The 230,686-nt window shown below is 39.5% G+C and carries 160 protein-coding genes (2 of these 160 only partly in view); 82 read left to right on the top strand and 78 right to left on the bottom strand.

All coding sequences use genetic code 11. The features are described 5' to 3' along the window. The 3 genes from R3E32_01215 to R3E32_01205 form a co-directional block, all read left to right on the top strand. Positions 1–2,078: the 3' portion of a tetratricopeptide repeat protein gene (locus R3E32_01215; protein MEZ4883324.1), read on the top strand. Its footprint begins 172 nt before the window's first position; only the last 2,078 of its 2,250 coding nucleotides appear in the window; the start codon falls outside the window, past its left edge; the stop codon is at positions 2,076–2,078. A gap of 29 nt (positions 2,079–2,107) precedes the next feature. Continuing rightward, positions 2,108–4,537, top strand: a complete 2,430-nt coding sequence (locus tag R3E32_01210) for a tetratricopeptide repeat protein (GenBank protein MEZ4883323.1) — start codon at positions 2,108–2,110, stop codon at positions 4,535–4,537. Between the two features lie 283 nt (positions 4,538–4,820). After that, complete coding sequence (locus R3E32_01205) at positions 4,821–6,716, top strand: tetratricopeptide repeat protein (protein ID MEZ4883322.1); 1,896 nt, start codon at positions 4,821–4,823, stop codon at positions 6,714–6,716. Here R3E32_01205 and R3E32_01200 read toward each other — a convergent pair. Further along, on the bottom strand, positions 6,713–7,045 hold the full coding sequence (locus tag R3E32_01200) for a DUF1294 domain-containing protein (protein MEZ4883321.1): 333 nt from the start codon (positions 7,043–7,045) through the stop codon (positions 6,713–6,715). The genes R3E32_01205 and R3E32_01200 overlap by 4 nt on opposite strands. A gap of 89 nt (positions 7,046–7,134) precedes the next feature. Then, the gene (locus tag R3E32_01195; protein ID MEZ4883320.1) at positions 7,135–8,820 is read right to left on the bottom strand and encodes a glutamine--tRNA ligase/YqeY domain fusion protein; all 1,686 of its coding nucleotides are present in this window, start codon (positions 8,818–8,820) and stop codon (positions 7,135–7,137) included. A gap of 254 nt (positions 8,821–9,074) precedes the next feature. Here R3E32_01195 and R3E32_01190 point away from each other — a divergent pair, with 254 nt between their 5' ends. Further along, complete coding sequence (locus tag R3E32_01190; protein MEZ4883319.1) at positions 9,075–9,533, top strand: Uma2 family endonuclease; 459 nt, start codon at positions 9,075–9,077, stop codon at positions 9,531–9,533. A 296-nt stretch (positions 9,534–9,829) separates the two neighbouring features. Here the strand turns inward: R3E32_01190 and rfbB are convergent, their stop codons facing one another. After that, on the bottom strand, positions 9,830–10,879 hold the full coding sequence (gene rfbB / locus R3E32_01185; protein MEZ4883318.1) for a dTDP-glucose 4,6-dehydratase: 1,050 nt from the start codon (positions 10,877–10,879) through the stop codon (positions 9,830–9,832). 273 nt (positions 10,880–11,152) lie between these two features. On the opposite strand from rfbB, the gene R3E32_01180 reads away from it, so the two are divergent. Together R3E32_01180 and R3E32_01175 are read left to right on the top strand one after the other, a co-directional pair. Then, positions 11,153–11,668 carry a hypothetical protein gene (locus tag R3E32_01180; GenBank protein ID MEZ4883317.1) on the top strand — a complete coding sequence of 172 codons (516 nt, stop codon included), beginning with the start codon at positions 11,153–11,155 and terminating at the stop codon, positions 11,666–11,668. Positions 11,669–11,717: 49 nt separating this feature from the next. Further along, positions 11,718–12,839: an acyl-CoA dehydrogenase family protein gene (locus R3E32_01175; protein ID MEZ4883316.1), complete on the top strand. Its 1,122-nt coding sequence runs from the start codon at positions 11,718–11,720 to the stop codon at positions 12,837–12,839. Positions 12,840–13,200: 361 nt separating this feature from the next. On the opposite strand, the gene R3E32_01170 is transcribed toward R3E32_01175, so the two are convergent. Further along, on the bottom strand, positions 13,201–13,869 hold the full coding sequence (locus tag R3E32_01170; protein MEZ4883315.1) for a haloacid dehalogenase type II: 669 nt from the start codon (positions 13,867–13,869) through the stop codon (positions 13,201–13,203). A gap of 109 nt (positions 13,870–13,978) precedes the next feature. Between R3E32_01170 and R3E32_01165 the strand changes: the two genes are divergently transcribed. From R3E32_01165 to R3E32_01150, 4 genes are all read left to right on the top strand, one after another. Next, positions 13,979–14,455: a (2Fe-2S)-binding protein gene (locus R3E32_01165; protein MEZ4883314.1), complete on the top strand. Its 477-nt coding sequence runs from the start codon at positions 13,979–13,981 to the stop codon at positions 14,453–14,455. Positions 14,456–14,575: 120 nt separating this feature from the next. Next, positions 14,576–16,939, top strand: a complete 2,364-nt coding sequence (locus R3E32_01160; GenBank protein MEZ4883313.1) for a xanthine dehydrogenase family protein molybdopterin-binding subunit — start codon at positions 14,576–14,578, stop codon at positions 16,937–16,939. 14 nt (positions 16,940–16,953) lie between these two features. Beyond that, positions 16,954–17,805 (top strand): xanthine dehydrogenase family protein subunit M, encoded by an 852-nt coding sequence (locus R3E32_01155; protein MEZ4883312.1) that lies wholly within the window; start codon positions 16,954–16,956, stop codon positions 17,803–17,805. 224 nt (positions 17,806–18,029) lie between these two features. Continuing rightward, positions 18,030–18,926, top strand: a complete 897-nt coding sequence (locus tag R3E32_01150; GenBank protein MEZ4883311.1) for a MoxR family ATPase — start codon at positions 18,030–18,032, stop codon at positions 18,924–18,926. Positions 18,927–19,158: 232 nt separating this feature from the next. On the opposite strand, the gene R3E32_01145 is transcribed toward R3E32_01150, so the two are convergent. The 3 genes from R3E32_01145 to R3E32_01135 form a co-directional block, all read right to left on the bottom strand. Then, entirely contained in the window at positions 19,159–20,304 is a 1,146-nt protein-coding gene (locus R3E32_01145) for a DUF2911 domain-containing protein (GenBank protein ID MEZ4883310.1), read from the bottom strand. A gap of 142 nt (positions 20,305–20,446) precedes the next feature. Next, entirely contained in the window at positions 20,447–21,316 is an 870-nt protein-coding gene (rfbD, locus tag R3E32_01140) for a dTDP-4-dehydrorhamnose reductase (protein ID MEZ4883309.1), read from the bottom strand. 3 nt (positions 21,317–21,319) lie between these two features. Next, a complete protein-coding gene (locus R3E32_01135) occupies positions 21,320–22,987 on the bottom strand; it encodes a GMC family oxidoreductase N-terminal domain-containing protein (GenBank protein ID MEZ4883308.1) in 1,668 nt (555 codons plus the stop codon). 197 nt (positions 22,988–23,184) lie between these two features. On the opposite strand from R3E32_01135, the gene R3E32_01130 reads away from it, so the two are divergent. The 4 genes from R3E32_01130 (at position 23,185) to R3E32_01115 (ending at position 28,610) form a co-directional block, all read left to right on the top strand. Beyond that, a complete protein-coding gene (locus tag R3E32_01130; protein MEZ4883307.1) occupies positions 23,185–24,543 on the top strand; it encodes a DUF1749 domain-containing protein in 1,359 nt (452 codons plus the stop codon). A gap of 103 nt (positions 24,544–24,646) precedes the next feature. Then, positions 24,647–26,422, top strand: coding sequence for an aminopeptidase P family protein (locus R3E32_01125; GenBank protein MEZ4883306.1), 1,776 nt, complete (start codon positions 24,647–24,649; stop codon positions 26,420–26,422). Positions 26,423–26,585: 163 nt separating this feature from the next. Beyond that, positions 26,586–27,173 (top strand): GTP cyclohydrolase II, encoded by a 588-nt coding sequence (gene ribA / locus R3E32_01120; protein MEZ4883305.1) that lies wholly within the window; start codon positions 26,586–26,588, stop codon positions 27,171–27,173. Positions 27,174–27,266: 93 nt separating this feature from the next. Beyond that, positions 27,267–28,610, top strand: a complete 1,344-nt coding sequence (locus tag R3E32_01115) for a hypothetical protein (protein ID MEZ4883304.1) — start codon at positions 27,267–27,269, stop codon at positions 28,608–28,610. 360 nt (positions 28,611–28,970) lie between these two features. Here R3E32_01115 and R3E32_01110 read toward each other — a convergent pair whose 3' ends face one another. The 4 genes from R3E32_01110 to R3E32_01095 all read right to left on the bottom strand — a co-directional run bounded on the left by R3E32_01110 (position 28,971) and on the right by R3E32_01095 (position 39,231). Next, on the bottom strand, positions 28,971–31,967 hold the full coding sequence (locus R3E32_01110) for a DUF5011 domain-containing protein (GenBank protein MEZ4883303.1): 2,997 nt from the start codon (positions 31,965–31,967) through the stop codon (positions 28,971–28,973). Positions 31,968–32,279: 312 nt separating this feature from the next. After that, entirely contained in the window at positions 32,280–35,249 is a 2,970-nt protein-coding gene (locus tag R3E32_01105) for a DUF5011 domain-containing protein (GenBank protein MEZ4883302.1), read from the bottom strand. A 329-nt stretch (positions 35,250–35,578) separates the two neighbouring features. Further along, positions 35,579–37,510: a membrane protein insertase YidC gene (gene yidC / locus R3E32_01100; GenBank protein ID MEZ4883301.1), complete on the bottom strand. Its 1,932-nt coding sequence runs from the start codon at positions 37,508–37,510 to the stop codon at positions 35,579–35,581. A 107-nt stretch (positions 37,511–37,617) separates the two neighbouring features. Next, positions 37,618–39,231 (bottom strand): CTP synthase, encoded by a 1,614-nt coding sequence (locus R3E32_01095; GenBank protein ID MEZ4883300.1) that lies wholly within the window; start codon positions 39,229–39,231, stop codon positions 37,618–37,620. Positions 39,232–39,548: 317 nt separating this feature from the next. Between R3E32_01095 and R3E32_01090 the strand changes: the two genes are divergently transcribed. Beyond that, a complete protein-coding gene (locus tag R3E32_01090) occupies positions 39,549–40,361 on the top strand; it encodes a hypothetical protein (GenBank protein MEZ4883299.1) in 813 nt (270 codons plus the stop codon). A 369-nt stretch (positions 40,362–40,730) separates the two neighbouring features. On the opposite strand, the gene R3E32_01085 is transcribed toward R3E32_01090, so the two are convergent. Continuing rightward, positions 40,731–42,086 (bottom strand): POT family MFS transporter, encoded by a 1,356-nt coding sequence (locus R3E32_01085; protein ID MEZ4883298.1) that lies wholly within the window; start codon positions 42,084–42,086, stop codon positions 40,731–40,733. A gap of 344 nt (positions 42,087–42,430) precedes the next feature. On the opposite strand from R3E32_01085, the gene R3E32_01080 reads away from it, so the two are divergent. The 9 genes from R3E32_01080 to R3E32_01040 all read left to right on the top strand — a co-directional run bounded on the left by R3E32_01080 (position 42,431) and on the right by R3E32_01040 (position 52,858). Continuing rightward, positions 42,431–43,063, top strand: a complete 633-nt coding sequence (locus R3E32_01080) for a hypothetical protein (GenBank protein MEZ4883297.1) — start codon at positions 42,431–42,433, stop codon at positions 43,061–43,063. 141 nt (positions 43,064–43,204) lie between these two features. Then, positions 43,205–43,408 carry a hypothetical protein gene (locus tag R3E32_01075; protein ID MEZ4883296.1) on the top strand — a complete coding sequence of 68 codons (204 nt, stop codon included), beginning with the start codon at positions 43,205–43,207 and terminating at the stop codon, positions 43,406–43,408. A gap of 382 nt (positions 43,409–43,790) precedes the next feature. Next, on the top strand, positions 43,791–44,894 hold the full coding sequence (locus R3E32_01070; GenBank protein ID MEZ4883295.1) for a transposase: 1,104 nt from the start codon (positions 43,791–43,793) through the stop codon (positions 44,892–44,894). Between the two features lie 106 nt (positions 44,895–45,000). After that, a complete protein-coding gene (locus tag R3E32_01065) occupies positions 45,001–45,273 on the top strand; it encodes a hypothetical protein (GenBank protein ID MEZ4883294.1) in 273 nt (90 codons plus the stop codon). Positions 45,274–46,176: 903 nt separating this feature from the next. Continuing rightward, positions 46,177–46,557 (top strand): hypothetical protein, encoded by a 381-nt coding sequence (locus R3E32_01060; protein MEZ4883293.1) that lies wholly within the window; start codon positions 46,177–46,179, stop codon positions 46,555–46,557. 8 nt (positions 46,558–46,565) lie between these two features. Next, a complete protein-coding gene (locus tag R3E32_01055) occupies positions 46,566–46,826 on the top strand; it encodes a hypothetical protein (GenBank protein ID MEZ4883292.1) in 261 nt (86 codons plus the stop codon). 141 nt (positions 46,827–46,967) lie between these two features. Further along, complete coding sequence (locus R3E32_01050) at positions 46,968–47,621, top strand: hypothetical protein (GenBank protein ID MEZ4883291.1); 654 nt, start codon at positions 46,968–46,970, stop codon at positions 47,619–47,621. A gap of 167 nt (positions 47,622–47,788) precedes the next feature. Further along, on the top strand, positions 47,789–48,385 hold the full coding sequence (locus R3E32_01045; protein ID MEZ4883290.1) for a hypothetical protein: 597 nt from the start codon (positions 47,789–47,791) through the stop codon (positions 48,383–48,385). Between the two features lie 33 nt (positions 48,386–48,418). After that, positions 48,419–52,858, top strand: coding sequence for a T9SS type A sorting domain-containing protein (locus R3E32_01040; GenBank protein ID MEZ4883289.1), 4,440 nt, complete (start codon positions 48,419–48,421; stop codon positions 52,856–52,858). 126 nt (positions 52,859–52,984) lie between these two features. Here the strand turns inward: R3E32_01040 and R3E32_01035 are convergent, their stop codons facing one another. Then, positions 52,985–54,310, bottom strand: a complete 1,326-nt coding sequence (locus R3E32_01035; protein MEZ4883288.1) for an MFS transporter — start codon at positions 54,308–54,310, stop codon at positions 52,985–52,987. 89 nt (positions 54,311–54,399) lie between these two features. Beyond that, complete coding sequence (gene gatC / locus R3E32_01030; GenBank protein ID MEZ4883287.1) at positions 54,400–54,699, bottom strand: Asp-tRNA(Asn)/Glu-tRNA(Gln) amidotransferase subunit GatC; 300 nt, start codon at positions 54,697–54,699, stop codon at positions 54,400–54,402. A 149-nt stretch (positions 54,700–54,848) separates the two neighbouring features. Between gatC and R3E32_01025 the strand changes: the two genes are divergently transcribed. Next, complete coding sequence (locus tag R3E32_01025) at positions 54,849–55,487, top strand: deoxynucleoside kinase (GenBank protein ID MEZ4883286.1); 639 nt, start codon at positions 54,849–54,851, stop codon at positions 55,485–55,487. Here R3E32_01025 and R3E32_01020 read toward each other — a convergent pair. After that, a complete protein-coding gene (locus tag R3E32_01020) occupies positions 55,479–57,884 on the bottom strand; it encodes a GAF domain-containing protein (protein ID MEZ4883285.1) in 2,406 nt (801 codons plus the stop codon). The genes R3E32_01025 and R3E32_01020 overlap by 9 nt on opposite strands. 266 nt (positions 57,885–58,150) lie before the next feature. Here R3E32_01020 and R3E32_01015 point away from each other — a divergent pair, with 266 nt between their 5' ends. Beyond that, complete coding sequence (locus R3E32_01015; protein ID MEZ4883284.1) at positions 58,151–59,125, top strand: hypothetical protein; 975 nt, start codon at positions 58,151–58,153, stop codon at positions 59,123–59,125. 175 nt (positions 59,126–59,300) lie between these two features. Here R3E32_01015 and R3E32_01010 read toward each other — a convergent pair whose 3' ends face one another. Continuing rightward, positions 59,301–60,764, bottom strand: coding sequence for a hypothetical protein (locus tag R3E32_01010; protein ID MEZ4883283.1), 1,464 nt, complete (start codon positions 60,762–60,764; stop codon positions 59,301–59,303). A gap of 163 nt (positions 60,765–60,927) precedes the next feature. Then, positions 60,928–62,496 (bottom strand): hypothetical protein, encoded by a 1,569-nt coding sequence (locus R3E32_01005; protein ID MEZ4883282.1) that lies wholly within the window; start codon positions 62,494–62,496, stop codon positions 60,928–60,930. 520 nt (positions 62,497–63,016) lie between these two features. Between R3E32_01005 and proS the strand changes: the two genes are divergently transcribed. Further along, a complete protein-coding gene (gene proS / locus R3E32_01000) occupies positions 63,017–64,501 on the top strand; it encodes a proline--tRNA ligase (GenBank protein ID MEZ4883281.1) in 1,485 nt (494 codons plus the stop codon). Positions 64,502–64,686: 185 nt separating this feature from the next. Here proS and R3E32_00995 read toward each other — a convergent pair whose 3' ends face one another. Genes R3E32_00995 through R3E32_00985 form a run of 3 tightly spaced genes read right to left on the bottom strand, consistent with a single transcriptional unit; the run spans position 64,687 to position 68,403 of the window. Continuing rightward, positions 64,687–66,111, bottom strand: coding sequence for an ATP-binding protein (locus tag R3E32_00995; protein MEZ4883280.1), 1,425 nt, complete (start codon positions 66,109–66,111; stop codon positions 64,687–64,689). A 52-nt stretch (positions 66,112–66,163) separates the two neighbouring features. Further along, a complete protein-coding gene (locus R3E32_00990) occupies positions 66,164–67,609 on the bottom strand; it encodes an RNase adapter RapZ (GenBank protein ID MEZ4883279.1) in 1,446 nt (481 codons plus the stop codon). Then, on the bottom strand, positions 67,606–68,403 hold the full coding sequence (locus tag R3E32_00985; protein ID MEZ4883278.1) for a polyphosphate kinase: 798 nt from the start codon (positions 68,401–68,403) through the stop codon (positions 67,606–67,608). Before R3E32_00985 ends, R3E32_00990 begins: the two co-directional genes overlap by 4 nt. Positions 68,404–68,531: 128 nt before the next feature. Here R3E32_00985 and R3E32_00980 point away from each other — a divergent pair, with 128 nt between their 5' ends. After that, on the top strand, positions 68,532–69,029 hold the full coding sequence (locus R3E32_00980) for a histidine phosphatase family protein (GenBank protein ID MEZ4883277.1): 498 nt from the start codon (positions 68,532–68,534) through the stop codon (positions 69,027–69,029). Positions 69,030–69,084: 55 nt separating this feature from the next. Continuing rightward, positions 69,085–71,202: a polyphosphate kinase 1 gene (gene ppk1 / locus R3E32_00975; protein MEZ4883276.1), complete on the top strand. Its 2,118-nt coding sequence runs from the start codon at positions 69,085–69,087 to the stop codon at positions 71,200–71,202. A 513-nt stretch (positions 71,203–71,715) separates the two neighbouring features. On the opposite strand, the gene sppA is transcribed toward ppk1, so the two are convergent. After that, positions 71,716–73,491, bottom strand: a complete 1,776-nt coding sequence (gene sppA / locus R3E32_00970) for a signal peptide peptidase SppA (GenBank protein MEZ4883275.1) — start codon at positions 73,489–73,491, stop codon at positions 71,716–71,718. Positions 73,492–73,657: 166 nt separating this feature from the next. Between sppA and folK the strand changes: the two genes are divergently transcribed. After that, positions 73,658–74,143 carry a 2-amino-4-hydroxy-6-hydroxymethyldihydropteridine diphosphokinase gene (folK, locus tag R3E32_00965; GenBank protein ID MEZ4883274.1) on the top strand — a complete coding sequence of 162 codons (486 nt, stop codon included), beginning with the start codon at positions 73,658–73,660 and terminating at the stop codon, positions 74,141–74,143. A 13-nt stretch (positions 74,144–74,156) separates the two neighbouring features. Here folK and nadC read toward each other — a convergent pair whose 3' ends face one another. From nadC to R3E32_00950, 3 genes are all read right to left on the bottom strand, one after another. Then, on the bottom strand, positions 74,157–75,002 hold the full coding sequence (gene nadC, locus R3E32_00960; GenBank protein MEZ4883273.1) for a carboxylating nicotinate-nucleotide diphosphorylase: 846 nt from the start codon (positions 75,000–75,002) through the stop codon (positions 74,157–74,159). A gap of 298 nt (positions 75,003–75,300) precedes the next feature. Beyond that, entirely contained in the window at positions 75,301–76,248 is a 948-nt protein-coding gene (locus tag R3E32_00955) for an ROK family protein (GenBank protein MEZ4883272.1), read from the bottom strand. A gap of 70 nt (positions 76,249–76,318) precedes the next feature. After that, positions 76,319–76,453 (bottom strand): hypothetical protein, encoded by a 135-nt coding sequence (locus R3E32_00950; GenBank protein ID MEZ4883271.1) that lies wholly within the window; start codon positions 76,451–76,453, stop codon positions 76,319–76,321. 3 nt (positions 76,454–76,456) lie between these two features. On the opposite strand from R3E32_00950, the gene R3E32_00945 reads away from it, so the two are divergent. Further along, positions 76,457–76,855 carry a hypothetical protein gene (locus R3E32_00945; protein MEZ4883270.1) on the top strand — a complete coding sequence of 133 codons (399 nt, stop codon included), beginning with the start codon at positions 76,457–76,459 and terminating at the stop codon, positions 76,853–76,855. Positions 76,856–76,972: 117 nt separating this feature from the next. Here the strand turns inward: R3E32_00945 and ftcD are convergent, their stop codons facing one another. Continuing rightward, complete coding sequence (gene ftcD, locus R3E32_00940; GenBank protein ID MEZ4883269.1) at positions 76,973–78,673, bottom strand: glutamate formimidoyltransferase; 1,701 nt, start codon at positions 78,671–78,673, stop codon at positions 76,973–76,975. Between the two features lie 321 nt (positions 78,674–78,994). Continuing rightward, positions 78,995–79,351 (bottom strand): ArsC/Spx/MgsR family protein, encoded by a 357-nt coding sequence (locus R3E32_00935; protein ID MEZ4883268.1) that lies wholly within the window; start codon positions 79,349–79,351, stop codon positions 78,995–78,997. Between the two features lie 485 nt (positions 79,352–79,836). Here R3E32_00935 and R3E32_00930 point away from each other — a divergent pair, with 485 nt between their 5' ends. The 7 genes from R3E32_00930 to hemJ all read left to right on the top strand — a co-directional run bounded on the left by R3E32_00930 (position 79,837) and on the right by hemJ (position 90,808). Beyond that, complete coding sequence (locus tag R3E32_00930) at positions 79,837–80,238, top strand: hypothetical protein (protein MEZ4883267.1); 402 nt, start codon at positions 79,837–79,839, stop codon at positions 80,236–80,238. A 220-nt stretch (positions 80,239–80,458) separates the two neighbouring features. Then, positions 80,459–82,420, top strand: a complete 1,962-nt coding sequence (locus R3E32_00925) for an ATP-binding cassette domain-containing protein (protein ID MEZ4883266.1) — start codon at positions 80,459–80,461, stop codon at positions 82,418–82,420. A gap of 142 nt (positions 82,421–82,562) precedes the next feature. Next, positions 82,563–85,685, top strand: coding sequence for an aminotransferase class III-fold pyridoxal phosphate-dependent enzyme (locus R3E32_00920; protein MEZ4883265.1), 3,123 nt, complete (start codon positions 82,563–82,565; stop codon positions 85,683–85,685). A gap of 240 nt (positions 85,686–85,925) precedes the next feature. Next, positions 85,926–87,224, top strand: a complete 1,299-nt coding sequence (locus R3E32_00915) for a hypothetical protein (GenBank protein ID MEZ4883264.1) — start codon at positions 85,926–85,928, stop codon at positions 87,222–87,224. A 399-nt stretch (positions 87,225–87,623) separates the two neighbouring features. Beyond that, on the top strand, positions 87,624–87,836 hold the full coding sequence (locus R3E32_00910) for an RNA-binding S4 domain-containing protein (GenBank protein MEZ4883263.1): 213 nt from the start codon (positions 87,624–87,626) through the stop codon (positions 87,834–87,836). A gap of 62 nt (positions 87,837–87,898) precedes the next feature. Beyond that, positions 87,899–90,232, top strand: coding sequence for a M1 family metallopeptidase (locus R3E32_00905; GenBank protein MEZ4883262.1), 2,334 nt, complete (start codon positions 87,899–87,901; stop codon positions 90,230–90,232). Between the two features lie 9 nt (positions 90,233–90,241). Beyond that, positions 90,242–90,808 (top strand): protoporphyrinogen oxidase HemJ, encoded by a 567-nt coding sequence (gene hemJ, locus R3E32_00900; GenBank protein ID MEZ4883261.1) that lies wholly within the window; start codon positions 90,242–90,244, stop codon positions 90,806–90,808. A 243-nt stretch (positions 90,809–91,051) separates the two neighbouring features. Here hemJ and R3E32_00895 read toward each other — a convergent pair whose 3' ends face one another. Then, entirely contained in the window at positions 91,052–91,705 is a 654-nt protein-coding gene (locus tag R3E32_00895; GenBank protein MEZ4883260.1) for a hypothetical protein, read from the bottom strand. A 230-nt stretch (positions 91,706–91,935) separates the two neighbouring features. Between R3E32_00895 and R3E32_00890 the strand changes: the two genes are divergently transcribed. The 8 genes from R3E32_00890 to R3E32_00855 all read left to right on the top strand — a co-directional run bounded on the left by R3E32_00890 (position 91,936) and on the right by R3E32_00855 (position 103,414). Continuing rightward, positions 91,936–92,835, top strand: a complete 900-nt coding sequence (locus tag R3E32_00890) for a pseudouridine synthase (GenBank protein MEZ4883259.1) — start codon at positions 91,936–91,938, stop codon at positions 92,833–92,835. 126 nt (positions 92,836–92,961) lie between these two features. Continuing rightward, positions 92,962–94,920, top strand: a complete 1,959-nt coding sequence (locus R3E32_00885) for an alpha-1,4-glucan--maltose-1-phosphate maltosyltransferase (GenBank protein ID MEZ4883258.1) — start codon at positions 92,962–92,964, stop codon at positions 94,918–94,920. Continuing rightward, positions 94,920–96,560 (top strand): putative maltokinase, encoded by a 1,641-nt coding sequence (locus R3E32_00880; GenBank protein MEZ4883257.1) that lies wholly within the window; start codon positions 94,920–94,922, stop codon positions 96,558–96,560. The genes R3E32_00885 and R3E32_00880 overlap by 1 nt, the downstream gene beginning before the upstream one ends. Before the next feature lie 28 nt (positions 96,561–96,588). Continuing rightward, a complete protein-coding gene (gene glgB, locus R3E32_00875) occupies positions 96,589–98,493 on the top strand; it encodes a 1,4-alpha-glucan branching protein GlgB (protein ID MEZ4883256.1) in 1,905 nt (634 codons plus the stop codon). A gap of 288 nt (positions 98,494–98,781) precedes the next feature. Next, positions 98,782–100,191 carry a DASH family cryptochrome gene (locus R3E32_00870; protein ID MEZ4883255.1) on the top strand — a complete coding sequence of 470 codons (1,410 nt, stop codon included), beginning with the start codon at positions 98,782–98,784 and terminating at the stop codon, positions 100,189–100,191. 382 nt (positions 100,192–100,573) lie between these two features. After that, positions 100,574–101,728, top strand: coding sequence for a serine hydrolase domain-containing protein (locus R3E32_00865; GenBank protein ID MEZ4883254.1), 1,155 nt, complete (start codon positions 100,574–100,576; stop codon positions 101,726–101,728). Positions 101,729–101,800: 72 nt separating this feature from the next. Further along, positions 101,801–102,763, top strand: coding sequence for a 23S rRNA (adenine(1618)-N(6))-methyltransferase RlmF (gene rlmF / locus R3E32_00860; protein MEZ4883253.1), 963 nt, complete (start codon positions 101,801–101,803; stop codon positions 102,761–102,763). Positions 102,764–102,787: 24 nt separating this feature from the next. Continuing rightward, positions 102,788–103,414: an HAD family phosphatase gene (locus R3E32_00855; protein MEZ4883252.1), complete on the top strand. Its 627-nt coding sequence runs from the start codon at positions 102,788–102,790 to the stop codon at positions 103,412–103,414. A gap of 12 nt (positions 103,415–103,426) precedes the next feature. On the opposite strand, the gene R3E32_00850 is transcribed toward R3E32_00855, so the two are convergent. Next, on the bottom strand, positions 103,427–103,627 hold the full coding sequence (locus R3E32_00850; GenBank protein MEZ4883251.1) for a hypothetical protein: 201 nt from the start codon (positions 103,625–103,627) through the stop codon (positions 103,427–103,429). 505 nt (positions 103,628–104,132) lie between these two features. Here R3E32_00850 and R3E32_00845 point away from each other — a divergent pair. Together R3E32_00845 and R3E32_00840 are read left to right on the top strand one after the other, a co-directional pair. Then, the gene (locus R3E32_00845; GenBank protein MEZ4883250.1) at positions 104,133–104,999 is read left to right on the top strand and encodes an RNA polymerase sigma factor RpoD/SigA; all 867 of its coding nucleotides are present in this window, start codon (positions 104,133–104,135) and stop codon (positions 104,997–104,999) included. 104 nt (positions 105,000–105,103) lie between these two features. Continuing rightward, on the top strand, positions 105,104–107,473 hold the full coding sequence (locus tag R3E32_00840; protein MEZ4883249.1) for a caspase family protein: 2,370 nt from the start codon (positions 105,104–105,106) through the stop codon (positions 107,471–107,473). A 61-nt stretch (positions 107,474–107,534) separates the two neighbouring features. On the opposite strand, the gene R3E32_00835 is transcribed toward R3E32_00840, so the two are convergent. The 4 genes from R3E32_00835 to R3E32_00820 form a co-directional block, all read right to left on the bottom strand. Continuing rightward, positions 107,535–107,837 (bottom strand): rhodanese-like domain-containing protein, encoded by a 303-nt coding sequence (locus R3E32_00835; GenBank protein MEZ4883248.1) that lies wholly within the window; start codon positions 107,835–107,837, stop codon positions 107,535–107,537. Positions 107,838–107,888: 51 nt separating this feature from the next. After that, positions 107,889–110,477 carry a T9SS type A sorting domain-containing protein gene (locus R3E32_00830; protein MEZ4883247.1) on the bottom strand — a complete coding sequence of 863 codons (2,589 nt, stop codon included), beginning with the start codon at positions 110,475–110,477 and terminating at the stop codon, positions 107,889–107,891. A 229-nt stretch (positions 110,478–110,706) separates the two neighbouring features. Continuing rightward, on the bottom strand, positions 110,707–111,558 hold the full coding sequence (locus R3E32_00825) for a PASTA domain-containing protein (protein ID MEZ4883246.1): 852 nt from the start codon (positions 111,556–111,558) through the stop codon (positions 110,707–110,709). 378 nt (positions 111,559–111,936) lie between these two features. Next, positions 111,937–114,663, bottom strand: coding sequence for a hypothetical protein (locus R3E32_00820; GenBank protein ID MEZ4883245.1), 2,727 nt, complete (start codon positions 114,661–114,663; stop codon positions 111,937–111,939). A gap of 178 nt (positions 114,664–114,841) precedes the next feature. Here R3E32_00820 and R3E32_00815 point away from each other — a divergent pair, with 178 nt between their 5' ends. Together R3E32_00815 and R3E32_00810 are read left to right on the top strand one after the other, a co-directional pair. Next, positions 114,842–116,236, top strand: a complete 1,395-nt coding sequence (locus tag R3E32_00815) for an ABC transporter substrate-binding protein (GenBank protein ID MEZ4883244.1) — start codon at positions 114,842–114,844, stop codon at positions 116,234–116,236. Between the two features lie 59 nt (positions 116,237–116,295). After that, positions 116,296–116,751 carry a hypothetical protein gene (locus R3E32_00810; protein ID MEZ4883243.1) on the top strand — a complete coding sequence of 152 codons (456 nt, stop codon included), beginning with the start codon at positions 116,296–116,298 and terminating at the stop codon, positions 116,749–116,751. Positions 116,752–116,757: 6 nt separating this feature from the next. Here R3E32_00810 and R3E32_00805 read toward each other — a convergent pair whose 3' ends face one another. From R3E32_00805 to R3E32_00780, 6 genes are all read right to left on the bottom strand, one after another. Further along, positions 116,758–117,210, bottom strand: a complete 453-nt coding sequence (locus tag R3E32_00805; protein ID MEZ4883242.1) for a DUF1569 domain-containing protein — start codon at positions 117,208–117,210, stop codon at positions 116,758–116,760. Positions 117,211–117,344: 134 nt separating this feature from the next. Beyond that, positions 117,345–118,277, bottom strand: coding sequence for a hypothetical protein (locus tag R3E32_00800; protein MEZ4883241.1), 933 nt, complete (start codon positions 118,275–118,277; stop codon positions 117,345–117,347). Between the two features lie 208 nt (positions 118,278–118,485). Continuing rightward, entirely contained in the window at positions 118,486–118,860 is a 375-nt protein-coding gene (locus R3E32_00795; protein MEZ4883240.1) for a VOC family protein, read from the bottom strand. 106 nt (positions 118,861–118,966) lie between these two features. After that, entirely contained in the window at positions 118,967–120,526 is a 1,560-nt protein-coding gene (gene ggt, locus R3E32_00790; GenBank protein ID MEZ4883239.1) for a gamma-glutamyltransferase, read from the bottom strand. A 21-nt stretch (positions 120,527–120,547) separates the two neighbouring features. After that, entirely contained in the window at positions 120,548–121,222 is a 675-nt protein-coding gene (locus tag R3E32_00785) for a metallophosphoesterase (protein ID MEZ4883238.1), read from the bottom strand. 9 nt (positions 121,223–121,231) lie between these two features. Beyond that, the gene (locus R3E32_00780; protein ID MEZ4883237.1) at positions 121,232–121,894 is read right to left on the bottom strand and encodes a hypothetical protein; all 663 of its coding nucleotides are present in this window, start codon (positions 121,892–121,894) and stop codon (positions 121,232–121,234) included. 168 nt (positions 121,895–122,062) lie between these two features. On the opposite strand from R3E32_00780, the gene R3E32_00775 reads away from it, so the two are divergent. Together R3E32_00775 and R3E32_00770 are read left to right on the top strand one after the other, a co-directional pair. After that, positions 122,063–124,483: a choice-of-anchor B family protein gene (locus tag R3E32_00775; GenBank protein MEZ4883236.1), complete on the top strand. Its 2,421-nt coding sequence runs from the start codon at positions 122,063–122,065 to the stop codon at positions 124,481–124,483. Between the two features lie 116 nt (positions 124,484–124,599). Next, a complete protein-coding gene (locus R3E32_00770; protein ID MEZ4883235.1) occupies positions 124,600–125,451 on the top strand; it encodes a hypothetical protein in 852 nt (283 codons plus the stop codon). On the opposite strand, the gene R3E32_00765 is transcribed toward R3E32_00770, so the two are convergent. Next, a complete protein-coding gene (locus R3E32_00765; protein MEZ4883234.1) occupies positions 125,452–125,763 on the bottom strand; it encodes a DUF4296 domain-containing protein in 312 nt (103 codons plus the stop codon). 226 nt (positions 125,764–125,989) lie between these two features. On the opposite strand from R3E32_00765, the gene R3E32_00760 reads away from it, so the two are divergent. Then, on the top strand, positions 125,990–126,541 hold the full coding sequence (locus R3E32_00760) for a hypothetical protein (protein MEZ4883233.1): 552 nt from the start codon (positions 125,990–125,992) through the stop codon (positions 126,539–126,541). 285 nt (positions 126,542–126,826) lie between these two features. Here the strand turns inward: R3E32_00760 and R3E32_00755 are convergent, their stop codons facing one another. From R3E32_00755 to R3E32_00745, 3 genes are all read right to left on the bottom strand, one after another. Further along, the gene (locus R3E32_00755) at positions 126,827–127,312 is read right to left on the bottom strand and encodes a gliding motility lipoprotein GldH (GenBank protein MEZ4883232.1); all 486 of its coding nucleotides are present in this window, start codon (positions 127,310–127,312) and stop codon (positions 126,827–126,829) included. Positions 127,313–127,318: 6 nt separating this feature from the next. Further along, positions 127,319–128,761, bottom strand: a complete 1,443-nt coding sequence (ricT, locus tag R3E32_00750; protein MEZ4883231.1) for a regulatory iron-sulfur-containing complex subunit RicT — start codon at positions 128,759–128,761, stop codon at positions 127,319–127,321. A gap of 196 nt (positions 128,762–128,957) precedes the next feature. After that, positions 128,958–130,082, bottom strand: coding sequence for a hypothetical protein (locus tag R3E32_00745; GenBank protein ID MEZ4883230.1), 1,125 nt, complete (start codon positions 130,080–130,082; stop codon positions 128,958–128,960). A 70-nt stretch (positions 130,083–130,152) separates the two neighbouring features. Here R3E32_00745 and R3E32_00740 point away from each other — a divergent pair, with 70 nt between their 5' ends. The 4 genes from R3E32_00740 (at position 130,153) to R3E32_00725 (ending at position 137,134) form a co-directional block, all read left to right on the top strand. Continuing rightward, positions 130,153–130,572, top strand: a complete 420-nt coding sequence (locus R3E32_00740; protein MEZ4883229.1) for a 6-carboxytetrahydropterin synthase — start codon at positions 130,153–130,155, stop codon at positions 130,570–130,572. A 258-nt stretch (positions 130,573–130,830) separates the two neighbouring features. Then, positions 130,831–131,784: a hypothetical protein gene (locus tag R3E32_00735; GenBank protein MEZ4883228.1), complete on the top strand. Its 954-nt coding sequence runs from the start codon at positions 130,831–130,833 to the stop codon at positions 131,782–131,784. Further along, the gene (locus R3E32_00730; protein ID MEZ4883227.1) at positions 131,785–135,558 is read left to right on the top strand and encodes a T9SS type A sorting domain-containing protein; all 3,774 of its coding nucleotides are present in this window, start codon (positions 131,785–131,787) and stop codon (positions 135,556–135,558) included. Between the two features lie 67 nt (positions 135,559–135,625). Beyond that, a complete protein-coding gene (locus tag R3E32_00725) occupies positions 135,626–137,134 on the top strand; it encodes a T9SS type A sorting domain-containing protein (GenBank protein ID MEZ4883226.1) in 1,509 nt (502 codons plus the stop codon). A gap of 82 nt (positions 137,135–137,216) precedes the next feature. On the opposite strand, the gene lpdA is transcribed toward R3E32_00725, so the two are convergent. From lpdA to R3E32_00710, 3 genes are all read right to left on the bottom strand, one after another. Next, positions 137,217–138,620 carry a dihydrolipoyl dehydrogenase gene (gene lpdA / locus R3E32_00720; GenBank protein MEZ4883225.1) on the bottom strand — a complete coding sequence of 468 codons (1,404 nt, stop codon included), beginning with the start codon at positions 138,618–138,620 and terminating at the stop codon, positions 137,217–137,219. A 140-nt stretch (positions 138,621–138,760) separates the two neighbouring features. After that, the gene (gene odhB, locus R3E32_00715) at positions 138,761–140,374 is read right to left on the bottom strand and encodes a 2-oxoglutarate dehydrogenase complex dihydrolipoyllysine-residue succinyltransferase (protein ID MEZ4883224.1); all 1,614 of its coding nucleotides are present in this window, start codon (positions 140,372–140,374) and stop codon (positions 138,761–138,763) included. Positions 140,375–140,416: 42 nt separating this feature from the next. Continuing rightward, a complete protein-coding gene (locus R3E32_00710; GenBank protein MEZ4883223.1) occupies positions 140,417–143,182 on the bottom strand; it encodes a 2-oxoglutarate dehydrogenase E1 component in 2,766 nt (921 codons plus the stop codon). Positions 143,183–143,280: 98 nt separating this feature from the next. Here R3E32_00710 and R3E32_00705 point away from each other — a divergent pair, with 98 nt between their 5' ends. Then, entirely contained in the window at positions 143,281–143,982 is a 702-nt protein-coding gene (locus tag R3E32_00705; protein ID MEZ4883222.1) for a hypothetical protein, read from the top strand. A gap of 85 nt (positions 143,983–144,067) precedes the next feature. Here R3E32_00705 and trxA read toward each other — a convergent pair whose 3' ends face one another. Next, positions 144,068–144,385, bottom strand: coding sequence for a thioredoxin (gene trxA / locus R3E32_00700; GenBank protein ID MEZ4883221.1), 318 nt, complete (start codon positions 144,383–144,385; stop codon positions 144,068–144,070). Between the two features lie 181 nt (positions 144,386–144,566). Next, entirely contained in the window at positions 144,567–145,541 is a 975-nt protein-coding gene (locus tag R3E32_00695; GenBank protein MEZ4883220.1) for an FkbM family methyltransferase, read from the bottom strand. Positions 145,542–145,679: 138 nt separating this feature from the next. On the opposite strand from R3E32_00695, the gene uvrC reads away from it, so the two are divergent. After that, positions 145,680–147,491, top strand: coding sequence for an excinuclease ABC subunit UvrC (gene uvrC / locus R3E32_00690; GenBank protein ID MEZ4883219.1), 1,812 nt, complete (start codon positions 145,680–145,682; stop codon positions 147,489–147,491). Here the strand turns inward: uvrC and R3E32_00685 are convergent. Continuing rightward, positions 147,488–148,084 carry a DUF445 family protein gene (locus R3E32_00685; GenBank protein MEZ4883218.1) on the bottom strand — a complete coding sequence of 199 codons (597 nt, stop codon included), beginning with the start codon at positions 148,082–148,084 and terminating at the stop codon, positions 147,488–147,490. The genes uvrC and R3E32_00685 overlap by 4 nt on opposite strands. A 224-nt stretch (positions 148,085–148,308) precedes the next feature. On the opposite strand from R3E32_00685, the gene R3E32_00680 reads away from it, so the two are divergent. Next, positions 148,309–148,944, top strand: coding sequence for an NUDIX domain-containing protein (locus R3E32_00680; GenBank protein ID MEZ4883217.1), 636 nt, complete (start codon positions 148,309–148,311; stop codon positions 148,942–148,944). 85 nt (positions 148,945–149,029) lie between these two features. On the opposite strand, the gene R3E32_00675 is transcribed toward R3E32_00680, so the two are convergent. The 3 genes from R3E32_00675 to R3E32_00665 all read right to left on the bottom strand — a co-directional run bounded on the left by R3E32_00675 (position 149,030) and on the right by R3E32_00665 (position 154,087). Further along, positions 149,030–152,083: a C25 family cysteine peptidase gene (locus tag R3E32_00675; GenBank protein MEZ4883216.1), complete on the bottom strand. Its 3,054-nt coding sequence runs from the start codon at positions 152,081–152,083 to the stop codon at positions 149,030–149,032. Between the two features lie 119 nt (positions 152,084–152,202). Then, positions 152,203–152,766 carry a dTDP-4-dehydrorhamnose 3,5-epimerase gene (gene rfbC, locus R3E32_00670; GenBank protein ID MEZ4883215.1) on the bottom strand — a complete coding sequence of 188 codons (564 nt, stop codon included), beginning with the start codon at positions 152,764–152,766 and terminating at the stop codon, positions 152,203–152,205. Between the two features lie 427 nt (positions 152,767–153,193). Then, complete coding sequence (locus R3E32_00665; protein MEZ4883214.1) at positions 153,194–154,087, bottom strand: haloalkane dehalogenase; 894 nt, start codon at positions 154,085–154,087, stop codon at positions 153,194–153,196. Positions 154,088–154,325: 238 nt separating this feature from the next. Between R3E32_00665 and hemE the strand changes: the two genes are divergently transcribed. From hemE to R3E32_00635, 6 genes are all read left to right on the top strand, one after another. After that, positions 154,326–155,366: a uroporphyrinogen decarboxylase gene (gene hemE, locus R3E32_00660; GenBank protein MEZ4883213.1), complete on the top strand. Its 1,041-nt coding sequence runs from the start codon at positions 154,326–154,328 to the stop codon at positions 155,364–155,366. A 32-nt stretch (positions 155,367–155,398) separates the two neighbouring features. Further along, positions 155,399–156,127, top strand: coding sequence for a response regulator transcription factor (locus R3E32_00655; protein MEZ4883212.1), 729 nt, complete (start codon positions 155,399–155,401; stop codon positions 156,125–156,127). A gap of 249 nt (positions 156,128–156,376) precedes the next feature. Beyond that, positions 156,377–158,251 carry an ABC transporter ATP-binding protein gene (locus tag R3E32_00650; GenBank protein ID MEZ4883211.1) on the top strand — a complete coding sequence of 625 codons (1,875 nt, stop codon included), beginning with the start codon at positions 156,377–156,379 and terminating at the stop codon, positions 158,249–158,251. Positions 158,252–158,553: 302 nt separating this feature from the next. After that, the gene (locus tag R3E32_00645; GenBank protein MEZ4883210.1) at positions 158,554–159,369 is read left to right on the top strand and encodes an SDR family oxidoreductase; all 816 of its coding nucleotides are present in this window, start codon (positions 158,554–158,556) and stop codon (positions 159,367–159,369) included. Between the two features lie 131 nt (positions 159,370–159,500). Further along, complete coding sequence (locus R3E32_00640; protein MEZ4883209.1) at positions 159,501–170,675, top strand: gliding motility-associated C-terminal domain-containing protein; 11,175 nt, start codon at positions 159,501–159,503, stop codon at positions 170,673–170,675. A gap of 332 nt (positions 170,676–171,007) precedes the next feature. Continuing rightward, on the top strand, positions 171,008–172,435 hold the full coding sequence (locus tag R3E32_00635; protein ID MEZ4883208.1) for a PA14 domain-containing protein: 1,428 nt from the start codon (positions 171,008–171,010) through the stop codon (positions 172,433–172,435). 154 nt (positions 172,436–172,589) lie between these two features. On the opposite strand, the gene R3E32_00630 is transcribed toward R3E32_00635, so the two are convergent. The 3 genes from R3E32_00630 to R3E32_00620 all read right to left on the bottom strand — a co-directional run bounded on the left by R3E32_00630 (position 172,590) and on the right by R3E32_00620 (position 176,450). Next, complete coding sequence (locus R3E32_00630) at positions 172,590–173,078, bottom strand: glutathione peroxidase (GenBank protein MEZ4883207.1); 489 nt, start codon at positions 173,076–173,078, stop codon at positions 172,590–172,592. An 81-nt stretch (positions 173,079–173,159) separates the two neighbouring features. Next, the gene (locus R3E32_00625; protein MEZ4883206.1) at positions 173,160–175,505 is read right to left on the bottom strand and encodes a serpin family protein; all 2,346 of its coding nucleotides are present in this window, start codon (positions 175,503–175,505) and stop codon (positions 173,160–173,162) included. 336 nt (positions 175,506–175,841) lie between these two features. Continuing rightward, a complete protein-coding gene (locus tag R3E32_00620; protein ID MEZ4883205.1) occupies positions 175,842–176,450 on the bottom strand; it encodes a hypothetical protein in 609 nt (202 codons plus the stop codon). 219 nt (positions 176,451–176,669) lie between these two features. Between R3E32_00620 and R3E32_00615 the strand changes: the two genes are divergently transcribed. Next, the gene (locus R3E32_00615; GenBank protein MEZ4883204.1) at positions 176,670–178,115 is read left to right on the top strand and encodes an LptF/LptG family permease; all 1,446 of its coding nucleotides are present in this window, start codon (positions 176,670–176,672) and stop codon (positions 178,113–178,115) included. A gap of 134 nt (positions 178,116–178,249) precedes the next feature. Here the strand turns inward: R3E32_00615 and R3E32_00610 are convergent, their stop codons facing one another. After that, positions 178,250–181,015 (bottom strand): TonB-dependent receptor, encoded by a 2,766-nt coding sequence (locus R3E32_00610; protein MEZ4883203.1) that lies wholly within the window; start codon positions 181,013–181,015, stop codon positions 178,250–178,252. 100 nt (positions 181,016–181,115) lie between these two features. Here R3E32_00610 and R3E32_00605 point away from each other — a divergent pair, with 100 nt between their 5' ends. From R3E32_00605 to R3E32_00595, 3 genes are all read left to right on the top strand, one after another. Beyond that, positions 181,116–181,985, top strand: coding sequence for an SDR family oxidoreductase (locus R3E32_00605; protein ID MEZ4883202.1), 870 nt, complete (start codon positions 181,116–181,118; stop codon positions 181,983–181,985). Between the two features lie 20 nt (positions 181,986–182,005). Then, positions 182,006–182,620, top strand: a complete 615-nt coding sequence (locus R3E32_00600) for a Uma2 family endonuclease (GenBank protein ID MEZ4883201.1) — start codon at positions 182,006–182,008, stop codon at positions 182,618–182,620. Between the two features lie 88 nt (positions 182,621–182,708). Continuing rightward, positions 182,709–182,921: a hypothetical protein gene (locus tag R3E32_00595; GenBank protein ID MEZ4883200.1), complete on the top strand. Its 213-nt coding sequence runs from the start codon at positions 182,709–182,711 to the stop codon at positions 182,919–182,921. Positions 182,922–182,940: 19 nt separating this feature from the next. On the opposite strand, the gene R3E32_00590 is transcribed toward R3E32_00595, so the two are convergent. Next, positions 182,941–185,331 (bottom strand): COR domain-containing protein, encoded by a 2,391-nt coding sequence (locus R3E32_00590; GenBank protein ID MEZ4883199.1) that lies wholly within the window; start codon positions 185,329–185,331, stop codon positions 182,941–182,943. A gap of 670 nt (positions 185,332–186,001) precedes the next feature. After that, positions 186,002–186,742 (bottom strand): formylglycine-generating enzyme family protein, encoded by a 741-nt coding sequence (locus R3E32_00585; protein MEZ4883198.1) that lies wholly within the window; start codon positions 186,740–186,742, stop codon positions 186,002–186,004. A gap of 62 nt (positions 186,743–186,804) precedes the next feature. Here R3E32_00585 and R3E32_00580 point away from each other — a divergent pair, with 62 nt between their 5' ends. Continuing rightward, positions 186,805–186,930, top strand: a complete 126-nt coding sequence (locus R3E32_00580; GenBank protein ID MEZ4883197.1) for a hypothetical protein — start codon at positions 186,805–186,807, stop codon at positions 186,928–186,930. Positions 186,931–187,481: 551 nt separating this feature from the next. Here the strand turns inward: R3E32_00580 and R3E32_00575 are convergent. Further along, positions 187,482–188,207, bottom strand: coding sequence for a formylglycine-generating enzyme family protein (locus R3E32_00575; GenBank protein MEZ4883196.1), 726 nt, complete (start codon positions 188,205–188,207; stop codon positions 187,482–187,484). Between the two features lie 449 nt (positions 188,208–188,656). Between R3E32_00575 and R3E32_00570 the strand changes: the two genes are divergently transcribed. Beyond that, positions 188,657–193,768 (top strand): C25 family cysteine peptidase, encoded by a 5,112-nt coding sequence (locus R3E32_00570; GenBank protein MEZ4883195.1) that lies wholly within the window; start codon positions 188,657–188,659, stop codon positions 193,766–193,768. A gap of 150 nt (positions 193,769–193,918) precedes the next feature. Here the strand turns inward: R3E32_00570 and R3E32_00565 are convergent, their stop codons facing one another. The 4 genes from R3E32_00565 to R3E32_00550 all read right to left on the bottom strand — a co-directional run bounded on the left by R3E32_00565 (position 193,919) and on the right by R3E32_00550 (position 198,213). Further along, positions 193,919–194,206, bottom strand: a complete 288-nt coding sequence (locus R3E32_00565; protein MEZ4883194.1) for a hypothetical protein — start codon at positions 194,204–194,206, stop codon at positions 193,919–193,921. Then, complete coding sequence (locus tag R3E32_00560) at positions 194,203–194,649, bottom strand: HRDC domain-containing protein (protein ID MEZ4883193.1); 447 nt, start codon at positions 194,647–194,649, stop codon at positions 194,203–194,205. The genes R3E32_00565 and R3E32_00560 overlap by 4 nt, the downstream gene beginning before the upstream one ends. Positions 194,650–194,903: 254 nt before the next feature. Further along, entirely contained in the window at positions 194,904–195,638 is a 735-nt protein-coding gene (locus R3E32_00555) for a formylglycine-generating enzyme family protein (GenBank protein ID MEZ4883192.1), read from the bottom strand. A 94-nt stretch (positions 195,639–195,732) separates the two neighbouring features. After that, a complete protein-coding gene (locus R3E32_00550) occupies positions 195,733–198,213 on the bottom strand; it encodes a COR domain-containing protein (GenBank protein ID MEZ4883191.1) in 2,481 nt (826 codons plus the stop codon). Positions 198,214–198,727: 514 nt separating this feature from the next. Here R3E32_00550 and R3E32_00545 point away from each other — a divergent pair. After that, a complete protein-coding gene (locus R3E32_00545) occupies positions 198,728–198,967 on the top strand; it encodes a hypothetical protein (protein MEZ4883190.1) in 240 nt (79 codons plus the stop codon). 1 nt (position 198,968) lies between these two features. Beyond that, positions 198,969–199,388 carry a type II toxin-antitoxin system VapC family toxin gene (locus tag R3E32_00540; protein MEZ4883189.1) on the top strand — a complete coding sequence of 140 codons (420 nt, stop codon included), beginning with the start codon at positions 198,969–198,971 and terminating at the stop codon, positions 199,386–199,388. A gap of 80 nt (positions 199,389–199,468) precedes the next feature. Here R3E32_00540 and R3E32_00535 read toward each other — a convergent pair whose 3' ends face one another. The 8 genes from R3E32_00535 to R3E32_00500 all read right to left on the bottom strand — a co-directional run bounded on the left by R3E32_00535 (position 199,469) and on the right by R3E32_00500 (position 210,364). Then, positions 199,469–202,978, bottom strand: a complete 3,510-nt coding sequence (locus R3E32_00535) for a hypothetical protein (protein ID MEZ4883188.1) — start codon at positions 202,976–202,978, stop codon at positions 199,469–199,471. A gap of 286 nt (positions 202,979–203,264) precedes the next feature. Next, the gene (locus tag R3E32_00530; GenBank protein MEZ4883187.1) at positions 203,265–203,774 is read right to left on the bottom strand and encodes a phage tail protein; all 510 of its coding nucleotides are present in this window, start codon (positions 203,772–203,774) and stop codon (positions 203,265–203,267) included. A 171-nt stretch (positions 203,775–203,945) separates the two neighbouring features. After that, positions 203,946–204,263 (bottom strand): hypothetical protein, encoded by a 318-nt coding sequence (locus tag R3E32_00525; GenBank protein MEZ4883186.1) that lies wholly within the window; start codon positions 204,261–204,263, stop codon positions 203,946–203,948. Positions 204,264–204,333: 70 nt separating this feature from the next. Continuing rightward, the gene (locus tag R3E32_00520) at positions 204,334–204,774 is read right to left on the bottom strand and encodes a hypothetical protein (GenBank protein MEZ4883185.1); all 441 of its coding nucleotides are present in this window, start codon (positions 204,772–204,774) and stop codon (positions 204,334–204,336) included. A 205-nt stretch (positions 204,775–204,979) separates the two neighbouring features. Next, complete coding sequence (locus R3E32_00515) at positions 204,980–206,275, bottom strand: T9SS type A sorting domain-containing protein (GenBank protein ID MEZ4883184.1); 1,296 nt, start codon at positions 206,273–206,275, stop codon at positions 204,980–204,982. 372 nt (positions 206,276–206,647) lie between these two features. After that, the gene (locus tag R3E32_00510) at positions 206,648–208,123 is read right to left on the bottom strand and encodes a transposase (GenBank protein ID MEZ4883183.1); all 1,476 of its coding nucleotides are present in this window, start codon (positions 208,121–208,123) and stop codon (positions 206,648–206,650) included. Positions 208,124–208,461: 338 nt separating this feature from the next. Beyond that, a complete protein-coding gene (locus R3E32_00505) occupies positions 208,462–208,704 on the bottom strand; it encodes a hypothetical protein (protein MEZ4883182.1) in 243 nt (80 codons plus the stop codon). A gap of 328 nt (positions 208,705–209,032) precedes the next feature. After that, on the bottom strand, positions 209,033–210,364 hold the full coding sequence (locus R3E32_00500; protein ID MEZ4883181.1) for a hypothetical protein: 1,332 nt from the start codon (positions 210,362–210,364) through the stop codon (positions 209,033–209,035). 643 nt (positions 210,365–211,007) lie between these two features. Here R3E32_00500 and R3E32_00495 point away from each other — a divergent pair. The 5 genes from R3E32_00495 (at position 211,008) to R3E32_00475 (ending at position 216,787) form a co-directional block, all read left to right on the top strand. Continuing rightward, the gene (locus R3E32_00495; protein ID MEZ4883180.1) at positions 211,008–213,080 is read left to right on the top strand and encodes a Vps62-related protein; all 2,073 of its coding nucleotides are present in this window, start codon (positions 211,008–211,010) and stop codon (positions 213,078–213,080) included. Between the two features lie 242 nt (positions 213,081–213,322). Then, positions 213,323–214,285, top strand: a complete 963-nt coding sequence (locus R3E32_00490) for a hypothetical protein (protein MEZ4883179.1) — start codon at positions 213,323–213,325, stop codon at positions 214,283–214,285. Positions 214,286–214,304: 19 nt separating this feature from the next. Then, positions 214,305–215,216 carry a hypothetical protein gene (locus tag R3E32_00485; GenBank protein MEZ4883178.1) on the top strand — a complete coding sequence of 304 codons (912 nt, stop codon included), beginning with the start codon at positions 214,305–214,307 and terminating at the stop codon, positions 215,214–215,216. Between the two features lie 17 nt (positions 215,217–215,233). After that, a complete protein-coding gene (locus R3E32_00480) occupies positions 215,234–216,154 on the top strand; it encodes a hypothetical protein (protein MEZ4883177.1) in 921 nt (306 codons plus the stop codon). 12 nt (positions 216,155–216,166) lie between these two features. Next, positions 216,167–216,787 carry a hypothetical protein gene (locus R3E32_00475; protein MEZ4883176.1) on the top strand — a complete coding sequence of 207 codons (621 nt, stop codon included), beginning with the start codon at positions 216,167–216,169 and terminating at the stop codon, positions 216,785–216,787. Positions 216,788–216,811: 24 nt separating this feature from the next. On the opposite strand, the gene R3E32_00470 is transcribed toward R3E32_00475, so the two are convergent. Continuing rightward, a complete protein-coding gene (locus R3E32_00470; protein MEZ4883175.1) occupies positions 216,812–219,328 on the bottom strand; it encodes a DNA topoisomerase 3 in 2,517 nt (838 codons plus the stop codon). 270 nt (positions 219,329–219,598) lie between these two features. Between R3E32_00470 and R3E32_00465 the strand changes: the two genes are divergently transcribed. Next, positions 219,599–220,204, top strand: a complete 606-nt coding sequence (locus R3E32_00465; protein ID MEZ4883174.1) for a Uma2 family endonuclease — start codon at positions 219,599–219,601, stop codon at positions 220,202–220,204. Between the two features lie 4 nt (positions 220,205–220,208). On the opposite strand, the gene R3E32_00460 is transcribed toward R3E32_00465, so the two are convergent. The 6 genes from R3E32_00460 to R3E32_00435 form a co-directional block, all read right to left on the bottom strand. Further along, entirely contained in the window at positions 220,209–220,892 is a 684-nt protein-coding gene (locus R3E32_00460) for an alpha/beta hydrolase (GenBank protein MEZ4883173.1), read from the bottom strand. An 11-nt stretch (positions 220,893–220,903) separates the two neighbouring features. Further along, the gene (locus R3E32_00455) at positions 220,904–221,266 is read right to left on the bottom strand and encodes a VOC family protein (GenBank protein MEZ4883172.1); all 363 of its coding nucleotides are present in this window, start codon (positions 221,264–221,266) and stop codon (positions 220,904–220,906) included. Positions 221,267–221,357: 91 nt separating this feature from the next. Beyond that, positions 221,358–222,842 carry an FGGY family carbohydrate kinase gene (locus R3E32_00450; GenBank protein ID MEZ4883171.1) on the bottom strand — a complete coding sequence of 495 codons (1,485 nt, stop codon included), beginning with the start codon at positions 222,840–222,842 and terminating at the stop codon, positions 221,358–221,360. 298 nt (positions 222,843–223,140) lie between these two features. Beyond that, positions 223,141–224,754, bottom strand: coding sequence for a sodium:solute symporter (locus R3E32_00445; GenBank protein MEZ4883170.1), 1,614 nt, complete (start codon positions 224,752–224,754; stop codon positions 223,141–223,143). Positions 224,755–225,133: 379 nt separating this feature from the next. Beyond that, positions 225,134–226,468, bottom strand: coding sequence for a xylose isomerase (xylA, locus tag R3E32_00440; GenBank protein MEZ4883169.1), 1,335 nt, complete (start codon positions 226,466–226,468; stop codon positions 225,134–225,136). A 312-nt stretch (positions 226,469–226,780) separates the two neighbouring features. Next, entirely contained in the window at positions 226,781–228,754 is a 1,974-nt protein-coding gene (locus tag R3E32_00435; GenBank protein ID MEZ4883168.1) for an FGGY family carbohydrate kinase, read from the bottom strand. Positions 228,755–228,815: 61 nt separating this feature from the next. Between R3E32_00435 and R3E32_00430 the strand changes: the two genes are divergently transcribed. Continuing rightward, positions 228,816–228,938: a hypothetical protein gene (locus R3E32_00430; protein ID MEZ4883167.1), complete on the top strand. Its 123-nt coding sequence runs from the start codon at positions 228,816–228,818 to the stop codon at positions 228,936–228,938. Position 228,939: 1 nt separating this feature from the next. On the opposite strand, the gene R3E32_00425 is transcribed toward R3E32_00430, so the two are convergent. After that, entirely contained in the window at positions 228,940–230,088 is a 1,149-nt protein-coding gene (locus R3E32_00425) for an MFS transporter (GenBank protein MEZ4883166.1), read from the bottom strand. 171 nt (positions 230,089–230,259) lie between these two features. Here R3E32_00425 and R3E32_00420 point away from each other — a divergent pair, with 171 nt between their 5' ends. After that, positions 230,260–230,686, top strand: partial view of an ATP-binding cassette domain-containing protein gene (locus R3E32_00420; GenBank protein MEZ4883165.1) — the 5' portion only. Its footprint extends 209 nt past the window's final position; the window shows 427 of its 636 coding nt (coding positions 1–427); its start codon is at positions 230,260–230,262; the stop codon falls past the right edge of the window.

The raw sequence follows: 230,686 nt of genomic DNA, 5'->3' as shown, positions 1-230,686 counted from the left end.
TCAACAATTGGGACGACCAATTATATGTCACTGACTCTAAACTGATTCAAGATATATCTCCCAGCGGTTTGATAAAAATATTTAGTACAGAGGTAGCGGCAAACTACCATCCTTTGACAATTCTAAGCCTTGCCATTAACTATCAAATTTCTGGATTATCTCCTTTCAGTTACCACCTCTTCAATGTCCTCTTACATTTGTTGAATGTCTTTTTGGTGTTCTACTTCACCTATCTGCTTACCCGCCGCAATCTAACGATAGCAGCCGTTGCAAGTTTATTTTTTGGGATTCACCCGATGCACGTTGAATCCGTAGCATGGGTTTCGGAGCGCAAAGACGTATTATATACCTGTTTCTTTTTGGCAGCAATGATTACTTATCTGAAGTATTTGACACACTTTGCAGCCAAAGCTAAGGGGAAACGAGCCAATCCTCAAAAATACTATATTTATACCTTACTGTTTTTCTTGTTTTCACTCTTGTCAAAGGGGATGGCAGTTGTTTTTCCAGTCGTTTTGCTGGGCATTGACTTCCTCAAAAAACGACGAATTCAAAAACAGGCTATTCTCGAAAAACTCCCGTTTTTCATCATTGCCCTACTTTTTGGTATTACAGCCCTTTATATCCAAACAGATAGTGGTGCGGTCAGTGATTTAGGTCGTTTTGGATTGATTTCGAGATTGGGCTATGCTTCTTATGGTTTTTTATACTACATCGCTAAGTTATTCTTACCCATACATTTATCATCTTACCATCCCTATCCCAACCTCACAGGACAACTCACTCCTATTTTTTGGATAGCACCATTGGGCGTCGCAGCTCTTTGGGGTGCTGCTATTTATACACTCAAATCACAGCGAATGACCTTTTTTGGTTTGTTTTTCTATGCCATTACAGTCGCTTTGGTGCTTCAATTTATTACTGTCGGAAGTGCTTTGGTAGCCGAAAGATATACCTACTTGTCTTACATTGGTTTGTTGCTGATTTTGGGATATGGCTACCATCAGTTGATGCAGCAAAAAAGCAGTTCTTGGGCTTTGTGGCGGAATATCGCAACGGGAATTTTAGGTTTTGCAGCTTTGATTTTTACCTATCAAACCTTTGAACGCTGCAAGGTTTGGAAAAACAGTGAAACCCTTTGGAGTGATGTGATGCTAAAATATCCCAAAGATCCGAAGGCTTACAACAGTCGAGGAGCTTACTACTCCAATCACGACCAACCTGAAAAAGCACAAAAAGACTATGAAAAAGCCCTTTCGCTGATGCCCAATCATGATATGGCACACTATAACTTAGGTAATGTGTATGCTGAACAAAAACAATACGAACTTGCGCTTGAAGCCTATGCTCGTGCGCTGCAATTGAAGCCAAAGGATGCAAAAGTATTTATGAATCGAGGCAATGTTTATAGAGATATGAAAAATAATGAAGCGGCAATGGCGGATTACAATCAAGCGATTGAACTGAATCCAAACCATGAAAACTACTTCAATCGGGGTATTTTGTATGGTCAAATGGGTCAATCGGACAAGGCGATGGAGGATTACAATACTGCTATTTCCCTCAAACCCGATTTTGCAGATGTTTATACCAATCGTGGCAACATTTATTTTCAAGCTGGACAGGTAGATTTGGCAATGGCAGACTACAATCAATCCATTTCCCTCAATCCCGAATACGATAAGGCTTATGGCAACCGAGGGGCAGCATATTTCCAAAAAAAGCAGTATGATTTGGCTATCCAAGATTTCGACAAAGCCATTGAACTGGATGAAAAATACACTGATGCCTTGATGAACCGGGCTGCTACTTACATGACTTTGCAGCAATTCGACAAAGCATCGGAAGATTTAACTACTTATATAGAATTGAAACCCGATAACTTCAATGTGAGTGCTTATCATTGGCGAGGACAGGCTTTCTTCAAATTGCAGCAATACGACAAAGCTTTGGCAGATTTGAACCAATTGATTGCTTTGCAGCCCAATCAAAAGGCTTTTTATCTGACTCGTGCCGACATATTGCAGGCTATGGGTAGAAATGAAGAGGCGGCGGCGGATAAATTGAAGGGAAATTAGGAAATTCAAAAAAACAGATTCTTTGATTGATGTCAAATAAAAAAAATAAACCCCAACGAATTGGTTCGCCCACCAAACAGGCTCAAAACTCTGCAACGGCAAGTCCTCGCACACGTAAGCGCAAGGTATGGTGGAAAAATCAAAAGGTGCAATATTGGTTGGGTACAGCATTGGTTCTGACCCTTCTCGCCTATCTGCCTGCTCTTTTCAATGGATTTGTCAATTGGGACGATCCTTATTACTTGCGGGACAATACTTTTGTCAAAAAATTCGATTTGGGAGCTATTTTCACCAAACCCGTCGCAGGAAATTATCACCCTTTGACCATGCTCAGTTTGGCAATTGAATATCAACTAGTTGGAATGAAACCGTTTTTGTACCATTTCACCAATGTTTTGCTACATCTCCTCAACACCACACTTGTTTTTTATTTTATCTACTTGATTAGCAACCGAAAAATAGAAGTTGCGGGGATTGTAGCCTTATTTTTTGGGATTCACCCGATGCACGTAGAATCGGTGGCCTGGATTTCGGAGCGCAAAGATGTTTTGCACGCCTTTTTCTATTTGGCCGCTTTGGTCGCTTATACGCGGCATGTTTTCCATAAAAAACGCTTGACTTCTCCAAAAATTCAAAAAAAGCCCCAGGCTACCCACAAATATCTGGCTTATATGCTGCTATTTTTCATGCTTTCACTACTGTCCAAAGCAGTAGCTGTGACAGTTCCTGTGGTAATGGTCTTGTTGGATATCTACCTGAATCGGATTAGATTGCAGAAAAATAATCCTGCAATTTTGAAACAAACGCTACTTGAAAAAGTACCATTTTTTGTTATTTCCTTGATTTTTGGATTTATTGCCCTCAACATTCAAAAAGAAGCAGGTGCTATCAATGAGTTTGAAGCATTTTCGCCGGGTGAACGATTTGCGTATGCTGCTTATGGTTTTCTCAACTATATAGGTAAGTTCTTCTTTCCCATCAACTTAGTCGCCTATTACCCTTATCCTGACGACTTGCCTTCTACTTTTCTTGCTGCTCCCTTAGTTGTTTTGGGCTTGTTTGCAGCGGCAGTTTACACCTATTCCAAAAGCAAAATTCCTTTGTTTGGTTTGTCGTTTTATGCGGTAACGGTGGCGTTGGTTTTGCAGTTCATATCTGTTGGGGTGGCTATTGTAGCAGATCGTTATACCTATATTCCTTATATCGGTCTGTTGTTTATTTTAGCAATGGGTTTCCACCACCTCCTCCAAAGAAAAGACCCTACTGGCAAGATGTGGCAGAATTTGGCCAAAGGTGCGCTCGGTTTGTATGCCATGGTATTTTTGGTGGCCACTTTTCAACAAACGAGGACTTGGAACAACAGTAAAATACTGTGGGACAAAGTATTGACAAAGTTTCCTGATACTGCTTGGATCGGCTACATGAATCGGGCGACTTATTACTTCAATGATGAACGAGATTATAAAAAGGCATTGACTGATTATTCAACCGCCATTCGTATTCATCCGACAAGAGCACTTTTTTATTACAGTCGAGGATTGGCCTATGAGCAACTGAATCAAAACAATGAAGCACTGAACGATTACTCCAAAGCCATTCAATTGGATCCTGGCTATCAAGAGGCAATTTCGGCAAGAGCCAATATCTACAAAAAAATCAATCCCGATTTGGCCATGCAGGAGTTTGAAAATGCCCTTCAATTGGATGGAGATGACTATAAAGTTTACATCAATAGAGGAAGTTTTTACCGAGACAAAAAGGAGTATGACAAGGCATTGCAGGATTTTGATAAGGCTGCCGAAGTTTGCAATTGTTTTGAAGCCTACTTCAATCGAGCGGGTATTCACCAACTCCTAAACAACAACCAAAACGCCATTGCAGATTTTACGAAGGCGATTGAAGTGAAACCAAGTGATGCAAATGGGTACATCAATCGTGGAAATATCTATCGAGAATTGGGACAGAATGATTTGGCATTACAGGATTATACCAAAGCCATGAATATCAAGGAAAACTACGATATTTTTTACAATATGGGACTGCTCTATAGTCAAATGGGTCAAAACGCCAAATCGCTCGAATACTATACAAAGGCAATTGCATTGAGTCCTGAAAGAGCAGACGCTTATACGAATCGAGGGAATGTATATTTTGCTGCACAACAGTTAGATTTAGCCATTGCAGACTACAACAAATCTATCGACATGAATCCCGAATACGGCAATGCGTATGGCAATAGAGGGGCTGTAAATTTCCAAAAAAAGAACTACAACGCAGCTTTGCAGGATTTTGCAAAGGCATTAGAAATTGATCCCGACCACAAAGATGTTTTGCTGAATCGTGCGGCTACTTACCTGACACTCAATAATTGTGAACTGGCAAAGCCTGATTTAGAGCATTTGCTTTCTTTGAATCCAAATAATGGTCAAGCCAAAAAATGGCTAGAGAAATGCAAATAGTTTTGGTCCTTTGACAAAATCTGCGATTTGAGACTTCGGAAGTTTGCTGCTTACAAAATCAAAAACTATTTCGCTAAAAATTAACCTCTTATAAAATGAAACTTCCAAAGTCCTTATTGCTTCCACAAAAATTGTCACAGAACCATAGTTTTCTAAAATTTAACTTTTCTTTGAAATCCTTCGCTCTCAATTTCGATTCTCTTTTGCTATCTTTGAAAATTTAGCATATTTCTTGCTATTAAATCAAAGCAATTAGTAAACGCCAAAAAATGTTTTTATTTCCATGAAAAAGCTATACGCCAATAGATTTATCTATTTACCAAAAAATAACATACTCAACACCTTATACCAAGCTTTCTTTTTTTTGTTGTGCTTCACGATTTTTCAAGCAACGTATGCTCAAAACGTAGAAGAACTCAACCAAAAAGGTAGCAACAAAGCCAAAAAGGGCGACTATGAGGCTGCCATTAGTTTATTTTCTCAGGCAATCAATGTCAACCCTTTATACGCTCAAGGATATTACAATCGTGCAAATGCCAAATATGATTTAAAGAGATATGACGCTGCTGTGATTGACTTCAATAAAGCACTGAGTTTGCAGCCACAATACAAGGAAGCATTGAACAACCGAGGTTTGACTTACTATCAATTGCAGCAATATGATGCTGCAAAAATAGATTTTGACAAGGCGATTGAGTTGGACCCCGAATATTCGATTGCTTACGGAAATCGGGGCAATGTTTTGTACCAACAAAGGAAAAACATAGCTGCTCTCAAAGACTTCGATATGGCGATAAAATTGGATCCCAAAAATACCAATGCCTATTATTACCGAGGTGTATTGTACTTCAAAACGGACGATTTTGCAGCTTGTTTGAAGGATTTCAACCATTTATTGCAGATAGACCCCAATTACAGCAAAGCCTATTTTTACCGTGCCTATGCCAATTTTATGCAGAGAAAATACGAGGCAGCCATTAGTGACTTCAATTATGCGATTCAGCAAATGCCCAATGAAGTAGATTCTTACTATTTTCGAGCCTTGTCTAAATACCGTTTGGATAGGCTGGAAGAGGCGATTGCAGATGCAACTAAAGCCGTAAACTTAGAAAGTGGACATGCCAAAGCCTTCAATGTGAGGGCAGATGCCAAGTACAAACTCAAGCAATACAAGCAAGCAGAGATAGATTATACCGAAGTCATTGCCATTGACCCTACCTTTGCGATTGCTTACAACAATCGAGGAAACTGTCGATTCAAACAGCAAAAGTTTCGAGAGGCTATCAGCGATTATACCAAAGCCGTACAATTGAACCCAGAAAATGTGAGTGCTTTCTACTATCGGGGTTATTGTAAATATATTCTGGGCAAATATGAGGAGGCTATCAGTGACCATACAGAAGCGATTGCGTTGGATCCTGAATTTGCCAAATCCTACGACAATCGAGGGGATGCTAAGTACCGCCTCAAACGATTTGAAGATGCTATTGCAGATTATGATACGGCTATTCGGTTGGACCCAAGTCTGATAAACTGCTGGTATTTCAGAGGTTATGCAAAGTATGAATTGCAACAGTATGATATGGCTATCAAGGATTTTGACCAAGTAATCAAACTCGACAAGGACTATATTGATGCCTACAATTATCGGGGAAATTCCATGTATTTTTTGGGTAAATACCGAGCAGCATTGGACGATTACAACAAGGCTCTCTCTATTGACGACAAATACAGCAAGGCATACAGCAACCGAAGCATTATTCACAGAGTCTTGTTCAACGACCTTCAAGCCTCATTAAAAGACTGCAATAAGGCAATCGCACTGAACCCTGAACTCAAACAGGCATTTATCAACCGAGCAAGCACCAAGCGGCTAATGGATGATAATAAAGGCGCATTGGCTGATTTTGACAAAGCATTGGAGATTGATCCTGAATACATTGAAGCGTATGGCGCTCGTGCCAACTTCAAATTTGTGTCAGGTGATTATGAGGGTGCCATTCGAGATTTTACACAAATCGTCAACATTGACCGAAAAAATCAAGATGCTTTTTTGAGAAGAGGAAATGCCAAACACCGCCTTAACCGCACTCAAGCGGCTTGTGCGGACTGGAAACTCGCTGAAAGTTTGGGTAATTATGAAGCCCTGCAAATGCTGAGCAAATATTGTGAGGATTAAGGCAGATTAAAAACGAACTGCCAGGCGTAATCTTCTGTTAGTTTTTCCATTAACAAAAAGAACAGCAAGACATTGTAGATTGCAGTCAAAGGAACGCCCCAAACAAAATAAGGTTTTCTGATTTTGTGCCTCAATACCAACATTGCAAGCCCTATTCCGACAAATCCCATCAGCAGCGAGTTCAAAAACAAACTTGCCTCCGAAACCCTACCTTCGCCCGACATCCCATTATTGGCTCTTGAAGTTTTTTTATCCTGAAACATGAGGTAAAACGCCCGAATGTTGACAGCAAGAAAAATCAAGAAAGGATAAAACAAATTGACCATCATAGTATTGAGTTTACAAAAAACAACAATAGCGAAGGATTTCCACCCCTCGCTATTGATTCATTTTTCAATTCGTTGATATTGAAGACATTCTATTTCTGTTGCTTTGCCCAAGAATCTCGCAAAGGAACGGTGAGGTTAAAAACCATTTTTTCATCCGTTGAATCGGGGTCGACATTGAAGTAGCCCTTACGCATGAATTGCAGGTGTGTCAAAGGTGCTGCACCCTTCAAACTTGGTTCTACATAAATCTTGGACAAAACCTCCAATGAATTGGGATTCAAAAAGTCCAAGAATGTTTTTCCATCCTTTTTGTGACCATCAGGGTCTTCTACGGTAAACAATCGGTCGTACATACGAGCCTCTGCTTCAATGGCATGAGAAATTGAAACCCAGTGAATTGTACCTTTTACCTTCAGCCCACTTGTATCCGAACCACTTCGACTGTTCTCAATATAAGAGCATCGAAGCTCCACAATTTCACCATTTTCGTCCTTGATGGCTTCATCACATTGAATGATGTAAGCATTTTTCAAACGCACCATTTTACCAACCGATAAACGAAAATATTTGCGAGGCGCATTTTCCATAAAGTCGTCTCGTTCAATGTAAATTTCTCGGCTGAAAGGAATGATGCGAGTACCCGAATTTTCATCTTCAGGGTTGTTATCGGCTTCCATTTCTTCGGTTTGACCTTCGGGATAGTTGGTAATCACTACCTTCAATGGATCCAAAACCGCCATTACTCTTGGTGCAATTTTGTTCAAATCTTCTCTGATACAAAACTCCAATAAGGCCATATCAACCACGTTCTCCCGCTTCGCAATCCCAACTTTATCAGCAAAGTTGCGAATAGAAGCAGGTGTATAGCCCCGCCGACGCAGACCTGCAATGGTCATCATTCGAGGGTCGTCCCATCCATTGATGTAGTTTTCTTCGACCAATTGACGCAGTTTTCGCTTGCTCATAATCATGTAGCTGATGTTGAGCCGAGCAAACTCTATTTGCTGTGGACGATAAGTTCCCAATTCTATCAAAATCCAATCGTACAAAGGACGATGCACTTCAAACTCTAAGGTGCAGAGCGAATGGGTAATCCCTTCAATGGCATCTGATATACAGTGAGCATAGTCATACATCGGATAAATGCACCAAGCATCACCTGTTCGGTGGTGAGGCGGTTGCTGTTTGATGCGATACAAAATAGGATCTCGCATGTGCATATTGGGAGAAGCCATGTCAATTTTGGCCCGCAAAATTTTGCTGCCATCTGGAAATTCGCCGTTTTTCATCCGCTCAAATAAATCGAGATTTTCTTCAACCGAGCGGTCTCTATAAGGGCTTGGAGTACCTGCTTCGGTGGGCGTACCTTTCAGTTCGGCAATTTCCTCTTTCGTTGAATCATCTACGTAGGCCTTGCCTTTTTTGATGAGTTCTACTGCAAAATCATACAATTGTTGGAAATAATCAGAAGCATAATACAGCCTATCTTCCCAGTCAAAACCCAACCAACGCACATCGTTCATGATGCCATCTACATACTCTGTTTCTTCGGTGACAGGGTTGGTATCGTCAAATCGAAGGTTGGTCAAACCATTGTATTTCTGGGCAATACCAAAATTTAGACATATAGACTTGGCATGTCCAATGTGTATGTAACCATTGGGTTCGGGTGGGAATCGAGTGTGAACCCGTCCATCATATTTTTCTGTTGCTAAATCACCTTCGATGATTTCTTCAATGAAATTCAAAGAGGTATGGGTATCTGTGTTGCTCATATACGTTTAGTTTTACAATTACAATGAAGGTTTGTAGATTTTGATTATTTCCATTCGCTTGAATTGTTAAGTTTAACAAAGTTAGCAATTATTTCGTTCCTTTTTGCTTTTTTAAGGTGGCTTGATTTGCTTCAACAACTGCTTAGAACCGCTTCAAAACAATAGAGCGAGATGGGATAGGTCTTAAAATCAAGAAAAAACAAGCAAAAAACTCTTATCTTAGTTTATCACAACCAAATGACCATTTATCAATTATGCAGAATTTAGCACGAAAAAAAATTAGCTTTTCTGATTATTTGGAATTGGAGGAACAATCCGAAGCAAAGCACGAATACCACGATGGATTTGTGTGGGCAATGGCGGGAGGTTCTCCAAATCACAATAACATTTGTGGAAATGTATATTCAAGTTTATCATTCGTTTTACGCAGCAAAGAGGGAAATTGCCGCCCCTTTATGAGTGATTTAAAGGTCTATATCGAATCTGTAAATAGAGGTGTTTATCTAGATGCAATGGTCGTATGCGATAAACTAGAATTCTATGCAAAACGGAAAGATGTCATTACCAATCCCAAGCTAATTGTAGAAGTATTGTCTCCCAGCACAGCTGCTTTTGATAGGGGAGCAAAGTTCCGATTTTACAAATCCCTGCCTTCCTTCCGAGAATACATTTTAGTCCACCAAGACCAACCCTTTGTAGAAGGCTATTATTAGGAGAATAGGGAGCATTGGCACATTTCTCATGCGATAGGTTTGGAGGAAAATATTCACATTCATTCCATTGATGCAGAAATCTCATTGAAGGATATTTACGCTTTTATAGAATTTTCGGAAGACGCACAGATGAAATTGGATTTGTGAATTGTTGTTTCAAAAATATGACTGTGCTTTAACTCACTGCAAAACCCATGTATTTGCGTTTATAAGGCACATAAAAAACCTCAATGAAATTCATTGAGGTTCTTTTCGAGCCTTATTCTTTTTTATAAAAACTATTATTAATCAACATACTACACATACTGTTGTTCATAATACTGCTGGTATGCCCCAGAAGTTACATTGTCCAGCCATTCTTCATTTGCCAAATACCAATCCACCGTTTTCTCCAATCCTTCTTCAAAGGTCAAGGAAGGTTCCCAATCCAATTCACGTTTGATTTTGGAAGCATCAATCGCATAGCGGCGGTCGTGTCCCGCACGGTCACGAACGAATGTAATGAGTTTAGCACTTTCACCTTTCGGTCGTCCCAATTTTTCGTCCATAATTTTGCAGAGGAGGTGAATGAGGTCGATGTTTTTCCATTCATTGTTGCCGCCCACATTATAGGTTTCGGCGGTAACTCCTTCGTGGAAAATCAAGTCTATTGCAGCCGCATGGTCTTTGACCCAAAGCCAATCACGGGTGTATTTTCCATCTCCATAAATCGGAATATTTTTACCCTGTTTGATGTTGTTGATGGCAAGCGGCAATAGCTTTTCGGGAAACTGATAAGGGCCATAATTGTTGGAGCAGTTCGAAACGACTACGGGCAAATGATAGGTATGCCAATAGGCTCGCACCAAATGATCGGCACTTGCTTTGGAAGCCGAATAAGGCGAACGAGGATCGTAAGCGGTTGTTTCGGTGAACAAACCTTCTGCTCCCAAACTACCATATACTTCGTCCGTCGAAACCTGATAGAATCGCTTTCCTTCATAATTTCCATTCCACAAATTTTTGGCAGCGTTCAACAGATTCACCGTTCCTACAATATTGGTATAGATAAAATCCGTTGGGCTGATAATTGAGCGATCAACATGTGATTCTGCCGCCAAGTGAATCACGCCCGTAAATTGGTAATGTTCAAAAAGGTTCTGCACAAAATCATTGTCCGTAATGTCGCCTTTCACAAAGGTATAATTCGGTGCATTTTCGATGCTTTTGAGGTTTTCGAGATTGCCCGCATAGGTGAGAGCATCCAAATTAATAAACTGGTAATCAGAGTACTTATTAACCATCAAATCCAATACGTGAGAGCCAATAAATCCTGCTCCACCTGTAACTAAAATTGTCTGTTGCATGTTGTTTTTTTGTTCGTTTGTTGGGGTTTTATATTTCAATCATAACTACCAAATTCATTCAGTAGTTTTATCACACACAGTCTTTATTCATCAAATAGTAAGCCATTTATCTGTCCAATGTCCGAATATACAAACTTTTCAGCATTGGGTTCATTTTGCCCAAAAAAGGTAAATTGATATCGCCATCTCATAAGCTTTGTTTTTTAACTTTCAGTTTTTGTTTATATTGTAGTGCCATCCTGCTTATTTCCAAGTCCAAAAACACATAGAAATATGCTTGATTATCCGTTCAATCCAGATGAACTTCACCTTCGTCCTCGATTTTCATTCAATGTCCCTTACTCAGTTGAGCGTATTCTTGAAAAAATACAACTCAAACTAAATGAGGACAATGCTCCCTGCAAAGGAAGTGTAGTTACACACCATGTTATCTTGGATATTCCCATTAAAGACAGACATTATTGGTCACCTCAACTACACCTTGAAGTAGAAGAAGACGAGGAAAAAGAAAAGGGCAGCTTGGTTCGTGGAATAATCGGACCTCGACCTGCAGTTTGGACGCTGTTTTTATTCATTTATGCGGTCATTGGCATCATTGGTTTGATGGTCAGCCTGTATGGTTTGTCCAAATGGTCTTTGGGGGAGTTTTCAATCGCCTTGTTTGGGCTGCCTATTGCTTTTGTGCTAATGTCCTCTGCCTATTTGACCAGTAGATATGGTGAGAAACTCGGGCATGAGCAAGTAGAAATTTTGAAGGATTTTTTGAGGGCAGCATTGAAGAATGATTGAGAAAATGTATTTTGGGCAGTGAACTTTCTTTCTCCAAAAACAAACTCGAATGTCAATTGATCCTATTATTTCTATTGCCCAGGAAGCTGAAAACAGAAAAACTGAAATCGAATCTCTGCGAAATATCCCCAAAGACATCATACAGATAGTCAAAGATTTAGGACTTGTCAAAAAATGGGCTGCCAAAGAGTATGGTGGTGAACAGGCAAGTATTTCAGAAATAAGCCAAATGCTACAATCCATTGCTTATCACAACGCTTCATTGGCTTGGGTAATCGGTGTAACAAGCTGTTCTTCTTTGTTTTCAGGTTACTTACCACCTTCAATGGCTACACAACTTTTTGGAGACAAGCAGGCAATGATTGGAGGTTTTGCAGGCCCAGCAGGAATTGCCCGAAAAGTAGAGGGGGGATTGGAGGTGAATGGCAAATGGTCTTGGGGTTCAGGCATTACACATTGCAGTCATATTGTGGGAGGCGTGCTGTTGAAGGAAAACGAAAAAATGGTAGGAACTGCCCTTGTTTTTTTTCAAGCCGATGAGATCAAGATGCACGACAATTGGCGGGTTTTGGGCTTAAAAGGTACACACAGTATTGATTACAGCGCAAAAAATGTATTCATTCCCAACAACCGATGGAGTCCTTTTCCATTAGAAACGCCTACGATAAATGCACCTTTGTACCGCTTTTCTTTTTTAGGGGCGCTTTCTTTGGCGGTATCATCAGTAGGTTTGGGTTTGGCAAAACGTGCATTGCAGGAAATCAACACTTTGGCGCAGGTGAAAAGCCCTTTTGGTCAAGGCAAAAAATTAGCACAAAGGGAAACAATCCAAGTAGAATTTGCAAAGTTACAAGGTACTTATTGGGCTGCAATAGCTCTTTTTCAAAATACGATTGCAGAAGCAGAATTGGAGACAAAGCAAGGATTGTGCAGTATTGATTCCAAAGCAAAAATACGATTGGCTGCTTGTCATTCTCTGCAATTGGCGGAACAAGTGGTCAGTGGTGCTTATCGCTTGGCAGGTGGTTCGGCAATTTGGGAAAATCATAAATTAGAGGAATTGATGCGGGATATAAAAGTCGTAGCCCAACACGGAATGGTTTCGACTGGAAATTACAGAACAGTAGGAGCTTTTTTATTGGGGAATCAAGTGCCTGAACAGATGCTTTGAAAATAAAATAGGTTTACCCTCATTACAACCCTTGCCAAAATTGGAAATTGTTGGCAAGAGTTCTACTCACTCCCACTCCATTGAAGCGACAACAACACAAGATAAATTCCCCCCCATCTCCAGAAAGTCGGTATTTTTTTTTGTATCCAAATCTAAATTCCAAAAACCTCTCTATTCCTTTATTTCAATCCTATCACCCATTTACAAAAGCACATTCTCTTGCATCCCTTTTCCAATCACCATAGCCGTCATCAACACAGGGCGGAAACTGTCACTCGTTACTTCTACAATATAGTTGAATATCAAATTAACGAATTAAAATATATTTATTACTTATACAATTGACTAAAAGTTAAGTGAATCATACCAATACCTTTAATCCTTCAATCTCCCAAACCCTGCCATACGGTAAATTCTCTTTAACCTCTCCATATTGATTCACCCAGACCGAATCCAAACCGAAAGTGCTTGCACCTGCGACATCCCATTGATTAGAAGAGAAAAACAAACAATCTGCAAACCCTACTTTCAATTCGTCCAATGCCATCTGATAAACCGATGGATGAGGTTTGTAAATTTGAAGAGAATCTACTGAGAAAAAATGGTCAATAAAATGGGTAATTCCATTCGCTTCAATGCCATTTTGCAGCATAGTCGGTGTGCCATTGGAGAGAATCACCACTGTTTTCCCTTCCTTTTTCAAAAAAGACAATGCTTCAAGCGTTCCTTCAATCAGATTTGAACAATCATAAATCGGTAATAATAAATTTCTTACCATTTCATCTTCAATCTTGTGGTGTCGCATACTAAACTCCAAAGCAAGTTTGGTAATTTCATCAAAAGGAATGTATTGTTGCATTTGATTATACAGCCAAGTGTACTCCAATTGTTTTCTGCGCCACAGAGCAATCAAATCAAAGGATTTGCTACCAACAAGTTTTTCGAGTTCAGTTTCAAAGCTACTCGTTTTGAAGAGTGTGCCAAAAGCATCGAAAATAAAAATCTTTTTTTGATTAAATAGTTGTTTCAAGACGGAATGGTATTTTTTATTGGTTTTTAGCAAGTAAAAATTGTTTTTTTTTAGCAAATAACCTATTTTTAAAGAAATTTTCTCACCAAACCTAAAAATCTAATAGTATATGCAGATTGAAGTTTCCCTTACCGTAAATGGTAAAAATTATACCCGAAGTGTAGAACCTCGGATGTTGTTGGTTCAGTTTCTTCGAGACGAACTCATGCTAACAGGCACGCATATTGGCTGCGATACAAGTAGTTGCGGCGCTTGCACTGTTTTATTGGATGGCAAAGCCTTGAAATCTTGTACCATGCTTGCCGTTCAAGCCAACGGTAGGTCTGTCAAAACCATTGAAGGTATGGCGACCAATGGTACGTTGCACCCACTTCAAGAAGGCTTCCATCAGGAACATGGGCTGCAATGTGGTTTTTGTACGCCAGGAATGATTATGACCTCTGCCGATTTACTTTCCAACAATGCAAACCCTAGTGAACATGAAATTCGAGAAGCTCTCGAAGGTAATTTTTGTAGATGTACAGGTTATCACAACATTGTAAAGTCAGTTCAATATGCTGCTAAAAAGATGACCGCAGAATTGTAAAACTACAGAACTGTGGGATTGTAAAGTAATATAATTATGAAAATTAGTGCATAACCATAATACTATTACTACAATCCTTGCATCACACCATTTTTTCTAAACTTTCTAAAACAAACAAATATGACCCTTATAGGAACTTCGGTTAAACGTGTCGAAGACAAAAGGTTCATTACGGGCAAAGGTAGATATACCGATGATATTGTTTTGCCCCAAATGACCTTTGCTTATTTTGTAAGAAGCCCTTTTGCCCATGCCAATATCAAAAGTGTAGATATTTCCAGTGCCTCAGAAATGGAGGGAGTAGTCAAAATTTATACCGGCAAAGACATTGCAGCATCAGGCATAAATGGAGTGCCTTGTGGATGGCAAGTGAACTTCAAAAATGGCGATACCATGAAAGAACCGCCACACCCATTGCTCGTTTCCGAAAAAGTATTGCATGCAGGAGATGCTGTGGCAGTAGTGATTGCAGAAACGTATGCACAAGCCAAAGACGCTGCTGAAAACGTAATGGTGGATTATGAAGTATTGCCTGCGGTGACAAATGCTAAGGCTGCAACAGAAGAAGGCGCACCACTTGTACATGCAGATGCTCCCAACAATTTGTGTTTTGACTGGGAATTGGGTAATCCCAAAGCGGATGTAGATGCTGCAATTGAAGCCTCACATCATGTTACAACTTTGGATTATATCAATCAAAGAGTTGTGCCAAATGCCATCGAACCCCGCTCTGCAATTGGACACTTTGAAACGCACAATGACCGATATACTTTATATACTACTTCTCAAAATCCGCACTTAACCCGCTTATTGATGTGTGCTTTTGTGCTAGGAATTCCCGAACACAAAGTTCGAGTCGTCTCACCAGACGTAGGAGGTGGTTTTGGCAGCAAAATTTTCCATTACATTGAAGAAGCATTGGTTACATGGGCTTCCAAACAGTTGGAGCGTCCTGTGAAGTGGACAGCAGAACGAAGTGAAAGTTTTGTGACAGATGCACACGGTCGTGACCACGTTACGAAAGCAGAAATGGGTTTTGATAAAGATGGCAAAATCACTGCTTTGCGGGTGAAAACCTACGCCAATTTAGGAGCTTATCTTTCCACTTTTGCACCTGCCGTTCCTACATGGCTGCACGGTACTTTGCTGCAAGGACTTTACACTACTCCCCTCATTCATATAGATTTAGAAGCAGTATTTACCCATACAACAGCGGTAGATGCCTATCGTGGAGCAGGTCGTCCAGAAGCAACTTATCTACTGGAAAGACTTTTGGACACAGCAGCTTTGGAAATGGGAGAAGATCCTGCTGAATTGCGCCTCAAAAATTTCATTCAGCCTTTTGATGGTGTTGAACAAGAAGGTTATCAAACACAGGTTGCTCTTCAATACGATAGCGGAAATTACCACGAAGTGTTGTATAAGGCATTAGAGATGGTCGGTTATGAAGATTTCAGAGCGGAACAAAAAACTGCTCGTGAAAACGGTAAATTATTGGGCATCGGATTTTCGACTTATATTGAGGCATGTGGTATTGCACCATCGGCAGTAGTAGGTGCTTTGGGCGCAAGAGCAGGTTTGTACGAATCGGCACAAGTGAGGGTACAGCCAACAGGCAAAGTGAGTGTTTTTACAGGTGCACATTCGCATGGTCAAGGACACGAAACGACTTTTGCTCAGGTAGTTGCCGACAAGTTTGGGATTCCATTGGAGGATGTGGAAGTTGTGCATGGTGATTCCGAATCGGTCGCTTTTGGTATGGGAACCTATGGTTCTCGAAGCCTTGCGGTTGGAGGTAGTGCGATTGTCAAAAGCATTGAAAAAGTGCTAGAGAAAGGTGCAAAAATTGCAGCCCACAAGTTGGAGTGTTCAGCAGAAGACCTCGAATATGCAGGCGGCAAATGGACAGTGAAAGGCACAGACAAATCTATTAGTTTTGGTGATATTTCGCTTACCGCTTATGTACCACACGATTATCCCGCAGGAGTAGAACCTGGTCTTGATTTTTCCAGTTTTTACGACCCAACCAATTTCACCTATCCTTTTGGCGCACACATTGCCATTGTCGAAATTGACAAAGAAACAGGTAAAGTGACCCTCAAACGATTCATTGCAGTGGACGATGTAGGAAATGTAATCAATCCGATGATTGTAGATGGTCAGATTCATGGCGGTGTAGCACAAGGTATTGGTCAGGCGTTGTTTGAAGGAACGATATACGATCAATCTGGGCAGTTGCTCAATGCATCATACATGGACTATGTAATGCCTCGTGCTGATGATTTCCCCAGTTTTGAAGTAGAACGAACTGTTACTCCTTGTCCTCACAATCCATTGGGTGTAAAGGGTGCGGGAGAGGCTGGTTGTATTGGTTCGACTCCTGCTGTGGTCAATGCGGTCATGGATGCGTTGTCACCTTATGGTATTCACGACATCGAAATGCCTGTGACTTCGCAGAAAGTCTGGAATGTTATTCATAACTAAAAAAAGTAAATAAAATGGTTCCATATAAAGTATCCTATCATAAACCTCAAACCGTAGCTGAAGCGATTCAGCTACTCAATCAATACGAGGACGAATGTAAAATTTTGGCAGGAGGACATAGTTTAATTCCTGTAATGAAATTGCGTTTGTCCGAACCTGAAAATTTGATTGACATCACCAGCATTGCAGAACTCAAAGAAATTCACGACAGTGCAGACGGCATTACTATTGGTGCTTGCGCTACACATGGTGAAATTGCCAAAAATGCCGCTTTGGCAGAACACGCTCCGATGGTGACACAAGCTGCAAAAATGATTGGTGATGTACAAGTACGCAATTTTGGTACAATTGGCGGAAGCATCGCTCATGCCGACCCTTCAGCAGATTGGCCCGCTATTTTGTTGGCTGCCAATGCGGCTATTATTATTCAAGGTGAGGAGAGCAAACGCAGAGTAGAGGCGGATGATTTTTTTCAAGGCTTGTTTGCGACCGACCTTGAAGAAAACGAAATCGTTGTAGCGATTCACATTCCCAAGTCAGCGGCCAACCGAAACTCTACCTACCACAAATTTGTTCAACCTGCTTCTCGTTTTGCCTTAGTCGGTTGTGCAGCAGCAGTTGAAGTAAATATTGGTACTGTAAAAACGGCAAGAGTTGCTTTTGCAGGGGTAAGCAGTACACCTTTTCGAGACGGAGGAATTGAAAATGCTTTGCAGGGTAAACCTCTCAATGCAGATTCCATTGAAGTTGCTACTTCAAACACTGCTGATGGTGTTTCCATTATGCAAGACCATTTTGCGAATGAAAAATACCGCAAACACCTTGCAGGAGTGTATGCAAAAAGGGCATTGACGGCTTTGATATAGTATAGACCCTTGTCTATACTTCATTTTTAAGTACATACATTTTCATAAGAAATCTCCAATAGCAGGTTTTGATAAGTCTGTTATTGGAGATTTTTATGATATATTAACCCGAAATATTTTTGGCTCATCCCAAGTTTTTAGAGGAATGACCGATACTTTTGAAGTGTGAACTTCAAAAATCTCTTAACCTCAAAATCTTCGATGAACCACATTTTTTATAGAATATGCAACAAAACCCGTACATTGAAAAACTCAAAGAAAACCTTCAAAAGCAAGGTTATATCGCCGATTCCTCTATTTTGATGTCCATTTTTCTATGTCAAAAACTTCAACGTCCGCTTCTTGTAGAAGGCCCTCCTGGTGTTGGTAAAACCGAGATTGCAAAGGTTTTGGCACGAGCGTTTGATACTGATCTAATTCGGCTGCAATGTTATGAAGGATTGAGCTCAGAGCAGGCATTGTACGAATGGAACTATCAAGCCCAACTGCTTGCCTTGAAAATGGCAGAAACGGAACAATGGTCTTTTGAAGAAAAGGAAAATTTTATTTTCCATGAAAAATTCCTACTCAAACGCCCCTTACTGCAAGCGATTAGCAGCCACAAATCACCCGTTTTGTTGATTGATGAAGTCGACCGAGCCGACGAAGCTTTTGAGAGCTTTTTGTTGGAACTTTTGTCGGATTGGCAAATCAGTATTCCCGAAATGGGAGCAGTTCAAGCTACACACATTCCTATGGTAGTGATTACTTCAAATAGAGTGCGAGATCTTTCGGATGCTTTGCGGAGGCGTTGTTTTTACCTTTGGATTGATTATCCCGAAATGGACAAAGAAATACAAATCGTTCAACAAAAAGTACCTCAAATTGACGAAAAGTTGGGTGTGCAAATCTGTCAGTTTATGCAGCAACTCCGCCAACAAAAACTCGACAAAGTTCCTGGTATTGCCGAAACTTTGGATTGGGCGCAATCTCTGGCGGCTTTGCACATTGACCACTTGGACAAATCCATTGTGGAGGAAACTTTAGGAATAATATTGAAGGATTGGAAGGACATTCGGAATACGCAAATGTCGCTTTCGGAGTTGTTGGAAAAAACGGGGGTAATTTCTAAAATGGGGTGAATGATATAAGCAAATTTTTATTGCTTTTGAAGAATCGGTGACTGATAATCGACTAAGTTCAAATTACCAGTCACCAATCACTAACTATTCAAATCCAATTAATTTTAGACTTTGGACGAGGGAGCAAAGACGCAAGAAGTAAGAATTGAATTGACTAAGAACCAATTACGTCAAAAGTTAAGATTTTAATTATCAATTCTTTATACCTTGCTTCTTTCGTCCAAAGTTCATATTAATTCATATCCTGTTTTTTCTCCAATTTTTCGATAGCAGCTACCAAACTATCCTTGTTCAATTTGTCTGGCGCACGTTCCAACGCTATTTTGCAGTGTTCCAAAGCCTTGTCATATTCGCCCAAAGCTGAATAGCCTCTTGCTAATCCAACCCTTACAGGCCAAACATCTCCAAAATTTTTCATATTGTATTCAAACACCTCAAGAGCTTCTTTCTTTTTACCTTCTGCAATCAACTGACGACCATATTGATGCACCTGAAAAACTCCTGCCGTTGGATGTTCAATCGCTTGTTTCATCGTCGCTGCTGCTTCCTCTTTTTTGCCCAACTTTTCCAGAATATTGGCTTTGGTTTGAAGCGTTGTAAAATTCTTTTCTCCCCCAAAAGGAAGATTCACTGCATTGTCCGCCCAAGTCAATGCCTCCTCTAAATTGACATCGTTTTGGTAGCAATAAGCTGCCGCTGCTTGCCATCCTTGCCAATTGAAGCCCGCCGTAGATTGCAGTTCTTTTCGGAAATTGTCGACATACATCTTGTGAATATCTGCTACCTCAATTTTGATTGGCAGTGCCAATTTTTCCCATTTGAGGGCAACTGTACAATTAGTAGGCTGTCGGTCTGTAAATTCATAGGTGAGCCATTCGTGGTATTCACTTTCTGTTGGCGTTGCCTCTACTCGAAGGGCATCTTCTGATGGGTTGTAGTAGAAACTTCCCCAAGCCGTAGCATTGTTGGAGAAAATGAGCGTCCAAGCACCTGTTTCTTTGGGAATGACATGAAAGCCGTAAGTACCTGCTTTGATGGGTTTTCCCTGCACCATCATGTCGTGTGAGAAGTGAAAAGTGGTGTTTTCGTTGGCTCCTGCACGCCATGGAGAAGGGTTTGCGTCTGTGCTTAGTCCAAAATTCAAGTTTTGCAAACCCCAAGGAACAAGCTGTCCCCAAATTTTACCTGTGCGGTCTTCGCCTTGGGGAGAGGTGACATCAGGGCTGCTGTAATCAATGGTGATGTGTGCCAGAGTGCCAATGTATTGTGTGACCGAACTCTTTTGGTTGCCACCGCTTGGTGGCTGCGTAACGGTTTGCCCGATAAGGACTGTTGTAGTTAAGAATAGACTGCAAAGGACGTAAAAAACTGTTTTCATATTGCTGCTTTAATAAGGTGAGTAAAATATCAATTTACGCAGCTTATTGCAGAAGAAACGCTTTTTAGCACTGTTTAACTTTTCTTCTATTTAATTAACACTTTGGCCAACCTAAGTACATGATTTTTGAAATTGAGGTTTTCTACTTTATTTCCTCCATCATATACAAACAATTCTCTAAACTATCTCTCCAATAAGGAATCTCTATTCCAAATGCATTGCGGATTTTTTGGGTATCTAAAACGCTAAAATTGGGTCTTTGAGCGGGAGTCGGATAATCTTTCGTTTCGATGGGATTCACCTCACATTCAATCTTTGCGAGCTGCATGATTGCCACTGCAAAATCGTACCAACTCGCCACACCTTTGTTGGAGAAATGGTAAATTTCGCAGCCCTGCAATTTGTCGGGTTGTTGCAGAATTTGCAGCAAAGTCACCGCCAAATCTTCTGCAAAAGTCGGGCAGCCAATTTGGTCATAGACCACATTCAGTTTTTCCCGTTCTTTGCCCAATCGCAGCATCGTTTTCACAAAATTGTGTCCCGTAGTTGAATACAACCAAGATGTTCTGAAAATCACACTTTTAGTGTGGTTCTGCAATGCAGCTTCCTCCCCTTCCAATTTGCTGTGACCATAAGCTCCAATAGGTGCGGTCAAATCGCTTTCTTTGTAGGGAATGTTTTGCTGACCATTGAAGACAAAATCCGTAGAAATATGGAACAACCAAGCATCTGCTTTTGCACAAGCTTTCGCCAAGTTTGTAACTCCTTGACTGTTGATTTCATGCGCCAAATTTTGCTCAGTTTCTGCCTTATCGACTTGCGTATAAGCTGCGCTGTTGATGACTGCGCCAATATCGTAATCCTCAAAGTACTGTTGAATATCATTGGGTTGGGTGATGTCCAAATCTTCCCGACTGCAAAATATAAAATGGGCATTGGGCATCGTTCTGCTGAGTTTTTGTAGTGCCATTCCGAGCTGTCCGTTTGCCCCTGTTACCAAAATGCTTTTCATTGATTAAATTTTTTCCGTTTTCATTATGTCTTTCCCCTTTCGTCCTGCAAGTGTTTTTCCCAGAATCATGTCCGCCGCTTTTTCTGCAATCATGAATGCAGGAGCATTGGTATTGCCAGATACAATGGTAGGCATAATCGAAGCATCTACAACTCGTAGTCCTTCAATGCCATGTACTTGCAGTTGGTCGTTTACTACTGCCATTTCATCCTTGCCCATTTTGCAGGTGCCAATAGGATGGTAAACTGTTTCCACCGATTTTTTGATGTGGTCAATAATACCCGCTTCCGAACTAAAATCTGGAGGTGCAACGATTTCTTTTCGATAGGCATCAAAAGCCGATTGTTGCATCATTTCCAATGCCAATTTACCCCCTTCTACCAATTGCTTCAAATCCGCCTCTTCCTGCAAAAAGTTGGGCTGAATCATCGGCGCATCCAATGGATTGGCAGACCGCAAACCGACATAACCCCTACTTTTGGGGTGCAACAAGGTGGGGAGAATCGTGAAACCATCGTGTTTGGGCAGAGTGTAAGGGTCGTACATATCGTAGTCGTAGCCTTTTCCTGCGTGCATGGGCGCAAAGTGAAATTGGAAATTGACCCGCTCATCAGAAGTATAATCTTCAATATTCACAAAAGCTACAGCCTCCAATGGACTGACGGTAAATACGCCTGTTTTCTTAAACAAAAACTGCCCCAAACCCTTCAATTGGTTCCACAATTTGATGTGGTGGTTGAGTCCTTCTTGTTGTTTGGATGTCGCTGAAATACCATAAAAAAGATGATCTTGCAGGTTTTTGCCGACTCCTTTTAAGTCCTTTTTGCAGGTGATTCCGTGTTTTTTCAATTCCTCTGCATCGCCAATGCCCGAAAGCATCAATATCTGAGGTGAATTGAAGCTGCCTGCCGATACAATCACTTCTTTGTTCACCAATACTTTTTCTGTTTTTTTACCTTTGAAGTATTCTACTCCAATCGCCCGATCGTTTTCTATAATAACTTGTTTAACATGGGCTTTAGTGATAGTGGTGAGGTTGGGGCGACCCAAAGCAGGTTTCAAAAAAGCAGTTGCACCGCTGTGTCTTTTGCCGTCTTTGATGGTAAATTGAAGCAAAGAAGTTCCTTTTTGTTGTGCGCCATTGTAGTCTGTAGTTTCAGGAATCCCCACTTGTTTTGCAGCTTCCAAAAAAGCATCTCCATAAGGTGTTTTGAAGCGGGTAGCATGGGTTATATTCAATTCTCCGTTTTTACCGTGATATCCTTTATCTACTTGATTCAACTGTTCATTGTTTTCTGATCGGATGAAATAAGGCAATATTTCTTCAAAACTCCAGCCTTCATTTCCCATTTTTGCCCAATCATTGTAGTCTTCTTTGTTGCCACGCACATACGCCAAAGCATTGGTCGAGCTGCATCCACCCAAAGTTTTACCACGAGGAAGATAGATTTTTCGGTTGTTAACTTGTGCTTGTGGTTCCGTCCAAAAGCCCCAATCATACGGTTTTTTGAACAATTGGGAATAGCCATTGGGGATGTGAATAAGTGGATCTCTATCTGGACCTCCTGCCTCCAATAATAAGACTTGGATAGATGGATCTGTTGAAAGCCGATTCGCCAATACACAACCTGCCGATCCTGCTCCGATAATGATGTAGTCAAAATTTGCCATAATGATTGTTTGTATATTTGATAAAATGCAGGTTTTAAGATGGTTACATTCTTGGGTGTAGAATGTAGTAAGCACAAGATAATCATTTTTTTTAAGCGGCTGAATCAAATTCTGCGATTCAAAAAAATACATTACGAAATCTGCGATTATTTGCTTAATTTTAGTTTTTACATTCATTTTAATTGGTGTCCATAGGTATGCTTCAACTTCCACTGCAATATGGTCCTTACAATGTGGGCTTTAGATATCATTGTATTTTTGATGAAGGGCGTTTTTACCAAACCTCTTTCCCTGATAATCAGACTACACTCCGCCCAGTGCCACTCAATGTATGGTATCCTACTCAAAAAACAGCTGCAAAACCCAATATGCGCTACCAAAACTATTGGGATTTTGAGAGCAAAGAGTCCGCTCTTATATCCTTTCATGAACGCATGAAACACCATCACATCGAAAAAGCACGCTTGTATTTCAGTGGCAAGGAGGACAAGGATTGGACAGAAGTCGATGAAAAACGCTTTCAACAATTGATGCAAAGTCAAATCATGGCGACTAAAAACGCCCCTGTATTGGAGGAAGCATTTCCAATGATTATTTACCACCAAGGTTTAGATGCCCATATTGATGATAATGCACTGATGCTGGAATATTTAGCCAGTTGGGGTTATGTAGTCGTTAGTAGTTCTTTTCATCCAATGGACGCCAAAACACTAGGGATTGATTGGGATTTGGAGCGTTCTATTGCAGATATAGAAATCATTATACAATACAAAAAAAGAAAATTTCACATTAAAGAAAATGAAATTGCCTTGATTGGACATAGTTTCGGAGCGCAAGTAGTGCTGGGTTTTATGGGAGAGAAATATGCAAATTACCGCAACAGTTTGAAGGCAGCCATACTACAGGATACGACCATTGACTACGATTTTTATACATCTAACCCCAAAATATTGGAGATTTTGTCTTCCAAACAAGATCAATTCCAAACACCCATTTTGGCATTTGCCCGCTTATCCTCCACTTTTACGTGGCTGAATACCTTGCAGTATGCTCGGCGTTATTACTGCAAAGTAGGGCATGTTTCACACAATGATTTTGTATCAATTGGGGCAATTGCAGCCTCCCTTCAATCCAAAAATAAGCACGATAATTCTGCCATCGTCTGGCAAAACTACCAACAAACCTGCGTATTAACTCTTTGCTTTTTAGATGCTTTTGTCAAACAGATTCCCCAATCTCAAAAGCTATTTGAAGAAAATGCTTTTGAAAAAATGAGTGCAGATGGACTTCAATGTGAGCAATTGCAGCCAGGTAGGACACAAAGGCACTTTACACCTTATCAAATAGGAAACTCCAAAGCTCCAACTTTCGAACAATTAATAGAACTAATTAACAGAGAGGGTATTGACGTATTTTATCAACTTTATAAGCAATTTCCAAAAGCAAGCATTTTTACTCCTCTCATCATAAAAGAGTTGGGAGCGTATTTCTCAGAGTATTTGCGTAAACCCGATATAGCAAGTAAAATTGATGGGTTTCATGCCAGACTTCCTTAAATATTAAATTATTTTTTATTTTTATTCTCAATTTAATAATGAATATGTTCCTTCAAAAAATCCAATTGGCAGTCACCCAATATTTTTAGATAAAAAATCATATATGAACAACAAACTTCAAAAAATCCGCCAACAACTCCAACAAGAGGGCATCAATGCTTATATCATTCCTTCAACTGATCCACATCAAAGCGAATACATAGCCAATCACTGGAAAATAAGAGAGTGGTTGTCAGGCTTCACAGGTTCGGCAGGCACTTTGGTCATCACATTGGAGGATGCCTATTTGTGGACAGATTCCCGTTATTTTACCCAAGCAGAAACACAATTGCAGGGTTCGGGCATTGGTCTGATGAAATTGCAGAAAGCACATACACCTGAACATTTGTATTGGCTGAAAAAACATTTACCAATCGGTGCAGTAATTGGTTATGATGGGCGTTTGTTTTCAGTGGCACAATTGCAACAAATGCAGGAGGTTTTTGAATCTAAAAAGACAATATTGAAGGAAGTGGGTGACTTATCGGCTGAGATTTGGCAAGACCGCCCTCCCCTACCCTTGCATCCCATTTTTCTCCATGAACTGCAATATTGTGGCAAGTCGAGTACAGATAAATTGAAGGAAATGCGGGCATTTTTGGATGAGCAAAAAGCAGATTTTCAACTGTTGAGCAGTTTGGATGATATTGCTTGGCTCTTCAATATTCGGGGTAACGATGTAGCCTTCAATCCTGTAGTGTATGCCTTTGCCTTGGTGTCGACAGAAAAAGCAGTTTTGTTTATTGACGAACAAAAAGTGACTGATACAATTGCAGAACAACTTCAAGATGAAGGTATTGAATTGCAGCCTTACAATCATATTTACCTTCAATTGGCTGCTCTTCCTGCAAAAAGTACCGTACTATTTGATGCTCAAAAAACCAATGCTTATCTGCAAAACGCCATTCCTTCAAGTTGTACCATTCGCACATTGGCCAATCATACGACTTATTTGAAAGCAATCAAAAACAAAACGGAAATCGAAAATTGGCGCAAGGTGATGGTGAAAGACGGGGTGGCTTTGGTGAAATTTTATGTTTGGTTAGATGCCCAATTGAAGGAAGGAAAAGAGGCAAATGAATGGACTGCTGCGGAACGTTTGCACGAGTTTAGAGCCGAACAAGTGGAATTTATTGGGGATAGTTTTGGGGCGATTTCGGCTTATCGGTCAAGTGGCGCAAGTCCGCATTACAATCCCAGCAGTACTTCGAATAAAATGCTGCAAAATAGTGGTTTGTATTTGTTGGATAGCGGCGGACAATATTTAGGTGGCACTACGGATATTACCCGAACAGTTTGTTTGGGTGTACCAACTGCTGAGGAAAAACGGGATTTCACATTGGTTTTGAAGGGCTTTATCCAACTTTCAAAAGTAGTTTTTCCAATCGGTACGAATGGTTATCAATTGGAGGCACTGGCGAAAACGGCTTTGTGGCAATATGGCTTGAACTATTTGCATGGCACTGGTCATGGCGTGGGTTTTTGCTTGAATGTGCATGAAGGGCCACAGAGTTTTGGTTCAGGCGCTACGGCAGATTTAAGTATAGCTTTTGAAGTGGGTATGGTCACAACGATTGAACCTGCTTTCTATAAAGAGGGGAACTACGGCATCCGTACAGAAAATGTGGTGTTAACGACTAACTCTGTATTTCAAAATTTTCTGCAATTTGAAGCACTAACACTTTTTCCTATTGCAGTGGATTTGATAGACAACCGCTTATTGACATCAGATGAAATGGCGTGGTTGGAAACTTATCATCAAAAGGTGTGGAATGGTTTGTCGCCTTATCTAAATGAAACCGAACAAAATTGGTTGAAGTGGACAATGGGCTATGAATAAATGAAAATGAAAAAAATACTTCAATATCAGTTTATTATCAAATAAAATTGATGAAGTTATTTTTGAAGCGTTCCTTATTGAGCAAAAAGCTTTTGATGCGCTTGGCATGTTTTTGCAATAACTATTTCAGTAACTTTGCTGTTATAGAAGAAAATCAAAAAATATGTTGAGACAAGCAGAAAGTGTTTTGCCTACTAAATGGGGGCTTTTTCAGATGATTGCTTATGCCAATTCGCCAGAATCAGCTAAGCCTCACATTGCTATGGTAAGCGAAAATACAGATTTGACAAAACCTGTGGTGGTTCGGATTCATTCGGAGTGCATGACGGGTGATATTTTTGGTTCGTTGCGGTGCGATTGTGGGGAGCAATTGGAAAGAGCATTGGAAGTGACGGCTGAGAAAGGAGGTGTAGTATTGTATCTTCGTCAGGAAGGAAGGGGCATTGGCATTATCAATAAGATGAAGGCTTATAATCTTCAAGATAAAGGAATTAATACAGTTGATGCAAACATCCATCTTGGATTTGAGCCAGATGAACGGACATACGGGGTGGCCATTGAAATGTTGACGGATTTGGGAGTGAAGGAGATTCATCTCATGACTAATAATCCGCAAAAAGTAGAGGCTTTCGACAATAGTTTCATCAATGTGGTCAGTAGATTGCCACTTGAAATGCCTCCTAAAAAAGAGAATTTGGCTTACCTTAGAACAAAGAAATCACTCATGGGGCATATTCTGGATTTAAAATAATAGCATGGTTATTGTGCCTACTTGATTGAGACACCTTGGTATATCTGATTCGCCCAAAAAATCAATTTTAACGCTAAACCCTATTAGACAGATATGGATCAAGAACAAAACTTAGGTATTTACTCCGATATTCCTGTGAGTCGACGAATTGTTGATTGGCTTTCTCGTATGGTGGATCTGCTGTTTTTGCGTCCGTGGTCTATGATTATTGGCGATGCGGTGTGGGTTTTGGTGAGTATTTTTGCGCTAACAGCACATTTCCGCTACTTCACTCAAAACGCAATGTCCAATATCTTGCTATTCGTAATTTTGGCAGGCTTCACTTATATCTACGGCAATTTGGTGACAAGTCATATCATACCGAGAACTTATCAATGGTTTTTCGGCAGAGCAGTTTTTGGACTGTTGGGTGGTTTGGATAAAGCGACTTTTTTTACCTTGCTAAATACTTCAAAACTAACAAAGTTTAGTATGAAAGCAGAGGATCAAGCTATTGCAGAAGAATTTTGTGAGGTGGACAATGATTTGACAAAAGCCCTTTTTCGAGATCGTTACTACGAAATTTACAAAAATGCAAACGTCAGTCCAGAGGAGTTGGAGGAAAGTTGGGAACGGGTTTGGGAAAATCAGGTTTTGCCTGTGAGTAGCGGTAAGGTGAGTTTTGAAGAGGCTCGTAAAACAGACAATATTGCGCTGAGGGTCTTGCCTTTGAAGTTTCAGAATATGTCGCTACTCATCAGTCCTTTTATCAAGTTTTTTCAGTTAATCAGCGTGTGTTTGATTGCCACTTTTCTTGCCAATGCACATTCCTTACTTTTTGCAATTCAGGTGATTGTTGCACTCAACATTCTTCTTTCTTTGGTGTGGTATATGCTTCATTCTTATCAAATTTCGGAAGTTCCTTTATTGACGGCTAATTTGCAATACTTTTCTCAAAGTATCATTGATCGCTTTGGGGAGAGGCTCAACAAATTTGCAGGAAAAGTATTGATTCCCAAAAATATTACAATTGACAGGGCTTATTTCTCCGAAATCCGCAACTATCAAGCCCGTCATATTTTGCTTTATACCATCCTCAATACCTTCTTTTTGTTGTGTATGTTGGGAATTACTTTTTTTATGGACATTGTTTTGGGGACAAATATTGCACTTGTCTGGTACAAACAGTTTGCGATTGGTCTGCTGTTATTGCCTTTTGTATTTCTGTTGGGTTTTTATTTTATTTCCATCATCATCCAAAATGTTCGCCGAGTAACCGCCTCCGTTTTAGTGGGATTGACGACTGCTGTGCTTCCTTTTGTGATTTATTATTTAGTGACGGGCAACTTTGAAGTTGAAAAGGTACAAAATGGTATTTGGGCCTCGGTTGCAGGTATAGTCGGAGTTTTGAGCACTACGATTGCAGGGCAATTTAAGGAGATTTTGGAGAGTGAGTAAAATTAAGATGTAAGGCACAAGGATTAAACATTTGATTATAACCAAATTGCATCGAAAACACCATTTCACTTAAATCTTTTGTCCAAATCCTAAGTGAAAACTCAAATTCAAACTACAAAACTTGCCTCTTATATTAATCGGGATTCAAACACAAAACTTGTCCGAATTATTTTGAAGGTTTAGCTAATTTAAAGTCTTACGTCTTACGTCTTCAATATTTCATCTAAAGTCTCATTAGTCCAAATCTTGATAAAAAAATAAGCCATCGTTATTGCTAACGATGGCTTACCTATAATGACAAATAAATCAATTGACAACCAATTAGTTAAGGTCTTATATATTTGATTTTTTGTCTAAAGTCTATTTCTCCAATACTATTTTCTTCGCAATACTTCCTTCATTGGTGTTTACCTTTACAATATACATACCCGCTGCTTGATCTGCCATATCAATGCTCAAATTAGAAGCCTGCATGGTTTCTGTATGAACCAATTCACCTACCAAGTTGAATATTTGAATATTCGCACCATTGATGCCTTCTACTTCAATGTTTAAGATACGACTTGTTGGGTTAGGATAGAGATTGACTGATTGGTACAATTCGTAATTGTCGTTGATTCCTACGCCAAAACAAGGACTCTCAGGATCATCAGTAGGACAAGCTGTATCACAAGCTCCTTGAACAATGACCAATCGAGATTCAGTAGTTGTGTTGCCGCTTGCATCAGTTGCACTATAAGTTACAATATAACTACCTGCCATTGTAGGGCATACACAATCACCTCCTATTTCTATTTGAATACTTCCATCTACTTCATCAAAAGCATTGGCTCCAAATTCAAAGTAATTACCATTACAAGGAACTACCACTGGCACAGGGCCAATGATACCTACGGTAGGGCCTGTACGGTCTTGTACAGAAACAATACGAGTTGCAGCACCAATGTTGCCGCCTTTATCAATCACATTGTAGGTGATGGTGTATTCTCCCACTTTCTCCAAATCTACTGTCTCTCCACCAATCACTACATTGTTGGTAAGGTCTAAATCTACATTGTCAAATGCATAGAAACCAGGTTCTTCCCAAACAGCTCCAATTTGGACATCTACGGTGAAAGTAGAACCACTTTCGGCGGTATCGTTAGGATCACCACTCAATAACAATTGAATAATCGGTGCTTCAAAATCTGCTCCAATCACATTCACAAATCGACTTGCAGTGGATTCTTTGCCTGTATGGTCTGTAGCAGTGTAAATAACTTCAAAGGGTTGTTCAGCAGGTGTTGGACTCGCAGTAGTTACAGGATTGTCAACAGTAACTGACGCTGGACAACCAAATACGTCTCCTTCATCCTGTGCTATTGCACCTGCATCAATATATTCGCTACCTACTACTACATCGATTTCCAAGAATTCACCAATAGTCCACAAACTTCCTCCAATTTCGACCAATGGCTGAACGAATAGAGCAGGAGGATCTGTATCTTCTAATACAGTTTGAAGAATTGGATCTCCATTTCCGTCCAATGGGATGTCTTCAATGGTATTCCCGTCACTGTCTGTCACTGTTAATATCCAATAACCCTCACTACCCGCTACATTGATGTCGAATGTATGGGATATCACAATTTGATCGGTCAAATCTCCGTCAGGAAAATCGAATACGTGTGTATCAAAACGGTCAATAGTTGCAGGGCATTGCTCCAATGGGTTGGGTAAAAATCCGTTTACATAGGTGAATGCCAAAGGACAAGTATTGTTCAAATCCATAGGTGTAACGATATCTCCAACTGGTATTTTCACATATTGCATATCGTTTTCAACGAAGGTATCTTGTCCGTTTGTACCACCATTTGCATTATTTACAGCTACGCCAGTAAACTGGTCTTTTTGGTAAACAAGGTGAACATTTCCATCTACGGTTCTTGCGATAGAAGGATACACATCTTCGCTTGTTGGGTCATCCGATACATTGTAAGGACCTTCCCAAGTTTCACCTTTGTCCATAGATTTGATGAGATAAACATCTCGGAACATTCTATCAGGACGGTCTGGCTCAAACGCACCATCACGCATGGAAGAAAATGCCAAGTACAAATTTCCTTCTGCATCAATACCTGCACTTGCATGACCTACCAAACTAGTGCTATAACTTTGAGATTCAACGGCATTGAAGTCAATCACCGTTTCGCAATCACCTGTATAATCCATTCTTACTGTTTTACCCAAAATCTTTGCATTGCCTACTCCATAAGATTCTTTCCAATACATCAAGGCAGTGCTGTTGGGTAAGTAACAAACACCAGGCTGTCCATTACACAAAGTGTTGAAAATTCTATCGTACCAGATATGGGTTTCACCATCATTGTCAATGATTACACTAATTTGACCACCTGCCAGTGCAGTAGGCTCAAAAAGAGGCTCATCTGTATCGGTTGCATTGACTGTATCTACATTTGGAGCAGGTGAATTGGTGACAATCACAGGATCATTCCAAGTATCGCCACCATCTACTGACTTATAAAAAATCAGATCAGAACCATATTTACCCAATACGACTGCTACTGTTCCATTTTTTGCATCTACAAAATAAGTATCTGCGGACCAACCATTTGCAGGAACTATTTCGTCCATTCGAGGAAGTAAGATAGGTTCTTCCCAAGTATCTCCTGCATCAGTAGAACGAATGTAAGATACGCCTGCGGTAATCCCTTCAAATTCACCTTCAAATCGACAAGCAATGACATGAATCGTATTACCATCTGCTGCGGCTCTCGCCCAAGTTGCATCCAAATCTACAGGAATGGCAGTTGAAATCCACTCCGTAGAACCTTCTTGTCGATAAGTAAAAGCTAGTCCATTAACTGCATTGGTGCTTGAAGCAAAGTGTGCGAGTGAAAACAAGCGACCATTGGCAGTTTTGCCTATGTTCGGCCAGCCATTTCGTTCTTCCTCCAATCTTGTGGTTGGTGCCATACGCCATGTTTCACCGCCATCGTTTGATTCATTGAAGCCTGTACCACGGTCGGGTGCTGCCAAATCAAAGGTATGACTCATAGTCCACATAGCATACACGTTGTTGTCCTCTACCATGACACGACGACATACGCCCACATTGGTTTGAAGGTCATAAGTAGTCGTTCCAATAGATACCCCTGCATTTTTTTTGAAAACAGGTTTACTTGTAATCGGTTTGTTCATTGAAGCACTTGCCTCCTCAACCCCACTTATATCTTGACAATCATAGTCTTGAACCAGAGAATTTACAGAATAAGGGCGAATGGGTTGATAGGCTTCTTGTGCTTGTGAATACACAAAAAAGAGCATTAAAAAAGTACACAGTAATGTTCGTACCATAATCGGTTAAAGTTTTAATTGAGTAAAAATTGATGTTAAAGTAACTTTGTTCTATTCATTAGTAGGTAAAAGGTCAAAAAATCGTTGCATAATAATAACAAATTTTCAATAAATATAAGCAGAAAAATCGTCAGTAACTGTCTTATTTGTTTCCTATAAACCATTTGAAGAATATTTCCACAGAGCATATATACAAAAAGCCACTTGCCTGAATAGACAAGTGGCTTTTGATAAAGCATTTGAAATCAAATACCAATAACTGATTATCAATATTTTGAAGTCAAATTATAGTGTAAATCATCACTTCAATGATTATTTTTCAAGCACTATCTTTTTAGCAATGGCACCTTCAGCAGTATTTACTTTCACTACATACATGCCAGCAGCTTGGCTTGCTAAATCAATGCTCAAAGTAGAAGACTGCATGGTTTCTGTGTGAATCAATTCACCTACAAGGTTGAACACTTCCACATTTGCACCAGATACATTCACTCCTTCAATGTCAATGGTTAAAAGACCATTTGTTGGATTTGGACGCATGGTAATGGCTTGGTAAAGCTCATAGTTGTCATTGATAGCATCTACAAAACATGGGCTTGCAGGATTAGTAGAACAATCTTCAGCACAGTTACCTTGAACGATAACCAAGCGAGACTCAGTTGTAGTATTGCCACTTGCATCTGTAGCTGTATAAGTTACGATATAGCTACCTGCAGTTGTAGTACATACACAATCTCCGCCTACTTCTACTTGCAAAGTACCATCTACTGCGTCGAAGGCATTTGCACCAAACTCAAAGTAGTTGCCATTACAAGGAACGACTACGGGAACAGGTCCAATCAAACCAACTGTTGGTGCAGTACCGTCACGTACAACTACTTGACGAGTAACACTTGCAGAATTACCAGCATTGTCAGTAGCAGTGTAAGTAACAATGTAAGTACCCACATTTTCTAAATCTACTGTATCTCCTCCAATTACTACATCATCTGTCATCACTAAGTCAACGTTGTCCAATGCAATAAAACCAGGTTCTTGCCAAACACCACCTACTTCTACTTCAATCTCATAAACTGCACCATCTTCTTGTATAGAGTCTGCTCTTGCTGTCAAAAGTTGGATAAATGGAGCTTCAGCATCAATACCGATTACATTTACCAATCGAGTAAGAGAAGCCGATTTACCGAGGTGATCAGTTGCTGTATAAACTACTTGGAAAGGTTGATCTACAGGAGTTGGGTTTGCAGTATCAACAGGGTTATCTACTGTAACCGAAGAAGGACAGCCAAAGAAATCACCATCATCTTGACTAATAGCACCTGAATCAACATATTCAGAACCTGCTACTACATCGATTTCTTCAAAAAATCCTAATGAATACAAACCTCCATTGATTTCCAACAAGGGTTCTAAGAAAATGGTAGGAGGACCACTATCTGCCAATACTTGTTGAAGAATTGGGTCGCCATTGGCATCCAATGGAATATCTTCAATCGTATTGCCATCGCTGTCTGTTACTGTCAAAATCCAGTAACCTTCGCTACCTGCTACATTGATATCAAAAGTATTGCTAATCACAATATCATCTGTCAAGTCACCATCAGGAAAATCCAATACGTGTGTATCAAATCGCTCAATCACGCCTTCACAGCCTTCCAATGGATTTGGTAAGAATCCACCTAAATAAGGGAAAATGATTGGAGTAGTGTTGTTGCGTGGAGCCATGCCCATTACATCACCAACAGGAATCTTTAAATAAGTGATTTCATTGGTAGTAAATTCTGCTTGATCTTCCTGAACAGCAGTACCAGTTAAAGCGTCAGACTGCCAAACGAGGTGCAAAACATCTTTTACATCTCTTTGAATAGATGGATATACATCTTCAGTTGTTGCGCTATCCGAAATACGAAAAGGTCCCATCCAAGTTGCACCACCATCATTAGAAGAAATAACGTAAATATCTCTGTATTCTCTTGCAGCATTTTCAAAAGCACCATCTCTAACAGAAGAATAAGCTACATAGTAAGTTCCATTTGCATCTATACCTGCACTTGTTTGTCCAAGCAATGTATTGCCATAAATTTGGAATTCTTCATTTTGAGTATCAACGGTCGCAATCATATCGCCATCGTAATCCTGCAATACTGTAGGACCAATCACTTTAGAACCATTTGTACCAAAGCTTTCTTTCCAGTGCATGATACAAGTACTGTTTACAATATAGCTACTATTCGCATCTGCATTAAAAATACGCTCATACCAAAGGTTTACTTCACCACCATCAATCAACAAGCTGATACCACCACCAGATGTTACAGCAGATTCTAAGATTGTACTTCCATCACCTTCAGGATCAACATCTACTGATTGAGCAATAATAGCAGCCCAAGTATCACCACCATTAGTTGATTTGAAAACAACTAGGTCTTCACCAAAGTTACCATAAGCGAATGCAACTACTCCGTCTTTTGCATCAATGAAATAACTATCTGCTCTCAAAGAAGCATCATCGTCGATTTCACCCAATCCTAATCCAGAAGTAGCATCTGCAACACAAATAGGACCTTCCCATGTATCTCCACCATCTTGTGAACGGAAATAAGCCAATCCTCCATCAGCACCGCACCCAAATGTACCATTACGTGAAGTGATTACGTGAATGTTCTCACCATCAACAGCAGCACGAGGCCATACAGCATCCGCATCTCCTGGAATGATAGCATCTTGCCACTCTGTACTACCTGCATCTAAATAAGCAAAGTTTAATCCATCAGCACCACTATGAGTAATAGAAAACAGACGTCCCTGATTGGCACCTGATTCTACTACACCCAAGTTAGGCCAACCAACACGTTGACTCTCACGTCTAATGTTTGCTGCTTCCAAAGACATCCATGTGTCACCACCGTCATTGGACATATTTAGAAAAGTACCACGATCAGGAGCAGCAACATCACCTGTTTCGCTTCCTGTCCAAGCTGCATATACATTATCACCAGACACTACAATCCTTCTACACATACCATAGTTTGTTTGAAGATCGTAAGTAGTCGTACCGATAATTGTTCCTACACCGCTTTTCTGAGGAACATAGTCACCAGAAGCAGGTCTTGTAGTAGTAGAATTCAACTCATTTCCAGTTGTCACTTTGTATTTTGCAGGAAATGGAGTTGTAAGCACAGAATAAATGTCTGCCTTAGTAGTAGTTGAAGGTGCTTGAGTCTGTGCATTTACAGACAAGCAACTGCCTACTAGTAAGGTTAAAAGTAAAGCTCTAAACATAATCTTTAGAATTTTTATTTGTTAATGAATTGACCAATTAAATACTAAGTTTATTTTGGAGAGATGGTTATTTTTTTAAATAAATACGAATAATTCTTATTTATGTAAATGTTTGTTAAACGCCACTCGCCAAACACAAAACTACAAAAAAGCCTTTACAAATTTTAACAATAATTCTTATTGAAACTTCAAAGGGTCGCAGTTTTGACAGTCCATAATCCTAACGGAAGATAAGTTTTCAAAGTTTTGTAAACACAATGAACATTGTAATAAAAGTACGCTGGCTTACTTTTCCAGCTACTTTACCTCAAAATTGCAAAAAGATTTCTTTATTTTTTGCGTTTTTTGGGCTTCGTTCGATTTGTGCCACTGATTCTTTTAGTTTCTGCATTTGGGTCTGCATCTTTGTTTCCTCCTTTCAAGCCTCTTTTTTGTGCTTCTTGTTCTTCCATCATTTTTTGAAGTCTTTCCTGAAATTTTGACTTCTTTGGTGGTTTCTTCTTATTGGATTGCAGTTGTTTGTGAATGGCTTCTTCGTCAATAAAATAGTTTTTAATGGCATATTGTTGACCAAAACTGATGATATTTGACAAGAAGAAATAATAGGTCAACCCTGCTGAGAAACTATTGAAGAAAAACAACAACATGAATGGCATCATGTATTGCATCATTTTCATTTGAGCAGCACCAGCACCACCTGCCGAAGGAGTCATTTGGCTGTTCAATCGCATATAAAGTAAACTACTAATGGCAGAAAGCAAACAAAACAAACTTACATGATCCCCATAAAAAGGTATATTAAATGGAAGATTCAGAATAGAATCGTAAGATGAGAGGTCGTCTGCCCATAGGAATGGTTCTTGTCTAAGTTCGATAGAGGATGGGAAAAAACGATACATGGCTATCAATATCGGAAATTGCAGCATTTGTGGCAAACAACCACCAAGTGGATTTACTCCAGTTTTGCCATACAATTTCATTGTTTCTTGCTGAATTTTTTGAGGGTCTTTGTGTTTTTCTTTGATAGCCTCTATTTCTGGCTTCAAAACATTCATTTTGGCGAATGATTTGTAGGAACGATAGGTAAGTGGGAACAAGACCAATTTGATAACCACAGTTAGCACCAAAATAATGATTCCATAATTGCCGATGAAATTGTGCAAAAAATTGAACATTGGGATAATAATCAACTTATTTACCCATCTAAAAATTCCCCATCCTAAAGGTACTAAGGCTTCAAGATCATTGTCCAATTTGTTCAGTCGGCTGTATTCGTTGGGACCAATGTAGAACTTCATTGGGAAACTGAATTCCGCTTTTTTAGTATATTCAAATCCCAATTCAACTTGTGCCACTTCTACTACCGTCTTATCTTCAACTAATTCTGCATCACGAGGAGTGTGAATATCCAAGTCTGCTCTATAAAAGCTATTGTCTGCAATAAGGGAAGTATTGAAGAATTGTTGTTTGAAGCTAATCCAATCCACCTTTGCCGAAAGGTCTTTTTTCACATCTTCTGTACAGGTACAGTAGTCTGGATCTTCTTGGTTTTCTTTGTAGTAAATAGTAGTATTGTTCTGCTCCGTTTTGAAATCTTTTTCTTGTTGAAACATTTCATTTCGCCACATCAATACCAAAGATTTACCATTCGCCAGTTGACTGTCGAAGCCGACCATTTTGTAGTCGTAATCTACCATGTATTCGGTATTACTCAAACTATAATTTTGTTCAATGTATTGTGTCTTAGTAGAATCCGAATAAAGCCGATACACAATTGAGGTATCATTGGCAGCCGCAATATCAAAAATGAATTTTTGTGTGCTGATGCTCTGTGTTCCCAATCCAAAACTATAGGAAAATTCATTGTTCACACCATCTATCAATACCAATGGTAGCGAATCAAAAGTAGAATATTTTTTCAATTCTGCTCTGTAAATTCGTCCACCCTTATTAGAAAAGGTCAGCTTGAACTCCTCATTTTCAATTACATGAAACTCTTCCTCTACACTTGACTGCAAAAAAGGGCCTTTGGGCATTGGAGGTTTTGCAATAGAATCCGTGCTTGAATCATTGGTTGCTAATTCATTTGTGATTGCAGTACTGTCAACATCTGCAATACTATTTTCAACTGAGGTAGAGTCGTTTGGAAGATATTCACTTACAGCGGGTTTGGAACGCTCCAAAAAAGTGCTGTATATAATAAAGAGAATAGCTATCAATATCAAACCTACAAAAGTACTTCTATCTTGATTTTGTTGCATATTATCGTTGCTTAATGCAAATTATTTTTTATTTACAAACTGAAAATCAATCAACTACAAAATTGCAGTAAAATTGGGCTGCAAAGTTACGAAAATGACCTTGAACTTCAATTTTTTGCCAATCTATATTCAAGAGCTGCTTTTACAAAATCCACAAACAAAGGGTGTGCTTTGGATACGGTGCTTTTTAGTTCGGGATGAAACTGAACTCCAACAAACCATGGATGTTTTTTTAGTTCCACGACTTCTACCAAGTTGGTATCAGGGTTTACACCCACCAATTCCATGCCTGCTACCTCAAAATCTGATTGATATATATTATTGAATTCATAACGATGACGGTGTCTTTCCGATACTTTCAAAGTTTTATATGCCTTATGTGCATTCGATTTTTTTCTCAAGTCACACTTATAAGCTCCCAATCGCATTGTTCCACCAAGATGGGTTAGATTTTTCTGTTCTTCCATAAGACTAATCACAGGATGTTCAGTGTTGGGGTTCATTTCTGTAGAATCTGCACCTTTCAATTCCAATACATTGCGTGCAAATTCTATCACCGCACACTGCATTCCTAAGCAAATACCCAAAAATGGAATATTTTGTTCCCGAACATATTGAATAGCCAATACTTTTCCTTCAATGCCTCTAGAACCAAATCCTGGTGCCACCAAAACACCATCTAAGTCCTTGAGTTTGTCTGCCACATTGAGGCTATTGATATTTTCGGAGTGAATGCTGATTACATTTACTTGACATTCATTCGACACACCAGCATGAACAAATGACTCTTGAATAGACTTGTAAGCATCCTGCAATTCAACATATTTTCCAATCAAACCTATGTTGACTTCACTAGTTGGGTTTTTGAGTCTGCCCAAAAAACTTTTCCATTGCAGCAATGACGGTTGCTTGTGAGAAGGCAGCCGCAATTTGTCCAAAATAATTCGATCTAATTTTTCCCGCAACAAAATCATTGGTACATCATAAATCGTATCCGCATCAATGGCTTCAATGACAGCATTGCTTTCTACATTGCAAAACCGAGCTATTTTTTGACGTATATCAGGTGTGACATGGTGTTCTGTACGACAGACAATAATATCTGGTTGTACGCCATTTCTCGAAAGTTCACGCACAGAATGTTGTGTTGGCTTGGTCTTCAGTTCTTTTGCAGCATTGAGGTAAGGTAGTAAGGTGAGGTGCACCACTATACAATTAAATTGCCCTTCTTCCCATTTCAATTGCCGTAGGGTTTCGACATAAGGTAGTGACTCTATATCTCCCACTGTACCACCCAGTTCGGTGATGATAATGTCATATTCCCCCGTAAGTCCTAGAAGTTTGATACGCCGTTTGATTTCATCTGTAACATGGGGAATCACCTGCACCGTTTTGCCGAGGTATTTTCCTTTTCGCTCGTTTTCGATAACAGTTTGGTAAATTCTGCCTGTTGTTACATTGTTGGCCTGCGATGTTGGCACGTTCAAAAAACGCTCGTAATGCCCCAAATCTAAATCCGTTTCCGCTCCGTCATCCGTCACAAAACATTCACCATGTTCATAAGGATTGAGTGTGCCTGGATCTACGTTCAAGTAAGGGTCAAACTTTTGGATAGTAACACGAAAACCTCTGGCTTGCAGCAACTTACCCAATGAAGATGCAATAATACCTTTACCTAGTGAAGACGTAACGCCTCCTGTTACAAAAATATGCTTTGCCATAATGTGATGAATCTACACTCTATTTAATAATACTCAATAAATACCTGCTCTACAATGTATTGGTAAAGCATTGCAGATGATTTTGAATCCAGATATATTGTGATTGATTTTGAAAACCGCTGCAAAAATAAACCTTTTTAGCAAAGTCCTACCTTCAAGTTTAGAAAAAACACTGGCTTAATTCTTGCAATTCACATTAGGTTTGCGTATTTTTCTGAGCGATAATTGCGAATTTGTCGCAACAAGTGACTACTATTTTGTGTTTGTATGTTAAATTTGGATTTTTTAATTATTTAAGGTGGTAAATACCCTTTGTAATGGGCTGGAAACAAGAACAAATTGATAAATTATTGGACCAATATCTCGATGGTAAACTTACTGAGGAAGAGGTTCGCCTGATGCACGAAACGTTGGAAAGAGGAGGAATACTTACAGATGCAGAACTTGACAAAATAGTATTGCCTGTTGATATTCTTCAACCTAGTACGCTACAAAAAGATAACATACAACAGAATACCAAAACGACCAATACTTACCATAAATTAGAGGATTTCAAGCAATTTAGAAATTACCACCATCCAATAGTTGAAACCTCCAAAGCGTATTCATTGGTATTTATCATCGTTTTTTTCACCATTCTTGTCATGGCTCCTTTTGTGTACATGCTTTTGCCGATTCACTTCAATGCCAAACAAACCTTCAATAATAACTTTAGCCCATACCCAATCAATAATATTGAACGGGATTTCAACAACAATGAATCTGCTATTTCCAATTGGGAAAAAGGTGTAGCCGCTTACAAGCAAGGCAATTACCACAGTGCTGTTCACATTTTAGAAGACCTCTCAAAAAATACCGATGACAATAGCCAGGCCTATATTGACCATTTTTATATTGGCATCAGTTATTTGGTCGAAAAAGAACCCAAAGCTGCAATTGACCAATTGAAGCAAGTCTTAGAAAGTCAAGCAAATAGTGAATGGAAAGCCCATGCAAATTGGTATTTAGCCCTCTCCTACCTTCAACTTAATGAGACGCAAAATACTATCAACTATCTAAAAGAAATTGTGGCGAATGGTGACAACACCTATCATTATGATGAGGCTATGAAATTATTGGAGGAAATCTAATTTTTTAAAGCCTAATTGAAACCGAATTAATTTATTATATTTTGATTTTCAAACAACTGAAAAACCAATTCACTATCCCCTCATTCCACAATTCTAAGTAGTCAGCCATATTTATCTTAACAGCTAAAATTCCTCAAATAACTGTGTGTTTTTTCATTTTCATTTTCATTTTCATTTTCATTTACTGCATACATTAGACTTTGGACGAAGGAGCAAAGATGCAAGAAGTAAGAGCTTAATTGATTAATAACCAATTATTTGCACCCAATCATGTCAATGGGTTAAGATTTTGATTATCAACTCTTTATATCTTGCATCTTACTTCCTACTTCTTTCGTCCAAAGTCTAATACATACAATCCTTCCGTTTTTACTCAATCATATCCTCTGTCTGCACATACTCCAATTCTCGGTAGTACTTCGACATGATGCCCAAAACGATGGTTGCACCTAAAGTAATCCAAACAAAAAACCAATAATAATCAGCACCTTCCAAATAAAGACTTCCATCTGCTTGCTCATTGAAGCCATTGACCATTGCAGTAATGAAATTCCCAAAAGCAATTGCCAACAAATAGAAACTCATAATAAATGACTTCATGGCATTTGGAGCTTGTGTATAAGCCATTTCAAGAGCGGTAATAGACACCAAAATTTCGGCAGCTGTCAATATGAGGTAAGCAAATACCTGTATGAGAATAGTAGGCTTTCCTCCTGCTTGAATTTGTATTTCCAACCACGCACAGATGGCAAAAGAAATGGCACACAGTAACATACCTAAAGTAATTTTATGCAATCCTTTGAGATGGAAGAATGTTTTATTGAAGAAAGGATAAATGTAAAATGCAAAAATGGGAATCAATACAATCACAAAAAATGGATTGGCAGCTTGAACTTGTGAAGCCAACAATTCAAATTGGAATCCAAAAAAGTTAACTCCTTTATCCATGTGTTGCGCCTGAAAAACCAAGGCAGAGCCTGTTTGGTCGAAAACAGAAAAGAAAAAGGCTACAAATAGGTAAATCGGAATCAATGATAAAATGGCTTTTTTGCCTTGATCACTCAATACGACTTCCATATATGCCTTCAATCCAACAGGTTTGACAGAAACAAACACCTTTCGCCCCATCCAAAAAAGTATGGTCGCAATTAACATCAACAACCCTGGCAGTCCAAAAGCTACATGAGGGCCATATTTTTCCAATAATACGGGAATTAACAACATAGATAAGACCGAGCCGACATTGATGGCCAAGTAAAAATACTTGAATACAATATCTAACAAGCCTTTGTTTTCGGAACTAAATTGATCTCCAACGTGTGCCGACACACAGGGCTTTATACCTCCCGAACCTATTGCTATCAGCGTCAAACCAATGCTCAATCCCAACCTCGTATCGTCCAATGCCAATGCCAAATGCCCCAAACAATATACCACCGACAAACCTATAATAGTGCGGTATTTCCCCAAAAATACGTCCGAAAGTAATGCACCAAATATTGGTAGAAAGTAGGTCAACATCACAAAAAGATGGTACCATTTTTTCGCTTGACTTTCTGTCATCAAATCTAGTTCGCCACTACTATTCATCAAATATTGGGTCATAAAAACGACCAAAATCGCTTTCATTCCATAAAAACTGAATCGCTCTGCAAACTCATTCCCAATGATATAGGGAATTCCATTGGGCATTGTTTCTTTGGAAGATTTGGTAGTATTGCTCATAGTTTGTTGTTAGAAGTTGTGCTTAGATACTTGAATATAGAGGCTCAGAAATGTAGAAATAAAATTTGTTGAGGCAAGATACAAAAATTATACAATGCTTGTAAATTTTGAAAACACCACTTAGAAGCAAATTTTCTTTATTCGTTCTTAAGAATATTGATGGCACAATATGGGAATTGGTGGATTACCACATTGCCGACTGAAAACAAACTTGTTTCTATTCAAAATACGAAAAAATCGTTTATAACATTAAACTTGCATTATCTAAATAATTAAGCTATATTGCCGAAAAACAACACTTTATTCCCTCAACCTCTAAAACTGAACCAAAACCGCTATTCCCTATGAAAAATTTACTACTCATTTTCCCTATCCTAATAATACTCACTTTTTCTTCTTGCTTCAAACCAGATGACAGAGAAACTGCCTATCTCCCCGAAGAATTCAAAGCCTACACTGTATTCAATGAAGGTACTTGGTGGGTTCATGAAGAAGTTTTTTCGGGGGAAAGAGATAGTAGTTTTGTTTTTTCAAGTATTACAGAAATAAATACTGATAGAAGTTGGTCATTTATACGAGAAACAAACGAACAACTTATGGTAAGGAGAGAGGATACTCTATATTGTTCCACTTTTGCTTTTGACCAATCATTAGAAGGTGAATCTATATATATATATAGATATATAGACAATAACCTTCCTTTAATGCATTTACTAGTGCATCCAATAGATAGCATTGGGAAACAAGTTCCTTTTCAAGGAGGAGCATTTATTACTGCAATAGAAGAAGAAACAGTGATTAAAGAGCAATCTTATATCAATACAATCAGTGTATCTTTTGACGGAGCTATTGCAGAAAATGGGAATCCGCTTTGGAGAATCAGAAGTTGTACTTTTGCTCAAAATGTAGGTATGATTCGCATACAATACTATGATGGAACAATATGGGAGTTGGTGGATTACCACATTGCCGACTGAAAACAAACTTGTTTCTATTCAAAATACGAAAAAATCGTTTATAACATTAAACTTGCATTATCCAAATAATTAAGCTAAATTGCCGAAAAACAAGACTTTATTCCCTCAACCTCTAAAACTGAACCAAAACCGCTATTCCCTATGAAAAATTTACTACTCATTTTCCCTATCCTAATAATACTCACTTTTTCTTCTTGCTTCAAACCAGATGACAGAGAAACTGCCTATCTCCCCGAAGAATTCAAAGCCTACACTGTATTCAATGAAGGTACTTGGTGGGTTCATGAAGAAGTCTTTTCGGGGAAAGAGATAGTAGTTTTGTTTTTTCAAGTATTACAGAAATAAATACTGATAGAAGTTGGTCATTTATACGAGAAACAAACGAACAACTTATGGTAAGGAGAGGATACTCCTGATAATTCCTAACCTCTCTAATGGATTCATAATGAATGAGGCGTATAGATATTACATGAAAATGCCATGAAATAAAAACATTTATTTATCAAATATATTGCAGAAATAAGTTTATAAAAAAATGAATTGATTTGCAACAAAAAAAGGTTGTGCAATTGTTTTAATTTGAGAATCTCTTTTACAAACCAAACAATACACAACCATGACATTTAAGCGTGAATATACAAAGGCCATCACTTTTTTCCAAGCCAAATTTGGGAAGGAATTACGCCATCGAGAAAAATCAGCGATGGAGGTATTAATGATTTTGATAATGGGTTTACATTTTGATTTGTCCACTATCAAAGAAGTATCGGATGTTTTAGGTATTGAAAAAAATAAACTCTATGCTAATTTAGGGGAATTAAGCCTATCAGATTGGAAAAAATTATTTCGTAGTGTATTTACTAAAGAAGCAGAAAATCAATTGCTTGAATTATCTGATAAAGCCCCTTCTACTTGGAGTAAATATGCGCCCCAATTAAGTATAGATGATTCTACACTTCGTAAATGGGGCAATACACTTCGGTATTTAGGCAAGTGGTGGAGTGGACAATGCGGCAAAGTCGTCAAAGGGTATAATGTGATACTCATTGTTCTGAAAATAAATGAGCGTGTTTTGCCTGTACAACTTTGGTTATTAAGTAAACATGATTGCGAAACTCGACTTCAAAGAGCCTCAAAACTTTTCAAAGAATTGGCAGACAGTTGGAAACAAGTAGGTATTTCCATTGATAAACTCCCTATTAGTATGGATGCAGGTTATGCTTCCGAGGCTTTTGCCGAAGAGTTAATCGAAATGGGTTTTAATTCAGTAGTGCTGGGAGCAAGAAGTAACTGGAAAATGACAGAATCCGATTTTGATGACATGGACTTAGCCAATAATCTGGCTGAATTAATGACAGAGCAACAATGGGAGCAAGAACCAGTAGGGAGGTGGGGCTTGAAGGAAAAAGTATTGGTACACAGGGGGATTCATGATACATTTGGGCATGTAATAGCCTTAGGTCGAAAACAAGTGGGAAAAATGAGGTATGTTTTTGCTATTGGAAAACAGAGAGTAGCGGAAATATATAAAATTTGGACGGAACATTACCTCATTGAGCAGCTTTTTAGGGCAATGAAGCAGCTCTTACAATGGGGGAAATATCAATTAAGAACAGAATCAGGAGCTTACGCTTGTGTCTTTTTACCCTTTCTTGCATTAGCTCTTTTTATTCATTTGAGAGATAATCTACCAAAGCCTACCACTTTCTACCAAATCAATAGAGCTATTAAAATTGAATCATTATCAGGGGTTTGTCAATTTCTTGAAGACATAACTTTTGAGCATTTTCGTATTCAACCTCCCACAAGTGACCAATTTTTAAGACTTTAGAAGCTTTTGGGAATTATCAGACTCTATATTGTTCCACTTTTGCTTTTGACCAATCATTAGAAGGTGAATATATATATATAGATATATAGACAATAACCTTCCTTTAATGCATTTACTAGTGCATCCAATAGATAGCATTGGGAAACAAGTTCCTTTTCAAGGAGGAGCATTTATTACTGCAATAGAAGAAGAAACAGTGATTAAAGAGCAATCTTATATCAATACAATCAGTGTATCTTTTGACGGAGCTATTGCAGAAAATGGGAATCCGCTTTGGAGAATCAGAAGTTGTACTTTTGCTCAAAATGTAGGTATGATTCGCATACAATACTATGATGGAACAATATGGGAGTTGGTGGATTACCATATTGCCGACTGAAAACAAACTTGTTTCTATTAAAAATACGAAAAAATCGTTTATAACATTAAACTTGCATTATCCCAATAATTAAGCTAAATTGCCGAAAAACAAGACTTTATTCCCTCAACCTCTAAAACTGAACCAAAACCGCTATTCCCTATGAAAAATTTACTGTTCTTTATTCCTATTTTAATTATACTTACTTTTTCTTCCTGTACAGAAAAAAAGATACTGCTTACGTTCCTGAAGAATTAAAAGCCTACACTATATTTAATGAAGGTACTTGGTGGGTTTATAAAGATATTGTTTCTAATGCACTAGACAGTTGCTTTGTTTTTTCAAGTAATAAAGGAATAGAAAATCATGATAGGTCTAGTTATAAGAAAGAAATAATTAACCAGTTGACAGTTAGAAGGCAAGATACCATTTATCAAGAAACACTTGCAATAGAAAAACTTTCAGATGATATATATACATATATATATAGAGAAGAAAACTTTAGTAAATTCACACCAATAATGAGTTTATTGCCTTATCCTAGATAGTATAAATCAACAAGTTCCTATTCAAGGAGGAGCAATTATTACTGCTATAGAAGAGGAAACCTTTATTCAAAATCAAAATTACCACAATACCATTAGTGTATCTTTTGACGGAGCTATTGCAGAAAATGGGAATCCGCTTTGGAGAATCAGAAGTTGTACTTTTGCTCAAAATGTAGGTATGATTCGCATACAATACTATGATGGAACAATATGGGAGTTGGTGGATTACCACATTGCCGACTGAAAACAAACTTGTTTCTATTCAAAATACGAAAAAATCGTTTATAACATTAAACTTGCATCATCCAAATAATTAAGCTAAATTGCCGAAAAACAAGCATTTATTTCCTCAACACCAAAAAAATCGCTATCTACCATGAAAAATATACTGTTCTTTATTTCCATACTTTTTATCCTAAGTTTTTCTTCCTGTTTCAAACCCAATGATGACGACAGAGAAACTGCCTATCTCCCCGAAGAATTCAAAGCCTACACTGTATTCAATGAAGGTACTTGGTGGGTTCATGAAGAAGTTTTTTCGGGTGAAAGAGATAGTAGTTTTGTTTTTTCAAACACTACTGAAATAAATACAGACAGAAAAAGATCTTTTATACGAGAGGAAAACGTACAACGTACAGTTAGGAGACAAGATACCATTTATTGTTCCACTTTTCCTTTTACTCAGACTTTAGAAAATGGCGTCTATATATATATATATATAGAGAAGAAAATGGAAGTAAAACCCCTTCTGCCATAAATTTACTAGTGCATCCAGTAGATAGTATTGGACAACAAGTACCTTTTCAAGGAGGAGCTTTTGTCGCTGCTATTGAAGAAGAAACAACTATACAAAACCAAACCTACCTCAATACCATCAGTGTATCTTTTGACGGGGCAATTGCAGAAAATGGAAATCCACCATGGAGAATCAGAAGTTGTACTTTTGCTCAAAACGTAGGTATGGTTCGCATACAATATTATGATGGAACGATTTGGGAATTGGTGGATTACCATATTGCCGACTGAAAACAAACTTGTTTCTATTCAAAATACGAAAAAATCGTTTATAACATTAAACTTGCATCATCCAAATAATTAAGCTAAATTGCTTGAAAACAAGACTTTATTCCCTCAACCTCCAAAACTGAACTTAAACCCTTATTCACTATGAAAAATTTACTATTCTTTGTTTCAATTCTTTTCATCCTAAATTTTTATTCTTCTTGCAAAAAAAACAACGCTGAAACAGTTCATATCCCCCAAGAATTCAAAGATTACACCGTTTTTCCTGAGGGAAGTTGGTGGATATACGAAGAAAAACACACAGGGATAAAAGACAGTACCTATACTTACTTTAGTAAATGTAAGTTTTCGGATGGTCGTAGGTTTTATGGAAGAGACTTTGGCGAAGTAGAATCCTGTGAATTTGTCAATGTTAGTAGAGGTGACTCTATTACAAGTCAATCCATTTTTCTCGGAAAAAATGAAGATAAATCCTATATATATATATATATAGAAACCAATCACAGCAAAACACAAACACTTAATAATCACTTATTGATTCATCCCATTGATAGCTTGCCACAGCAAGTGCCTACTCAAGGGGGGCATATTATTACCGCCTTAGATGATACTTTGTCAGTAGGAGGCAGACAGTATTTCAATACTATATCAACTTCTACCGATGGAGTAGTATCAGAAAATGGAGCCGTTCCTTTCAATATCAAAACCTGTATTTTCGCCAAAGGTATTGGTAAAGTATATATTCACTATCACGATGGAACAATATGGGAGTTGGTGGATTACCATATTGCCGACTGAAAACAAACTTGTTTCTATTCAAAATACGACAATTAAAGCCTTGTTATATATTGTCACTGATTTGTAAAAAAAATCGTTTATAACATTAAACTTGCAGTTTCATGAAAAATAGCCTAACTTGCCCAAAAACAATCACTTAATCTTGAAAATCTAAACCGATTGATACTATGAGATTCCCATTTTACCTTTTTTGTACTTTATTTTTAGTAAGCATTGCTTCTTGTAAAAAAGAGTTAGAGCCCGACCTCCTTGTTTTAGAAGAACTAAAAACATATACCGTTTTCCCCGAAGGCAGTTGGTGGATATATGAAGAACAAAATACAGGACTTAGAGATAGTGTGTATATCTACTTATCTAATGACTCTGAATCTTTGAGTGTCACTAGAAATGATACCATTATTCATTGGAGCATATTCTTCTCAGGAGACGGAGAAGGTGGCTATATATATATATATAGAGAACTCAATCACAGCAAAACTCAAACGCTTAATGATCACTTGTTGGTTTACCCGATTGATAGCTTGGGGCAGCAAGTTCCTTTTCAGGGGGGAGCGATTATTACTGCCTTAGATGAAAGTTTATCTGTGGGCAATAGATTGTACGCTAACACAATCACTGTTTCTACTGAAGGAGTAGTGTCAGAGCATGGAGCAGTACCTTTCAACATCAAAAACTGCATTTTTGCAGAAGGAGTAGGCAAAGTATATGTTGAATACCATGATGGCACACAATGGATATTAAAAGACTATTTCATCAATAACTAATTTATTTTTATTAACGAATAACTATTTATAACTATGAACTCTTTTTTAAGGTTAATGGGCTTGCTATGCCTTTTATTCACATCTTATTCGCTCAAAGCACAAGTAGATTCTCTACAGATAGCAGGACAATCTTTTTGTCAGCGCAGTATTCAGCCTGTACAGGGACTTATACTATCCGAAGAAATAGGTGTTTTGGACGGAATATTTCAGCTCCATTTTGACATAGATGTCATTACGGACAGTATGAACATTACAGAACCCATAGATATTCAATTGCCTATAGATGCTGGAGTCCCCATTTTACAAAACATACAACTTCCCAATCTAGTAGGAACTTACCACAAAGAGGACAGAATATCTGAAACCATTCCGATTAGCTATAATAGCGTTGATTTACCCTATTATCCACAAGCAGTACAAATCAATATCCCCTATAACAATTTGCTGAATGGAGAAGAGAAGATATTAAACCTCTATGCTTACATCTATTTTACTCCCTACAATACCATAGAAATTTGGAATCCTGCGGATTTTTATGGGCAGAGACGGGTTTGGATAGAACCTTATGGGGTGATACCAGAGAGGAGGTATATTCCAAGAGATAGCATCCCTACCTCCAATCTTCCCCTACATCTTGATAGCCTACATGTTTGGGAAGAAGACTGGAACTATGAGTTGATTGAGGGATTGGCTTATGCGATTCCTTTTAGACGACTCAACTATGAAGAAGACGATGAAGGAAATAAATCCAATCAAAAAAGCGATGGTTGTACGTTTCTTAGAAGGCGGTTTCGGTACAATATGACAGGTACTCTTTTGGGAGACAACACAACTAAAAGAGACGACCCTGCAGCTTTTGCTAATGTGGCTTTGGCGGGTTTGGAAGTCAAATTATACGAGGACGACTTTGATATATTTGGTTCAAGTGAGAATGGAGACATCCCGGGAGTTATTGATGACCAACTCTTTGATTTTACAATGACAAATGACGATGGGTCTTTTGATATGTCTTTTAACCGATGTCAAACTAAAATCACAGAAGGTATGAATATTGAGCTATTCATGGTCATCAAAGCCCACAACCCAACCTACGATATCAAGGCGAAAAGTTGGATTACGGGAGGAGGTTGGCAAGAGCTGCCTTTTTTTACCCGAAGAAGTGTCATCGTATTGGGAGACTTTCCCTATTTAGATGGGGAACAAGGAACGATTGCAGATGCAGACTATAACATAGGGATGAACCATGCACACAAGTCTGTTTCCTATTGCAAGTTGGCAATGGATTATGTCAATGAATCCTTAGCGGAAGATATTCCAGGTTCTTTTACTATATGGCCAGATGCCTTTGGTAGTTCCTTTTTCTTTCCTAATAATCTGGGTTTTTTAGATTGGACTCCCTTTGGGCTTCCCAGTGCATTAAATCTGGACGGGAAACCTGCTATTTATTTAAGCTCCGATGGGTCAGGAGAAGAAGATGTAACTTACCATGAGTTTGGACACTACGTGATGTGGCAATTGCAAAATGAAAATTGGATTGACCCCATCACAGGTTCTTTTGCCAATCATAGTATGGTTGAAGAATCCAATCCACGTATTACTTGGACAGAAGGATGGGCAAATGCCCTTGCAGTAATACTGGATATGGTCTTTTATTCTGTTGATGAAGAATACGATCGAGATGCATTTACTTTTAGCAATGGTACTCCAGGGGTACATGTATTTGAAGTAAATCCATTTTATCCACTGGGTAATGTGGATCAAGGCTACTTGTCTGAGCACTATTTTGCTTGTGCTATCAATGATTTATTCGATGGTCCTACTATGGTGGATTATGGCATTCCAAGTGTAACTGCAAAAACTCATAATGACGATGCAACAGGTAGCTGGGGTTCAGAATTAGATGAGTTAGAGTTGAGTTTTCAAGAAATTTGTCAACCCATTATTGACCATGCAGGATTGACTGGAAAACTACACGATGTAGATGATTACTATCGTGCTTTGATACATGGAAAAAGCTGTCATGAACGGCGAGAAATCAAACGGACCTTTGATAATAATAGGATTACTGACCTAACATCTCTACCAGCTACTGCATTCTCTTCTGATGGAATTGGCTTTGAACATCAACATTGTTTTGGCTTGTTTAACATACATTGTGAGGAATTCACTTTGGACATCAATCGCCTTTCCACAGCCACTAATTTTGCCAGTTTTAATGTTGGCTACTCCACCAATGCTTCAACTTGGTTGAGCGACGACTTGCTGATAGAAAACAATGGAAGTTTAACTTTCAATGCAAATGCCGAATTGGACAATGTGTTGGTAGATATCGCCCCCCTTTATACCCCACAAGCTTTTATCAGTTCCTTTTACCTTTTTCCACAACCCGAAGCCCACATTGAAGTAGATTTATGTGGAGGCATGAATATGATTGTTGGCAACGATGGTTTTGTGACTTTGGGAGACAATGGCATCGCTACGACTGCCGAAGTACGGGTCAATGCAGGCAGTACCTTGACACTTGGAGCGAACAGCAACTTGATCATACGAGAAGGTTCTAAGGTCATCATCGAAAGAGGAGGCAATTTGGAGATTTCCCCCAATGCCAATATCGTCTTAGAAGGCGACAATTCTGTTTTGGACATCCGAGGAAATCTAACGCTTCTTCCACAAGCTATTTTCACCTTTACAGGCAATGGATTTGTCCGTTTCGATTTGCCGAATGGTCCAGCAGGTTGGTCGCACCCCAATATCGTCATGAACTCCAATTCAGGCTTTGGCTTTCAAGGCACTGGAAAAACGGACAAAATCATAGAAATAGCCGATAACAGCTATTTTTCACCACCGTGGACAGACCCTACACTTACCTTCTCATGGCAACATGGAAAAGTATTGTTGGGAACAAACGTACACATACAAACCACCAATTGTTTGACAACACTCAAAGACCTACAGGTTGAATCATTGGGTGGAGGACAGTACAATGCTTTCTTTTTGAGCGGAAAAAATGGCTCTACCTTCAATGACATGAATGTGTCGGGCGGCAATGTGGGTTTGTTCTATGTAGGAAGCCATGCAGATGGAGCTTCTGCGGTCATGAATGACATTGAAATCCATCACTGCAATATTGGACTCAAAACACTCAGCCGAGGAGCCAATTTGACAGCAATGAACCTTCACCACAACAGCATTGGTTGGGAAGCCGAAGGAATGACACTTCCAAGTTATCTGAATTCTTCCATCGTAACAAACAATAACAGTACCAATATTTTTTATGATGGCAGCATAAGCAGCCCTTTATCTCTAAATGACTGCACGATAACCAACAGCATTGTTGGTATTCACAATGTAGGAGCATCTATGATACACGCCCATTGTGGAAAAATAAATTTCCATTCAATAGGTATTTTACTAAACAATATGGGGGGTGTTGATATGAGTTCACTCAACAATCAAGGAAATGTATATTTACGTGACAATCTCATCAGCATTGAAGTAACTCCTGGTATTTTGCTAAGTGATATTCAAATAGATGAGGGTTTAAATAGTTTTGAAAATAATGTTTTTGCATTAAACGGTTTTGTAGATGCCTCAGGAACCAACAATGCCTTATCCGCAAATAGCAATGCTTGGTTTACGCCTGGATCTCCACAATATGGAGATAATTATAAATTAGAAGATTTTACTAGCAGTGTGGCGATTACGCTGACCGACATATCTCCTATTACTAAAAATTGGCAGATTGATCCACAATGTGGTGCAAAATCGGCAAATCTTCAACAAACCCCTTCTATCAATTACATCACAAACATTCGAGGCGGTTTGGAGCAGTTTGGAAAGGCAGTTCTTGACAATCAGCCAACAGATTACGATGCGTTGTTGATAGGCTTAGACCAACAACTCAAACAAGCTCGTCAATCTTCTGATGATAAAGCAATCGCAAAATACACAGTCGAAAAAGCTTTGGTCTATCATTTGAAAAACAAACATGGAGCAGCACTTGACTTGTTGGTGAAGATACCCGCAGATATGCCTACCCGTTTTGCTGCTTACATCGAAAAATGGCATTGCATTCTATCTGCCGACATTGCAGCACAGGAAGGAAAGTTAAACAGTATTGCCTATGAGAAACAACGCAGCAATTGTGGACATCCGATATATGCTACGGACACCGACTTGATGGAAACGTACCAAAATCTGGCTGCTTTGGCCAAAAATGTAGAAACACAAATAAGGGTTTACCCCAATCCAAACAAAGGACAGTTTGATGTATTCATTGAAGGCCCTACCAAAGATATCGCAGCAATGGGTTTGTATGATTTTAGTGGAAAGCTGGTTGCAGATTTAATACAAGATGGAGAAACGGGAAATCAACACACATTTGATGGACAGAATTTACCAGAAGGCATTTACTTTTTGAAGGTCACAACCCACACTCAAACTTTGGTGAAGAAGGTTTTGATTGCGAGGTAATGACCGAATATATTTACATTGAGTAGAAATACAGGGTGTGCTTAGTAAGCAAAACACAAGCACACCTTTTTGTTTGCCTCTATGTTCAATTTTTAAATCCAGTAAGTTGGACTCTTGTATTCGTTTTTACATTCCCCTAATCACTTCCTTCGCTACAATCCGCCTCACCAAACTCAAAAAGAATAACCCAATGATGAAGAAAACCACCAAAGGCACAATTGAAGCTCGCATACTGCCTGTCAAGTAAATCAAATACCCAAAAACGAGTGTACCACTTGAAGTAGCCAATTTTTCGGTGATATCGTAGAAGCTAAAAAACGTAGCGGTATCCTCTGTTTTGGGAAGCATTTTGGCATAAGTCGAGCGAGAAAGTGCCTGAATACCACCCATCACAAAACCGACCGCAGCCGCCATTCCCAAAAATTGCCATTTACTCGCCACAAAATAACCCACAATACAAATCAAACCCCAAATTGTACACGCCACCATCAGACTCGGAATATTTCCTATTTTAGCGGAAGAACGAGAGAAAGAGTAAGCTCCTGCAATCGCTACCAACTGAATCGCCAAAATTGATAAAATCAAAAAACCTGTTTCAATGCCCAACTCCTTAGTGCCATAAGACGAAGCCAAATAAATCACCGTCTGAACACCCATACTGTAAAAAAAGAAAGCAAAAATGAAGTTTCGTAGCCTCGGCAGCCCCTTCAATTGGCGGAATACCTTACCCAATTCTTCGTATCCTCTGAGCAAAATATTTCCCTTTGCTTCTTTCTTAAACACATTGCTCGGCAAATAATGAAAGGGAATATGGGCAAAAACGAACCACCAAATCCCTACCGACAAAAATGAAATTCGGGCAGGTAATGCTGGATCGGTGATACCAAACCATTCGGGTTTTTGAATCATCATCAAATTGAATACCAGTAAAATAACACTCCCTGCATAGCCCAATGCAAAGCCCTTTGCACTAATGCGATCGTGGTCTTCGGGTTCTGCAATAACTGGTAAATAGGAATTGTAAAAAACAATACTGCCTGTAAAACCGATAGATGCCAAGCCAAAAGCAATCATCCCTACTTCAAAAGTATTGAGGGTAAAAAAGAACAGGCCCATACACGCAAACGAACCGATGTAGCAAAACATCCGCATAAAAAACTTTTGCCGTCCTGTGTAATCCGCCATTGCAGACAAAATTGGTGACAATATCACCATCACAAAAAAGGAGGCGGAAATCACATAAGACAGCAACTCCGTGTTGATAAACTCCATTCCAAAAAAGGACACCAAATCGGAGGTAATATTGCCAGCATCGTCCTTTGTTGTTGTAATCGCATTGTAGTAAATCGGAAATACAGCAACGGTAATCACCAGTGAATACACCGAATTTGCCCAGTCGTACATCGCCCAAGCATTGATGATTTTTTTGTCGCCTTTTTGGAAATCAGCCATAAAAAAAGAATATTTTAGGAAGAGGGAAACTTTTGTGGCTTCAAGTTAGCAGAATTTTGTGGGAATAAAACACATTACAGAAAACATTCTCAACAAGAAGCCTTCTCAATCACCTTTGGCACTTTAATATATTCGCCATCCTGCAAGGGGGCATTTTTCAATCCTTCTTCTCTGCTAATCAATTGCTTTGCTTCATCCTTACGAAACACATTTACCTCCTCATTCATGTAAATCAGTGGCTCGACATTTTCGGTATCCAATTCACTGATTTTCTCAAAAAAAGTCAATGCCTTTTCCAAGTCTTCTTTAATCTTCTGTTTTGCCGTATCGTCAAAGTTCAGTTTGGCAAGAGTCGCTAGTTTGTCTATTAATTCGTTGTTGATGTCCATACTATTAGAAAAAATTGTTTCTACAAAGAAAGTGTTTTTCACAAAATTAAGTAAAAATCAGTGTTATCTGTGTAATACTTCTAATCTGTGGTCAAAATCTAATGGCATTTTTTATCTTTGTGCCGTCTCAAATCAAAAAATAAAGAAAGGTGAAAGACGGAAACAAAAGAATCAAGCACATAGCAATTGCAGGAAATATCGGAGCTGGTAAAACCACTTTAGCAAGATTATTAGGCAAACATTTTGGTTGGCATGTCTATTATGAAGATGTCGAAAAAAATCCCTATTTGGAAGATTTTTACGAAAATATGCCCCGATGGTCTTTCAATTTGCAGGTATATTTCCTCAACAGTCGCTTCAATCAAATAATTGAAATTCAAGAAGGAGATAGAGTAGTTATCCAAGATCGCACGATTTATGAGGATGCCCATATTTTTGCGCCCAACTTGTATGAAATGAATTTGATGTCGAAGCGAGATTTTGAAAATTATGTCAACCTCTTCAAAACAATTGCCTCACTATTTGAGCCACCTGATTTGTTGATTTATTTAAAGGCTTCAACGCCTACTTTGGTCAAACAAATTAGTCGCAGAGGGCGGGATTATGAGGATAAAATTCGTTTGGATTATCTCAATCGCCTCAACAATTACTACAACAATTGGATTGAACACTACAAAGACGGCAACCTATTGGTTATCAATGTAGATGATTTGAACTTTGCAGACAAGAGAGAAGATTTAGGAGAAGTCATCAATCGGGTTTCGGCGGAATTGCATGGATTATTTTAGGTATTCTTCTTTCACTGTCACCCGCAAAGCCCTCAAACCATCTGCTCCCTGCAATTTCTCTAATTCCAAATCTTCGATTTCCTCCTCAATATATCCCGTCATATAGAGGTGAGTCAGATATTCTATGTACTCCTGACGGTCTTTTTCTTGCAGCCACACAATAGCAATTTTACCACTTTGGGTCAATCGTTCACCAGTTCCTTTGATCACTGCCTTGTCAATGCGTTTTTTCAGAATTTCGTAGCGTACATTGTAAGAACCATCCACATCAAACTTCTTCTCGTCCATCCGAAAGCGAATACTGAGTGAATTGTTGTAAACAAAAATCAACTGTGCAGTTTGAAGCGGAATCGGCAAAGTTGGAGCAGTTTTGGCAACCAATCGGGTGATTTCACACATATTAATCAATTGCCAAAGCCGAAAATCCTTTAGGTAAAAATGGTTAAATTCCCCTTTTTGTAGGATAGATTGTCCCAAATAAATATTGTATTCTACGCCATCCGTTTTGTATTTCTCAAAAAAGTGGGGCAGCACCTTTTGCATTTTTTGATCCGCTTCCTCCAAAAAAGCACTTGTCTTTCGATTCAATATCCGCACACTTTCTTCGTATTCTCTTCTGCGACAATACACAATCTCCAATTCTGGATCAAGCAAGCTAAAATATTCTTGGAGTAAATTGGTTGGTAATTGGGGATGATTGGCTACCAAATGCTTCAAAAGTGGGTGAATTTCTCGCTTCAACAGCTCTACAATTTGAGATTCATCACTTGAGACAAAAAAACCTAATTGAAGTCTTTCCAAATGTGTTTTAACCTCAAGCAGACGCATATCCAATAAATGAAAAGACAACTTCTCTCTAAAAACTCTCAATACTTTTTCGATTTGCTGCAAATTGGTTATCAAGTCCGCACAGATTACATCGTTTCTTAACGTAGATGAGCCAACTATATCAGCCTGTCCATAAAGTGGGTAAATATCCTGAAAAACAATGGATTCTATCACAGCTTGATTGCCCTCAAAACGTCTTCGGAACATATAATTGTAAGCTGCCTCGTTGAACCGCCAAGCTACACTTGGGTGCATGGCAGTAAACTGTTCTTGTAAAACAGCAATCGCTTCTTTTTGAATCTCTCGTTGACCACGTTCTATTCCCACCGCAAACAGGGCAATAATCTCTTTCAAATCATTGATAGTCAATTCCGAAAAACGATATGGCTCCTTCAATGCCATTTCAAATACACCATTGATATTGCCATCATTATTGATCAAGGGTACCAACAACAAACTACGCACTCCTCTTTGAAGTAAGAGGTTCTCAAGTTCTGACCTATTTGACAATTCTGCCAAATCACCAACGACAACAGGGTCATGACTTTTAAATACTTTTCTATATGTTTCATTCGAACGGTTAAACAACTCCATAGAATAATCTCCTTCACAATGCCGAAAAATACTCCAGGAAGTGCGCTCCTGCCAACCTCCCATAATCATTTGTAAACAGCCGATTTCTAAATTTGGAATGTTCATAAACGAACAAATTTGCTGCTCCAAAAAATTCAAAATCTTATGGTGATTTTCCACTTCAATATACCCTTCATCCTGTGCCAGTCGTGCCTTCATTTTTGACAACGTTTCCACATCGGTCACATCAGTCAGATATCCAATAAAAAAACCTTCAAAAGCAAAATTTTCAGGTGGGAGACATTGCAGAAAAAGATCCGTATTTTCCGTATTATTGAGCAATTCTTGAATTTGAGATTGACTCAAGGGCTTCAATGGTTTTACCGCTTTCACTTGCACATAATCCGTCACCTTATTGATTTTATAGTGTCGCTCCAGTTTGCTTTCTTTATGCCTCAAAGTCATGATCTCTGTTTGACACATTTCCAAATCTTGCCCATAAAACTTGTTAAGAATAACCCCTGCAACCTCCAAAGTAAACCTCGCAGAAGTATAGTCCATATTTTTCCCTGTCAACTGCACCTCCCATTCGTCGGATTCTACTCGGCTTTGAAAAGCATCGCTAATGAAAACAAAATTCCTACTGAATGGTACTGAAATAAAACCAATCTGTTCTTTAAAGAAAAAACAAGGAAAAAGCAATTCCATCACCTCTTTCAAAGCAGGTAAATTAGCAATCTTTTTTTCTGCATCCATATCCTTCAATGCCAGTTCTACCTCTTCAAGCATTGCCGTAGCAGCCGCTGCAATACTTGACTTGCCACTCACACTTTTTTGTCGCCATTTGTCCAACAAGAGGGATAAACTAAACTTAGAATGATAGAGAAAATCTTCCTCATCTTCAAAAAATTGCTCTCTGAATATGTCCAAAGACAGGTAAATTGGTTCTTTTTCAACCGTCTGCTGTTTCGGAATCGTCAATATTTCATTCTCCATTGCCTGCACTTTTTGGTTTTATTTGATATTTCTCCAACATCTATTCACAAACACTAGTTCAGAGGAACGCTGAATTTTTGATTTCTTAGTTTTTCTTAACCACAAATTGAAGAAAACAAAATCCAATAACTATCCAAATATTCCCTTCTACATTGGTTTTCTCATAAGCTTTTCGTATAATTTGATAAAACATTTTTACCTTAGCAGAGTTAACATTTATACCTAAAAAATCCATATCCATTTTTATCTAATTTAAAAACAAAATAATGGCAGACACAACATCCGTTAATTCAAATGAGCAAAAGACCAATTATCAACCCATTCTATTGATTTTGTTGTTGCTTTCTTTGATTGGGAATGCTTATCTAATTTTCAGCAATAAGAAACTTGAAACAAGCACTACTACTACTATTGAAAATTTAGAAGTAGAAAAAGCTGATTTGCAGACAGAATTTGACAATATGATTGCAGAATTAGACGACTACAAAGAAGAAAACATAGAGTTGGATTCTACTCTCGTCAATATGGAATCTGAAATCGAAGCTCAAAAACAAGAAATTAAAAACCTTTTGGGAAAAGGCAATGCAACACGTCAAGAATTGAGTCAAGCTAAAAACTTGATTGAATCCCTACGAATTATTTCCAAAGACTACAAAGTAAAATTAGATCAATTGGTAGCTGAAAATGCTTATTTGAACCAAGAAAATACAGGATTGAAGGATGAAGTAGTTAAAAAAACAGATACCATCCAACAACTTGAGGGAGAAAAACAAGAATTGGCTACCAAAACAACGATTTTGGCTGAACAAAAAGACTTACTGCAAAAAGTAGTCAAAAGAGGTTCGGTTATGATGTTAAATAACGTTTCTGCAACAGGTGTCAAGGTCAGAAACAATGGTAAAGAAGTAGAAACCAATAATGATAAACAAACCGAAAAAATTCGTGTATGTTTTGATGTGATGCCGAATCCGATTGCAGATCAAGGTCCTAAAGACATTTTAGCTCGGATCATTGGCCCAGGTGGAACGACTTTGGCAATGTCTGGTTCTACGGTGTTTAAGAATACAGAATCAGGAGATGAAACACAATATTCTACCAAAACAGTGATTGCCTTCAATGGCGACCGTGAGAAACATTGTATGTATTGGACTCAAAATACTCCTTTCTCTAAGGGTTTATATACTACCGAACTGTACCACGATGGTTACTGGATTGGACAAACCAATTTTGAATTGAAGTAATTTTTGGTTCTTTGACAATTTTTGTGGAGTCTATGAAAGACTTCGATGAACCTAATTTTATTTCTTTCCAAAGTCTGATTAAAACAAATCCCTTCTCCTATTCTGGAGAAGGGATTTGTTTTTTGAAGTCAAAAGCTATTTGTCTTACATCTAAAGCCTATTATCTCTCACCTTTCTAAAACCTAAATCCAACCGTCAAAGCTAAATTAGCTGCTGTATTGGTCAAACTTGCCGTTGGAACGGTTTCGCTGCTCAAAGTATAAGGCTGATAAAAACCATCATAGAAGCTGTAAACATAGCCCAAATCTGCATATAAGTCATTTCCTTTGATACCGAAACCTGCGGTAATATTTTTGCGAGCAGTACCACTTTCAGCATTCGCAAAGGGTGTACCGCAATAGGCAAATCCTGCACGAATACGAAAGATATCCAAAGCCAATTCTCCTCCAACTCTTATATTGGAAGTGGATTGAAAAGTGCTGTTGATTTCTTGGTTCAAATTACTGAAAAACAAACGGTCATCACTATTGCTGCTGTCATAGGTAAATTCCATATTTCGGTAATCTATGAACTCATAATCGGCCGAAATGAAGCCTTTTTTGCCAATTATTGCCGAAGCACTCAAGATAGCTTTCCATGGGGTTTTCAAATCATAAGAAAACGAGCCAAAGGGTGATTCTTCTCTATAACTATCGCTGACAAAATCAGAAGAAAGCACACTGTCAAAATTTTCGTCAAAAGACATCAAAGTAGGTGTATGAACCGATGCACCTACCCTAAAGGTATCGTCAATACGGTAAATTGCGCCAAATTTGGCATTGATGCCCACTCCTGTTGTTTCCAAGTATTCCGAAAGTTGGAAGCTTTCAAAATCAGTTGAAGGGCTTTCGTCTTCTTCTCTATAAATTTTCTCTTGTTGGTAACGAGCAATCGGAATACCAATCGTAGCCCCCAAATAAAGTTTGTCTTTGTAATTCCCTGCAATTGCCATCAGAAATTCATCCACTGCACCTTTGGTTGTAGTCAATTCGCGCTGATTGACCGAACTCTGCAATGCACTTACATAGTCATCTGCCTCAGTATCTGCAACTGGATCAATCAAGTAGGTCCAATAAGCCAAGCCTCCACCGAAGGGCAATTGATCCAATAAATCTGCCTCAGCTATCCCTTGAGCATCTTCAGCATAGGCATCGGTCAGAGAAGAGGAACTATTGAAACTTTCGATGATGCTGCGGTTGTAAAAATTTTGGGTACGGTTGTAGCCCAATGCAAAATTGACCGCTTTCCAGTTTCTTCCTTCTCGGTATTTGTTATTAGAAAAAACAACGCCTAAGTTTCCTATATTGAAGTTATTGTAGTTGTCCACACTCACATTGTCTTGATACGTGCTTTCAGTTTCTGTAAAACTTAAGGTGGGAGTTACCACCATTTCACCTCTTTGATAAATTCCCAAACCTGCGGGATTCACTCCAATTGAAGTAAAATCGCCTCCCAATGAGCCAAAAGCCCCTGCAATGCCAATTCCTCTTGCAGTACCGCCCAAATTGGTTTGACTGTATCGCAAGGCATCTGCTGTTGATTGTCCAAAGGCTACGCTAAAACTCAATAAGCCAATGAAATATAAGATAATGGTTTTCATGTTTTTTTGATTTTTATTTAAAAAAAAGACTTCTTACCTCTCTATTGAAAGGGTGATAAGAAGTCTATTATGGTTTCAAAAACAAAGTTCAACTGCAACAGTCTTTACTTGAACTCTATTTTATCTATTGTATTTCAATTAACAAGCCTGTAAAACAGTCCTGTTATCTTGGGTTTCTTTTGCTGCTACTACTACCTCTACTTGGTGTAGAACGACTGGGCGTACTCTTTGGAGCAGAGTACGAGCGACTTGGGGTACTACTTTTTGGAGCAGAGTACGAGCGACTTGGGGTACTACTCTTTGGAGTAGAATAAGAGCGACTTGGAGCACTGTCATTGGTTCGAGTAGAACGTCTTGAAGAACTACCACTATTGCTCGGTGGAGAATAAGAGGGAGTACTGTTGTTCGTTCTTGGAGTTGCAGAATTTCTTCTATTACTCTTTCTACTGTTGTCATAACTTTTTGAAGGAGTAGGAGTAGTATTAGTACTTCCACTGTCATAGCTTCTCGAAGGGACTGGAGTTGTGCTTCTCGTATCGTAACTTCTTGTCGGCTCCGTATTTTTGCTTTCACTGTTCCAACTTCTTGAAGGAGTAGGAGTCGTTGTTTGCTTATTGTAGTCTGTATTAGAAGGCGTTGTTGTTTCGTAGCTTCTAATAGTGCTATAAGGCTGAGTAGTTGTTGGAGTCGGCTTAGTCACTCGTCCTACATCTGTTGCCTTGTCAGTTGTTGTTGAATTAGGCGTTGAAATGCTGTTAGAGTTGTAAGGTGTAGTAATTCTTGTATCTCTTTCGATAGAAGGTTTACCCACAGGCGTTACAGATGTATTGGTAGGGCTCGAATTGCGTGGCGTAACCGTTGTACCTCCCCTTCTATCCGAAATACTGCCATTGTTGGTAGTAGTCACATTTGAAGGACGTGAATTGGTACTGGTAGTTGGTGTTGTGTTCACCTGTGTACCACCTGTATTCTCTACACCTTTTCCAGAACCCGTAGTTCTATCACCTCGTGTTCCCGAACTGTTGCCACTTGCTACGCCCCTGCTTCCACGTGGACCATTATAAGTACCTCTTCCGCTGCTTGAGCCTCCCAAATCACTGCCGTAATTATTGGAGTTATAAATGATTGTAGTAGAGCCTGTGTTGATGTAATTACTGGGGCAGTATGAGTTCCATCCATATCCTCCCCATCTATTCCATCCATTTCCTGCCCATGAGTTCCATCCATTTCCTCCCCATCTATTCCATCCGTTTCCTCCCCATCTATTCCATCCGTTTCCTCCCCATCTGTCCCATCTATTCCATCCTCTACCCCATCCAAAATTGATGTTTACCGAAAATCCTGGATTGTACCAAGGACTCCAAAAGGGGCTGTAAATAGTGTTGTAGCCACAATAAGCAGGAAATGGGTCGTACCAAAACCGATCTACATATATCGGGTCGTAGTATCCAAATCCACGGTAATTGCGGTGAAATCTTCTGATGCGAGAGGTATAGTAGTGGTCGTATTCTTGGTCATCGTAGTACACATACTCATCATCGCCATAATAATTGTTATTGGTGACATAAGTATTTCCCTTATCATCCGCATATTGCGAACTATTGGAATAATCAGGTTGGCTGTTGTTGTAGTCGTTGGGTGAATAGTAAATTTCATCTTGCGCCGCCAACATCACTGGCACAAAAAGAGCCATAATGAGCGCATATAACCAACTATTATTCAATGATTTCATAAATATAAATCTTTAATTGTTTACAAATTAGACTGCTTGACAGTCCACTTCGTTTATTTTATTATATTTGCGTTTCTTTTTTAAACAAATGACAAAATTCTTTGAGATTTTTGCCAACAAAGAACACATTCAAACTTAATTTAAGTACTTTACAAAAATAAGAAAATTAATGTGTTCTAAAGTTTAAAAGCGGCGGCATATTTATTTTTAAACTATTGTTTGTCGTGTTCAATGCTGTAAAATTAAGTGCTTTTGAACAGTACTGCAATTACATTTTTGGGGCATTATGCCACTATTTGCAGCCTTTGAAGAATAAAGTCCCTACTATAGGAACTAATTTGAAGTATAAAAAGTTTTTAAAAATACGCTAAATATTTGATTTTGAATCCTTCAATCTTCGATATTCAGTTTATTGAAGCTCATTACTTTCTTCAATGATTGTCACACGAAAGGGTAAAAATCTTACTGAATTATTTAATTTTTTGACGAAAAAAGTAAGTAAAGTAACAAAAAAAATACAATGGCTAAAGGTAAAGGAATAACGAGTAGAGCCGAAGACTATTCGCAATGGTACAATGAATTGGTTATCAAAGCTGGATTGGCAGAACATTCGGCAGTACGGGGCTGTATGGTCATCAAACCTTATGGATACGCTATCTGGGAAAAAATGCAAAGTGTGTTGGATGCTCGCTTCAAAGCGACTGGACATCAAAATGCGGCATTTCCCTTGTTCATCCCCAAAAGTTTTTTGAGCAAAGAGGCTGCTCACGTTGAAGGTTTTGCCAAAGAATGTGCAGTTGTTACCCATTATCGCCTGATGAATGACCCCAATGGCGGTGGAGTTATTGTAGATCCCGATGCCAAACTGGAGGAAGAGTTGATTGTGCGTCCGACTTCTGAAACCATTATTTGGAGTACCTATAAAAACTGGATTCAATCCTACCGTGACCTTCCTTTGCTCATCAATCAGTGGGCGAATGTGGTACGTTGGGAAATGAGAACCCGTTTGTTTTTGCGGACAGCAGAATTTTTCTGGCAGGAAGGACACACTGCCCATTCAACCAAGCAAGAAGCGATTGACGAAACTTTGTTGATTTTGAATGAATACGCCAATTTCATGGAAAACTATATTGCAGTGCCTGTTATCAAGGGCTTCAAATCTGAAAATGAGCGTTTTGCAGGGGCTGATGAAACTTATACTTGTGAGGCTTTGATGCAAGATGGAAAGGCCCTGCAAATGGGTACTTCTCACTTTTTGGGACAGAATTTTGCCAAAGCTTTTGAAGTACAGTTTCAGACGAAAGAAGGTGGTTTGGAATATGTTTGGGCGACCTCCTGGGGTGTTTCTACCCGCATGATGGGGGCTTTGGTGATGGCTCATTCAGATGATGATGGTCTGATATTACCTCCAAAACTTGCTCCTATTCACATCGTTATCATTCCAATCATCAACAAAGGTACCATAGACCGCATGGATGAAATGAATGCTGTAGTCGAAAAAATCAAAGCCGAAGTGGGTGGCGATGTGACGGTGAAATACGACGACGATGATGGCAAACGTTCGGGCTTCAAATTTGCCGAATACGAATTGAAGGGTGTTCCGATTCGCATTGCAATTGGTGGACGTGATTTGGACAATGGTGTGGTCGAAGTAGCTCGGCGCGATACGAAGGAGAAAATGAGTTTACCCTTAGAAAATATCGGTGAACAACTCCGCAATCTTTTGGACGATATACAAGCCAATATCTTCAACAAAGCGAAGGCTTATCGTGATGAACACATTACCAAAGTCGATAATTTTGAAGACTTCAGAGAGGTCTTGAATACCAAAGGTGGTTTTGTGTTGGCGCATTGGGATGGCACTCCCGAAACGGAACAACAAATCAAGGATTTGAGTAAAGCCACGATTCGCTGTATTCCTTTGGACAATGAATTGGAGGAAGGTCGCTGTGTTTTGACAGGTAATCCTTCTAAACAACGAGTGCTTTTTGCGAGGGCGTATTGATTTGGCTTGAACATAGAGTATTAGCTTTATTTGAAATAGGAAAGCGAACAATGCAAAATGTGTTGTTCGCTTTTTTTAGTGTTGCATTTAAGCCATAAACACAACTTTACTTTGTATTCTTCCACTTTTTCAGTTGAAGTGAAGGAAATTAAGCGCAGAGACTTAGGCAAATTAAAAATTGAAGCCTACTTCAAAAACAAATCCTCCAAAGTCAAAACAGGTTCAACCAAACCCAAACTGTATGTCTTGTCTTTCAAGCCAAAAGTAGTAATCATGGTCATCACCACCTGATTGCGAGTTTTGGACAGCCGCATAAACAAGTGCAAACACTCCCGCAGTTGGTCAGCGTAGGCTTTTGTTAGAGTAAATTCAGTGTTGTAAAATTTGATTTCAAAGAGGTTGATAACTCGGTCGGCTCGCTCCAAAAACATATCAATTTGCAGTCCTTTTTCGTTCTCGGTTGCTTTTTTCAAATAAGAATAAGTCGTGGTATAAACCCCTGACACGCCCAATGCCTTTTTGATTTGCGGAACATGCTTCATACAAATTCCTTCAAAAGCATAGCCGCTCCAAATTTTGAACTCTTGCAATTGGCTCAACTGCATAAAAGTGCCATCCCCTTCATATGATTGATTTTCAATGAATTGCAAATAAAAAAGCGAATACTCATCAATCAAACGGTATATTTTATCTTTCTTTTTTTTGCCATAAGGATGATAGGCAAGGATAAAATCTGATTGTTCCAACTCCTCCAATACTTTTGAAGTCGAACTTCCGTTCGGCACTTTTGCTTCTTTGATAATTTCTGTTCGGCTCAATCCTTTGTGCTTCGTTGCCAAAGCACGAATGACTGCAATGTGGTGGTCGGCATTGTCAAAAAGTGCTGCATATAGGCGGTGAAATTCGTTTTTCAACAGTCCTGTTTCTGCAAAACAAATGTCGTTGATGTTTTGAATCGCACTTTTGCCTCGTTCTATGGATTCCAAATACATGGGAACACCACCAAAAGCCATGTAAATTTGTGTGATTTGGTATCGGGTAAAAGTGAAGTGCCTTGTTTTTAGGTATGCTTCCGTTTCAGCGAGGGTGAAAGGTTTGAGGTGTAGGTATTTGGTGACTCGATTGTGTAAGCCTCCTTTGTCATTGATGACCTTCTGAATAATCCACGAAGAAGCAGAGCCACAAAGAACGATAGCAATATTTTGAAGATAGGCCCAATCGTTCCAAAAGTGTCCTAAATAATCCAAAAAATTGAAGTTGGGAACTGCCAACCAAGATAGTTCGTCGAAAAACAATACCAGTTTTTTATCTGTTTGAAGGTGAGGCTTCAATGCTTTTTTGAGCAAAAAAAAGGCATCTAACCAATCTCTTGGAGCCTCTAATCTTTCACCTGCAAGTTCTTCTACCTTTTGCATAAAAACCCTCAACTGTGCTTCGTCTGAGGCATTTCTCACGCCTGTTTGCTTAAAAATAATGTGGTCTTCGTAAACAGTATCTATCAAGAATGTTTTGCCAACACGCCTTCTGCCAATGACTGCTATCATTTCACCTTTTGGAGATTGAAGCACATCTTTGAGTATTTTAATTTCTTTTTGCCGTCCAATTATCATTTTTATACTTTTTACCAAAAGTACAAAAAAACAACTGCTTTTGGTAAAAAAACTAATTCACCCACCCTTTCCGCTCCTGCTCAATGTGCTTCAATTCCACCTTCACCCCATATTTTTCCTTCAAATGTTGGGCGAGTTGGTCGGCAGAATAGACCGAACGGTGTTGACCGCCCGTGCAGCCAAAATTCACTTGCAAACTGGCGAAACCTCGCTCGATGTAATTTTCTACCGCTTCATCTACGATTTGAAAAACATTGTCGAGAAAAGCGGCAATGTTGCTGCGCTGCTGCAAAAATTGGATAACCGATTCATCCCTTCCTGTGAGTTTTTTGTAGGGTTCGTAGCGTCCAGGATTGTGGAGAAAGCGGCAGTCAAAAATGAAGCCTCCGCCATTGCCCGAATCGTCGGTCGGCAAGCCTTTTTTGTAGGAAAAACTGTGGATGTAAACCGTCAGTGGACTTTCTACGCCCTTGAAGCGATTGAAGGGAGCGAACTCATTGGAGGCAACCATACTGGAGAGCGCACCAAGCAGTTTAGGCATTTCAACTGGGAATTGCACATTTTCCAAAATCCATCGAATGTTTTGAAGCGCAAAGGGGATGCTTTTGAGGAAATGTTCTTTGCGCTCAATCAAACCCCGAAATCCATACGCCCCCAAAACTTGAATGGAGCGAATCAAGACATAAGCATAGTAGTATTCTTCAAATTTGACTCTATCCACCTCCACCATTGTTTCCACAACATCTAAATAATGCTTTAGCAATTCTTGGCGAATCGAGTGCGGAATATTTGCTTTCGCTTGGTACAAAAGGGAAGCCAAATCGTACTGCAATGCGCCTTGTCTTCCTCCTTGATAGTCAATAAAAAAGGGTTCGCCTTCTCGAATCATGATGTTGCGGGACTGAAAATCCCGAAACATAAAATAATGGTGGTCTTCTTGCAGCAAATAATCGGCAAATCGGTTGATGTCATCCTCCAATGCTTGTTCATCGAAGGGAAAATGACAGAGGTTGAGAAAGTAATATTTGAAGTAATTGAAGTCCCACAAAATGGATTGTTTGTCGAAAGCTGCACGCGGGTAACACACTGAATAGTCCAATCCTTCACCTCCTTTCACCTGCAATTCTGCCAATTTTGCGACCGATTTTCGGTACAATTGAAGCAACTCATTGGAGAAAGGTGCGTCATTTTCGGGCAGCATATTGTATAGTGCCGTTCCACCCAAATCTTCTTGTAGATACATGTTTTGTTCCACATTTACTGCATAGATATTGGGGACGGGTAAACCTTTGCTTTTGAAGTGCTTGGAGAAGGTCACAAAGGCATGGTTTTCTTTGGCATTAGGGCCATAAGTTCCGATTGCCGTTTTGGTTTCACTTTGCAGACGGTAGTATTTTCGGGGTGAACCTGATGGAGCAAGGGCTACGATTGAAGTGGGTTTTTCGCTTGCCCATTGCTCGAAAAGTTGGGATAAATCTTGTTCTAATTCAATGTTCATCCTTCAAATTCCTTCATCAATTCTATCAAATCGGGGTCATTCATGTCTATATCACCATCAGGATATTCCATGTTCAACGCCTCCAAAGCTTCAACAATGTGTTTGCTAATAAGATATTCTTTGTACCAGTTTTTATCAGAAGGCACAATGATCCACGGACTCGTTTCAGGGCTACAATTTTCGATGGCTTCCTCATAGGCTTTGCGATAGGCAGGCCATTGTTTGGCTTTGTCGAGGTCGTCTGCGCTGTATTTCCAGCGTTTGGTAGGCTCAGTGACACGCTCATAAAAATCCTCTCGCTGTGATTCTTCCGAAATGTGGAGGTAGAACTTCAAAATGCGTGTACCAGAATCGTGTAAAAATCGCTCAAAATTGTTGATATGGTCAAAACGGCGGTAGGCTTCCTCGTCTGTAATCCAATTCTCGACCCTCACTATCAACACTTCTTCGTAATGTGAACGATTGAAGACCTGAATCATACCTTTTGCAGGAGCGCATTTGTGAACCCGCCACAAAAAATCGTGAGATGCTTCTTCGGTCGTTGGTTTTTTAAAAGATTTAACCCGAACCCCCTGCGGATTGACAGAATAAAATACATCTCTCGTTGCACCATCTTTGCCGCTTGCATCCATGCCCTGTAAGACGATTAACAATGCCCATTTTGACTCTGAGTACAGCACTTTTTGCAGTTCCCTCAGTCGGTCGTTGTACTCTTGGGTCTTTTCTTTTATCTTTTTTTTGTCAATATCTTTAGGTGGAAGTGTAGAAATAGATAGCAAATCAATCTTTCCCATGTTGTTTGTTTTGTAAAGGTTAAAAATGATGTTGTAATTTAGGACTAAAATATTAATTTTGAAGAATCTTTTGTTAAAAAATTGTAATTGGTTATAAAAATCAATTGCCATAACTCAATGAAAACCAAATGAAGACATTATACCTAATACGTCATGCTAAGTCAAGCTGGAAAGATTTGAGCCTTGATGATATTGATAGACCTCTCAACAAGAAAGGGAAAAAAGATGCACCTCAAATGGGTATCTTTTTGAAGGAAAAAGGCGTTGAACCAGACCTAATGATCAGCAGCCCTGCAAAAAGGGCTTATACAACTGCGAAACTGATTGCAGCAGAATTATCATATCCAGAGAAAGACATAGAAAAAAACAGAAAATTATATGTATTTGATTACAGTGGAAAAGACGTAATGGATGTGCTTACAAAAATAGATCATCAATATAATATTGTGATGATTTTTGGACACAATCCTACTTTTTCACATCTTGCCAGCAGTTTCACCGAAAGCGATTTAGAGGAAATACCTACTTGTGGTGCAGTGTGTTTTCAGTTTGACACAAACGATTGGAGGGAAATTGAAGATGCAGACGCAGAATTAATGTTTTTTATGTACCCTAAAATATTGTAGTGGTACTGAAAAAGAAAGCATTTTATTCTAATATTTTTTTAACCAAAAAAGGAATATGGGGCAGATAAGCAAGAGAAATAGGTATGTCAATCGAGAAATTAGCTGGCTCGCTTTCAACGAAAGAGTACTTCAAGAAGCCGAAGATTCAGAAATGGCTTTGTTGATGCGGATTAAGTTTTTGGGCATTTTCTCCAACAACCTCGATGAGTTTTTTAGAGTTAGGGTAGCAAGTCTAAAACGAATTATCAGTCTTGACGACAATAAAGGGGTGAAGAACAAGGAGGTGAAAAACAAATTGGGCTTCAATCCTAAAAAAATCATGAAGGAGATTCACACAACCGTCATGAAACAACAAAAACGCTTTGAAAGAATATATGAGGACATCAAAAAAGAGCTGATGGCCCATGATATTCACATTATTGACGAACAGAACTTAACTGCCCGACAAGGTGAAAAAGTCATTCAATATTTTCATGACAAGGTACGTCCAGTTTTAGTGCCAATCATGATTAAGAACCTGTCACACTTACCCAAACTAAAAGATGGGTCTATATATCTGGCTGTTGTTTTAGAAAAAGACAACAAAACGAAAGACAAAGATTTTGCGTTGATAGAAATTCCGACCAGCAAAGTGGCCCGTTTTTTTGTGTTTGAACGAGAAGAAGGCGGCAAAAATATACTTCTTTTAGATGATGTAATACGCTATAGCCTTCACGAAATTTTTTCGATGTTTGGCTACGACCATTACAGTGCTTACACGGTCAAAATCACCAAAGATGCCGAAACGGATATAGACAACGATGTATCGAAAAGTTTCTTAGAACTCATGAGCATTGCAGTTCAAAGACGAACAGAAGGACGAGCAGTTCGGTTCATACACGACCAAGACATTGACAAAGATTTATTGGCATTTTTGATTGGAAAATTAAAGATTAGAGCCGATGATAATATCATTCCAGCAGGTAGGTACCACAATTTCAAAGACTTTATGGACTTTCCTACATTGGGTCCTCCTGACCTTAGCAACCGCCCCAATCCACCATTGGCGCACAAAAACATCAATCCCAATCGCAGCCTTTTTAAAATCATCAAAAAACGCGACATCATGTTGCATTTCCCTTACCAATCCTTTCATCCTGTGATTGATTTTCTAAGGGAAGCAGCCATAGACCCAAAAGTAAAATACGTCAAAGCGACTCTTTATAGAGTGGCCAAACGCTCCAACATCATCAACGCACTCATCAGCGCAAAGAAAAATGGCAAGGATGTAACTGTTGTAATTGAATTACAAGCACGGTTTGACGAAGAAGCCAATATTCGCTGGGCAAAAGAATTGCAGAGTGAAGGCGTGAAAGTAGTTCACGGCCAACAAGATATTAAAATCCACAGCAAGCTACTATTGGTAGGACGAGAAGAGGAAGGTAAGATTGTGCATTACGCCAATATTTCGACAGGTAACTTCAATGAAGATACTGCACGGGTATATGCAGATGACAGTTTACTCACCGCCCACAAAGGCATCACCAAAGATGTGTTCAAGGTCTTCAAAATGATAGAAAGTAATCAGCAACCTTCTGCCAGCATTGTCTTCAATCACTTATTGGTTTCTCCTTATCACTTAGTCAATACTTTATTCGACTTTATAGATATCGAAATCGCCAATGCTAAAGCAAACAAAGAGGCATACATCATCGCCAAAATGAATGGATTAAACGATGAAGGAATGATCGAAAAACTATATGAAGCATCGCAGGCTGGTGTAATTATTCAACTCATTATAAGGGGGATATGCTCACTCAAACCTGGGGTAAAAGGATTGAGTGACAAAATTGAAGCAATCAGCATTGTGGACAAATACCTCGAACATTCAAGGGTTTACATTTTCTGCAATGGCGGCAATCAGCGAAGTTATATTTCGTCTGCCGATTGGATGGAACGCAATCTTAGAAGACGCATTGAAGTGGCTTGCCCTGTGTATGACGAAAAAATGGTCACTCGCCTCAAAGACATCTTAACTTTTCAGTGGAAAGACAATGTGAAAGCAAGAATCCACGATCAAGAAAAAAACAATCCACATAAGCCCAATCCTGATAATAATGAGTCGATTCGTGCTCAGAATGCAACCTATGATTACTTCAAAAGCTACTTGGAGGTGGAAGAGGAAAATGTTTAAGAAGTATAGGTCTACACATGAAAAAAGGAATATAATGCGCCCTCAAACGCCTCTATCTTGGGTCGTAATGTTGAGTTTGTAAAGTCATTTTACCTTTATTAGGATAGAAGATATTTGAATTCTGATTGGTGATTTTTTGAAAATCCCGCTTATTAAATCAGCGCATTTTTATTGCAGAATTTTAGTATTTAAAAACTAAAGCATTGTGTTTTTTTTCAATAAATTAAGATGATTCATTGGCAAAATTCTTTACAGTACGGTTTTCTCCATGTTAGATGAATTAAACAATAAAAGGGCAAATCTATATAGATTTGCCCTTTTATTGTTTTAAATTTTCACAACTCTTCTTTCTTCCAAAAAAATAAGTAACAGCGAAAAAATAACTTCCTAAATTGATACGAAGACTTTTGTAGTTTTCTGTTGATAGAAAGTTGATTTTCTTCCTTCTGATACATTTTTAAATGAAACTACAAAAGTCTAAATCGGGAACTTATTTTTTAGGCATTCCTAAACCTACTCCACCTCCAACTCAAACGGTACTCTCATTTGCACCGCTTCCATTTCGGAAAACTCCTTCAATTGGTGGTAGAAACGGTAAAAAGGCCCCAACTCTTCTTTGATAGAAGACTGTACCCGCACTTGCATCAAATCATCAATCAAAGCTTGAAAAGGATCTTTTTGGCGAGGGTATTCAACGATGCGATAATTATCCAAACCCACCATTTCAGCAGCAATGTCAATCGCATCTTGAAACGAACCCAACTTGTCCACCAAACCCAATTCCAAAGCCTGTTTGCCTGTCCAAACACGCCCCTGAGCATAGGTTTCTACCCTTGCTGTATCGGTATGACGACCTGCGGCAACTCTTTCTTTGAAGGAAACATAAATTTCGTCAATTCCTTGTTTGAATACTTCCTTCTCCATTTCGTTGAGTGGACGAGTGAGGAATGGAGAAATTGGGAAATCGGAATATTGCGTGGTCTTCACTCGGTCAAAAGTAATCCCCATCGTGTTGTTGTAAAATTCGCTGGCATTGACCAACACGCCAAATACGCCAATTGACCCCGTAATGGTGTTTTCGTGAGCGATAATGGTATCTGCTGCCACAGGAATATAATAACCTCCCGAAGCTGCAACATCACCCATAGATGCTACAACTGCAATGCCTTGTTCTTTAGCCATTTCCAACTCTCGCCATATAATTTCAGAAGCGAGAGCACTACCTCCACCCGAATTGATCCGAAATACAATCGCCTTAACATCTTTGTTTTGGCGAATATCTCGAATGATTTTGGCATATTTTTCAGAACCAATTTGCCCGTCCTCCCCCTCTCCACTCACAATACTACCTTGAGCATAAACGATAGCGATTTTTTCTTTCGCCAATTTTTTCTTTTGGGGACGGTTATTAGCATCCGTATAATCCGAAATATCCACAAAATTGATTTTTTCATCCTCACCCAATCCCAACTTGTTTTTGATTTCGTCAAACACTTGATCCTCATAAAATATATCATCTGCAATACCTTGTTCTTTAGCATCTTCAGCATTACGTACCAAAAGTTGATTCATGATTTCCTCCAATTTTTGAGGACTCATATTTCGAGCAGCAGCTACTTTTTCGATATAATCTTGGTGAAACTCCTGCAAAAAAGACTGAATTTGTTCCCGATTCGGTTCACTCATATCCGCCCTGCGAAAAGGCTCAGTCGCACTTTTGAATTTTCCAGCATAAAAAATCTCTGGCTCTATTTCCCATTTGTCGAGCAAGTTCTTGAAAAACGCCAACTCCGTATGGTAACCTTTGATTGAAATAACACCTTTCGGATTCAAATATACTTTATCTGCAATTGAAGCCAAATAGTAAGTTTTTTGGGTCATTGTTTCACCATAAGCAATCACAAATTTACCCGATGTCTTAAAGTCTTCAATGGCTTCTCTAATTTCCGAAGTAGTAGCCAAACCATTTGGTATGCCACTGAGCTCTAAATACATGCCTTTTATATTGTCATCCTCTTTGGCGATGCGAATGTTCTGCAAAACATCGTTGAGCCCCATCTGTTTTTTAGGAATAAACGATTCAGGATTGAAGGAGTTGATGGGGGAAGGTTGACTTTGTTCAGGAAGTTCTGTATCGAATTTTGCCTTCAATACACTATTGGTTTTTAGGTTAATTCCTTGGTCTTCAGTGGCAAAATTAAGAATTAGCCCTCCTATGAAAAAAAATAAGAAAAAGGCCAAAAACAAGCCTACTATGGTGGCTAATACAAACTTAAAAAATTGTTTCATGTATCGTTTTTTAATTTATTGATGGTCTCTGTAAGGCATTTTTATTAAACTTTGGACAATCAACTATCTAAAGCCCATAAGAAGCAATAAAGTTCCGTAATTAATAGGTTTACAGAACAAATTTAGTTTTTTTTAACGATTTGAAACATTTTTGCAACTTTGTCTTATGAACAAAACATTTCTATTGATTGGAGGAAATTTAGGTGAGCGTTTTTTGAACCTTCAAAAAACGAGAGAATTGATTGGTGAAAAAATTGGCCGAATAGAGGCAGTTTCTTCCATTTACGAAACTGCTGCTTGGGGCGTAGAAACCCAACCCGATTTTTTGAATCAAGCATTGTGTGTATCAACCGAACTTTCACCACACGAACTGTTGGCAGAGATTCACCTTATTGAAGCCATACTAGAGCGTAAAAAGTTGCAAAAATGGGGTACAAGGACAATGGATATTGACATTTTGTTTTTTGAGAAGCAAATCATTGAAGCTCCTGATTTGATAATCCCCCATCCTTATTTGCATTTGCGCCGTTTCACGCTCATTCCTCTTTGCGAACTTATTCCAGATTTCCAACATCCTGTTCTTAAAAAAAGCACATTGCAGTTGCTGTTGGATTGCGAAGATTCTTTGACGGTCAAGAAAGTAATAGAGTGATTAGCAGGTTAGTTTACATAGCCTTCAAACTCAAATCCAAACTCTCATAAGAATGGGTCAATGCGCCAACTGACACATAATCTACGCCAGTTTCTGCATAACCTCGAATCGTATCAAGGGTAATGCCGCCAGATGATTCTAAGGGAAAACGCCCGTTCACCCATTCCACCGCCTTCCGAGTAGTAGGCACATCGAAGTTGTCGAGCATGATTCTGTCAATTTGCCCAACCGTCAAAGCCTCCTGCAGTTCCTCCATGTTGCGAACTTCGAGTTCAATTTGAAGGTGTTCCAAGTTTTTATCTTTGAGGTATTTACGGGCAGTAAGGACAGCGTTGGTGATGCCTCCACAAAAGTCATGGTGGTTGTCCTTAATCATCAACATATCGTACAAACCCATACGGTGATTGGTTCCCCCGCCAATTCGAACCGCCCACTTTTCAATCGCTCTAAAACCGGGCGTAGTTTTGCGGGTGTCCAATACCTTTGTCTTCAACCCATCGAGCCTCGATACATATCGGTGAGTCATCGTTGCAATGCCGCTCATTCGCTGCATACAGTTCAGCACTACCCTTTCAGCGGTGAGAATAGACTGTTTTCGACCTTCCACAAAAAAGGCAATATCACCATATTTCACAGTGGCTCCATCCTCCAAAAAAAGATCTATCTGCAATCCTTCATCTACTCGTCCAAATATCTGCTTTGCCAAATCAATACCTGCCAGAATACCCTCTCCTTTTACCAACAATCTCGCCTTCCCCATTGCAGTAGCAGGAATACAAGCCAATGAAGTATGGTCTCCTTCCCGAATATCTTCTTCCAGAATATGGTCTATAAACTCGATTAAATCTTTGTCTATCATTTTTTTTTGAAATTTAGTTTTACAATAGTTCGTAGTTTTTTTTCTAAAAAATTGAAGATCAATCTATTAAAACACAAATTGAACTTTTGCAATTAGATGATAATCAAATCTCTGCGTTTAGTAAAAACTACCCGAACCATTGGTTTTAGGAACGATTCAAAAGTAACTTTATAAAGTTTATTTCATAAATGGCTGATTGCAAAGTGCATTTTTAATTTTCATTCGTTCCTTAGTCAGTAAGCAACAACGAAAAAATAACTTCCTCATATTAATACAAAGACTGCAAAATTTTCCGCCATCAAACTTCCTTTGTGATAGTCTGCAAATCCCCCAATGATTTTGCGCCGACCGCTGCTCCAATAATGCCCGCATAATTACGCAATTTGGCAGGCAAGATTTCCATTTCTAATTTAGCACGTCCCTCAGTTTTGTGTTTGTGGGCATACAGTTTATCAAAATCTGTATCTTTCAAAAAAGGTTTGTATTGGTTAAAACGCACGTCTTTGCTCGCTCCACCTCCAATAATCACAGATTCAGGAGATAACAAACGCTGAACACATCGCAGGTATTCCTTCAATCTTTTATCAGCCCATTCCTCCCAACTCAACTCTGCTTTTTTGCGGGTATAACTAGATGCAAAATCTTCTGCCAATACACAATCTTTTCCATAGAGTTTCTTGTCAACTTTCATGAAAAAGTGTCCAAACTCAGTATTTGGAACAAGCTGACCATCAATAAACAATGCAGAGCCAATACCCGTACCGACAGTCAATACCAATACAGAACCTTCTTTCCCTTTGCCTGTTCCAAAAGTCATTTCGCCAATCCCTGCCGCATCTGTATCGTTCATGGCAGCAATGGCTACATCGGGTAAGTTTTTGGATAAAAAGGTAGGTAAATGTACATCTAACCATTTATTATGGATGTTGGACGCACTCCGAACGATGCCATTCTGAACAATGGCGGGGAAACCAAGTCCAATCAAGCCTTTCCATTTGTAGTGCTTTACAATATCTTCAAAAATTTCTCTAATTTGTTTGGGAGTAAGTTTAGGCTCTCTAGGGGTTTGAATTTCATACCATAAATTATCTTTATCTAAACCATCAGGAAATGTATCCTTTTCGAGCATCTCCATTGTAAACCAATCGCTTTTTTTTGTTCTCCAAGCACCAGTTTGAATATCTACAATGGCTGCTTTGATACCACCGCCACCTATGTCGATTCCTAAAATTTCTGTTTTTTGCATATTTTTTAGTCTGTTTTTGAGGTAAGAAAGAATTTATAGTCTTGTTATGATTTCGTTAGATAGCTCAAAATTAGCCAAAAGGCTCAAAATCCAATGAAAGTCTGCTGCTTTCTTTTTCATTATCTTCAAAGATTTTCAAGGCTCGGCTTTCAAATCGGAATAAACTTGTTATTTTTGCAGCCAACAAAAAATAAATATTTAACATACGATGAAAACAATAGATGCTCTTGCGTTGATTAACGATATTCGAGAAGAAATCAACGAAAAAGGCTTTCAGCCTGATATGGTTGTCGAGCAATTACAGGAACTACGTGAGATTGCTTTGCAGGAAGGAAATCCCGTCGTTACCAAAGCATTGCGTTTAGCATACGAACACATTGAATTGTATCAAGAGTTTGCTATTAAATATTTGGGCAAAGAGGACGAAGAGGAAGAAAATGAGGAGGAAGAGGAAGATGTAGCAGAAGAAAAGGTTGAAGATAGTGATGATGAACAAGATGATGTGGATAACTTTGGTTATTTTCTTGAATTGATTCGTGCTGCTGAAAACCGATTCAATCGAGCTGAATTATTGGATATCATCAAGTTATTGATGGAGTTTGATTAATTAACTCTTCCAAGTTTCTAAATATTTGACAACAGTTGGAGTGACAAGTTCATAATGTACTCCACAAAAAGCCCGTTCTTTCAAAATAGAGAGAAAGGGCTTTTTTTCTGAGTAGTTTTACATTCCGTTTATTTTTTTCTCGACTATCTCCAAAATCTCCGCCTCCAAAGCCTTTGCATTTACCACCATTGCAGCTCCTTTTTGTAGTTTTTCTGCAATGAATTGTTTGTCTTCCAATCCGTCCGCATTAATTTGCACATTCAGAAAAGCTCCGATTACCGCCGTTCTCGCACAAGCAGCCCCCACACCTGCATCCGACACCGAAGCGGGGTTGCCTATTTGCGCCATCGCCTTCAATACCTCCATAGATGCAAGCGAAATTTCCATAATTCGGTAAGGTACTTCAATCGCATTTTTAGTGGCATTTTGCAGAGCCTCTTTTCGAGCCAGTTTTTCGTCGTCTGTCTTTTTGGGTAGCCGAATAGCATCCATAATGCCATTGAAGGCAGCGGTATCCTCATCCACCAATTGCAGCAACTGCTGTTTAAAAGTCTGTCCTTTTTCAGCCCAATCCGAAAATTCTTCCCAACGCTCATCCCATCCTCGTTTGTGTGCCGAAAGATTCGCAACCATTGTACCGAGCGAAATCCCCAAAGCCCCCACATAAGCGGAGATAGAACCTCCTCCAGGAGCAGGTGATTCTGAGGCTGTTTCGTCCGCAAATTCCTGCAAATTCTTATGCAGCAAAGGCGTTTTGTTGACATCTTGCAGCAAGTATTCGATGATTTTCTTTTGAGGGTCAAAAGGAGTCAATTCGTCTAAACCCATAGTTTTTATGGCAATGTGAATCAGTTCTTCCTCCGACACTCCCACAGAGCGTTGTTGCTGCTTCAAAAAATAACGCCCTGCCGCCAACATGGACTTCAATGGCACCAAACCCACCAATTCAGAACCTGTCACCCTCATTCCTCTGTTTTGTGCACTTTTGCATACTTCGTCGAATGCAATGTGCAAAGGGGTCAGGTTGATGTTGGTGAGGTTCATCGAAATTTGACACTGACCATATTCTTCAATGTACCAACCGATGGCTTTCACCGCTTTGCAAGCTCCCCTTTCCCGCATGGGATTTCCCGCCTCGTCCAACACTATTTTGCCGGTAATCGGATCGCCTTCTCGTTTGATGCGGCCATTTTCTCGCACATCAAAAGCAATTGAATTGGCTCTACGTGTGGAAGTTGTGTTGATGTTTACGTTGTAAGCTATCAGAAAATCTCGTGCGCCAATAGCAGTTACGCCTGTTTTCTTGACCCGTTCATTGAATTCAGCAGGCCCTGCATCGGGAATCCAATTGGCATCACTCAACTTCTTAGGCAATCCTTCGTATTCACCTGCTCTCACGGTTGCCAAATTTTTGCGATTGGGCTGACTTGCCGCACTTTCGTAGAGGTAAATCGGAATCCCCAATTCACGCCCAACTCTTGCCGCCAATTGACGGGCATAGTCTGCGGCTTCTTCCATACTGACTCCTGCAATGGGTATGAGTGGACAAACATCGGTTGCGCCAAAACGGGGATGTTCGCCGCTGTGTTTGGACATGTCTATCACTTCTCCCGCTTTTTTGATGGCTTGAAATGCCGCTTCTACTACTGCTTCTGGCTCTCCTACAAAGGTTACAACGGTTCGGTTGGTGGCTTTGCCGGGGTCTATATCGAGCAGTTTCACTCCTTCGATGGCTTCAATCTGTGTCGTGATTTGTTGGATAATGTCCATGTTTCGTCCCTCTGAAAAGTTGGGGACACATTCGAGAATTCTTTTCATTTTTTTTGTGTTGGAGTTTTAATGTGTTAGGGTGTTTGTGTTTTTTTGTGTTGGATTGTTAGTACAACAAAAATTAAATAAATAGCAGATATTGGGCCATTATTGAGCAAATCAAAATCACGATAAGCAGAGAACACTCTTTTAAGTTGCCACTTGTATTAGTTTATGATGTACTAGGGTGTTTGTGTTTTTTTTGTGTTGGAGTTTTCGAGTTTCGTATTGAAGTACTTTTGCTTTAAACTATTAAAAATGTGTTTTTATGTCATTTATTTTGTGTTATGCTGTATTTCCAACAACACTCCAAAATACCAACACCTTAAATTACTTCCCCAAAACCTCTTTCAAACTCTCCAAACTTTTCTTCATACTGCCAAAAAACAATTGATTGCCCACCAAAAAGATAGGACGTTTAAGGAAAGTGTATTCTTCTAAAATGTAGTTTTTGTAGTCATCTTCACCTAATTCTTTCTTACTCAATTCCCAAAGACGGTATTTCCTTGCCCTTCTACTAAAAAGACTTTCATAACTTCCAGCTAGTTCTTTCATTTCTGCCAATTGGTCAGGAGTAATTTTTTCTTCCTTGATGTTCTGGTATTCAAACTCATCTCCTATTTCTACTTCCTTCAATATTTTCTGATTTGTGCTACAACTTGCCAAATGATATACTTTCTTTCGCATGATAATCGGATTTAATTTTAGGAACAAAAATAAACAAAGAAAACTTGGGGATGTGGGTAATGTTTCCCAAAAATTATGTATATTAGAACTCAGTTTTAATAAACTGTTTTCTCAGCCTTAAACCAACAGTAATTCTAAGCACCAATCCACATTTGCATGAGAATGATTTACTACCATTTACTTTTCTTCACCACAAATAAGGTTTTAACCTTAACTTTCAACACCTTGTGGTTTGTTTTGAAGAAAAAAATTGAAGTAAATCGGGGAAAACTTATCCTCAAACCATTTTTTTCCACTCCTTTTTCTTTTATTTTCCCATTCAAGTTCTCTTTTTTCAACGGCAAAAATACACCAATCCTCGTCCAACCTCACCAAAATTTCCCGTTGAATTTCATTGATACTTCCCTACTGTTTACATTTAAGGTATATAACTCTATTTTTTTGAATTTTCCTGTAACACTCACCTACGATAAAAACATACGACTATGCAGAAGTATATAGATTATTTACTACAAGATCTTTACAATGCGAAGATGAACATTGGAGAAGTGGTCAATGCCTACGATGAAACCTGCAATCATCCTTCTTCTCTTCCAGCTTCTTTCATTGAAGTTCCCTGCAAAAGTATGTCTGAATGGTTTGGTATTGAACACTATGAGTTCCCTCCTTTTTACAAACTCACCAAAAAACAGGCACAACAACTAACAGATGCAATCATAGACCTTTGGAATGTCTTCAATATCAATGCAATTTTTGCAGAAGAAATGACTTGTAGAGATAAATATGCACAGTTAGTTCGTTTTTGGCAATACAAAGTACAGTATATTCCCAATGGAAAATGGACGGTTGATTGGAGTAGTTGGTCGAAGAGAGAAACTGCCATGTAGTTTTTGGAGTTCATTTGACAAATATTGTAGCAATGAAACTTCGGTAATTTTTCCTTTCAATTGGAATAAGAACAAACATCAATAGCCTTCTTTCTTATTTCGGCAGCACATCTGTAACTCTATTTGTAGCAATACTATCAAACAACTTGCCTTCAACAATTCATTTCTCAAATTTTCCATAACTTTACGCCCAATATTTTACAAGACTTAAAACTACAACATGATTAGCCTCGCTAATATATCCATACAATACGGCGGTCGTTTTTTATTCGACGACATCAGTTTCACCATCACAGAGAAAGACCGCATCGGTCTGGTCGGCAAAAACGGTGCAGGAAAATCCACCATGCTCAAAGTCTTGGTTGGTGAAATTTTGGCAGAAAGTGGTACAATATCCATGGACAATGGCACTACCTTGGGTTATTTGCCTCAAGATAAAAAGGTCAGAAATACCAAAACCGTCTTTGAAGAGTCTGCAACCGCTTTTGAAGAAGTACAAAAGGTGGAACGTCAATTAAAGGGATACCACAAAGAAATAGAGCAACGAACCGACTACGAATCAGAAGATTACTTCAAACTACTGGAAGACATGACCGAAGCTCAAGACCGATTGCATCGGTTGGGAGGTTTGACTATTCGAGAAGACATTGAAAAGATTCTCAAAGGTTTGGGTTTTCAAGACGGTGATTTTGACCGATTGATGAGTGAATTCAGTGGAGGTTGGCAAATGCGGGTAGAGTTGGCGAAAATATTGTTGATGCGCCCCGATTACGTGTTGTTGGATGAGCCTACCAATCACTTGGACATTGAATCCATTATGTGGTTGGAAGATTTTTTGGCATCTTATACTGGGGGTGTTTTGTTGATTTCGCATGACCGAGCTTTTTTGGACAAGGTCACAAATCGCACCGTTGAATTGGTCAATGGCAAGGCTTACGACTACCGCACTTCTTACTCCGCCTTTATGGATCTTCGAGAACAGCGTATCGAAAAGCAGAAAACGGAGGCTCAACGACAAGAAAAATTCATTGAACACACAGAAACACTTATCAACAAATTTCGAGCGAAAAAAAATAAGGCAAAGTTTGCCCAATCGCTTATCAAGAAATTAGATAGGATAGAAATCATTGAAGTAGATGAAAAGGAATCGGCTTCTATCAAATTTCGTTTTCCGCCAGCACCCCGTTCTGGAAAAATCGTGGTTGAAGCCAAAAGTATGACCAAACGCTACGATGACCATTTAGTCCTCAATAATGTTGATTTTATACTCGAAAGAGGTGAAAAAATAGCTTTTGTGGGCAAAAATGGAGAGGGAAAAACTACGCTTGCAAAAATTATCAACCGCAAATTGGCTTATGATGGACACTGCGAACTCGGTCACAATGTAAGTATTGGTTACTACGAACAACATCAAGCCGAAACGATGGACGGTGACCAAACGGTTTTGCAGGTGATTGACGATGCTGCAACGGGCGAAATGCGCCACAGGGTACGGAGCTTGTTGGGGGCGTTTTTGTTTAGTGGTGAAGATGTGGAGAAAAAAGTGCAGGTACTTTCAGGCGGCGAAAAATCTCGTTTGGCTTTGGCTCGTTTGCTTTTAGATCCTGTGAATCTGTTGATTCTCGATGAGCCTACCAATCACTTAGACATGCAAGCCAAAGAGGTATTGAAGAAAGCACTTCAAAATTTTGATGGTTCATTGATTCTTGTGTCGCATGACCGTGATTTCCTACAAGGTCTGACCGACAAAGTCTATGAATTTCGAGATAAAAAAATCAAACCTTATATTGGTGACATTTATGCCTTTTTGGAGGAGCGAAAATTGCAGGATTTGGCCGAACTGAATTTGAAGCAAGAAATTGCGAAAAAGGAAGAGCTTTCAGTGAACAAGCAAGACCGCATTGCTCTCCGTGATACGATTCGAGAATTGGACAAGAATATCAAACGTCAATCGAATAGTGTTTCCAAATCTGAGAAGCGAATTTTGGAATTGGAGAAAGAAATTGCATCATCAGAATTGGTAATGGCCGACCCTGATTTCTATAACAGTCATAAAGACCCTAATGGCTTCCTGCAAAAATACAATCAAGCCAAAACCAATCTGAAAACGGAAATGAGCCGTTGGGAGGAATTGGCTTTTGAACTGGAGGTGATGAGAGAAGAACGCTCGGAGTATGAGTAAATAACTACGGACTTTTGAAGTTTCCTTTTAGGAAAACACCAATTTTCAGACATTCCATGTTTTTAGCAAAAAACTTCAAAAGCCTCTAATCATCAAAGTAATAGGTGAACATCCTTTTAATCTTTAGCACCAAAAAGATACCATGCTTCACAATCCCACGAACCCATCTTTCACTCTCCAAAAGGCAGAATCCCTCGCTTGGGAGCATTTTCGAGTAGGTGTCACTTCAATCAAAGAGTTACCAAGCTATGAAGACCAAAACTTCCACCTAAAAACAAAAGAAGGTAAACAGTTTACCTTAAAAATCAAGACATTGGGTACGGATGTCGAAAAAATAGAATTAGAGCATTTGGTCATGCTTCAATTGAATAACACAGCTCACGACCTTCAATTTCCACAACCTGTTCCCAATCAACTGGGCGAACTGATAACCCAAATCACAACCTCAGATGGTTCTGTCTATTTCATACGTCTCCTCACTTGGGTAGCAGGACGTATGTTGGCAAAAGTCAATCCACATACTCCCGAATTGTTGGAAAACTTGGGAGAGGCCTGTGGTCGGATTTGTTGGGAAATGCAAGGTTTAGACCATCTTGAAGCCCACCGTACGTTTAAGTGGAACAATTCACAAGCCATTTGGATCAAAGATAAAATTGAAATTTTTGAAGATCCCGATAAACGAAGTGACATAGCATATTTCATCAAACTTTACGAAACAGAAGCCCTACCACATTTGCAGTACCTTCCCAAAAGTATTGTCCACAATGACCTCAACGACTTCAATGTTTTGGTTACTGAAGACTTGCTTCATCCAAAAATTGCAGGAGTAATAGACTTTGGAGATGTAATTTACACCAATACCATAAATGAGTTGGCGATATGTATTGCCTACAATTGCATGAACAAAAAAGACCCTTTGACAGCAGCTTGTCACATCCTGAAAGGTTGTCATCGGGTATTTCATTTTTTAGATGCAGAACTAAAAGTATTGTTCCCTCTGATAGCTATTCGGCTCGCAGTCAGCATAATATCTTCGACTGAGCAAATTCTCGAAAATCCCGAAAATGAGGAATACTTATTGACACACCAACGACCTGCATGGATCCTTTTGAAGCAATGGAAAAAAATTTCTCCTTCGTTTGCCTATTACGCTTTTCGGGAGGTTTGCGGGTTCAATCCTTGCCCCAAAAACGAGTTATTTGTAGAATGGGTATCCAAACACAGACACAATTTTGGACAACTGATTTTTCCAAATAATTCAAAATCATTTCCTTCAAAAACAACGACTTATTCAAAATCTCTTGTTTTTGACCTCAGCGTTGGTAGCCTGCAATTGGGCAACAATCCCAATTTTGAAGATGCTCAACTTTTTGACCGCAGGGTACAACAACTTTTAGTTGAAGCCAATGCAAACGTTGGAATTGGTCGCTACAATGAGATACGCCCGATTTATACAACGGATAGTTATTTGGTGGAAGGAGACAATGGTCCTCAATGGCGAAGTGTTCACATGGGTTTAGATATTTTTATGGATGCGGAAACGCCAATTTTTGCACCTTTGGACGGCACAATTCACAGTTTTCAAAACAATGATGCGGATCGGGATTATGGGCCAACCATTATTTTGGAGCATCGGGTCAGCGAAGATTTGACTTTTTACACACTATACGGTCATTTGAGTTTGGATTCTTTGGAGGGTTTACAGGAAGGTCAAAAGGTTTGGAAAGGGCAACAAATCTGCAAAATCGGACCTATACCTATCAATGGCAATTGGCCTCCACACCTTCATTTTCAGGTTATTCTGGATATGCTTGGCAAAAAGGGAGATTTTGAAGGAGTGGTTTTTCCGCATCATCGAACGATTTACAAAAGTCTTTGCCCTGACCCCAATTTGCTTTCGGGCATTGAAGTCGAAAACTTGGAGGTAAAAGATTTCAGTAATGAGGAAATTTTGCAGCAGCGTCAAAAGCATTTAGGCAGGAGTCTGAGTGTTTCTTACCATAAACCGCTGCAAATACAACGTGCTTTTGGGCCTTATTTGTATGAACATACGGGACGACGCTATTTGGATACAGCGAACAATGTGCCGCATATCGGGCATCAACATCCAAGAATCGTAAAAGTGGCTCAAGAACAAATGGCGGTTTTGAATACAAATACCCGCTATTTGCATCCGACTATTACCGCTTTTGCAGAAAAATTGTGTGCTACTTTGCCACCTGAATTGTCGGTTTGTCATTTTGTTAATTCGGGAAGTGAGGCGAATGAATTGGCTGTACGAATGGCTAAGGCTTTTTCGGGGCAACGGGATATGGTGGTGATGGAGGTTGGATATCACGGCAATACGAATGTTTGTGTGGATATTAGCTCGTATAAGTTTGAAGGAAAAGGTGGAAGTGGAAAACGGGATTGGGTGCATGTGGTAGAGATGCCGGGGAAACGGTGGATGGAACAGAGGAAAGAGCGAAAACTTTGGCAATCTTGGATGCCGAAGAAGTCGGTACAGTCGGAGACTTTGCCAACAGTTGAAGCGGTCGTCAAAAAATTGAAGGAGGAAGGAAAAGGTATTGCAGGGTTTATTTGTGAGTCTATTTTGAGTTGTGGAGGACAGATTGTGTTGCCGCCCAACTATTTGAAGGCTGCTTATGAGCAGGTGCGGGCTGCGGGTGGTGTGTGTATTGCTGATGAGGTGCAGGTGGGTTTTGGACGAGTCGGTGACTATTTTTGGGGTTTTGAGTTGCAGGGCGTTGTACCTGATATTGTGACGATGGGTAAGCCGATTGGCAATGGGCATCCTTTGGCAGCGGTAGTGACAACTCCTGAGATTGCAGCGGCTTTTGCGAATGGTATGGAGTACTTCAATACGTTTGGAGGAAACCCCGTTTCTTGTGCGATTGGTCTGGAGGTGTTGAAGGTAATTGAAGATGATGGGCTGCAAGCCAACGCTTTGAAGGTAGGGAATTATTTGAAGGCTGGCTTACAAGAATTGATGAAGCGTCATTCAATTATTGGAGATGTACGTGGACATGGTTTGTTTTTGGGTTTTGAATTGGTCAAGAATCGTGAAACATTTGAGCCTGCACCAGAACAAACGACTTACCTTGCCAATCGGATGCGAGAATTGGGTATTTTGTTGGGTACAGATGGTTTATACCACAATGTAATCAAAATCAAGCCTCCTATGGTGTTTAGCATAGAAAATGCAGATTTTTTATTGGCAACTTTGAACAGGGTTTTACAAGAGGATTTCATGCGTTTGATTTAACAACTATTGAGCGAAGAAAATTAACTTTATAAAAATAAAAATATTTTAACCTTCGATTTCAATAAGCTCTCATTTCAAGCAATTTGGTAAGAACCAGACAAAATAATCACTGCTTCAAAAATTTTGGTACAAGTTTGTTTGTTTTTTGGTATATTGGATGGTGAATTTTTGTTTTCCAAATCCAAATAATTCATATTCTCGTAAATATAGGCTATCCAGTACGATTTAATCTCCTCACTTATGAAGCAATGTTACCCTGTTATTTTGACTTTCCTTCTTGCCTTTTGTGGTTTGGCAACCGTTGAAGCACAAGATTATGCTTTAGACCGAATTTACAAACAAGGTTATCCTCAAATTAATGATTATCAGTCTCAAAATGTGGTTTTTTATTTTTATGACTTCCAATCCGAAAATCTGGATTTGAGACATTTTCGACTCAGTAATCCGGTCTTGCGACTATTACTTCCCAAGCAGGTGAAGGTAAAATTGCCACCATTGAAGTGGGCGAAAGATACAACCTACGCAGCTGCCTATGTTACGAATGGAGAAGCCAAAGATGGCTCTTTGATATTGATGATTGTGGGTAATTCTTCTACCAATCACCCTACTTTTTTTATTGACAGTAATTTAGATCATGATTTTTCGGACGAAAAACCTATCGTATTTGCCAATGAAAACAAAAAATCGAAAGCTGTCAGTATCAGAGATCGATTCGATAAAGAAAAGAAGTATGATTTTATGTTGCTCAACCCTGCTTATCAGGAAGAAATAAAGGTCGTAAGCCAAGAAGTTCCTAAAGATGAGGAAGAACTCATTGCAGCGGACTTACTTGAAGAACTACCTCAAAACATCAAGAAAAATAATCTATTTAACATCAAAAAATTCAACAACAAATCTTTTTATATGAGCCTAAACGGCTTTATTGGAACGGGTAAATTGAGGTATCAATATGAAACACCTATTGATTATTATCCATTTGTGACGTATGAATTGAACTATATTCCGAAGGGTTTTGCACTTGAATTGGGGTATATTTATAAAAATATCCAACTTAATTTTGTGGGAACTTATGAGAACATGTTTTATTATACTTCTACTCTGGACGAGAGTTATACACCATTTATTGATGCTCAAGGAGTAACAGTATTTCCAGGAAAAACATTGACAAATATAGATTTACTGTCTAAAAATAAATATTCATATGGTTTAGATATTGGCTACAATATCAATATGGGCGAAAAATTTGCGCTGTATCCATTTTTGCAATATACCCAATACGATTTTGAGGAAAATTATTACAATGCCGATATTCGTAAGGAAGATCACTTCTATGCTTTGAATCAAAGATATGCTGTTGGGGGAGGAATCACTATGAAAATGATGATAAGCCCCAGAAGTTTAATTACTTATAGAGTTGTTTATCAGTACATAAATTTTGACCCCACAGGCTTTTTCCCAGCTAGTTCGGAAGTAGAAAATTTTGAACTGGAGATGGAGCAGGTTTTGATTGGTATTGGTTATTCTTTGAAGTTGTTTTAAATAGGCTATCCTCAGAAATGGCTCCGAACAACATAATATAATATAAATAATTAATCATCAGTTATTTATCCCCAATATCATGTGGTTCAATCGAGGAAAGATTTGGGTAATACAGACCTCTTTTTATTCAACTTTAATTAAAGCCTACCCCTCAAATACCTTTATTTACAGTTTTATCTTTAAAAACAACCTGAAACGCCAATACTACACATAAAATAAGTGTATAGTATCTTTCCAAACAGAAAATTAACTTAAAAATATCTCCTTGTTCCTCACAACCAATTTAATAATTTATACGCAAGTCATTGACATTCCATATTTTTTTTACTATCCCGAAGAACACGGAATGTCAAAGGATTATATGTGTAAGAGCAATTAAAAAATTAACACTTATCAACAATGAAAACATTTGAATTGAAACCCACTCAAGAATACATTGAAATGAACAAACTCCTCAAACTTTTGGGGTTTGTCGGTACAGGTGGTGAGGCAAACATGCGTATTACAGACGGGGAAGCCTTTGTGAACGGTGAAGTAGATACCCGTAAACGTCGAAAATTGCGGAAGGGGGATACAGTGGAATTTGATGGAGAAGTAGTGGAGATTCATTAACCAAGTTTTTAGTAATTTTACGACCTTTTTATTTGGTCACATAAAAAATTCCATCCATCAATATGAAAAAAAAACTATACACTTTATTCATCATTTTTGCAGTCTTGTCTTCAGTTCAGACCCTTCAATCTCAAAACGAAACCTACAACAACCCTTTCAAACAGCTCAAAGATGAAATGGCAACACCCAATGTATATCGCACAGCATCAGGTGCACCAGGTCATGAATATTGGCAACAAAAAGCAGACTACAACATCCAAATAGAGTTGGACGACCAAAACCACCGCATACACGGAACCGAAACCATCACCTACACCAACAATTCTCCCGATGAATTGAGCTACCTTTGGCTACAATTGGATCAAAATGTTCGAGCCCAAAATGCAGATTCTTACAAAGTATCAACCGATACGCCCATTAGTGGCATAGGAGGAATGAGCGATAAGTCATTGCTAACTTTGCACAACAACTTTGAAGGAGGCTTCAACATCGAATACATCAAGGACAAAAGTAACCGAGATTTGCCCTACACCATCAACCAAACCATGCTGCGAATTGACTTGCCACAAACGTTGAAGTCACAAAACAGCGTCAGTTTTCAGGTCAAATGGTGGTACAACATCAACGACCGCATCAACATGGGGGGACGTTCGGGCTACGAATATTTTGAAAAAGACGACAATTACGCTTATACCATCGCCCAATTTTACCCACGAATGGCGGTTTACAACGATTATGAAGGCTGGCAAAACATGCAATTTTTGGGCAATGGCGAATTTGCCGTTCCTTTTGGCGACTTCAATGTAAGCATCACTTTACCAGCCGATTTTGTAGTAGCTGCAACAGGTGAATTGCAGAATAGCAGCAGCGTTTTGACAAGTGAACAACGCAACCGACTACAAAAAGCACGGACTTCAACAGAACCCGTTTTGATTATTACACAAGCTGAAGCAGAAGCCAATGAAAGTTCTCGCTCAAACCAGAAAAAAACTTGGCAATACAAAGCGAATAACGTAAGAGATTTTGCCATTGCAGCTTCTCGCAAGTTTTTGTGGGATGCGATGGGAGTGCCTTTGGGCGGCAAAACGGTGATGGCGCAGTCTTTGTACCCCAAAGAAGGCAATCCACTTTGGGGTCAATACTCCACGAGAGTAGTAGCACATACGCTTCGCAGCTATTCAAAACATACATTTGACTATCCCTATCCCTCCGCTACTTCGGTTCACGCCAAAGCAATGGGCATGGAATACCCGATGATTTGCTTCAATTTTGGTCGTCCTGATGAAGACGGAACTTATGCCGAAACCATCAAATTCCGAATGATTGGAGTAATTATTCACGAAGTAGGACACAATTTTTTCCCGATGATTGTCAATTCTGACGAACGACAATGGGCATGGATGGATGAAGGATTGAACACTTTTTTGCAATATCTAACCGAGCAAGAATGGGAACGAGGTTTCCCTTCCAGACGAGGTCCCGCTTACAAAATAGTAGATTATATGAAAGCTACAGAAAAAGCAATGGTACCAATAATGAGTAGCCCCAACACCGTTCCTCAATTGGGCAACAATGCCTATGGCAAACCTGCAACGGCTTTGAATATTCTCCGGGAAACAGTGATGGGGAGAGAATTATTCGATTTTGCTTTCAAAACCTATGCCCAACGCTGGAAATTCAAACACCCTTCTCCCGAAGATTTTTTTAGAACAATGGAAGATGCTTCGGCTGTAGATTTGGATTGGTTTTGGCGAGGTTGGTTCTATTCTACCAAGCATGTGGATATAGCATTGAAGGAAGTTAATCATTTTCAGGTCAACACATTAGATCCTGAAATTGAAAATCCCTTAGCGAAAGCACAAGCCATGTATTTAGAAGAAAACTACATTTCTAATATTCGCAACAAAACAGCTATTCCTAAAACCGTTGTAGAAAAAGACCCTCAGGCAAATGATTTTTACAATGAATATGATAAATATGCGGTAAGCGATACGGATAAAACAAATTATGAATTTAGATTCAATAAAGTTCCACAAGGGCTAAAGGAAATCATGGCAGAAGATTGGCACTACTATGAAATCACCTTTTCCAATATTGGAGGTTTGGTCATGCCGCTTATACTGCAATTTGAATATGCAGACAAGACAACTGAAATCATCCGAATTCCCGCCGAAATTTGGCAGCTTAATGCAACACATGTCACCAAAATTTTTCCGCGCGAAAAAGAGGTCATTGGCATTAGTCTCGATCCTTATTTTGAAACGGCAGACACAGATACCTACAACAATTATTGGCCAGCAAGACCCGCTAACAGTCGTTTTAGTCTATTTAAAGAGCGGGAAAGGTTGAGTAACGGGATATCCAATCCAATGAAAGAAAACAAAAAACAAAATTAAACAAACACAATGATGGATACAACAATACTTATTTATACTTTCAAAGCATTGCATATTATAGGCTTCGTTACTTGGTTTGCAGGTTTGTTCTACTTGGCTCGGATATTTGTCTATCACGTTGAAGCCAACGACAGACCCGAAATAGAGTGCAATATTCTACAATCGCAATACAACATCATGGCTTCACGATTATACAAAATTATTACGAATCCTGCGATGATGATTACTTGGACATTTGGCCTCGGTATGATTGTACTGAATCCCGATTACCTCAATCCTAAAGTAAGTGGAGGATGGCTACATGTCAAATTATTATTGGTCGTGTTACTCACTGTTTACCACGTTTATTGCAAAAGGATTATCAAAAAATTGGAAGAAGGAAAACCTACTTTGAATCCATTTCAATTTCGTTTATTCAACGAAATTCCCAGTCTATTTTTGGTAGCTATCGTATTATTGGCCGTATTGACACGCCAAAAACTGATGCCTGTTTCTTATGTCTTTATAATCATTCTTATTTTTGGTGGACTGATGTATATGGGGGCAAAAGCGTATCAAAAGAGACGGTTGGGTTAGTATTTTATCCAGCTTTTAGCAAACTATGTGATGAAAAAAATGGGCAAGCACTCATTGAAGTGCTAATGCCCATTTCACATAAATACTAAAGAATTACACACACAAATAAGCTGCTACTAATACAATCCTACTTGTCGGCAAGTATCAACAATAGGGCTATTGTACGAAAAATTGAGATATCTGTAAATACTTTTACCAACAGGATTATATACGGCAACAGCACAATTTATAAACTCAAAAAATTTATTGTATCAAATATCCAATACCTATTCTAAAACCAATATTGAAGTCCACTTCACCTGCTAAATTATAACTTTGCATAGTGGGCATTACTCCCACTCTCATAAACAAACTGCCGTCTTCTTTGGGCTGATAACGATAGGCAATATCTGAATACAGCCACAAAGAAGTGCCTTCTTGTTCCGCCTGATATTGTCCAATTAGTATTCCAGATTCTCCTACCGAACTTAGGCTCTCTTCTGTTTTTTCGAGACCAAACAATACATGCGCTCCTAAGCCAAGTTCGAGAAAATGCTTTTTCTTACCAATTAATAAACTCGCTTCAAGAGGTATGACAACATCCAATTCCTTGGTCTTTCCAGAAGTGATGACAGGATTCATTTGGTCAATCACCCCAAATCCAATATTTCCATTGAAACTCAAATTTTTACCTTTCAAGAGCTCCAAATTGTAGCGCAAGGTGTACAGGCGCAAATCATTGTAGAAAAAAGCATCTACAAACAAAGATTTATCATATTTGACATCTTCTGGCGTTTCTAATTCAAGTTTCAATAAATCATCGTCAAAATTCGATAACTCTTGACTATAGATGTTCAAAGTGTAGAGACTCAACAAAATCATTGCAAACAATAATCTGAAGATTTTTGATAATTTCATACGTTTTTAGGTTTGGGTTTTACTATAAGAATAAAGTGTTTGATAGTTAATATCACACCAGAAGAAAGTGTAAACACGTTTTTGATTTTATTTCTAAAGGTTTTTTAACCTGCTAAATTTCAATACATTGTTATTTTTTACACAAATAGTATTTTAAAAAATGTTGATTTATCTGAAATTTGCTTTAAATTAAGCGTGTAATTTTTTTGATAAGGATTCATTTAATAACTATGGAAAATCTTGAAAATAAAGGAGATGAACACTTACCCAATCATCCCCAAGAATCAAATGATGAGGATGCTCAACAAAAAGACAAACCTATTTCGGTAGAAGATGAAGACATGATAGAAGGCGATTTTACAGAAACCGAAGGTATTTCTCCTTTACAAATAGTCTATCAAGACAATCATTACATCGCCATTATCAAACCTTATGGACTACTCGTTCACCGTACAGATATTGCAGAGCACCAAACAGAGTTTGCACTGCAAAAGCTTCGCAATCAAATAAAAAGATGGATATACCCCATTCACCGTTTAGATGGCCCTACTACCGGTGTATTGGTATTTGGCTTGCACAAAAAAGCGGCAAGCAAACTCAATAATTTGTTTCGCCAGCGAAGTATGAAAAAAACGTATTATGCACTAGTAAGAGGTCACGCACCAGATAAGGGCATCATTGATTTCCCTATTCAAAAGCATGGCCACAAATACTCACAAAATGCGGTAAGCGAGTTTATTACAGTAGCAAAAGGAATCCTTCCGATTGCTCAATTTGGCTACGAACAACTCTATTATTCACTGGTAAGAGTACAACCGCACACAGGACGTATGCACCAGATTCGCAAGCATTTGAAGCACATCAACTGCCCGATTATATGTGATCGAAGGTATGGTGATTGGCGACACAACAAGCTCTTCAATACCAAATTTGAGATTACAAATTTATTTCTACTGGCAAAAAAATTAGAATTTATTCACCCATATACCCAAGAATCCATTACCATTGAAGCTCCATTTTCAGATGATATGCTGCAAATCGCTCCACATTTTGATTGGGATATGGACATGCTCCAAAAAAGAGAAGAGGAGGGATATTATGATAACATTGAAAACGAAAATTTAACATGAAAAAGACAAATACCCTATGAATCTCATTTGTTTTTTAAGTAATTTTGCAGCATCATCATTATTGCCATTGCAGCAAATAATTGATTCCCATCAAAATATATTTGTTGCCTTCAAAAACATATCACCTTGAAAAAAACAGAAGGTCAAAAGAGAACAATCATTGAAAACATTTTGCCACAAATAGATGGAGGTTTGTATCCTATCAAACGAGTAGTTGGCGAAACAGTAACCGTGAGTGCAGATATTTTCTCAGATGGACACGACGTAGTCAATGCAGTAGTAGTCTATCGTCACGAAAGCCAAAAAAAGTGGCGTGAAAGCCCGATGCAAGCCAAAGGGAATGATGTTTGGATAGGGTCTTTTCCCATCGAAAAACGAGGTAAATATGAATACACTGTTCAAGCATGGATAGACCATCCTCTCACATGGCAAGCAGGTTTCCGCAAAAAAGCCATGGCAGGTCAAAATATGAAAGTTGAACTGCAAATTGGCGCAGACTTATTGCAGCAGTATAGCCAGGACTATCCTAATACGACCTTCAAAAAATTCAAAGCCTATATTGACCTTTTTCGAGACGAGGCAAAATACAAAGAAGCCGCTTGGGCTGCAATGAGCAGTGAATTAGAGTCTCTCTTCAATGAATTTCCTCTCAAAAAATTCCCACATACATCTGAGCAAATATTGGCAGTAAAAGTAGAGCGAAAAAAAGCAGCTTTCAGTGCTTGGTATGAATTTTTTCCTCGCTCGACCTCTAGAGAATGGGGGCAACACGGTACATTCCAAGACTGCAAAAGGGTGATTGATGAGGTAGCAAAAATGGGATTCGATACCGTATATTTCCCCCCAATTCATGCGATTGGAGAGGTAAACCGCAAAGGAAAAAACAATTCGGTAATTTCACAACCAGAAGACCCCGGATCACCCTGGGCCATCGGTTCTAAATACGGGGGACACACCAGTATTCACTCCGAATTGGGTACACTCGAAGACTTCAAAGATTTGGTTCAATATACCAAAGACAGAGGTATCGAAATTGCTTTAGACATTGCTTTTCAATGTGCGCCTGATCATCCGTGGGTCAAGGAACATCCCGATTGGTTCAAATGGCGACCCGATGGAACAGTACAATACGCTGAGAATCCTCCTAAAAAATATGAGGACATTCTACCTATCTATTTTGAAACCGAAGACTGGGAAGCTCTTTGGACAGCATTGAAGGATGTGATGGTTTATTGGGTCAAACAAGGAATCAATATTTTCCGAATCGACAACCCTCACACCAAATCTTTCCGTTTTTGGGAATGGGCCATTGGTGAAATTAACGCCCAGTTTCCAGACATTATCTTCCTTGCAGAGGCATTCACCCGCCCTCGAATCATGGAACACCTCGCCAAAATTGGTTTCCAACAGTCTTACACCTATTTCACTTGGCGAGAAGACAAAGCAAGCCTATCGGAATACATGCAGGAACTGACCAAAACCAATATGCGAAATTATTATCGCCCCAACTTTTGGCCCAATACGCCCGACATTCTCCCCGATCACCTTCAATATGCACCACCTGCTTTGTTCAAATCCCGCTATGTATTGGCAGCTACACTATCATCCAACTATGGCATGTACGGCCCATCTTACGAATTTTGTCTAAACATACCAGACGAAAAAAGAAAGGAGTATATTGATAGTGAAAAATATGAACTCAAAGCCTGGGATTGGCACTATTGGAACGACACGAAAGAATTGATTTGGCGGGTCAACATGGCCCGAAAAAAACACCCTGCCCTTCAATCTACCTACAACATTACCCTATGCCAAACCGATAATCCACATTTGATGGCTTATATGAAGTGTACCGATGATTTGAGTGATATTTTGTATATTGTAGTGAATATGAACACCGATTGGCAACAAGGCTATGTTCAAGTACCTCTACACCAAATTGGAGTAAAAGACAATCAAGTATTGGAGGTACACGACTTATTGACCAATCAACGTTACCGATGGGAACAATCATGGAATTATGTGGCCCTCGACCCATCACACTATCCAGCACATATTTTTTCGGTCAAAAAAATAGATAGATAATGCCAAATGCCATCAACTTAGACTTCAATTTTGAATGGGACGATTTATTTGAACATCCCAAAGCCATAGAAAGACTCGAACAAGAAGTTTTTCCTGCTTACCTCCGCAGTTCTCGTTGGTTTGGAGGCAAAGCCAAAGTGATTGACAAACTACAAATTGAACGTTGGTTGGTGATGCCACTTCCCAAGCGAAATGGTTATTTCTTGGTGTTGAAGATTGACTACCAAGACAGCTTGCCCGAACGATACGCTTTGACGATTTCACATGCAAGTGAAGGCACAACCGCAGAAATTGAAGCCGAACATCCACAAGCACTCATCGCTTATGCTCGCTTCAAAAACAAACAAGGGGCTATCTACGATAGCATTTATCGAAATGGTTATCGAATGAGCCTCATTCAAATGATGGCAAATAACGAAGTATTAGAGGCAAATCAAACTTTATTGTCTTTCTACAAAGGCACTTATTTGACCGATGTAGAAGAAATTCAGCAATCTAAAGTATTGAAGGTAGAACAAAGCAATTCTTCTATCATTTATGACAACAAATATTTTTTGAAGCTCTACCGTAAGATTGATTATGCCATCAATCCCGACGTTGAAGTCACCCGTTTTTTATCCGAAAAAACAAATTTTAGAAACCTACCTCTCTTTGCAGGATCTGCCGAACTTCGCAATGAAAAACAGCAGTCTTTGATCTTAGGAATGTTAATGCAATTGGTCGACAACGAAGGAGATGCGTGGACCTATACTTTGAAAAATACCTACAGTTATTTTGACAAACTCATAGAAACTGCTGCTATTCAAAGTGAACCACCCACCGTCGTAGAAGGAAAAGACTACACAGGCTTCAAAGATATGCCTGCAATTTTTCAACAAGCCATAGACAAGGATTACTTCAATAGCGTAAAACTATTGGCACAACGCACTGCTGAAATGCACATTGCACTTGGTAAAGGAGATGATTTCAGTTCTTTTGGAACAGAACCTTTGACCCTTGACCACCAAAATCGTTTTTTGAACGAAACCCGCAATTTGGTGGAAAGTCGCTTCAATTTGCTGCAATCTTTGACCAATATTTTGCAGGAAAATGTGGGAGATTTAGCTTTAAAAATATTGAATTCAAGGGAGAAACTCCTACATTTATTGGAGGATATTTTGTCAAATCCACTTGCCGCCAAACGTATCCGCATACATGGCGACTATCACTTAGGGCAGGTGCTATATACAGGTGACGACTTTATCATCATTGATTTTGAAGGAGAGCCAGACAAACCTTTTGCAGATAGGCGCAACAAATATTCGTGTTTGAAGGATTTAGCAGGTATGGTTCGCTCATTTCACTATGCAGCCTATGCCACTATCTATCAATACCTTAATCAAAAAGGCGCACGTTTTTTGCACGTAGAAGCATGGGCCGACCAATGGTACCATTATATTGGCAATTATTTTTTGAACAACTACATTGATGCACTAAAGGGCAGCAAGCTATTGCCCCAAAAACGCAGTTCTATTCTCAAACTTTTGCAAGCCTACATTCTCGAAAAGGCAGTTTATGAATTGGGCTACGAACTAAACAATCGTCCTGAATGGGTGATCATCCCATTGAAGGGAATTAGTTACATATTGAAAAGATATTAAGCAGATGATCGAAACAAAAACAACTTGGATGACTTTATTCACAGATTTTGATATTGAATTATTCAGAAGTGGAAAACACTACCGTTTGTACGAAAAATTGGGTTCACACCTCGTCCAACACGAAGGCACTGACGGCGTTTATTTTGCAGTGTGGGCTCCCAATGCTTCAAAAGTATCTGTGATAGGAGGCTTCAATGGTTGGAATGCCAATAGTCACGGATTGAGTCCAAGATGGGATGGCTCAGGTATATGGGAAGGCTTTGTTCCCCATATTGGAAAAGGAGAATTGTATAAATATCGGATAGTGAACCAACACAGCGGCGAAGTGCTGCAAAAAAGTGATCCATTTGCCTTGCATTGGGAAACACCTCCCAACACTTCTTCTGTCGTTTGGGATATGGACTACGAATGGCAGGACAAACAATGGTTGGAAACCCGCAAAGAACAGGCTGGAAAACAACTCGAACAACCTTATTCGGTCTATGAAATGCACTTGGGATCATGGAGGCGTTATCCCGACAACAATATGCCTTTCACCTACCGAGATTTGGGAAATCAACTCCCTGCTTATCTTCAAGAAATGGGTTTCACACACGTTGAATTCATGCCAGTGATGGAGCATCCTTATGGTCCATCTTGGGGCTATCAAATTGTGGGCTATTTTGCACCTACCAGCCGTTTCGGAACACCTGAAGATTTTATGTACCTCATTGACCAATTGCACCAACACGGTATTGGGGTAATTATGGATTGGGTTCCCTCCCACTTTCCAGAAGATGCACACGGTTTGGCACGTTTCGATGGCACACACCTCTACGAACACGCTGACCCTCGCAAAGGATTTCACCCCGACTGGAAAAGTGCTATTTTCAATTATGGACGAAACGAGGTGCGTTCTTTCTTGATAAGCAACGCTTTGTTTTGGCTTGACAAATACCATGCAGACGGATTGAGGGTTGATGCAGTAGCTTCTATGCTTTACTTGGATTATTCTCGAAAAGAAGGTGAATGGATTCCGAATGTGTATGGTGGTCGTGAAAACTTAGAGGCAATTTCTTTGATTAAAGAATTCAATGCAGCCGTTTATGCCAATTATCCTGACACGCAGACCATTGCAGAAGAATCTACTGCTTGGCCTGGCGTATCTCGCCCATTGTATGATGGAGGTTTGGGTTTTGGGATGAAATGGATGATGGGTTGGATGCACGACACCTTGAAGTACTTCAAAGAAGACCCGATGCACCGTCGTTTTCACCAAGGCAAGTTGAGTTTTAGCATCATTTATGCTTTCCACGAAAACTTTATGTTGCCCCTTTCACACGACGAAGTCGTTTATGGAAAAGGTTCACTCTTGACCAGAATGCCAGGAGACGAATGGCAGCGATTTGCCAACCTTCGCTTGTTGTTCAGTTATATGTTCACCCATCCTGGTGCAAAATTGTTGTTTATGGGAGGCGAAATAGCTCAATACAAAGAATGGAATTTTGACGCAAGTTTGGATTGGGATTTACTGAAATTCGACTTCCACAAAGGTGTCCAAGAAGCGGTCAAAGACCTCAACCACCTCTACAAAAACGAGAAAGCCCTCCACGAACTTCAATTCTCAGATGCTGGTTTCCAATGGATTGACCACAATGACGCTACTAATAGCGTATTCTCTTATGTGCGAAAAGGAAAAGAAACGGAGGATACGGTTGTAGTGATTGGAAACTTTACCCCACGAGTATTGCAGGGGTATGAAATTGGCGTTCCAGAAGCAGGTACTTACGAGGAGATTTTCAACAGTGATGCCAAAAAATACCAAGGAAGTGGTGTTCGTGCTTGTGCGGAAGGAGGTGTGCTTACCAAGCCAAATTTACGACATAGTTTCAAACAAGAAATCTCCCTTACTTTGCCTCCTTTGGGATTGGTGGTATTGAAGTTGAAGCAGTAAGGTAAATTTAAAATGCAAATTCAATTTTAAAAAGTAACCATAGAAAACCGAAATTTCTAAAATTTCGGTTTTCTACTATTTTAGACTTTGAACGAAAGATTTTAAATGCCTGAAAGTAAATAATTCAAGCACAGAGTATAAAACTTATATATTCTAACTCGCCACTCTGGGCAAACTAAAATATTAAATTAGCCAATCTTGAATTTTAGTCAATTCACAATCCATTATTTAATTGAAATTGAAATCACATTTGAATTTGCCTAAATTCTCTTCAATTTTATACAATACATGCCGTCAAATACCATCATCGTTTGGTTTAGAAACGACTTGAGAATTCGTGACAACGAAGCACTCTACAAAGCTGTGCAAGAAGCCGAACACGTCCTACCGATTTACTGCATAGATCCACGCCTATTCGGAAAAACCGAACATTTTGGGCTTCCCAAAACGGGTGATTTTCGAGCCAAGTTCTTGCTGCAAAGTCTGCGAGATCTGCAATATGCACTGCGAGATTTGGGAGGTGATTTGATTATCCGTTCTGGCGAACCCGAAGCAGTTGTTTTTGCCTTGGCTAAATACCACAATGTCAAAGCGGTATATTGTCATCAAGAAGCTACGGATGAAGAAATTGGAGTGGAAGATGCTTTGGAGCGTCACCTGCAAAGTGAGGGCATACCGATGCGCTTTTTTTGGGGCAGCACGCTTTTTCACTACGATGATTTGCCCTTTGCGATTGACGAACTCCCCGATGTATTCACCAATTTTCGCCAAAAAATGGAGCGAAAAATGGAGATTCGTCCGACTTTTCCCATTCCCGAAAAAATCAATTTGCTGCCCGATATCAATTCTGGTGACTTGCCTACTCTGCAAGATTTGGGTTTGCAGTCACCTGAAAATGATAAACGAGCCGTTTTGCCTTTCAAAGGAGGTGAAACACAGGCATGGCTGCGATTGAAGTATTATTTTTGGGAAAGCAAACAGTTGAGCATTTACAAGGAAACTAGAAACGGTATGTTGGGCGGAGATTATTCCTCCAAATTTTCGCCCTGGCTCGCCAATGGCTGCATTTCACCTCGAAGTATTTTTGAAGAATTGAAGCGATACGAATCTGAAATTGAAGAAAATAAGTCCACTTATTGGCTCTTTTTTGAACTGGCTTGGCGGGATTATTTTCGCTTTGTGGCGATGAAATACGAAAGTGATATTTTCAAAAAAAGGGGTTTGAAGCGGGTGAATTTGAAGAGGAAACAAGATTTTGAATTGTTTGAAAAATGGCGTAAAGGGCAAACGGGTATTCCGTTTGTGGATGCAAATATGCGGGAATTGACTGCAACGGGTTTTATGTCAAATCGTGGGCGGCAAAATGTGGCGAGTTTTTTGGTGAAAGATTTGGGTTTAGATTGGCGAATGGGAGCAGAATATTTTGAGTCTAAACTTATTGACTACGACCCTTGTAGTAATTACGGCAATTGGAACTATGTAGCAGGCATTGGCAACGACCCTCGCCCAAACCGCTACTTCAACATGCTAACACAAGCCAAACGCTACGACCCAAATGGCGACTATGTGAAAACATGGTGTCCTGAACTTCAAAAATTGCCTACGACTTATGTGCATGAACCCTACAAAATGAATGAGGCGGAACAGCGCTATGTTGGGGTGAGGTTGGGGGTGGATTATCCTGAGAGAGTGGTATAAAGAAAAGACAAATTCAACCTCAACACTCACAGGTATAGGTCTGAACAAATTCTATCTGTGCCTTTAAGTTTTTGCCAAGTTCTTGGAGCATGAAACAGGGATTTGACCCTTCTTGATTTTTGGTTCTTTTTATCAAGTTGAGCGAATGCGAAATCCCAATTTCTCGGGGAAAAAGAACAGTCAAAAGTACCTACGCCAATACAAGAAATAGTATTTATTTTTTAAAGGCACAGGTCTGAACTAATTTGAAAATTTCACTGTGTGGTTAAAAAAAGAATGTGGAAACATTGTTCACACACCATCTGTGGCTTTTTTCATTTTTGCAGGAACAACTAACACAAATCTTTGTTTATTATTTATTTGTGGATCAAAATTTTCAAACTTGACATACACCTTCCTATTCGTTTTTATGCTATTGAGTACTCAACTGATGCACTCACAAAGCAAGGTTGAGGTGAAAATCAACAACGATAGTTTGCAAGTGTATTTAGAAAACACTATAGAAAAATACCCCATTCCAGGTGTTAGCGTTGCCTTTATATCAAGCGATACGACCTTAAATTTGGCTGTTGCGGGTATTGTGAAGTTGGGAGAACGGGTGAGGATAGATACTGATTGTAAGATGCACTTGGGTTCTTGCAGCAAAGCAATGACAGGCTTTTTGGCAGGCATATTAGTTGAAAAAGGCTTACTTCAATGGAATTCCACCATAGCAGATATTTTTCCATCATTCCTTTCAAATATTCAAAAAGCTTATAGAAAAACCACTTTGAAGCAATTGCTTTCTCACCAAAGTACGCTTCCACCATTCGTTACTGGTGAAGATTGGATTTCATTGGAGAGATTTACAGAACAAAATGCTAAAAAACGGCGGCATGATTTTGCACAATGGGTGCTTCAACAAAAACCTGTATCTTTTGATAAAACTCAGAAAAAAGCAGGATTTAGGTACTCCAATGCAGGATATGCAGTTGCAGCAGCAATGATGGAGGAGGTCACAAATAAATCTTGGGAAGAATTGATGGAAGAAGAAGTTTTTGCACCACTGGGTATTGAGGCTACATTTGGTTGGCCTTCCGCCGAAAACAATGAGCATAAGGTTTGGGGGCATTTGTGGGATGAAAAAACACAAATATTAGTGCCTACCGACCCAAATGGTACTTACCAAATAGACCCCATTTTATCACCAGCAGGCAATATTAGTATGTCGGTGCTGGATTATTCCAAGTTCATTCAGAAAAACCTCAGAGGACTGAACGGGCTTGACGATGAATACGATACTTCATTTTATGAGTATCTTCACTATGTCAACAAAGCCACCTCTGAGTATTCTATTGGTTGGTATTCGGTCAATCAGTTTGAAGATGAGTTAAGTAGTCATACTGGAAGTGCTGATACGTTTTATTGTCTGAACCTTATTTTGAGGAAGCACAATCTGGCGGTTATGGTAATTGCCAATTCTGCAACGGAAGAAACTAAAATTGGCGTAGAGAAAATAAGAAATTACCTGATTCGCCCATATTTAATAAAAGAATAAAGCTTATAATAACGTCTATCCAAAAATAGACGCAAAAAAACCCTAAATTGCCTCCAAAAGAAATACAAAATCATGTCGCAAGAAAAAAATACCTCCAAATCCAAACTTCACCCTCGAAACAAACACCGTGAACGCTACAACTTCAAAGAGTTAATCAAAAGCTCTCCCGACTTGGCCGATTATGTGTTTGTGAACCAATACCAAAACGAAACCATTGATTTTTTTGATGCCGAAGCGGTGAAAACCTTGAATACTGCGCTTTTGAAGTATTATTATGGCATCGAGTTTTGGGATATTTTTCCAAACTATTTGTGTCCGCCCATTCCTGGCAGAGCCGATTACATTCACCACATTGCAGATTTGTTGGCGAGTCAAAACGAAGGTAAAGTTCCGAAAGGCAAAAGGGTAAAGGTATTAGACATTGGAGTGGGAGCAAATTGCATTTACCCAATGATTGGAAACAAAGAATATGGTTGGACTTTCATTGGTACGGATGTGGATTTTACGGCCATTAAATCCGCCAAAAATATCATTCAAGCCAATCCTTCTTTGCATGGAAAAATTGATTGTCGTTGGCAGCCCAATCCCAGAAATATTTTTTACGAAGTGCTGGATAAAGAAGAACGGATAGACTTGGTAATCTGCAACCCTCCTTTCCACAGTTCTTTAGAGGAAGCACAAGCTGGCACACTCCGAAAATTGAGGAACTTGTCGAAATTTGAAACATCTGAACCTGTTTCAAATTTCGGAGGTCAAAAAAGGGAGCTTTGGACAGAGGGTGGTGAGAAAAAATTTGTGCAAGACATGATTTTTCAAAGCAAACATTTCTCCAATACTTGTTTTTGGTTTTCCACTTTGGTATCAAAGGAATCTCACTTGAAACGTTTTTACAGCGCACTTGAAAAGGCGAGAGCTGTTGAAGTGAAAACGATTGAGATGGGTCAAGGAAATAAAAAAAGCCGCATTCTGGCATGGACATTTTTTTCCAAAACTGAACAGGATAAATGGGTAGCAAAGAAATGGAATAGAAAATAACTTCAAAATCAAATCTAAAAAAGAATGAATCAAAAAACTTCAATAAATACCATCATTTTTGATTTGGGTGGTGTGCTTGTCGACTGGAATCCAAAATATTTGTATCGAAAAATTTTCGATTCTGAAACGAAAATAAACGAATTTTTGTCGGAAATCTGTACGAATGAGTGGAACATTGAGCATGATAGAGGGCGACCATTGTGGGAAGGCACTCAGCTATTGGTGGATCAATATCCTCAGTATGAACAAGAAATTCGGGCGTACTATGGACGTTGGGTCGAAATGTTGGGAGGTTTGTTGGACGAAACAGTAGAGATTTTGGAGAAATTGAAGGAAATACCCGAATACCGCATTTATGCACTGACCAATTGGTCGCACGAAACTTTTGCATTTGCGAGGGTCTTGTATCCTTTTTTGCAGTTGTTTGAAGGAATTGTGGTATCGGGGGAAGAAAAGGTGATTAAGCCCGATGCGAGAATTTACGAAATTTTGTTGGAGCGATTTGAAGTGAAAGCGGAAGAAGCTGTTTTTATTGACGACTCATTGAAGAATGTGAAAGGTGCAGAGGCGGTAGGGATTAAGGGAATTCACTTTTCGAGTCCGCAGCAGCTAAAAGTAGATTTGGAAAAACTCTTGGAGGTAGAAATTTGAACACAGTGAAAACTATTTCACCAAAATAACCATTTCAGTAGTAATGGGAGAAAGAATACTATTAGCTTCTAAATTAGAGGAGTTGTTGGTATTGAAGATTAAGATGTTAACACTCAATGCAGCGATGACAGTAAGGATTAACAATATCAATTTGAAGGAGAAGTTAGGAACTTCTTCGTGTTTATTGGATATGTTTATTTTTGAGTAGGTCATAACTGTGGACTTTTAAGTGGTTTGTAAACATATTGATGAATACCATGCCAAAAATTAAAAAATGAGTCAATTCACACAATTTTTCTTCAATATTTTTTAGACACTGCAAGCTTTTGTTTGTTTAATTTGCTCAACGGCTTTTTTGTGTACTATCAATATCTACGAGAAAAAATTGCCGAAGGATTACTTGAAAATCAAAGAATGTCTGTCATTAATGAAACCCATTTTTCAGAAAAGGTAACAGATATTTCTTCTTTTGATTTCTGTTCTCCTTTCCATACAATCTGACTCTAAAACGTAATCGAATTAAAGTAGATTATCTTGATTCAGTTAAAGAAAGTTAAGCACTCACTTCAGACAAAAAATACTGAAAATCACTTAAATCTATTCTTTTTAGAAAAAAAACCTCTGATTATTTCGTATTTCCAATATTTTTTGCGATATACTGAGGTTATTGTTTTCACAACAATAATAATGGCTTTTTTATTTTAACCAAATTGTATTTATGAGAGCATTAAAGATTACGAGTTCGATTACTCGTCGGGATGAGAAATCAATGGAAAAATACCTAACCGAAATTTCAAGATATGATGTACTAACACCAGATGAAGAATACAAATTGTTTAGCAAAATTAGAGCGGGAGACGAGGATGCTTTGTTGCGGATAGTCAATCACAATTTGCGTTTTGTTGTTTCTGTTGCCAAACAATACCAACATTTGGGCCTATGGTTGGGCGATTTGATAAACGAGGGAAATATTGGTTTGATAAAAGCAGCAGGTCGTTTTGATGAAACAAGGGGCTTCAAATTTATTTCCTACGCAGTATGGTGGATTCGACAGTGTATTATTCAATCTATCAATCAGAAAGCCCGAAAAATTCGTCTTCCTCTGAATCAAAAAGCCGCTACTAGCAAGGTGATGAAACAAATCATTGTTTTTATGCAGCAAGAAGGTAGAGAACCTTCTACCGAAGAATTGGCAGAAGCAACGGGTTTTACGGAAACAGTGGTGAAAAAAAGTTTGAGCAATTACAAACTTTGTCAATCTTTGGATGCCCCTGTTGGCGATGAAAGTGATGCTTCATTGGGTTCTTTATTGGAGGATAACAATATTCTTCAACCTGATCACGATGTAGCAGTACACGAATCTCAGAAAATAGAGGTAGAGCAATTACTTAAAAAACTAACGCCTCGACAAGCAACCATTGTTGCGATGTACTACGGCATTGGCAGACAGCACCCTGTATCACTGACCGATATTTCAGAACACATTGGAGTCAGTCGTGAACGTGTGCGGCAAATCAAGGATAGAGGCTTAGAAAGATTGAGGATTCACGCCAAAGGTTTTGCACCTACTTTTTCCATGAATTAATTAAAATTTGACATTTTGCTACAAATCACCCAAATTGTCTTCTACTATTTGGGTGATTTATTCTTGCCTGCCACTCCGATTCATCACTCAAAATCCTAATACCGATGAAGAAGATATTTGCATTGTTTTTCCTCACTTGGGCATCCTTCATGCCCTACAACTTACTTTCCCAAACATTGCAGCAACAGCTGTGGCAAAAAAATTATACCCACAAAAAGGCACAGAAAGTCAATGACCTTATACAAACCGCAGACGGCAATTTTGTGATGGCTGGCTCAATGATGGGGCGCACGAGCGAATATGATCTTTGGCTCGCTAAGGTTGATAATAAAGGAACTTTACTTTGGGAAAAAACACACGGCAAAAATGGTGAAGAGGTGGCCAATGCCATCATCGAAACCAAAGAAGGAGGGCTGATAGCAGTGGGGCATCAAGCCAATTTTTGGTTGGAAACCACACAGTTGTGGATTATCAAAACCGATGCAAATGGAAATTTACTTTGGGAGAAAACCTATCAATTGGGTTTGGCTGATAACAGAGGTATGGACATCATTCAGACTTCTGATGGTGGTTTTGCGATTACAGGAGCAACAATCCCTAATGGAAAATTCTTGGCAGATTTATGGCTGCTCAAAACCGATGCGAGCGGTAATCTAGAATGGCAACAAACTTTTGACGGTGGTTCGAGAGATGAAGGATATTCTTTGGTACAAACCGAAAACGGCGATTTTGTGATTGGAGGAATTACCACTTCTCCTCTATCTAATTTAGATGCAGTTTGTTTGATTCGGGCAAATAATCGTGGACAAATTATTTGGGACAAAAATTTCCATACCTTCAATTCGAGTGCAGCTATGGATTTGGTAGCCACCGAAGACAAGGGTTTTGCGATGGTAGGATGGGGACAAGATGCTCAAAATTCCTTTGATGTGCTGCTTGTTAAAACCGATGCAAATGGTCAAATTCAGTGGCAAAAAAATTATGGTGGAGTTGCTGGAGAAAGTGCAAATGCGCTGTTGGCTCACCACAATGGTCATTTTATCATTGCAGGTCATACGGCTTCAAAAGGTGCTGGTAATAGAGATATATGGTTGTTGGAGATTGGAAAAAATGGAGAATTACTAAATGATAAGGTGTATGGAGGTGTTCAATCGGATGAAGCCAATACACTTTGTTCTACACAAGACGGTGGTTTTGCAGTAGCAGGTTTTCAAAATCAAAACTACTTCATGAACGAAAAAAGCGATGCTTGGATGGCTGTTTTTGCAGGAAAGGAACCTTCAAAAAATACCTTTCAAAATCCTTATGTTGCACAAAATCCTGTAAGCAAAACAGAAAATAAAGTTTCGCCCAAAACTACTTCTAACTCATCAAACAATAACAATACAGCACCAATTACTTCAAAGACCAATTCAACCTCCTCCTCTATCCAGATTTTTTGGCAACAGCCTGACCCCATAGATTTTCACAATTCCATGATGAACACCGACAAAGACCGCTTGAACATTCGGCTCAAGGCGATATCATCTCTTGTGTTGAAAGCCAGCGATTTTGAAGTTTTTGTCAATGAGAAAAAGTACTCAGCCTCCAAATTTGATGAAGTTCAACTCGTTTCACATCAAAACCAGTTCACCTATCAAAACAGTCTGCAACTGCAATCAGGTGAAAACCGCATTGAAGTGAAGGTAAAAAAAGAAGGAAATACGGTCAGCTCCGAAGTCTTTAAGGTTTTTTATTCTGCCGAAAAACCCAATTTACACATTATTACCATCGGCACAAGCCCTGTCAATCTTCAATTTACACAAAAAGATGCACAGGATTTTGCGGAAGCCTTCAAAAATCAAGAAGGAAAATTATACGGCAAAGTAAACACAACTTCACTATTGGGAAAAAATGCCACAAAAACCAAAATAGAAGGATTATTAGAAGCGTATCAATATACACATACAGTTGGCGGGAGAGATGTTGTGATTCTTTTTATGTCTTCTCATGGTTATGTTTACCAAGATGATTTCTACCTACAAGCCGATAATTATGATCCTATTCGCAAAAAAACAACTTCGATAGCCTACAACGATTTGGCAGAAAGTTTGAAGTCTATCCCCGGCAAAAAAATAGTGTTTATTGATGCATGTCACAGCGGAGGAGCGAAGGCACAAATAAGTGCCATCAACCAAGCGATTCACCAGCATCGACTCACCAAAGAAGGGATAAGTGTGATCACTTCTAGTCAAGAAGACCAGACTTCGTATGAAGATACTGCATGGCAAAATGGCGCATTTACCGAAGGTATTCTGCAAGCATTAGACGGCAAGGCCGACAAAGATCGAAACGGTATCCTCACTATTGAAGAACTGTATCAATACCTCCAAAAAGCCGTTCCAGATATGGTCAAACAGCGCAAAAATCAACTACAAATGCCTTTTATGACCAACACCGAATTAGGTGATTTACCGATTTATGTGATTGATTGATATAAACAAAGACTTCGGAAGTTTTTGAAAACTTCCGAAGCCTATCTGCTTACCAAAAATATTAGCCATACAATTCTTGCCACTTCAACATTCCCCCCAACAAATTGCGAACTTTGGTAAAACCAACCGCTTTGAGCATTTCTTTCGCCTGTCCACTTCTTGCACCTGAACGGCAATGCACTACGATTTCTTCGTTTTTGTAATCCTCCAAATCGTCAATCGAATTCATCAAGGCACCCAAAGGAATCAGTTCTGCACCAATATTGTATTCTTCATACTCATACGGCTCTCGAACATCAATCACAAAAAGGTTTTCTTCCTTGTCCATTCGGCTTTTTAACTCTTCAACAGTAATATCTTGCATGTATATTTTGTTTTTCGTATTCAAATCAATTTTTCAATATCTAATCTAACATCACTGTTTCAACAACTTGTGCATACTCATTTCCTGCAAATCGGCATCGTAGGTTTTCACCAAATACAAACCATTTGGCAAATCTCGAATATCGACTCCTCCATTTTCGAGGTATTCTTCTGCAATGACCCTACCCGAAAAATCAAAAATATGCACCCACTGAATAGACTGATTACCTTTCACTTGGAAATAAATACGGTCATTTGAAGGATTGGGATACAACACCACTTTTTCGGTCAAAACGTTTTCTTCTTCAATGCCCACATTGACATCTTGTTCATTGAAAGGTTTACCAAATACAGGCCGCATCATCACCGAACCATTCAAAATTGAAGGTGTCCATATACTCGTTGAATTAAAGAAAGTATGACTACTTGCATCGTGATTTCTGTCAAACCCCAAGTTGAGTTGCGTTTTTAGGTCTTGCTCATATCCGATATAAATTGTACCCGCACTCACAGGCAATGGGTTTTCTAAAACATAGGTATAAAAACCATTTCGCTGCGAAACATACTGTGGACTGAGATCAATTTCTTCTGAATAAATCAAGTTGGATTTATTACTTCCTACACCGATGCTATCCCAAACCATTAGGGAAAGTGAATTTTTTTCGTCATTGGAGTTCATATTGACAAAATTGATTTGAATAGCCTGCAAAACATCGTCTTCCAATACATTGAAAGCCATCGCCAACTGAGACTCCGAACCTTCCAATCCATAGGCTACTTCTGCAGTTCCATCATCATAGGCGTAGTAATTGAAGAATTTTTGATAGCCATAGAGTAGGTTGTTATCTTGGTTCTGATCTTTATCGTCAATAAGTTGATAGATAACCTCAAATACTACACTATCTCTATCTAAAGCAGTATTTAATTTATCACTAATATCTGTATCTATACTTGTAAACAAACGGGCAGTCGTTCCTCCTGCATCTATTGGCTCTAAAATTATCCTTGACGAAAGCACAACAGTAGGATTTTCAACAGAATACAATGTATCAATTGTACATACATCTAACACAGTAAATTTTCCGGTTTTTCCAATCTCATTTACTGTACTATTATTTCTAAGAGGTATGAATAAGTTTTCTTTTAAAGATGATTCTACATTGTTAGTAAAATGTGTCCACGGCATCGCTTGATAATCATTCAACAGAGAAGGAATCGACCCAATAGGAGTAAGGTCGTCAATAGTTCCCAAAGCTTTTGTATCAAACTCAATATAGTCTATGTTCCAATGGTCATTGAAGCCAGAAATCGTTGCTTTGTTGCTAAAGCGAAACTGAAAACCATCAAAAATAAAATTCACCCCTGCAATGGTATCTAATTTGACATAAGAACTATCACGGTAAGGTTGACTCTCATCATCCCTTACGGCTAGGTGCGTTTCCACACGAAGAGCAGTTCTATCACCTAAGTTTTTCACATCCACACTCACAGGCTTGAAAGGGTAAAACGGCTCATTTTTGGCAGGACCTTTCAGCTTCCAAACTTGGTACCAATTGTCATCATCACCCAAAAACTCCAACCTCAAGCTATCTCGGCTGTTCGGATAATCCCCCAGCCCCTGTGGCTGGTACTGAAAGCGCAGAAACACTTCATTGTCATTCGTACCAAAAACCGATGTAACCATTCCATATTCATCCATCCGATTGTAGCACACAGGACGGCTCGTCAATACATCGGCAGTACCATCAATCAAACCAACGCCTTCTTCAATCGGAATAGGTGCATAAGGTTGTCCAAACTGATTGAAACCATCAAAGGTAGCCACTCCAATGGACAAAGGTTGATAGGCCATTGTCTGGTTTACAAACACAAAATCATCTTCCCAAGCAGCCAAATCTGGATACAACAGTGAAGTCGAAAAATCTTCTACAAAAGGTAGTGTATCAATCGTTGCCTCCCTTCCTATCTCAAATATTCGGTAGGCGTGACATTCACTTTTGGAGGTCGTATCTCGGAAATAATACAATGTTGGAGGCAAGTCCACCCGCAAATTTTGAGAAGATAGAGTCCCCATTCTCGCCCCATCAAACCATCTAAAAATAGGCAAAGCACGGTCGGTAATGTCAAATGAAAAACCAATTGAACCCAGATTATCACAAAAAACATCCCGCTTCACAAAATTACCCTGAATAGCAGGAATAGGTTGTGTATTCACATTGTCCAATGGATACCACAATTCTAATTTATCCGCAATCTCAACTCCAGTAACCGTAAAAATGTATGGGCCAGCCGAAAGGTTAGAAAAAGTAAAGGTATTGCTGTTTGAAGATTGAGTAACCGTTTCGTTATTAACAGTTTGATAAGTGAAATTATATGCACTATTAACAGGTCCATTGATAACTCGCAAGGTAACCGACCCATTGCCGTCTTGCGCTCCGCAATCGGGTTTCGTAAATGCTGTTACCTGCAAACTCACTCGTTGTTCGGGATTACACACAAAATCGTAATCAAACTGAAACCCTTTTTCAAGACTATTTGATGGATAACTATTGTTGAATGGTAAAGGCATTAGTTTTTCTTGTGCAGAAACGCCAATGCTAAACAATAAAATGGTGGAAAATATCAATAGTTGCTTTATCATAAAAAAATACTTTGCTGTTTTTTGCTATTCATCGAATGATATTTTGTACTCATTCGATTATTAATATTAGTTGATTGGTTTTTCAATACGAATGAATTGAAGCAGTTGGATACAAAAATGGTTCATTTAAATTTTTTATTTAAACGACTAAGGTTTTTGAAATTTTTATTTATTTATATCAATGATTTTCAATTAATTCACCAATTACTAATCATCCAATCGCTACTCACTAATTATCAGGGCCATCCAAAGGATTTACTTCGACCGAATCACCCACTTCTTCTTCATATTCAGGAATTATTTCCGTTTCACGAGGCTGGCTATACGGTGAACGTAAAAATAAATCCACAGGCTCACCAATTGTGATTTCTGTACCATCTCCAGGAGCAGGAATTTGGCGGTAAACAATCGCCCTATCCGAATCCGTTTCTCGCACATCATCCTCTCTCACCACTGCTCCAACGGTCAGCGACATCCCTTGAATGGCAATTCGTGCCTCCAAAAAGGACAAGCCCACCAGAGTAGGCACAGGAATTCGGGTATTCCCCAATCCATTCCCCAAAACCAAGGTAATGGCACTCCCTTTTTCTACTTTCGTTTGAGGCTCAATTTCTGCACCATTTAACTTAATTTTCAGCACCAAATTTTTGTACTTATACGGCACATACTCCAATTCACCTACTTCCAAACCCACACTTTGCAGTTGCTTTTCGGCATGACGCAGTGAAGCTTGAATGATATTTGGAATCTCTACTATTGGAGGAGTTTTAGAGTTGATAGTCAAATAAATACGGCGATTCTCTTTCACCTTTGCTCCCGGTTTTGGATCTTGTTCGATGACCGTTTCGGGCAGTTTCCCTCTGATATAAGTAGAATCTAAAATGGTATAACGCAAATCTTTTGTTTTCAGATGTCTTTTCACTTGCTCCAATGTCATTTCTCGCAAATCAGGAACGGTAATACTCTCTCCATGATTCGTATAGATTCCCATGCCCCAAAAAATGAGCCATACCGCTATCACACTCGCTAAACCAATAGCAATCAAATGCTTCCAAAGTGAATTACCTAAAATAGTTGCCATATTTTTTTGTATTAATGTCTGGATTGTATTAATGTGTTGGTGTTTTCTTTGTGTTTATGTTTGATAATGTTTTAGAGTCTTTTTGTCATCCCTTGGCATCCTGTTTTTAGTTTCGACAATTTCAAAATGAAGTGTTTTTTTGTATCCAAAAAATATTTTTTTTTCAAGTATTCCTACTTAATTTGGACTTTGGACGAAGGACATAAGCAGAAAGACAAAAGAATTAAATATTTGGTTATGAGCAAATTGCATTCCCAATAAAATTTCATTAAATTCTTTTGCTGTCAATGATTTAAAACTTTTTTTCTTATGTCTTTAATGTTTCGTCCAAAGTCTAATACTTATTATAACACACAAAAACATCCATACTCCAACACATTAACACTCCAACACTTCAACACTCCTTTTCACAAACCCATATTCCAAAATCGCATCAATAAATGCATAAGGCGTATAACCATTCAATGCACATTGATGAAAAATAGCCGTAGCAGGTGTCATGCCAGGCAGCGAGTTCACTTCAATCACATACGTCTGCACCTCGCCATTCTTCAATACTTTAACGAAAGCATCAATACGAGCGTATCCTTCCACCTCCAATATTTCTGCAACTTTCTGCAAATCAGCTTTCACCTTCGCTGCAATTTCATCCCTTCTTGTAGGATTTTTATCGTATCGAGCAGGCGTAATGTTCTGTCCATGTCCCGCCAAAAATTTCTCCTCCAATGACAAAATATCCTCACTTGCCAAGGTTTCAGAAGGTTCAAACATTTCATAGCGAATCTTACCTTCTTCAAAATGGGTCAACAATCCACCTGTCACTTCCAAAAAATGCACGGCATCTTTCTGCTCAATCAATTCTTCAATCAAACAATGTGCTTTTTGGGGAAACTCTTCATTGGGCTGCAAATGTAAAACTTTTCCAACTGCCCCCAATCTATCAAAATTCTCCTCCGCTCGAAACATCAACTGAAGATACGCCTTCAATTCTTCTCTCGTCCGAATCTTTTTTACTGCCGAACTACAACCATCGTCTGAAGGCTTGGCAATCAACGGATATTTAAACGTTTGGCCGATGTCATCTATTGTTTCTTCCTGATTCTTCATCCAATCATCTAAGCGCACCAACAACTGGTCTGCTACATACACACCATGCTTTTTCAAGAGTTGATTTGTAGCATATTTGTCAATCGTCCTATTCGAACTCGTCACACCAGAACCATTATAGGGTAGATTGTATTTCTCCAAATCCGACTGCAAATGACCATCTTCCCCAGGTCTTCCGTGCAAAGCTATGAATACAATATCCACTTTTTCTGCCAAAGTTGCAACGCTAATTGCCTGCGGTTCATTCACTACCTCACCAGAAGTATATTTTTGGATAATGTCACCAGCCTCCTCTTTTATTTGTTCGACTATGGGATGCTTTTTGAAGTGGTCAATTTTGTCTTTGATATCATCAGCATTGTCTTTCAGCAAAATGTTAATGGGAATTTCGTACAGTTCGTAGTGTTCATCATTACCTGTCAGAAAAATGGGAATCGGTAAATACTTCTCCGATGAAGCCAATTTTTCGTAAATATTGCGCCCACTTTCTACCGAAATGTGACGCTCAGTCGAGTAACCGCCCAAAACAACACCTACCCTTTTCTTCAATTTCTTCTGCGATTGAAGGGAAACTATTTTAGCATCCAATTGAGGCAATAGGTCAGCAAAACCGAAATTATTAGGAATATCTTCCATTCGTTCTTGCAGCGAAGAACGAATGATATAAGTCAAAAACTGTGAGGGATTTAAGCCGATTTCTGCCGCTTGATGAAAGAAAAAAGAACTCGGCAACATTCCTGATGTTGTATTGGGGTCGTTGAGGAAAATCTCACCTTTTTCGGTGTAAAATCCGTCAATACGTGCATACGTGTGAAACTGGAAAAAATCAAACAATCGCTTGCATTTGCTTCGAATCGCTTCAATGGCAGCATCTTCCAATTCAATTGGTGTCACCTTTCGGGACATTCCTGGCAAGTATTTGGAGCGGTAATCATATATATTGTGACCTGTGCGAATCTCGGTAGGCGGCAGAGCCAATAATTCTCCTTTTTCGTCCTTCAATACAATACAAGAAAACTCTTTTCCTTTCAAAAATTCCTCGATAATCACCTCTTTTTCTGTGTCATACGCAGCAAGCCGCAAAGTTGCGGCACTACCATTGAAATGATTTTGAAGGAAAGAGAGGAGTTTTTCGGGGTGAAATATCGTTGAAGGGTTTGTTTTTTCACCTGCAATGTTTACCTGCAATGGCAAACCCAAGCCACTCCGAATGTCGACCAAATTGCGGACAAAATCAATTTGAGCTTCTTTGCCCATTGCAGTCCATCGGCTATGCGTCATATCTTCGAGAAAGAAAGCCCTATTCAAATTTTCTGCAAAAGTTTGCCAATTATTTTCCGTCAAAATCATGGCACCAATTGAAGAACCTTGATTTGCGGCCTTTATGACCATTGGAAAGCCAACCTTCGCCTTGATTTCTTCAAAATAAGATTTCGCTGCCTCCTGATTTGCAGCCAATTGCAGCCATTTTTCCTTTTTGACATTCCAAAAAACAGGCCCTTCAAAACCGCCACCTTGCATCATGCGTTTTTGAAAGACTTTGTTCATACCAATTGCAGAAGGCAAAATCCCCGAAGCAGTGTAAGGAATGTCCAAATATTGTAACAAACCCTGAATACTACCATCTTCTCCATAAGCTCCATGCAGTGTCAAAAAAGCAAAATCAATGTACTTTGGGAGTTCGGAAGTTGCAATAGGTTTCCCTATTTTTTGGAGGAGTTCGATTTGTTGTTCTTTGGTAGTCAGCTCCAAACTTTCTGCATAAATTTGGAATACATTGGGTGATGAAGGCAAAAACTCGGCAGGTGGATAAAAATCACGCACACTGCCTTTATACACATATTGCCAATCCAGCAAGGTAAAATTACCAAAACTGTCCACAAATATGGGAACCGCTGTAAACAAACTTTTATCAAGATTGTCATAGACCGTTCTACCTCCTGCAAAGGATATTTCTCGTTCACGAGACCGACCACCGAATAAAATACCAACTTTCATAGTGTGCAAAAATAAGCCTTTATTGAGAATTGAGAATTGTTTATTTAACTTTGTCCAAATTGTTTTGGTCTAAAAGCTGAAAGCCGCTCAATGAGACTTCTGAAATCTTGAAAAATTTTAGAAGTCTGAACAATCTGTCAAAATTTGATTTTCATTTTCATCTTAATGTTGATTTTCCATGTTCAGAAACCAAATCCATTTATGTATCTGCCTATTATGTATCTGCCTCCTAATAGGTGCTTGCGGCAGTGGCGCAAAAAAGACGCAAGGTACTCAAACAAATACCAATACGAACAATGAATTGCCGATAGATATTACTCCAAAACCTATTCCTCCTCCAACGAAGGTAAAAACTGATTCAGAATCAACCAATAATGGTTCTACAATAATTATCATTCCGACAGATAAAAATTCTGGACTGAATGAGATTCCCGATGTTGAAGCTCGGCCTTATGCTCCAAATATTGCGATAATGTTGCCTTTTCAACTCAATGAATACAATCCGACAATGGACAGCATGGATTCTATTCCCAGAAAAACCAACTTGTCAGCAGAGTTTTATGAAGGCATCAAAATAGGTTTGGAACACTTGAAGAACGAGGGAATTTCGTTAAATGTTCAGGTATATGACACTCAAAATAGCCCCTTTGAGGTAAATAACATTTTGGCGAAACCCGAAATGAAGGCAAGTGATTTGATAATTGGCCCTATTTACAACAAACAACTCACCGAAGTTGCCAAATTTGCCAAGCAAAATCGGATTTATGCAGTTTCTCCGCTTTCTCCTTCCGACAAAATAACGACCAATAATCCTTATTATTTGATGGCTACCCCAACGATAGAAACACAATGTGCCGCCATGTTTGACTACATTGTGAATACTTATCCAAACCGCAATATATTGGCATTGAGCACTTCAAAACCCAATGAAACCAATTTAGCGAGCCTGTTTTACCGATTTGCAACTGTCAATGCTGCCAATAGAGAAAAATATGGCTATGTGGATGTCACACAGGTAGTTAGTTCGATTGAAGATTCCGAAACAAGCATTGAAGCACATTTATCACCCAACAAAGAGAATGTGATTGTGGTGACTTCTTTTGATGAATTGTTTATCAACGATTTACTCCGCAAACTAAATATGCTCAAGAGTCGCTATCGAATTACTGTTTTTGGAATGCCCAACTGGATGAAAATGAGCACTCTGCAATTGGATTATTTGGCAAACCTCAATTTTCACATTACCGTACCTTTCTGGTACAATTCCAATGAATTGAGTCACCAAAAATTTAGGGAAGATTACCTCAATACTTTCAAAACCCATCCTTCCAACAACGCAAATACAGGTTACGATTTGATTACTTACTTCGCCCGCAATTACCACAAATACGGTGAAAGAATCGAAGGTAAACTGGATAAAAGTGAAATAAAAGGAACTTTCAACAACTTCTATTTCAATGGAGCTTCCTCCAATCAATACAACCAAAGTTTTTCACCTACTGACTATCTGGAAAACAAATATGTCAACATATTGAAATACAACTCATTATTTGAGTTAGAGAAGGTGAATTAGTGATTGGTACATAATAACTAATCACCAGTCACAAATAAGTAATAACCAATAACCAACTCATGAAATACTTACATCAATTGTTGATTCTCTGCATCACTGTTTTCTTTTTTTCTTCTTGCAGTAAATCAAAACTACAACACGCACAAGAGTCGCTTATCGGCAACTGGGCTGTCACCAAAGCCTACCTGCCCATGCCTACAAAAGGAGAGACTCAACAGGAATCGGGAAAACTGGGTACATTTCAATTCGGTGAAAAACAGGTATCTTATTCTTTTGAAAACAATGGTAAAAAATATGAGGGAACTTCTTCTTGGGAATTGACCATGCAAAAAGTACATTCAGGTTTCATCAATGTACCAGAATACACCCTTCAATTGCAGAACAACCTACACTTTATTGCAACTTTTGGTGATCAAACAAGCGATGCTACGGTGAAGGCAACTCGTATGGGCTTGAGTTTAAAGGAAGGCTCAGGAGGTAATATTCCAAGAATACAGTTGTGGCTGGAGAAATAGACACTTCTACACGCCAAACTGTGTCAAATGATGGTCTAAATGTTTGTAAAACATCACATTCCATTCGTTTTTGGTAAGCGGACCGAAGGAGTGAGATTCTTTGCCTTCAAAATGAGTTGCACCGAGAGTTTGGGTTTTGGTGAGGTAATCAATCAGTCGTTTTTTTTCTGCTTCAAAGTCTTTTTCGGTGGTCATTAAAAATTGAGGGGCAGTTCGGCTATTTTTGGGATAAGGTTTTGGGCCCACTACACCATTTTTGACAAACATTTTGAGCATAAACTTCACGAAAGCATTCGGTTTAGGGTGTTTGTCTTCATAAGTCATCTCATAGACCACATTGCAGTGCGCCAACATTTGACCAACACTCATTTTGCCCCACAGACCCTGAGTTTTTGGAGAGAGATTATGAATACGTTCAATAATTTCTGCGACATCCTTTGAGTCAAAAACGTTTTTCATGTTGGAAATTTTTTGGAGTTTTTTGTGGAGGGTAAAATACAAAAATAGCTAAGACTTAACAAAAAAAAGCCCGTCAAAACTTCTTTCGAAGTCTTGGCGGACATTCCATTTGCACTTACATTTCTATTTTCCAATTATTTCACCCATGCTGCCGCATATTGAATTTGATTGACTTCATTTCCATTAATCAACAAAGACTTATCAAAACCCATCACCAAAATCGTTTTATAGCCGTTGTTGTTTGCTTTAGCGATTTCTGCTTTCAATTGAGCGTCTGTCAAATTGTTGAGTGCATACCAAGCATTGTGAGGAGCTTTGTCAAAGATGGGCGAAAAAGTGATTTTTGAAGTTGTCTCCTGTGTCACATCCATGTAAGCAACTTTTTTACCTGCAATCTTTTGTTGTTCCATCTCTGTTTGTGTAGCGGCTACGCTTAGATTGGATTTGGCAACCCATGATCCAACATTTGCTTTGTCGAACAGGGCAGCTACATACTTTTGACCACCTTTGATGACCACCGAGCGATTGACCAGACGGTATCCATCAGCCAAGAAATCATTAAATTTCTTTTGATAAGCAGCTTGTGTCAATCCGTGTACAGCTTTCCATGCAGGACCAACTTCTTTGGTAAAAATAGGCGCATAGCGAATTTCTCCATTTTGCAAGTAGCTCTCAATGAAGGATAAACGATAGCCTTTTCCTGTCAAATCATTGAATTTTTGTTGGTAAGCAGCTCCTGTCAATCCGTGGTAAGAAGCAAAAGTAGTCTTGTCCAATTCAAAAATCACGTTGAAGTATGTTTCGGTTGAACCATTATTGGCCACACCAGCGCGGTGCAAGAATCCGTCAATTGCCACTGGGCGATAGCCTCGCTTGGTATAGCTGTTAAAATAAGACTGATACTCTTCGGCAGGAATCCCATTCACTACCAAAGTAGTTGAATTTACCTGAACATTTACAGCTTTGAAATTACCAATTTTAGGATTGGTTCTGCGCTGTGCATTTGCAGTTTGAACACTAAAAAGAAATACAAATAGAGAGAAAATTAAAATTTGAAAGGTTCTCATGGTTTAAAAATTTTAAAAGGTTTAACAATTATTTGTTACGCCCTTCATAGACGAGAACCACCAAAAATTTGGGAAGTTTTTTCTCAAAAAAAATATTTATTTCAAAAAACACAACCGAATAAAGCTACAAAATAATTTCATAGTTAATTCATTATCAATTTTTTAACCCCTAAAAATTATTATTCATTCTGATTTCAACTTTTATCTCTCAACCTTCAATCAATGCCATTACGGCTCCAGCAGGGTCTTGAATCACACAAAAATTATTGTTCCCCATCATTCGAGGACCATCTAAAATTTTACCGCCCATTTCTACACACTTTGCAGCCGACTCCTCCACATTTGCCACTGTCACATACATTAACCATTGTGGTGGAATGTTGGCATTACTACCTTTAGCATAACAAATGCCTGCCATCACTTGTCCATCTTCTTGGTGAATATTGAAGTCATCGTAGCCAGAATATAGACTTGCAGTCCAACCAACGACTTCGGTGTAAAAATTTTTGACTTCTTCGGCATTTGGAACAGTTAGGTCATGCCAAATAATAGATCCAATTACTGATTTTTTTTCTTCTGCCATTTTGAAATACTTTTTTTTGCAAATTACTAAAATCAACAATAAAATTACAAAATATTTAGTTTATTCACGAATTTTTGTTCTTAAAACAATTATTTTGCTAGTGATTTTAACTTCCCATGACCACCCCAAAACGCCGTTCATCTCCTACTCCTTCCAAATTGCCTTTCGCATCTGCTGCAATCGCATTGACTCCTCCAAAAAACATACTTTGCTCCGACCAAAGCACCTTTTCCCAATTTGAAGGCAATTGCAGCTTAGAAAGTGATTCTTCATCAAAACCCTTTTCGATATTCCATTGCCTTCCTTCAATGTGCAAACGAGCGCACCGAATCGCCTCTTCCAAAGGCATTTGATAATCTGTCCAATGTAGAATCGTTTGAAGAACAGCCGAGCGAATGCGGTTCGACCCGCTTGAACCCAAGACCAAACGGGCTTGTCGGTTTTTGAGCAACATAGAAGGTGCCATCATGGACGACATACGTTGGTCGGGAATCCATTGGTGAAATCCGTTGGGATTTAGGTCTGCTTCACCGAGCATGTTGTTCATCATAATTCCCGTTTTTGGCACAAAATAGCTATTCCCTGCTCCAGACGAAATGGTAGTGCTGACCGCATTTCCGTGTTTGTCCATCACGCTAATGTGAGTCGTACTACCCAGTTTGTCCGCTTTTTTGGTGAGTGATTGAAGGTAGGAACTGAGGTTTTGCTTTTGCAGAAAATGCTGGACAATATCGGGTTGATGAAGGAAGGCATCCAATGATTTTTTGCGGGACAAATTCATGCTATTCATCACTTCCCCAAGTAGTTGGATGTACTCATTGCTGCCCCACTTTAGGTTTTGCAAATCATAAGATTGGAGCAACTCCAAACAAAATGCAATCAAAATGCCTCCTGCACTTGGAGGGGGATTGGTCAAAAACTGAAAATCTCGGTAGTTTAGCTGCAATGGCTTTCGGCGAATAACTTGGTATTCTTTGAAATCTTGTGGGGTCAGATGCCCGCCCAGTTCTTGTGCATCTCTGCAAATCCGTTCAGCTATTTCACCTTCGTAAAATTCCCTCTGTCCTTCGTTTGCTAAAACATAGAGTGTATCCGCTAAACCTGCAATGTGCACCTCCTCTCCTTTTTGCTTCAATTCTCCATCCTCTTTCAAAAAAATGGCCTTTCCTTCTGCTGATTCGCAAACAATGGGATAGAGCAGTCCCAGTATATTCTGCTGAAAATCATCTAAGACCACACCATTTTTTGCCAAGGTAATGGCAGGTTCTGCAATGACTTTGAAGGGAATACTCCCCAATTCGGAATGAACTTTATACAAACCTGCAATGATGCCTGGCGTAGCTACTGAAGCCAAGCCGATATGAAATGTCTGTATGGTATCTTTGAAGTGAAGGTGTGCAGGAAAGAAATCGAGTAAACCGTCTGTTCTTTTTTGTTTTGGTGTTTGTGTAAAAAAATCATATACATGCTGCTGACCGTTCGGCTGATGCGCCAACAAAAATCCGCCTCCTCCAATAGAAATCGAAGCCGATTCAGCTACACAGGCTGCTAAAATCGCTGCCATTGCCGCATCAAAAGCATTGCCGCCTTCCTCTAATATCATCCATGCAGCCTTTGCCGTTTCTTGATGTCCTGCTGCTACTTTGCCGTATTTTGTATTGTTCATATACTTATTTTACTCTACATTTTATTGTAAAATTAGTTCGTCTGTATCTAAGTTAAAAGCCGATAGATATCCTAAGCTTTCTATCTTATTGTAAATACAGCCACTATCTATGCAGATTACCCTATTTTTTGCTGCAATGTTTGATTGAATTTTGTCGATTGAAGTTACAAAATGCCCTACAACTTGTCTTTTCTTCAAAAGTTCATTCTTGTCAATATCAAAATCTACTCTCGAAAACAAACCCCTCATTCCTCGGTAAATACTGTGTTCATCTATAAGAAATTCGGTATGACTAACTAACCAATCTCCCAAATCATAGGCATATTCCATACTACTAAAAAACTGAAGGTAGGTCTCCAACTCATCACCTAAAAAATCGCTGGTATTATTTTGCTCCAAATAATCCATAAAGAAACTCCATCCACAGTCATATGCAGTCAAAAAAGATTGCTCATGATTGCCTTTCAGTGTAAAAATAGAAAAGTCCATCCTCTTTAATTGAAGAATGTAGTCTACTACTTGTTTGCTGTTGATTCCTTTATCTATCAAATCTCCTAACAAAAATAATTGATCTTGTAGAGTCAAATCGAGCTTTTTTAACAAAGTCTTCAAGGTGATTATACAACCATGAATATCTCCAATAGCAATTCTCCGACCTTTTGGCGGACGAGCAAGAAAAGGAATTTCGTACTTCATACATTGCGGTTACTTCATTTCTAAATAGTAATTGACATATTTTTTTTCTACATCATTTAATTCTGCATTTTCCCAAGATATTTTGTACCAGATTTCGTTTTCTAACCAAAAACGGTATATAAATTCATTGAAGGTAGGGGCGCAATAATAAGAAGTTTCATAGGGATAAATTTCTCTTGACTCCGCTTGACTACAATATTCATTTCCAGATGCAACAATACAGTGATTACCATGTTTATCCAAACACAAAAACCAAAGCAAACAATATTGAGAATCGGACAAAAAATGCAGAAAATGCAACCCTTCTGTGTTGGGTATTTCTTCAATAAAATCTCCTAACTCAAAGTAACAATCTGTGTTTGAACGCATTCGATTGATTAGGCTTGGGTTGCTCATGAAATACAGAAATGCTTTGGGGAGAGTTAAGCCTTTCTCTATTGCCTCTTTTTGGAGTCTTTTGAGTTGATCTTGAAAATTGAAGGTAAAATTGTGATGGAGGGGATGTTTTCGCATCCAATTAAACTCATCATCTAAATTTTGTGGAATCGGCGGCAATTCTTCGTAACTAAAAGGATAATACGTTGCGGCATAATCCAATTCTCTAACACCTTCAATATCTGAAAACCACCAAACTTTTTCAAAGGGTATTTCTTCCATTTTGCTTAGATTCATTAATATTATTTGGAAAGCCTTACAAGATATACAAAAGTTCAGCTTGCAAGCTAAAAGACGTAAAAATTGAAGAAAGAAATTGTAAATTTGCAGCCCTTCAAAAAACAAAGCCCCATAAACCCATTGACTTTCAATATTTTTAACATCATTATCAAACCATTATTTCAAATGAAAAGATTTGCATTGTTGCTATTAATTGGCATACTTTTGTCTCTGCCTTTCGGTGATACCTACGCTCAAAAAAATATGTTTTTGGTCAGTCATTTGACTTACAACCAAGGTGCAAACGATATTTGGGGCTATGTAGATTCACGTACTGAGATTGAATATGCAATTGTTGGATTAGACCACGACATTTCTATTGTAAGTTTGGCGAATCCTGCAAACCCTAAAGAAGTAGCAAGAATACCCGATTCAAATTCTTTGTGGCACGATATGAAAGTTTGGAACAACCACATTTATGTGACCAACGAAAGTAGTCAGGGTTTGTTGATTATTGATGTGAACCAATTGCCTGAGGTGAACTATGTGCGTTGGAATGGTTCGCAAGACCCAAATTTTGCCATTAATATGCACACAGCACACAATCTTTTCATTGATGAACATGGCTTTGCGTATATTTTTGGGGCAGATGTAGGAGTTGGCGGTGCGATTATCCTTGATTTGAACCAAGATCCTTTGAACCCTCCAATTGTAGGCATTTACGATACCCGCTATATTCACGATGGGTATGTGCGTGACAACATTATGTGGTCTGCCGAAATCAATGATGGAATTTTGTCGGTTGTAGATGTATCAGACAAAGCAAATCCTCAAGTATTGGCAACGACTTCTACGCCCAATGATTTCACGCACAATTGTTGGTTGTCAGATGATGGCAATACGATTTATACAACAGATGAAAGGGCAAATGCTTTTATTGCAGCCTATGACGTATCTGACTTGAGCGACATTCGCGAACTGGATAGAGTTCAATCAAGTGCTGGTCAAAATGTGATTCCTCACAATACTTTTGTAAAAGGAGATTTTTTGGTGACTTCTTATTATAGAGATGGGGTGACAGTACATGATGCCACGAATCCTAACTTTTTAGTTGAAATCGGTAATTATGATACCTCTCCTGACTATACGGGTGATGGCTTCAATGGCTGTTGGGGTGTATATCCTTATTTGCCTTCTGGACTCGTAATCGCCTCTGATATCGAGGAAGGTTTGTATGTGATTCAGCCTTCTTATATTCGTGCTTGCTACATTCAGGGGAATATAACGGATGCTGCGACTAATGAAAACATTGCAGGTGTAAAAGTGAGGATTGAAGAAGTGGGAAAAACTTTTGAAACAGATTTTTCAGGTAACTATGCAAACGGTATTCCCGATGCAGGTTTTTATACCGTAACTTTTTCTAAATTGGGTTATCAATCTGTGAGTTACTCCAACATCTTTTTGGCAAATGGGGAAACTCTTAGTTTATCTGCAAATCTAATTCCTGCGAAAATGTTTAAACTCACTGGCAGGGTAAGGGATTCTGAAACATCTGATATTGTAGTGGATGCAAAGGTTGTATTTTCCGTGGATGATTTTTCGGTTGAAACAAGCACTGATGAAACAGGTTTGTTCACAATACCCGACTTTTTGGAAGGTTCTTATGAAGTATTTATCGGAAAATGGGGCTATCAAAATTATTCATCAGCTACTGCAATTAGTGAATCGAATACGACTAATCTTTATGACTTGAACCGAGGATATGCTGATGATTTTGCAGTAAACTTAGGTTGGACAGTAGAAAGTACTGCTTCAGCAGGCATTTGGGAAAGAGGTGTTCCTTATGGCACAAATACCAATGGATTGACCATGAATCCTGATAGGGATGTAGAAGGAGATACTGGAAATCAATGTTATGTGACAGGCAATGCAGCAAGCAGCAATGTAGCTGCAGATGATGTGGATGCAGGATATACCCGTCTTATTTCTCCAGTTTTTGACCTTAGCACGTATGAAGAACCAGAAATTAGCTATTATCGTTGGTTTGCCAATGCAGGTGGACAGGTCGCACCCAATGATGAATTGATTGTAACTTTGAGCAATGGTACAAAAACGCAAACAGTAGTAGAAAGAGTAGATGCCAACAATCCTTTTTTGAACCAATGGTATCAAACAAAAATCAAGGTAAGAGATTTCATAGAGCCTACTGCAACCATGCAAATTACTTTTGAAACGGCTGATGAAGATGGACTTCAAAATGGAGGCGGTTTGGTAGAAGCGGGAGTAGATGTGTTTAGCGTAACAGACTTGGCAACTGTAGGCATTGAAGGTAGCATTGAAGGAAACACCTTGTCTGTTTTGGCATATCCTAATCCTTCAAAAGATGGCTTCAATATAAGCTTAAACGGGGTTAGTTTGGGAATTCTTCAACAACAAAATGCTCGATTAAGAGTTTTTAGTATAAGAGGACGTGAAGTTTTTAATGAATCCATCGAAGACACAAAAATGTATGTTCCAAGAAATAATTTAAAAGCTGGAATCTATATATATGTTGTAGAAGTGAATGGTGACTGGACTTCAAGAGGTGAATTGCTGATTCAAGATTAGTCGGTGTCAAATAAATAGATGTTGGCACAAACATTATAATTAAACTGTACGTACCTTTGTATAGTCTAATCGGCTATAGATATGTCCTTCAATCAAGCCTAAATCTATTTATTCCAATGAAGTTAAATTTTACTTTTCTTGTATTGCTATTTCTATGTGTATTTTCAAGTAAATCTGCTTTCTGTCAACCTGTAGTGGCAGAAAGCGGGGAGGAAGAACCAAAAGAACTTCGATATAGCTTTATCTCTGAAAACCGATACAAAACGATTCATGAGTTAGACGACCAGCATTTTGTACCTGCAAAATACCAACTGGGGCAGAAAGAAATTGTTCCTATCGACGCAGGTGATATCACCGTTTCTATCATGACAGGGATGATTATCATTAGAGGTGTTGAAAACTTAGGTACTTTCCACATCACTCAAAAAGAAAAAGAACGTGTTGGATATGTCTATGAATTGATGAACAAAGAGGGTCAAACAGCCCGATTTAAGGTGGTAATCGACCAAGAAAACTATATCAATCTCCTCTACTTTTATTCTAAGACTTTGGGGGAGCATACCTTTTTTCTTGCCGAAAAAGAAGACCAGACACTGGCTGCTGAACAAAATTTTTTCACTCCAAAATCAAAGATATTTGTTCGCTCATATGGCAATTTGGTCGCCAAAGAAATCAAACCATTTTCTGTAATCAAAGATTTGGAAATCAGCAGTATTTCACAGCGAATCATGATGGAGAGTCCCATATCTTTGAATTTTGAAGAATTTACCTGCACCACACCTCAAGGTACATTTAGCATCAAGGAATCCAAAACTTATGAATTTCGCTCGGCAGAATTTCCATCGGTTCGGTCTCGAATTGAGTTATTTGTGAAAGAAAAACCCAAGAAAATATATATATACCTCAACTTCAAACAAGAGATTGAGTGTATCGAAATTGGCATGACTCGCTACTTTTTGATGCCCTAACTATTTGTGCGTTTCCAACATCGAGGCAGATTCCATCTTGGAAAGCGTATTGAGTATTTCTTCATACATCAATTGGAGTGTATCAGGGAGGTCGGTATAGTAATCGAAAGATTTTTTGAAATCTTCAAAATTCGTTCCATGTATGGCAAATATTTGCTGGTAATATTCTTCAATTGATAAGTGAGTTACCGATGAATCTAATTTCATACTTTGGCTAAATGCTTCAGCCAAATGTATATCAAGCAACACTTTTTTCATTGTCTCTGAATCGATTACCTTTTCAGAATTAATTGAAGCTGAATTCTTGTTCATGCAACCCACCACCAAAAAAAGCAACAGTACGAAACCGAAATAATTTTTATAGAAAGTCCTATATTTCATGTGCTAATCTTTTTTCATTTATTTTGACAATCGCTATTTATTACACGATAAATTGAACAATTTACAATTGAAGACTTTATCTTTGTAATATTGGATAAAAAAATACATTTATTTTTCTATTTATATTGTTTCATAATTAAATAATAAACTGAGAGTTATGTTTAAAAAATTTCTATTGGGTTTGTTCATCTACCTATTTGCGGCAACAACTATTTTTGCTCAAGCTCCAACCCAAGTGCAAAGCATTGATAAATACAACGAGATGATTGACAAAGGCATTTCTGAAAACGAATTGCAGTCACATACCCTACGATTGAACGCTGGTGGACAAACTTGGACAGGCATCTTGAACTACACTGAAAACATCTACTTTTACTTCGAAGCAAAAGCAGGAATAGTTGCTTTAAAGAAAATTTCGATTAGTACCAAAGTAGCAGAACGTATGGGATGGAAAGACTTTCTGTTTGACGATACAGGAAACGTAGTCAAGCACTTCAATATTACAGATGCTACGAAAGCAAGTTCCCCTTCTGTTCAATATTATTTTTTGAGTAGCAAATTGGTGACCATTATTGACCCCAATGGCACACGCAATCCTAACAATTTTGAAACAGAGGATATTCAAAAAGCAGTTGAAGTATTGAACGAAGCAAAAGACTACAAAAAGGTATTTGACAGTATTATTGCCATTCAACTCGGTGCCAAGTAATCCATCGAAGTATATATTTGTAAAAAAGGTTGATTAATATTTTTTTGATTAATCAACCTTTTCCTAATTCTTTCAGAATCTGATAAAATAATCATAGCCATCAAGTTCAGTAATTAACATAACCATTAAGCCTTGAACAAGAACGAATAATAGAAAGGAAGCTTTCTTATAGTTCATGTGTATAGTGTGCTTCTTTTTTATTAAAACTTCCTGTTCAAAGCTGTATGAGAAACAACAAAACCTTAGCTTGACGGATATGATAAAATAATCCAAAAAATACAGTAACTAATTTTTTATTGCCTTCTCTACTCTAATCCCCACATCCAACACTTCCTCTAATGGGTTTCGGCGCATATTTTGCTCTAAGTCAAAACGATACACTCCTTTTTCGGGAAAGATAGCATTCGGTTGAATCAAAATTTGATGGCTAATGATACTACCTGAATGATTGCCATACCATTTTCCTTCTTTTGAAGCCAAAGGTAATTCGACTCTTCTTTCCGACTTCTCTCCTGAAGGAAAAGTCGTATAAAGCATGAGCCAAAGGTTACTATTTGCATACTGATTGGTATGTCGTAAATTCACATACACATTGTAGCGAATACTTGTATCTACGACAGTTACTTCGTAAGGTATCACAGTGTCATAATCCCAGCTACGATTAGGAATTTCTGTATTTTGTTCATAAATACGGCTTTCATCGCAAGCCACCAAAACAATAGCAAACACAAAAATTCCTATATACTTGAAAATGTATGTTACTTGTTTCACGATCATTTAATCATCTTTTTTTCTTGGTCCATCATTTTTTCGATTTCGAGAATTGCGTCTTCGTACATTCCCACCCTTGTTATCTTCAGACTTATCTGTATCCAAAGGTTTTTTTGTAGCATCTTTAGGAGTAGTAGGATTTCTTTTTAAAGAAGTTTTTTTCGGTTTTACTCTTTTTGGCTGAGTATTATCTGATGGATTGCTTGGTTTACTTTTATCAGAAGGAGGATTCGGTTTCGCTCCTTTTCTCTGGTTATTTGACGTATTGGGATTGTTCGGTTTCGCATTTGGAGAAGAACTTCTGGCACTTCCTGAGCGACGTTTTCGATTCCTCCTTCGTTTATTTTTTTCGATGGGGTCCAAAGAATCCAATTCAATTTCTCCTACACCGTCTTCAAATCCAATTTTAGCCGCATAAGCCTTTATAAACGTTGAAGAAACAAAGGTTTCGGGAATTTCTCCATTAGAATTCATTTCCAAGATTTCATTCACCCGATCGACACTCAGTGTATGAACAGCCCTAGTTTCGAGGAGCGAATACCACATCAAACGTTTGAAAATATCTGTCTTCAATAACCTTGCCTTGCCTTCTTTTGTTTCGATAAAATCTGCATTTTTAGGAAAATCCTTCAATGCATCCATGTACATATTCAACTCGTAGTTTAGGCAACATTTGAGCCGTCCGCACTGTCCAGATAATTTCGATTGATTGATAGCAAGATTCTGATACCGAGCAGCAGTCGTAGAAACCGACTTGAATTTGGTGAGCCAAGTAGAACAACACAATTCTCTACCACATGAGCCAATTCCACCAATGCGACTTGCTTCTTGACGAGAACCAATTTGACGCATTTCGATTTTCACTCTAAACTCTTTGGCAAGTGACTTGATAAGTTCTCGAAAATCAATGCGATCATCGGCAGTATAGTAAAACGTAGCTTTCCTGCCATCTCCCTGATACTCAACGTCTCCAATTTTCATTTGTAAATCAAGCTTACGAGAAATCACCCGTGCCATCAACATTGTTTCGTATTCCTTTTCCTTTGCTTCTTCAAAACGATCCAAATCACGCATAGTCGCCAAACGCACAATACGAGGTAATTCGGAATCAATAGGTACATTGCGTTTTTTCATCTGCAAACGCACCAATTCTCCACTCAAACTAATATTGCCGATATCAAATCCGCCGGTTGCAGCTTCCACTACAACTGTATCTCCTGTATGGCAATCAACATTGTTTTCATTGCTATAAAAACTTTTTCGGCTTCCATTCTTAAAGCTTATTTCTACTATCTTGAATGGATTTTGCTGTGCGCTGTATGGCAAATCTACCAACCAATCATATACGTTCAATCGATTGCAACCGCCTGTACTACAATCGCCATTACTAGCACAGCCTGCGGGTTTACCACCTTTTTTCGACCCAGAACTACAAGAACTGCATCCCATACTTTTACCTATTTATATAGAGTCGAATATTGAAAAAGAATAAACATACACAATATGTTTATTATTACAATCCTTTTATCTATCGTACTTTATCAATCATTCGATATCTTTCTTTGAAAAAAAACACATCCAACTTTTAACAATTATCTCCTCTGGATGTGTGAGGAATAGTATATATAAATCCCTTACGGGAAAATCATTGTATTGATTCATTCATGAGTACTCGATAAGAATCCATCACTTGTATGGATACATGCAAAAACAATATTTTGGGGTTGGCATTTCGTTCGATATGATACGAAGCATTGTCCAAAAGTTGTATAATTGCTTCAAAGTTTTCCAAAGTCATTTTTTCCATCAATTGACGAGCAAATTGCAGTTCCTCATTGTCCAAAGAAATTGTTTTTGAATGCTCCATTTGAAGTAAAAGACTTTGCCTTAAGAAATACAAAGCATATTTAATAAAATTTTTCTGATTTTCACGCCCCAATTTAGCAATTTCTTCCACCCATTCCAATAAAATCCCCGACTGATTGGATAAACATGCTCCCAGCCATTTAATAAGAAGTTGCTGATTGTCATTATCACTATTCGACAACAACTCCAATGCCTTGTTGTAATCTCCCTCTGCCAATATCGCCACTTGACGTGCAGCATTTGCCGTTACGCCATGCCGATTCACCAAAGCTTCGCTAATTTCAGCATCGGATAGCCGATAAACACGCAACTGCTGTGTTCTCGACAAAATCGTGTTCAATATCAAATTCGCATTTTCAGCCACCAATAGAAAAACTGTATTGGCGGGCGGTTCTTCAATGAGCTTCAACAAACGATTGCCTTCTTTCCCTAAATATTCGGGCATCCACATAATCAACACTTTGTAGGTGGATTCATAAGCCCGCAAGCTCAATTTTCGGATAATGGCTTCACATTCTTCCCTCGTAATGTTCCCCTGTTTGTTTTCGGCTTTGATGTCTTGTAGCCATTGATAGACATTCATGTAGGGATGTTCCTGTACTGCTGTCCGCCATTCAGTCAAAAAATCGGTACTTTTCGCCTTGCTGCCCACAGTCGGATAGGAAAAATGAATGTCGGGGTGCATCAACTTATTGGCTTTGACACAACTGCGGCAAGTTCCACAAGCATCCTGTTCGCCTCGATTTCGGCATTGAAGGTACTGAGCATAGGCTATTGCCAAAGCCAAATTACCGCTGCCTTCGTTTCCCAAAAACAATTGTGCATGACTTACCTGATCGCTTTGTGCGCTATTGAGCAAGTAATTTTTGATAGATTGTTGCCCTATGACATCTTTGAATTGCAAATTCGCTGTTTTAAATCGTTTTCTAAACCATCCTTTTCTTTTGCTGTTAAGTAATGGATTAAAAAAAAGGATGGATAAAGATATGAAAGTTTCGGTTTTTAGAAAAGCTCACTTCAATGCTGCTCACCGTTTGCACAACCCAAATTGGAGTGAAGAAAAAAACAAAGCTGTTTTTGGCTTGTGCAACAACCCCAATTACCACGGACACAACTACGAATTGCAGGTAAAAGTAATCGGTGAGATTGACCCCGAAACAGGTTATGTCATTGACATGAAAATATTGAAGGACATCATCAAAGAGGAAGTCGAAGACCGTTTTGACCACAAAAACCTCAACCTCGACACCGAAGACTTCAAAAACCTCAATCCGACTGCCGAAAATATTGTGGTGGTAATTTGGAATCGAATACGTGCACGATTGCCTAAAAATTTAGATTTGGCGGTACGACTGTATGAAACGCCGAGGAATTTTGTGGAGTTTCCTGCTTGATGATAATGACTCCCAAAAAGATTTGGAAAATTCAATTTTATGGTTTAACTTAGAAATTCATAAGCAACTGACTATTTTTAAACCCACTATACAGATTTCTTGATGTATGCTCAAAAGGGTTGGTTTTGCTTCTTTCCCACTAAGCCCATTGAAAAAAACGCTTTTCCTTAATCCTTTAAATGTTGTTTTTTATGAAACGTTTTGGTGTATTTTCTTTTTTGAGAGGTGTTTATGCATTACCCCCCCCCTCTTATATGTTTGAAGAAAATTTTTCTGTTTTTTTGTTTTTCGACCTGTATTAGTTGGACGCTTTCTCTAAATGCTCAGCCCTTTACTTATGATTTTGCTTGTGGTTCAACAAATGTTCCAGATGATGGTTTTATAAGTACAAAAACCAACTGTACTTTTTCTGATGATTGTATGAGGTATGTTAGGGTAAATGTAGTTTTTGTACAGGATGGAAATGGTGGTGGAAATTTTAATTCTACAGGTAATCCATTTAATGATAATAATCTCCCATCTGATTATTCTGGAAGCGATTATGCACGAGATTTGATTGGTGAAATGAATCGACTTTTAGAAAATAATGCTGCTCCTAATATCTGCGATGGTTGGATGTTTAGAATAGACCCCCAATTTATTGGAGAACGCATCTTTACAACTAATGATATTAATGGGGGTGTAGGGTCAGGAGAATTAGTTTATAACCCTGAGGTAACTATTCCTATTGGTGAAAAAACAAATTTCAGGTTTCACCTAACAGAAGCACGGTATGTAGCTAATCAAGCTTACTTTAATAAAATTATAAACAAGGATAGTCCTATCTATCAGATGGTATTTGGATTAGACAATTTAGGGAATAGTTTAGATAAAGTGGGAGAGTATGAAATTTATATTTTGGGAAATGGGAGTACAAATGGAGGTAAGGGATCTTCGAATAATGCTGCCTTCATGTTTAGCACTCCTTCCAATATTGCTCATAGAGGGAATTTAAGCGCACAATTGGGACTGCATGAAATGGGACATGTGTTAGGTTTAAAGCATACATGGCAGTATGGATATGTTTGTGATGGCACAGATGCGGAATGTTTAGAATGTTCCTATTATAAAGAGGGAGAAACGGTGTGTCTTTCAAGTTATACAGGCAAAAATCAGTGCAATGGAGAGGAAAGCCCTGTATTAAGGTGTCCTGATAATTCATTTCCTTCTTGATTGAGCGATGAAAACTGCCAAGAGAGTGATTTTGTGGATGATACGCCACCTAAAACCAATTGCCCTACATTGTATTTAACACTTTCTCAAACAGCAACAAATAGTGGTGGTTTTACTTGGCCTATTCTTCTTTGTAATGAGCCAGAGGAAATATCCAATAATTTTATGGATTATACCAATAGAAAATTTTCCTTCACACATGGTCAAATATGTAGAGTTCAGGAGCGCCTTGAAAAAGCCGATTTTGGAATGGAGAAAGTACTGGGAAATAACTTAGTATATCAAGGAGTTCCTATTTTTGAAGAAAACTTTGACAATCAACAAAATTGTGACTTCACAGAAACTGGATGGACAGTACCGAACGGATGGACGATAATCACAGGTAATTCGAATACACTGAATAATAGTTGTATTGCTTCTTTTGAAGCTACTTCAGATATGAAAGGGGTATTTCTTAATCTAAATTCGTACGAATTCAATTTAGCCTTAGGAACAAATGAATTATCATTTGACTATAAAATTGAAAATTTCTCAGAAAAAGAATCATTTAAAGTTGATTTTTATCTTTTAAACCCTAATGAAGGGGGAGTTAGTTTAATGCAAATTAGAGATTTTAGCGATAGTGAAGGCTCTGTAAAATTACCAATCGAGAGTAAATATGGCGGAAGGATAGCATACCTAAGATTCATATATTCAAATAATATAGAAAATATTACTACTACAAGTCCTCCAACTGGGAAAATTTACATAGATAATATAAAAGTACATTCTACAGCTATAGAAATTTGTTCTAACCCCAATAACCTGTCAGTAGACTGTATTGGAGAAGAACAAGTGACACTCGACTGGAACATTCAATCGAACGCTGATTATGACATTCGTTACAAGGCTTTATCAGAAACAAGTTGGACAACTATTGAAGATATAGATGAACCTCCTTTCTCCCTTTCTGGTTTATCTGCTTGCGAAAACTACGAAGCCCAAATAAGTACAGTTTGTAGGGATTGCGAAGGTAACAATATTGAAAATACAGCTTTTAGCAACAGTATTTCCTTTCAAACAGCAGGAAGTACTTGCAACATAAGCCCTGCCAATACTACAAATCTTCCTACAATTACTGCTACTTACTTGAGTGGTTGTAGTTCTTATGAATTAGATGCTGGTAGTGGTTATGATAGTTATTTGTGGTCGAATGGTCAAACTGCCCAAGTCATTACAGTAAATGAAATAGGTACTTATACCGTTTGGGTGACAAATGGGGATGCTTGTAGAACGAGTTCTGAGGTGACTACAGAAGTACACATTCCTGAAAATCAAACTCCCACAATTGTTAGTGATAGAAATGATTGCGTACTCGGGAGTGTGCTACTTACCTTAAACAATCCAAATGTTTTGTATGATAGATGGCTTTGGTCAACTTCCCTTGAAGATTTTGGGATAGGGAATTCTGTTAGCCCTATTTCCATCGCAGAACGAGGTACTTATTCCCTAACCGTGGTCATAAATGGAGGCTGTTCTACAATAGACGAATACAAAGTAACCACCGCTAACTTAGGCATTCAAGCCAACCCCACTCCTCTCCAAATTACTGGTAATGAACTTTGGGACATCAGCGAAGATGATAATGTCATTACCGTAGATGGAATGGTTTATATTCAATCAGAAGGGGTACTTACCATTCAAGATGGAGCAATTGTTCAGTTTATGGGTGAAAATTCGGGTATTGTCGTAGAACGAGGAGGGGAATTGAGAGCTAACAATGTGGAGTTTGATGTGAGTGCTTGTAATGGAGATGATATTTGGAAAGGATTGGAGGTAGAAGGAAATTCTACCGAAGCGCATCCTATCAATTACCTAAGCAGTGGTAGTGCTGCACATGGCTTTGTGTATCTTCGAAATGGCAAGATTCAAAATGCTCTTGTAGGTATTGATAATGCAACAAATTCTGGTGGTATTGTAGATGTAAACAATGTCACCTTTGAAAACAATCTTGTGGGAATTGACTTTGGAGCGACAAATTATGACAATGAAGAAAGCAAAATTGAGAATTGTCATTTTCTAAATTCTGCTCCTTTTGCAGGAACACTTGGACAAAATGGCAACTATGAACATATTGTACTTCAAGAGATGACACTATCACCACTCATTCAACGAAATAAGTTTGAAACGAATACAACCGAATTAAGTGGATTAGCAAAAGGAACAGCAATTCAAGTAAATGCCTCTGCTTATGTGATTGGGCATATAAACTGCGCTGATTTGGGAAATGAATTTATCAATACCTTTCAGGGAGTAGCAGTAGTTGGCGTTGGGGCTGTTCAAGAGACTGTAGGAATTTTGAACAACCAGTTTGAAGGAGTGTACAAAGGGATTACTCTTAATGGGAGTATGGCAGATGTCGTTCAACGAAATACTTTTGAACTTCCTGCTCCTGAATTGGCAAATGATGATACCTATGCCATTTATGCTATTGCGAGTACAGGTTTTGATATTGCAGAAAATACGATTAATCGCAATGTCTCAGGTGCAAGTGATGTAGAAGGTATTGTAATTGTAGAGAGTAATCAAGGAGGAGTGAATGGCGGTGCTATCATTGCCAATAACATCAATGGTCATTTGGAGGTAGGCACTCAATTTGAAGGGAATAATGAACGCATAATTTTGGACTGCAATACCTATACAGGTTATGCCATTGACTGGTACATTGATTGGGAAGCTACGATTGGAGCGCAAGTAGGTATGTGTATTTCTTCAAATAAAGAATTAGCACTAAGAAACAATTGGCATGGTTCGAATAGCACGAATTTTCATATTTTCAACAATTCTTTCAATCCAGTTAACCTAAACTTGGGGGGACAGTTTCTTCCTTCTATTGTTAATGGAATTACAACTCCTACTTTAGCTTCTTGCCAATTTCCTGTTGATAATTGTGAGGCAATTCAATCCCAAACGTGTGACTTTATTTTGGGGCATAATGGAATCATTGTTGCTCGCCCAATTAACCCTATTCATTTACCTGTTCCTATAAGCTTCCCTGAACTCCATAATGGCAAATCTATTACTGACCCCCTAAATGGTTCTCCTTTCCCTGCCATAGAAAGATTACAACAAGCTTTTTGGCAAATGATGGATGAAGATTGTGGTCAAGACTGTTCGATTCAGCTACTAATCGCCCAAAATGAAGAATGGAGTAAGAGAATCTTGGTTGCTACTTACCTCAACAAACAAGATTTTACAGCAGCTAACAATGTACTGGCTACATTACCAACCCACAATACGCAGTCGATTCAGTTTTACAGTATCATGGATATGTTATTGAATTATCCTTTGGATGCTACAACAGAAAGTAATTTAACAGGCTTGGCTGCGAATCAAAATGACCGTTATATAGCTACTTTAGCTGAATCGGCATTAACAATCTATTTTGGACACCGTTTTACTCGGAATGCTCATCCTATTAGTTTGAATGGAGGAGGTAATAAGAGAGGCACAGAAATCTTAGAAAGTAAATATATGAATGCTATTCAAATGAATATGCTTCCCAATCCCGCTAAAAACTATGTGAATATTTATTTAGATAGAGCAATTGCAAAGACTCCACTATCTTTTTCTATTTACGATGCTTCAGGTGTTTTAGTCAAAAGTGTGACTATAGATGATTCCTCTACTTCATTCACTGTAAATACCAGTGAATTATCATCAGGGGTTTATTTTTGCCGTTTGTACAACGATAATTTTATTTATCAGCATCAAAAACTGGTTGTTTTACATTAATCTATTTCTTTACCAATAGGACTTTCCCATGTATTTGGGAAAGTCTTATTTTTTAAAATAGCTCAAAATGAAACACTTACTAATATTTCTATTTGCCACTTGCTTATCAGTAAATCTATTTTCTCAAAACTTTACCTACTTCAATAAAAAGTTGCAACTTCCAAGTACAAATTTAGTAGTAGTGGCAACTCTTCCACTTTCTAATGCTTATTTGGTTTTAGGAAACTACACAAATTTAGAGGGGAGAGTAGTCTTTATTGCCAAAATGGATATATATGGAGATTTAATTTGGATCCATTCATTAGAGGTTGCTCTCGAATTAGGAACAGATGGAGGGAGTGCAACAGGAACATGCTTAGTTCAAATAGATGAAAATAATTTTGCTGCTACTTATGGAATCTATAAAGATATTACTTTTGAAGATATTGATATAGCTTTGGTCAAGTTTACAGTTGATGGAGAAATTACTTGGAAAAGAACTTATGGAATGGTTGGAGAAAATCGAGAAAGGGCTTACCATTTATTACATACCAAAGACAATGGATTTTTATTGACAGGGTTTCGAGACATAGAACGTTTTCATTTTTACATTATCAAAACAGATTCAGAAGGGGAAGCAGAGTGGGAAAAAACCTATAGTTTGGGAGGAACTTCTGTTGCTTTCCATGCCAATGAGACCTTGGATGGGGGCTATATTTTCTCTGGATATGGAAAAAGTCCCATAACTGATTTTGATATGTATTGCGTGAAAACGAATGATAAAGGACAGTTACAATGGCAAAGGAACTATGGAACAAATAATTATGATTCTGGTTGTCAAGTAGTTCCTTTATCAGACGAAAGCTACATTCTTTCAGGAGGAATTAAAGAGGATGGCATTAGAAAAAATTATTATGCCAAGTTAAACAATTTGGGAAATATTATTTGGGATAAGATATATGACCTTCCTTTTCCCGATTTGTTTGCCATAGAAACAAAATTGATAATCAAGCCTGATAATGGTTTTATTGGAGTTGCAGTATATGAAAACGAATACGGAACCTATCAACCAATAATCATGAATTTCGATTCTCGTGGAGACACGCTTTGGACAAAAACCATCACTGCTGACCCCAATGCAAGTGTATATATACGAGACATCGAAAAAATTGAAGGAGGCTATGTCTTGGCAGGGCATCGTTTTTTTCCTCCCCCTCAATATAGTTGGATTTTGACGATTGATGAGGAGGGCAATACTTGTTCGGAAGGGAGGACTTATGCGGAGGATGATTTTGAAGGGTGTGATAGTACGGTGGTTTTTACGGATATTCCGCATTTCCCTACATCGAGTTCCTACCAAGTACAGATTGCGCCCAATCCCGCCCGCCAACAAACGACCATTCACTACCAAATTCCGAAAGAAGGCGTATTGAAGGTATATGATTATCAAGGGAAATTAATGGAGAGTTGGGAATTGAAAATGAATAATTCGAGTTTGACATTGGAGGTTGGAGATTGGACGAGTGGGGTTTATTTGTATCAGTTGGAAATTGGAGGAGAAAGACTGGAGAGTGGGAAGTTGGTGGTGGAGAATTGAAGTAAAAATTGACAAGCATTGCTTTGTTTTCATACAAAGCAATGCTTGTCAATGGAATATAAATTATTTACGAAACTTGTAATCACATATGCAACGCCCGATTCTCTGTAGCCGCCAAACAAGCTTCTTTCATCGCTTCGGCATAAGTAGGATGTGCATGACTCATACAAGCAATATCTTCGGCAGAAGCACGGTATTCCATCGCCACAACCGCCTCTGCAATCAAATCCGCAATACGAGGACCAATCATGTGAACGCCCAAAATTTCGTCCGTTTCTTTGTCCGCCAAGACCTTCACAAAACCATCCGTGTCCATACTCGCTCTCGCACGACCGCTTGCCGCAAAAGGAAACTTACCTGATTTGTAAGCCCTTCCCTGCTCCTTCAATTGCTCTTCAGTATAACCTACCCCTGCAACTTCAGGCCAAGTATAAACCACGCCAGGAATGAGTAGATAATTGATGTGTGGTTTTTGACCTGCAATCGTTTCCGCCACAAAAACACCTTCTTCCTCCGCTTTGTGCGCTAACATTGCGCCTTCAATCACATCCCCAATCGCATAGACACCTTCAACACTTGTTTGCAAATGTTTGTCGACAGGAATTTGTTTGCGTTTATTGGTTTCGATCCCAATGTTTTCCAAGCCCAAATTATCGGTATAAGGTCGGCGACCAACCGAAACCAAACAGTAATCTGCTTCTATGTTGATTTCATCGCCTTTTTTGTTGCCCTTTGCAGTAATCGCCACTACATCACCTTTGTTTTCTACGCTTGTTACACCATAGTTGAGGTAGTGTTTGATTCCCAGTTTTTTAAGTGAGCGAAACAAGGTTTTACCCAACTCGCCATCCATGCCTGCAATCAAGTTGGGCATATACTCTACGATGGTCACTTCTGTTCCCAATCGAGCATAAACCGAACCCATTTCGCAGCCAATCACTCCGCCTCCAATGACGACCATGCGTTTGGGTATTTCCTTCAAAACCAACGCCTCTGTTGAAGTAATCACCCGCTTTTTGTCAAGTTTTATGAAAGGCAAAGTCGAAGGTTTCGAGCCTGTAGCAATGATAACCTTGTCTGTTTCGATTTCTTCTTTGCTGCCATCGTCTTTGGCTATCGAAATTTTGTTTTTGGTGACAAAAGAACCATGCCCATGAAAAACGGTGATTTCGTTTTTGTTCATCAAGTAGTCAATCCCTTGCACATTTTGCTGCACTACTTCGCCTTTGCGCTTGATCATTTGCTCAAAATTCACACTTACTTCGCCTACTTCAATGCCGTGTGTTTTGAAGGTATGCGTAGCATTGTGGTAATGTTCGGTGGAATCCAGTAGAGCTTTTGAAGGGATGCAGCCTACATTCAAACAAGTTCCTCCCAAAGTAGGGTATCGTTCTATAATGGCTGTTTTCATTCCTAATTGAGCGCATCTTATTGCAGCTACATATCCTCCTGGGCCTGAACCGATAACGGTGATGTCGTATTTCATACGATTGTATATTTTACTTTTATTTAGTTGTTTATTCTAACTTGTTTCTTCAACAAAGTTGATTAAAGAAATTAATAAAAAACCCGATAGTTTTTCAAGATTGCTATCAGGTTCTTCATCATTATTTCACTTTTAGATGATTAAATATTCAAGAACATCTTCAAAGGTTCTTCTAATAATTCTTTGACCCGCACCAAAAATGTAACCGCCTCTTTGCCATCAACGATTCGATGGTCGTAAGACACAGCCAAATACATCATGGGGCGAATTTTGATTTCACCATTGATGACCATTGCTCGTTCTTGGATTTTGTGCATTCCCAAGATAGCAGATTGTGGAGGATTGATGATGGGTGTAGAATTGAGCGAACCAAATACACCGCCATTGGAGATGGTAAACGTTCCTCCTGTCATTTCGTCCATGGTTAATTTGCCATCACGACCTTTGATAGCCAAGTCTTTGATACCAATTTCGATGTCTTGTAAGGTCATTTTCTCCACATTACGCAAAACAGGCACAACCAAGCCTTTGGGTGTAGAAACGGCGACTGAAATATCCACAAAATCGTGGTATTCAATTGCTCCTTCTTCTACATCAATGTAGGCGTTTACGTCTGGAAATTCCATCAATGCCATGGCACAGGCTTTGGTGAAAAAAGACATGAAGCCTAATCCAATTTGGTGTTTCTCTTTGAATGTCTCTTTGTATTTGCTGCGAATCGCCATTACCTCGGTCAAATCTACCTCATTGAAGGTAGTGAGCATGGCTGTTTCGTTTTTTGCAGCCAATAGACGACGAGAGATGGTTTTTCGCAAACGAGACATTTTTTCTTTGCGAATATTGCGGTTGCCCATTTTTTCGATTGGAGTGGTTGGCTTTGTATCTGTTGAAGTCTCAGTTGAAGTGGTTTCTTTTTTTACAGTAGGTGTTGGCTGTTGTTGAAGGTGTTGGGCTACGTCTTCTTTGGTGATGCGGCCGTCAATGCCGCTACCTTTTAGATCCTTTGATTGCAGCCCATTTTCTTCTATCAATTTTGCAGCAGCAGGAGAAGGGTGTCCTGTGGCATAGGTTGTATTGGCAGGTGGAGGAGTTGTTGAAGTAGTTTTTACTTGTTCTTTATCGCTCTCCGTTTTATTTTGATTTTTGCTTTCTGGGCTTCCGCTTGTATCAATTTTTGCCACGACCGTTCCAACCGCTACATCATCACCTGCTTCAACCATAAAATGAACAATTCCCGCAGCTTCAGCAGGCAATTCCATATTGGCTTTGTCTGTTTCAACTTCAATGATGGGCTGATCCATTTCTACATAACTACCTTCCTCTACAAGTAGTTCTGCAATGGTAACTTCGGTAATAGATTCTCCACTTGTCGGGATTTTCATTTCTATCACTGCATTCAAGGGAGCGTTAGAAGTTGCATTATTGGTTTTGGGTTGCTCGACTTCTATTTCTGGTTTTGGTGTCTCTTTTTGTTCTACCTCTTTGATGCTTTTATCTTCTACAGGACTTGCTTCGCTGTCTGTTTCAATCGTAGCCACGATTGTTCCGACTGCAACATCATCTCCTGCTTCTACCTTAAAGCGAACAATTCCAGCAGCTTCGGCGGGCAGTTCCATATTGGCTTTGTCCGTTTCAACTTCCATAATCGCTTGATCCATTTCTACATAACTGCCGTCTTCTACTAGTAATTCGGCTATGGTAACTTCTGTGATGGATTCCCCACTTGTTGGGATTTTCATTTCTATAACTGCCATATTATGGTTGAATTTATTGTCTTTTTGTTTTAATTACTAAACTTATGCAAAAGATTTTTCTACAATATCCAATTGTTGCTGTTTATGTACGCTTGCGTAACCTGTTGCAGGTGAAGCACTTTCTTTTCGAGAAACTACCTGCATATTCTTTTGTGGCATGTGGTATAAGATAAATGACCATGCTCCCATGTTTTTGGGTTCTTCCTGTGTCCAAGTAACACTTGCGTTTTTGTACTTTTCAAAAATAGCATCCAATTGTTTTTGAGGAAATGGATACAATTGTTCTAAACGCACAACCGCTATATCCTGAATATTGTTTTCTTCTTGGTAGTTCAACAAATCATAGTAAATCTTTCCGCTACACAAAACGACTTTGCGAACTTTTTCAGCATCTTGTATAGTAGGGTCGTCTATTATTTCTTTAAAATTCGCTCCTTCGTTTACAAAATCTGCAATCGGTGAAACACATTTGGCATGACGTAGAAGTGATTTTGGCGACATAACCACCAAAGGTTTGCGGAATGGACGGTGTTGTTGTCGGCGAAGTGCATGGAAAAAATTAGCAGGTTCTGTAATATTTACCACACTGATATTAAATTCTGCACAAGCCTGAAGAAATCGCTCCAATTTTGCACTGGAGTGTTCTGGCCCTTGACCTTCATAACCGTGTGGCAACAACATAACTAATCCACTCATACGCCCCCACTTGCTTTCCGAAGAAGTGATGAATTGGTCAATCATGGTTTGTGCGCCATTCACAAAGTCACCGAACTGCGCTTCCCACAAGGTAAGAGAAGAAGGGGAAGCCATTGAATATCCAAACTCAAAGCCCAGTACTGCAAATTCTGATAGGAAAGAATTGTATATCAAAAACCTTCCTTGTTCTTCGGCCAAATCGCTTAATAGATTGTGCTCTCTGCCCGTAGGTTCGGATAAAATGGCATGACGGTGCGAAAATGTACCTCTTTTTACGTCTTGTCCACTCATTCTTACATTGTGACCTTCCAGCAATATCGAGCCATAGGCCATCAATTCTGCTGTTGCCCAATCCAATAAACCGTTGTTAGCTACCATTTCCTTGCGTGCATCCAATAATTTCTGGACTTTTTTCAAAACTTTGAAGTCCGCAGGTACGCCTGTAATTCCTTCAAAAATGGTATTGAAACGTTCTTGACTAATATTGGTACTAGGAGAATAATGGAAATCTTCTGGATCAATGGTATGACGCAATTCCCTCCAAGCTAATTCAGATTCTTGGTATTTGTAAGGAAGTGGTTTTTCATTGCGAACCATATCCAAACGTTCCTGCAATAATTGGCGAAACTCTTGATCCATTCTTTTGGCCAATACTGCATCTACTTCGTTTGCAGCTGCCAATTTCTTGGAATACAAATCACGAGGATTGTCGTGTTTCGCAATCAACTTGTACATTATGGGTTGTGTGAATTTGGGGTCGTCCCCTTCATTGTGTCCATGTTTGCGGTAACAAACCATATCCACAAATATGTCTTTGTTAAATTCTTGACGATAGGCCGTTGCTACTTTTGCAGCATATACCACTGCTTCTACATCATCACCATTGACGTGAATAACAGGGGCTTGGACAATTTTTCCGACATCGGTAGAGTAATTCGCTGAGCGTGCATCGTCAAAATCTGTGGTAAAGCCAATTTGATTGTTGATGATAAAATGAATGGTTCCACCTGTATAATAACCCTTCAATTCCGACATCTGAACTACCTCATAAACAATACCTTGTCCTGCAACGGCAGCATCACCATGAATAAGTATGGGCATCAAACGATCATAGTCAAAATCGTAAATGGCATCGGCTTTGGCGCGAGCATATCCTTCTACTACTGGATTGACCGCCTCTAAATGTGAAGGGTTTGGAGCTAATTTTAGATACACTCTTCTACCAGAATGGGTGTCAACCTGAGAAGAATATCCCAAGTGGTACTTCACATCTCCGTCACCCATGGTTAGTTCTGGGAATTTTCCTTCAAATTCACTAAATATCTGCTCGTAAGTTTTACCCAATATATTTGCCAATACATTCAAACGACCTCTGTGTGCCATTCCGATGATGATTTCCTCAGCACCTGTTGAAGCTGCTTCATGAATCATGGCATCTATTGCAGGAATAGTCGACTCTCCACCTTCAAGCGAAAATCGTTTTTGTCCTACATATTTGGTATGCAAAAACTGTTCAAAAACAACGGTTTGATTGAGTTTTCTAAGAATGTGTTTTTTGGTGTGGGTATCAAATCCATAGCCATTTGTTTTGTTTTCAAAACGGTCAATAAACCACTGAGTGACTTTGGGATTGGTATTGTGCATGAACTCTAAGCCAATGCTTCCACAATAAACGGTGCGAAGGTGACTGACAATATTTTGAAGTGTTGCGTTTTTTAGTCCTATTTCGCTACTGATAGTAAAGTTTTTGTTCAAATCAGCATTGGTCAGACCAAAATCTTCCAATTTCAAACGTGCATTTCTATCCTTACGTTCACGTATGGGATTGGTATCTGATTCTAAGTGTCCTTTGGCTCGATAAGCTTGAATAAGATTGTACACTTTTAACTCATCCAACAAAGAAAAATCTACTTCCTTTGTAGGAGTTTCTACTGCTTTAGATGTGTTCGTAGCAGTTCCGTTTCCGTTTGCACTGACGACTGCGTAGTCAAATCCTTCAAAAAATTTTCGCCAGTCTGAATCAATCGCCTCTTTATTTTGTTGATAATCTTTGTATAAAGACTCTATATAGGCTGGGTGAGCATTGCTGAGATAAGAATAATTGCTTGTCATAAAATTTTTTTTCCTTGGTTGTCACAAATATCGGAGTTTTTTCTAAAAGCGTATTGCTTCTTTTTAATTAATTTGAGGTTTTAGAGAAACATATAAGTATGCCCCTTTTTTTAGAAGGCACTCAAAAATATTCTTTTATTTTTGCGGTTCAGCCATTTTGCCCAAAAATCGTTGCCAATATGCAAAAATATGTAAACCAACTGATAGAAGATATTGAAGAAATCATCGAATGGAAAATAGAAGGTAAAACGCTTCAAAAAATAGATAGTTTTGAGGAGCAGATGGAAGAAGTGGAAAAGTACATCTCCACAAGACCTTCAAAGACATTTGGCGACTATACGGGTTTGACCAAGATTCAGTTTCCTCCTCCTGAACGCCTGAGTTTTCAGCAGATGAACGAGCTTGCCAATGCCTTAGACAGGCTGTTGTTTACTTTTCACATTCGGGCAAATTTACCAGAAATTTTACCTGTTGCAGTGGCATATCAGGCCTTAGTAGATCTGTTGGATAGGGCTGTGATGATTATGAATCGTGGGTTAATGGGTATTGAGTTTTGCAGTTATGACTGCCAAAACTGTCCCTGGGATTTGGCGTATTGTACCTGCATCGAACATGCGGATGAAGCAGGCAAAGAGATGCTTCAAAATAAGGTCATACAACCCATTGCTCCAAAAGACCAACTATTTGACCGCCAAATCACAGAAATCGATTATTGGATGAGAGATATAGATAATATAAGCGAAGACGATTCTTTTCCTCTATGGGGCGATGAAGATTCGGATGACGATATACCGTTTTAGAAAACTACTCTATAAAAAGAAAACCCGTCTCAATAGTGAAACGGGTTTTCTTGGTTTATCAGAACTTTGATAAATTGATGCTTAATTATACTAATAAAGCATCAATTTTACCTGCATACGTGCCTTTTGGAGCAGCACCAACTTGTTTATCTACTACTACTCCATCTTTGATAAACAATACTGTAGGAATATTGCGAATACCATATCTCTGAGAAATACCTGGATTGTTATCCACATCTACTTTCCCTACTACTACATCCTTATATTCATCGTGTAATTGCTCAATAATAGGACCAACCATGCGGCAAGGGCCACACCAAACTGCCCAAAAATCAACAACTGCTAATTTGTCTGAATCTAAAACCAACTCTTCAAAGTTGCTATCTGTGAATTCTAAAGCCATGATTGTTTTAATTTTGACTGTTGAAAAAATATTTTTATCATCCAAAAACATGGATATATGAAACTATGAACGACTATTCATTCTTTTTGTTCTACATTGCAACGTTTCTTTTTTCAAATTTGTTCTAAAAAAACTTCAAAAAAATATTGAAGACTATCTTTGAATCTGAAAGTATTGAAAATCAACTATCTTTTTTTCTTAAAATAAATTCTGTGCTAAAATCACAAGAATTTATCCAATGATTTTTCATTCCTGCAATGCTTTTTTTTGCGACAATATCGAAGTGGCAGTTTGTAAAATCCATTGAAGAGTCTATACTCTCCATATTTGAAGCCTTCCAAACAAGGTATTTGAAGCCCTCCAAAAAAGCCACCAATTCTTTTGCAGAACTGCCTTGTGCTTGTAAATGGGAATCATCTAACTCAATGAACAAGTGAGGACTGAGCTCCTCTAAAACAAATTTACCCCCCTCCAATACCTTCATTTCAAAACCTTCCACATCAATTTTTATCAAATCTACTCGCTGCAAATTCAAATCCGCCACTACCTTATCCAATGTATCTACTTCAATCTCATGGTTCTCCAAAATCTCATACTCATCATTTTGGTTTTCAGGCAATATTCTATTTCTTCCAGGGTTGTGGGCATCAATGGTGCTGATGGTAAAAGTCGTAGTAGTATCTCCCAAACCTTTTTGCAGTGGAATTAGCTGCGGAAAATCGTTGAGAGACAAATTGTTCAGCAATTTTTGATGGGTGACAGGATGAGGCTCAAGGCTGATTACCTTTCCCTCCTTCCCCACTATTTTGGCAAAAGGTAAACTTACCGCACCAATATTTGCCCCCACATCTATCACATAATTGCCCTCTTCTACCAAACCCAAAAGCCGTTCTCGTTGTTCTTCTTTTAGTCCAAAATATACTGACCAATCATTGAAGTTACTGATATCCAATTGATACCAAATACCATTAACACAAACTTTACGAAAACTTTGGGGGGAATATTGGTAATGATTTGCAGGCAATTTTCCCCAGATTGAAGACAAAGGCTTATTTACTGTATTTCTTTGCAGCCATACTTCCAATGGTTCCCATTTAAAAATATTTCGGATACCATTTAGTATTTTTGTCTTCAAAGAAAGAGATACGTTACTCATAATAATTAAAAATAGGGTATGATTGTAAAATTATCTGATGGTGTAGTGGATTGACTGCAAAAATAAGATACAATTCTGCAATTCCATAATCAAGTAATTTGAACAATCCTACAATCTCACACCCAAGAAATTTCACAGATGAACCAATACATAAAAGAAATTCTCCCAACAATTCCGCATAATCCAGGGATTTACAAATATTTTGATGAAGCTGATACTATCATCTATGTCGGCAAATCCAAAGATTTACGAAAGCGGGTATCCTCCTATTTCACCAAAAACCACGACAACCGCAAGACTGCCATTATGGTATCTAAGATTGTCCGAATCGAATTTGCAGTAGTTGAAACCGAGCAAGATGCATTGCTATTGGAGAATGCGCTCATCAAAAAATGGCAACCGAGATACAATGTCATGCTGCGTGACGACAAAAGTTATCCCTATATCTGCATTAAAAAAGAACGTTTTCCCCGTATTTTCATGACCAGAAACGTCATTCAAGACGGTTCAGAATACCTCGGCCCTTATACCTCCACTTTTCGAGCAAAACAAATCTTGGAGTTGATGCAAAATCTGTTTCACCTCCGCAACTGTAATTTCAACCTCAGCCAGAAAAACATTGAAGAAGGTAAATTCAAAGTCTGCTTAGAGTACCATCTCGGCAACTGCAAAGGCCCTTGTGAATCACTTCAATCAGAGGAAGATTATATGCTGGCTATCAAGCAAATCAAAGACATTTTGAAGGGAAACATCCGCTCTGTGATTTGGTATTTGAAAGAATCCATCAAAGAAGCTGCTGAGGCTTACCGTTTTGAAGAAGCCCAACAATTGAAGGATAAACTCATGGCATTGGAGGATTATCAAGGTAAATCAACTGTTGTAAATCCCAAAATCAACAATGTAGATGTCTTCAATATTCTCAGAAGTGAAGAAAGTGATAAAGCGTATGTGAGTTTTTTCAAGGTGGTAAACGGATCGATTATACAGACAAAAGTGATTGAACTAGTCAAAAAACTAGATGAAAGTGACAAGGAACTGCTCAAAATTGCTATTCACGAAATCAGAACGCAGGTACAGAGCAACTCTACGGAATTGTATTTGCCCTTCAAAGTAACTTTGCAAAACAAAGAACTCAAAATTACCGTTCCAAAAATAGGCGACAAAAAAGCCTTGTTGGATTTGGCACAAAAAAATGCTTTTTATTACAAAAAGCAACAAGAACTCAAATCTGAAACACGCTCGAATCCCAACGATAGGCGTTTTGAAGTTTTGACCCAATTAAAGAAAGACCTGAGAATGTCTGAAGTACCTATTCACATTGAATGTTTCGACAACTCCAACATTCAGGGGCATTTCCCTGTGGCTTCAATGGTAATTTTTCGGAATGGTAAACCTGCAAAAAAAGAATACCGCCATTTTCACATCAAAACAGTGGTTGGTCCCGATGATTTTGCTTCAATGGAGGAAGTCGTCTATCGCCGCTACAAACGAATGTTGGACGAAAAACGAGAGTTGCCGCAATTGATAGTTATTGACGGTGGCAAAGGGCAGCTGAGTGCTGCGGTCAAAAGCCTCAAAAAATTAGAAATTTATGACCAATTGGCTATCATAGGAATCGCTAAAAAACTGGAAGAAATCTATGTTCCAAACGATTCTATTCCTCTTCACATTGACAAACGCTCACCTGCACTCAAACTCCTGCAACACCTCCGCAACGAGGCGCACCGTTTTGCGATTACTTTTCACCGTCAAATTCGTTCGAAAGAAGCGATGACTTCTGGATTGGAAGGCATTGTAGGTGTGGGTAAAAAAACATCCGACAAATTGTTCAAGCACTTCAAATCCATTAAGAAAATAAAGTCTGCAACGGAGGAAGAATTATTAGCCGTGGTGAACAAGAAACAGGCAGTGGCCATTCGTGCTTATTTTGAAGCAAATAGCAAAGGTTAGCCTGCTGCATACATAATCAACAACTGAACACAGCCAATTAAGAATCCCAATACAGCACCCACAAGCTCAATGAATTGGAACTCTTTGGAAAGAATTGCAAAAACGATGGATTCGAGTTTATCGCTTGAAAACTTCACCACTTTTTCATACACCAAAGCCTGAATGTCTATGCGTGAACCAGCCTTATCAATATAATTTTCAATAGCATCGGGCAATACATCCTCGACTTCTTCGATAATTTGTGTTTTAATTTTTTGTTTAATTTTATCATTCAGAAACATCGCCAAGGCAGGATAAGTAGCAGGAAGTCGTTTTTGAATAAAATCATCTATCTTTGTTTCCAAAAGAGCTTTTACTTCTTCGAGATTCCTATCATCAGCAAGTTTTTGTTTGATGTCGTCAATAGAAATCAACTCTTTAGAAACTATTTCTCCTAATCTTTCAGCAATTTCGTGTTGTCTTTTAGGAAACACGCCTTGAAATTCGATGAACAAAAATCGCTTTTTTTCGCGTGGGTGAAACAGCATCTTAACTGCTAAAAAGTTTGTAAACCAACCAATAAGAGCAGCTATGAAGGGCAGCGTATAAACCATATTTCTTAATCAATAAAAATTAAAATGAAATAATAAGCATGAATAAAAATTGAAGTAAGATTAAAATAAAAAACCCCTCCTTAATCAGATGGTTTAAAATTTTAGATTGAAATTTAATTTTTGTCCATTACTTATAATTGAAAAAATGCAAATCATTTTGCATCAACTCATAAAAAATAATATTCGCCATTTGGCTGCAATATTAATAAAAAATCAAGCAACCCATGAGCAAAATTTACATCAATAACATCCCCGTTTTTCTAAGAGTTTCAGAAACAGAGGATTTTTTAAATAATAATCGAGAAATCATGCATGTGACTTATCGAGATAAAAAAGAATTATTGGATCTGATTCGCTACATCGAACAAACGGAAGACTTAAAAGAAGTCCATATTATCGGTGAAAATCAGTCCAAAATCGAAAACGATTTTTTTGGCTTCTACAAAAATATTGAAGCAGCGGGCGGCTTGGTATTTGACCCACAAGGGCGAGGCTTACTTATTTTTCGCTATGGTAAATGGGACATCCCTAAGGGAAAAATCGAAAGACGAGAAGCGGTAGAAAATGCAGCTTTGAGAGAGGTAGAGGAAGAAACAGGCATTGACAATCTGGTAATTCAACAGCCACTTCTGATACCTATCAATAGAAAAAATGTGACTTACCACACTTACTTTCAAAGAAATAGACGTATATTAAAAATTACGTACTGGTTCAAAATGTATTGTGCCATTCCCAAAGAAGGTGTCCCACAAGAAGAAGAAGGCATTACAAAGGTCAAGTGGGTAGAACCCGAACATTTTGACCTACATTTGCTCAACTCATGGGGTTCGGTTGGAGATGTATTGACCGCTGTGGAGTAATTCTTACAGATTGTGTAAAGAAATTATTGCATGATTATAGATAACGCTTACAATCATGCAACTGCACAAACAAACTCCATCTCTCTTACTGCTTTATCATTTTTTGCATCCAGACTCTTTCCTCATTGCTAATCTTCAACACATACACTCCGCTGCCCAATTGTTTGGGTAAATCTATGCTTTCTCCGCCGTCGACTTGCTGAATAAACACCATTTTTCCTTGACTATCAAACAACTGAATAAGAGAATTATCCATTAATTCACCTTCAATTTGCAGCACATCTGCAAAAGGATTTGGGTACACTTGAATATCTAATCTGTTGGAAATTGAAGCTATATCGGTGGAAATATCTGTTCTAAAATTTAATACTACCTGATTGTTGCTCTTCGAATCTTCATCAAAAGTATTGCCCGAATCTACACTCACAATCAATTGATAATTATCCAATTCAATTCCTTCAAGGTTTATGTTCATTTCATAGATTGCTTCATAAAAAGGGGCTTCAAAATTTTCTATTTTGCGGATTACCCTATTTGAACCATCCAAGTTTTGCTGCACTACTTCAATTTGAAACAGTCCTTCTACCGCTTTCCCAAGATTGCCTACTCGAATCTTCAATTGCAGTTCATTTACTCCTTTGATTCCATAAAATCCATCTATCTGACCAATCATTTCACCATTTTCATTATACAACTGCACATCATCCCGAATTTCCGTTTTTACCTCATATCCATCAGTCACATCTATGTAGCGAAATTCATAGTCATTTTCGATAATGTACTCTGGATTTTCAAAACTTGCAGCAAGTTTTATAGCAGGATCACCTTGAATACTATAATCTCCACTTACGGCCTTTACACCTTCATAAAAAGCAGAAGCAGGACTGGCAATATATACATTGTCAAGTGTTTGTTTGATTCCCTCTGCAATGCTCAAATGGTAACTTTCTGAACCAAGTTGCAACATCAATTCCTTTGTATAAACATCAATTACACTGGGAAAGCCCAAATCGGCTGCTGCCAAAAAAATAATACTACCACTCTTTGGAGATAATACCCAATTTTCTGCCATTGAAGGAGAAATAACAATCGGAGAATGAATACTTGCAACAAACGGACTGTTTCCCACTACAAAAGGATATCGGCCTTCTTTCTGAATATAAGCCGTCGGATCCATTTCCAAATCAAAGTCCCAATTAAACCCTGTACCATGTCCTATAAAACTCAATAAACCAATGCCTTCTTCGATAAATGGGCGGCTATTGAAGGCTTCACTACCCGTGGAGTTTACTTGCACCTCCAACACTTTTCCTCCAATAAATGGAGCTTCAAAGGTAGTCGCATAATTATGGCTAAAATCCCCATTTTCTGCAAAAGAATTAACCGCCTGATAAAAAGCGTGTTTGCGCCAAAGTCTTTCTTCCCTATTTGCAACTCCCACATTTTCATACGCCTTTACTTTTTCCAAATAATCCCTAACATGCTGAGGCAACCTTGCGCTCAACCGTCCAACTCCCAACAGAGGGCGGTAGTCAAATGAATTGCGATGTGTCAAATAATTGTCAGAAGGACTGTGTCCAAAGGTAGGCACTAAGTTGTCATTGAAGTTAATGCTCGTTGCTGTCGACCTATATTCAATAGATTTCCCCATCAGAAACAACAATTTAGGAGTATTTCCCCAATTATCTACTGCAAAATTCACAAAATGGCGAATGGACAAAGGATGTTTTTCGATTCCGTAAGCAAATTGGTCATACAACTCTTCAATATTCGCCAACACTATTTTGTGGCCACCACCTATCGTACTTGCCCGATATTCAGCATATTCAGCTATCCAATTTGTTTCTCCTTCGGTCAATAAAGGATGGTAAACAAGGAGGTAATCACCTTGATTTTCTGCGATTTGAAAATTGGTAAATTGTTGGGGTTTCAGTTCTGCAATCGTAAAAACAGCTTCGGGGTTTGCCAAAAACAACTGACGATTTTCCTCCATTGAAGTCATTTCGGGAAGGTGAATTTTGTACAAATCATCTTCACTCCGATTTACCAACATCCTGTTTTGCTGAGACAAATCGTACAATATAGCCGTTTCGTTTCCTTCAAAGTTGGAAATCTCAAAATACGCTTCGGTATGATGTTGTAGCGAAAAAGCAAATTCCTTGCTCGACACAATGGAACTATCTACTTCAATGCCAAAGTCAAACCGACGAGGATAGGTCAAAAAAGTGTAGCATACTGATTGCCAATCTTCTACTGGCGTACTAAATACATCTCCAACCGATTCATATTCTATATGCGTCTGAATCTCACCCAAATCTTCCGCTTCAATTTCGGCTGTAAAAACAGGCGTATCATAGCCTTCATAGATATTGTCAATGTAGTTTTTTCCTCCAATGTGTATCTTCAAATGGTGGTCTTTGAAGTTGAAAACATCGTTATTCAATCCCACTACTTTTGTTTCCAACAATGCTTTGGGCAAACCTTCTTCCGAATAGACTCCCACCGTAGATAGTTGGTATATCTTACTCGTTTGCCCGTCTATCTTAGTACCTGTCCAACCTTCTCCTTTTTCAAAGTCTGCATAATTGTAATTCAATCCTGTAATTCGGTCGGGTTCTCCTGCATTGAAGTTATGGCGATAGATGCGGTTTTCAGTGTGCATAAAATACGCTTCTTTTTCGAGAAGTGGCTCGGTCAAATCATTGTCAATCGTTTGAAAACGAAGCCCTTCAAACGTATTGTCCCACATCAAATAATAAGTGGCTTTATCCGAAAAAAGACTTTGCTTGTCTGTCAATTGCCAATCTGGAAACAAAAACAATTGGGTATCAAAACTGCCATCGTTTTGTTCACCATAAAATTCGATGTAATCACCTTCCCCCAAGGTGCCATTTGAAGCAATGAAAATCGGAATTTCTTTTCCACGGCTAAATAAGTGAAAACCATTTTTTTCTTTTGCTGCCAAACCTACTTCCAACAAACTGCTGTATGGAATTCGATAGAGGCCATTTTCTGCAATTTGAAACTTGTAGTAGGTCTTGTCATAGTCTATCCACTCATTGAAGTAAGTCTGGGCAGATGTAGCGACAGAAATAAAGGACAGAAATATCAGAGCTATAAGTAGATATAATTTTCGCATTTTTGAGAATCGTTAAACTTAGTTAGTAAAAAATATAGGATGTTAGGCTGATTCAAAAAGGTTTGACAAGCCAATGCTAAAAGTAAAACGGAAAATGCAAAAAAGGTAAATCGAAAATCTCAAAAATTATGCACCAAATCTTTGAAATTCGTCCATAGTTCGTCCCTTTCGGAGGTGATGATATCTTGTTGTGGCAACCTCCAATCGATTTGCAGAGCAGGGTCGTTGTAAGCCAATCCACCTTCATATTTTTTGGAGTAGTAATTGTCGCATTTGTATTGAAACACCGCTGTTGGACTCAACACGGCATACCCATGTGCAAAACCTCTGGGAATCAATAGCTGCGTCTTATTGTCTTCTGACAAAACAATGCTGTAAGTTTGTCCATAAGTTTTTGATTTCCAACGCAAATCAACTACCACGTCCAACACTTCACCTTCTGTAACCCGCACCAACTTGGTCTGTGCATAAGGCGCATGTTGAAAGTGTAGTCCCCTCAAAATTCCGTAAGTAGAACGTGCTTGATTGTCTTGCACAAAATCGAAATGCAAATCATGCTCTGCAAAACGCTCTTTGTTGTAACTTTCATAAAAATATCCTCTTTCGTCTGCAAATACCCGTGGATGTAAAATCAATAAACCTTCCATTCCTGTTTGCTCTATAAATGCTTGCTGCTGATTCATTTTTGATGTTAATTAAGATAGGAGTTGTTGTAAATTTAGTCGACTATTTTGAAATGCAATGGGGAAGAAATCTAAAGGCATTGAAGCAATACCCATTCTTCCACCAAATACATTCCTTGTCCTTTCTGCAAAAGGCAAGCCATTTTTAGATTCTTTGTATTTTACCTCCGCAAACAAGTTTAACGCCTAAAAAAACAAATCTCTCATTTGAGATAAAGACTTTCTAAATGGAAGATTTATTTTTCGACCATCGCTAAGTTTACAGGACTAAAAAAAAATGGTTCATCGAAGATTTTAGTGGAATGAGACTTTTGTAGTTTATTCTTAAAGATATGGAATGTTTGAAAATCAGTATGTTCTGAAAAGGAAACTACAAAAGTCTTTAACTGCTTCACTAAAAATATCCATGAGTCAAAAAAATATATGCTTACGAATCCATCCAGTCCACCATAATTGCTGCAATTTCCTCTCCTTTATCCTCTTGCAGAAAATGTCCAGCACCTTCAATGATTTGATGCGGTTGATCTTTTGCGCCAGGAACCAGTTTGATGAAAGGTTTTTCACCTCCTTTCGTAATCGGGTCACTATCTGAAAACAGAGTCAAAAGTGGTTTTTCCCAAGCCATCAATACCTTCCATGCCTCACGGTTGTTTTCCGATTCCACATTATCTGGTGTAGTAGGCACAAGCGTAGGAAAAATACGTGCACCAGCCATGTGCCGATTGTGGGGAAAAGGAGCTGAATAGGCTTTGAGAACGGCGGGGGAAAGTTTAGTAACCGTAGATGTCTGCATGATTTTTTCAAAAGGAAAAACTTTCACATTTTGTGAAAACTCCTGCCACTGCAAAAACGCTTCGGGTGTTGCATGATCACCTGTTGGTAAACCTGTATTGGCTACCACGATTCGGCTAAAACGTTCTGGTTCATCTGTTAATACCCGCAATCCAATCAAACCACCCCAGTCTTGGCCAAATAGGGTGACGTTTTGAAGGTCCAATTGCTGTACCAATTTTTTTACCCATTCGATGTGACGAGCATAGGTGTAATCCTCTGTTTCACTGGGTTTTGACGATTTTCCAAACCCAATCAAATCGGGTGCAATACATCGATAACCTGCTGCTACGAATACAGGAATCATCTTGCGATACAGATACGACCAACTTGGTTCACCGTGCATCAACAACAAGGTTTGTTTTGCTTTTTTGGGTCCCTCATCTACATAATGTATTTGAAGCCCTTCGCCCACCGTTTTGTAGTTAGCGACAAAAGAATACCCTTCTAAATCCTCAAATCTGCTTGAGGGAGCCATCAAAATTTGCATAAATGTGAATTGTTAAGTTAAATTTGCTGCGAAAAATAGCTAGAACTTGTGCCAAAAACGGTTTTTTTAGTGTCAATTCAAAAAAAATGACTAATTTTAAACAAAAAAATTACATTACTGTAACAATATAACTACCTCTCTCTATATTAAACAAAAACATATAAATACCAAATACTAACAAAGCCCAAATAAGGACTGACTTCAAAGCTATCCTTATTTAGATATTTTTTCTACATTTATGCAACTAAAAAACGATTTACTCCTCCAATCAGCCTTAGGAAAAACCGTAGAACGCACACCAGTATGGTTGATGAGACAAGCGGGTAGGATTTTGCCACAATATAGAGCTATTCGCAGCAAACTTTCTGGTTTCAAGGAATTGGTGCAAACTCCTGAATTGGCCTGTGAAGTGACCATTCAACCTGTAGATGAATTGGACGTTGATGCAGCCATCATTTTCTCCGATATTTTGGAAATCCCCGAAGCTATGGGACTACCCTATACCATGGTAGAATCTAAAGGGCCAATTTTTCCCAAAACAATCCATTCACAAGCAGATGTCGATGCTCTAAAAATTGCAGATGGTGCAACAGATATACACTATACCATTGAAGCAATTAAGCTCACAAAACAAGCATTGAATGGAAGAGTTCCTTTGATTGGTTTTTCAGGCTGTCCATGGACAATTTTCGCCTATATGATTGAAGGAAGTGGCTCCAAAACATTCTCCAAAGCTCGGCGAATGTTGTACCAACAACCTGAAATGTCGCATCAACTGATGCAAAAAATAACCCTAAGTATATTATCGTATATAAAAGCACAAGTAGCAGCAGGTGCAGACTTGATCCAGCTATTTGATTCGTGGGCGGGCATATTGCCGCCTCAACAATATTCGGAATTTTCGCTGCCCTATATTTCCCAACTTTGTGATGCAATGGAAGATGTGCCTGTCACCGTTTTTGCGAAAGGGGCTTATTTTGCAAGGGAAGAATTGGGGCGATTAAATTGCGAAGTTATTGGTTTAGACTGGAATATGTCCCCAACCGAAAGCCGCAAGTTAATTGGCAACCAAAAAACCTTACAAGGCAATTTTGACCCCTGTTTACTTTATGCTGACCAATCTACGATTCGAAGAGAAGTCCGAAAAATGCTAGAATCATTCGGAACTACTCGACACATTGCCAATCTTGGACATGGTGTATATCCTGATACGCCGCTCGATAATGTCAAGTGCTTTGTTGATACCGTAAAGGAATACAATTTTTCTGAAATATATTAATACAAATCATCAATACATAAATCTACCTACTTATGATGCCTAGAATATTACTTGTAGAAGATGAAGAGAACCTTCAGGAAGCAATTAAAATGAACCTCGAAATTGAAGGTTATGAGGTTGTTGCAGTTGGAGATGGGCTTTCAGCTATTAAAACCTTTCATGGTCAGCGGTTCAATATGATTGTATTGGACATCATGCTTCCCGAAGTTGATGGTATTCATGTTTGTGAAAAAGTGCGGCTCGAAGATGCAGATGTTCCTATCCTGTTTCTCACTGCAAAAGATGCTCCTCAAGACAAAGTGATTGGATTGAAAAAAGGGGCTGATGACTACATGACCAAACCCTTCAATTTAGAAGAGTTCTTGCTTCGTGTCAAAAGATTGATTAGACAAAGCATGAAAACAGAAACGCCTACAAGAGAGATTATTGAATACAGTTTTGGCAACAATGAAATCAATTTTGCCACTTACAAAGCAGTCTGCCAAAAAGGAGAGGTAAGTCTTACGAACAAAGAATCCAAACTCTTGAAACTCTTGATTGAACGCAACAATGAAGTGGTTTCTCGTGAGCAAATTTTGCAGTTTGTTTGGGGATACGATGTCTATCCTTCTACCCGAACGATTGACAACTTTATTTTGGCATTCCGCAAATACTTTGAAGAAGACCCCAAAAAACCAGAATTTTTTCACTCCATCCGTGGTGTAGGCTACAAATTCACCAATCTCGACGAAGTAGATAATACGCAACAAATGTTGGCTTAGAATACAATAGTTCGTTGATTCATGAGTCTTATTTTTTTGTAAATACTTATATTCAAGCATTTACAAAAAAACCTTGTGCTGATTTAAGCTCTGCTGAATTAGCAATGAAACTAAGTTGCAGTAAGATGAGGTCAATCCCTTCTCTTATTGCAGCTTTTTACTTTTGATGAAAAAGGTATCCTTAAACCAAAATACATTCTTGGGTGTTTGCAATGGGTTCTCTAAACGAATCAAATTCCATTCCCCACTATGTCATTTTGGTCAAAACTATTTGGTACAACACCTCCCTCACCCTCAAGATCCAGAGGCTCATCGGATTCACTAACCTTCAAAGAACGCTGGAAAGCCCTCGGCAATATCCCAAAGTTTTTTCGTCTGATATGGGAAACCAGTCGCATGATGACGCTCGGCAATGTAATTTTGCGTGTTCTGCAAGCGGGGGTTCCGCTCACGATGCTCTATGTCGGCAAGCTCATTATTGACGAAGTAATCCGAATTGCTCAAACTGGTTTTGATGGTACAGATATGCAATATCTGTGGAGCATTGTAGCCATTGAATTTACTTTGGCTTTGGTATCGGATTTGTTCAACCGAGGAATCAACTTATTAGATGCATTGCTCGGAGACCTTTTTGCCAACAAAACTTCGGTTCAACTCATCGAACACGCTGCAAAACTGGATTTGCAGCAATTTGAAGATGCCAATTTCTACGACAAATTGGAACGGGCAAGGCGGCAAACAACAGGTAGAACGGTGTTGATGTCGCAGGTTTTGGCGCAAGTCCAAGACATGATTACCATCCTATTTTTGGGCGCAGGTCTCGTTGTCTTCAATCCGTGGTTGATTGTTTTGCTATTTGTGGCAGTAATTCCAGCCTTTTTGAGTGAAACTTACTTCAATGAAAAAAGTTATTCGATTACCCGCAGTTGGACCCCCGAAAGGCGAGAATTGGACTATCTTCGATACGTTGGCGCAAGCGATGTGACTGCCAAAGAAATCAAAATTTTTGGATTGGAAGGTTTTCTTCGCAACCGTTTTGAATCATTGGCTGACCGCTACTATGAGGTCAATAAAGCACTGACAGTCAAACGAGCCGCTTGGGGTAGTATCTTCAATAGCTTGGGCAATGCAGGTTATTATACGGCTTACATTGTCATCATCTTGCAGACCGTAAAAAATCTCATTTCCGTAGGAGATTTGACTTTTTTGGCGGGTTCCTTCAACCGTTTACGCAGTCTTCTGCAAAGCATTTTGACCCGTTTTTCGAGTATTGCCCAAAACGCCCTCTATCTGCAAGACTTTTTCGACTTCATGGACATGCAGCCCCTTATCATTTCACAACAACAAGCACTTACTTTTCCCAAAGAAATCCAACAGGGTTTTGTGTTTGAAAACGTGGGCTTCAAATACCCAGGAACGGAAATTTGGGCTTTGCGACACCTTTCTTTTACTTGGGATGCAGGCGAAAAATTGGCTTTGGTGGGGGAAAATGGCGCAGGAAAAACGACTTTCACCAAACTAATTGCCCGACTATACGACCCGTCCGAAGGACGTATTTTGTTGGACGGTCACGATTTGAAGGAATACGATTTGAAAGAACTTCGAGAAGCAATCGGCGTTATTTTCCAAGATTTTGTGCGTTTCCAAATGACTGCTTCTGAAAACATTGCGATTGGAAAGATTGAAGAAAAGGAGGACAAACCGACCATTGTTCATTCTGCTGAACAGAGTTTGGCTGATACAGTCATCGAAAAATTGCCTGCTCAATATGAGCAGATGTTGGGTCGTCGCTTTGAAGGTGGTGTAGAATTGTCGGGCGGTGAATGGCAAAAGGTTGCTTTGGGTCGTGCATACATGCGTAAGGCGCAAGTATTGATTTTGGATGAACCTACGGCAGCTTTGGATGCTCGTGCTGAGTTTGAAGTATTTCAGCGTTTTGCAGATTTGACCGCTGGAAAAATGGCGGTTCTTATCTCTCACCGTTTTTCAACTGTCCGCATGGCTGACCGTATTTTGGTGCTGAAAAATGGACAGAAGGTAGAGTTGGGTACACACAAGGAATTATTGGAATTGAATGGGTTTTATGCGGAATTATTCGGATTGCAGGCAGCTGGTTATCAGTGATTAGTGACTTATTATTAGACTTTGAATGAGGAAGCAAAGGAATTAAGTAAAATTGCATTTTCAATGCAATTTACTCATAACCAAATATTTACTTCTTTTGTCTTTCGTCCAAAGTCCAAACTATCTGGTAATTAACTTTTTGCACCCAATCACATCAATAGATTAAAAATTTGATTATCAATTTTTATATTCTACCCAAAATACATTAGGCACACGCATTAAGAATGTACGCAAGAGATATTTTAGCCCTAAATTTATTTTGGTGTGTTTGTTATAAAAAAATCTAAAACACCATAAAACAGATGAACACAATCAGCATTATTGGCTGCGGTTGGCTCGGATTACCTTTAGCCCAATACCTTCAAAAACAAAATTTTACCATCAAAGGTAGTACCACTACTTTATCCAAAATGGAAAATTTATCTGCAATGGGCATAGAGTCTTACTTACTTCAATTGCAGGATGATGGAACATTGCCGCAGGAGCAAATGGACAATTTAATGGAACTACTGAAGACAGATGTTTTGATTTTCAACATTCCGCCTGGGCGCAAAAATCCAGATGTTGAAGCATCTTTTCTCGCCAAAATAAAAACTTTGACCCAAGCCATGGAAGGTTCTCCTTTGCAGAAAATGCTTTTTGTCAGTTCCACTTCTGTTTATTCCCTTCAAAACCAAATCGCCACCGAATCCGATGTTCTTCAACCTATTAAATCATCTGGAAAGGCATTGCTAAAAGCCGAAGAGCTTTTGCAGGATGTCCCGAATGTGGAAACTACTGTTTTACGGCTTGCAGGATTGTTTGGGCCGAATCGCCCTGCTGGACGTTTTTTGGCGGGAAAACAAAACTTGACGAATGGTAAAGGGAAAGTCAATTTGGTGCATTTGGAGGATTGTATGGAGGTGATTTTTCAAGTCATTCGACAAGGAAAATGGGGTGAAGTGTATAATGTTTGCAGTGATGAACATCCTACACGTGAGGAGTTCTACACCGCTGCTGCTAAAAAATTAGGGCTTGTCCCACCCACTTTTGCAGCAAATAGCCCAACTAAATACTGTGTGGTGTCAAACGAAAAAATCAAACAAGAATTGGGGATTTTTTTCAGTAGCTTATATTAATTCTTTGTAAAACCGTTTATTTAGACACTAGGTTTGCAAACAATATGCCTTTTCAAACACAAAATTATCGGTAACTTTGCAGGGCAATCCATTCTCTCATGCTTTAGCGTATATCTATCAAAACCCCAACTATGTATTCAATTCTACGTTCTTCACATACCATAAAACTGTGTTTGTTGTTAGTGTTATTCCATTTTTGGACAAATCAAAGTATCCAAGCACAAGGGCTGATTGTCAATGAGATATCACAGGGTGAGGCAGCAAGTCAAAAGGAGTTTGCCGAACTTGTTGTTGTAGGGCCTCCTTGTACAACCGTTGACATCAGAGGATGGATTTTTGACGACAACAATGGCGATTTCACCGACTGCCCGGGTCCTGACAATGGTGCTGTTTCAGGAACAGGAATTGCAACAGGACACATTCGATTCAAATACGACCCAATATGGGCAGAAGTTCCCGTAGGAACAATCATACTGTTGTATGCCAACAATCCCAATTTGACTATTCAACAAGCAGATATCGGTGGACTGCCCCCTGATTACGATGATGCTGACTGTGATTTTCTGAGGGTAGTTCCTATCAATGCTTCCAATACCTACATGGAGCAAAATACCACAAGCCCCAGTTCTTCTTCAGGAGCAGGTGACAATGCTGCTTGTCCCAATGGTGTAAACGGCTCTCCATTTTACAATATAGGCACTTATGGACCCATTGCAGATGATGGGTTTTCGGGCAATTTTGAGTTTAGAAATGGTGGAGATGCAGCACAAGTTCGCCAACCAAATGGAAGCTATTTTCATGGTTTTGCTTATGGTACAAGCGCAGGTGGCTCTCCTGCATTGATAGGTGGACCTGATAACTTGCTTTTAGCAGGTGGAGGTAGTGATACTCATTATTTTTTCAACAATACGATAGGGAATGACTACACGAATGCTGCCAATTTTTCGAGTGGCACTGCTACTATTACTCCTGGCGGCCAAAGTCCAGGTCGAGCCAACTCTTGCCTCAATGCAGAATGGATAGAAAGCCTTCGGACTGCGCCAGATGATGAATTTCAAGGAGCAGGCTGTCCCAATACTGCTTCTAATACAAGCATTTGTGTTGGAGAGCAAACAACTCTTTCGCTCACAGGTTGCGATTCAGATAGTTACCTTTGGAATGTGAGCAGCGGAAATGCCACTATTGTAGGTGCGAACAGTGGCAAATCGGTGGAAATCCAAGGAACAAATGCGGGCAATGTCACTATTACTGTGACAGCGACCAATACTTACGATGATATTTTTGTTGGTACTGGTTGCCCTGCAACTCCCCAAATTGATGTATTTTCTTTCCCATTTACCATCACCGCTCCTGCTTCACCTGTTATTGTGGGCGATGATTTTTGTGAAGGTGAAAACACCACTTTGTCCACCACCACTACCTACAATCAATACCTTTGGAGTACGGGTGATGCTACCCCTACTACCAATATCAATTCAAGTGGTACATACACCGTCACTGTCACCGACCTCAACAATTGTACTGCCACAGGGGAAACCATCATTACAGCATTGCAAGGGCCTACAATAGATATTGAAAACAATGGAGGAACCAATGTACTTTCTTTGTGCGAAGACGGAACCACTTTTTTAGACGCTTTTCAATCTGGAAACGGCCCTTATATCTACCAATGGTCAAACGGTTCTAATAGCAATGGCATCACATTAGAAGGCTCCGTATTGGGTTCAGGTACACATACTTATACTGTCACAGTCACGGATGGTTTAGGTTGCACAGGCACAGACGATGCCAGTGTTTATATGATTCCCCTACCTTCGTTTGGAGGATTAACCATCAATGTATGTGAAGACACCCCAGGTTCTGGTACGGCTGCAAACATAGACTTGACCACTTACAATGACCAAATCAACGATGATCCCAACAATTTTATTGATTGGTATGATGGTGATTTAGATGTATATACTTATATTGACAATCCTACGGATGTAGATTTACCACCCTCCAACAATGCCCTTTCAGTTGACATTATTTCACCTGATTGTTTTACGTCCATCATAATTCCCTACAATATTATAAGCCTTCCGACTGTCACCATCAACGGTGATGATTTTTGCACAGGCAGCAGCAGTACCCTTTCAGTAGTTGAAAGTTTTGACAACTACAATTGGTCAAATGGCGATACGGGTCAAAACATAAGCGTCAACACATCAGGCACTTACACCGTTACTGTTTCAAATACAGACGGCTGCTCAGGCACTGCCAACATCACCGTCAATGAATCACCCAATTTGACACCAACCGTCAATGGCAGCGATTTTTGTGCAGGAACAACCGCCAGTCTTTCTGTGGCACAAACCTACGATGCTTACAACTGGTCAAATGGGGATGCAGGTCAAAATATCAGCGTCACCATTGCAGAAACCTACACAGTCACAGTTTCGGATGCAAGTGGTTGTTCGGGAACAGGGCAAGTCACCATCAACGAACTTCCACCATTGAATCCAACCGTCAATGGCAGCGATTTCTGCAATGGTCAAAACGGCGATTTATCCGTAGCAGAAACCTTCAATAGCTACAATTGGTCGAATGGCGATGCCGGTCAAAACATCAGCGTCACCATTGCAGGAACTTACACAGTCACCGTTTCAGATGCAAGCGGCTGTACAGGAACAGGTCAGACAACAGTCAATGAACTTATTTTATCCTCACTTACCCTCAATGGGGAAGATTTTTGCAGTGGTCAAAACAGTAATTTATCTGTAGTCGAAGCATTTAGTGGCTACACTTGGTCGAATGGAGATATAGGTCAAAACATTACCGTCAATCTTCCTGGAACTTATACGGTTACTGTTTCGCAAGCAAACGGCTGTACACAAACATCGGACATTACCATCAATGAACTTAGTGGACTTACACCCAGTACTACTGGCAACGACTTTTGTACAGGCTCTACCACTACCCTTTCAGTAGTTGAAAACTACAATAGCTACAATTGGTCGAATGGCGATACGGGTCAAAACATAAGCGTTGGCATTGCAGGAACTTATACCGTTACCGTTTCGGATTCAAACGGATGTACAGGCACAAGCAATGTAACCGTCAATGAATTGCCTGTTCCCAACCCAAGTATTAGCGGTAATGATTTTTGTGCAGGCGGAACCAGTGTTTTGACAGTGAACGAACTGTTCAACAATTATGTATGGTCAACAGCAGAAACTACCCAAATGATAACGGTTTCCAACGGTGGTACTTACACAGTCACCGTTTCCAATGCTGACAATTGCACTGCCACTGCAAACATCAGCATCAATCAATTTTCCATCACCTCTCCTACGCTTACAGGAACCGATTTTTGTTTGGATTTCGGTACAACGCTTGCAGTCGTGGAAACCTACAATTCTTATAATTGGTCGAATGGTGATGCGGGGCAAAATATATCAATCAATACAGGAGGCACTTATACCGTTACTGTCACCAATACCGATGGATGTACTGCCACCAATGCAATAACAGTTCAAAGTTTTCTTCATCCTTCTCCTGTGATTACAGGGGAGGATTTTTGTGAAGGCGGTGCAGCTAACTTATCCGTTACCGATGTTTTTGACAGCTATGATTGGTCAAACGGAGATGATACACAAGCCATTGCAGTCACAGCCGCAGATACATACACCGTCACTGTTACGAACGGAAATGGTTGTACCGAAACTGCAAGTTATACAGTAAATGCACTCAGCAATCCAGATCCTACAATTACAGGAACTTTGAATTTTTGTGAAGGTATGACTACTGACCTAAGTACCAGCCAAACCTACAATGACTACAACTGGTCAACCAACGAAAACTCGCAAGGTATTACCGTCAATCAAGGCGGACTCTACATCGTGACTGTCACCGACAGCAACGGGTGTACGGCTGATGTAGGGGCATGGGTTTCAGAAAAACCACTTCCCAGTGCTACGCTAAGCACCAATAGCCCTATTTGTTCTGGTGAGGATTTGGTTCTGACCTTTGATTTAACAGGTACAGCCCCTTGGTCATTGAACTACTTCAATGGATTCAGCAATGTCACCGTCAATATTGCAGCCTCACCTTATGTGGCCACTTTTTCTACTTCTCAAGACCTCATCATCAGTATGAACAGCATTTCAGATGCTTTTTGCGACAATACCCTTTTTGGTAATACAGAAATATATGTCAGTCAACCTCCTACTGTTTCCAATATCAATATCACCTGTAATGACACCAATACGGAATATACCGTTACTTTCGATTTGTCAGGAGGCGACTTCACTAACTACGTTGTAGGAGGTGATGCGGGAACACTCGTAGGCAATACTTTTACAAGTGACCCCATTACAAGTGGTGAAGACTACAGTTTTTCGGTGGATGATAGCAATCAATGTGGCCCTATCCTAATCGAAGGTACACAAGACTGCAGTTGCGGCACTTTTGCAGGAACAATGCCTTCACAAGCCATTCAAGTATGTGAGGATGAAATCATCAACGTCACCAACAATGGCAACGAAAATTTAGACGGTGACGACTTACTCAATTACATTTTACACACCAATACAGGTACTTCTATCGGCACCATTTTCGCCCAAAACGACAATGGAAGTTTTGCTTTCACCGATGCCACTCCTCCTCTCAATTACAATACAACCTACTATGTTTCTGCCATTGCGGGGAATGACGATGGTAGTGGCGTTATTGACCTAAGCGATGACTGTTTGTCTGTTGCTGTGGGAACGCCTATTTCGTTTTTACAAAATCCCACACCAACTGCGGAAGTTGGAGGAAGCACCTGCAATACAACTTGGGACTTGATAGCATTTCCAAGCCTCGGTGTAGGAAATTGGTCGGCTGATCCTTCTGCGGGAGTGTCATTTGGAAATACCAACAGTTCCAATACTACTGTAACCATTACAGATGCAGGAGATTACACTTTCTTTTGGACGGAAGACAACAATGGATGTACGGCTTCGGCGGAGGTGATGGTGACATTTATCGAAAGCATTGTAGTAGATGCTGGAACAGACGATGAAATCTGTAATGATGACTACAATTTGATTGCAACAAGCGAAGGATTGCCTGGTATTTGGACATCAGTACCAAGTGCGGGAGTGAGTTATACCAACTTAGACAATCCGAATACCATTGCAACCGTAACAGAACCTGGAGTTTACACTTTTACTTGGACAGTCGAAAATGGCGAATGTACGGTAAGTGATGATGTAGAAATCACGTTTTATGATGGTATTGGAGTGACCAACCGCCAACACGAATGTATTGACAATCAATTTGTGGTTACTTTTGAAATCATTGGAGGTGATGGCAATTATTCAGTGGATGGCAGCACAGACGGCTTGGTCGGCAATGTATTTACCAGCCAACCCATACCAAGCGGAGAAGAATATACCTTTACGATTACAGATAGCAGCCCTTGTTTTACTTTCATTCTGATTGACGACTTCTTCTGCAATTGCACTACAGATGCAGGAAACTTGTCATCAGAAACCATTGAAAATTGTGGTTTTGATGTCAATGTTGTAGTCGCTACTTCCAATACTACTTTAGATGACAACGACATTTTGGTGTATGTGCTACACGATGGCAGCGACCCTTTGAACATTTTAATGAGCAATTCAGATGGACAGTTTTCGTTTGATGAAACCATTTTGTCCTACGGCACAACTTACTATATCACCGCTTTGGCAGGCAATGACGATGATGCAGACGGATTCCCTGATTCCGAGAATGATTGCTATGACACTTCCAATGATATGCCTGTTGTTTTTTATGGCCAACCAGAAACAAGCATTTCTGCTGATTGTGGATTGACTCAAAGCCTTACCGCTTTGCTACAAACTTCAACAGGTATAAGTGCTTGGAGTGGCGAAGGTACATGGACATTCACTACAACAGGTGGAGGCAGTGTTGATTTTGACGATGCCAACAATCCTACAACAAATTTTAATGCTTCAGAAGCAGGGGATTATACATTCACTTGGACAGGTGAAGGTGGCTGTATGGATGTAGTAAGTACTACCTTAATATCTCCATTAGATGCTTCTTGGACAGCCATTTGTGCAGATGATTTGCTTACTTATACCGTCACGCTGACCATTGAAGGAGGAACAACTCCTTATATTGTCAACAATGTTCCCGTTGTAGGAACAACCTATACTGAAACCTTCAATGCAGATGCCGATTTTTCGTTTGACATTGAAGACAATGGCGTATGCGAAAGCATCACTATAGCAGGCACTTGGGATTGTAATTGCCCAAGCCCGAACAATCCTACGCCAGTTGCGGCAAGCGTTAATTATTGCAGTAATGAACCTATACCTACTTTGGAGGTAAGCAACAATGGTGTGGACAGCTATATTTGGTACAATGACCCAAGTGATGCCATCTCTATTTTTGAAGGAAGTGCATTTACTCCTTCAACAGGAGGCACTGCAACTTATTGGGTACAAGCTGTTTCGCCTGATGGATGTTTGAGTGGTTTTGTGGAAGTTAATTTGGTCGAAAACCAAACTCCTCCTGCTCCAATCGTTGCCGATGCAACAATTTGTTTCGGCAATACATTGTCAAACCCAATCACTGCAACAACTACAAACGGCTCAATTCAATGGTCAACCGATACAGGAACATCCGATACAGGCAATTTTGATGGCAGTGGTTTGGCAATTGGAGAACACATTGTCACGATTTTTGAAGAAAGCCCTGAAGGTTGCGAAAGTGCTTCAAGCAGTTTTCTGCTAACTGTTGAAGATTGTAATTGTACTCCTCCACAAGCTCCTGTTGCAGTATCGAGTCAGTTGTTTGAAATTTGTGAGGACGAACTGATCCCTACCTTTGAAGCAATGCTTACCGAGGGCGATTTTATTCAATGGTTCAATGTGGCTGTTGGCGGTACGGCAATTTCGCAAGGATTGACATTTACGCCCACTGTTTCAGGTATTTATTATGCTCAAGCTGCAAGCAATGCCGATGAATGTGTGAGCAGTCGCATCGCTTTTGAATTGGTCATTAATCCAAATCCGCCAATGCCAATCGTAGCCGATGCAACAATTTGTTTTGGAGTGACTTTGCCTAATCCAATAACCGCCAGCACTGCAAACGGCACTTTGAGTTGGTCGACAGATACGGGCACGATGGGTACAGGCAGTTTTGATGGCAGTGGTTTGGCGATTGGAGAACACATTGTCACGATTTTTGAAGAAAGCTTAGAGGGTTGTGAAAGCGCATCAGCGAGTTTTGCATTGACTATTGAAGATTGCAGTCAAGTTTGCCCAACGGTGACAAGTGCGCCTACGGCAAGTTTTGAAGATTGTGGAGCAGCAGAACGAACGCTTGAAATAACACTAAACGACCCCGACAATACACTGGATAGAATCGAATGGAGATTGAATGGTGGAGTAGTTGCAACAGATGTTACCTCTTTGGTGGTCAATAGAAATCCTACTGGTTGTGCGCCAACGGTTCTTGTTTATACAGTCAATGTCTTTTGCAGCCTGAACCCCAATACGCCAATTTTGGCGGGTACTTTTGACCTCACTTTTTATCCAGAAGCGAATGCCACCATTACAGTTTTGAATGGCGGCTGTACGGTTCAAGCCGTACCTACTTGCCCCAATTTCAGCATTGTGGGAGAGGATACCTTTACAACTGATGTGGACGGTGACAATAGTGAGGTAATCTTTACGGTGCAAAACAACGATACCACTTTGGGCAACAATTGCTCAACTACCCTTAGTGGCAACTTCAATTGTGTGGTAACGGAATGTCCAACCATAGCAGGTATTGGAGCGGGTGGCTCGGTTTGTGCGGGTGAAGACTTCAACTTATCGGCTACGGTTAGCGACCCCAACGGAAAACTAAATAGAGTAGAATGGGTGGACGAATTGGGCAACATTCTCAGTTCCAACCTAAGTTTCACCGACTCCAAAACCTTCAATGGCTGCGATGCTCAAACATTTACTTACACTTTCCAAATTTATTGTGATGATGATTTAGATGTGCCTTCTGCAAGCAATTCAGTGGTATGGACGGTTTATCCTATTCCCGACAACATCGTGGAAGTGGGTGATTGCAGTTTGGAAGTCCTAGATGTGGACTGTGGCGGAAGTTTGGCGATTAGCTACTCAGACGATAACGGAACGACTTGGCAATCTTTGCCCAATGACAATCCTATTGACGGTGAAATGTGGCTTTGGAGGGCATCTGTTGTGGATGCGCCCATAGGTTGCAATGTGAGTGGAGAAGTGACAGCGGTTTGTATATGCACGCCTCCACAAACGCCAATTGCAGTGTCGAACCAATTGTTAGAAATTTGTGAAAACGAGGTTATTCCTACTTTTGAAGTGATGCTGGCGGATGGTGATTTTGTGCAGTGGTACGATGTAGCTTTTGACGGTATGGCTATCGCTCAAGGTTTTACATTTGCCCCGAATGAAGCGGGCATTTATTATGCTGAAGTTGGTAATAATGGTGATGACTGTGTGAGTGAACGTTTGGCTTTTGAATTGATTGTTCATCCCAATCCTGACAATCCAATTGCAACAGGAGCAAGCTATTGTGAAGATGAGCCTATTCCAAATTTGACGGTACAAGACAATGGAACGGACATGTATTTCTGGTACAGCGATACCACTATTACTTCTATTGCAGAAGGAGTAAGTTTTACACCTTCAATAGGAGGTACTGCAACATATTGGGTACAAGGACAGTCCTCTAATGGCTGCTTGAGTATGCTTGTGGCAGTTGATTTGACCGAAAATGCCTTACCTCCCACTCCAATTGTAACCGATGAAACTATTTGTTTGGGCGCATCCTTGACTACTCCAATTACTGCAATGTCTGCAAATGGTATCCTCCATTGGTCGACAGATACAGGTGCTTCGGGAATTGGGAATTTTAATGGAATTGGCTTGGCAATTGGAGTACACGTTGTAGACATTTTTGAAGAAAGTGAAGCGGGCTGTGAAGGTACCGTAGCCAGTTTTGTGCTGACGGTTGAAGACTGCAACAAAATTTGCCCTACGGTGACAAATGCGCCTACTGCAAGTTTTGAAGACTGCGGAACGGCAGAAAGAACACTTGAAATAACGCTGACCGATCCCGACAATACGTTGGATAGAATCGAATGGGTACTGAACGGCACAGTGGTCGCAACAGATATTACTTCATTGCTTGTCAATGAAACACCTACTGGCTGTGCACCAACGGTTCTTGTTTATACTGCCAATATTTATTGCAGCCTTAACCCCAATACGCCTGTTTTGGCTGGTACTTTTGACCTTACTTTTTATCCAGAAGCGAACGCTACGATTACGGTTTTGAATGGCGGTTGTACGGTTCAAGCAGTGCCCACTTGCCCCAATTTTAGCATTGTGGGCGATGATACAGTGACAACAGATGTGGACGGAGATATGAGTGAAGTGTTGTTTGTGGTTCAAAACAATGATACGGCTTTGGGTAACAACTGCTCAACTACTGTTTCTGCTAACTTCAATTGTGTGATTACGGAATGTCCAACGATTGCGAGTATCAATCCAGGTACTTCGGTTTGTTCGGGTGAAGACATTCTTCTTACTGCTACACTCAATGATCCCAACGGAAAACTAAGCCTAATAGAGTGGGTGGATAATTTGGGGAATGTCATCAGCAATGATTTGAGTTTTGTTCATACAGAAGTTGTCAATGGCTGTACTGCTCAAACATTTGACTACAAACTTCAAATATATTGTTCGGATACGCCCAACACACCTACGGAAACCAATGTGGTAACATGGACTGTTTACCCAATTCCTGAAAACATTGTGGCTGTGGGAGATTGTAGTTTGGAGGTTTTGGATGTAGATTGTGGTGGCAGTTTGGCAATTACGTACTCAGGGGACAACGGAACTACATGGCAGTCTTCTCCAAATGATAGTCCTGTGGATGGCGAAACTTGGCTTTGGCGAGCCTCTGTTTTGGGTGCGCCTGTGGGCTGTGAGGTAAGCGGAGAAGTAACCGCAGTTTGTGACTGTACTCCTCCACAAATACCAATTGCAGTGTCGAGTCAATTGATTGAAGTTTGCGAAGGTGAAATTATTTCTGCTTTTGAAGTGATGTTGGTGGATGGTGATTTTGTGCAATGGTACGATGTGGCTATTGGAGGCACAGCGGTTGGTCAAGGTTTTACGTTTATGCCTGTTGAAGCAGGTACTTATTATGCCGAAGTGGGAAATGATGCAGATGATTGTGTGAGTGAGCGTTTGGTTTTTGAGTTGATTGTCAATCCAATGGACGATGCTTCTTTTAGTTATACTGCAACTGAATTTTGCTTGGGTGATATAAGTATTCTTTCTCCTGATTTTGTGGCAACTGCGGGCGGTGTATTTTCGGCAGATGGAGGTTTGGTGATTGATGCGAATACTGGGGCATTTGATTTGAGCAGTGTTTTGCAGGTAGGCACATTCACGATTACCTACACAACTACAGAACCTTGTAGCAGTAGTCAAAGTATTGAAATTGAAGTAAGTACCAATGAATTGGTTTTGGATGCGGGTGAAAATATAGAAATTTGTGATGGTGAAACGATTTCGCTCAATGCGGTTTTACAAGGTGCTGCAAATCTTCAATGGTCGGCTGACGGTTTGGGTAATTTTTCCGACCCCTTGAGTCTGATTAGCAATTTTGTAAATCCAGATACGGGTCAATTTACGCTTTACATCACTGCTTCAAATGATTGTGGTGCGGATGTTCAAGATTCACTTCTATTGACAGTTTTGCCTTCGATATTGCTGGATATTGATGGTAACACCAGTATTTTTGAAGGAGAGTCAACGGTTTTGGAGGCAATAGGCGATGATAATATGGATTATATTTGGTCTTCAACGGGTGATGAAAATAGTTTGAGTTGTTTGGATTGTTCTAACCCTACTGTTAGTCCAAGTGTTACAACGACTTATTTCTTAAATTCTAATACAGTTTGTGCGAATACGGCTAGTGTTACGGTGAGAGTTGAAGAAGTACCGTCCTTAGATGTAGTGGTTGAAAGTGCTTTTAGTCCGAATGGAGATGGTATAAATGATGTATTTAAACCTCTTGCAGATGGACAATTGGAAACCTATCAACTCTTCATCTTCAATCGTTGGGGTGAAAAAGTTTTTGAAAGTGAAGACATTACCGAGGGATGGAATGGAACTTTCAAAGACGAATTGCAGCCCATTGGTGTGTATGCTTACGTAATTCGTTATCAATTTGCAGGACAAAACACTAAACAACAGGCTGGAAACGTTACCATAATTAGGTAAATTGATTCTTTGACAATTTGTGTGTAGTGTATAAAGACTTCGGTAGTTTTCGCAAAAAATTAATGTTTCATAAAGTTTGGACTTTGGACGAAAAACAAAAGAAGTAAATGTTTGGTTATGAGCAAATTGAACTTTCAATTCAATTTTATTTAATTCAGTAGTAAATCACAATTAAAATGAAAACCCACACTGATAAACAGTTGTTTGAGAAATTTTAATTGTTAAGATAAATATGGCTGACTACTTATAATCTTTTCAAAGGATAAGCTACCGAAGTCTCATTTCACAATATTTGTCAAAGAACAGGTAAATTGAACAGACTTTTAATTTTCATGAAAAGACTACTATTATTTGTATCCTGCTTGTTGGCGAGTGCTACAACTGTTCTTGCTCAAGATTCTTATTTTCAAAAAGTTTACAACTATTTTACGGGGTCTTGCCCCAGTTATAGCGGTAAAACTTTTGATATTAACAAAAGAACAGGTGATGGCTTGAATGCTGTTTATTACAACGGCACTAGCTTCGATAATGAAGTGCTAAGGCGAACCGATCCTGAAGTATATTTTTATTACAATGGCACTAGTCCTTCGGTGGAGGTGAACGTTTTTCAGTTTTCGGTCGTTTGGTCAGGCTACTTGTATGCCCCTATTAGCGGAGAATATACTTTTACTGTATTGGCGGATGATGGCATTCGACTATCCATCAACGGCAAGTCATTTATAGATGAATGGCACGAAAAAACAGCCTCTGCTTACACAAAAAAAGCAAAGTTGGAGGGTGGACAAGCCTATGAAATTCGTATTGAATATTACCAAGCCAGCAAAGATGCTCAATCAGAACTGTACTGGTCGTATGAAGGACAAAAAAAACAAGTGATTCCTCAGAAGTATTTGTTTACCAACATTGAAGAGGAACAATTGGTATTGTTAGGTCCTTCTTTTTTGTCTATGAAGTCACAAAAAAAGTATGCCATAGATACCCCTCTTGACCGCCCTTTGAACGATTCTGGTAATGCTGTTGCTTCAAACAATACACCTAGTTCCAAACCATCCAACCCTATTGTGCTTGCCAACAATGTAGTCCCCAATCCACGCAATAACGCTGAAAAAAAGCCAGTTGTCAATAAAGTAGTGGATATAAATAAACCAACTATTACAACTAAAAAAGATACGCCAATTATTGCTGATGCATCTACACCAAAACCCAGAACAAGCACAACTCAGATTGCAAATACGGACACAAACTCAAATGAATCAATAATAAACAACAATCCTATTGTAACTGGAGAATTGGCAATATTGCAAAAAAGTGACATGGAAACGCATAACCAACATTCCCTGTTGGACAACGCTCTGGATAAGACTGGCTATAAACCTACTTTGAATATTAAGTCTCGCCAAAGTGGCCCTGTTGTTTTGAAAAACATATTGTTTGATAAAGATAGGTATCGCCTCAAACCTTCTTCTTATGATGAGTTGAATGCCTTGGTTGATACACTTCAAAAGAACCAAAAATTGAGGGTTATCATTGCAGGTCATACAGATTATGCTGGAGATCCTATACCCAATCAAAACCTTTCAGAATCAAGGGCGAGGGCGGTAACGGTTTATTTAATTAGACATGGGATTGACCCAAAACGTATTCAAACAAGAGGGTATGGTGGTACAAAGCCATTGTCTCGTGCGCCATTGGGAACAGAGGAAAGACGGAAAAACAAAAGAGTGGAGTATATTTTGATTGAGCAGGAGGCGAAACCTTAGTAAGGATCGCCAACAAAACAATTTACTAAATTCGAGTTGGAGACTTTTGAAGTTTACTCTTTGAAGAATATTGATTTTCATTGCAATCGAGCATCTTTGAAGCGAAACTTCAAAAGTCTGAATCCAAATTATACAAGTTCAGACTCAATCCGAACTAAAGCAATCCTTCAATTTTACTGATTACTTTTTCTGCAATAGGTGAAGTCGTACTATAATAATAATCTACCAATTTACCGTCTTTATCAACAAGGTATTTGTGAAAATTCCATTTGGGAGTGCTGGTCAAAACACCGTTTAATTCTTTGCGGCTCAAAAACTGAAATAAATCGGATGCTCCTTTACCTTTCACCTCTGTTTTTTCAAACACAGGAAAATTGACACCATAATTTTTTTGACAAAAAGCTCCAATAGCCTCTCCTTCAAGTGGTTCTTGCCCTCCGAATTGATTAGATGGAAATGCCAATACTTCGAATCCTTGATCTTTGAAGTGTTGATAAAGTTCTTCTAGCTGCCCCAACTGCGGCGTAAATCCACATTCGGAAGCGGTATTGACAATCATAACTACTTTGCCTGCATAGTCTTTTAGGTTAACCTCTTCTCCTGAAAGGTTTTTGACAGTAAACTGATGAATGGATTGCGACATTGTTTTTTTTGTTTGGTAAAGTAAGGAATGAATGGATTAACATGAAAACTGGCTGATGGTTTAGAAATCAATAAAGGTATTTTATTCTGACAGTTCAGGCTGCATGACTCTTCCCATCAATAAAAGGTTGCGGCGTTGATTGTCTATGATGATAAACATGAAAGGTCGGTTGGCTTCAAAGATATACACATCCTCATCTGTATCTGATTCTGTTCCGTTCCAAGTTCCTGCACCGTCTGTATTGCTGTTTTCTTCGGTGCTTATTCCAGATTCATTGATATGAATGTGAGTAGGTTGCAGTACATTTCCAATGGGAGCATTCCGTTTAATAAACATTCCACTAAAATCCACTGATTTTTTGTCGAAAGGATAGGTCATACCCACTTTTTCGAGTACATCCACCATATCCATTTGTGTATCGAAACTGAATCTGGGTATTGACAGCTGAACCGTTTTTTCTTCCATAGAATTGAGCCAATGTGTATAACCACCTCGCATCAATGTTTTTTGGACTGCTTTCAATTGGAAATAGGCATTGGGAATCATCACCAACATCGTAAAATCATCATTGCAAGGAATAGCAACCGTTTGCACCATGCTGTTTTCAAAATAGGGAAACTTCCCTTCAATGTGCATCATATTGACCTGCAAAATGTTGTCTTCCGCCACTTTGAAGGTCGTAGCCTGCGTATAGGATTTATCGAAAGGCAAATTCCACTTGGTTTTTAGATATAGGTTGTTGGTTAGCAAAATACTGGATTCATCGGGTTTGAAGGAAGCGGGTAGTTCATCAATCATATTGTAAGCCGTTTTTACTTTCATCCAATTATTGATTTCTTCCAAAACCAGTTCTTTATCTTTGAAGTTAACATTTCGTAGGCTTCCTCGATAATTTTTCTTGGCTATATCGCTATAAGGATCACTCATTTCCAATTTTTCATCTATCCATATTGCATTGCCAACCATCAATTCTGTGCCTGTATTTTCAATGCTCAACGAAGAACCATCTAGGGCCAACTCTTCCAACAATTTTTCATAATTTCGGTGTAGGTTATTACTTACATCATGGAATTGAAGCGTTTTTAGCATCTGTGACTCCGTTGTATTTCTTGCGCCTGCGTAGGTCATCGCAAGAGCAGTGGACAAAGCAAATGGTGAAAAAACAATATTGCCTAGTTCTGTTTCCATCACCTGCTCAAACACATTGAAGCCAAATTGTTGGTTTGATTCAGTTACATTGTTCATAGCAGCATCTGTGGTAGCGTCTATTTTTGTCATTCGGCGGGTTTTGTAAGCCGATGATTCTTCGCCAATATCTTCCATTTGCTCCTCTGCCATCGCTTCATTTTTTTGTTCGATTTGAGCCAACTTATCTTTTATAGAAGGCTGCGTATTGTTGATTCCAGGGGTTTCTTCGATTGCCTTTTTCGACGCTACTTGAATTTCTTTTTTTGGACTTATTAGCTCATCTTCTTTTTTTTCTGCCACTTTTGTTTTCTCTTCTAAGCTTAGCTCAGGTATTTTTTTCAATTGTTGAATATTTTCTTTTTCAATTGATTTGCTGTTACTTTTTGGAATTGCTTTCTCACTATTTTTGGCAACTTTTTGCTCTACCTTCTTTTCTTCTGTCTTAACATTCTCAATAGAACTATCCATCACTTTTTTTTCTGTCAATTTATCCTCATTCTCCAATGTTCTTTCGTCAATGAGAGGATTATCTGCTTCTTCCTCCAATGTCATTTTATCTGATACCTCTTTCATTTCTTCACTTTTTTCTGTCAATTCATCCTCATCATCTACCTCCAAAACTCTTTCATCAATGAGAGGATTATCCGTTTCTTCTTCCAATGTCATTTTACCTGACTCCTCTTTCATTTCTTCACTTTTTTCTGTTATTTCATCCTCATCATCTACCTCCAAAACTCTTTCATCAATGAGAGGATTATCCGTTTCTTGTGAATCTTCTTCAAAATCAGGAATGAATACAATAGGTGCTTCAACAACATCTTGTGGCTGTTCGTCAATAGGAATATCTGTGATTGGAATATCATTCTCGAAAAAACGAATGTTTTTGAAATCATCCTTTTTGACTTTGATAATATGCAGAAAATCAGATATTTTATAGGCATTTACTCCAATGATTTTCGCCGTATAAGATACATATAAGTTGCCATTTTGGTTGGTGACTTTTTCGGTATCAAATTTCCAAATTTCGTGGGTTTTCTTGAAAATGACAATCAACATATCTTCCTCAAAATTCAAATCTACAACTTTGGGTGAGCGCAAGTCATAATCTTTAGGCATAAAATAATCCTGCCATGTAAGTTGGTCTTGAATCACAAAAAAGGTATTGTTGTCCAGTTCTATATAGGGATACAATTGATAACCAAGCACTTTTTCATACTTGATGTTTTTTGGAACTAACAATGGGGTAGCAGAAATTGCAGTATGGCACACACACAAACATAGAATTAATAGCATCGCATGGATGAATGCAAATGATTTGACGTTATTCACAGCTTTAGGTATTAAATTGATAAATTAAGTGGTATCTGGTAATCAAAAACTTGTGGGCTTAAAAGCTGTATTTGAAGGAAGGAAAATCACCTTTTCTATTTGTAATAAAGTGATATGGTAGATTGAATGGGCTAAAAGATTACAAATTACAGGCACAAATATAATCATTATTCATTAAACTACGTGACATTTTTGTGACAATATTTTTATCCGCTAAAATTGTACCATGTACACAAGAGATTAAAGTTACGTTTTCAAACACTGTAAAAAAAGCGTGTAAGTCGTACTACCATAAGCAATAACCTCCTGCCAATCTTGAAGCGGCAATTGACGGCTCAGTTTGATAAAGCCCGTTTGAGTTATCTTTTCTGCAATGAAGGATTTGCTTACATCTGAAAGACGGATATAGTTGTCTATGCCAAAGTCATATTCCCACGGTGTATCATTGCAGCAAAAATAAACTTCTTCTTGCTGCAATTTATCCAAATTATTCAAAATAACGTCTTGGTATTGAAGCAAACAGGCCCCTGATAAATGCAAAGTAAAGCTAAATGAATCTCCCCACCAAAACATACTGCGATAGGCAAAAACGGCATTTTTGTGAAATAGTTTTGGAAAGTCCAATACCATATAGGGCAGTCCTTTGTAATTATCTCCTTTCGATATTTTGCCCAAAACAGCATCTGTTCCTTTTGGAAAGGTAAAACCTTGATGAATCGGTAGCTGTTGTAGATGTTGTGCCAATTCTCCAAATAAGGTCATTATTTTTTCTAAGGCAACTCTTTTGGTTAATAAAAAGTTCTTATCAGAAAGAATCGTCATTTCTTGTGGGGTAAAAGTGGGAATTTTGGACATTATTGAAGTTTTTTTTCGAGTTTTGTAAATCAAAAAAGGACATTTTTTTGTGGAACGCCTTAGAATCTACATTCCACTTTCTCGTTCAAAGTTCCAAACTCCTAAAAGTCAAGGAAGAGAAAAGCGAATATAGTTTCGCTGGCAGTATAATCACAAAAGTTTTAATTTGCAGAGATTACAAAAGTTTTCAAAACTTTTGTAATCTGTATCATAGAAAGTATGAAAAAAATTGATCGCCTCATACTAAGAGCGTTTATTGGCCCCTTCATCGTCACCTTTTTCATTGCGCTGTTTGTACTTATCATGCAGTTCTTATGGAAATACATTGACGATTTGGTAGGTAAGGGGTTGGATTTACTCATCATTGCAGAATTGATTTTTTACCTTTCTGCAAGCATTGTACCTTTGGCATTGCCAATTGCCATTTTGTTGGCATCTATCATGACTTTTGGGAGTTTGGGTGAACACTATGAACTCGTGGCTCTCAAATCAGCAGGCATTTCACTACTTCGATTCATGTTGCCGCTTTTGGTCGTTGCTACTTTATTGAGTGGTATTGCTTTCGCTTTTGCCAACTATGTACTGCCTGTTGCCAATTTGAAATACTACACCATGCTGTATTCGGTCACTCGACAACGCCCTGCCTTCAATATTCGTCCAGGTGTTTTTTCTAACGACATTGAAGGGTATGTAATCAGAGCAGGTGACAAAAGTCCAGATGGTAAAATTCTATACGACATCAATATACATGACCATACCGCACAGCGTGGCAATGTGAATGTATTGCTTGCCGAAAAAGGAGAAATGCAAGTAACACCCGATAATACGGCAATGGTGTTTAAACTCTACAATGGCGTACAATACGAAGAACCTCCAACGCAAGGGCCTATCGATAAAAACGAATTTATCCGCACCCGCTTCACGGAGTATGAAATGATTTTTGACCTCACCATGTTTGCCTTCGACAAAAAAAATGAAAAGCTATTTGAAAGCAACTACCGCATGATGAGTACCGAACAACTGATTAGTGGAGTAGATTCACTCAAAAAGGCAGATCAAGAAATTCCCAAATCTCTCAAAAAGAATGTCTCTATCTATTTCAGTTTCCTAAGAGACAGTACTTTCCAATACGACACTACTCCTATCGATTGGAATCCTGCTGACACTTCCTTTTTGGCTTGTTTGTATTTAGATGGTCCTAACCAACAGAGGTTGTTAAACAGTGCTCAAAGTTCGCTTCGCAATATCAAGGGTTTTGCGGCTTCTTCGGACGGACGCTCCAAAAGTAATTTGCAGCACATCAATAAATACATGATTTTCTTTCACTACAAAATTTCCCTCTCTTTGGCTTGCTTGGTCCTGTTTCTGATTGGCGCACCTTTGGGTGCATTGATTCGGAAAGGTGGTTTGGGTATGCCGATGGTATTGGCCATTCTGTTTTTCACCATCTTCCACATTCTCACCACAATGGGTAAAAAGTTTGCGGAGGAGTATGTGATGACTCCCGCTGAAGGAATGTGGATGGCGACAGCCATTCTGTTGCCGATTGGATTATTTTTACTCTTCAAAGCAACAAATGATTCTGCATTGTTGAATTTTGAAGGATACGGAAAAGGGTTGAAGGATTGGTTTGGGAAGGTATTTGGGAAGAAGGAAAATCAATAAGAATGTTGAAAACGTCTGATCTTGCGATAGTTTCTAACAAGTGCGCTTCCTTTCTGCATTTAAAGTGGCGTTACAAACGCTGTTGGTAATCTTGCGCTCGTTGTAAACGAGCGCAAGATGGGTTCAAGATGTAATCAAAACTCCACACTCAAAGCAGTCGTCCATCTCCTACCTTGTCCAAAATTAACAGAAGCTGACTTCGCATCAAAATCGGCAGTAGGTCGCTCATTAAAGTCGTCATTGTTGCGAGCATCACTCAAATAAACTGTATCAAACAAATTCAATACATTGAAGCGCAAGCCCATTTTGGTTTTATTGATGCGAAAATTGTAGCCTGCGTGGAAATTGTACAACATATAATCGGGTAATTTCCATGAATCTCGACGTGCCGAATTGCTTTCAGGTTTCAAATCTTCAGGCTGAAAGTCAGAATAGTTGTTGTCAAAAAATGTTCCTCTAAGTGAGAAGTACAAACCTTTGATGGGTTCATACCGCAACAAACCTCCCAATTGGGTTTGAGCAGCATCTCCTACGTGAACACCCGTTGCATCAAATTCATAACTACGAATCAATCGACCATCAAAGTAAATTTCAGCTACTTCTGAAGATGTCCAACGCCAATTTCCAAGAGAAATCAAACCTTCAAAGGTAATTTTTTTACTAGGTTTGAAAGCAAAGTCCGCTTCAAAACCTTGATGCAAAGCATCTATACCAGGAACATTGATGGCAACCCTTTCCGAATCTTCATCAATCGTACCATCTGCATTTGGAATAGGCACAGTAGGAGCACTTTCCAATGGTTTATTTTGCCAAGAAGTATTGTAAATGTTCACATTTGCGGAAAAAACGGGACTCGTATAGCCATAACCCAATTCTAAACCAATGATTCTTTCGTTTTTGTATTCATTGAAAGCCACATAACGTTGGGTATTAATGACATTGTTGAACCGTTGTGCTTTGGAAAGGTAGCCTGTATTAAAAAATACATTGTGGTGATTACCCAATTTGCGAGAAGCTCCCATTTTGAAGGTAAAAGATGGAAGATTGATCCAATCTACTTTTTGATTTTGAGCTTCTGGCGAATCTACTGTATAGGTTACATCATTATGGGTCAAGGGTTTGTCATAAGAAACGAATAAGGTAGTATCTGGTAGTTCTACCACTTTGCTACGCATATAATCCTCGATACTGTATCCTGAAATTGCAGTTGACACATTCACAAAAGCCGTCCAATCATCTTTCTTCCATTCCATTTGTCCAAATAAACCTGCGGAACGTACAAAACTGGAGTAGTCATAAAAAATCTTATCTCCTTCATACAGTTTTTTGTTAACATCAATCTGGTATTGATTTCTAGGTTGGTTTGATAGTACAGGTCTAAAGATGAAATAATCACCTCCCAAAAGGTCGTAAATTTCTCGGTAGTGATCTCCTCGGTAATAACGACCATCTAAACCACCAGAAAGCGATACATTTGGACTCAAATTATAAGACAGAGTGGAAAGAAAACCGTACCAAAAATGATTGTTGATGCTGGATCTCAAAATGCGGTCTGAAACTGGTTCGGGGCGAAAAGGTGAAATCAATTGATTCGCTTCAATCGCTCCTTCAATATCATATAGCCCATTGTCGAATCGCTGCAAAGATTGTGAACCATCACTGCTGCTACCAGGGGCGGTTCCGCCTCCATTTCCTATGGATAAGTAGGCAATATTCGACCAAAACAATTTCTCATTTGCCTGCCATGAATGACGCAAACTAAATTGAGGTTTGTGGTAGTAATTTTTACGAGTGCTAAAAACCTCTCCATCTCTATACCCCCAATGTTCATTGTATCTTCGTCCTCGATCATAATAAGTCAATCCAGTATTCGGGTCAGAAATAGATTCCTCAGGCACACCCAATTCTCGTGCATAATCCGCATCCACAAAAGCGATTTCAGTCGTAAAGGGTCGCTGACCATGCTCTTGCGGTGCACCAAAACCAGACAAACTAATTAAGTGGTTTCCCAGTTTCTTATCTATCCTCAAATAATAGAAATATCCTTCTGTAAAAGTCGCATCTACCCAGCCATCACCCGTTTTGTAAGAGCCTGCTGCTGAAATACCCCAGCCTCCCTTCAATCGCCCCGTATTGAGGCCGAAAGTAGAGCGCAAAAAACCATTATTACCCACCTCTTGACTAATTTTCAAACTTTTATCATTGTCTATACCTTTGGTCAAGATGTTGATAGTTCCCCCCACAGAAGGAACAGACAATTTGGAAGCCCCTAAACCCCGCTGCACCTGCATTCGCTGTGTCACCAAATCCAAGCCAAACCAATTGGACCAATAGACCCAACCATTTTCCATATCGTTCACAGGAATTCCATCCAACATGACCGCCACATTTCGCTGATTGAAACCCCGAATCGTGATACGTGCATCACCATCACCTCCTCCAGTCTGAGTAGCATAAGCACCTGGCGTAGAGTTCAACACCATCGGCAATTCTTGTGCTGCCAACTCTTCCTGCAATTGTATAGGTGTAATATTGGAGAAAGCAACAGGCGTTTCTCTTGCCCGTGCAATATCTGCCGTGACCATCACCTCCTTCAACATCTGCGAACCCTCCATTGCCACATTCAAAACCACATCACTCCCTGCAATCGTGACCGTCGTTGTTTGTTTTTCGTAGCCCACATAAGAGATTTGTGCCTCATAAGTACCATTCACCAATTGGATAGAATAGAAACCATCGAAGTCTGTGACCGTACCCGTTGTACCGAGCCAAATATTGGCTCCCAAGAGCGGTTCTTTGGTTTCGGCATCCGTCACCACTCCGCTAAATGTATGTTTTTGAGCCATCAACAAAGTAGTGGCACACAAAAGAAAAGAAAGAAATAGTAGCTTAAAATTCATCGTCTTAGAATTTTTTGATGTGCTGCAAAGGTACAGGTTTTGCCCTATACTGCGCCAATTATTTCTATCTTTGCGTCGTTATTTAACAAACAAAAAATGTATGTCCTCAAATAAAACTGCTGTCATCACAGGCAGCAATGCAGGTATTGGTTTTGAAACCGCTTTGGCTTTGGCAAAAATGAATTACAAAGTTTTGTTGCTCTGTCGCAATGAGCAGAAAGCCAGTGAAGCCGTTGAAGCATTGAAGCAAAAAAGTGGCAATGCAGATATAGGCCATGTAGTGGCAGACTTGTCTTCAAAAGAGGACATTGCCGCTGCTGCAAAAAACATTTCCCTTCAATTCGACCATTTGGATGCACTTGTCAACAATGCGGGCATTTGGCTTTCGGAACGCACGCTCAATAAGGATGGCATTGAAGTGCAATTTGCAGTAAATCACCTTGCTCCTTTTCTTTTGACACATTTGTTGTTGCCACTGTTGTTGAAGTCCGATGATGCGAGAATTGTGAATGTGAACTCGGACACGCATTTTCGAGGAAAGATTGACTTCAACGATTTGACCCTCTCCAAAGGCTACAATGGCATCAAATCGTATGCCCATTCTAAGTTGTCCAACTGCTTGTTTACCTACGAATTGGACAGAAAATTGAAGCAAAAAGGCATCCAAAACATGGCCGTCAATGCACTGCAACCGGGGCTGGTAAAAACCGACATTGGCTTCAAACACACTTTTTCGCTACATGCTTTGGTGTGGAAAATACGGCGTGAATTTGGCGTGACTCCCGAAGAAGGTGCAAAAACTTCTGTTTACCTCGCTACTGCCCCTGAATTGAAGGGAATCAGCGGATTGTATTGGGACAAATGCGCTTCTAAACCTTCTTCCAAAAATTCTTATATCGAAGCAGATGCCCAAAAAATGTGGGCTATTAGCAAGGAAATGTGTGGGATAGCTGATTTTTTTGTAGTTTAGTAACTTCAAAATTCTAAAAAATGATAACCTCTCTCCATCAATTAGACTTCAATAAACACTATACCTATGCCGACTACATTCTTTGGCAATTCAAAGAAAGGGTGGAATTACTGAAAGGTCGTTTGCTACCTATGGCTGCGCCAAATGTGCGTCATCAGGAAATTTCAAGTTATTTACACGTTTCCATTGGCATCTATTTATTGAAAAATAAAAAGGGGTGTAAATTATTTTCAGCTCCTTTCGACGTGCGCTTGCCCCTTCCCAAATCCAAAATCAAAAGCAATAAAATAGATACAGTTGTACAACCCGATTTATGTGTGGTTTGTGATGAAGACAAATTGGACAAGCAAGGTTGTGTGGGCGCACCTGATTTGGTGATTGAGATTTTATCTCCTGGCAATTCCAAAAAAGAGATGAAAGACAAGTTTGAATTGTATCAAGAGGCAGGTGTTTTGGAATATTGGGTGATTGACCCCGAACACAATTGGGCGTTTGCCTATTATTTGGATGCCCCTACCCAAAAATATGTAGGCGCAATCACGCCTTTGACAGATGATGAAACATTGAAGTCGAGGGTTTTTGAAGGTTTGGACATTGAGTTGATTCAAGTCTTTCCTGAAGAAAGAAATGTCTAAACTCCATTCTTAGCCCATGAATTAATTCTATCTGTGCCTTTAAGTGTTTGACAAGTTCTTGGAGCATGAAACAGGGATTTGACCCTTCTTGATTGTAGTAAAAAAAGGGAAAAGAGGCGTTAAAAACAGATTGCTGTTTGAAGATGGAGCGAAGCGGAATCAAGTTTCAAGCTGTTTAGCCTCTTTTTTCTTTTTTTGCGTGAAGCAATCAAGTCAGGTCTTGATTTTTGGTTCTTTTTATCAAGAAAAAGAACAGGCAAAAGTACCTACGCCAATACAAGAAATAGTATTTATTTTTTAATGGCACAGGTCGAATAGGGTCACCGCAACAAAACCTTCAACTCCCTCACCACCTCCAGCCAAGCCTCATCCCGATTCGGCGCAAGACTTACCGCCACCTTACTGCGAGGAATCAACTCCAAATGCTCAAAAGGCGCACCTTCCCAATCACAAGGACGCACCAAAATCGGCACTACCTTCACCTCCCTATTTCTCGCCCTTTGCATCACCTCCGCCAATTCCGTTTCCCATTTGCTCTCCAAATAATCCGAACTGACCAACAGCACAATCATGTCCGCCTTTTGCAGGGCAGCTTGACTTTTGTCTGTGCGGTTCTGTCCAGCCAAAATATCGCCTTCATCCCAAGAACGGATAAAACCCCTCTTTTTCAAGGTGGTAAGATGTGTACTGAATTTTTCTTTGAAGGAAATATCTTCTATCGAATAGGAAACAAACAACTCCACCATTGAAGATTTTGGAGCAGCCGCCGAGTCCTTCAATCCCTCCAAACCCCTTTTCAAATACCCCATGCCCACCATTTTTTCGGTCATTTCCGAGCTTTCCTTTTGGGGCTGCACCTTCCCTTCCTGTGCGATGATGTCGAGTTGTTGCTCAATCGCCAAAACCAACTGAGTCGCCTGTTTGGAGTAGTGCAACACAATACATTTGTCGGCATAATCCGCCTCCACCAATGCAAAAGCCCCTTCGTATTCCATCAATACGCCCTGCCGCCACATATCGCCCACCTCCGCAAAGTCACTGGCTTGCACCAAAAATCGGTACATAAAAACAGGGGGCAAAAAATGAAAAGGAAGCCGCTTTTGTTCCTCCAATTCGTAGTGCCGCATGTACTCCGCATCCTCCAAATAGTCGGGTCTTTCGGTCGCCATCAATTGAGGCACCACAAAAGTTCGGTCTTTGAGTTCTGGATTGCCATATTCTGGTTTTTCTGTTGTTGTTTCAAAACACAGCTCGCAGTTCAGCATAAAATCTATGAACAAACTCCTTTCGGCATCGCTTTCTCTCTCCCAAATTTCGCACAAATCTTCATACTCCAATACGCCTTTTTTGTCTTCCAAGATTTCAAAATAGTCCGAATCTTTGTTCAGCACCTTATAGACTGCTTCAATCGCCCAAGCTTGATCCAAGATGATGCTGCCCGAAAAATAGCGTTCTTGGTAAAACAGCACACCTGTATCGTGCAGAAACTCCAAGATGTACTGCGCCGAATCTGCTACGCCTGCTGCCTCACACCAATTCCCAAAAGTGCTTTGGTCGATTTCTTTGCGTCCTTGTGGATTCTTTTGTTCGGTTCGCACCCGATTGCGGACAGCTACCCACGAGGCGGGCAATTCCCTGAGTAGGCTTTCTTTCAAGACCGAATGTTCGGCAAATACCTTTTGAATCTCTTTTTCCAAAATCAAAAAACCCTTGCCTTTTTTGGCACTGACCTCCAAAAACCGAACAATGTTGGCATGTTCTCTTTGGAAGCTTTTTTGGGTCGGAGGGGGCATTTTCTTTTCAAAGAGTCGGTCTATCTTGTTTTGCAGCACCAAGACAGGGCTGCCTTTCCCAAAACAATCCACATACCTCAGCCAATAGTCCAGAGTTTCGTTTTTATAATCCCTGCCATTGTAGTTGTGACTGGGCTTCGTTTCGTTCTCCGCATCCCACACCAACAAAAACAGGGCATTGTGCTGCATGAACATTCGGTGGGTCGCATGGTAAATGTCTTGTCCGCCAAAATCCCAAATATTGAGGGTCAAGCCGTCGGGCAGATAGCTGCAAGCCATCTCCCGCTTCAATAGGGCAATCGCATGGGTCGACTCATGCTGTTTGTTGAACACATAGTCTTTTTGCTGCTCCAAACGCATCGCTATCTGTGTCTTACCCACGCTCCCATTGCCGACCAAAATCACCTTCACCTCATTGTTTTGTACGGCTCCGCTTTCTTTTTTGTCCTTCAAAAAAGTCCATACCCTTTCCTTGCAGTTCTCCTCTCGCTCCAATATTTCCTGCGGAATGTTCTGCACCTCATTTCCCTGCAAAAACAAAGACTCCAAGGACTGCAATCCTTCCACAGACTCCAATTCTACTTCCTTCAATTGATTCTCATCCAATCGCAAATGCTCCAAAGCGGCAAAACCCCTCGGCAAGCGAAAATCCGTCAATTGGTTCTTTGCCAAGCTCAAAATCTGCAAATTGGGCAAATCTCCATCTATCGTGATGGATTGAATATTGCTCTTGTAGGCATACAAAAACCGAAGCGACTGCAGTTGTTCGGCTTTCAGATGCAGGTGCTGTATCGTGCCTTTGTTGTAACTCAAATCCACAAACTCCCGCTGTTCGGCTGCTACCTGCGCCCAAATTCGGGGCAAATCACGGTCGGTGAGATTTTGTTTGCTGCAATCGAGTAGTTCTTTGTGCTTCATGGGAGGAAGGTGTTTTTCAAGATAAAATATTTAAAAGGGCTTAAATATACGAGTTTTTTTAAACACAGAGACGCAGAGGCACTGAGGTTTTTTCTTGACAACAATACCTCGGAAACTTTGTCAACGGTCGAAGACCTTGACAACAGTTGAAGTGGGAAAATTAGCGAAAATTTCGCCGACAATTGAAGCGAAACCGACCGACCGTTCAAACGTCGCCTGTTCCATTGGCGAGTTTTCACTACAAAACACGTTCAAATTTCAACATTATTCAGCTCCATGAAAGCCTGAAACCTCCCTTTAATATCTATACACCGACCCTTCTTGATTGTAGTAAAAAAAGGGGAAAGAGGCGTTAAGAACAGATTGCTGTTTGAAGATGGAGCGAAGCGGAATCAAGTTTCAAGCTGTTTAGCCTCTTTTTCCTTTTTTTGCGTTAAGCAATCAAGTCAGGTCTTGATTTTTGGTTCTTTTCATCAAGGAAAAGAACAGGCAAAAGACTTACGCCAACACAAGAAAATAAGGAAGGCACAGACCGCACATTAGCTCCCTATCCTTTCCTTTGTTCACCGAGGCGGCTACCGCTTCGCCTCTTGTTCTCAAAGTCAAGGACAGGTCACTTTTTCTTTTCCCTTTTCTTTTTTTTCTTTTGCTCAGAAGAAATGCTGAATGGCTACCTATTAAACTGAGGCAAAACCAAACGAAAGCCGACGTAGTTGTCGCGGTACGAAGGGAGGTCGTAGCTGCGGTAAGCAACCCGACAAGAGCTGTCGAAGTAGTCCCAGCCGCCGCCACGAACAACGCAGCTTGAAGCTCTCGGTTCGTCTATCCATGCGCTCCCATCTTTTGGTGCATTTTCGTAATCGCTATGATAATCGTCTTCACACCATTCCCATACATTGCCACTCATATCGTATATCCCCAGTTGATTTGCTTTTTTCCAACCCACAGGATTCGTTTCCCAATGACTGTTTTCATCATACCAAGCGACTTCCTCTATGTTCTTGCTCCCTGCATAGTCAAATTTATCTCCCCAATCTTTGCCTCCTCTTGCCGCATATTCCCATTCCGATTCACTCGGCAGGCGAAATTCAAAATTCCCAAAGTCATTATTCAGTTTTTGGAGGAATCTTTTTGCATCTTCCCAACTCACTGTTTCCACAGGGCGGTCTTTGCCTTTGAAGCGAGAGCGGTTTTCGGCTTTGCCCATCACAAAAACATAGAGGGCTTGGGTCACAGGGTATTTTCCGATGTTGAAAGTCGGAACGCTCACTTCGTGTATGGGTTTTTCATCCCCATCTTTTTCACTTCCCATCTCAAAAGTGCCTCCTTCTACTTCAATAAGTTTGATGTTGAAGGTTTCACCTGTTGTTGGGTGTTGAAGGGTGACGATTTTGGTGGGTGTTTGGTTCATATTTGAAGGATATTTTTTTTGGTCGAAAACCCATTCATAGCCCATGAATTAATTCATGGGCTATGAATGGGGTACAAAAAACCACTGCTATTAAGCTATTCGACAGCCAAGATGAGAAAAATTTTGGATTTTTTTGGGAAGATGTGAAGGAAACTTTGTCAACGGTCGAAGACCTTGACAACAGTTGAAGTGGGAACATTAGCGAAAATTTCGCCGACAATTGAAGCGAAAATGACCGACCGTTCAAACGTAGCCAAATCTTTCAGATGCCCACGACAAATCGGGATGTTCCATAGGCGAATTTTCACTACAAAACACGTTCAAATTTCAACATTATTCAGCTCCATGAAAGCCTGAAACCTCCCTTTAATATCTATACACCGACCCTTCTTGATTGTAGCAAAAAAAGGGGAAAGAGGCGTTAAGAACAGATTGCTGTTTGAAGATGGAGCGAAGCGGAATCAAGTTTCAAGCTGTTTAGCCTCTTTTTCCTTTTTTTGCGTTAAGCAATCAAGTCAGGTCTTGATTTTTGGTTCTTTTCATCAAGGAAAAGAACAGGCAAAAGACTTACGCCAACACAAGAAAATAAGGAAGGCACAGACCGCACATTAGCTCCCTATCCTTTCCTTTGTTCACCGAGGCGGCTACCGCTTCGCCTCTTGTTCTCAAAGTCAAGGACAGGTCACTTTTTCTTTTCTCTTTTCTTTTTTTTCTTTTGCTCTGAAGAAATGTTGGATGGCTACCTATTAAACTGAGGCAAAACCAAACGAAAGCCGTAGTAGTAGTAACGGGACGAAGGGATGAGGTAGTTGCGGATCGCAACCCGACATCCGATGACGTAGCGGTTCCAGCCGCCGCCACGAACAACGCATGATGAAGCTCTCGGTTCGTCTATCCATGCGCTGCCATCTTTTGGTGCATTTTCGTAATCGCTATGATAATCGTCTTCACACCATTCCCATACATTGCCGCTCATATCGTGTATGCCCAGTTGATTCGCTTTTTTCCAACCCACAGGATTCGTTTCCCTATGACTGTTTTTATCACACCAAGCGACTTCCTCTATGTTCTTGCTCCCTGCGTATTCAAATTTATCTCGCCAATGTTTGCCTCCTCTTGCCGCATATTCCCATTCCGATTCGCTCGGTAGGCGAAAATCAAAATTCCCAAATTCACTATTCAATTTTTGGAGAAATCTTTTGGCATCCTCCCAACTCACCATTTCCACAGGTCGGTCTTTGCCTTTGAAGCGAGAGCGGTTTTCGGCTTTGCCCATCACAAAAACGTATAGGGCTTGGGTGACAGGGTATTTTCCGATGTAGAAAGTCGGGATGTTTATTGGATGTTTTCCTTTTCCTTCTCCCATTTCGGCTTTTCCTCCCTCCACTTCAATCAACTCTATATCAAAGGTTTCACCTGTTGTTGGGTGTTGAAGGGTGACAGTTTTGGTGGGTGTTTGGTTCATATTTGAAGGATGTTTTTTTTGGTCGAAAACCTATTCTTAGCCCATGAATTAATTCATGGGCTACGAATGGGGTACAAAAACCACTGCTATTAAGCTATTCGACAGCCAAGATGGGAAAAATTTTGGATTTTTTGAAAGGTGTAACAGAAACTTTGTCAACGGTCGAAGACCTTGACAACAGTTGAAGTGGGGAAAAAGAAAAAAATGGATTTACCTTTTCCCACCAATTCCGTTAACAATTATGGTGTAAAGACTTTTGTAGTTTTCTGTTGATAGATGGTTGATTTTCTACTTTCTCACAAATTTTTTAAATGAAACTACAAAAGTCTGAATCGAAATCACCCAAAAAGTAGCAGGTGCGACCAAGCCAACGAGCAAATGTCCACTATCTAAACGACTGCTATTGTTATCTTCCTTATCTTTGTGACTTCAAAAAAAATGTCAACCTTATGCAGCGATATATAGTAGTCTTGCTAACATTTACCATCAGCGCCCTTGTCTATGGTCAAGGAATCCCGACCACCTACTACAACGAATGGATAAATTTTGACCAAACCTACTACAAGGTAAAGCTCAACAGCACAGGACTTTACCGAATCAATCAGTCCGTATTGCAGTCCGCAGGCATCAACGCCAAAGGTGCAGATTTGAAGCTCTACTACAAGGGTAAGGAAGTGCCGATTTATGTGAGCAATGACGGTGATTTGGGCAACAACGACTATGTAGAGTTTTTTGGAGAAAAAAACGATGGAGAATTTGACACCCAACTTTTCCAAAAACCAACGTGGCAGTTGACACCACTAAAAAACTTGTTTACAGATACTTCTGCCTATTTCATTGCCGTAGAAAGTGGCGCAAACCATTCTCGCTATGCCTCCACGACCAACGACATCAGCAATCCCCCTGCAAAAGAAGCTTTTTACATCCGCAACAGCCAAAACGTATTTGAAGCAATTCACAATCCCGGCAAGCGAATCAATGTAGGAGGGACCGCTACTTCTTTTGCTGATTTTGATGAAAATGAAGGATTTACAGGCTCTTCTATCAACACAACAGCAGGTGAGACAAGTTCTCGTCAAAACCTATCCACCCCGTCCATTTTCTTCAATGGCGGAGAAGCCACGATTACAACCAAACTAGTCGGCATCAACAACGACCCCTTCACCTTCAAAGACCACCCACTGACCATTAGCTTCAATGGTACGGTTTACCAACAGACCAATTTTGAAGGATTTGACAATACCATCGAAACCTTCAATGTGCCTTTGGGTGAACTCAAAAGCCCCGAAACAGAGGCTACTTTTACGGCATTGACGACAGATAACCCAACGGCTACCAACAATTTTGTGGTGTCTTATATGCACATTACCTATCCCAGCACTTTTGACTTTGAAGGAAATAGAAGCCGTATTTTTGAAATAGACAACAATGCAGACAAATACATTGAAGTCACCAATTTTGATGGCGGTTCGCAGCCCATTTTATACGACATCACCAATCGCCAACGCATCGTCCCCATAGTAGAAGGAAGTGTTTACAAATTTTTGCTCAAACAAGTATTTGGCGGTGCGGCAAAAAGAAAACTCATCCTCGCCAATACCAGCAATTCATTGACTACCAGACGTATCAACAAAATAGATACGGTTCAATTCACCGATTTTAGCAAAGCCGAAAACCAAGGCGACTACCTCATTATTTCACATCCTCTGTTGATGAAAGGTGCGGTGAATCAAGTAGAACGCTACCGTCAATACCGCAGCAGCGCAGCAGGCGGCAACCACAAAGTAGTCCTCGCAAACATTGAAGAACTCTACGACCAATTTGCATGGGGCATCCAAAAACATCCGCTTTCGGTTCGGAATTTTATCAATTATGCCGCCGACAAATGGAATGGACAAGCCAAACAGTTGTTGCTACTCGGCAAATCCATTGAATACCGAAGCACTACCACAAGTGCAAATTTTAGGGACTGTTTGATTCCTACCTATGGTCACTCTGGATCAGATGTTTTGCTGACTGCCAGAAGTGCTTTTTCCTACGTCAATCAAGTGGCACTTGGTCGAGTGCCTGCTCGAACTGCTGAGGAGGCAAAAATTTATTTGGATAAAGTCATTGAATACGAGACACTTCCTGACCCTTGTAGCGCACAGGACATCCTTTGGCGAAAACATGCGCTACACATTGCAGGGGGAACAGATTTGGCGGAAGCGGCAGATTTTGTGCAGACACTTTCGGTGTATAAAGAAATTTTTGAAGACATCAACTTTGGGGGAAAAGTGATTCACACCTACAACAAGTTTTCGGACGACCCAATTGAAGAAGCCGACCTCAGCAATTTCATCAATCCTGGGCTTGGCATCATTAATTTTGTGGGACATGGAACGGGTAATTCATTGAATGTAAACATCAAAGCTCTCGAACAAGAAAACTATGGGCGTTATCCGTTCATCTTAGCAAGTTCTTGTTTTGTAGGAGATATTCACAATTCCAACAACGTTCCAGTAGGAATGGCACATGAATTTGTGTTGGCTCCCAATTTGGGTTCTATCGGTTTTTTGGCAAGTGCTGCGGTTGGTTTTCCCGTTCTGCTTGACCAATATGTTCAGGGTGTTTACGAAAATTTCACCGCCAATTTATACAATCAGTCCATTGGTTTGGCGATAAAAGACAACAATTTAAAACTCAGTATAGAATTTGGCGACCCCAACAGTCCATTCTACAATGGCGTGAAATTCAATGCCATATTTTTTACGCTGACAGGCGATCCTGCCATCATCCTCAATCCATTGCCTGTTCCCGATTACCGAGTCAGTGAAGCGGGCATTTCGTTTGAGCCTCCACAGATTACGACCGATTTGGACTCTTTTGCAGTCAATATTGTTCTCCAAAATTTGGGCAAAGCCATTGAAGACCCCATTCAGGTAGTCGTCAATCGCCGACTGCCTGATGGCACAGTCCAGGTTGTTTTCGACCAGCAAGTGCCTTCTCCAAAGTATGCCGATACGCTTCAAGTTTTTGTGCAAACAGGTGATGCAGATGTTATTGGCGGAAGCAATAGTTTTGAAGTGTTGATAGATGCCCAGAATCAAGTGGCAGAACTTTGTGAAAGCAACAACAATACGGTCAAAGAAACAACGATTTTCTCCAACCAATTGATACCCATTTTTCCCTGCGAATTTGCCATAGTCGCCAACCCGAATGTCACCTTGAAATCTTCAACAGGTCAGCCGATTTTGGAGGAATACGACTATGAATTTCAAATAGATACCACTGCTTTGTTCAACAGTCCCTTGCTGCAAACCGCAACTGTGACCAGCAAAGCAGGGGTCATTTCGTGGCAACCAAATGTGAATTACCAAAACAAAACGGTTTATTATTGGAGAAACGCCCAAGTACCTGAAAATGAAGAAGAAAAACCCGCTTGGGCAGTTAGTTCTTTTCTTTTTGAAGCCAATAGCACCAACGGTTGGAACCAATCCCATTACTACCAATTCAACCGCAATACCTTCAATGACATACTATTGGATAGTCTGAGCCGCAAATTCAATTACGATTTTATCACCAACAAACTACACATTGTCAACAACCGACTATCGCCCGACAATATTTCCATTAGCCTCAATGACAAAGTATTAGCAGACTTCAATTCTTCGCCCAGTACCCGTGCAACTTGTTTGGAGGAAGGCGTTTGTGAAGGTGGTTTGGGATTTATTGTCTTGAAACCCAAGCCCATTTTAGAACCCATTGTTTCCCTTGCAAGCGAAAGAAGTGGCACATTGGATTGTGGGGGAATGGGAAAATATGGCAACAACCATTGTGAACTGAACGATATGTACGCCATCGAGTTCAGCACTGCCATTGGTAGCCGCTTGGAAAGTATGCAAACGTTTATGAACGAAACGATTGAAGTCGGCGATTACGTATTGGTTTACAGCCTTTTGAACCACCGCCTAAGCAATGCCGTTCCCAATGACCCAATTTTTCCTTACGTCAATTTTATCGAAGATTTCCTTCAAAACATGGGCATTGCCACTTTGGACGGGTTGACCAACAACAGAGGTTTTATTGCTTTTGGCAGAAAAGGCCTTCCCGAATACCCTGCAAACATTCAATTGACAGGCAATTTGAGTGACGAAAATTTGGTGATGGATTTGGAAGTCGATGTAAGAGCCGACAATGGCAGCGTGTCCTCCCCTCCTATCGGCCCTGCAAAAAGCTGGCAGACATTGAGTTGGAAAAAAGACAACCTGCCGACCGACCAGACCAATTTGAGGGTATATGGCATTGGCGAAAATGGCAGCGAACTCATCAACGGCAATTTGGCGACAGGTGAAAATATCAACATTAGTAGCATTGATGCGCTGAAATATCCCTTCCTTCGATTGGAGTTGAAATCGACGGACGTGGCAGAACGCACGCCTCCTCAATTGGATTTTTGGAAGGTGCATTTTGAAGGGGCGGGTGAATTGGCTTTGGACACCAAAACGGCTTACAGTTTTGAGTCGGATACACTTTTTGAAGGACAAACTGGCTCACTTTCTTTTGCTTATGTCAATGCAGGAGAGGTGGACATGGACAGCGTTTTGGTGCATTATACGCTTGTCAATCGCAACAATGTACAAACACTTCTAGATGCCCCACGCTACAAACCTTTGGCTTCGGGCGAAAGTTATACGGCTAATTTTTCGTTTGAAACCAATGGCTTGAGTGGTAGTAATTTCCTTTTGGTGGAAATCAATCCCGATGGCGACCAATTGGAGAAAAAGGACTTCAACAATGTGTTGGTGATTCCATTTACGGTTATTTCCGACAAAATCAACCCCATTGTGGATGTCACCTTCGATGGGCGGCACATTATTGATGGGGATATAGTGTCGGCTGCACCCAATATTTTGATTCGGGTTAAGGACGACAATCCATTTTTTGCGCTCAATGATACGTCTGATTACCAAATTGTTCTGACTTATCCAGATGGTAATGGCAACCCAATTGCGGAGCGCATCATTCCGTTTAGCGACCCAATGGTGACTTTCCGACCTGCCACACAAGCGCAAGCCGCAGCAGGCAACAATACTTCGGAAATAGAATTGCAGCCCAATTTTACCCAAAATGGAACCTACGAAATAGCCATTGATGCCAAAGACCGAAGCGGCAATGATTTTGCACGTCAAGCCTACAAAGGCAGTTTTGAGGTCATCACCGAATCCATGATTTCCAACGTATTGAACTACCCCAACCCCTTCACTTCTTCGACCCGTTTTCTGCTGACCATCACAGGTTCGGAAGTGCCTGAATACCTCAAAATTCAAATTATGACGGTTTCGGGGAAAGTAGTGCGAGAAATCACACAAGCAGAACTCGGTAGCCTACATGTTGGCGAAAATTTGACCGAATTTGCATGGGATGGAACAGACGAATTTGGCGACAAATTGGCGAATGGGGTGTATTTGTATCGAGTAGTGAGCCGCTTGAACGGTCAGGAAATCAAACAATTGGAAACAAATGAGTTGATTGATGGTAGTTTTAAGAATGGTTGGGGGAAGATGTATCTGATGCGGTGATTATTTGGATGTTGGAATGATTGGATATTTCCCTTCCAATAGCGGTGGGTTTCGAAACCCACCGCTATTGAGCCGCAGACTACAAAAGTTTTTAAAACTTTTGTAATCTGTTTTGGTAATCAGTAAAAAAGCAGCAGAACTTTCGAGCCATCAAACGTGACAGACATTCATCAGGGCGTGTTGCAATACCCGTTCCCGAAAACTCGTGGCACAGATGAGCCGCTCCTTTGGGTCGTAAATTTTGAAGTAGTGGTAATCCCCAAAATCAATGGTTTGTTCGAGAATATCACTTTGAAGTGAGCGTAGATTCTCCCGCAAGTTTTTTGTAAATGCAATCACTTCAGGGCGGTTTTGCTTGCCTTTTTTGGCTTTCCAATACGCCAAATACAGGTTATCCATTGAAGTAATGGGTTCAATCAAGTTTCCTTGCCGTTTCATTTGCCTTCTTTTTTTTGAAGCCCTTCCGCAAACCTTGTCGCATATTTGGCTGCCTTTTTCTCACCAATCCCCTTGACTTTCTGCATTGTTTTTTCGGTGATGGTATTCAGCTTTGCTATTTCGGACAAAGAAGCATTGCTACAAATCGCAAAAACAGGCAGTCCCTCTTCTTCTGCCAATACCTTGCGTACCTCTCTCAAAGCGGAATAACGCTGAAAAGTCGCATCGTCCAATACCTTTTTGTAGTCGATGCGCTGTTGTTCGTTGGAAATAGCACTCGAACCGTCTATATACTCCACACAAAAAGACCAATAAGCTCCGTTTTTGCCATTGACCAGTTGACGGTCTATTTCCACAACCTTCTTTTGCTGCAAAAACTGATTCAATTCTTTTTCCCACTTTTCACTATGCAAAATGGGAATAGTAAAAATTTTAACTTTCATAAAATATTAAATTTATAGTAGTCCTAAGAAAATACCACAATACCAAGCCAAGTGAGCTTCCTTTCTATTAATCCTTCCTGTTCTAAGCTCTCTACCCAAAGTTGGGGGCAACGCCCCCAAACCCCCAGCTCCATGTACTTCTCTTTGCTCACGTGGGCGGCTCCGCATTCGCCCACTGCTCCCAAAGCTCCGTCCATTTCGCCCTGACCTGACCTGTTAGCTCAAAGAGAAAAGCCGAATGGCTGCCTACTAAACTAAGGCAAACCAAGGCGAAAGCCGAGGTAGTAGTCCCTGTTAACGGGGGCGAAGTTGAAGCGGTAAGCAACCCGAAGGGTGCCGGTGAAGTTGTAGCTCCACGAGCCGCCCCGATACACTCGCATTGAAGCTCTTGGTTCATCTATCCATGCGCTGCCATCTTTGGGAGCATCCTCATAATTGGAGTGCCAATCGTCTTCACACCATTCCCACACATTGCCCGACATATCATATATCCCCAACTGATTCGGTTCTTTCCAGCCCACAGGTTTGGTCTCTTGATGACTATTTTTTCTATACCAAGCTACTTCTTCAATCTCATTGCTGCCCGAATATTCAAAGTTGTCTTTTATTCCCTCTTTTCCTCCTCTTGCTGCATATTCCCATTCAGCTTCGCTCAATAGGCGAAAGCCCATATTTCCATAGTCTTTGTTCAGTTTTTCTATAAATACCTTTGCATCGTCCCAAGAAACCTGTTCGACAGGTCTTTCTGTTCCTTCAAAGTAAGAAGGATTTTCGCCCATCACAAACTCGTAGAGGGCTTGGGTGACGGGATATTTGCCGATGTGGAAAGTCGGAATATGTACTTCATGTATGGGTTTTTCAAAACTGTACTTTGTTCCTCCCATTTTGAAGCTGCCACCTTCTACTTGAATCATTTCAAAGTTGAAGATTTTGCCGTTGGTTGGGTGTTGTAGGGTGATGGTGTTGCTTGGTATTTGTATTGGAGGCATGGTTTGTGTTTTGGTTGTTTTGAAGAAAATTCGTTCCCATTCTTAGCCCACGAATGAATTCATGGGCTATGGATGGAGTTTCTTATTTCAGTTATTATTTGACATTTGACTGTTGGTTCAACAATGTTCTCAATTCAGCGGTCACTTCACTCAAAGCGGCATCGGTATTTTCAGCGAGGTCAATAGGCTTTTGGGATTTGGGTAAAATTTGCAGTCCTGCAAAAGCCGTTTCATCCCAAGTGCAGGAACGGAGACTAATGGGAACGACGATTGCCTCCCCTTTTTGGCTGTATTCCATGGCTTGCTGCATTTCTTGGTGGTATTGCTTGTCTCCTCCCAAATAGTCCGAACTAATCAGCAATAAAATAATGTCTGCCTCTTTCATTTGTTGCTGAATAACCGCCTCTCTTTGAGAGCCTGTCAATATTTTGTCTTCACTCCAAACCTTGACCGAATCCACCCGTTCCAATATATTCAAGTGAGTTGTCAGTTGCTTTTTCCACTTTGCATCTTCCATTGCAGCAGACACAAAGAGACGAGTCGCTTTGGGTTTTTGGTAGGCAGTCTGTGATGGATTTTTTTCTTGTTGTGCCAATTGCTTGAACAAACTCACTCTTTTCAATACACTGAATTCTTCTTCCCCTTCTTTTTTTCTGACGGTTTGGAACAGGGTTTCTTCCTCTATGTGCGCCAGCAGGTTTTCCAGTTCTGCCGCCAATTGTTGGGCTTTTTCGGATTTGGGAAATCGAATTTCGATGCAATGCTGTTGAAAATCAGCCGTCACCAATACATGCACTTCCTCATACTCCAATAAAACTCCCTGTTGGTAGCGTTCATGCACAAACTTGATGTCCTTTGTTTTGACCAAAAATCGGTGCATGAATACAGGCGGCAAAAATCGGTAGCCAATTCGCCGACATTCCTCCAATTGCAGCACTGCGATGTATGCCTTTCGGTCTTCTTCGGGCATTTGAGCCGTCAGGTATTGCGGCACGACAAACTTTCTTTCCTTGAAGGAAGGGCTGTGATATTTGCGTTTTTCGTCTTTTTCAGTCACTTCAAAACACAATTCACAACTCAACATAAAATCCATGAACAAGGCTCGTTCTTCGTCCGTATGCCTCCGCCAAATCCTCGTCAGCAGTCGGTGGTCCAGTTCTCCCTTTTCTTCTTCCAGTATTTCATGGTGTCTTTCTTCCTTGTCGAATACCTTGTAAACCGCCTCAATCGCCCAGCTTTGGTCCAAGATGATGTTTCCCCGAAAGTATTGGCTGCGATAGAACAGCACCCCTGTATCGTGTAGAAAGCGCAACAATACATCGCTCGAAGAAGCCACCTCTGCCGCTTCGCACCATTGCCGAAAGGTCTCCATTTCTATGGTCTTTGCTCCGCCCTTCTTCTCTTGTTCTGCCCTCACCCTATCCCGCACTTGCAGCCACCCATTGGGCAAAAGGCGTTTTTTCAATGCCTCCAAAAGCTTTGGGTCGTCCGCATAAATTCCCTCAATTTTATACTCCAACGCTGCAAAACCTTTGTCTCGCTTGGCACTTACCTTCAAAAAATCTTCAATGTGTGTATGGTTTTTCTTCAATTCTTGCCTATCTACTTCCACGGGTTTTTTGCCCTCCAATTCCGTTTCTATTTCCGCTTCGGTCTTGTCCATTTTGTTCTCGACTACCAAGACAGGACTACCCTTCCCAAAGCAGCGCACATATTCCAGCCAATAGGGCAAGTCTTGATTTTCGTATAGTTTATTCTTGTATTCGTGGTGCGATTTGCTTTCGTTCACGATGTCCCAAACCAACAAAAACAAAGCCTGTGTTTGCATGAATAGGCGATGTGTGGCGTGGTAAATATCCTGCCCTCCAAAATCCCATATATTCAACATCAATCCCTTCTCCAGGTCATAGACCTCCAAGTGTTTTCTCAACAACACAATGGCATGAGTCGAATCGTGTTGGTCGTTGAACACATAATCGGGATGCCCTTCCAATCGCTTTGCCACTTGCGTCTTGCCCACACTGCCATTCCCGACCAAAATCACTTTTACCTCATTGTTCAGTCCTTCGCCCGTATTTTTCAAGGCGGTGTAATATTTTTTCACTTGCTTCCAACAATTCTCGGCTTGACTCAAAATGTTTTGGTCAATATTGCTCACATCGTTTTTCCGCAAATACAAACCTTTCATCGCCTTCAATCCCTCAAAATCCGCCAATTCAAACTCCTTCAATTGATTTTCCTCCAATCGCAAATGCTGCAAATTGGCAAAACCTTTGGGCAGCCAAAAAGACTTCAATTGGTTTTTACCCAAGTGCAAAATCCGCAAATTGGGTAAATCATCTTCTATCCGAATGGATTGAATATTAGATTGATAGAGGTAGAGATAGCGCACCGATTGGAGGTAATCGGCAGACAAAACCATGCTTTCAATCCGTCCTTCATTGTAGCTCAAGTCCACAAACTCGATTTGGTTGGCTTTGACTTTTCGCCAAATTTCGGGCAGGTCACGGTCGGTCAGGTTTTGTTTGCTGCGGTCGAGTTTGAGCTTTCTTCGGGGATTCACAATTGTATTCATAGCGGGGCGTAGATTTAACAAATGGAAAAATAAAGTCAAATCTACTGTATCTTAGGCAAATACACAAATAATCCCCTATCGAAACTTTGTCAACAGTCGCAGACTTTGACAATAGTTGAGCGGCACAAAACTAAAACAAAGCCCGCATTGTCGCCCCGACCTTATGAATCGCCCGACTCTCCCCACTTTTCCGCCCCTCATACCGAAGCTCCAGCTGAATATTCCCCTTCAAGCGAGTCGTATAAGTCGTGCTGACCTTGTGAACAAGAACTGCTAGATAAAAAAGAACTTCCGCACTATACGCAGAATTTTCACACTAAAAAGCCCAAAACCCATACAAGCAGTTCCTTTCCATCTAAGAGTTCTTGTTCAAAAAAACTAAAACAAAGCCCGCATCGTCGCCCCTCATATCTCAACTCCAATTCGATATTTCCCTTCAAGCAAACACTACAAACTTCGTCTATGCTGCAACTATTCAAACCCAATAAACGTTAAATAATGAAAATAAAAAAAAATGGAAAATCTAACCGTAACAAAAATAATGCACCTCTTTGAGCCATTGCACTTCAATGTCAAACTCGACTTACTCTCCAAACTCACTGAAAATGTGAAGAAAAGCTACCCTACTCCTGAAAGTGAAAAGCTACGGTTATTAGATGAATTGGCAGGTTCTTGGAATGATGTAGAAGATGAAGTTATTGAGGATATACTGCAATCCAGAACCATCTCAACAAGAGAAATTAACTTAGACTAAAATGAGCAAATATTTGATAGACACCGATATTTGCATTGCTTTTCTAAAAGACAAATTCAATATCAAGAGAAAAATCAAGAGTGTTGGAATAAGCAACTGCTATATTTCAGAGATAACCATTGCAGAGCTGACTTATGGAGCTTACAAAAGTTCAAATTTTGAAAAACACATTTCAGAAGTTGTCAGAATGAAAAACTTATTCAATGTAATTCCTATTTCTGATAGTATAGAAAAATACGCTGCTGAAAAAGTTAGACTTCAACGCTTAGGGCAACTGATTCCAGATTTCGACCTATTGATTGCTACTTCTGTTGTCGCTCACAATATGGTTATCGTCACGAGAAATGAAAAACACTTTTCCAGAATCAATGATATTGTAATTGAAAACTGGACAAAGCGTGAATTCAATCATTTTGCCTAAAACAAAGCCCACACAAGCCAAATCCAACACAAGAAAGTTCCTTTACATCTACAAGTTCATGTTCAAAAAACCACCACACTCTAAAACAAAGCCCGCATCGTCGCCCCGCCCTTATGCACCGTCCGACTCTCCCCACTCTTGCGCCCCTCATACCTAAGCTCCAATTGGATATTCCCCTTCAATCGAGTCGTATAAGTCGTGCGCCAAATATAGTTGGCGTTTGGCTGCAACCCATTGAGCAAATTGTACGCCACGGGTGAATTGAAGTTTGCCACCTGATAGTCAATATTCACCCAACTCACATCAAAACGCACCAAACCCTTGCTCGGCTGACCATACTGCCCTTGCAGCTTCAGTTCATTCGTAACCGCTGCTTGTGAAGTATCTATCAATTCATTTTTTCCAAATTGGTACTGATACGCCGCCTTGATGCGAAACTTTTGCTGCGCTTGAAGACTCACCGAAGGTCCCACTTTCCAAAAACCAATGCGGTAATTTTGCTCCTCGTAAGCACTCGAAGAACGCCCCTTTTCGCCCACGCTGCCCTTCAATTCTGCCGTCACATTTCGACTAAAATTGTGCTTCAATTCACTCCCATATTCCGTCTGTTGGTTCTCATCAAAACCCAACAAGAGCAACTGCCGCCTCGTCCCCCTTTGCCGAAAAACCTGTGCTTCAAAATCAGGACTGTTTCGGTTGAAAAACAGCGTGTGATTGTTGCTTACCCGTTCACTCACAATCAAACTATCCGCAAAATCCACCCACAAGGGATTGTAGTGATTCACATCAAAAGAAGTCGCCTTCGTCTCCCGATTGATGTCCATCCGAGATTGCAGCGAAAAACGGCTCATCAGCTTCAAAAAGCCTCCTTTATCCCGCCACAAAGATTTGAGATTCAGGTTAAAAATCTGATTGAAGCCCACTTGATTCGTCAATTCAAACGCTCCCGTAGGCAGTGCCACTTCAAAGTAAGTGCTGTCTTCGGTCGCCAACAAATCGGGATTCCCAATTTGGTATTCGTCCACCGTCGCAATGCCGTCCTCATTCGCATCCCGCCACACAAAATTGCCATTTCGACTCGGTGAAAACTGATAACCCAACTGCACCTTTTCCTCCTGCCCCGAACCTGCCAAATAGCGACTCGACGAACGCACCGCCCCCTTCAATGCCTTAAAATTGTAGCGAACATCACCCAAAACCGTTGTCTTAGGTGTGTTGTTTGTAGCCTTTACATCTTCAATTTGCAGGCTGCGATAGGTCAAATTCCACGACAAACGACTGTTAGCAGTTCTGCCCCTTTCCCCCGTAAAACTGAGCATATCTCCTACCGTCAAAACCGTGAAATCCTTTTGTTGTGGGCTGTAATCCCAACGCCTTTTAAAACGCAAAGTCATCTGATTTGCCGAAGTATCGGGCGTGCTGACAAAAATGCTCGCTTCATTGTAGTAAAAACTACTCGACTGCAAATTGTCCGTCAAAATCTCCGTCCGCCGATTTTGTTCTTGTTCAAAACCCACTCCCCACTTCAATCTCTTCCACGACTTACTGACCTGCATATTAGGGCGCAAAAACTGCGTTTGCAAAGTCGTGTCGTTTTCGGTCGTCAAATAACTCACATTCCAACGCACCTCCCAAGTTTTGGGGCGATAAAAACCATTGAAGACCTGCTTCAAACCTTGATAGCTCTGATTGCCGCGCTGAAAAGTCCCCAAACGGTATTGCAGCAAGCTGCGATTGCCCTGTTTCCAAGCCAATTCCAAACTGCCAATGTTTTCATTTTCAGGCACCGTCAAACCCTGCAAATTCCAATCACGGGTGAACTCAATCGGACGATACGGTTCTAAAGGCACAAATCGGCTTTCCCTTACTTCGTATTTCAAAGAAGTTGTCAATTGAGAGTTTTTCTCTTTGCCGAGTTCCCATGCATTTTCAAAACCCAACATTGCAGCCCTGCCCTTATCGTCAGCATCTCCAATGTCCGAAAAAGTATTCAAATCGTTGTTGCTCATCGCCACTTCTCCAAAAATTCGACTGTTTTTCGACAAGGAGTAATCTGCGCCAATCGTGGTCAATTTTCGTTTTTTTGGAGTCACCAAAAGCGTTCCCAAAGCATAATTTCCCTGCAAATTGCCCGCATCATCGGGTGCAAGCCAACGATAGACCCGCCCATTTTGGATACCATCCTCCAAAACATAGCTGCCCCTGCCCTGCCCTACCAGTCGAAAAATGGGTGCATACAAATCCACATCCGAAGGTGGTTTGGCTGCAAAAACATAGACATCGGGATAAACCGTTCCCGCCACCGTAGAATCTATACGAACATACCGAACCCGCCCTTCAATATTTCCCACAGGCGCGAAATCGGTCAAAACGGCTGCTTCAATATTATCGCCCACTTCCGCAAAAATGGCTCTTTGCAGCGAAAAATCATCTCCTTCCTCCTCATTCAACAAGGGTTGATTTTTGGCATCTTGCTCGGTGAAAACGTGGGCATTGACGGTCAATTTATCGGTTTTGTATTCGGCAGTTGTGTAGAGTAGGCTTCGGAGATAGTTTCGGTCAATGTATTCAAATTCAATGGTGATGCGCTTGTCTTTGGTGATGAGTTGGCGAGGCGTGAAGGTGATTTCCGCCAAATTGTAGTCAATCACATAGTCATTGTCCGCCCCACGCTCCAACTGTTTTCCGTCAATAAACACCTTCTCCATGCCCGACAAGACAATCAAAAACAATTCCCCATTTGCGCCCTGCAATCGGTAGGGTCCTTGATTTCCTTCAATGCCATCAAACACCATCCGATTGTAATTTCCCTTCGCAATCGCCCCACTGACCGCTCCCTTCAATTCCCCATTTCCCAGCTTCGTTCCCGTCGAAAACTTTGCACCTTGCAGCTTGCGATTGAAGTTGAGGAAATAACTTTTGGGGCGAAAAATCTCATAATCCCCCATCAAAAGCGTATGCTGCTGCTTTTTGAGCTGAATAAAGATTTTGTCAAATTCCTGCAATTGTTGGGTATTGCCATCGGCTTGAATCGGCAAATTGCTGTCGCTGATTGCCGCCAAAATTTCGATGTCATTCGACAATTTTCCCGCCATCTGCAAATCGAAATTGGAGTTGACCACCAAACTTTGATTGTTCCCAAAATTGATGCCCCGCCCAAAACTCCCATTGTAGTCCAATCCTTTGAGGTTGAACAAGTCGGAATTGTCACTATTCTTACCCAATTGATAGTCAAAATTGCGGTAGCTGCCATCGTATTTTAGGATTTGATTGGGGTCTTTGTGGCTTGTTTTTTCTTCAAAATTGTAGGGGAATACTCGGTAGGTGATTTTGATGGAATCTGCTTTGAAGTCTGTTGGCTTTTTTAGGATGATTGCTGTATTGCTGTATTGTTGTATTGTTGTATGGTTGTATGGCTGTACGGTTTCGATTTTGATGGAGTTGGGGACGATGGTGAGGGTGTCGAGTTGAAGGGTGTCGGCGGATTGGTTTTTATTGAAGTAGAAGGTTTTGGTTCGGAGGTTGGAGACGGTGAACGGATTATTGGTTTCTTGGGCGAGGCTCACTTTGTATTGCAGTGTTATTGCCATTAGCAATAAAATGTTTTTTAGGAAATAGATTTGTATGTTGGAGGTTTGCTTCAATATTGCCGTGCCGTTTGGGTTTTGAGAAAACAAAACGAAAGTAAGATAGGTCTTGTTTTCTTAGTAACGGAGGAAGTGAAGGGAAAGTGGGTTTGTTGAGAGAAATGTTATCAATCAACATCTTTGAAGTCTTCATCCAATGAATGGTAAAAAGACACCCAAAACTACAAAAATGTCGTTTTGGGTGTTTTCACAAAAGTAAGCAATAGTCACTAATGAAAATCTACTCTAATTAAGAGAAACTAGGCCAACCGCCCTTGATACAGATGATGTACTTTTGGTCTCCCAAAGCATTGAGGTCGGGAATATTAAACTTATCAATACTTCCACTTCCAAACTTATGCCCTATAATTCCGTACAGGCCTTGATTTTCTTTCACCCCCAAAGTCCGACCATCACATGGAATCCAACCATTAGGAATATCTCCGTCTTGCTTCGTAATAACTCCCATAAAATTTTCATCATAGTTACCTTCTGCAGCCTCAACGAAAGGCAGTTCCTGTCCCATTGCAAAATCCCCCTGCACCCTTATTATATGACGACATTCGCCTATATCTTCTAATGAAGGCAGCGCAAAAGAAGTCATATCTCCACCATAACGGTTACCTAATATCGCAAAAAAGGCACTGTTCCCAGAAATATTCATTGCCTGCCCATTACAAAATGCCCAATCCCTTGGAGCTTTGGATTGAGTTCCTGCAAATAATGCAATTCCCCCCATTGTACTAAATGATACTGACATAATACTAAATTTTTTTTAAAAAAAAATGATTTGAAATATAGTACTGAAATTCCTAAGAAAACCACCACTACTATCAATAGACGTTTTTGGGGTTAGCAATTGAAGAAAATTTGAAAAAAAAACATTTTTTTTTCAAATGCCTTTCAATAATGATTTTTCAGAAAGAGACATTCAAGTGTTGAACTCAAACAAAAACCTTTGTTTGGTGCTTGGGTAGAGGGCTTTGATTGAATTGGGAACGATGGTGAGAGTGTCGAGTTGGAGAGTGTCTGACTGCTGGTTTTTATTGAAGTAGAGGGTTTTGGTTCGGAGGTTGAATAGGGTGGACGACTGACGACCGACGGTGGACGGCTTATTAATTTCTTGGGCGAGGCTTGCTTTGAATTGCAGAGTTATTGCCAATAAAAATAAGGTGATTTTCAGAAAATAGATTTGTATGTTGGAGGTTTGCTTCAATATTGCCGTGCCGTTTGGGTTTTGAGAAAACAAAACGAAAGTAAGATAGGCCTTGTTTTCTTAGTAACGGAGGAAGTGAAGGGAAAGTGGGTTAAAGTTATAATCAATCTTTCATCAGTACCAAATCATTGTCACTACAATCGTATTTATACTTATACCGAGCTCCGCCTCCTTCTTTATTGGCAAAGTAAAAATTACGCTTTTTGTAGCTTACACTAAAATTAACAATATTAATGTAAAAAATATTATCTTCAAAAAATAAAGGCACAATCCTATATATATCAATTAGTTGCTTATCTTTTTTATACTGTTTTGCCATTTCATTCATGGTTATTAACTTTATTTTTCTACCCTTAATGTTTTTAGGTAAATTATTTGTTGTGAATAATGACCTTTCTAATAGTAGTGTTGAATTTTCAGGAAAGCTCTCTACAAATTGTGAAACTGCTGCATAATAAATACTCTCTTTATCTTCAAATAGATTTTGAGCAAGTAGGTTTAGACTCAAAAAGAAGTCAAGAAAAAAAAATAACATTATTTTCATATGTGTATGTATGTTTTATTGAAGCGTTATTACCATCAAAAATAGGGTATTTTTAAACATATCTTAGTAACGGAGGAAATGGAGGGAAAGTGGGTTTGAGAAAACCTACATTCCTGTTCTTTGTCACCATTCCCGCTCCAAACATCGGCGAACTTTGCAAGTGTCGCCGTGTTTTTCGCTATTCGAATTTACCTGACATTCCTCATCACCTCACCACCATCACTTTATCCACCACCATTCCTTCATCTGTCTGCAAATACAGGTAATACATTCCCACTGCAAAATCAGCCACATTCACCGAATGTTTCCATCCATTTTGGGTGATTTGGAGGTTTTCGGTACTGACCAGTTTTCCCTGTGCATTGAACCATTGCAGTTTGGCAGTAGCAGACTTTGATACGTTGAGTGACAATTGCAGCAAATCGGTGGCAGGGTTGGGATGGATTTGCAGGGTTTCAAAAAATGGGTAGGCTTCAATTGCAGTGTTCATATCAATCAATAGATTGTTGCTGTGTACTTCCTCTCCCCAAACTATATCAGCCCCTACATTATTGCTTGAGAAATTGTTGATTACCAAAAAATATTGTTCACCAGGATTCACGATAATGGGTGCGACAAAACCATTTGCATTTTTTCCTTCATCATCCACTGTGGGACTTTCAGATACATCTGTTTCCCCTATTCTCAAACCTGTTTCTATCGTACCTGCAAATGTTTCCTCCGCATAGGAACATCGGATAGGAAGCTGCAAATTTGAGCAATCTTGATTAGGTCCATAGATTGCAAAATCATAGTCTTCTCCCCCAGACTTGGGAGAGAGGGTGAAAGTCAGAGGAATATTGGGAGGAGCGGATTCTTGAATACGAAAGTCTATCCAAGCAGAATGTGTTTCTCCAGAGGAAATACAACCTTGTATGCCTTGCGATATCAGTTCCTCTTCTCCTGAGGCATTGCTCGTATAAACTACTAAATCGCCATAAGTCACTGCTGCATTCACACAATCTACTGGCGGAGATAAATTCTCACTCGTTTCACAACTTTCTGCAAAACAAGTCCAAGTAGCCTCCCATCCAATTGTAGTAAAACCCCCATTTTCATCAAACACAAAGGTCATGCAGCCACTCCCTGCTGTAATTGTTCGATTAGAATAAGCACTATTATAATTCAATGCACCTGAAAAGATTCCTATTAGCAGTGAATTACTATCGGGTCCATCATACACATACAATACATCTCCTGGTCCCAAATTAGAAGAATTTTCCGTCACAAATTCTTCAAAATCCATCACCACACATCCCGCTCCTTCTGGGCAGATGGTGAATTCTTGTGGAGGTTGCCCTAGCTGATTGCTGTAAAAGCCAGGAAATATATTTCCTCCATCATCGTAAAAAATACCTTCACAATCTGCAGTCATGGGTACATCTCCCATTTTATAGACGTTTTGGGCAGACAAAAAACAGGTAAAAAGTAAGAAAAATGAAAATGTAAACGTGTTTTTCATAATGGAAAATTTATGCGTTAAAAAAAAGTCATTATGAAAGTAAGATTTTTTTAGCACACTTCAAAACTTTGTTATGAATCTTTACATTTTTTTTCATTGAAGTACATCAACAGAAAATACAGCACTAAAAATAATTTCCCGTAATTTTGAGGAAAAACTAAGTAAGTAACTTAAGTTTCGCACCTTCCCATCTGGCACTATAATATTATCTATTTAAGTTTCGCATCGCCACTTAAAAAAGTAAGCATTTGTTAGTTAATTGTTTTTATGTTTTAATATAAGATATTTATAGATATTGATAGATCATAAATAATTGTAAATAAGTCACTTAGTCATATTTTTCCATTTAGGTTCTTAACAAATGCTTATCTCCTATTCATCTTGTACTTTAAGCTGCACCATACCCGAAAATAATTGCCTGAAATCGTTGTCATGAATAATTAACTGCAAGACCAGTTCCATATCACATTCTATCTTTTGAACCAATCGTGTGAGAATAGAAATCATGATTTGCCACAGCCTTTGAGCAATCGTTGCTTGAATATATTGGTCTCTGATAGCTCTGAATAAGCCGCCAATCGTTTCATAATCTGAAAAGCGTTTATGCAAACTCAACATAACATATTGAATCAAAGTTAAAGTGGTATGAGCAATATGAGCATCAAAATCTCTGGAAGCACATTTTTGAATACCTAAAAGTTGCTTTACTTCTTTGAAAAAGACCTCAATAGACCATCGAATAGCATAGATTTCCATAGCCTGAGTAAAACGAAGGCTTGTTTGGGTAGTCAGTAAAAGTCTCCATTTGCTTCGTTTAGTATACCTAACAAAAAACAACTTGACTTCCATACCTTTATAATCCACCACCACGGTATAATAATAACACCCAAGTAGGCGGCATCTTTTGGGCTTACGTTTATGAACTTTTCGCAATGTTTTTAAAATCTGCCCAGCTGACATTTCTTTGGATAAATAGTTGTATTTGGCATTGCCCATTTTACAAGCAGCCACTATGTGAATGACTCCTTGTCGAAGTAAACGGATAGCCTTCAATGTTTTTTCGCAGCAGAACCAAGCATCAAACAACACATAATCAGGTACATATCCATGTTTCAATGCTCTTTTTATCATGCTGATTAGTTGGCTATTCTTATCCCTATCCAATTCCTTAAACCGTTCATAACCTGCCGATAATTTAGCTCTAATTTTACGATATTGTTTTTTGAGCGCCCTAACAGGTAAACCAAAACGATAGCGTTGGCGATTTTGCCCTTCTCGGTGCAAGGAAAAATCTAAAGGTCGAAAGTTGATTCCATCAAAATAGCCTAAGACCAAGAGTTTGAAGCCCAAAACAGTACATTTGAGAGAATGGTCATGAACTTTACTGATACCTTCGATGGTTTTGCCTGTATGGTTCACTGGGCTATCATCAGCAGTCAAACACTTGTACTTCGGTTTCATCCCTTTTCTTTCCTCCTCACTCAATTTCACCATATGTTTGTCAGCCAGCTCATTATAGCGTTTATTAAATCGGTATAGAAGCTTACGCCAATTTATCCATTCATTGTTTTTTAAACGATACAAACAATCTTTTGCTCCTTCAAAAACATGACTGTAAGCACCATTCGAGAATCCATGAATACTATCGACTCCCAAAAAAGGAAGCAGCAGCAGTGTGAGCATTAGCACAGAAATAGGATAACCTTGGGTTTTGAGTAAGTCTAAGGGATAGCACAAGCTTTTCAATTGAAAGGGTTCATAAGCTCGGGCTAAAGCATCTACAATATTATTTTTTTTCAGTAGGCTTTTAATTTCGTGTACTTTTTGTATCTTGCAATCAGGCAGCATAATTTTTGTATTTTGTTTATAGTGAATCAAATATACATATTTTATGCTGTTTTTCCTCTTTAACAAACAAGTTAATTTTCTTCAAAACACTTTGTATGTAAATAAATTATAAATATTTATTTACACTAATTATAGTGACGAAAAAGTGCCTTCCTTAAATGGAGTTCGAGATTTAGGAGAGTAATTTACAAAGATTTAGCTCATTTAAGCCGATTGTATATAATTGTTTTAAGCCTCTTTTTCAGTAAAAAAGTAGGTGCGAAACTTAAGTTATCTATCAATAAATTGAAACAATAAAAACCTATATTTATATTCAATTATATGTATCAGTTAGGTTTTCACCTATGCTTTCTTAATTTTTGGAGAATTTGGTGAGCAGTAAGTTCTGACTTATCTCCTACCCATTTATATTTGGCATTGCCCATTTTACAAGCAGGCATCACATGGATAACTCTTTCTCGAAGTGAACGGATAGCTTTCAATGTTTTTTCGCAACAGAACCAAGAGTCAAACAACACATAATCAGGCACGTACCTGTGCCTCAATGCTCTTTTTATCATGCGGATTAAATAGTATTTCATTAGTAGTGAATCAAATCTATATATTTTATGCTGTTTTTTTCCATTTAACAAAAACATTAATTACTCGGGAAACTATTTTGAAAGTAAGTGTTTTATGAACATTTATTTTTCATAAACATAACGATATAAAAAATAGTTTACATAAATGAAATTTGAGCTTTAGAATGATAATTTACAAAGGTTTAGCTCATTTAAGCCAATTGTATAAAATTATTTTAAGTCTCATTTTCAACAGAAAAGTAGGTGCGGAACTTAAAAACCTTATAGATTCGTCTTTTGAAAATTTATACAATTATGAAAACATATAGTATCTAAATCAATTGTAGGTTTACCTCTTAAAATACTTTCGTTTTTGATTCATCTTCTGCACCGCCTTTTCGATACCATCAGGTGTAAGCGGATACATGGGGATTACCTGCTTCAAATAATTGACAGTCATAGACATTGCCCAATAACGTTGCTGCATTGGATTCATCCATGCAATGCGTTTGAAGTGGTCTTTTAGGTTATTCCAACCTTGCATACTGTAATCATCCAACTCATAGGGTGCCATGTCTGCATCACCAATCACAAAAACACTGTAATTTTTGTCCATTGCAGTAATGCGCTCAATCGGCACATATTCTGTCCGACGAACATCCGAATAAATGCCCCCATAAATGGTATTGTGGAAATAATAGACCTTCAAATCATGGGCAAAGCGGGTTTTCATTTTAGAAAATAGTTTTGTCACTGCTTTGATATAAGGATACATCGAAAAACCACCATTGTCAATCAACAACATGACCTGCAATTTCTGCGAAACCTTTTCTTTCTCATAGGGCAAGAAAATGCCCCCTTGCTTCAATCCCTCGGTAATTGTTTTTTCAATGTCCAAAAGCAGTTCCGCATCTTCTTCTTCAATCCCCTTCAAAGAAGCCAAAGCCGCATCAATATTGTCGTCCTTCAAAATCGCATGGGTATCAACGGGATAAAACTGTGGGTCACCAATGACCGCACGAGCCATTTTGCCACCTCCTCCCCCACCGACTCTTATGCCACCTACTGCGCCACCATTGTTTCCGTAAGGTGAAATCCCACCCGAACCAATCCAATGACTCCCACCATGATGTCGCTCTTTTTGCCGTTTGGCAACCTCCTCCATTCTTCGCTTCAATTCCTCCAAGGGTATTTTGCTATAATCCGCCGCTTTGTCCACTTTTTGTGGGCCATCTGGAGCATCTTGTCCGCCATTATCCGCACGAGTAGGATCGTCTTTGTTGAGGATATCCTCACCAGACAGCATTTTTTGGATGTCGAAAGTCGTGACATGCACTTCATCCAAAAACTGATCAATCAATTCCCGCATACTCGGTGTTTCTTCCACTTCTTCTCGTTTCAGATACTCCTCTTTCCACTCCGCAAAGGCTTTGGAGCGTGCAATTGCATTCTCCAACTTCTCCCCTTTTTTGATGTCAATGTCTAAAAAATATTCATAAAATGCCGTAGCGAAAGGGCCAAAATCCGTTGGGTCTTTGGCAACCAAACTCTTCAACAACACATAGATATCACCCAAAGTATTGATCAATCCTTTCTCAAAAGAACGGCGAAGCAATAGCAGGGTTCTGACATCTGCTGATAGGTTGTGTTTTCGGAAATGATGGGGTAGGCTGTCGAACATGAATTTATTTTCTTTTTTTAGACAAATTGCTCATAAGATTTTAGGTTCATCGAAGATTTTAGTGGAATGAGACTTTTGTAGTTTATTCTTAAAGATATGGAATGTTTGAAAATCAGTATGCTCTCAAAAGGAAACTACAAAAGTCTTTAACTGCTCCACTAAAAATATCCATGAGTCAGATTTTATGCTTCTGAGAATGCAATATTAAGCCATTTTGACCAGATATTATTTTTTTTGAAGAAAAAGCACTCAAGTCATTGACTAATTCCACAATTTTACAAACCTATCAACAACAATAGTTTACCAATTTGTAGAAAAGATTTCCGAAACATTTGCGTTGAAAAGAATAGTTCTGCGACAATTTTTGTGGAAGCAATAAAGACTTCGGAAGTTTCATTTTATAAGAGGTTAATTTTTAGTGAAATAGTTTTTTGATTTTGTAAGCGGCAAACTTCCGAAGTCTCAAATCACAGATTTTGTCAAAGAACCAAAAGAATTTAACAGCAAGAATAAGCCGCCATGTTTTTGATGCCTAATCAAATAATATTTGTAAAAAAAAATCCCCAATCTTGTAACGCCTCACCTCCTTTTACAGATACTTGGGTATAAACGTTCAAAAATTTATTTTTTAAAAACAAACCTCATGAATCTCAAAAGAAAAATATTCCTCGTTTTCACTGTCTTAGGACTATTTCTGTGTAGTAATTGGACACAAGCACAGCAAAACAGCATCAAAATGGATGCCTTAGAAATTATGTTTGTCACCGACTACGACTTTGTTTACAACGACAGAGGAACAGGCGCAGATGCCAATTGGTCTATGTGGAGTCCCAAGTTACCTCCAGGTTTTTCTGCCTTGGGACATTATGCACATGCCTCTCATGCGAAACCCACTACGGTAATGATAGCAGTCAGAACAAGTAATGACCCAACTGCGATTGCCTATCCGAAAGATTATCAACGGATTTACCATGATGGAGGTACAGGCGGCGACCAAGACGGTTCGATTTGGATGCCGATTGCGCCACAAGGATACAGGGCATTGGGAATGGTCGGAATGAATGGACACGGCAAACCACCTACAAATGCAGTTGTTTGTGTGCGAACAGACTTGACCACCTATGCATCTGTTGGCAAACGTTTGTTTACTGATTCAGGTTCTGGTGGAGATTTGGATCTGTCCGTTTATGCTATTCAACCCCCAAATGTGGTACAAGACAGCAAAGAATCTTTTGTCACATCGGGTTCTTTTGCAGCCCATGCATCTTATGCGGCTCTCACCAATTCAGAAGTCTGCTATGCTTTGAAGGTGACACTGCCTTTTCAGAACAAACAAATTACGAATACAGAACCCAAACAAACAAGCCTCAGCAGACCCGACAAAAGGACAGATATGAAATTGTCCACCATCGCTTACATTCCCTGCATTTCGATTGTCGATCCAGTGTTTGCCAACAACCTCGAAGGACAGGTTAGAAATACCCCAGTTTACACCTTAGAACGCTACGACTACTATCATTTGCAGGACTTCAATACCAATGACAGCAACGACAATGGCAGTATGTCTTTTTCTCAAACAACGGGTATGACCCAAGAACATGCTACCTCCATGAGCCATACCTTTGGCGTTTCCATGACCAGAGGGTTGGAAGCAGGAGCAGGTCCTGTGAAAGCCACTATGTCCGTCACCTTGTCTTATGCTTTGAGTCAAACGTCGTCTTATTCTACTTCAATGATGAACCAACAGACGCTGACCAAACAATTCACCGTACCTGCACACGGCGCAGGAGCTTATTACACCTTGTCGCATACCTACAAATTGAAGAGAGCCAATGGAGATGTAGTCAAAACTTGGGATTTGAACACCACTTTTGGACATTTTACCGCTTTCGCTCCTCAAAAACAAGCACCTCCCGTAAACAATCCGCCTGTCAATAATCCTCCAATCGTACAAAATCCGCCGACCCAAAATCCTGGAAACACCAATTCTGGAAATACAGGAAGTCAACTGCAAAGTGCCATTGCAGGAACGACTTGGGCTTACTACTACAAAGGCAATCCTTTTGACGTTCGTTTTGGTACATCAGGAGCAATTGAATTGTTGCCTTCTTGGGCCAACGTCAATTGGAGGGTACTGAATGACAATCAAGTACAACTGTATATGCACGGAAACACTGCCACCATGACCCTCAATTTTGACTACTCCAAAAACAATTTTACAGCTACGGATTGGGATGGTTCTACTTCTACGGGGCAACGAAAAGTGAATGGTGGTAGCGGAACAATAGGCAAAACTGGCGGAAAAGTTCCTGTGTCGGCTGTTTTGAGTCTGCAATCAGGCATACAAGCAGGAGCCAATGGTCGAAATAGACTGCCTATTAACCGCAATGACCCTGCCGCTACGGTTCAAGGCTTACTCAGCAATCCAGCAATTTATTTGGAGGTGACATTTTCGGATGGCACAACTGCTGGGCCACACGATTACCATACCGATTTTGCCGATAATGTCATCTTTGACGATACAAGTGCAGACCCCAATGACCTCATTGAAATTTCTTGGTGGGATAAGGATTATGACAACCCAGCAAAGGGCAAGTATGCCGCACAGTTGGCTACTACTGGAAAAGGAGTAGGAAACGCTTATTTGAAGGTTTCCTTCAAAAATGCTCCTTCGGTGCAAGCTTCTGTATTGGTGGAAGTGGTCAGTGGGAAATAATCAAATGAAACAGTGACAAAGGAAGTTTTGAAAACTTCCCTTACCTACCTTCAAAATTGTCTTATACTACTCTCAAGAATGAACAGGACTTTGGGCTTCGGCTGAAAGTCCTTTTTGTATTTTATGTTGAAGAAGACATTTTTATTTGAAGGTGTTGGAGCTTTTTTATTTTCAACACTTTCTATACTTTTTAAGTAGTAGTCTCCGTTTTGATACATACAATCAACAAAATGTATTCTTCTATGCTACTCACCTATTTTCACCGAAAGTTTCGAAAAGCTGCACCAAGTTTGGTGGTACTTCAATTGTTTGCTTTTTTGGGCTTAGTTGTTTATCAGAAATATTCTGAGCGAAAAATGCCTAATTTGGAGGGGTATGTTTGGATATTGGAAGACACTAATCAAAACCGTTCGAATGAATTGCAGCATGATCTAAGCTATTTTAATTATCAGATATCGAAGGAGGGAAGAGGAGAAGATTTTATAAAAGGAGCAAATGTGATTTGGGAAATTACCAGTGAATATCGCAAAGAATTAGATAGATTCACAGTAAAAATGAATGACCGTGTGATTTTTTCTGACTTAACTCCTGAACAGAAAGAAACAGTAATGCTGCAATTCGCAAATGATAACAAATGGAATGTGGAAATTACTGAATTGCTCATACGTTTTCAAACGGAAATGAAAGCCGTAGCACGCCAAATGGAGCAGGTGATTGGATTGGATTATTGGAAATCTGTAAATGAAAAAGGTTATTTTAAGCAAGATGTATTTGACAAGATTGGACTGTCTCAACCTTTTGAATCTTTCTGGCAAATAGAGTTATCTTTGAAAATGGCAGAAAATATTGTATTGAATTATGCTCAAAATCAAATAAAATCAATCTTGGGTAGGGTATCTTTTCATACAGTGATATGGGATTTGAATTTTGTGAATGTTTTACCTGTTAGTCAATCAGTACATGAGGGAGAAGTTTTTGAAGCGGAGATCGCATTACTGCAACAAGCAGAATTTATTCCTCAAACTGTACGTACTGATGGCAAAATTTTGGAGAGCAAGCCAAATGGTAACTCTACCTATAAAGTAGAAGCCAAAGAAGTTGGTACACATACCATTGAAGCTTCGATAACCACCAAAAACCGAACAGGCGAAACACGTACTTACACTTCTCAATATGAATACACCGTCCTCCCAAAATGCAACTAAACCACAAAAAACACAATTTATGATTCGCACTTATTTCCTTCAAAAACTCAAAAAGTATGCACTGCAATTGTTGGTATTGCAGTTTGTAGTTTTCATGATTTGTTTGTTCTTCCTTCAATTCCAACACCTTCAAAACAAGGCTTTACAAAATCAAATAGAGGAGTTTATGACCGTAGATAACCTTCAATGGGAGGAAATGATGAATGATAAATTGAGAAGTTTCGAGGAAAAAGTGGATAAAGAAAAGAGAGGTTTTGACCATTTAGAAAAGGCGAAAATAATTGTGGAGTTGGCAAATAAATACCATAGTGAAATAAGAGGTCTTCAAAACGGGAAACGGTTTAGGACAGATGAAGTGTTACAGAAATTAGAGGACTTTCAAGAGAAGGTAGAAATGCAACTTTTTAAATCCAATCTTCAATACCCTGATTTTGACGAAATGGACAGAAAGGCTTTTAGGGAAGCATCGAAATACAGTCAATGTAAGATGGACTTAGCGATTCAAAAAGCTAACAACACTTTTTGTTGCAGTTCGGTTAGTTCCAATCTAAATCTAAACTTATTGGAAAATGCCCTGATGAGTTTTTCTAAGTCTGCCATTGAATTTGTGAAGGCAAAAATACATTACTGCGATAATTTTTATACTAAGTACTATGCCCATGTCATTCCCTCTGCCAAAACTCTCCAAATAGGAGAAATGCTCGAAGCAGATATATTTTTAGATGAAGCATCCTCGATGTATAGACCAAGAATTTTTGTGGGAGAAGAACAAATGTTCTTGAATGCAGATGGAGTTGCTCAATATCAATTGAAAGCAGAAAAAATTGGGAAACAACGCATTGAAGGTTGTATTTATTGGAGGACAAGTTTTGAAGGAGAACAAGAATTGCCCTTTATTTATGAGTATAATGTAGTTCCAAAATGCAACTAAACCACAAAAAACAGCTTATGCTTCGCACTTATTTCCTTCAAAAACTCAAAAAATATTCGCTGCAATTGTTGGCATTGCAGGGCTTGGTCATTCTTGGATTGTTGGGACATTCCTATTTTCAATCGCTTCAATGTCAGCAACAAAAAGAGGATTTGACAAGCATTATCACTCATTATCAGACAAAATACAGTACTTCAATCAACAGCAATACAGGTAGAACTTTGGATAGAATGTCAAAAGAAGTTTGGGAATTGGGATGGGGAAATGAGTTTGTAGAATGTGCCTTGGATATACGTGCTAAAACGAGCGAAATCATTAAAGCGATAAATAGCAGATTGGTTTCAAAAAGTGCGGTACAAAATGATTTGGAGGTAAAAAATTCTATCCAAAAACACCATCAGTTAATACTGCAATCTTTGGAGGAATTGAATAACCAATTAGATAGTAGCACAATTGACTCTAACGATTTGAATACAATTGAACATATCTATTCGCTGCCTTTTAAAGCAGATAAACAAATTTTATGGAACCAATACCAAGACATAAAAACGGATGACAGTTATCTTGCCTATGCTGCAAAACTTAGGAATGATTTGCGATTGATAGAAAGTAATCTTGTGGTACTCTTATGGGGAAAGATGCCTATTTTAGCTTGTCACCACAATCTTTATGATGTGTCAATCATTGCACCCAACAACCTTCAACAAGGAGATACACTTACAGCAAACATATTTTTGGCTCAGAAAATACCCTTACAAGGTAGAATAATGATTGGAACCGATACATTAGCAGATGGGAGAATTGACGTAGAAACCTACAAAATCAAAACAGATCGCTTGGGAATCCATACATTAGAAGGTGAGTTGATTACCAAAGGGGCATTTGGAGAAACCAAAATCTACCCCTTCACCCACGAATACACCGTTCTTCCAAAATAAAAGTACAACAAAATGAACCCGATAGTAACTATATTCACAATGTTCTTGTCTTTTGGCTTTTGTCAAGTTCAAGCTCAAACTCAAACTGAAAAACCAGTTTCCAGTGATTTTGAATGTGTTTTAACCGCTTCTAAACAAATGTATTCATTGGGAGAAGTGCCTGAATTGCAAGTGGCCATTGTGAATAACAGTGGAGAGGATGTTTATTTGATAGGGAGTTTGGACGGTTCTGAAGAGAAGTGGAGAATGCCATTTTGTTATTATACCATCGAAAAACCCCAAGTTGATTCATTGGACTGGTTTGGACGTTGCGGAATGATGAATAATTTAAAAGTAGAAGACTTTGTACAAGTCCCGTCAGGAGGGTCCTTTAATCCATTAAGTAAAGGGAACGGGTATAATTTTTATGATAGTTTTGAACTAAGAAGGGTTGAAAATTTTAGAAATACTGGAACTTACAAAATCACATTTCACTACTCCACCAATTCTGATAACATTAAAGATTATCTTGGACTGGGATTGGGCGAAAAAGCAGAAGGGTTAAAAAGTTTAAAAACATTGAATAAACTTTTAATGCAAGTTCCAAAAATTGAACTTCAAAGCAATACTGTTGAAATTGAGGTGGTTGAGTAGTTGTTCAATGCGTTTATCTATACTCTAAAACCCATTCAATATCCTCCAAACCAATCCCTTCGTCAATTTCTGCCCGTTCGCTTGATGCCGCACCTCCGAAAACGCAAACCGAAAATCACACCCTTCTCGCCAACGACTGCAACCATACGCCATTTTACCTTTGATAACCTGCCCTTTACCGCATTTTGGGCAAGCGATTTCATCGGGAACTTCCTTGGTCGGCGGCTTGGGTTTTGGTAACGTTCTTACAATAGATTCTTCAACCAATATTGGTTTTGAACTTGATTTTATATTTGACTTTCCGCCTTCTTTCGCTTCAAAAACCAACTGAAAATCATCATCCAAGACAATTCGACCATTCACCTTCGCCCCATTTTCTTCAAAGCCCTTCAACTGAACCGTTGAGCCACGAGCAATCAATCGAGCCAACTGATTTTCGGATATTGCTTTGTTTTTGAAGGAAAAAGGAAGGCGAAAATTGCAGCCCGATTTCCACTGATTGCAGCCATAAGCCGTTTTTCCCTGCAATAAACTACCCTTGTTGCATTTGGGGCAGGTCAAACCCACAATAGCATTCGAACCTTTTGCAGCAATTGTTTTTGACTTTTTCGCTTTTGAATTTGAATCTTGAATTTGAGTTTTCTTTGGCGGAGCCAAAGTAGGCTTTTTCTCTTTGAAGGTATCACGGCCTTTGAAGTTGGTGTTTTTACCACCTCTTGCGCTTGAATTTGAGCTTTGAATTTGAACTTGCGTGTTGGACGTTTTCACCTCTTTCACCAAATTTTCAACCATTGCTTTCATGTTGTTGATAAACACTTTGGCAGAGTATGTACCTTTTTCGATTTCACGCAGTTGTTTCTCCCATTGACCCGTCAGTTCAGCAGATTTGAGGAGGTCGTTTTGGATGGTGTCAATGAGTTGAATGCCAACTTCGGTGGGGAGGACTTGTTTTTTATGGCGTTCAATGTATTTGCGTTTGAAGAGGGTTTCGATGATGTTCGCACGGGTTGAAGGACGACCAATGCCGTTGTCTTTCATCAGTTCTCGCAGTTGTTCATCGTCCACTTTTTTACCCGCCGTTTCCATCGCCCTCAGCAAAGTTGCCTCCGAATAGACCTTTGGAGGTTGGGTCACTTTTTCTGCCAAATTGGGTTCATGCGGCCCCGTTTCCCCCTTTTTGAAGGTCGGCATGAGATTTTCCTCTTCTGTTTTTTTGCCGTCTTTTTTTGAAGTATTGGAAGACTGTTTTTGGGGTGGTTTGGGGAAAACGACCCGCCAACCCTCCTCCAAAATTTCCTTGCCCGTTGCCTTGAATTTCACCCCATCTACTTCACCCAAAACCGTCGTATTCGACACAATACAATCGGGATAAAAAGCTGCAATGAATTGACGGCTAACCGCATCATATACATTTTGTTCGTTGGGCATCAACTGTTTTTGAATGCCCGTTGGGATGATGGCATGGTGGTCGGTCACTTTGGAGTCGTTGAAAACCTTGCCTGATTTCCGCAGCGGTTGTTTCGCCAAAATGGGGGCAATGAGGGCATCATAGTCGGTCATTTGCTCCAATGTATGTGGCACTTTGGGATACACATCGTTGGGCAAATAAGTGGTGTCGACACGAGGATAGGTGATGACCTTTTTTTCGTAGAGTTTTTGGGCAATCTTCAAGGTGTCTTCGGCAGTGTAGCCAAATCGCTTGTTGCAGTGCACTTGCAGGCTGGTCAAATCGTAGAGGCTGGGCGGATATTCTCGCCCTTTCTTTTTGGTGAAAGAGGTGATTACAAAAGGCTTGTCTTTGACTTGCTCCAAAAATACTTCCCCTTCTTCCTTCTTCAAAAAACGTCCCTTTTCACAATTGAATGTCACCTCACGATAGACCGTTTGCAGTTCCCAAAAAGGCGTTGGCACAAAGTTTTCGATTTCTTTGTGGCGTTCTACCAATAGTGCCAAGGTGGGCGTTTGCACTCGACCGATAGACAAAACTTGTTTGTAACCTCCGTACTTCAAGGTGTACAATCGGGTGGCATTCATACCCAAAATCCAATCACAAATCGCCCTTGCGCTTCCTGCAAAATACAATCGGTCAAAGTGTTGAGCATCCTTCAAATTGTTGAAGCCCGCACGAATGGCTTCTGGGGTCAAAGACGAAATCCACAATCGCTGCACAGGGCCATTGTATTTTGCCTGCTTCAATACCCATCGTTGAATCAGTTCACCTTCTTGTCCTGCATCGCCGCAGTTGATGACCGAATCGCATTGCTTCAACAGTTGTTGGATGACCTTGAATTGTTTTTTAGCACCAGGGTTGTTGATGAGCTTGATGTCAAATTTTTCGGGCAACATCGGCAGACTTTCCAAACGCCATTGTTTCCAATCGGGTCGGTAGTCATCGGGCGTTTTGAGGGTGCAGAAATGTCCAAATGTCCATGTGACTGCATAGCCGTTGCCTTCAAAATAACCATCTTTTCGAGATTTGGCATTGAGAATGAAGGCAATTTCTTTGGCAACACTGGGTTTTTCGGCGATGCAGAGTTTCATTTGGGATGTTTTTTAAGATGGTAAGGTGTAATCTTTGAAGCATGAAAAGGTGACATCTTGCCATCGAGTTTGAGATTACACCTTTTCGATTCCTCAAAGATGTCACCTCAAACTCTAAAATTATTTTCATTGCAGCATAGAAATACACTCCTTACAGCGTTCTTTTCAATCTAAAAGTTCCTGTTCAAAAGCTGTACCTTAGAAACCAAACTTTCCCTTCCTTTGTTCCATCTTTATTAGCAAACATTTTTATCTTTAGATATGGAGGTATTGAAACAAAATTACGAGAAACTTTCGGTAAAGGAATACATTGAAGTAGAAGAATCTACGGGGATTAAGCACGAATATTTGGATGGATTTATCCGAGCGATGTCTGGTGGTTCTTTGAATCATAGTATTATTGGCGGAAATACTTTTTTTGCACTTATGGCGAAAGTCAATGAGGAAAATAAAACATGCATTGTTTTCAACAACGATGCAAAGGTGTATATTGAGAAAGCCAATTCTTATCTTTATCCCGATGTTACGGTTGTTTGTGGGGATATAGAAACAGGAGAACACGAAGAATCCATAGCCAACCCTATTTTGATTGTAGAAGTATTGTCTAAATCAACTGGGAGTTATGACCGAGGAGAGAAATTTCGCAAATACCGTTCTTTGCCTTCCTTCAAAGAGTATGTATTGATTGACCAAGACCAACCGATTGTAGATACGATGTATAGAAAAGATGCTTCTTATTGGCGGATGTCTTCCACTATTGGCTTGGATAAATCGGTGAAATTGCATAGTTTGGATATTGAAGTGCCCATGTCGGAAATTTACAAAAATATCCGTGATTTGGAAATGCCGCAAACGGTGATGGATTTTGAGGATTAACACTTCACACAAACTTCCTCACCAACCCCACTAATTTTTCAACATCCATTTTTTCAATCAAATGTGGCAAACCTTCAATGGCATGGAAAGTAGCATTGGGCAACAATTTTGCCGTCATTTCTGACTCTTCCCTTGTCACCATCTTATCGAGCGTTCCCAAACCAATCAATACAGGGTGGTTTATTGCTTGAAAATCTGCATTATGTAGCCTTTTACCATTCCCCAAACCCACCATCATATCGGCAGTTTTATGGACGACTTCTTTCCAATCATTGGGTGAATGTAGGGCGTTTAGTTTTTGGGCAAAAGCAGGTACTTTGGCTTCAATCGCATCGGGATTCAGCATCTTCACTTCATTCGCTGCAAAGGCTGGTGTCCAATCAAATTTGGTGGCCAGGGTGATGATTTTATCAACGACATTTGGATGATTCTTTGCCAAAGTCAACGCCACATATCCGCCCATGCTATAACCCAAAATAGAAACTTTGGAGAGTTTGTTTTCTTCGAGAAATTTCAATACATTTTCGGTGAATACATCCATCGTGAAATCCCTGTTTGATGGTCTGCCGCCATGCCCTTCAAAATTTAAGTCATAAACATTGAAGTCTTTGGAGAGTCTGATTTTGAGGGTTTTTAGCTGGCTTTTGCTGCCCAATGCGCCGTGAAGTAGTAGGATTGAGTTGGTCATTTTTTGATTTTTTATGGAAGTTTAAAATGAGGATTGTAAATCAAACCAACGATGTTTCCCCACGGGTCTTTCACCGCAGCTACCACAATTTCACTTCCTACATCTTGAGGAGATTCATGTTCGCTTGCGCCCAAATCTATCAATCGCTGGTACTCTGTTGCAATGTCATATACGCCCCAATAAGTCAACACACCTTCAGCCTTATCGTTTGTTGGCGTTTCTTCGGGCTGCAATCCAAGTTCATATCCGCCAATATTGAAGCCTACATAAAACGGTTCGTTGAAATAAGGTTCGACTTCAAAGGCTTTTGAATACCATTCTGTGGCTTTTTGGATGTTGGCTACTTTGTAGATGGTTGTTCTTAGTCCGAGCATTGTTGTTTATATTTTGATTTGAATGCAAGAGATAAAATGTAAAATAAGATTTTATTTTCATTTTCCATCATGCTTTTATGTGAGGTAGAACTTACATCACCTTCTCCAAACACCCCTTCCACCTCACATAAGCCACTCGATATGCCTCTCTATCATTCTTTTGCGGCAAATAAGACCTCAAAACCGTCACCTCCTTCAATGCTTCTTCCAAAGAAGCATACACCCCACTTGCCACACCCGAAGCCTTTGCAGCCCCGACCGCACCCGTTGTTTCGACCACATCAATTTGGCTGTCCACCAAAGTCGCAATCGTATGGGCAAAAATCGAAGATTGAAACAAATTGTCGTTTCCAACACGCATGATACTCAAATCCAAGCCCATTTCCTTCAAAATCTCAATGCCATACACAAACGAAAAAGCAATGCCCTCCAAAGCAGCCCGATACAAATGCGCTTGACCATGTTGGTTCAATTGCAGGTTACAGATATGCGAGCCTATATTCGCATTGTTTAGCATCCTTTCTGCCCCATTTCCAAAAGGTAAAATGGACAAACCATCACTCCCAATCGGTATAATCGTTGCCAATTCCTCCATTTCGGGATAAGAAATATTCGATTTAGCCGCATGTTGCCGCATCCAGGCATACTGAATCCCAGCTCCATTGATGCACAGCAAAATCCCGATTTGCGTTTTTTCTTTGGTATAATTGACATGGGCAAAACCATTCACCCGAGATTGAAGGTCATACACAGGTTTGTCGACCACGCCATAGACCACCCCCGAAGTACCTCCCGTTGCAGCCACTTCCCCCGTTTTCAAGACATTGAGCGAAAGCGCATTATTGGGTTGGTCACCTGCTCGATAGGTGACAGGAATTCCTTGGACCAAACCCGTTGCAGTCGCAGCAGCAGGGGTCATTTTTCCTTGAATAGAAAAAGTTGGGCGAATTTCAGGAATCATTTTTTCATCCAAACCATATTCCTCCAAGACCAATTTGGCAACTTCATTCTCTTTGAAGTCCCACAAAATACCCTCCGAAAGTCCCGAAATCGTGGTGCAAGTTTCACCTGTTAATTTCATGGCAATGTAGTCGCCAGGCAACATCATTTTGTCCATTTGAGCATAAATATCTGGTTCATTTTCTTTGACCCACTTCAATTTGGAGGCGGTGAAATTGCCAGGAGAATTGAGATGATGCTTCAAACTTTTCTCTTGACCAATCGCTTCAAAAGCTTCATTGCCAACCTCAACGGCTCGGCTATCACACCAAATAATCGAAGGGCGCAGCACTTTTTGATTTTTGTCCACCAACACCAAACCGTGCATTTGGTAGGAAATACCAATGCTTTGAATATTATTGGAAGATATTCCTGTTTGATGTAGCAGTTTTTGAGTTGCCACACATACATTTTCCCACCAAGTTTCGGGTGCTTGTTCAGCCCACCCTGTTTGTTCTGCAATAATTTTCATCTCCATTTCGGGATATTGCACCACTGCAAGAGCTTTGCCGCTTGCAGCATCCACCAAAGCAGCTTTTATTGAAGAACTACCTATATCGTAACCAAGCAAATACATATTTATTGATTGTTTTTTTAAGTAGGCTCAAACTTATCCGATTGAAGTAATAAGTTGATTTTATAAATAATTCTGGTTCTTTAAAAATTTGGTTGGTAAGGAGTGAAAGACCTTTTAAGTTTAATGCTAAAAAATTGAAAGAGAGCGAAATAAATCCTATCTTTCAGAAAAAAAAACTTCAAAAGTTTATAACTAACCTTTTCTATGAAGAATCATAATTGTAAGACGGTGTGATTATAGGATTGAAGAGATAAATCTAAGTCACCGTCACATCGTCTTACAATTTCACTACATATCATCACCCTGTAAAATACGCCAATACACTTCCTACAATCAATACAATGACCACAGAAGCAACGATATCCCATTTGTTGTAGCTAGCCGAATTCGCTGCTTTTTGTTCGGGCGTAATGGTCGCAAAGGTCAATCCACGCAGCTGTTCTTCAGAAGGTTTTTCGGTCAATAAACTCACCGTAATCAAAATCATCGCACAAGCAATAAACATGAATACTGCAAAGTGCATAAAATTGACGGTTGCGAAAGAGTGGGCAAATCCAGTGAGAGAATCCTTGTTCAACTCCAAAATCAACCGAAGTGCTCCGATAAAAAATCCACCAACCAAAGTCGCCATTGCTCCTTGTGCATTGATGCGTTTGAAGAAAATACCGAGCAAGAAAACAGCCGTAATTGGAGGCGCAATGTAGGACTGAACGCTTTGTAGATACTGGTACAAAACGCCAGAAATGCGCTGCATCACAGGAATCCATGCTATTCCCAATACCACTACCACAGCCGTTGCAATCTGACCAATACGCACCAATTGTTTTTCAGGTGTATTGGGTCGGATTTTTTTGTAAATGTCAATCGTAAACAAAGTTGAGCAAGAATTGAAGACCGAGGCCAGTGAACTCATCAAGGCTGCTAACAAACCTCCAACGACCAATCCACGCACACCGGCAGGCAACAAATGTTTCATCAAAGCAGGTAAGGCTTGGTCAGAAGAGGCCAACTCCAACTGTCCTTTTTGAACCAGTGCATAAGCGACCATTCCTGGCACCATAAAGATGAAAATGGGGAGTATTTTGAGGTAAGCACCAAAGATTGCTCCTCTTCTTCCTTCGGTCAAGTTGCGAGCGGTCAAAGTACGTTGCACGATGTATTGGTCTGTACACCAATACCATATCCCCACAATTGTACCGCCAAAAACCAATCCTGTCCACGGAAAATCGGGGTCGCTTGCAGGTCGCCACATATCGAAGTGATTGCTGCCCACGGCTTCTCTCAATCCACTCCAGCCGCCCACTTCTGCTAAACCCAAATAAGTGACCAAAAGAGAACCAATTATCAGCACAACAGCTTGCAATGCTTCTGTATAAACCACTGCTCTCATTCCACCTAAAATGGTGTAAAGACCTGTAATGACAACCGTTATCAATGCTCCCGTCCAAAATTCTACCCCAAAAACTGCGGAGATAACCATCCCTCCAGCATACACCGTCACCGAAACTTTGGTGAGCACATAACCTATCAAAGAGATGATGGACAAAAACCATCGGGTTTGTGCATTGTAGCGTTTTTCGAGAAATTCGGGCATGGTAAACACGCCACTTCTCGCATAAAAAGGAAGAAATACCCAACCCAAAAGCAACACAATCCAAGCGTGAAGCTCATAATGAGCCATTGGCATTCCACTTTCAAAAGCCGTTCCCGCAAGCCCTACAACATGCTCAGAGCCAATATTGGAGGCGAAAATAGAGGTACCGATGATGAACCAGCCAATATTACGGCCTGCCAAAAAATAATCCTCCGTGTTGTCTTCTCTTTTCATGATGACCCATACGGCAATGCCGAGCAGTACGGCAAAATAAGCACCCAATACGAGCCAATCTAACCAATGTAAAGTTTGTTCCATAGTGTTTATTTGTAATTTTGAATGATGAGTTTTATCAATAACAGGGGGTATTCAAGATTTAACTCCCTAATTCATTTCATCAGGGCAGACTGCAGTTTTCAAGTGCTATTACTCCATAGAAGTAAAATATTTGTGGAAAATTAATTTAAAGTTTGTAACAACTCCATTAGGAGTTGAACCTCAGTAATATCGTCTCAAATTAATTGGGTTGAACTCAGACCTGTTCCGAAGGAATGCAGTTCTGTAATTACTTCCTGCATTTTTCTACAAATATTCAAGTCCTAATGGACTTGCTAAAACCACAACGCATTTTTCGGAAAAAAATACCACTCTCGTTATTGATGTCCTAATCTATATTTAAAAATCTTTCCATCAGCTATCAAACATACTGATTCACAATATTTTCGTACAATTCTTGGCGGCCACTAATTTGAGTAGGTTCACCGTGTCGTGCAGCAATCGTGGCCAAATCTTCCAAACTCAATTCTCCATTTTCAAAGGCTTTTCCATTGCCGCTATCAAAAGAAGCATAGCGATTCGCCCGCATTTTTCGGTAAGGAGAGTTTTGAAGAATATCGTCTGCTGCCAATAGAGCCCTTGCAAAACAATCCATTCCACCAATGTGTGCATAGAAAATATCTTCCAAATCGGTAGAATTTCGGCGGGTTTTGGCATCAAAATTCACGCCTCCACCTTGCAGCCCACCCGACTCCAAAACAACCAACATGGCTTCGGTCAATTCCATCACATTGTTTGGAAATTGATCCGTATCCCAACCATTTTGATAGTCACCTCTATTCGCATCCATACTACCCAAAAGTCCTGCATTTGCAGACACTTGCAGTTCGTGTTGGAAAGTATGTTGTGCCAAAGTAGCGTGATTTACTTCAATGTTTAATTTGAAGTCCGCCATCAAATCGTACTCACGTAGAAAGGCAATACAAGTTGCAGCGTCAAAATCGTATTGATGTTTAGAAGGCTCCATCGGTTTGGGTTCGATGAAAAAAGTACCTGTGAAGCCATTTTTGCGTGCATAGTCTTTGGAAGCATGTAAAAAAGTAGCCAAATGATCCAATTCTCGCTTCATATCCGTATTCAATAGGGACATATAACCTTCTCGTCCTCCCCAAAATACATAGTTTTCACCACCCAATTTGATGGTCGCATCCAGTGCATTTTTGACTTGCGCTCCTGCATACGCTAAAGTGTGAAAATCGGGATTCGTTGCAGCCCCGTTCATATAACGAGGATTGGAAAATAGGTTTGCCGTTCCCCACAATAATTTCACCCCCGAAGTTGCTTGTTTTTCTTTGGCATAGTCCGTGATGGTTTCCAACCTGCTTTGAAATTCACTCAAACTATCTGGCTCATCTATCAAATCTACATCGTGGAAACAATAGTAAGGAATCCCCAACTTGGTTATAATTTCAAAAGCAGCATCCATTTTTTCTTTTGCTTGCTGAATCGGGTCATTTGCCGTTAGCCACGGAAACAATTTTGTTCCAGGACCAAATGGGTCACCTCCCACATTACAGAGTGTATGCCAATAAGCTACCGCAAACTTGAAGTGTTCCTTCATCGTTTTCCCCGCTACTACTTGATTTTCATCATAATATTTGAAGGCAAGCGGATTGTCTGATTTTTTTCCTTCAAAAGCGATTTTGCCGATATTGGGAAAATATTCTTTCTCTCCAAGGGTCAAATGTAAACTCATATTTATATTTTTTGATAATTAATATTATTGTTTTTTAGTAGGTGCTTTCCTATTGTTTGTTCTTTCTTAAAAGTTTTGTGTATTATAATTTTATTCAAACCAATAGTTTTAACAAAAACTAACCTTCAAGCCCTCCATATTTTTAGGATAAACGTCAAACGTCTCCTATCCCCAAAATCTTCGATGATTTTTTTATTTTTAGCTTTTCACAAAGAAAATAAGATAAATGTGTTTTTCCGAATTTGAGGCTACTCCAAAAACACTTCTACAAATACGTCAGTATTACGTCAAACATATCTGACTATTATTTCTTCAAATCTGCCTAAAAAATTCATCAAAACTACCTCGTTTATCTAAGTCAAATTTTTTCCTCAGGCGGTATCTTTTGGTTTCTGCACCTCTGGTAGAAAGATTCAACCGAGAGGCGATTTCTTTGGTAGAAAGCTTCATTTGCAGGAGTAAACTCATCTTCAATTCTTCAAAAGACAGTTGCGGAAACTGTACTTTGAGGCGTTGAATAAAATCGTTGTTGAGTAAGTTGGCGTATTCTTCAATAGTGCTAGAATCTGCTTTATTGTTAGAAATATGGTGAATCAAAGCATTGACCTTTTTTCGGACTTCAATAGACTTCACTTCTTTTTTCAACCCCCTTAGAGCATCTTCCAATTCGTCAATCAGTTTTATTTGTGACTCCAATTGAAGGGATTGGGTTGACAAAACTTTATTTTTGCTATTGAGTTCTTTCTTCAAGTTGTCATTTTGAAGTTTCAAATCCTTTGTAAAAGCGGCACCACTTCCCAGTCCATTCAATACTTTATTTAGCGAAGCAAACCAAAAATTGTAAGCCTGTGAGCAACTTGCATAATTCAAATTGGGTTCATATATTTTGCTTGCTTTGATACTCTTCAATGCTTCTTGCAAAGAAGCATAAGTGCCACTACCAACACCCGAAGCCCTCGCTGCTCCGATTGCACCGTTGGTATCAACTACTTCAATCGGTGTCCCCAAAAGTGTGGCAATGGTGGAAGAAAAAACCGAAGACTGAAACATGTTGTCATTGCCAACTCGAATGACATCAACTTCCAAACCCAATTCTTTGAGCATATTGATTCCATAAACAAAGGTGAAAGCAATACCTTCTAAAGATGCTCGGTAAACGTGTGCTCGTGTATGCCGATTGAATTCGAGGTTATAGATATGGGATTCAAGGTTGCGGTTGTTGAAAATCCGTTCTGCACCATTCCCAAAAGGCAGAATACAAATACCCTCTGAACCTACTGGCACACTCGACACCATGCGTTCCATATCGGCATAAGTCGTTTGTCCTCTTGCTATTTGATGCTTCACCCAACTGTATTGCATTCCCGCCCCATTGATACAAAGCAGCACTCCGATTCTATCAAAATTGTTTTCATAATTGACATGAGCAAAAGCATTGACTCTGGATTGTGCATCGTATAAAGGTTGGTCAACAATCCCATACACTACTCCCGAAGTACCACTAATAGCAGCCACTTCACCACCTTGCAAGACATTCAAAGACACTGCATTGTTGGGTTGATCGCCCGCACGGTAAGTGACTGGAGTGCCTACTGCCAATCCTGTTTGTTCGGCTGCTGATGGAGTGATTTTGCCCGTTTCGTAAAAAGTAGGTAAGATGTTGGGGAGCAATTCTGGGTCTATTTCAAAATATTGCAGTAGCTTCTCTGCAATATTTTTCTCTTTGAAGTTCCAAAGTACCCCTTCTGAAAGCCCCGAAATAGTGGTACTAACATTACCCGTCAATTTCATGGCGATAAAATCTCCTGGCAATAGAATCTTATAAATTTTTTGGTAAATAGTCGGTTCATTGTCCTTGACCCACTTCAATTTAGATGCCGTAAAATTGCCGGGAGAGTTGAGGTAATTGTGAAGACAATATTCTTCTCCGATATCTACAAAAGCTTGTGAACCAATAGACACCGCTCGGCTATCGCACCAAATGATAGCTGGTCGAAGCACTTGAAGGTCACGGTCTATCAATACCAAACCGTGCATTTGATAGGCAATTCCAATCCCTTCAATATCGCCCGCAAGAATATGGTAAGTCGCCAATAATTTCTTAGTAGCCAAGCAGACATTGCGCCACCAAAGTTCGGGCTGCTGTTCTGCCCAGCCTTTTTGACGGGCAATAATATCCATATCTTGCTCAGGATATTGGGTCACACCCACTACTTCGTGGCTGTTTACATCTATCAACGCCGCTTTGACAGTGTCACTGCCTATATCATAGCCTATTAAGTACATTTGAAGGTTGTGGTTTTAAATACTTCAAGAATACGTCAAGATAGGTATTTTTACCTGATTTTTGACAAAAATTCTATACAATGAAAAGAATCCAACGGCTTTGTCTTTTTATTCTCTCATCCAAAAAGATGCTTGGCTGACCGCAGATGAAAACCTCTTTCGGTTAATGGGCTATGAGGATTAGCTTAGTCCTTCCATCTCAAAATCAAGCCAAACATCACCGTAAAAAGCAGTAAGGTAAAACACAAGCCTATCCGAAGTCCATATACATCTGCCAAAAAACCAATGGTGGGAGGGCCTACAAAAAAACCTGCATAGCCAATAGTTGTTGCCATTGCAATTCCTACACTCGGCGAAACGCCCTCCGTATTTCCCGCAGCTGAGTAAATGATAGGCACAACAGTTGCCAATCCCAAACCCACCAAAAAGAACCCCAAAAGAGTCGTCCAAGCAGTTGCAAAAATCAGGGCAATGGATAGTCCTGCAATGGCTATAAGGCTGTCGCAAATCAGCAGTTTTCTTTTGCCGAGTTTTTCGGTGAAGTAGTCGCCAAAAATCCGCCCAATCGTCATGGCCACACTAAATGAGCCAAATGCCAATGCACTGAAAGCCAAACTTTCACCAATCTCGTTGTGCATAAAAATAGCCGACCAATCTGCCATAGAGCCTTCACCTGTCATGCCACAAAAAGCAATGATTCCTAAGGGTAAAATGGCTTTGGTAGGCAATCGAAAACTGCTTTCACTTTTGTCCTCTTTTTGAAGCGCAAGGTCTGCTGAAGACGGCGTATCTTTCACCAAATAATTGGCTGCTACAACACAAGCAATGATGCCGATTCCTGCAACAATGAAGAAATGTATGGTCAAGTCTGTATGGATATTGGCAAACCACGAACCTGCAAAGGCCCCCAATGCCATTCCAATGCTGAAAATAGCGTGAAAAGACGACATAATGGGTTTTCCCCATTTTCGCTCTACAAAAACTGCTTGTCCATTCATGGCTACATCCATTGCGCCTGAAGCCAAGCCTAATGTAAAAAACAAAAAACTGATAATTAAAAGGTTGGCGTACATAGGCACAAAAGGAACTACGGCACACAAAATCAGGGCAGCTAATGTGGTAATTCTTTTGGTGCCAAATTGTGTGGTCATCCATCCTGCAAAAGGCATCGCTATCAATGCACCCATTGCAGAAACCAATAGCAACGAACCCAAACCTGTATTGCTTACCCCAAAAAACGATTGTAATTCAGGTAGCCTTGCCGTCCAATTGGCGTATAAAAAGCCATTGACAAAGAAAAAAGTAGCAACAGCTATTCGGTTGTTTTTAATCATCTTTTTTAAAGTACTTTTACTGCAAAGGTACGAGGTTGCTGCTCATTTCAATGCCATGCAATTGATAACTTTTTAGGCTTCTTTATCCAACATTTGAAGAGTTTTATCAACATAGCAGTTTCCTTGAACCAATTTTAGTTTTAATTTTGGTTTTCATTTCAAAGAAAAACCATGATTTGTCAAACAATACAATTAGAGAAAGTATCCAAACGTTTTGGTTTTGAATGGATATTCAGGGATGTGCAAGCAAGCTTTGAAGCGGGGAAAAGTTATGCGATTTTGGGTGCGAATGGTTCTGGAAAATCCACTTTATTGCAGGTCATTGCTGCAAGTTTGACTCCTTCAAAAGGAACTGTTGTTTATACTGATAAAATTGGTAAAACCATTGAAGTAAACAAAATACACCAAACGCTGAGTTTGGCTGCTCCCTATTTGGAGTTGGTTGAAGAATTTTCCTTGAAGGAATTACTCACCTTTCAATCTCACTTCAAACCTTTTGTAAACCAATTGAGTATCGCAGATGTCATAGATATAGTAGAGTTGCCAAATGTCCGAAAAAAAGCCATTCGCCACTATTCGTCAGGTATGAAACAAAGAG

The organism is Chitinophagales bacterium (genome assembly GCA_041392475.1).
Lineage (GTDB): Bacteria > Bacteroidota > Bacteroidia > Chitinophagales > UBA2359 > JAUHXA01.
This window is presented reverse-complemented; position numbering and strand designations above follow the sequence as displayed.

What these genes read in the sequence shown, in the direction of transcription:
- R3E32_01210 (MEZ4883323.1), top strand. Translation starts at nt 2,108, where the DNA reads ATGTCAAATAAAAAAAATAAACCCCAACGAATTGGTTCGCCCACCAAA.
- R3E32_01205 (MEZ4883322.1), top strand. Translation starts at nt 4,821, where the DNA reads ATGAAAAAGCTATACGCCAATAGATTTATCTATTTACCAAAAAATAAC.
- R3E32_01200 (MEZ4883321.1), bottom strand. Translation starts at nt 7,045, where the DNA reads ATGATGGTCAATTTGTTTTATCCTTTCTTGATTTTTCTTGCTGTCAAC.
- R3E32_01195 (MEZ4883320.1), bottom strand. Translation starts at nt 8,820, where the DNA reads ATGAGCAACACAGATACCCATACCTCTTTGAATTTCATTGAAGAAATC.
- R3E32_01190 (MEZ4883319.1), top strand. Translation starts at nt 9,075, where the DNA reads ATGCAGAATTTAGCACGAAAAAAAATTAGCTTTTCTGATTATTTGGAA.
- rfbB (MEZ4883318.1), bottom strand. Translation starts at nt 10,879, where the DNA reads ATGCAACAGACAATTTTAGTTACAGGTGGAGCAGGATTTATTGGCTCT.
- R3E32_01180 (MEZ4883317.1), top strand. Translation starts at nt 11,153, where the DNA reads ATGCTTGATTATCCGTTCAATCCAGATGAACTTCACCTTCGTCCTCGA.
- R3E32_01175 (MEZ4883316.1), top strand. Translation starts at nt 11,718, where the DNA reads ATGTCAATTGATCCTATTATTTCTATTGCCCAGGAAGCTGAAAACAGA.
- R3E32_01165 (MEZ4883314.1), top strand. Translation starts at nt 13,979, where the DNA reads ATGCAGATTGAAGTTTCCCTTACCGTAAATGGTAAAAATTATACCCGA.
- R3E32_01160 (MEZ4883313.1), top strand. Translation starts at nt 14,576, where the DNA reads ATGACCCTTATAGGAACTTCGGTTAAACGTGTCGAAGACAAAAGGTTC.
- R3E32_01155 (MEZ4883312.1), top strand. Translation starts at nt 16,954, where the DNA reads ATGGTTCCATATAAAGTATCCTATCATAAACCTCAAACCGTAGCTGAA.
- R3E32_01150 (MEZ4883311.1), top strand. Translation starts at nt 18,030, where the DNA reads ATGCAACAAAACCCGTACATTGAAAAACTCAAAGAAAACCTTCAAAAG.
- R3E32_01145 (MEZ4883310.1), bottom strand. Translation starts at nt 20,304, where the DNA reads ATGAAAACAGTTTTTTACGTCCTTTGCAGTCTATTCTTAACTACAACA.
- rfbD (MEZ4883309.1), bottom strand. Translation starts at nt 21,316, where the DNA reads ATGAAAAGCATTTTGGTAACAGGGGCAAACGGACAGCTCGGAATGGCA.
- R3E32_01135 (MEZ4883308.1), bottom strand. Translation starts at nt 22,987, where the DNA reads ATGGCAAATTTTGACTACATCATTATCGGAGCAGGATCGGCAGGTTGT.
- R3E32_01130 (MEZ4883307.1), top strand. Translation starts at nt 23,185, where the DNA reads ATGCTTCAACTTCCACTGCAATATGGTCCTTACAATGTGGGCTTTAGA.
- R3E32_01125 (MEZ4883306.1), top strand. Translation starts at nt 24,647, where the DNA reads ATGAACAACAAACTTCAAAAAATCCGCCAACAACTCCAACAAGAGGGC.
- ribA (MEZ4883305.1), top strand. Translation starts at nt 26,586, where the DNA reads ATGTTGAGACAAGCAGAAAGTGTTTTGCCTACTAAATGGGGGCTTTTT.
- R3E32_01115 (MEZ4883304.1), top strand. Translation starts at nt 27,267, where the DNA reads ATGGATCAAGAACAAAACTTAGGTATTTACTCCGATATTCCTGTGAGT.
- R3E32_01110 (MEZ4883303.1), bottom strand. Translation starts at nt 31,967, where the DNA reads ATGGTACGAACATTACTGTGTACTTTTTTAATGCTCTTTTTTGTGTAT.
- R3E32_01105 (MEZ4883302.1), bottom strand. Translation starts at nt 35,249, where the DNA reads ATGTTTAGAGCTTTACTTTTAACCTTACTAGTAGGCAGTTGCTTGTCT.
- yidC (MEZ4883301.1), bottom strand. Translation starts at nt 37,510, where the DNA reads ATGCAACAAAATCAAGATAGAAGTACTTTTGTAGGTTTGATATTGATA.
- R3E32_01095 (MEZ4883300.1), bottom strand. Translation starts at nt 39,231, where the DNA reads ATGGCAAAGCATATTTTTGTAACAGGAGGCGTTACGTCTTCACTAGGT.
- R3E32_01090 (MEZ4883299.1), top strand. Translation starts at nt 39,549, where the DNA reads ATGGGCTGGAAACAAGAACAAATTGATAAATTATTGGACCAATATCTC.
- R3E32_01085 (MEZ4883298.1), bottom strand. Translation starts at nt 42,086, where the DNA reads ATGAGCAATACTACCAAATCTTCCAAAGAAACAATGCCCAATGGAATT.
- R3E32_01080 (MEZ4883297.1), top strand. Translation starts at nt 42,431, where the DNA reads ATGAAAAATTTACTACTCATTTTCCCTATCCTAATAATACTCACTTTT.
- R3E32_01075 (MEZ4883296.1), top strand. Translation starts at nt 43,205, where the DNA reads ATGAAAAATTTACTACTCATTTTCCCTATCCTAATAATACTCACTTTT.
- R3E32_01070 (MEZ4883295.1), top strand. Translation starts at nt 43,791, where the DNA reads ATGGGTTTACATTTTGATTTGTCCACTATCAAAGAAGTATCGGATGTT.
- R3E32_01065 (MEZ4883294.1), top strand. Translation starts at nt 45,001, where the DNA reads ATGCATTTACTAGTGCATCCAATAGATAGCATTGGGAAACAAGTTCCT.
- R3E32_01060 (MEZ4883293.1), top strand. Translation starts at nt 46,177, where the DNA reads ATGAAAAATATACTGTTCTTTATTTCCATACTTTTTATCCTAAGTTTT.
- R3E32_01050 (MEZ4883291.1), top strand. Translation starts at nt 46,968, where the DNA reads ATGAAAAATTTACTATTCTTTGTTTCAATTCTTTTCATCCTAAATTTT.
- R3E32_01045 (MEZ4883290.1), top strand. Translation starts at nt 47,789, where the DNA reads ATGAGATTCCCATTTTACCTTTTTTGTACTTTATTTTTAGTAAGCATT.
- R3E32_01040 (MEZ4883289.1), top strand. Translation starts at nt 48,419, where the DNA reads ATGAACTCTTTTTTAAGGTTAATGGGCTTGCTATGCCTTTTATTCACA.
- R3E32_01035 (MEZ4883288.1), bottom strand. Translation starts at nt 54,310, where the DNA reads ATGGCTGATTTCCAAAAAGGCGACAAAAAAATCATCAATGCTTGGGCG.
- gatC (MEZ4883287.1), bottom strand. Translation starts at nt 54,699, where the DNA reads ATGGACATCAACAACGAATTAATAGACAAACTAGCGACTCTTGCCAAA.
- R3E32_01020 (MEZ4883285.1), bottom strand. Translation starts at nt 57,884, where the DNA reads ATGGAGAATGAAATATTGACGATTCCGAAACAGCAGACGGTTGAAAAA.
- R3E32_01015 (MEZ4883284.1), top strand. Translation starts at nt 58,151, where the DNA reads ATGGCAGACACAACATCCGTTAATTCAAATGAGCAAAAGACCAATTAT.
- R3E32_01010 (MEZ4883283.1), bottom strand. Translation starts at nt 60,764, where the DNA reads ATGAAAACCATTATCTTATATTTCATTGGCTTATTGAGTTTTAGCGTA.
- R3E32_01005 (MEZ4883282.1), bottom strand. Translation starts at nt 62,496, where the DNA reads ATGAAATCATTGAATAATAGTTGGTTATATGCGCTCATTATGGCTCTT.
- proS (MEZ4883281.1), top strand. Translation starts at nt 63,017, where the DNA reads ATGGCTAAAGGTAAAGGAATAACGAGTAGAGCCGAAGACTATTCGCAA.
- R3E32_00995 (MEZ4883280.1), bottom strand. Translation starts at nt 66,111, where the DNA reads ATGATAATTGGACGGCAAAAAGAAATTAAAATACTCAAAGATGTGCTT.
- R3E32_00990 (MEZ4883279.1), bottom strand. Translation starts at nt 67,609, where the DNA reads ATGAACATTGAATTAGAACAAGATTTATCCCAACTTTTCGAGCAATGG.
- R3E32_00985 (MEZ4883278.1), bottom strand. Translation starts at nt 68,403, where the DNA reads ATGGGAAAGATTGATTTGCTATCTATTTCTACACTTCCACCTAAAGAT.
- R3E32_00980 (MEZ4883277.1), top strand. Translation starts at nt 68,532, where the DNA reads ATGAAGACATTATACCTAATACGTCATGCTAAGTCAAGCTGGAAAGAT.
- ppk1 (MEZ4883276.1), top strand. Translation starts at nt 69,085, where the DNA reads ATGGGGCAGATAAGCAAGAGAAATAGGTATGTCAATCGAGAAATTAGC.
- sppA (MEZ4883275.1), bottom strand. Translation starts at nt 73,491, where the DNA reads ATGAAACAATTTTTTAAGTTTGTATTAGCCACCATAGTAGGCTTGTTT.
- folK (MEZ4883274.1), top strand. Translation starts at nt 73,658, where the DNA reads ATGAACAAAACATTTCTATTGATTGGAGGAAATTTAGGTGAGCGTTTT.
- nadC (MEZ4883273.1), bottom strand. Translation starts at nt 75,002, where the DNA reads ATGATAGACAAAGATTTAATCGAGTTTATAGACCATATTCTGGAAGAA.
- R3E32_00955 (MEZ4883272.1), bottom strand. Translation starts at nt 76,248, where the DNA reads ATGCAAAAAACAGAAATTTTAGGAATCGACATAGGTGGCGGTGGTATC.
- R3E32_00950 (MEZ4883271.1), bottom strand. Translation starts at nt 76,453, where the DNA reads ATGTTAAATATTTATTTTTTGTTGGCTGCAAAAATAACAAGTTTATTC.
- R3E32_00945 (MEZ4883270.1), top strand. Translation starts at nt 76,457, where the DNA reads ATGAAAACAATAGATGCTCTTGCGTTGATTAACGATATTCGAGAAGAA.
- ftcD (MEZ4883269.1), bottom strand. Translation starts at nt 78,673, where the DNA reads ATGAAAAGAATTCTCGAATGTGTCCCCAACTTTTCAGAGGGACGAAAC.
- R3E32_00935 (MEZ4883268.1), bottom strand. Translation starts at nt 79,351, where the DNA reads ATGCGAAAGAAAGTATATCATTTGGCAAGTTGTAGCACAAATCAGAAA.
- R3E32_00930 (MEZ4883267.1), top strand. Translation starts at nt 79,837, where the DNA reads ATGCAGAAGTATATAGATTATTTACTACAAGATCTTTACAATGCGAAG.
- R3E32_00925 (MEZ4883266.1), top strand. Translation starts at nt 80,459, where the DNA reads ATGATTAGCCTCGCTAATATATCCATACAATACGGCGGTCGTTTTTTA.
- R3E32_00920 (MEZ4883265.1), top strand. Translation starts at nt 82,563, where the DNA reads ATGCTTCACAATCCCACGAACCCATCTTTCACTCTCCAAAAGGCAGAA.
- R3E32_00915 (MEZ4883264.1), top strand. Translation starts at nt 85,926, where the DNA reads ATGAAGCAATGTTACCCTGTTATTTTGACTTTCCTTCTTGCCTTTTGT.
- R3E32_00910 (MEZ4883263.1), top strand. Translation starts at nt 87,624, where the DNA reads ATGAAAACATTTGAATTGAAACCCACTCAAGAATACATTGAAATGAAC.
- R3E32_00905 (MEZ4883262.1), top strand. Translation starts at nt 87,899, where the DNA reads ATGAAAAAAAAACTATACACTTTATTCATCATTTTTGCAGTCTTGTCT.
- hemJ (MEZ4883261.1), top strand. Translation starts at nt 90,242, where the DNA reads ATGATGGATACAACAATACTTATTTATACTTTCAAAGCATTGCATATT.
- R3E32_00895 (MEZ4883260.1), bottom strand. Translation starts at nt 91,705, where the DNA reads ATGAAATTATCAAAAATCTTCAGATTATTGTTTGCAATGATTTTGTTG.
- R3E32_00890 (MEZ4883259.1), top strand. Translation starts at nt 91,936, where the DNA reads ATGGAAAATCTTGAAAATAAAGGAGATGAACACTTACCCAATCATCCC.
- R3E32_00880 (MEZ4883257.1), top strand. Translation starts at nt 94,920, where the DNA reads ATGCCAAATGCCATCAACTTAGACTTCAATTTTGAATGGGACGATTTA.
- glgB (MEZ4883256.1), top strand. Translation starts at nt 96,589, where the DNA reads ATGACTTTATTCACAGATTTTGATATTGAATTATTCAGAAGTGGAAAA.
- R3E32_00870 (MEZ4883255.1), top strand. Translation starts at nt 98,782, where the DNA reads ATGCCGTCAAATACCATCATCGTTTGGTTTAGAAACGACTTGAGAATT.
- rlmF (MEZ4883253.1), top strand. Translation starts at nt 101,801, where the DNA reads ATGTCGCAAGAAAAAAATACCTCCAAATCCAAACTTCACCCTCGAAAC.
- R3E32_00855 (MEZ4883252.1), top strand. Translation starts at nt 102,788, where the DNA reads ATGAATCAAAAAACTTCAATAAATACCATCATTTTTGATTTGGGTGGT.
- R3E32_00850 (MEZ4883251.1), bottom strand. Translation starts at nt 103,627, where the DNA reads ATGACCTACTCAAAAATAAACATATCCAATAAACACGAAGAAGTTCCT.
- R3E32_00845 (MEZ4883250.1), top strand. Translation starts at nt 104,133, where the DNA reads ATGAGAGCATTAAAGATTACGAGTTCGATTACTCGTCGGGATGAGAAA.
- R3E32_00840 (MEZ4883249.1), top strand. Translation starts at nt 105,104, where the DNA reads ATGAAGAAGATATTTGCATTGTTTTTCCTCACTTGGGCATCCTTCATG.
- R3E32_00835 (MEZ4883248.1), bottom strand. Translation starts at nt 107,837, where the DNA reads ATGCAAGATATTACTGTTGAAGAGTTAAAAAGCCGAATGGACAAGGAA.
- R3E32_00830 (MEZ4883247.1), bottom strand. Translation starts at nt 110,477, where the DNA reads ATGATAAAGCAACTATTGATATTTTCCACCATTTTATTGTTTAGCATT.
- R3E32_00825 (MEZ4883246.1), bottom strand. Translation starts at nt 111,558, where the DNA reads ATGGCAACTATTTTAGGTAATTCACTTTGGAAGCATTTGATTGCTATT.
- R3E32_00820 (MEZ4883245.1), bottom strand. Translation starts at nt 114,663, where the DNA reads ATGAAAGTTGGTATTTTATTCGGTGGTCGGTCTCGTGAACGAGAAATA.
- R3E32_00815 (MEZ4883244.1), top strand. Translation starts at nt 114,842, where the DNA reads ATGTTCAGAAACCAAATCCATTTATGTATCTGCCTATTATGTATCTGC.
- R3E32_00810 (MEZ4883243.1), top strand. Translation starts at nt 116,296, where the DNA reads ATGAAATACTTACATCAATTGTTGATTCTCTGCATCACTGTTTTCTTT.
- R3E32_00805 (MEZ4883242.1), bottom strand. Translation starts at nt 117,210, where the DNA reads ATGAAAAACGTTTTTGACTCAAAGGATGTCGCAGAAATTATTGAACGT.
- R3E32_00800 (MEZ4883241.1), bottom strand. Translation starts at nt 118,277, where the DNA reads ATGAGAACCTTTCAAATTTTAATTTTCTCTCTATTTGTATTTCTTTTT.
- R3E32_00795 (MEZ4883240.1), bottom strand. Translation starts at nt 118,860, where the DNA reads ATGGCAGAAGAAAAAAAATCAGTAATTGGATCTATTATTTGGCATGAC.
- ggt (MEZ4883239.1), bottom strand. Translation starts at nt 120,526, where the DNA reads ATGAACAATACAAAATACGGCAAAGTAGCAGCAGGACATCAAGAAACG.
- R3E32_00785 (MEZ4883238.1), bottom strand. Translation starts at nt 121,222, where the DNA reads ATGAAGTACGAAATTCCTTTTCTTGCTCGTCCGCCAAAAGGTCGGAGA.
- R3E32_00780 (MEZ4883237.1), bottom strand. Translation starts at nt 121,894, where the DNA reads ATGAATCTAAGCAAAATGGAAGAAATACCCTTTGAAAAAGTTTGGTGG.
- R3E32_00775 (MEZ4883236.1), top strand. Translation starts at nt 122,063, where the DNA reads ATGAAAAGATTTGCATTGTTGCTATTAATTGGCATACTTTTGTCTCTG.
- R3E32_00770 (MEZ4883235.1), top strand. Translation starts at nt 124,600, where the DNA reads ATGAAGTTAAATTTTACTTTTCTTGTATTGCTATTTCTATGTGTATTT.
- R3E32_00765 (MEZ4883234.1), bottom strand. Translation starts at nt 125,763, where the DNA reads ATGAACAAGAATTCAGCTTCAATTAATTCTGAAAAGGTAATCGATTCA.
- R3E32_00760 (MEZ4883233.1), top strand. Translation starts at nt 125,990, where the DNA reads ATGTTTAAAAAATTTCTATTGGGTTTGTTCATCTACCTATTTGCGGCA.
- ricT (MEZ4883231.1), bottom strand. Translation starts at nt 128,761, where the DNA reads ATGGGATGCAGTTCTTGTAGTTCTGGGTCGAAAAAAGGTGGTAAACCC.
- R3E32_00740 (MEZ4883229.1), top strand. Translation starts at nt 130,153, where the DNA reads ATGGATAAAGATATGAAAGTTTCGGTTTTTAGAAAAGCTCACTTCAAT.
- R3E32_00725 (MEZ4883226.1), top strand. Translation starts at nt 135,626, where the DNA reads ATGAAACACTTACTAATATTTCTATTTGCCACTTGCTTATCAGTAAAT.
- lpdA (MEZ4883225.1), bottom strand. Translation starts at nt 138,620, where the DNA reads ATGAAATACGACATCACCGTTATCGGTTCAGGCCCAGGAGGATATGTA.
- odhB (MEZ4883224.1), bottom strand. Translation starts at nt 140,374, where the DNA reads ATGGCAGTTATAGAAATGAAAATCCCAACAAGTGGGGAATCCATCACA.
- R3E32_00710 (MEZ4883223.1), bottom strand. Translation starts at nt 143,182, where the DNA reads ATGACAAGCAATTATTCTTATCTCAGCAATGCTCACCCAGCCTATATA.
- R3E32_00705 (MEZ4883222.1), top strand. Translation starts at nt 143,281, where the DNA reads ATGCCCCTTTTTTTAGAAGGCACTCAAAAATATTCTTTTATTTTTGCG.
- trxA (MEZ4883221.1), bottom strand. Translation starts at nt 144,385, where the DNA reads ATGGCTTTAGAATTCACAGATAGCAACTTTGAAGAGTTGGTTTTAGAT.
- R3E32_00695 (MEZ4883220.1), bottom strand. Translation starts at nt 145,541, where the DNA reads ATGAGTAACGTATCTCTTTCTTTGAAGACAAAAATACTAAATGGTATC.
- uvrC (MEZ4883219.1), top strand. Translation starts at nt 145,680, where the DNA reads ATGAACCAATACATAAAAGAAATTCTCCCAACAATTCCGCATAATCCA.
- R3E32_00685 (MEZ4883218.1), bottom strand. Translation starts at nt 148,084, where the DNA reads ATGGTTTATACGCTGCCCTTCATAGCTGCTCTTATTGGTTGGTTTACA.
- R3E32_00680 (MEZ4883217.1), top strand. Translation starts at nt 148,309, where the DNA reads ATGAGCAAAATTTACATCAATAACATCCCCGTTTTTCTAAGAGTTTCA.
- R3E32_00675 (MEZ4883216.1), bottom strand. Translation starts at nt 152,083, where the DNA reads ATGCGAAAATTATATCTACTTATAGCTCTGATATTTCTGTCCTTTATT.
- rfbC (MEZ4883215.1), bottom strand. Translation starts at nt 152,766, where the DNA reads ATGAATCAGCAGCAAGCATTTATAGAGCAAACAGGAATGGAAGGTTTA.
- R3E32_00665 (MEZ4883214.1), bottom strand. Translation starts at nt 154,087, where the DNA reads ATGCAAATTTTGATGGCTCCCTCAAGCAGATTTGAGGATTTAGAAGGG.
- hemE (MEZ4883213.1), top strand. Translation starts at nt 154,326, where the DNA reads ATGCAACTAAAAAACGATTTACTCCTCCAATCAGCCTTAGGAAAAACC.
- R3E32_00655 (MEZ4883212.1), top strand. Translation starts at nt 155,399, where the DNA reads ATGATGCCTAGAATATTACTTGTAGAAGATGAAGAGAACCTTCAGGAA.
- R3E32_00650 (MEZ4883211.1), top strand. Translation starts at nt 156,377, where the DNA reads ATGTCATTTTGGTCAAAACTATTTGGTACAACACCTCCCTCACCCTCA.
- R3E32_00645 (MEZ4883210.1), top strand. Translation starts at nt 158,554, where the DNA reads ATGAACACAATCAGCATTATTGGCTGCGGTTGGCTCGGATTACCTTTA.
- R3E32_00640 (MEZ4883209.1), top strand. Translation starts at nt 159,501, where the DNA reads ATGTATTCAATTCTACGTTCTTCACATACCATAAAACTGTGTTTGTTG.
- R3E32_00635 (MEZ4883208.1), top strand. Translation starts at nt 171,008, where the DNA reads ATGAAAAGACTACTATTATTTGTATCCTGCTTGTTGGCGAGTGCTACA.
- R3E32_00630 (MEZ4883207.1), bottom strand. Translation starts at nt 173,078, where the DNA reads ATGTCGCAATCCATTCATCAGTTTACTGTCAAAAACCTTTCAGGAGAA.
- R3E32_00620 (MEZ4883205.1), bottom strand. Translation starts at nt 176,450, where the DNA reads ATGTCCAAAATTCCCACTTTTACCCCACAAGAAATGACGATTCTTTCT.
- R3E32_00615 (MEZ4883204.1), top strand. Translation starts at nt 176,670, where the DNA reads ATGAAAAAAATTGATCGCCTCATACTAAGAGCGTTTATTGGCCCCTTC.
- R3E32_00610 (MEZ4883203.1), bottom strand. Translation starts at nt 181,015, where the DNA reads ATGAATTTTAAGCTACTATTTCTTTCTTTTCTTTTGTGTGCCACTACT.
- R3E32_00605 (MEZ4883202.1), top strand. Translation starts at nt 181,116, where the DNA reads ATGTCCTCAAATAAAACTGCTGTCATCACAGGCAGCAATGCAGGTATT.
- R3E32_00600 (MEZ4883201.1), top strand. Translation starts at nt 182,006, where the DNA reads ATGATAACCTCTCTCCATCAATTAGACTTCAATAAACACTATACCTAT.
- R3E32_00590 (MEZ4883199.1), bottom strand. Translation starts at nt 185,331, where the DNA reads ATGAAGCACAAAGAACTACTCGATTGCAGCAAACAAAATCTCACCGAC.
- R3E32_00585 (MEZ4883198.1), bottom strand. Translation starts at nt 186,742, where the DNA reads ATGAACCAAACACCCACCAAAATCGTCACCCTTCAACACCCAACAACA.
- R3E32_00580 (MEZ4883197.1), top strand. Translation starts at nt 186,805, where the DNA reads ATGAATGGGGTACAAAAAACCACTGCTATTAAGCTATTCGACAGCCAA.
- R3E32_00575 (MEZ4883196.1), bottom strand. Translation starts at nt 188,207, where the DNA reads ATGAACCAAACACCCACCAAAACTGTCACCCTTCAACACCCAACAACA.
- R3E32_00570 (MEZ4883195.1), top strand. Translation starts at nt 188,657, where the DNA reads ATGCAGCGATATATAGTAGTCTTGCTAACATTTACCATCAGCGCCCTT.
- R3E32_00565 (MEZ4883194.1), bottom strand. Translation starts at nt 194,206, where the DNA reads ATGAAACGGCAAGGAAACTTGATTGAACCCATTACTTCAATGGATAAC.
- R3E32_00560 (MEZ4883193.1), bottom strand. Translation starts at nt 194,649, where the DNA reads ATGAAAGTTAAAATTTTTACTATTCCCATTTTGCATAGTGAAAAGTGG.
- R3E32_00555 (MEZ4883192.1), bottom strand. Translation starts at nt 195,638, where the DNA reads ATGCCTCCAATACAAATACCAAGCAACACCATCACCCTACAACACCCA.
- R3E32_00550 (MEZ4883191.1), bottom strand. Translation starts at nt 198,213, where the DNA reads ATGAATACAATTGTGAATCCCCGAAGAAAGCTCAAACTCGACCGCAGC.
- R3E32_00545 (MEZ4883190.1), top strand. Translation starts at nt 198,728, where the DNA reads ATGGAAAATCTAACCGTAACAAAAATAATGCACCTCTTTGAGCCATTG.
- R3E32_00540 (MEZ4883189.1), top strand. Translation starts at nt 198,969, where the DNA reads ATGAGCAAATATTTGATAGACACCGATATTTGCATTGCTTTTCTAAAA.
- R3E32_00535 (MEZ4883188.1), bottom strand. Translation starts at nt 202,978, where the DNA reads ATGGCAATAACACTGCAATACAAAGTGAGCCTCGCCCAAGAAACCAAT.
- R3E32_00530 (MEZ4883187.1), bottom strand. Translation starts at nt 203,774, where the DNA reads ATGTCAGTATCATTTAGTACAATGGGGGGAATTGCATTATTTGCAGGA.
- R3E32_00520 (MEZ4883185.1), bottom strand. Translation starts at nt 204,774, where the DNA reads ATGAAAATAATGTTATTTTTTTTTCTTGACTTCTTTTTGAGTCTAAAC.
- R3E32_00515 (MEZ4883184.1), bottom strand. Translation starts at nt 206,275, where the DNA reads ATGAAAAACACGTTTACATTTTCATTTTTCTTACTTTTTACCTGTTTT.
- R3E32_00510 (MEZ4883183.1), bottom strand. Translation starts at nt 208,123, where the DNA reads ATGCTGCCTGATTGCAAGATACAAAAAGTACACGAAATTAAAAGCCTA.
- R3E32_00505 (MEZ4883182.1), bottom strand. Translation starts at nt 208,704, where the DNA reads ATGAAATACTATTTAATCCGCATGATAAAAAGAGCATTGAGGCACAGG.
- R3E32_00500 (MEZ4883181.1), bottom strand. Translation starts at nt 210,364, where the DNA reads ATGTTCGACAGCCTACCCCATCATTTCCGAAAACACAACCTATCAGCA.
- R3E32_00495 (MEZ4883180.1), top strand. Translation starts at nt 211,008, where the DNA reads ATGAATCTCAAAAGAAAAATATTCCTCGTTTTCACTGTCTTAGGACTA.
- R3E32_00490 (MEZ4883179.1), top strand. Translation starts at nt 213,323, where the DNA reads ATGCTACTCACCTATTTTCACCGAAAGTTTCGAAAAGCTGCACCAAGT.
- R3E32_00485 (MEZ4883178.1), top strand. Translation starts at nt 214,305, where the DNA reads ATGATTCGCACTTATTTCCTTCAAAAACTCAAAAAGTATGCACTGCAA.
- R3E32_00480 (MEZ4883177.1), top strand. Translation starts at nt 215,234, where the DNA reads ATGCTTCGCACTTATTTCCTTCAAAAACTCAAAAAATATTCGCTGCAA.
- R3E32_00475 (MEZ4883176.1), top strand. Translation starts at nt 216,167, where the DNA reads ATGAACCCGATAGTAACTATATTCACAATGTTCTTGTCTTTTGGCTTT.
- R3E32_00470 (MEZ4883175.1), bottom strand. Translation starts at nt 219,328, where the DNA reads ATGAAACTCTGCATCGCCGAAAAACCCAGTGTTGCCAAAGAAATTGCC.
- R3E32_00460 (MEZ4883173.1), bottom strand. Translation starts at nt 220,892, where the DNA reads ATGACCAACTCAATCCTACTACTTCACGGCGCATTGGGCAGCAAAAGC.
- R3E32_00455 (MEZ4883172.1), bottom strand. Translation starts at nt 221,266, where the DNA reads ATGCTCGGACTAAGAACAACCATCTACAAAGTAGCCAACATCCAAAAA.
- R3E32_00450 (MEZ4883171.1), bottom strand. Translation starts at nt 222,842, where the DNA reads ATGTATTTGCTTGGTTACGATATAGGTAGTTCTTCAATAAAAGCTGCT.
- R3E32_00445 (MEZ4883170.1), bottom strand. Translation starts at nt 224,754, where the DNA reads ATGGAACAAACTTTACATTGGTTAGATTGGCTCGTATTGGGTGCTTAT.
- xylA (MEZ4883169.1), bottom strand. Translation starts at nt 226,468, where the DNA reads ATGAGTTTACATTTGACCCTTGGAGAGAAAGAATATTTTCCCAATATC.
- R3E32_00435 (MEZ4883168.1), bottom strand. Translation starts at nt 228,754, where the DNA reads ATGTACTTAATAGGCTATGATATAGGCAGTGACACTGTCAAAGCGGCG.
- R3E32_00425 (MEZ4883166.1), bottom strand. Translation starts at nt 230,088, where the DNA reads ATGATTAAAAACAACCGAATAGCTGTTGCTACTTTTTTCTTTGTCAAT.